Genomic DNA, 230,686 nt, shown 5'->3' with positions numbered 1-230,686 from the left:
GCAAGGACGACCTCGTCGCCGACCTCAAAGCGCTCGAGCCGTTGCTGCGGCGGCTGGCCGACTCCGGGGACAAGCTGCCGAAGGCGATGGAGATGATCTTCACCTTCCCGTTCCCCGACGCCGCGCTCGAGGCCATCCGCGGCGACTACCTGAACACGTTCCTGACCTTCAAGAACAGTGGTGGCCGCTGATGCTGACCAAGTTCGTCCGTGTCCAGCTGGTGGTCTTCGTGGCCGTCGCCGTCCTCGGCGTCGCGTACGTCGGCGCGACGTACGCGGGGCTGGACAAGCTGGTGCTCGACCGCGGCTACACCGTCAAGGTGCGGCTCGCCACCGGCGGGGGCATCTTCAGCAACGCCGAGGTCACCTATCGCGGCGTGCCGATCGGCCGGGTCGGCGAACTGCGGCTGACCGCCTCCGGCATGGAGGTGGATCTCGACATCGATCCGGGCGGCCCGGAGGTCCCCGCGGATACGGAAGCGGTCGTGGCCAACCGATCCGCCGTCGGTGAGCAGTACGTCGACCTGCGGCCGCGTCGCGGCGACGGCGCCATGTTGCGAGACGGTTCGGTGATCGCCGAAGCGGATACGAAGATCCCGCTGCCGGTGGACGTCGTCCTGTCCAGTGTGGACTCCTTCGCCAACTCGGTGCCGAAGCCCGCCCTGCGGACCGTCGTCGACGAGCTGTACAACGCGACTTCCGACGCCGGCCCGGCGCTGGACCAGCTCGTCGGGCGGGGGATCGAGTTCGTGAAGGAGGCGAGCGCGCACGTCGGCCCGCTGACCAGGTTCGTGACCGATGCGCAGACAGTGCTCGACACGCAGGTCTCCCAGGCCGACGCGATCCGTTCCTTCGGTACCAACGCGAAACTGCTCGCCGCGACGTTGAAGAGCTCCGACGGGGATCTGCGGCGGCTCATTCCGGCCGTCCCGGCGGCGGCGAACGAGGTCAGCACGCTCCTGCGGGAGACCGGCCCGAGCCTCGGCATCCTGCTGGCGAACCTGCTGACCACCGCGGACGTGCTGGAGACGCGGCAGGACGGCCTCGAGCAATTGCTGGTCACCGCGCCCAAGGCGGTCGCGGCGGGCCACGCGATCATGGGGCCGGACGGCGCGCACGTCGGCCTGTCGCTGACGTTCTTCGATCCGCCGCCGTGCGTCACCGGCTACGGAACGGCCTACCGCGACGGGCTCGACACTTCGGCGCGTCCGTTGAACACCGCGGCGCGCTGTGCGCTGCCGAAGGGCAACCCGACGAACGTGCGCGGCTCGCAGAACGTACCGGGAAGGTGAAGACGATGACTCGACTCGCGGTCCTGCTCGCGGTGGTGGCCACCGCGTTCGCCGCCTGGTTCGGCTACTCGTGGTGGGACGCGAGCCGGGACGACGGCGTCGCGCGGGCGACGGTCCGTGAGGAGGCGTTGCTGATGGGCAGACAAGCGGTCGCCGCACTGACCACTTTGGACTATCGCCAAGCCGAACAGGGCTACCAGAACTGGCTGAACCTTTCCGGCGGCGCGCTGCATGACGAGCTCTCGCGGGACCGGGAAGGCGGGCTCGGCCGGATCGGCCAGGCGAAGACCGTCACCACCGGCCGGGTCGTGGACGCCGCGGTGACCGAAGTGGACAGTGGCGGCGGGACAGCCGAGGTGATCGCTTCGGTCGAACTCGAAGTCCGGCCCGACGGTGGGGAAGCCGTCACCAAGCACAACCGGTTCCGCGCCGGCCTGAACCGGACACCGGACGGATGGCGCGTCACGTCGCTCGGCCAAGTGCCGGTGACCGACACCGGAAAGCCCTGACGGAGGACGGAATGACCACGAAACGAGCCGTCAAGCCGGTGCGGCGCACCGTGAAGGTCGCCGGAAAGATGGGCGGGAGCACCCGGGTCCTCGAAGACGCTGTCGTGCCTGAGGAAACACCGGCTCCGGTCGTTGTCCCGGTGCGGCGACGGGGGGCTTTGGTGTTCGGCGCTGTCGCGGTGGTGATGGCGGGCCTCGCGGGGTGGTTCGCGATCGAAGCGCGGGACGCCACGGCTGTCCTGGCGCACAACACCGCCCTGACCGACGTCGCCACGACCGCCGAGGTGAGCGATCAGGTCGGCAAAGCGCTCGGCACGGTGTTCTCGTACCGCTACGACGACCCCGCCAAGAGCGAAAAGGCCGCCAAAGAGGTCCTGACCGGGCACGCGCTTGGGCAGTACGACCAGCTGTTCGCGCAGGTCCGGGGGCTGGCGACGGAGCAGAAGCTGGTCGTGACGTCGACTCCGGTGGTCTCGGGCGTCAAGATGCTCGACGGGGACCGGGCTTCGCTGCTGGTGTTCCTGGACCAGACCGGGGTGCGGGGGGATGGGCAGCGGAGCACGGGGGCGGCTCAGCTGAGCGTCACCGCCGAACGCTCCGACGGCCGCTGGCGAGTCACCGCCCTCGCCGCCGCCTGACCGTTCTCCGCACTTACCGCGTCCCGGATGACGGTGCGCCGAACTTGCGTGCTCGGAGCCGGACCTCCCGTGTCTGGAGCCGTAACTCGTGTGACTGGAGCCGTAACTCACGTGCTCAGGGACCGCACACTCGAGTTACGGCTCTAAGCACGCGAGTCACGGTCTCGAACACGTGAGTTACGGCTCCAAGCACGCGAGTCACGCCACGAACGTTGCCCAAGGGGTGCCTTCACGCGACAACCCAGACGTCAGGAGGGGGCGGCCCGCAGGGCGAGGATCATCTCGAACCGTCGCTCAGGATCCCGCAGCCCGTCCGCGAACAGTGCCTCCAGCTCCTGGGCGCGTGATCGCACGGTCTGCGGATGCACCGCTAGCCGTTCCGCCACTTCCCGGACGTTCCCGCAGGTCTCGAGCCACGCCAGCAGCGTCCCGGCCAGCCGCGAGTGCTGCTTCCCGGTCAACCCGGCCAGCGGACCGAGCCGTTCCCGGACCAGTTCGGCGGCCAAGAACGGTTCCTTGAACAGCCACAGGCGCGAAAGATGGTCGACGCACCACGTCACGGGCTCGTCGGCGAGACCGCCGGAGTCGACGAGACGCAGGGCCTCCCGCGCGGCCCTCAGGGAACGTGCCGCGAAGGCCGGCGGGACGGCGGGGCCGATCGCGGCCCGCCAGCCTGCCAGATCTTCGGCGAACTGGTCCCGTTGATCCGGTTCCGGAGCGGGGAGCAACAGACAGGGCGAGGTGCTCTCGAAGTCCGCCAGCGCGCTCGACGCGGCCACTGGGGCTTCGTCCGACGGCTGGTCGAGGGCGACGGCGACGAGCAGGTCGGGCAGTTGCCAGCGGGCCAGGTCGGCGGCGTTCTTGAGGACGTCGGGAGGGGAGGGCGGGTCGGCGAGCAGGAGCTCCATCAGCCGGTGCCGTCGGCGCTCCAGTGCGCCCGCGGCCTTCTCCCGCGCCTCCGCGTGGCCCTCGACGGACAGCGCCGACAGCTCGTCGATGTAAGCGAAGATGGCTTCCGCGAGCAGGCACAGCGTCGCCGAGGGCACGCCGGCGCGACGGCCGGCCTCGGCCACCCGGCGCCAGGTCACCCTGGCTCCGACCCGGTACGCGGCCTGGAGGACGTCGACGTTGCGGCCCTGGTGGAACTCCTGGACGCCCAGGCTCAGGAACACGCTCCGCCGGTCTTCCGACGGGGCTTCCGGGTTCCCGATCCGCTCCACGAACTGCAGGAACGCCATCTGGACACCGGTCTTGAGCGCTTTCCCGAAAGCGCCGTCCAGCGGTCGCGCGTAGTCGGGGATGGTCCGCTGGATCTCGCGGACCACCTCCCCGGCCACGTCGGCCAGCACCGGCCGGAACGCGGTCGCCAGCTCTCTCGGCAGCAGCGCCCAGAGCTGCACGGGACGCCCGCTCGACCCATCGGGCCGAGCGGGCGTGAGAAGCGGGCCGTACGTCGCCTCGATCCCGCTGCGGGCATCCTGCGGTCGGGTCACCTCGTCACCTCGTTGTGAGTGGGAAACGCTGGTCAGTCCTCGGCGAGCAAGGCCTCCGCACGCAGGGCGATCTCCATGTCGAGCCGGTCGTCGGCGTTGTTCAACCGGTCGCCGAAGAGATCGATGAGCTGGTGCATGCGGTACCGGACGGTCTGCGGGTGGACCTTGAGTTTCTTCGCGATCTCCGGAGCGCTGCCCCGGGACTGGAGCCAGATCAGCAACGTCTCCCCGAGCCGCGCCCGCTGCTTGGGGGTGAGGTCGTTGAACGGGGCGAGGCTGCGCGTGCACAGCTCACGGACCAGGAACTCGTCGGCGAGCAGCCACAGGGTGGACAGGTGATCGCTGTACCGCGTGACCGGATTGTCCGGCAGGACCCCGCGCTGGACCAGCCGCAGCGTGCGGCGGGCCCACAGCAGGGAGCGCGGTGCTTCGGTGAGCCGCACGGCCGGGCCGATCACCGCCCGCCAGCCGGGAAGCCGTTCGGCGAGGTCCTTCAGGTGTTTGTCGGGGTCGCCGGTGACCAGACAGGGTTTGGGGCCCTCGAAGTCGACCAGGACGTCGGCGTCCAGGTCGGCGCTGTCGGGGTCCGTCGGGCCGAGCCGTCGTTCGAGCGCGACGACCGTGACCTCGGTGGGCAGCGCCCACTGGGCGTTGGCGGCGTGGGACGCGATCGACTGCGGTGAGGACGGCGGATCGGAGAGCATCAGTTCGAGCAGCCTGCGCCTGCGTCTCGCCCTGGTGCCCGCGGCCCGTTCCTGCGCGGCCGTGTAGCCCTCGATGGACAGTGCGGAAATCTCGTCCACGTAAGCGAAGATCGCCTCGGCCGCGGTGCACAGGAGATCGGCGTCCGCTCCGATCGCCTGCCCGAACTCCGAGACATGCCGCCAGGCGACGCGACCGCCGACGCGGTAGGCCGTCTGCAGGCAGTCGAGGCTGCGGCCTTCTTTGAACTCGACCTTGCCGAGGTTCCGGAACACCGCCGACCACTTGTCGAGCGCCGCTGTCCCCTGGCCGATGGTATCGAGGCAGTGCAGGATCGCCTGCCGGATACCCTGCGTGATGATCTGTCCGAACGCGCCTTCGAGTGGCTGCGCGTACTCGGGGACGGCTCGTTGCACCTCCTGAAGGATGGCTCGCGCCAAGGGGTCGGCCCGCGGCCGGAACCGCTCGCCGAGATCCCGTGGCAGTGACGCCCACAGTCCATTCGCACCGGTGCTGCGCACAGGTCGGTTCTCCACTGGGGTTCTCGGTGCCGGCGTGAAGGCGCGCGGTCGCTGGACCGGACCCGGTGGCTGGCGGTGCGGTGCGGCGGGGTGGCGCACGTCGGGGTCGGGCCGTGCGGTCCGCAGGTCGTGCCGCGAGAATCCGGTATCCAACTCGGTCATGTTTTTTATCCTTGCTGGCAACAAAATCAGCCTCTTCAACGGTGAAGCCGATCCAGATTTTGTGGCTCACGCAACATAAAATCCGGCCGAGAGGACTGTCAACGGCTTGCGGGACCTTGATCGGCCACCTGGATGGACTACACCCGAACGGGTGGTCCGATCCGGCGGCGGGTGACATTTAGGCGGGCCTGAGATGGGGTCCGGGTGACAACTTTTCCGGGACCTTTTCGAGGGCCTCCGCCGCCTCGCTGGCGCGGATGAGCACCTCGACGACCTCGTCCAGGCTCAACCGGGCGGGCGCGGTCTCGGCGAGGAAGCGTTCGATCTCGCCGCCGAACCGGGCCGGGTCGGCCACATGTGGAAAGTGTTTCGCATTTTCGAACACCGTCAAGCGGCTATCCGGCAGCAGTTCGCTGGTCTTCCGACCGTGGCCGACCGGGATGAGCGGATCGTGCGCGCCCCACACGACGAGCGTCGGCACCTCCCTGGCCAGGTAGAGCTTGTCGACGGCGCTCGCACGCTGGCCGCGGAGGTCGATCAGGCTGCGCGCGATGAACAGGAACGCCCGCCGCCTGCCCGGATCGGCCAGTGACGCGAGGTGCCTGGTCAGCTCCCGGGTCTCGGGGGAGAGTTTCCCGCCGAGACGGCGGCCGACGGCGCCGATCCCGCGGGCGATCGCGACGGTGGCCGGGTTGACGGCGGCCGACAGCGTCGCCTTGGCGCCCGGCAGGGCCGTCGCACGCAGGACCGACGTCACCTGCGGGCCGAGTCCGGCACTGCCCACGAGCACCAGCCGGGCGCACATCTCCGGGAACTGGTACGCGAACTGCATCGCGATCCCGCCGCCGAGCGAGTGCCCGGCGATGGTCGCGTGGCGGTGCCCGGTGAGCACGAGGACGTCGCGGACCACGCTGGCCATCGCGCCGAGGCCGTAGTCGGCCCGGGGAGACCCCGACTCGCCGTGGCCGGGGAGATCGGGGACGAGGACACGGCGTCCGAAGCCGGTCCGCTCGAAATGGTCGAGCAACGGGACCCAGGTCTCGCCGCTGCCCGAGATCCCGTGCAGCAGGACGAGCGGCTCGCCCGTGGCGTCCTTTGTGGACGGCAGGTATTCCCGCAGCCGGATTTCCTGCCCGTGCAGGGTCAGTGTGCGCGCTTCGAGGGCCATGTCCCGCCTTTCCGTTGTCAGGCGTCAAAATAACGGGTAGAACGCTGGGTTCGTCAGCGTGTCGCCGGACACGTCCGGTAATGGCGACCCGGATGACAAGAATGCCGGGTCGGACCCCGAGTCGGATGCTAAAACCGGGGCGGCGAGGCAATTCCGCATCGACATTTTCCCACCGTCCCGGTATTCAGGAAAGCGTCGGTAAACACCCGTCACCACGGGGAGAAAAACGATGGCCTGCCGGGCGGACTTCCACGTCGACCAGCCGAGGGCGAAACGCGCCCGCCGAGGCTTGCGCTGGGTGCTCCCCACCGTGCGGCCATCGGAACGCCCGCTCCGGCGCGTCAGCTCCCTGGTTCCCCATCGTCGCGGCGGTGGGCGCGCATGAGCCGTTGCGCGCGGAGCGCCAGCTGCATGCCCAGCCTGTCGTCGGCGTCCCTGAGGCGGTCGCCGAACAGGTCTTCCAGTTGCCGCAGGCGGTTCCGCACGGTCTGAGGATGGACTCCCAGCCGTTGCGCGATCTCCGGTGCCCCGCCGCGGGTTTCCAGCCACGCCAGGAGGGTCTCGCTGAGCCGCTCCTGTTGTTTGTCGCTCAGCGAGCTGAACGGGTCGAGGCTCTGTTTGGCGAGTTCGGCGCCGAGGAAGTCCTCGGCGAGCAACCACAGCGTGGCGAGGTGATCCCGGCACCAGACGACCGGTCCGGGTGCGTCCTCGCTGGTCAGCAGTAGTGCGCGGCGGGCGGTGCGGAGGGCCGCGGGCGCGTCGGTGAGCGGCACGACGGGGGAGACCGCCGCGCGCCAGCCGTCCATCGCGTCCTTCAGCGGCGCCAGATCGGTGTCGGGATCCGCGGTGAGGAGGTACGGCTCGGTGGTGTCGAGGTCGATCAACACCGTGCCGTCCAGGAGGTGGGCGGGGAACGCGGGAGCGCCCGGAGCGCGCTCGAGCGCGACCATCGCCGCGGTCTCCGGGACCCGCCATCCGGCGCCGTTCGCCAGGCTCGCGATGCTGCACGCGGACCCTTCCGGTGCCTGTGCGATCAGTTCGAGCAGGCGGCGGCGACGGAGCGGGATCGCACCCGCCGCCCTGGCTTCGGCCTCCTGGTATCCCTCGATCGTCGTGGCGCACAGTTCGTCGACGTAGACGAAGACGGACTCCGCCGCGAGCGCGATGACGTCCGCGCCGACACCGAGTCCGCGTACGATGGGCCGCATCGCGCGCCAGGCGGCCCGTGCGCCGATGGTCGCGCTGTCGTGCAACGGTTCCAGGCCGCGGCCTTCGGTGAACTCGGTCCGCCCGCGCAGGCGGTAGAACTCGACCCAGCGGTCGTGGGGGACGTCCGGATCGCCGATGCAGTCGACGTAATGCTGCACCGCCCGCTCGCACGAGACGACCAGGACCCGGCCGAAGACGCCGCGCAACGGCAGCGAGTACGCGCTGACCGATCGCTGCACCTGTTTGATCATGGCCGCCGCGGCGTGACCGATATACGGACGCAGTTCTTCGCCGAGCGAACGCGGCAACGTCGCCAGCATGCCGAAACTGCGGTACTCGACCACGAAGACCACCTTTGATTTTCTTCGAACCAGGGGACGGGAAACGTGAATCCCTTTGCACAACCGCGTCGGATCGACGGACCGGGTGCCGGGAGTGTTTCTACTGGATCGGACGACCGCGTGTACCACGAATGTGACGTTGAATTGGCGACGGAAAGTCGCGGTACTCCACGCCGGTGACACGGACGGGCGTTTCGGCGTGGCGGCTTTTGACACGGATGTGGCGCCGGTTCTACGCTCCGTGCATTCGAGTGCGCCGATGGCGCGCGGACGAAGGGGAATTGGTGCCCGTAATCGTCGGCATACTTCACAGCGGGAGAACGCACACGTGAGCTGGCAGCCCGTTGGTTCGTTGTGGGCACGCCTGCCGAGGGAACTCGGTGACGCCGTCAGGCCGCGCATCCCGGCGATCGCCCGGCACTGCGTCGAAGGCGTGGTGTCCGAAATCGGCGAGTGCGCCGAGGTCTTCAGCGACAGCGATGCCCGTGCCGCGGCCGTCGAGCTGACCAGGCGCAGCATCGAACGCGCCATCGACCGGGTCGGCGTCCCCGAACTACTGCAGAACGACCTGCTGGCGGACTTCCGCGCGCAGGGCAGGATCGCGTTCCATCAAGGACTCAGCCGGGAGGCCGCGCAGGCCGCGTTCAGGGTCTCGAGCTGGGTGCTGTGGCGTTCGATCGCCGCGGCGGGCCGTCAGCTCCAGCTGTCGGGGGACGTCCTCTACGGCGCGGCCGAATGCCTGTTCGGCGACGTCGTCGAGGTGACGATGGCGCTGACCGAGGGTTACAACGCCGCGCAGGCCGAGGCCACCGGGCCCGCGGAGCAACGGGCCAGGCTGTTCCGGCTGCTGACCGCCGGCACGGGGTACGCCCAGGCCGACGCCGGCGCGCTCGCTGTCGCGATCGGCTGGCGGATCCCGCAGCGGATCACCGCGGTCGTCTTCACGGCGGCTCCCGGGGCGCCCGCGTTCCCCACGGGCCTGTTGCCGACGGCGGTCCCCGCGGATCTCGTCTCCGACGCGCCCGGCGCGCTGGTGGCCTGTCCCGAAGCCGATCTCGGCGGTCTGCGGGAACTGCCGTCTGGCTGGTCGGCGACCGTCGGGGTGGCCGTCCCGATGGCGCAGGCCGCCGAGTCCTTCCGGATCGCGCGCCGCGCGTCCGAACTGGCCCAACGCGGGATGATCACCACGGTCGGCCCGGTGCTGTGGTGCGAGGAGCACATCACCACGTTGCTGTTGCTCGCCGACGAGTTCCTGCTGGACCAGCTGGCGGGCGAGGCGCTGGAACCGTTGTCGGGATTGGCGCCGCGGCAGCACGACGAGCTGGCGGCGACCCTGCTCACGCAGGTGCAGACGCGGGGGAGCGCGCCCGAGATCGCCCGGCAGCTCGCCGTGCACCCGCAGACCGTGCGGGCGCGCCTGCGGCGGCTCACGGAGTTGTTCGGCGAGCGGCTGGACGATCCGGATCAGCGGCTGCGGATCGAACTCGCGCTGCGCGCGGAACGGTTGCGGCCCGCCGACGTCTGACGGGCCCCCGCCACCGGGAACACCCAGCGGCGGTAGCCCCACCAGCGGAACGCCGATCCCGCGGCGGTGCCCAGCAGCATCCCGCTCACGAAGTCGGCGATCTCCTGCGCCAGGAAGCCGACCTCGGGGACCTCGAGCCGCAGGACGTAGCGAGAGATCAGGGGCGGGCACAGGTTGATCGTCACGGCGATCGCGTTGACGGCGAAGAAGAGCGCCGCCTCGTGCAGACGGCGCCTGCCGCCGCGGGTGTGGAACGCCCAGCGACGGGAAAGCAGGTACGCGAAGGCCGTCGCCACGACGGTGGCGATGGCCAGCGCGGTGACCGGTTTGGCTTGCAGGACGGTGAGTTTCAGCCCGTAGTTGGTCCCGAGGGTGAGGCCGAACGCGGCCAGGCCGACGGTGGCGAACCGGAGCAGCTCACGCCGCTTGCCGGTCCGCGCACCGCCGGCCGCCACGCCGTCCACAAAGGACGCGGGGGCGGTTCTGAGCATCGAGGGCTCAGCAGTTCGACGTCGCCGGGGTGCCCGCGACCCGGTCCTTGAGGAACGCGAGCACGTCGGCGTTGCCGGTGTAGACCGCCGTGATGTGGTCGGTCTCGAAGGTCTTCCAGGTTGTCTTGACCCCGGCGGCGCAGTAGGCCTTGTGCAGCGCGTCGGCCTGGGCGAACTGCACGAGCTGGTCCTTTGTGGCGTGGTAGAGGAACACCGGGACCCGGGGAGGCGTGCCGCCGAGCTTGTTCTCGTTGAGCCGCTTCACCCATTCCGGCCGGACGTAACCGGCGCTGGTCGTGTAGTCGGAGATCTTCTGGTTCGCGTAGGTGGTGAGCAGCTCGAACGTGCAAGCGCTCTTCTGCATCTCCGCCAGTTTCGCGCGGCCGTTGTCACTGAGGAAGGAGTCCAGTTTCAGCTCGGGATACGCGTTGTCCAGGCCGACGAGGGCGTAGGCGAAGACGCCGAAACCGGCTTTCCCGTCGAGTTGCAGGGTGACCTGGACCAGGTCGGCGGGCACGCCGCCCGCCGCGACGCCGACGAGGTTGAGCTCCGGCGCGTACGAGGGTTGCAGCTCACCGGCCCAGGCCGCCGCCCCGCCACCCTGCGAGTACCCGCGGAAGAGCACCTTGGCGTCGGCGGACAGTTTGGTTTCCGGCAGGCGCTGCGCGGCGCGGACCGCGTCGATCACCGCCGGGCCCTCCGAACGCCCGACCACGTACGTCGTCTTCGGGTTCTGGCGATAGCCCTCGTAGTCGGTCAGCGCGACGGCGTACCCGGCGTCGAGAGCGTCGTCGAGACCGGACTGCTCGTAGAACGCGCCGATGTCGATCATCTTCGACGGCGTGCAGTCGAACGCCGGACCGTGCGTACCGGCGGCGAACGAGACGATCGGCGCCTTCGCCGGGTCGGCGTTCTTCGGGACCAGGACGGTCCCGGTCACCGCGTCCGGCCGCCCGAGGGCGTCGGTCGACAGGTACATCACCTGCCACGCGTTGACGGAATCCTTACGCGGACCGGCTTTCGAGACCCGCGAACGGATGATGTCACCCGGCTTGCCCGCCGGGAGCGGGGACGGCGGGGTGTAGAACGAGTCGTCGGACGCCGTGGGGGCGGCGGAATTCGCCGGGCTCCCGCTCAGCACGGTCAGCAGACCGGCGGACAGGACGATCGCCAGCGCGGCGGCGAGCGTCCGGCGGGACGGGCGGGGGAACGAGATCGGCACGGCCGGGCCTCCAGGGGAATCGGGACACGTGAGTCGAAGGGCAGGGCAGAGGTATCGGGCTGCTCGCTTGCGTGTCGGCTTCGGGTGTCGCGAAAGCCACTTTCGGGACGTCTGATGTCCTGAAAGTGGCTTTCGCGACATCGGGGTGAGGTGAGGTGCGGGGCGCAACCCACTCATGGCCAAGACGCGTTTGCCTTACCCCTCGAGAGAACCGCCCTCACCACTCACGACTTCTTTGGCTCAGGCGTTGCCGCCGTAGACCTGACGGCAGGTCGAGGATTCGGAGAAGGCGAGGTTCAGTTCCGGGTTGGCGCGGAGGGGCTTGATCGGGCCCTCCGGTTCGCTCAGCCCGCTCATCGTGCTGTCGGCGTCGGCGATCACCTTCTCCAGGCTCGCCTTGTCGGTGACCTTGGCGTCCTGCATCTTCGCCAGGGTGGTGGTCACCTTCGACTTGGTTTCGTCCAGCGTGGTGGTGGCCTTGTCCACAGCGGACTGTCCATCCGGGACCGGGGGAACACCCGCGTTGCGGATCCCGCCCGCCATGTCGTCGAGCGCCACGGTGAGCGAGTTCAGGAAGCCGACCATGGCGGTCTTCGCCCCCTGCGGGTTGTTGGGGTCGAACGCGGGCGGCTGGGACAGTTTCGCCGAACCGGCCGCCACTCCGGAGCACACCTTGTCCACCCAGGCGAGCGCGGCGGGGTCGGCGTGCCGCCCGGTGTCGGCGGGCTCGTCGGACCCGCAGGCGGTCAGCAGGACCGCCGCGGCGGTCGCTGAGACGGTGGCGAACGCGATTCGCGCTGCCGTGCGGCGCATTCTTTTCATGGTTTCCCCGTCGAATTCGGCGAAAGAGGGCCGGCCGTGGCACGAGGAGCGGGATCCGCGGTGGTCGGCGGTGACCGGCTTGCTGAACCGCGAGGTTACTCACGAAGGATTCCGTCAGGCAAGCCGACCGGAGCCGGGGAAAAGGCGATTGGCACGCGCGAGATAGTTTCGTGCGGCGTGATTGTCACCCGCGTCAGCGGTTCCTCCGGAGGCCTCAAGTGGCTCTGTGCTGGGGAAACCCATGTGCCGCTACTAGGAAGCGGGTGCGGGCACCGTGCCAGGGTGACAATTTACCGACCGCGCGTCAACTTTTCCGGAGAAGCCCTTGATAGCGGTGCGGGAGCGTCGTTAGTTTACTGTTCGGTTGCGATCCGTCAGACATCGTCGCTACCCGGAGAATTCTCTCGGGCCGATATTCATTGCTCTGGGGAATTGTACGCCGTTTCGTATCATCGTTGATACCACGGAAGGACGATCGTGAGTCACCGTAGAGGAACCAAGAAGGCGGTCGCCGCCGCCGCTGCCGGTGCCGTGGGGCTTGCCACCGCGGTACTCGTGGTCGGGGCGCAGTCCAGTGTCGCCGACCCCATTTCGCTGCCGCTCAACTACCACTGCAACCTGCCGCTCGTGGGGTCGCAGTCGTTGAAGGTGGTGATCAACACCGATCTTCCGCTGTCGGTCAAGACCGGTCAGCCGACCGGCACGTTCGACATCAAGGCCGTCTCCACGATCAACGCGGACACGGTCAGCGGGCTCAACCTGATCGGTGCGACCACGCTGGAAGGCCAGGCCGTCGCGGCGGCGACCGTGGCGGCGCCGGGACTCAACCTCCCGGTCAAGGTCCCCAACGACATCGCCAAGCAGAACATCCCCACCACGGGTGAGATGACGGTCAACGCGGCGGGCAAGACGCCTTCGCTGACCTTCAACCAGCCCGGCGAGGCGAAGATCACCGTGGGCGACCTGCAGCTGAAGGTCACCCCGCGCAAGGCCGACGGTTCGGTCACCGGCATCACGCCGGACGGCACGATCGACGCGCCGTGCACGCAGGATCCGGGCCAGAACAACACCCTGGCGACGATCAAGATCGGTGACGGTGGCGGCACCACCACGCCCACCACCACGCCGACCACGCCCACCACCACTCCCACGACGCCGACCACGCCGACGACCCCGCCCACTACCACCACCCCCGGTGGCGGCGGGATCAAGTACGCGTTCGGCATCAAGGGGCAGACCGCGCTGAAGTCGCTCGGCAGCACCGCGGCGATCAACGGTGGCTTCGACGCGGACGTCGACCTGGCGTCCAAGACGTTCACCGGTGATCTCAAGCTCGACCCGTCGTCCACCCAGTTCAAGCTGTTCGGGTTCGTCGACGGTCGTTCGGAGATCAAGGTCGAGCAGGTCGGCAAGCAGACCGGTGAGCTCGTCGGCACCGGTTTCAAGGCGAACATCAAGTTCAACGTGTTCCTGCCGAGCGTGCAGGTCTTCGGGATTCCCATCAGCAGCGACCCGAAGTGCGGCACGGTCAGCCCGTCCACCAGCGTGATGACCACCGGTCCGGACTTCGACCTGCTCAAGGGCGGGAAGCTGACGGGCACCTACTCGCTGTCGGCGCTGCAGAACTGCGGGCAGCTGAACGACTTCATCAGTGCGTTCGCCAAGAGCGACGGCAACACGCTCGATCTGAACCTCACCAAGAAGTAGTCAGGCAAGCCGGTCCCCGTCGCGATCCGCGGCGGGGACCGGCGCCGTTTTCGGGAAGGCGACCATGTCCCTACGCGTCAACGTCCGGATGCTGCTCGCGGCGGGCGTCATCGTCCTGCTCACCGCCTGCTGTCTGCTGTTCGTCGCCGTCCGCGGTGCGGCGGCGAGCACCCCCGTCGACAAGAAACTGTCGTTCACCTGTCCGTTCCCGCTGATCGGGCTGCAGAAGCTCGACGTGAACATCAAAGCCGACTTCGAGGTTCCGGCCGCGCCCGGCGGCACGCTCACCACGTCGGGGTTGACGATCACCGTGACCGTGCCGGACAAGGCGGCGCGCGGGCTCAACCTCGTCGGCGCCGCCACCATCGAAGGCACCGCCGCGGCGGGTGTCACGCTGGTCAACGGCGACGCGAAGCCCTTTCCGGTGCGCATTCCCCTGGACGTCGCCAAGACCGACCTCCCGCCGTCCGGCACGTTCACCACGGTGGCGACCGGCTCCGTGCCGACGGTGACACTGGCGAAGCCGGGCAAGACCACGTTGACCGTCGGCGACTTCACCACCCGCCTGACCCCGAAGAAGGCCGACGGCTCGTTCACCGGCATCGGTTCGTTCACCTCGGACTGCGCCCTCGACCCCGGCCAGGACGCTGTCCTGCTCTCTTTCGACCTCGGTGACAAGCCGGCGGGGCGCCAGTACACGGTCGCCGGGAAGACCGGCGTCAAGGCGCTCGGCGCCACCGCGCCGCTGACCGGCGGATTCGATCTGAGCGCCACCTCGGCCACGGTGTTCACCGGCGGACCGGTGTTCGACAAGGCGCACGCCGACTTCCGGCTGTTCGGTTTCCTGCCGGGCGCGGCCGATCTGGAGTTCGTCGCGGACGGACCGCAGGGCGGCGACTTCGCCGGGACGGGTTTCGTCTCGCGCCCCCGGTTCACCACCGTCCTCCCGCTCGTCACGCTGATCGGCATGCCGGTCAGCAGCGGGCCGGGATGCAGGACGTCGGCCCCGTCCACGGCGGAACTGCGCACCGGGGACGGCTTCACCATGGCGACCGGCGGCGCGCTCACCGGCACCTACTCGCTGGCGCCGCTCACCGGCTGCGGCGCGTTCACCCCGTACCTGAGCACGTTCGTCCAAGGCGACGGCAACACTTTCGATCTCGTGCTGACGCCGCGCTAGTGTCCCGCGCCGTCACTCGCGTGATTGAGCCCCGCACTCACGTGATCAGAGCCGTGACTCGCGTGTGCGGCGTCTGATCACGCGAGTCACGGCTCTGATCACGCCTGGGACCTCTGTTCTCACCACCATCGCAGTAGTCGGGCCGGACGCGGGTCTGGTTCCCGGCGGCGGTAGTCTGCCTCGCGACACCTCGAGGGACACCTGTTCCACCACCACGGAACCGCTGGTGAATCCTGGGAGTGCCACGAAATGACGATTTCCGCGCCGGAGGCCGCCGTCCGCACGGTGGAGCTGACCGTGTCGGGGATGACCTGCGCCGCCTGTTCGGCGCGGGTCGAACGCACGCTGAACAAACTGGACGGTGTCCGCGCGTCGGTGAACTACGCGACAGAGCGCGCCACCGTGCAGGTGCCCGAAGAGCTGGCCGACGACGTGCTCATCGAGCGGGTCCGCAAATCCGGCTACACGGCCGAGATCCGCGGGGAAGAGGATCCGGACACCGGGTTGGCGCGGGTCCGCGATCTCCGACGGCGGCTGGTCGTCGCCGCGCTGCTGGCGATCCCGCTGGGGAACCTCTCGATCACCCTCGCCCTCGTGCCGCGGCTGCGGTTCCCTGGCTGGGAGCTGCTGTGCCTCGGCTTGGCCGTACCGGTGGTGTTCTGGTCCGCGCTGCCGTTCCACCGCGCCACGCTGCGGAATCTCCGGCATCGTTCGTCCAGTATGGACACTCTGGTGTCGCTGGGAGTGCTCTCGTCGTTCGCGTGGTCGGCTTGGTCCGCGTTCGCGGGCGGCGCCGAACCCGGGTACTGGATCGGCTTCGGCCCGACGGCGGCCGGGGCGGACGCGATCTATCTCGACGTCGCCGCCGGGGTGACCACCTTCCTGCTGGCGGGCCGGTACTTCGAAAGCCGGTCCCGGCGCGGCGCGGCCGGGCTCCTCGCGGCGCTGGACGCCTTGGCCGCCAAGGACGTCCGGGTGCTGAGGGACGGCGCCGAGGGGATGGTCCCCATCGGCGACCTGGCCGTCGGCGACCTGTTCGTGGTGAAACCCGGTGAGTCGATCGCCGCGGACGGTGTCGTCCACACCGGACTGTCCACTGTGGATGTGAGCGCGGTGACCGGCGAGCCGGTGCCCGCGGAGGTCGGCGTGGGGGACCGGGTCATCGGCGCCTCGGTGAACCGGGACGGCAGGCTCGTCGTCCGCGCGACAGCGGTCGGCGCGCACACCCAGCTGGCCCAGATGACGGCGCTGGCGGAACGCGCGCAGGCCCGCAAAGCCGCCGTGCAACGGCTGGTCGACCGGATCTGCGCGGTGTTCGTTCCCGCCGTGCTCGGCGTGGCCGTCTCGACGCTCGCGGTGTGGCTGCCCAGCGGCGCGCCCGTTCGCGACGGTTTCGCGGCGGCCGTCGCCGTCCTCATCATCGCTTGCCCGTGCGCGCTCGGGCTGGCCACGCCGACCGCGCTCATGGCCGGGGTCGGCCGCGGCGCCCAGCTGGGCATCCTCATCAAGGGGCCCGACGCGCTCGAGGCGAGCCGCACGGTGGACACCGTGGTGCTGGACAAGACCGGCACGGTGACCACCGGCAAGATGACGGTGACCGCATGCCGCCCCGCCTACGGATTCGTCGCCGCCGAGGTGCTGAGGTTCGCCGGGGCCGTCGAGTCCGGTTCCGAACACGCGATCGCGGCCGCCGTCGTGACCGCGGCCCTGGCCGAACTTCCGGAGCTTCCCCCTGTCGAGGACTTCGCCGCGCTGCCGGGACTCGGCGCGCGCGGAACGGTCGACGGTCACGAAGTCCTCGTCGGCAACACCCGCCTGCTGACCGGACGTGCGGTCGCGGTCCCGGCCGACGTCGCGGACGCGCTGAAGGAGGCCGAGCACGAGGGAGCGACGGTGATCCTGGCCGCGATCGACGGCCGGGTCGCCGGACATCTGGTGATCCGGGACGTCGTGAAGCCGTCGGCACGGGCCGCGGTCGACGCCCTGCACTCGCTCGGCCTGCGGACCGTGCTGCTGACCGGCGACAACGAGGCCGCCGCCCGGATGGTCGCGGACGAGGTCGGCATCTTCGACGTGCGCGCCGGCGTGCTGCCCGCGGAGAAGGCCGAGGTCGTCGACGAGCTGCGGGCCGGGGGAGCGCGGGTCGCGATGGTCGGCGACGGGATCAACGACGGTCCGGCGCTGGCCACGGCGGATCTCGGCATGGCGATGGCCCGGGGGAGCGACATCGCGATCCGTTCGGCCGACATCGTGCTGGTCCGTGACGACCTGCGCGTGGTCCCCGACGCCATCCGGCTCGCCGATCGGACCCTGCGCGTCATCCGGGGGAACCTGGTCTGGGCGTTCGGCTACAACGTCGCCGCGATCCCGCTGGCCGCGCTGGGGCTGCTGAACCCGCTGATCGCCGGGGCGGCGATGTCGCTGTCCTCGGTGCTCGTCGTGTCCAACAGCCTTCGTCTCAAGGACTTCGGCCGGGCGGACCGACGCGCTGCGTGACACTTCCGGGTGGTTTTGTACCATCGCCCCGGGGACAAGGGGGCCTTCGTGAAGCCGTTGAACACCGGCGAACCCACCGGCGTGGGGCGCTACCGGGTGTTCGCCGCGCTCGGAGAAGGCGGGATGGGCCGGGTGCTGCTCGGGATCTCCGCCGACGGGCGCCTGGTCGCGATCAAGCAGGTCCACCCGGGCTTCGCGCACGACCCCGGTTTCCGTGAGCGGTTCCGCCGCGAGGTCGAGACGTCGCGTCTGGTGTCCGGTGCCTACACCGCCCCGGTCATGGACGCCGACCCGAACGCGCCGACGCCGTGGCTGGCATCGGTGTTCGTGCCGGGTCCGGCACTGTCCGAAGCTGTCGCCGCCGGTGGACCGCTGCCGCCGATGGCGGTCCGTCATCTCGCCGCGGGGCTCGCGCTGGCACTCGGCGACATCCACCGTGCCGGGCTGATCCACCGGGATCTGAAGCCGAGCAACGTCATCCTCGCCGGGGACGGCCCCCGGGTGATCGACTTCGGGATCGCCCGCGCCGTCGAGGGAGACTCGGAACTCACGCACACCGGCGCCGTCATCGGCTCGCCCGGGTTCATGTCGCCGGAACAGGCCGAGGGCAAGCCGCTGACCTCGGCGAGCGACATGTTCTCGTTCGGCGCGCTCCTGGTGATGGCCGTGACCGGGACGAACCCCTTCACTGGAACGTCCACTCCGCACACCCTGTACAACGTCGTGCACGTCCAGCCCGATCTGCGGTATCTGGCGCCGGAACTCCGGCAGATCGTCGAGCCGTGCCTGGCGAAGAACCCGGCGGACCGGCCGTCCCCGGCCTGGGTGCTGGAACGGCTGGGCCCGATCCCGCCGATGACCAGCCCGTGGCCGCCGCTGGTTTCGCATCTCATCGAGACCCAGCAGGCGGAGGTCCGGCGGCTGCTGAACCCGCCCGCGCCGAAGCGGTCCCGCCGTGGCCTGATCGCGGGACTCGCCGCGGCCGCCGTGGTGCTGCTGGCCGGTGGCGTCGTCGCCGCGGTCTCCTTGTCGAAGGACGACCCGCCGCCGGCCGCCGCCGCGCCGAGTTCGCCACAGCCGCCGGACGAACCGGTCGCCACCCCGGTCAACCAGGATCCGCTGGGCCCGGACAACCTGCGCAAAGTCGACCTGTGCAAGGTGCTCGAAGGGCGCGACGTGCCCGGGTTCGGCAAACTGAGCACGAAGATCGACATCCACTTCGATTCGTGCACGTACTCCTCGCCCGCGGGCCACTGGCTGGAGCTGGAGGTCGGTGGCGACCTGATCGAGGGCGAAGCGGGTGGCGAGCTCGAGGGACTTCCCTTGCGCATCAAGGGCTCCGCTGACTCGTGTGCGGTCGCTGTCCCGGTCTCGGGGCTGCCGAACACCAAACTCAGCGTCGACGTGAACTCGATGTCCACAAAGGACGAGGCCTGCTCGGTGGTGAAAGCGGCCCTCACTGACGCGGTCAAACGGATCCGGGCCGGTGGCCACGATCGTGAGCTTCCGGCGGGCACGCTCGCCCTGCTGGACCCTTGCGCGGTGGTCGGCTCCGCGACCGCCGACCGGCTGATCGGCCCGGTCGTCGAAACGATCCGTGAGCATCTGCACCGATGCCGGTACGACGCGGCGGGCAATGTCCAGCTGAGCCTCGTGCGGGCGTACCCGCCGGTCCAGTCCAAGGACTCGTCCTACACGGGGACCGCCACCCTGGATCTCGGCGGTACCAAGGTGTACCTGGCGAAAAGCGACGACGGCATCGCCCGGTCCAGCTGTTCGCTGATCTGGCAGCATCGGTCCGTCAGCGACCGTGACGGGGAGAACGTCGAGCTGACCGTCGGCACCAGCGGGACGAAGATGACCGCCGACGAGGCCTGCGAGAAGGCGAAGGGCTTCGCCGGGGCGCTGCTGCAGAAACTTCCGAAACCCTAGGGCTGATCAGTGAAACCGTTGAATCCCGGCGAACCCCGCCAGATCGGCCCGTACCGGATCATCGCCGAGCTCGGTGAAGGTGGCATGGGCCGGGTCGTGCTCGGCCTGGCCCCGGACGGCAGGCTCGTCGCGGTCAAGCAGCTGCACGCCCAGTTCGCGCACGATCCCCGCTTCCGCGAACGGTTCCGGCGCGAGGTCGCCACCTCGCGTCTGGTCTCCGGTGCTTACACCGCCGCCGTGATGGACGCCGACGCGGAGGCGGAAACGCCATGGCTCGCCTCGGTCTTCGTCACCGGGCCGTCCTTGAAAGAGGCGGTGGACGCCGCCGGACCGCTGCCCGCCGGATCGGTACGGCTGCTCGCGTCCGGGCTCGCCGCCGCGCTGACCGAGATCCACCGTGCCGGGCTGATCCACCGGGACCTCAAGCCCAGCAACATCATCCTGACGAGTGACGGGCCCAGGGTGATCGACTTCGGCATCGCCCGGGTGGCGGAGGAGGCGCAGGAACTCACCGGAACGGGCGCGATCATCGGGTCGCCCGCGTTCATGTCGCCGGAACAGGCGGGCAGCGGGCGGGTGACCGGGGCGAGCGACGTGTTCTCCCTCGGCGCGATCCTGGTCATGGCGGCGACCGGCCGCGGCCCCTTCACCGGACCGACCGCACCGCAAACGCTGTATAACGTCGTGCACGCCACCGCGGACTTCGCCGATGTCCCGGAGGAGATCCGGCGGCTCGCCGAACCGTGCCTGGCCAAGGATCCGGCACGCCGGCCGACCCCCGGCCAGATCCTGGACCATCTCGGCCCGGTCCCGCCGGGTGTGGCTCCGTGGCCGCCCGCCGTGCACGCCCGGATCCGGCAGCAGGACGCCGAGGTGCGCTCGGTGCTGGCCCTGCCGCTCCCGATCTGGCGGCCGCCGCCGAAGAAGATGGCGCCGCGGACGAAGAAGATCCTGTTCGGCTCGCTCGCCGCGGTCGTTCTGCTCGTGACGGCCGGAATCGTCGCGCTCGGCCTGTCCGTCGCCGAGTACGCCAAACCCGAGTCTCCCGGCACGACTTCGCTGGCGGCGAGCGAGGCGCTCAGCCCGGAACGTCTGCGCCTGGTGGATCCGTGCAAGGTGCTCGCCGGCAGGTTCGTGCAGGAGTTCGGGACCCTGAAGGCGGAAACGGGTCCGATCTACCCCGCCCGCTGCAAGTACACCGGGCTCCGCGACGCCTCCTTCGAGATCCGGATCGGTGACGGTGTGAGCAACGTCGAGAGGACGGACCGGACCGCCGAAGGGCTTCCGTTGCTGCGCAGCACGATCAGCGGCGGATGCGATTCGATCGTCCAGCTCCCGTCGGACCGGCGGCTCGGCGTCGTCGTGTCGCATCCGGGCAAGGACGGCGACCTCTGCAAGGCCGCCGACGACATGCTGACGGCCGCCCTCGCCCGGTTGCGCACGCACGAGGTCGATCGCACCGGTGACCCGGCGAGCCTGCTCCCGCTCGACCCGTGCGCCGTCGGCGATCCGGCCGTGCTCTCCAAGAACATGCCCAACACGCAGCCCGTTCCGCGGACGCTGCGGATCTGCGAATGGCAGGGCGGCGGGGACATGCTGACCGTCGAGCTGCAGCGGGGCGCGTACGTGCCCGAGGGTTCGCCTGTCGACCTCGGCAACGGCGTCACCGGCGACAGCCGGGAGTTCGGCGGCTCGAACTGCGCTGTCACCTGGCAGCACCGGCCGCTGCCGGACCGCGAGGCCGAAACCGTCGCCGTCCGCCTGCTCGCCCGGGAGGGGAGCGCGAGCCCCTGCGGCCGGGCGACGGAGATCGCCGTCTCGATCGTGCCGAAGCTCCCGAAGCCCTGAGCTTCCTGGGCTTTGATCGCGAGGGGAACCCCTTTGCGAGCCCGGAAACGGGTCCGCTAAGCTATCTCCAGTACGAACAACTACATCACGCGCGTTTAGCTCAGCGGGAGAGCGCTTCCCTGACACGGAAGAGGTCACTGGTTCAATCCCAGTATCGCGCACCAGGTTCGCTTCCCCAGGTGAGCCGGAGTTCGTACCGCGGGCGATTAGCTCAGGGGGAGAGCGCTTCGTTCACACCGAAGAGGTCACTGGTTCGATCCCAGTATCGCCCACCGCGGTGAAGGCCCCATCCGATCAGGGTGGGGCCTTTTGCGTTGCCTAGGTGGCCCCACGTGCAATAGGCCTTGAGTGCGGTGTCGCGAGCACCGATCCGTTCTGACCGTGTTCTCCGCTGATGGCCATGTGAGGGTGTCTGTCGCGGTGTCCTGAAGGTCCCCTTTGAGGACGCTCAACGTCGCAAAGGGGGCCTTCAGGACACCGCACCCGTCTTGCTCGTTCGCGCCCCCGCCCGGCCGGAATGGGGACCGGACACTAGGGCTGCGGACTCGCGTGACGAGAGGGACGACACGCGTGATCAGACGGACGACGCGTGTGTCCGAGCGCTCAGCGCAAGGCTTCGATCATCGGCGTGAGTGTGTCCATGGTCGTGGCTAGGTCGGCTTGGGAGTCAGGGGAGTGGGCCAGCCAGACGGCGGCCTCGTTCATCGCGCCGGAAAGCAGGCGCACCAACGGTTCGACGGGCCGCTTCGCCAGGACACCCTCGGCCATCAGCCCGGTCAGCGCTTCGGCGAGGTGGCGAGCGGAGGACTCCTCGTCCAGTTCGCGCCAGTCCTGCCAGCCGACCACCGACGGACCGTCCAGCAGCATGATCTGCTGCGTCTCCGGATCGGTCGCCGCGGCGAGGAACGCGCGGCATCCCGCCAGTAGTCCCGACCATGAGTCGGGTGCGGCGTCCGCGGCCCGCGCGATCTTCTCTCCGACGTCGTGCTGCACGACGCCGAGTACGTGCCGGAACAGTTCCGCTTTGCTGCTGAAGTGGTGGTAGAGCGCGCCTTTGCTCACGCCCGCGGTCTGCGCGATGGTCTCCAGCCCGACGTTGCCGTACCCGTGTTCGGCGAACAACCGGCGGGCAGTGGTGGTCAAGGCCTCCATCGTCTCTTCGCGCTGCTGCTGCTTCGTGCGGCCCATATCCGGAATCTTGACATACCGACCGTCGGTTGGCTACTTTCGTAGAAACAAACCGACGGTCGGTATTGTTCGCGAGACAAGGCGGCACCATGCGTTTGACCAGCTTCTATCCCGTACTCATGACCGAGAAGATCGCCGAGACGCGGGACTTCTACCGTGACCACTTCGGCTTCGAGCTCACCTTCGAGGCCGATTGGTACGTCAGCCTCAAACGCGGCGAGTGGGAGCTCGCGATCCTCGCGCCGGGGCACGGCACCATCCCCGGCGGCGCGGGCAAACCCGTGCAGGGACTGCTGCTGAACTTCGAGGTCGAGGACGTCGACGCCGAACACCGGCGGCTGGTCGAGGAAGCGGGGTTGCCCGAGGCGCTTTCTTTGCGCAGCGAGGAGTTCGGGCAGCGGCACTTCATCGTCGCGGACCCCAACGGTGTGCTGATCGACGTGATCCAGGAGATCCCGCCGACAGGTGAGTACGCCGGGCAGTTCACCGACGAGGCGCGCCCGCGCTGACGAGGACGGCCACCAGGAACAGTCCACAAGCGACAGCCGCCGACACCTGGAGCCCGGTCGTACAAGCGACCCGCGCGGCTTCGAGCAGTTCGTCGACCAAGGGCGACGAAAGCCCTGCGGCAGCCGTCTCCGCCTGAGCGGGCCCGGAGACAGCGAGCTGCCGCGCCGCGTCGGGTACCCCGGCCGGAACCGCCAGGTGTGCGGCGTACACCGCCGCAGCGAGAGAACCGAACAGCGTCGTGCCGAAACCCGCGCCCAGTTCGTAGCCCGTCTTCTCCACCGCCGCGGCGCCGCCCGCCTGGTCCGCCGAGGTCGCCGAAAGCAAGGTGTCGGTGCTCGAAGTGAGCGCGAGCGCCATTCCCAGCCCCATTCCCGTCAGTCCGGCGCCGAGCAGCATCGGTGACGTGAGCGCGGCCGATCCCACCGCCGGGACCAGCAACGACACCGCGGTGACGGCGAACCCGGCGGTGCGGACACGGGCGTTGCCGAACCGTCCCAGCAGCGAGGGGGTCACCACGCTGCCGACGGCCGACGCGCCCAGCACCAGGAGCAGCCGGGACGCCGCCGCCGTCGGGGAGAGGCCGAGCACCACTTGCAGGTACTGGGCGAACAGCAGGCCGAGTCCGACCAGCGTGCTCATCACCAGCAGGACCCCGCCCACCGCGGCCCGCACCCCGGGCAGCTTGAACAGGGCGAGGTCCAGCAGCGGCGGGTCGGTCCGACGCTGGCGGCGCAGGAACAGTCCGATGAGGACACAGCCGGTGACACCCGAAGCGACGGCTGTCGGCCACGAGCCCGGATGTCCCACGGCGAACGCGATCCCGAGGACACCGCCCGCCGCGAGGGCGGCGCTCAGCGCGTCCCACGGCCGCCGCCCGGGCGGAATCCGGGGGAGCCATCGCAGGGCCGGCGCCACCGCCGCCAGGATCACCGGCGGGTTCAGCAAGAACGTGGCACGCCAGCCCCACGTCTCGACGAGCACCCCGCCGAGGATCGGTCCGAACACCGAACCGGTCCCCGCGATCCCGCTGCACACCGCGATCGCCGTGCGGCGAGCCCGCTGCTCCGGGAAGAGCTCGCGCAGCAGCGACATCGTCACCGGCATGATCATCGCGCCGCCGCAGCCGAGGAGGGCGCGAAAGGCCAGCAGTACCGGGACATTCGGGGCGAACGCGCAGCCGAGCGACGCGATCCCGAACACGACGTACCCGGCGACCAGTACGCGTCGCCGTCCATAGCGGTCGCCGAGGGTGCCGAACGGCAGCAGCAGCGGCGCGGCGGTCAGCGGGTAGATCGCCACGATCCACACCTGGGCCGCCGCGCCCGGCCGCAACTGCCGGACGAGGTCGGGCAACGCGACGTGCAGCACGGTCGCGTCGACAGCCACGAGGAAGAGCCCGGCGCCGAGTACCGCCAGCAGCGGCCAGGCGCGGTCGACCGCTCGCTCGGCCCGGGCCGTGGTCACAGGAGTTCCGCCAGATGCCTCGCCACGACATCGACGTGCGGCGGGTCGACCACCGACAGGTGATGCGCCTCGACCGGCACGATCTCCAGCTCCGGGCACAGCTCCGCCCAGCCCGCCGCGAGATCGGTGCGCGAATACCGCGGTTCCATCGCCAGCCCGGCCGCGTACTGCTCGACAGCCCGGTAGAGCACGACCCGGCCGTCGTAGCGGCGGGGTGTACCGCGTTCGGCTGCCAGCGTGTCCAAAAAGGACTGACGCTGGTGCCGGAGCACGCCGGGGCTGAGCAGGCCGGCTTCGGCGACCCGCCGCATGGTCAGCTCGATCTGCTCCTCTTCGGGCAGTGGCGCCAGTTCCTCGTGCCCGAGCCGGACTTCGCGGCCGTAGGTCCCTTCGACGTAGCCGGTGAACCGCAGGAATCGCCGGGCGGACGACGCTCGCGAGTCGAGGTCCGGCTCCGGGAGCGGGAGCATGGTGTCGATCAGCGCGACGAACTCGACCTCCTCGCCTTCCTCGGCGAGCCGTGCGGCGACGCCGTAAGCCAGCGCCCCGCCGAACGACCAGCCCGCCAGCCGGTACGGCCGGTCGCGGCGTTGCTCCCGCACCAGCGGCAGCAGATGCTCGACGCGTTCCTCGATGCTGACACCGGGAACGCGTTCGAACCCGACACACGGCACGGCGGTGGGCAGCCTGTCCAGCAGCGGCCGGTACACGGTGCAGGTGCTGCCACCGGGGTGGAACAGCAGCAGTGGCGCGACGCCGGTGTCACCGGGAGCGAGGACGTGCACCGGTCCCTTCTCTTCCCTCGTGTCGAGGACGGCTCGGGCGACGTCCGCGATGGCGGCGAGGGAGTCGTGCCGAAGGAGTTCGGCGGCGTCGACAGGGGTGTCGAGTTCGGTACTGAGCCCGTCGGCGAGCAGTTCGGCCAGCCTGTCCGGTGTGCCGGTCTCGGTCAGCCGGACGTGCGTGCCGCCCGCGTCGACCCCGGTGTGCTCGAGCCAGAGGCGCAGCACCAGCCGGTCCGCCGCGTCCCACGCCCGGCCCCGGGCCGGACGCGGCTCCTCGTCGTCGCGTGGCGCGAGATCGCGGCTGAGGTCGGCGAGGGTGGCACCCCGGAGCACGCTGACGGCGTCGGGTTCGGTGCCGAACTCCCGGCGGACGGCCTCCCGGATCCGGTTCGCCATCAGGGAATCCAGTCCGAGTTCCACCAGCGGGACGTCGGCGTCGATGCGCTCGGGCCGCAGGCCCATGACCGCGGCGACGATCTCGGTCAGCCGATCACCGCCACCGCCGCGCGCGGGCTCGGGTTCGGTCGCGCGTGCGGCGAACGACGGCGGCTCCTCGGCGGCGGTGTACCAGTGCCGTTCGTGCCGCCACGGCATCGGCGGGACGTCGACCAGTCGGGCGCCGTCGTCCGGGTCGGCGGGGGTGATCCGGGTGCCCGCGCAGTAGAGCTCGGCCGCGGCGGCGCCCAGCGCGCGGACCTCGTCCTGGCCCCGCCGCAGGGTTCCGGTGACGACGGCGTCGTGGATCCCTTCGGCTTCGAGCGTTCGCGCCACCGAACCCCGCAGGATCGGATGGGGTGACACTTCGAGGAAGACGCGGTGCCCGTCCGCGGCGGCGGCCGCCACGGCCTGCCGGAACCGCACCGGGCGGCGCAGATGCGAGGCCCAGTACCCGGCGTCGAAGTCCGGCAGATCGCGCGGATCGGCGAGAACCGTGTCGTACCAGGGCACCGTCGGACGGCGGCCGCCCAGTTCGTCGAGTGCCTCCCGCAGCGCGGGCAGGACGGGGTCGACGCGGACGGAGTGCCCGGCGACCTCGACCGGCAGCAGCCGCGCGGTGAGGCCGGCGGCCTCGAGTTCCGCGACGAGCAGGGCGAGGACGGTCGCGTCCCCGGCCACGGTCAGCTGACCCGGCGCGGATTCGACGGCGAGTTCGATGTCCGGGTACAGCTCCAGTTCCTCGGGCGCCAGTTCGACGGCCGCCATCGCCCCTCCAGGGCCGATGGTGCCCAGGAGCCGGGCACGGGTCGCGACGAGATGGACGGCCTCGTCGGGGGTGAGCACGCCGCTCACCACCGCGGCCGCCGCGGAGCCGAGCGAGTGCCCGATGACGGCCGCGGGCCGGATGCCGAGTGCCTCCCACTGGGCGGCCAACGCGATCTGCGTCCCGAAGATGGCCGTCTGGGTTTCGGGAAGGGACAAGGGGTTCTCGGTGCTGAGCAGGGCGCGCAGCGATCGGCCGGTGTGCTCGGTGAACAGGTCGTGGAGCTTGTCGACCTGGGCGGCGAAGGCGGGCTCGGCGGCCAGCAGCCCGCGGCCCATCCCCGGCCACTGGGAGCCGTGGCCGGAGAACACGAAGACCGGTCCGTCGGTGGTCATGGCGCTGCCCGCGACAGCGCCCGCCGGCAGCGGATCGGCACCGGCGCCGACGGCGCGCAGCAGTACCGCCAGTTCGGCGGTGTCCCCGGCGACGACGGCGGCGCGGTGCGGTCCGCCGTTGTCGCGCCGGAACAGGGTGTGGGTGACGTCGGCGAGGGCGGGTGACGGCGTGGATTCCAGCCAGTTCGCCAGCTGGGTCGCGCGTTCGGTGAGGCGATCGCGGGAGCGGGCGGACAGCAGCCCGATCCGGACGTCCGCGCGGTCGGGCGCCGGCTCCGGTTCCGGGGCCTGTTCGAGGACGACGTGCGCGTTGGTCCCGCCGAACCCGAAAGCGGACACCCCCGCCGTGGCGCGGCCGGAACGGCGGGGCCACGGCGTCGCTTCGGTGACCACCTTCAGGCGCAGGTCGTCGAACGGGATGTGCGGGTTGGGCGCGGCGAAGTGCAACTGGGGCGGCAGCTCGCCGTGGGTCATCGCGAGGACGACCTTGATCAGCCCGGCGATCCCCGCCGCCGCCTCCGCGTGCGCGATGTTCGTCTTCACCGAACCGATCAGCAGCGGGGCGTCGACGGGCCGGTCCTTGCCGAGAACCGCGCCGAGCGAGCGAGCCTCGATCGGGTCTCCGAGCAACGTTCCGGTGCCGTGCGCCTCCACGTAGTCCACAGTGGACGGGTCGAGCCGGGCGCCGTGATACGCCGTACGAAGCATGTCTTGCTGCGCGAGGGGGTTCGGCGCCGCCAGACCCTGCGACCGGCCGTCGGAGTTGACCGAGGTGGAGCGGATCACCGCCAGCACCCGATCGCCGTCGTATTCGGCGTCCGCCAGCCGTTTGAGCACGACGACGCCGCACCCTTCGGCACGCGCGATGCCGTCCGCGCCCGCGGCGAACGTCTTGCAGCGGCCGTCGTCCGCGAGCAGGCCGGCCGCGGCGAACGCGGCCGTCGGCCCCGGCAGGAGCATGAGGTTCACGCCGCCTGCCAAGGCGAGTTCCGCCTCGCCGTCACGCAGCGCGCGCACCGCGTGGTGTACCGCGACCAGGGACGACGAGCAGGCGGTGTCCACCGCCATGCTCGGCCCGCGCAGGTCGTAGACGTAGGACAGCCGGTTGGCCGAGATGCTCCCGGCCGCGCCGGTGGCCGTCCACAGGTCGACGCCGCCGCCCGCCATCGTGAGATGTCCGTAGTCGTGGGTGGAGATCCCGGTGAACACGCCGGTCCGGCTGCCGCGCAAGGAGGCCGGGGCGATCCCGGCGTGTTCCAGCGCCGCCCAGGCGACCTCCAGCAGCATGCGCTGTTGAGGGTCCATTGTGGACGCCTCGCGCGGGGTGATGCCGAAGTGATCCGCGTCGAATCCGGCCACGTCGTCGAGGAATCCCCCGACGATCGGTGCCGCGTCGGCGGTCCAACGGCCCGGCGGCGCCGTCCGGACAGCGTCCCGTCCGCTGCGCAGCAGGTCCCAGAATTCGTCGAGGCCGTTCGCGCCCGGCCAGCGGCAGCCGAGGCCGACGACGGCGATCGGATCGGTCCGGCGACGGTCTGTGCCGGGCTGTTCCGGTTCCGGTTCGGTGGCGCCGGTGAGGGAACGGGCGAGGTGGTCGATGGTCGGGCTCTCCCACAGCAGGGTGGCCGGGAGCGGTGTGCCGAGCAGGTCTTCGAGGTCCGCGGCGATGCCGACGGCCTGACGGGAGGACAGGCCGTAGTCGCTGAGCGGACGGTCGGCTTCGAGCCGGGACGGGTCGACACCGGTGTGCTCGGCGACGGTGTCGAGCAGCCAGCGGCGCACGGTGGGAGTGTCGAGCGAAGGGTTTCTCATCGCACCAAGGCCTTTCCGTAATCGCCGGCGAGGTAACGGTCGCGGCACGCGCCGCGCGCGATCTTGCCGCTGGAGGTTCGCGGGACCAGGCCCGCGGGGACGAGGACGACGTCACGCAGCGAAAGCCCGTGCGCGTCGGAGACGAGCCGCCGGATCGACGCGGCGAGCGCCCGTTCGTCCTCCGTGGTCAACGCGGTGTGCCCGCGGTGTTCGGCGACGATGACCGCGGCTTCGGTGTCGGTGCCCGCGACCGCGAACGCGGCGACGCTGCCCGGCCGGATGTCGCGGTCGGCCGAGGCGGCCGTCGCTTCGACGTCCTGCGGGTAGTGGTTGCGGCCGTCGACGATCAGCAGATCCTTGATACGGCCCGCGATGTAGACCTCGCCGTCGTGGCGGACGCCGAGATCGCCGGTGCGCAGCCAAGGCCCCGCCGGGAGCCCGTCGTGGTCGCCGGTGAGCCGGGCGCCGAAGGTTTCGGTGCTCTCCAGCGGTTTCTGCCAGTAGCCGGTGCCGACGTTGGGCCCGTGGACCCAGATCTCGCCGACCGAACCGTCGTCCAGCGCGACACCGGTTTCCGGATCGACCAGCGCGACGTGCTGACCCACCGGGACACCGCAGGCGACCAACCGGAGGCCGTCGTCCGCCTGCCGCGCCGTCCCCGTTCCGAGTTCGGCGCGGTCGAACGTGGTGACGCGCGGGGGAGCGCCGGGGCCGGTGGTGACGAACACGGTCGCCTCGGCCAGCCCGTAGGAGGGCCGGGTCTTGTCCGGCGTGTACCCGGAAGCGGCGAAGGCGGCGTGGAACCGGTCGAGCACGTCGGGGTTGATCGGCTCCGCGCCGTTGACGATCGCGGCGACACGGTCGAGGCGCAGTTTGGCGCGGTCTTCTTCGCGCACCCGGCTCGCGGCGTAGTGGAACGCGAAGTTCGGCGCCGCGCTCCAACTCCCGTTGTGGTCGCCCAGCAACTCCAGCCAGCGCACCGGCCGTTCGATGAAGGCCAGCGGATCCATCAGCACCGACCGCATGCCCATCGCCAGCGGGGTGATCAGGCCGAGAACGAGACCCATGTCGTGGAACAGCGGCAGCCAGGACACGGTGGTTCCCGACGGTTCGATGCCGAGCCCGTGCACCGCCTGGCTCACGTTGGACAGCACGTTCGCGTGGGTGAGCACCACGCCGGCCGGGCTGCGGGTGGAACCGGAGGTGTACTGCAGGTACGCCACGTCGTCCGGCGCCGCTTCCGGGGCGGGCCACGCGCGGACCGGAGCTTCGGCGGGCCGGTCGGCCGCGACGACGGCGACACGCTCGCCGCCGGGCAGACCGGCCAGGAACTCGCGGACCTCGTCCTCGGCCGCCGCGGTGGTGACGACCGCGGTGGGGGAGCAGTCGGTCAGCACCGCGGCGAGGCGTCCGGCGTGCCCGGGCAGCCCGGGGTCGAACAGCGGCACGGCGATCGCGCCCGCGGTGATCGCGCCGAGGAAGGCGACGACGTAGTCCGCGCTCTGCGGGCACAGCACGGCCACCCGGTCACCGGGCCGGACGGGCAGCGCCCCCGCGACGGCGTCGACGCGCTCTTGGAGCTGTTTCCAGGTCAGGGTCCGTCGTCGCCCGGCGCGATCGGTCGCGAAGTCGGCGAAGGTCAGCGCGGGCCGGTCGCCGTCGACGTCCGCCCAATGCCGGAGGCAGGCGGGGAGGGTGGGGCCGGCCGTGGCGGGCAGGTTCTCGGGGGCCAGGGACATGGCGGTCTCCTCGGGGTTCGGTCGTGCGGGGGTTCAGCGGCCGAGCGGTCCGGCGGCGTGCCGCCAAGCGGCGACGGCGAGGGTGTCGAGATCGAGGCCGGTGGTTCCGGCGTCACGAAGTACGACCAGTACGTCGTCGGCGGCGATGGCGACGGTGCGCAGACGCAGTCCGGGCAGCTCGGGGGGCTGGCCGGGGAGCGTCAGGAGTTGTTGGTAGGAAAGGGTTTTCGCGCCCGGCACGGTGGGCGGGGGCTGGACGGTGACGGTCGACACCGCGGTACCGGCCGCGTCGTCGACCGTCACCTGGGAGCACCGCGCGGCCTGTGCGGCCCAGGCCGTCAGGTCGGGCGGGTTCGTCGTGCGGGCGACGAGTTCGGAGACCTGGCCGCCGGGCACCGCCGACTGGAAGCCCTGGCCTGCGGCGCCGGTGCCGATCAGCCTGCCGTGGACGACGTCCTCACAGCCGCCGACGTCGACCCGGCTCTCCTCGCGGTCCGGGGTGGACAGTGCCGAGGCCAGGTCGAAACCGTCGCGCGCGGACGCGTGCGGGACGGTCTCCGGCGGTAGCAGGGCGGCGGGCGGAACGACGGGAGAAGGCGGTGCCGCGGCCGCCTGAATCGATTCTCCGGGTACGCCGGAAATGGTGGCCAAGGCGGCGGCGGAGACGGCGAGCGCACGAATTCGGGCAGTCATGAATAGCCCTTTCGGAAGGGTCCTGATGGGGTCGCGGTCCCTTCGGTGGGACACAAGCGCCGGGGTCGCGTCAGTGGACGCCGAACCCGGGCGGCATGACGAAGGCTACGACGGGAAATCGAATACCGGAAGGTGTCAAGAGAACGTAAATGTCCTTCGTGTACTGGGTGTGACCTGGGGCTTCCGGACTTTTTGCAGGTGTGCGAGCCAATCTGGTACCCCCGTGCCACTGTCGCTCACCGTCCGTGAGCGACGGGTCACCCTGATGGGGGAGGCCGACGCATTTTTTGTTTCCCTGGCATTCACATTGTCCTCCCGGATTGTGAGCAGGACAATTGCTCGGAGGGGGTTCTTCCGCTTAACGTGTCGACACCTCCGGATTTCTTTGCCGGGTAATCGCCGTCACATTTTCGAATTCTGTCGAACGACCGGGACAAAGGATTGCGTATGCGCACTACTTCGAGGCGGCTCTGGGCCGTCGCGCTGCTGACGGCCGTGACGTGCTCGCTGACCGGCGTCGTCACCGCCCCGGCGAGGGCCGAGAGCGGTGTCCCGGACGCCCGCGCCGACGACGGCTCGCACGTCGTCGCCCAGACCACTGTGGACGGTGACCCTCGGATGCTGGACCTCACCGTGCGCTCGGTCGGCGTCGGGAGCTACGCGATGGTCCGGCTGATCCTGCCGTCGGGGTGGGACGCCGAGCCCGGCCGCAAGTGGCCGGCCGTGTACCTGCTCGCGGGGGAGACGCGGCTGCAGGACTACCGCGGCTGGACGGCCAACACCGACATCCGGAAGCTCGCCGACGACTCCGGCGCCCTGGTGGTGATGCCGGGTTCCGGTTCCGCGGGGTTCTTTTCCGACTGGTGGAATCACGGTAAGGACGTCGTTCTCAATCAATGGGAGACCTTCACCGCCGTCGAGATCCCGCAGCTGATCGATCGCGCCTATCGCGGGGACGGGCGGCGGGTGGCCGCCGGGCTCTCGCTCGGTGGCTACGGCGCGGTGGAACTCGCCGCCCGGCGGCCGGGGGTGTTCCGGTTCGCCGGATCGTTCAGCGGCAACCTCAACCCCACCGGCCCGTACGGCGAGCTGCTGACCAGCGCGATCGTCGCTTCCGCCAGACAGGATCCCGAGGCGCTCTGGGGTGACCGGCGGCGCGAGGCGTCCCGCTGGGACGCGCACGATCCGCTGGTGAACGCCGATCGCCTGCGCGGTACCGAGCTGTACCTGTCGACGGGGAACGGTCTGCCGGGGCCGTTCGACGGGAAGCTGCCGATCGACGTGCTGCCCGGCGCGATGCTGCTCGAATTCCTGTGCTCCGGTCAGACGACGGCGATGGCGGACCGGCTGAACCGGCTCGGGGTCCCGGTCATGACGGACTTCTACGGGCCGGGCACGCACCATTGGGCGTACTGGCAGGACCAGCTGCACAAGACCTGGCCGCGGATGCTGCGCGCGCTCTCCGCGCCGGTGAAGGCGGGGGAGGTGTCGTGACACGTCCGTCCTTTGTGGTCACCGGCGCTTCGAGCGGGATCGGCCGTTCCTGCGTGACCGAACTCGTCCGCCGGGGTGCCCACGTCTGGGCCAGTGTGCGCACCGACGCGGACGAAACGGAACTCGCCCGTACGTACGGCGAAGCGGTCACCGTGCTGCGGATGGATCTCCGGGACACGGCGTCGATCGCGGCGTGCGGGGAGAAAGTCGCGGCGGCGGGGCCGTTGCGGGGGTTGGTGAACAACGCGGGGATGGCCCGGCCCGGACCGCTGGAACACGTCCCGCTCGAGGATTTCCGGCAGCAGCTGGAAGTCAACGTCACCGGTCAGCTCGCCGTCACGCAAGCGATGTTGCCCGCGTTGCGCGCCGCGTCGGCCGCCAGGGTGGTGACGGTCGGGTCGATGGGCGGGCGTATCGCGGGGCCGATGGTCGGGCCCTATCACACGTCGAAGTTCGCGCTGGTCGGCTTGACCGACAGCCTGCGCGCCGAACTGGCCCCGTCGGGGATCGGCGTCGTGCTCGTCGAGCCCGGGGCCGTCGCCACCTCGATCTGGCCACGCGCCCGCGCCGCCGCAGAGGAGGTGCGCGCCGCTTTGCCGGAAGCCGCGAGGAAAACCTATGCGGCACAACTGGAAGAGGCCGAACGCAGCGCGGAACGCTCCGCGCGGGCCGGGGTGCCGCCCGAGCGGGCGGCACGGGTCGTGGTCCACGCGCTGACCGCTCGTCGCATCGCGCCGCGGTACCTGGTGGGCAGGGACGCGCGGATCGCCGCGGTGCTGGCGAACCTGCCGTTCCGCCTCCGCTACCGGTTGACGGCGGCGAAGCGGTGACCCGGCTGGTCGTGATCGTCGCTCCCGGCTCGCGGGGCGACGTTCAGCCGTGTATCGCGTTGGGGCGCGGTCTCGACGGTGATCGGGTGCGAGTGCTGGCGGCCGAGCGGTTCCGGGAACTGGTGACCGGATACGGGCTTGAGTTCGCGCCGCTTTCGGCCGATCCCGGTGAGATCCTCGGTTCCGACGGCGGTCGCGAATGGACCGAGGGCGGTCGCACTCCCGCGACGTTCTTGCGCGGGCTGCGAGGGGCGCTGGCACCCGTGCTGGAACGCCTGCTGGCCGACGTCCAGCGAGGAGCGGCAGGCGCGGACCTGGTGCTCGCGCCGACCTTGGGATTCCTCGGCGCACATCTGGGCGCCTCGCTCGGCGTCCCCGACGTCGAACTGCACTACCAGCCGAGCGTGCCGACCCGGATGTTCGCGCATCCGCTGCTGCCGTGGGCCGCCAGGCTCGGACCTTGTGGGCGGCGGCTGAGCTTCCGTGCCGTCGACACCGTCGCCTGGCAAGTGCTGCGGCCCGAGGTGGACCGCTGGCGAGACCGGTCGCTCGACCTGCCGCCGGCGGGCTGGTGCGGACCCCGGCGGAAGGAAACCCCGGTACTGTGCGGATTTTCCGACGCCGTGGTGCCCCGGCCGAAGGATTGGCCAGTCCGGGTCCACGTCACCGGGTACTGGTTCCTCGATCCTCCCGTCGCGTGGCGGCCGGACCCACGTCTGCGCGACTTCCTCGCTTCGGGGCCGCCTCCGGTGTACGTCGGTTTCGGCAGCATGCGGCCGTCGGAGGCGGAGCGGACGTTCGCCGCCGTCCGCACGGCGCTGCGCGGGTTGGGGTTGCGCGGTCTTCTCGCCACCGATGCGGAGTCCGACGACGAGGACTTGCTGACGATTCAAGACGTTCCGCACGCGTGGCTCTTCCCGCGTACCGCCGCCGTCGTGCATCACGGTGGCGCGGGGACGACCGCCGCGGCGCTGCGGGCAGGCGTCCCGTCGCTGGTCTGCCCGGTCTTCTCCGACCAGCCCTACTGGGGCGACCGGGTGTCGCGTCTGGGCGCCGGGCCCCGGCCGCTGCCGTTACGGGAGCTCACCGCGGACGCTTTGACCGCGCGTCTGCTGGAGCTGTCCGGCAATCTGCTGTTCCGTCGCGAGGCGCAGTACGTGGCCGCGCGGTTGCGTGAGGAGGACGGAGTGGCTCGGGCCCGTGAGGTGCTGTTGACGGTGTCGTGACGCGCGGTTCAGGGCCGTGAAGGACTCCTTGCCTACTCTGAAGGTAGGGAAGGAGTCCTTCACGGACTTGCGAGGCTCGCCACGGCGGCCCCAACACTCGTACGGTCGCAGAATGAATCTGCGCTCAGCACTCTGGCTGCCGATCTTCGACGAGCTGGCCGACCCGGTGATCGTCGCGCGCCTCGCCGCCGAGGCCGAAGAAGCGGGCTGGCACGGCCTGTTCGTCTGGGACCACATCCGCTGGCAGGAGCCGGTGCGCGCCGTCGCCGACCCGTGGATCACGCTCGCCGCCGTCGCGTCCGCCACCGAGAACCTCGTCTTCGGGCCGATGGTCACGCCGCTCGCCCGCCGTCGTCCGGTCAAGCTCGCCCGCGAGACGGCCACTTTGGACCGGTTGAGCGGCGGAAGGCTGATCCTCGGCGCGGGACTCGGCAGTGACCGGTTCGGCGCGGAGTTCTCGAAGACCGGCGACGAGCTGGACGATCGCAAACGCGGCGAGATGCTGGACGAGTCGCTCGAGATCCTCACGGCCGCTTGGTCCGGTGAACCCGTACGGCATCACGGAAAGCATTACACGGTCGACGACATCACCTTCCTGCCTCGTCCCATGCGGCCGGTTCCCGTGTGGCTGGCGGGCTTCCCCGGGAAGGTGAAGCCGATGCGCAGGGCCGCCCGGTACGACGGGTTCTTCCCGGTGAACCTGCCGCACGCGGACGAGTTCGCCGAGGCGGTCGAGACGATCACCGCGTTGCGTGAGGACGACGAGGCGCCTTACGACTTCGCGATCGGTGTCCCGGCGGGCACGGACCTCGCGCCGTATGCGAAGGCGGGGGCGACCTGGTGGATGGCCGAGTTCCCGTGGGACGACCTGTCCGTCGACGCGGTGCGCGGCGTGCTGCGGGACGGCCCGGCCTAGGGGAAGGCGTCCTTCAGCCCCATCTTTAACATCTCTTTACCAAGTGGCATACTGGACCGACGAGGGGAGTACTTCCCAAGAGTCTGCCCGGTCAGTACGGACACCCCGCTGGTGTCCCCGGGAGGCCGCCCCGCCGGGCGAAGGAGACCTCGAACTTCGAGTTCGAGGAGGCTCCATGTCCGACTCCGTGGGATCGCCGGGGTTGTGGGCGATCAGCATCGCCGTCCTGCTGGCACTGCTCGTCGCCGATTTCGCCGTCACCCGCCGACCCCATGAGGTGTCGATGCGGGAGGCGGCGGGCTGGTCGGTCTTCTACCTCGCGCTCCCCGTGGTGTTCGGGCTCTGGTTGTGGCTGGACTTCGGTGGTGACCAGGCGATCGAGTTCATGACCGGCTTCGTGGTCGAGAAGTCCCTGTCGGTCGACAACCTGTTCGTCTTCATGTTGCTGCTCGCCGCCTTCGCGGTCCCGTCGGCCGTCCAGCAACGCGTGCTGCTGTACGGCATCGTCGGCGCGCTGGTGCTCCGCGGTGTGTTCATCGCGGCGGGCGCCGCGATGCTCTCGGCCGGCACCTGGGCGTTCCTCGTTTTCGGCCTGATCCTGTTCGCCTCGGCGATCAAGATCCTGCGTGAGGCCATGTCGGAGGGCGAGAGCGAGATGGACCTCTCACAGTTGCGGTCCGTCCGGTTGCTGCGCAGGCTGATGCCGGTCACCGACGACTACCGCGGCACCCGGCTGACCGTACGCGAGCACGGACGCCGCGCGCTCACTCCGCTGGCGGTGGTGGTCGTCGCGGTGTTCGCCACGGACGTGGTGTTCGCGGTCGATTCGGTGCCCGCCGTCTACGGCATCACCGAGGACCCGTACCTCGTGTTCGCCACCAACGCCTTCGCCCTGCTGGGCCTGCGCGCCCTCTACTTCGTGCTTCATTCGGCGCTGGCGAAGCTGATCCACCTGAACCACGGCCTCGCGATCATCCTCGCCTTCATCGGGGTGAAACTGGTCCTGCACTGGGCACACGGGATCTGGCCCGCCGTGCCGCAGGTCCCGACGCCGGTCTCGCTCGGGGTGATCATCGCCGTCCTGGTCGTGGTTTCGTTCACCAGCCTGTACGCGCGCCGTCGTGAAGACGCCCGGACGGCACAGGAGTGAGCGATGATCACCGGACTCGTCATCGGCTTCCTGATCGACATCGCGGTCGCCGCGCTCTTCCTCGCCGCATTGCTCCTGGTCTTCGCGGCGATGCGGCCGCCTCATCCGCCACGTGACCCCTGACAGTGTCCGAATGCTGGCGTGTCGGCTGTCCGAACCGGCGGCGGGTCCGGTACGGCCGGTAGGCTCCCGGTGGTTGAGAAGACAGCCGTCTTCTGTTCGCGCGCCGGAAATCCGGTGAGGAAAGGTGGCTGTCCGTGTCCAACGCCGTGCGGCACGGCGAGCAGTCCCCACCTCGCAGACCTTCGCCGCAGCTGGACCGCTTGCATGTCCTGCTCGTCGAGGACGACGACGGCGACGCGCTCCTGGTCGAAGAGATGCTGGCGGACGCGGCCGAGAGCCTCGAACGGGTCGTGCTCGACAGGGCGACCACGCTCGAACAGGCCCTCGCCCGGCCGATCACGGCCGATTGCGTGCTCCTGGATCTCCAGTTGCCGGACGCGACCGGGCTGGCCGGTCTGACCCGGTTGCGGCAGCACGCGCCCTCGACGGCGGTGATCGTCCTGACCGGCCGCGAAGACGAGGCGCTCGGGGTGTCCGCGCTGGGTGCCGGCGCGCAGGACTACCTGGTCAAGCACCACGTCGACGGGCAGCTGCTCGCGCGGACCCTGCGGTACTCCTGGGAACGCAGCCGCGCCGAACGTATCGAGCAGCAACTGCTGCAGCACCAGTTGCTCGCCAGGGAGAACGCGCGCCTCGAACGCGGCCTGCTGCCGACACCGCTGGTCACCGACCCCCGGCTCGGTCTCGCGGTGCGGTACCGGCCCGGCCGGAACGGGGCCTTGCTGGGCGGCGACTTCTACGACGCCGTGGAACTCCCCGACGGCACCCTGCAGCTGGTCATCGGGGACGTGTGCGGGCACGGCCCGGACGAGGCGGCGCTCGGCGTCGCGCTGCGGATCGCGTGGCGTTCGGTCGTGCTCGCCGGGCTGCCCATGGCGGAAACGCTGGCGATGGTCGAAAAGATGCTGCAGCACGAGGCGTTGGGCCCGCTGTTCGCCACCGTCTGCATGATCACCGTCGCCCCGGACCGCCGGTCCCTGCGAATGACCCTGGCCGGGCATCCGCAACCGCTGCTGGTCGACGATTCGGGCGGCAGGCTGCTGTCCCGAGAAGCGCTCGGCCCACCGCTGGGTGTCGCGCCGGGCACCGGGTGGCGGGAGCTGACGGTGCCGATGGGGCCGCGATGGTCACTGCTGCTGTACACCGACGGCCTGTTCGAAGGGCGCGTCGAGAACAGCGGTGAACGGGTCGGACTCGAGCGGATGGCCGAGGCGGCGCTGAGCAGCCTCGACGCCGCGGGAGGTTCGGACAGGGCGCTCGACCACCTGATCAGCGAGATGGACGTCCTGCACGGCGGACCGCTGGACGACGACGTCGCGCTGGCACTGCTCACGTTCGACGCCGAGGAGCCGCCCCGATGAAGCGCGATGCCCACGACGACGTCTGGTCGATCAGGCGCTGGGCCGTGTTTTCCGGGGTGATCGCTTCGCTGCTGATCGGTGGCGCGATCGTGGCGGGGTCGGTGGCCTTGACCAACCTCACCGATTCGCGTGCCCGGCTGCTGGACGTGACCGGTCCGCAGGTCCTGCAGTCCACCGCCCTTTCGACGGCGATGCTGAACCAGGAGACCGGCGTCCGCGGGTACATCCTGGCGGGCCGCGCCGAATTCCTCGAGCCCTACCGTGACGGGCTCAGAGCGCAGGACGTCGCGGTCGCGGAACTGCGGCGGCTCGGCGCGACTCCCGGCACGATCATCGGCGACGACCTGGACCAGGTACTGCGCGCCGCCACGGCCTGGCGCCGGACGGTCATCGAGCCGGTGCTCGCCGGCGCGCCCGCCACCGGGGAACAGGTGGAGGCGAGCAAACCCCTGTTCGACGGGGTGCGCAGCGCGATGACAGTGCTGCAGAGCCGCCTGGAAGGGGAGCGGCTGGACGCACGGGAGGACCTGTCCTCCGCGGCCGACGTGCTGCGCGTGATGCTCGTCGCCATCGCGGTGCTGCTCTGCGCGACACTGGCCCTGGTGTTCTTCCTCTTGCACCGCAAGCTGATCAGGCCGATCCGCCAGCTGGCCGGGGAAGTGCGCGACGTCGCCACGGCCGATATCCACCGTGAGGTCCGCGGCTCCGGCCCCAAGGAGATGCGCGAACTGGCGTCCGATGTGGAATCGCTGCGTTCGCGGATCCTCGAGGAAGTCACGCATCTCGAGCGCGCGCAGGAGACCATCGTCGTCCGGACCCGTGAGCTGGAGCGGTCGAACTCGGATCTGGAGCAGTTCGCCTACGTCGCCTCGCACGACCTGCAGGAGCCGCTGCGCAAGGTGGCCAGCTTCTGCCAGCTGCTCCAGAAGCGGTACCAGGGGAAGCTGGACGAACGCGGCGACCAGTACATCGGATTCGCCGTCGACGGCGCGAAACGGATGCAAGCGCTGATCAACGATCTGCTCGCCTTCTCCCGGGTCGGGCGCCGTCCGGGGGAGAGCGTCCTGCTGGAGTCCGGGAGCCTGCTGGACACCGCGCTCGGCAATCTCGAAGACGCCATCGCCGAATCCGGCGCCCGGATCACCCGCGGTGAACTTCCCGCCGTGCGCGGGGAGAAGTCCCTTCTGACGGCGGTCTTGCAGAACCTGGTCGGCAACGCGGTCAAGTTCCGGGGAGAGGATCCGCCGGAGATCGACGTCTCCGCGGAACTCGACGGCACGGACTGGCGATTCTCCGTCACCGACAACGGAATCGGCATCAGCGACGAGTACGCCGAGCGGATCTTCGTGATCTTCCAACGCCTGCACGGCCGCGGCGACTACCCCGGCACCGGGATCGGCCTGGCGCTGAGCCGCAAGATCGTCGAGCACCACGGCGGGAGGATCTGGCTGGACACCACCGTCACGGCCGGAACCCGCTTCTGCTTCACCCTTCCCGCAGACCAGAACTCCAGCGAAGGAAACGAACAAGCATGACCGACTCCCTGGAACCGATCCACATCCTGCTGGTCGAAGACGACCCCGGCGACGTCCTCATGACGCAAGAGGCCTTCGAGCACCACAAGATCCGCAACACCCTTTCGGTCGTCTCCGACGGCGAGCAGGCGCTGCAGTTCCTGCGCCGCGAAGCGCCGTACGAGGACGCGGAACGCCCAGGCCTGATCCTGCTCGACCTGAACCTGCCCCGCAAAGACGGCCGTCAGGTGCTCAGCGAGGTCAAGGCGTCACCGGAGCTGCGCAGCATCCCCGTCGTCGTGCTCACCACGTCCGAAGCCGAGGAGGACATCCTCCGCAGCTACGACCTGCACGCCAACGCCTACGTCACCAAACCGGTCGACTTCGACCGGTTCATCGACGTGGTGCGCCAGATCGACAACTTCTTCGTCACCGTGGTGAAACTCCCGCGCTGACCTCAGGGGAAGCGCAGCACGGTGATCCCGGCCAGCACGAAGAACACCAGCACCACCAGGGTGCTGCTCTGCCCGCCGGACGAACTGGTCACGACCTGGTCGACGGCGCCGGTCAACCGCACGCCGCAGTCCGCGACGACGGTGTGCCTGCCAGCCTCGATCCGGGTGAACTCGACAGCCGCGGTGAAGGACCCGGTGCCGTCGGCGTAGGCACCGCCGACGCGGTCGCCGTCCGAGGTCAGGGTGACGCGCTCTCCCGGCAGGCAGCCCGTGCCTTTCGCGGACAGCTTGTCACCGGGCTGCACGCTCGGCCGGTCGAGGACCAGGTCGTTCGGGCCGGGCGGGGTGCTGCTCGACGAGGGGACGTCCGTCGTCGGCGGGGGAGTGTCCGTTGTGGACGGCGGTGTCGTGGTGGGCGGGGTCGTCGTGGTGACCGGTGTGGTCGGCGTGGTGGTCGTCCCCGGTCTGGTCGGGACGGTCGGGGTGGTCACCGGGACGGTCGGTTTGGTCGTCGGCGGCACCTTCGTCGTCGGGGGAGCCGTGGTCACCGTCCCGGTCACGCGGTAGGTCGCGCTCCCGGTCAGCGGCTGGCCGGTCCGTGCGTTCGTGCAGTTGCCCGTGACCGTGTGGCCACCGGGTGTCGCGTTGCCCGGCACCGTCGCCCCCACCTGTCCACTCGGGGCACTGACCGACGTGATGGCCGCTCCCTCCCACGTGAAAGAAATCGGCCCTTTGCACGGGGAGAAATTCCAGGAAATGGTGAAAGAACTCCCGGCGGGTCCACTCGAAGGTTTCAAACCAACCGTGGACTGATAAGGGGACTGTTGCGCGTTTCCCGCTCCCACCTGGGAAAGCAGGAACAACAACCCGGTCACGGTGCCGAATATCAGGCGAACCACGATACGCATTGGGCGTCCCTCTCCGGTAAGTGCTCGCTGTAGCATTCCGGACCAGTCGGATTGTGCAAACAGGGGATACGCAAAATGGGACGTGTCATCGCGGCAGGGGTTGCGTTGGGTTTGTGCGTGGTCCTCCTGGGCTCGCCACCGGCCACTGCGGACAGTGGCGGCGGTACTGACGGTGGCGGGCTCGAACTGGCGGTCACGCTCGACGACCGGCCGATCGCGAACGCCACGGTCACCGTCGATCCGGCCAAGCAGATCGAACTCACCGTCACCGCCACCAACGGCGGTGGGACGGCGCTCAAGGTCCGCAGCGTGCGGGTGTCCGGTGTCGCGCTCGCCCTGACGTTCTTCGCCTACGACACCACGGCCCCGTTCGAGGTCCCCGCGCACAGCCGGGTCACCAGGACCTTCGTACTGGACATGGCCGACCTCTCCGGCCAGGCGATCGGGCTGCTCCCGTCGACGGTCGAACTGCTCGACGCCCAGCGCGGCACCCTCGGCGAGGCCACCACGGTCGCCGACATCCGCGGGTCCTTCTGGTCCGTCTACGGTGCCTTCGGTCTCGCGATGCTGGTGCTCACCGTGCTGGCTTGGCTGACAGCCCTGCTCGCGCTCGCCCGCCATCGCCTGCCCGCGAATCGCTGGGGACGCGGCCTGCGCTTCCTTCCCGCCGGATTCGGCACCGGGCTCGTCGCCGTCGTCTCGCTGTCCGTGCTGCGGCTCGTCGCGCCGGAACCGGCGGTCGAGATCCCGGTGGTACTCGGCGCCGCCGTCATCGCGTTCCTTCTCGGCTATCTGACGCCGCATCCGGCGCCGGGGCCCGCCGATGACGAAACGGTCCGCTTTCCCGACGGCACCAAGGAATTCACCCCATGAGCGCACCCGCCGAGGTCGTCGCCGCGTTGCCGCAGTACGAGATCGGGGCCGCGATCGGCCAGGGCGGGATGGGGGTCGTCTTCGCCGGCGTCCACCGTTCACTGGGCCGCGACGTCGCCATCAAACAGCTGCCGTGGGACGTGCTGAACCACGCTGTCAGCAGCCAGCTCTTCGACCGCGAAGCGCGGGTGCTGGCCAGCCTCGACCACCCGCATATCGTGCCGGTCTACGACTACGTGCGCACCGGCCGCGAGCATCTGATGGTGATGGAACGTCTCGACGGCGGCACGGTGCACAGCCGTTTCCAAGCCGGGGGAGTCGGCGCGGAGCAGGCCTGCGCGATCGGGCTGGCGATGCTCGCCGGGCTCCACGCGGCGCACGAAGCGGGTGTGCTGCATCTGGACGTCAAGCCGAAGAACCTGCTCTTCACCACACAAGGCGTGATGAAGGTGGCCGACTTCGGCATCGCGAAGGTGATCAGCGAGGGTGCCACGCTGGTCACCCACGGTGGCGAAGTCCTCGGCACGCCCGCCTACATCGCGCCGGAGCAGGCGATGGGCAACGCGCTGAGCCCTGCCGCCGACGTCTACTCGGCGGGCACGGTGCTCTACGAACTGCTGTCCGGGAAGCTGCCGTTCGACAACACGCGCGGCGCGATCAGCATGATGCGCCAGCACATGTTCACCGACCCGCGCCCGATCGACGGGGTGCCCGCGCCGCTCGCGATGGTCATCATGCGCAGCCTCGCGCGCGAACTCGACTCCCGCTATCGCGACGCGGAGACGTTCGCGGCCGACCTCGCCTCGGCCGCCACCGCCGTCTACGGGCCGGGTTGGCTGGAACGGTCGCGGGTGCCGGTCCGGCACCTCACCCCGCGGGTGATCTCCGCGCTCAGCACGCCGGTCGCCGTGCCGGTTCCGGCCGGGGACGGCCCGACGAGACCGGTCCACCGTCCCACGCCTGATCCGACCTTGTCGGCGACCCGGGCGGCGTTCGAGCCCGAACCCTTCGAGCCCCAGACCGCGGAACCGTCGAGTCCGGTGCTCTGGTTCCGGCTGGCCGCGGCGGCCGCCGCCCTCGCGCTCGTGGTGCTCGCGCTGCTCAACCCGGAGCGGCAGCCACACGAGCCTTCGCTCCTGGCCGTCGACCTCGCCGTCGTTTCGTCGTCGCCGGAAGTGGACTTCAGCAAGACGTTCACGTTGACGGGTAAAGGGAATCCGGGGCAGGTGAGCCTCGATCTGACGGCCGCGGGGATTCCCTTGGGGTCCGCCACGGCGACACCGAAGTTCGAAGGCGACTCGTACAGCGCCGATCTCCGGTTCCCCGGGCTCACCCGGTGGATCGTCGGCGGTGCCGTCACCGCCACGGTGACGGCCGGCGGCGTCACCGAGACGTTCACCCTGCGCACCCATCAGCATCCGCTCGCGAGCGCGCTCGGCGCGGGCAGCCTGATCCTGGCGCTGTTCGCCTTGGCGTACCTGGAATCCGGGCTGCGGACCCTCCGCAACGGCCACCGCTGGCGGGGCGCGCTCGTCGGCGGGCCGATCCTCGGCCTGCTGTTCGGCGCGGCGGCGTGGTTGTGCGTCTCGGTGCTGCGGGTGCGCGAACCCGCGGTGCTGTCCGGCGTCGGCTGCGCGATCGCGGGGGCGGTGGCGGCGGGCTTCGTCGTCGCGGCCGCCCGTGCCCGCCGTACCCGCTGAAGCCCCAGGGGGCGCCCCGGTCTTCCCGGGCCGCCCCCTGTTCCGGGATCAGGACTTGCGGTGCTTGCCTTCGTCGTCCGTGACCTCGAACTGCTCCTTGCGGACCTTGCCGGAGATCGTCTGGTCCTCGGTGACGGTCTCGGTCTTGAGCCGTGCCCGCTCGACCGCGACGGTTTCCTTATTCACCACCGGTTTCTCGGCGTGCAGGGTGACTTCCTGCTCGTCCTCGGCGATCTCGGCACGCCCGCCGCTCGCGTTCGTGATCGGTTCCCGTTCGATGCGCACCTCTTCGTGGCTGACCGGGACGGTGACCTGCTGCTCCTCGGTGACGACGTACTTGCGCAGCCGGACATGGCCGGTCTCGACCTGCTCGGTGCCGACGTTCAGCCGCTCCTCGGACCGGGTCATGGTGTGCTCGGCGTCCCGGTCCTTCTTCCCGGCGCCCGCGTCCATCCCGGGCTTGCCGCGACCGGTGCCGCCCATGGCGCCGGGACGACCCTGGCCCTGGCCCTGAGCCCGGTCGTCCATCCGGCCGTCCGGCGACGTCCGCGGCATCGGCAGCCCGTAGTGCTTGTACAGCTGGGCGCTCTCCTCCTGGGAGAGGTGGCCGTCGGCGTCGATGCGGGGCGCGTCGGAGACGGCGTCCTTGTCGACACGGACGTGCACGCCGTCCTTGTCCGCGTGCGCGCCCGAGAGCGGGACGAAACTCTCCTTGGTGCCGAACAGGCCCGTCTTGACCGTGATCCATTCCGGCTGGTGCGTCGCGTCGGCGAGATAGACGTTGCCGACCTTTCCGAGCTTGTTGCCCGTCGGATCGACCACGGCACTGTCGATGAGTTCCTGCGGCTGCATGGTCTTCGCCATCGGTCCTGCTCCTCTCGAACGATGTTGCTGCTGAAGCCCACCGTCAGCCGGGCCGGTGATCACGGCAACCGTCGTGGTGCTCCTGTGGGTGACCCCGGAAAGTGGTGGTTTGAAGCCGGGCTCGCGGGCTAGGAGCGGCGTGTCGTCGCAGGTGGAAGGGGGTGCTCGCGGGGTGACCGGCGGTCTGGAGTTGGTGCGAAGGTGTGGATCTCTTCCCGAGCGCCCGCGGAAAACCGGATGCGCGGATCTCTGCGCTTGCCCTAACCTCGTGATCGTGATGCAGCCACTGCTGTTCCTCTGAGGAACGACGCCTCCACCGGTACCGCGAGCCGCGGTACCGGAGTTCGTTCTTCCTGCTCATCACTTTCGCTGGAGGCAGTTCCTTCATGTCATCCCCTCTTTCTCAAGCGCCACTGCGCGCCGCGCACGTCCGCCTGTCCGGTGTCCACCTCTCCTTCGGGGGACGGCCCGTGCTCTCCGGGGTCGATCTCGTGGCCGCCGCCGGTGAGCGGGTCGCCATCGTCGGGGAGAACGGTCGCGGCAAGACCACGCTCCTCCGGGTCCTCGCCGGCGACCTGCCCGCCGACCGCGGCGAGGTGCACCGCGCGGGTTCGGCCGGTGTCGCCGATCAGCAGATCCCGCTCGGCGCGAACGACACCGTCGGCGCGCTGATCGACCTCGAACTGGCGACGGTCCGTGGTGCGCTGGCCCGCCTGGAGGCGGCCACCGGTGCGCTCGGCGATGGTCTTCCCGGCGCGGAAGACCTCTTCGCCGCCGCGCTCGCCGAGGCCGAAGCACTCGACGCGTGGGACGCCGACAGGCGTGTCGAGATGTCACTGGCCGCCTTGAACGCCGTCGACGACCGCGATCGTCCACTCGGGACACTTTCGGTCGGGCAGCGCCACCGCGTGCGGCTGGCCTGCCTGCTCGGGGCCGGTCATCCCGTGCTGCTGCTCGACGAGCCGACCAACCACCTCGACGCCGCCGGGCTCGAGCACCTCACCGAGCGGTTGCGCGCGTACCCGGGTGTCGTCGTCCTGGTCAGCCACGACCGGGCGTTGCTCGCGGACGTGGCCACCACGGTCATCGACCTCGATCCGTCGAGCGACGACCGGCCGCGGGTCTACGGCGGTGGCTACGCCGCCTACGTCGACGCTCGCCGGGCCGAACGCGCGCGCTGGGAGTCGGCGCACGCCGAACAGATCGCCGAACGGCAACGGCTGGCCGACGACCTGTCCGCGGCGCGGAACCGGCTGCGCGACAACTGGCGGCCGCCCAAGGGCACCGGCAGGCATGTCCGGGCCACCCGGGCGCCGGGGCTGGTCCGCGCGGTGCACCGGCGGCAGGAGGAGCTGGCAGAGCACGTGGTGGCGATCCCGCCACCGCCCGCCAGGTTCGCCATGCCCGAGCTGCCGTCGCGTCGCGGCGCGATGCTGCTCGGTGCCGCCGGGGTGACGGTGGCCGGACGGCTCGCGCGCCCGGTCGACCTGGTGCTGGAAAGCGGCGACCGACTGGTGGTCACCGGGCCCAACGGCGCGGGCAAGTCGACGCTGCTGACCGTGCTGTCCGGGGAGCTCGAGCCGGGGACGGGGACTATCACCCGCTCCCGGTCGGCGCGGATCGGGCGGCTGGGGCAGGAGTCCGAACTGCCGGGCGGGCGTACGGCGATGGAGTTGTACGACGAACAGCTCGCCAGGACGGGGGCTCCCGGGCCGGGGCTGGGTGAACTGGGCCTGCTCGGCGGCTACGACCGGCACCGGCCGGTCGCCGAACTGTCCGTCGGTGCCCGGCGGCGGCTGGATCTGGCACTGGTGCTGGCCCGCCGTCCGCATGTGGTGCTGCTGGACGAGCCGACCAACCATCTGTCCGTCACGCTCGTCGACGAGCTGACCGCCGCGCTCGGGGCGACCCCGGCCGCGGTGGTGATCGCCACGCACGACAGGCAGCTGTCGCGTGACACGGAATCCTGGCCGAGGCTCGTGTTGTGAGCCGTCAACCGCGGTGGGCGAGGGTGTAGCGCACGGTCTGCGCCAGCACCACGCTCCCGTCGGGTTCGCGCAGCGGTTCGAGCTCGGCGAGCACGGCCTGGCGCACGGCGTCGAGGCGGTCTTCCGGGACCAGTTCCCAGAACATCCGCTGGCCGTGCGACCAGGACCAGGTGATCCAGTGCCCGGGGTCGGCGAACTTCACCGGATAGACGCGTTCCACGGACGTGACACCGGTGAAGCCCGCCGACTCCACGGCCTGGCCGAAGGTCTCGACGGTGGCGAACAAACCGGCCCGGATGGCCATCGTCCACGCGAGCTCCGGTGGTACGAACGGTTTGAACACCTCGCGCACGGCGGCCCATCGGGGATCGTCGGCGCCGAACGTGGTCACCCCCACCCGGCCGCCGGGTACGAGCAGGCGGTGCCACGATCGCAGGCCGGCGACCGGATCCGGCAGGAAGAACACCACGAAGGACGCGAGGAGCACGTCGAAGGCGGCGTCGGCCAGCATCGGTTCTTGGGCGTCCATAAGGGAAACCGAGGCGTTGTCGAGGCCGCGGTCCTCGATGTCCTGCTCGGTGCGCTTGATCATCGCGGACGAAAGGTCGATGCCCAGCACCGATCCGCCCGGGCCGACCCGCTCGGCGGCGGGGAACAGCACCGCGCCCCGTCCGCAGCCGACATCCAGCACCCGCTCACCGGGCGCGAGCCGGACGCGGTCGAGCAGTTCCCTGGCGAACGCGCTGAAGAAGTCGACGCCGAGGGCGTCGTAGGTCTTCGCCGTCCTGTCGAACAGCAGCGCCATCGCCTGGCGGGTGTAAGCGCTCATGCGCAGGACGATGGCCCGGCGAAAACGGCGTTGTCAAACGAGGATGCGGGATTTGTCATGGCTGTTTGTGTGGTGGTGGCGCGAATTCGTCCCGGGGTGTCAGTTCTTCGGCCTCAGGAGAAGACGCGGGACACCTGGGAAAGCACGATGAGCCCGCAGATGATCAGGTTCTTGATCTTGTGGTCCACGAGAATGGCCACGAATTCGCGGAGGGTGGCGCTCGGCCAGAAGTACCAGGCCGTCGGCGCCCCGATGACCTGGCCGTTCACCTTGGCGCGGCGCGTGATGAGGGCGGCGCGGAGCACGTGGAAGTTGTTCGTGACCACCGTGCACCGGTAGTCCGGCTTCCGCTCCCTCATGATTTCGGCGCTGAAGGTGAGATTCTCGAACGTCGTCCGAGACTGGTCCTCGGTGAGGATCCGCTCCCTCGGCAGCCCGGCCTCGACCAGGTACTCGGCCATGGCGTGGGACTCCGGCAGGTCCTCGTCGGCCCCCTGCCCGCCCGAGGTGACCACCATCGGCTCCCGCCCGCGGCGAGCCTCCGCGTCCACGACGCGTTTGGCCCTCTTCAGACGGCTGCCCAGCAGCGGCGGCACCCGGTGGCCGTCCAGCAGTCCCGACCCGAGCACCACGACGAAGTCCACGCCTTTCTCGGTGCGGATGCGGCCGTAGACGATCGAGTACAGGAGGAAGCAGACGAAGAGGAACGAGACGTAGACGAGGATTCCGTTGAGGCTGCCGCGGAGGATGTCGAGAGGTTCCCAGGCCAGTTGCGTGACCGTCGCGTTGAACACGATCAGCGCGCAGATGCCGAGCCCCGTCAGCAGGGACAGCACGTTGGCCAGCCTGCGCCCCTCGCGGCGGAGCATGGTGATCCCGTTGCAGATCAGGAAGACCGTCAGCGCGAGGACGGTCGGGATGATCAGCAGGATCACGCTGACCGCGACGAAGCCCGCCGCTTCGGGCGACACCGAGGCGAGGAGCGCGATGAGGGTGATGCCGAGGAACAGGAGCGCGAAGAAGAGATAGAAGCCGTTCCGTAGCCGGCGCCGGTCGCGAAGGAAACTCACCAGGAACGCCGCGCAGCACAGGGCCGCGATGGCGAAGGGAATTGCGGCGGCCCTCACGAGTTCTCCAGCCTTCTGACGATGCGGGCACTCGGGCGTCGGCACGCGGTGCGGCGGCATTGAAACACACCGCCGCCGTACTGGGAGCGCCGCCGGTCGGCGTGTCGCCTTTCCTTACCCGGCAGGGGGAATCCTGAGCGGGGCGTGGGGCTGTTGAGGCGAGCGTGGCGATCCGGAAGTCCGTGAAGGCCTCCTTCACTACCTTGAGCGTAGGCAAGGAGGCCTTCACGGACCGGGCCTGGGATGTGGTCGTAGCCAGAATGCCAGTAGGTTCCTATGGCATTTCGCGTGACTGGGTGGACGGCACGTGTGATCAGACGGACGACTCGCGTGACTGGACAGGTCTCATCGCGAGTCGTCCGTCCAGTCACGCGAAACCGCCAGACCGTAGGGGTTGGTTCTCACCCGAAGAGCCACTCGCGACCCGCTTGACCCAGCGGTCACCGTGCCCGTTGCACCGGCCGCTCGTCCCAGACCGGCTCCGCGGTTTCCCGCACCTGCCCGTCGGTTCCGAACACGAGGTACCGGTCGAAGGAGTGCGCGAACCACCGGTCGTGCGTCACCGCCACCGTGGTGCCTTCGTACGCCTCGAGCGCCTGCTGCAGCGCTTCGGCCGAAGCGAGGTCGAGGTTGTCGGTCGGTTCGTCCAGCAGCAGGATGGTGGCGCCGCCGATCTCCAGCAGGAGGATCTGGAACCGCGCCTGCTGGCCGCCGGACAGCTTCTCGAACCGCTGGTCGCCCTGGCCGTCGAGTTCGTAGCGGCGCAGGATGTTCATCGCGGGCCCGCGGCTTCGCGCGTGGCCGGTCCAGAGGATGTCCACGAGCGTCTGCCCGAGCAGTTCGGGATGGGCGTGCGTCTGCGCGAAGTGGCCGGGGACCACACGGGCGCCGAGCTTCCACAGCCCGTCGTGCGAGACGTCCTCGCCTGCCAGCAGACGCAGGAAGTGCGACTTGCCGGAGCCGTTCGAGCCCAGCACGGCGACCCGTTCGCCGTAGAAGATCTCCAGGTCGAAGGGTTTCATCAGGCCGCGGAGTTCGAGTGCTTCGCAGGTGACGGCGCGGACGCCGGTCCGGCCGCCGCGCAGGCGCATGGTGATCTTCTGCTCGCGCGGGGGAGCGGCGGGCGCACCCGCTTCCTCGAATTTGCGCAGCCGCGTCTGGGCGGCGTGATACCGCGAGGCCATCTCGTCGCTGCGCGCGGCGTACTGACGCATGTCGGTGACGAGTTTCTTGAGCTGGGCGTGCTTTTCGTCCCAACGACGGCGGAGTTCCTCGAAGCGTTCGAACCGCTCTGTGCGTGCCTGGTGGTACGTGTCGAAGCCACCGCCGTGCACCCAGACGTCGCTGCCCGCCGGCCCCGGCTCGACACTGATGATCTTCTTCGCCGCCCGTGCCAGCAGTTCCCGGTCGTGCGAAACGAACAGCACGGTCTTCTGGGTCTCGTGCAGCCGCTGCTCGAGCCACTGTTTGCCGGGGACGTCGAGGTAGTTGTCCGGCTCGTCGAGCAGGAGGACGCCGGAACCGCCGAGCAGCAGCGCCTCCAGGACCAGCCGCTTCTGCTCGCCGCCGGACAGGGTGCGCACCTCGCGCCAGCGCGCCTTTTCGTACGGCAGGTTGAGCGCGGCGGTCGTGCACTTGTCCCACATGACTTCGGCTTCGTAGCCGCGAGCGTCGCCCCAGTCGCCGAGTGCCTGGGCGTAGGCCATCTGGGCCGCTTCGTCGTCGCGTTCCATCAGCGCGAGTTCGGCCTCGTCGACGGCGCGGGCGGCGTCGCGGATCGCGTCCGGCGACACCGAGACGAGCAGGTCCCGCACGGTCCGTTCGTCGCGCACCGACCCGACGAACTGGGGCATCACCCCGAGACCGCCGCTGATGGTCACCGAGCCGCCGTCGGGTTCGAGTTCGCCCGAGATCAGCCTCAGCAAGGTCGTCTTGCCCGCCCCGTTGGCGCCGACGAGCGCGCAGACGCTGCCCTCACCGACCCGGAACGAGACGTCGCCGAGCAACATCCGTCCGTCGGGCAGGTAGTACTCGACGTGCGCGACTTCCACATGCCCCATGGCGACAGACTGCCTTCGGTGGAGGTGATCACGCAACGCAATATCTCCGGTAAGGTCGGTGACGTGGAGCGAACCTACTTCGGCGTGCGGCTCAAGCTGATGCTTGCGCTGTTCCTCCCGGAGTTGTTCGTCGTGCTCCCGGTCGTCGGCGGGGTCAACCCGCTGAGCCTGGCCACCGCGCTGACGGCGTCGGTGGCTGTCGCCAATCCGCTCGGGCTCGCCGCCGCCCTGAGCGCGTCCCTCGCCGTCATCCTGCTCGCGCTCGCCGCGCATTTCCGCTTGGAACCGTCGGTCGCCGCGATGCGGGTGCGTGCCATCAGCCTGCGCGAACGCGCGCAGCTGTTCTTGAGCCTGCGCGATCCCGACGCGCGCGGCCGCGTCCGGCCACGAGCTCCGTCACCGGGCATCGTGGCTGCCTGACTTCTCCTCGTTCGAAGGTGAGGCAGTCACTCCTGCCCCTTCACCTTCAACCGACGGAGTGACCTGGTCATGTTCGATGTCTTCCTGTACCCCGTTTCCGCCATTCTCTGGTTCTGGCACAAGGTTTTCGGCGCCGTTTCGAGTCCCGACTCGGGGGTGGCCTGGGTGCTGGCCATCGCGTTCCTCGTTTTCACCCTGCGCCTGCTGCTGGTCAAACCCGCTCTCGGCGCGCTGCGCGCGGGCCGCCGCACGCAGGCACTCGCCCCGCGGATGCGGGAGATCAAGGAGAAATACGGCAAGGATCGCCGGCGGATGGCGCAGGAGATCCAAAAACTGCACGCCGACAACGGATCAAGCCCGCTGGGAGGCTGCCTCCCGGCGCTGATCCAGCTGCCGGTGTTCCTGTCGCTCTACTGGGTACTGCGCGATTTCACCCCGGGCGCCCAGTCGAACCACGTCTTCGATCGCGCCGGGGTCGAGTCCTTTTTGAACGCCGATCTGTTCGGCGCGAAGCTCGGCAACTGGCTTTCGCAACCGGCGGCGGAGCTGGCCGCGTTCGGCACGGACCACGTCCACATGATCGCGGTCGGCGTGCCTTTGATGCTGATCGCGAGCCTGGCCACGTTCTTCTCGATGCGCTCGGGTCTCGCCCGGCAGACCGCGGCGGCCCCGGAGGCCGGGGGGATCGTCAAGCTGATGATGTACCTGGCCCCGCTCGGAATGCTGGTCTCGGGTTCGTTCTTCCCGGTGCCGATCGGTGTCCTGCTGTACTTCCTGGCCACCAACGTGTGGACGCTGGGGCAGCAGCATTTCCTCACCAAGGTCGTCGACAGGGAAGAGGCTAGCCGTTGACGGCCGCCCGGCGTGCCGCGATCGAGTATTGCGCGGCCTTCCTCAGCTCGGGGAGGACGGTGTCGACGTGCGCGGCGAGCGCCTTGACCGCGCTCTTGTGCGCGCGTTTCTCCTTGGGGGCGAAGACCGTGTAGACGTCGCCCTCGGCGGACAGCATGGCCAGGACAGCGTCTTCGATCGCGACGGTGGCGGGGTCCTGGCCGCTCAGCACCACGTTCCGGACCCGTTCGCGAAGTTCTCGCGTCCGCTGCTGATCCAACAAGGTGATGTCGCGAACCGTGAAGATGCCCATCGCCCGGCGCTTCTCGACGAAGATCACGCCGGAGGCGGCGAGCTGGTCGCGGACGGTGTCCTCCGCCTTGTGCCACTCGCGGTCGACGACGGTGAACCAGCGGCGCGGCTTCTCGCGGGGAGCGTCCTCCAACACCCCCGCGAGGAACGGGTCTCGCGAGGTGAGCTCGGCCGCGGCGGTGCGCTCGGCCTTGCCGTCCCGGTCGGTGAGGAGGCCGTCGATGATCAGCTCGGCCACCGCGGCCGCGCGCAGGAGCGTGCCCCGGACCAGGACGCTGGCGGGGTCGAGCCTGCTCTTTTCGCTGTCGTAGCCGAGCAGGTACATCCGCTGAGGCAGTGACTGGCTCATCTCGTCCTTTCGTCGGGACCGGTCCCGTCGGGCGGCTTTACCCTCTGCCGGATGACGAGCCACCCGGCAACGCGCTTGCGAGTGACCGTGGCCCTCACCGCGTGCTGCCTGCTCGCGGGCTGTGGGCCGTCCTCGCCCGCACCCGCCCCGGCACCACCGCCGGCACCGACCCCGACCGGCCCGGCTCCGGCTTTGGTCTCCTGGACAGGAGGGTACTGCGGCGCGGTCAAGGACATGCGCTTGATCGTCTACGGCCTGGCCAAGGGCTACGACATCAAGACCGACGCCGACGTGCCCAAGGCGGAGGCCTCGCTGAAGAAGCTGGACACCGCGCTGGCCGCGGCGATCGGCGGACTCGGGAAACTTCCGCAGATCGCGAAGGAGGCCGACGCGCTCGCTTCCGGGGAGCTGGCCTTCTACCGGAAGTTGCGCGGGCAGGTGACCGAGTACCTCGCCCTGCTGCCGAAAGGCGGCGCCGGCTATGCCAAAGCAGCGCTCGACGTGACCGGGATCGACCTGGTCTCGCACGTGCCCGCCGTCGAGTCCGACAAGGTGCCCGGGCTCGACCAGGCCATGAAGGCGAACAAGGCGTGTGAACTAGTCGGCTGAATCACTGGAATCGGGCGAAGAACTGTTCGGTACCGGCGTGTCGGACAAAGCCTGATCGGGAATCATCTCGCTCTGCCCGGGAACTGTTCCCGGGCGGGTGGGTGTTCCCGGCGCCGTCCGGCGCCGGGAACGCGTTCAGTGTTTCCGCAGATAACGGCCCGTGAGCGACGCGGCGTCCTTGGCCAAGGCCGACGGCGTGCCCTCGAACACGACCGTCCCACCCTCGGAACCCGCGCCGGGCCCGATGTCGATGACGTGGTCGGCGTGCGCGATCACCCGCTGGTCGTGTTCGATCAGGACCAGTGTCGCGCCGTCATCGACGAGCTCGTCACACAGGGTGAGCAACCTGTCGACGTCGCTGCCGTGCAACCCGGCGGTGGGTTCGTCGAGGATCAGGCGCAGGTCGTCCGCGGGAACCGCGTCGGCGAGGTGGCGGGCGAGGAGGAGCCGTTGCCGCTCGCCGCCGGACAGGGTGTCGAGACTCTGTCCGATGGTCAGGTAGCCGAGTCCGACCCGGTCCAGCCAGCGCAACCGTCGCGCGATGGGGGACCGCTCGCCGAACAGGGCGGCGGCCTCCGCGGGGTTCATCGCCAGGACGTCGGCGATGGTCCGGTCTTCCAGGCGCGCGGCGAGCGCGTCCTGGCTGAACCGGGTGCCGCCGCACGCGTCGCAGCCGGTCTGGACGTCGTCGAGGAAGGCCAGGTCGGTGATGATGACGCCCTTCCCCTTGCAGACGGGGCAGGCCCCACGGCCGTTGGCGCTGAACCACGACGGATGCTTCCCGGTGGCCTTGCCGAAAGCGTCGCGGATCGGTTCGGCGACACCGAGCACCGTGGCGGGGGTGGACCGGATGCCGCCGTGCAACGGGGCCTGGTCGACGACCACGAAACCGGGATGCCGCCGGGGGAGTTCGCCCGCGATCAGCGTGCTCTTGCCGGAGCCGGCGACCCCCGAGACGACCGTCAGGACGCCGAGCGGCACGTCGACGGTGATGTCACGCAGGTTGTGGCTGCGGGCACCGGAGATCGTCACGGTTCCCTGGGCCGTGCGGGTCCGCTTCTTCAAGCGGAGCGGGGCGCGGAGGACCCGGCCGGTTTCGGTGTCGGTCGCGGTGAGTTCGCGAGGGCTGCCTTCGAACTGGACACGACCGCCGTCGGCGCCGCCCGCGGGACCGAGGTCGATGACGTGGTCGGCGGCCGAGATGACCGCCGGATGGTGTTCGACGACGAGGATCGTGTTGTGCGCGTCGCGGAGTTCGGCCAGCAGTTCGACGAGCCGATGCACGTCGTGGGGATGAAGCCCGGTGCTGGGCTCGTCGAACACGTAGCAGACGTCGCTGAGCGCGCTGCTGAGATGGCGGACGATCTTGACGCGTTGCGCTTCGCCACCGGACAGCGTCCTCGATTCCCGTGACAGGCTGAGATAGCCGAGCCCGACGGAAACCAGCGCGTCGAGGCGTTCCCGGATCGCCTGCCGCAGCGGCGCCACCGACGGAGCGCGCACGGCCGCGACGACGTCGCGCAGGTCGCCGACCGGCATCGCCGACCAGTCCGCGATGGACCGTCCGTCGATCAGGCTGTCGCGCGCCGCTTCGGAGAGCCGGGTCCCCGCGCAGGCCGGGCAGACGCCGCGAGTGACGACTCCGGCGAGCCCTTCCTGTTCCTCGGCGGTGAGGCGCGACGGGGTCTTGCGCAGGTACGAATCCCGCAGCCGCGGGACGATACCGTCGAAGACGCCGTGCTTGGGGTAGTCGGGGCCGGGGTTGTCGAGGGGGAGCCCTTCGGCGTGCAGCAGGGTTTCGACCCTCGCCGCCGGTAACCGTCTCAACGGGACATCAGGGTCGACGAGTCCGGAATGGACGAGCCGTTTCCACCGGTAGGTCCCGGGGGCGAACGTCGGGAACCGCACGGCGCCGTCACGCAGACTTCGCGAGCGGTCGAGCAGTCTGTCGAGATCGATGTCGTCGACGACGCCGAGCCCTTCGCAGCGCGGGCACATCCCGCTGGGATCGTTGAACGAATAGGCGGGCGAGAACCCGGCGCCCGGTTCCCCGACGCGGGAGAACAGCAGGCGCAGCAGCGAGGCGATGTCGCTCGCCGTGCCGACCGTGGACCGCGCGTTCCCGGTGAACCGCCGTTGATCCACGATCGTGGTGAAGATCAGCCCGTCGATCCGGTCGACGTCGGCGGGCGGATGCTGGGGGAGGCGGTTCCGGACGAAGGTGGGATAGGTCCCGGTGACCAGCCGTTCGGCTTCGGCCGCGATCGTGTCGAACGCCAGCGAAGACTTTCCCGACCCCGAGACGCCGGTGAACACCGTCAGCCGGTGTTTCGGCACTCGCACCGACACGTCGCGGAGGTTGTGCGTCCGGGCTCCCTCCACCGTGATCCAGCGGCCGCGTTCGGCTCGTACTTTCGACATGAACCGAGGCTACGATGAGTTGTGGCCGGTTTACGGCCACAACTATTCGGTCGGGAGGCGCGGTGACGGCACCACGAGAACGGATGCTGCGACTGCTGTCGCTCCTGCAATCCGGCCGCCAGTGGCCGGCCGCCGAACTCGCGACGGCCATGGAAGTCCCGTCCCGCACCCTTCGCCGCGACATCGACCACCTCCGCGGCCTGGGTTACCCCGTGGAGAGCACCCGAGGGCCGGGAGGCAACTACCGGCTCGTCGCGGGCGCCGCGCTGCCGCCGCTCATGCTGGAACACGACGAGGCGATCGCCACCGTGCTCGGGCTGCGGCTCGCCGCCGCGGGCGGGACCGGTATCGACCTCACCGCCGAATCGGCGGACCGCGCCGCCGCGAAACTCCGGCGTGTCCTCCCGGCGGCCCTGCGTCGGCGGACCGACGCGACGCTCGCCGCCGTCGAGTTCGGGAGCGGTGAACAGCCGCGAGTGACACCTGACGTCCTGAACGTCCTCGCCGCGGCCATCGCGGCCCGCCGGTGCCTGGAGTTCGCGTACACGGGAAAGGAGGGCCCGTCGTCCCGGACGGTCGAGCCGATGCGTCTCGTCCAACTCGGCATGCGGTGGTACCTCTACGCCTGGGACCTCGACAGGAGGGATTGGCGGAGCTTCCGTCTTGACCGGATCACCGCGCCGACGACGACCGAAGTGGCGTTCGTACCCCGCGAACTCCCCGTCGAAGACGTCGCGGGGCATCTCCAAGAACGCTTCCACAGCCCGAAATCGCTCCGGATCACGCTGACGCTGGAGGTCGGCGCGAGCGAGGCCGCGGCCCGCCTGCACCGGATCGACGGGAGTTTCGAAGCCCTCGGGGAGCGCGGTTGCCGGTACGTCGCGTACGTCGATTCCTTCGAGTGGCTGGCGGTCGTCCTGACCCTCACCGACGTCGAGTTCACGGTGGAGGAACCGGAGGAGTTCGGGGAGTACCTCGCGCGGACAGGGCGACGTCTGCTCCGGGGGAGTGGGTCACGTGGGCGGTGAGGCAAGGGTGTCGGGTCGCTTGCCCGCGTGCCGGTTCGGGTGTCGCGAAAGCCACTTTCGGGACGTCTGATGTCGCGAAAGTGGCTTTCGCGACACCGGGGTGGCCGCCGCTGACAACTCACCTTCACCCTGGTCGGGAGGGGGCAAGCAGATGCCGTTGCGCTCTAACGCGACTTACCGCTCACGACCACCTGCACCGACACCTCGCCCGGCACGCGAAGCTACGGGAGGAGTCGCGAACGCCACGTTCCTTACTCCTCACGAGACCCCGTCGAGCCGCGTGAAGGCCCCCTTCCCTCGGCTGAGCCGAGGGAAGGGGGCCTTCACGCGCAGTCGGCACCAACCCACGAGGCCGGTTTCAGGCGTCGTCCGTCTGGGGCCACTGCTGCCCGCGGGTCCACGAGTCCAGCACCATCAGCGTCTTCGTCCCCGTCACCTGGTGGTGCCGCCTGATCTCGTCGATGGTCTGCTGCAGGTGGCCCATGTCCCGCACCCGCAGCCAGACGAGCGCGTCGGGGTCGCCCGCGATGGTGAACACCGCCTGGGCTTCCGGCATCCGCGTGGTCGTCCGGACGATCTCGCCGACCTTGGTGGTCCCGGTGAACCGCAGTTCGGTGAACGCCTCGATGCCCCAGCCGAGTTTGGCGTGGTCGATCTGGACGGTGTAGCCGACGATGACGCCGTTCTCCTGCATGCGGTCGATGCGGCGTTTGACGGCCGCGGTGGACAGCGTCACGCGGGCACCGATGTCGCCGAGGGTGCGCCGGGCGTCTTCCCGGAGCAGTTCGAGGATTTCGCGATCGGTCTCGTCGATGAGCTGGTCCGCCATGAGTCAGGATGGTACGCAGACGCAACGAATATCGGCCAGCTGTGCGGATGGGCCGGATATTTTGCGTGATCGATGCCAATAGACTGCCGCTTGTTGCGGCGGCCCGCGAGGTCGGGTCTTCTGTCGTGACATCGCGTGGGGTGCCGAAGGAGGCAGGTCTGGTGGAGCAGTTCACGTTGGAGGACCGGTATCTGGCCGAGGACGGCACCGTCTACCTCAGCGGGGTCCAGGCCCTGGTCAGGATGCTGTTCGACCGGGTGCGCCACGATCGCGCGGCCGGGGCGTCCCCCGCGGTGTTCGTCTCCGGCTACGAGGGGTCCCCGCTGGCCGGGTACGACCTCGAACTCGGCCGCCGGTCCGTCCTGCTCGACAAACACGACGTCGTGCACCGTCCGGGGCTGAACGAGGAGCTCGCCGCGACGGCGGTCATGGGCAGTCAGCTCACCTCGTCGATCGGCTCTTCGCGCGGCGGGGTCACGGGGTTCTGGTACGGCAAGGCGCCCGGTCTGGACCGGGCGACGGACGCCCTGCGGCACGCCAACCTCGCGGGTACCGATCCGGCGGGCGGCGCGGTGGCGCTGGTCGGCGACGATCCGAACGCGAAGTCCTCTTCGGTGCCCTGTGCCTCCGAGCTCGCGCTGGCCGATCTGGCCATGCCGGTGTTCTTCCCGTCCGACTCCCAGGACGTCCTGGACTTCGGCCTGCACGCCGTCGAGCTGTCCAGGGCGAGCGGGCTGTGGTCGTCGATGAAACTCGTGGCGAACGTGGCCGACGCCGCGGGCACCGCCCGCGTCCGGCCACAGTGGACGGCGCCGGAGCTGGCCAAGGGTTTCACGCCTTACCGGCACAAGCCCAGTTCCCGCCTGCTCGGCACCACGCTGATGGCGCTCGAACGCAGCCTCTACACCGAACGCGTGCCGCTGGCCCTCGAGTACGTGCGGGCGAGCGGGGTCAACAGGATCGTCCAGGAAGGCCCCGCGGACCGCGTCGGCATCGTCACCGCAGGAAAGTCCTACTTGGACTTGATGCAGGCGCTGCGGTTGCTCGGCCTGGACGCCGACGCGTTGTCCCGGCACGGGATCCGGATCCTGAAACTCGGCGTGATCCATCCGCTCGAACCGTCGATCGTCCGCCGGTTCGCCGAGGGCCTGACCGAGATCGTCGTGGTGGAGGAGAAGCGGTCCTTCGTCGAATCGGCGATCAAGGAAGTGCTCTACGGTACCGCCGGCGCGCCCGCCGTGTACGGCAAGACCGGTCCGGACGGCCGCACCCTGTGCACCGAACTCGGCGAGCTCGACCCGGACGCCGTCGCCAGGGTGCTGGCCGGACGGCTGACGGAGCACCACGAGATCCCGTCGGTGACGGCGTGGCGGGGTCGACGGCGCCGTGAGCGCATTTCGGTGCCGCTGCTGACCAGGACGCCGTACTTCTGTTCCGGCTGCCCGCACAACTCCTCGACCAAGGTGCCCGAGGGGACCGTGGTGGGCGGCGGCATCGGCTGCCATGCCATGGCGCTGTTCATGGAACCGGAACAGGTCGGGGACGTGGTCGGCCTGACGCAGATGGGCGGCGAGGGCGCGCAGTGGCTCGGGATGGAGCCGTTCGTCGAGGCCTCGCATTTCGTGCAGAACATCGGCGACGGCACGTTCACCCACTCCGGCAGCCTCGCGGTGCGGGCCGCCGTGGCCGCCGGGGTGAACATCACCTACAAGATCCTCTACAACGCGACAGTCGCGATGACCGGCGGACAGGACGCCATCGGCGGGCTGCCGGTGGAACGGCTGGCTTCGCTGCTCCTGGTCGAAGGCGTCGCCAAGGTCGTCATCACCAGTGACGAGCCGAAGCGGTTCCGCGGTGTCCGCCTCCCAGACGGCGTCGAGGTCCGCTCTCGCGACGAATTGCTGAGCACACAAGAGGAACTGGCCACCATTCCCGGGGTGACGGTGCTCATCCACGACCAGGAATGCGCCGCGGAGAAGCGCCGCAAACGGCGTCGCGGAAAGCTGGACACCCCGGCCGCCAAGGTCGTGATCAACGAACGGGTCTGCGAGGGATGCGGCGACTGCGGCGAGAAGTCGAACTGTCTGTCGGTACAGCCGGTCAGCACCGAGTTCGGCCGTAAGACCACGATCCACCAGTCTTCGTGCAATGTGGACTACTCGTGCCTGGCGGGGGACTGCCCCTCGTTCATGACGGTGGTGCCCACCGGGCGGAAAAACCGTCGGCGGGCCGGGGAGATCACCGCCGCCGAGTTGCCCGCGCCCGAGACCGACGGCACCGACTTCACCGTGCGGATCACCGGCGTCGGCGGGACCGGTGTGGTCACCGTCGCGCAGATCCTGGCCACCGCCGCGGTGATCGAGGGCAGGCAGGTCCGGACACTGGACCAGACCGGGCTCGCGCAGAAGGGCGGCGCCGTCGTCTCGGATCTGAAGATCACCGCCGAGCCGACACCGCAGGCCCCGAAACTCGCGGCCGGGGAATGCGACCTCTACCTGGCCTGTGACGTCCTCGTCGGCGCGGACCCGGTGCACCTGACCGTGGCGGATCCCGGCCGGACCACCGCCGTGGTCTCCACGACCGAGGTGCCGACCGGCCGGATGGTCGTCGACACCACCGTGTCGTTCCCGGACGCGGCGGCCGTGCGCGGCGCGATCGCGGAGAGCGCGGCGCGAACCGTGGCGCTCGACGCCAGGGCGCTGGCGGAGACCCTGTTCGACGACGACCAGTTCGCCAACATCCTCCAGCTCGGCGCGGCTCTTCAGACTGGAGCCATCCCGCTGGACGCGGCCAGCCTGGAACGCGCGATCGAACTCAACGGGGTCGCCGTCGCGGGCAACCTCCAGGCTTTCCGGCGCGGCAGGCAACTCGTCGCGGATCCCGAGGGACTGCACGCGGCGGTCGCTCCTCCCGCCGTCGCCGTGACGTCGGCTCCGTCCGAGGCCACTCTCCGCGCCCGCGCGCTCGTGCATGCCGAGCAGGGTTCGGAACTCGCGCGCCTGCTGGACATCCGTGTCCCCGAACTCGTCCAGTACCAAGACGTCCGCTACGCGCGGGCTTACGCGGAGTTCGTCGAGCACGTCCGTGTCCTGGAAGGGGACTCGACCGCCGTCACCGAAGCCGTGGCGCGCAATCTGCACAAACTGATGGCCTACAAGGACGAGTACGAAGTCGCTCGGCTCTCGCTCGATCCCGCCGTGCTCGCGGGGATCGAGGCGGAGTTCGGAGTGGGCAGCCGCTACGCCTACCGTCTGCACCCGCCCGTGCTCCGCGCGCTGGGGATGAAGCGGAAGATCGCGCTGGGCCCCGGCTTCCGGCCGTTGTTCGTCGCGCTGCGCGCCGCGCGGAAACTGCGCGGCACGCGCTGGGACCCGTTCGGCAGGGCACGGGTCCGGAAGGTGGAGCGGGAACTCGTCGCGCAGTACCGGGAAACGATCCTCGCCGCGTTCGGCGCCGAGGACGCCGATCGTGGCAGGCTCCTGGCGCTGGCCGAGCTGCCCGATCTGGTTCGCGGCTACGAGGACGTCAAACTGGCGAACGTCGAGACCTACCGACGGGAACAGTCCGCGCTCCTCGCCGATCTCGTCCCGGTCACTTCAGCCCGACAGAGCCCTCGAACCAGGTCTTCATCTGCTCGACGCTGAGCTGCGGGTCGGAGCCGATCGACAGGATGTCCAGGTCCGTGTTCGTCCACACGAACACGGACCTGCCGGACGGGCTGGGGTAACAGGCGAAGCGCCCCATCGTCCGGCTGCCGACGGTGTAGGTGCCCAGATGGCCTTTGGCGCGACGTCCGGGAGCCCGGCAGGGTCGCAGCGCCGGAACACATAGACGACCTCAGTGCACTCACGTCCGCTCGTCGGGGCGATGGCTCTGCCCAACAGCGCGTTGAGCAGCGTCGATTTCCCTGACGACACACGGCCGACCAGCGCGACGCGCAGTGGCTGGTCCAGGCGGGCGCGTACCGCCTTGCCCACTTGCGCCAGCGCGTCGTCCGGCGAACCGGTCGCCCGGGCGGCCAGTTCGACCACCGCGTCGGTGAGCGGCCAGGCCCCATGTCCGGAAACCACCGCATCTCCTTCCGGGCTCTTTCGGTTCGCCGTCGGCGAAGTGCTCCCGATCAAGAGCGGGATACGGGTTCGCCGAAACGATTTCGGGAATTCACGTCCTATGGGCGCGCCGGACGGCCGCGGGGTTACCGCCCGATCAGGTGTATCGGCGTGACCAGATCGTCCGGTCACTTTCCGTTCTCGTTTCGGGTTCACGAAATAGCTCGAATTGCGAAGATATTCCGACCGACGGCTTCGACGAATTCTCTGACCACGGCGAGGATTTGTTGTCAGAACGCACGACCGTTGTTGAATTTCGTTACCCGGTTGAGATTCGCGTTTTCGTATCCGCCAACGGTGTTCCCGCGACCTCAGTGTCATGGTCCGTTCCGCCGTGAGAGGGAGGCTGTGATGGTGGTCAGGTTCGTCTCGCCCGACCCGGACGCGTACCCCGCATCGGATGCCGAGGAGTCCTATCTGCCGTCCTTCCCCGCCGAACTGCTCGAACGCCACGGCGCGCGGGTGCTGAAACCCGCGGACGGGATGGTCGTCGCGGGGTGGCCGTCGGAGCGGTCGAGCAGGTACTTGCCGACCGTTTACCGCACGAATGTCCTCCTGATGCCGTCGGACGCGTGGAACGACGGCTCCACCCGCACCGGTATCGAGGCCGTGCTCCGGGAAATGGGGCTGCAGGCCTTCACTTCGAGAGGTGAGTTCCGCCCGCCGGACGCGCCGGTCGCGCTCGCGCTGGCCCTCCGCGCCGGGGCGAGCGCGCGGATCATCGACGCGTGGGAGGTGTTGCAGCGCCTGCGCGAGGCTTCCACCCGTGACCGGGCGACGCTCGATCCGGCCATGGTGCGGCGCTTTTCCTTGGACCACCTCATGTTCACCGGTGTCGGCCTGACCGGCGTCCCCTGGGACGTCACCGGGCTGGGTGAGCGCGTCAGCGGCGGCCGGGCAGGTGGCCGATCCCGGATCCCCGTCTCCCTGCCCGGTCCCGCACCCGCGCGGCCCGCGTTGTCCCGCCGACCGACGGTGCTGGTCCCCGACTCCGGTACCGGGTCACATCCCTGGCTCGACGTCTACGACCCTTCTCAGGGAGGGAAGTTCCGTGACGAGTTCATCGTCGTCGCACCCGACATCCAGGCGGCGATTCTCGAGAACGAGAAACTGCTGGCTTCGACGGCCCCGACGGAATTCCTCGTCGGCCATCGCGACGGGCCGATGACGACGGACGCGCTGATCGGCGAAGTCGCCGCGGACGCGGGCCATGGCACCTTCATCGCGGGTGTCATCCGGCAGGCGGCACCCCGGGCGAAGGTGCTCGCGGTCAGGATCGTGCACACCGACGGTGTCGCCTATCTGTCGGACACCTTGCTCATGCTGCACAAGGCGCTGGACCGGGTTCGCGCAGCGCAGAAGAAGAACGGCGATCCCGAGCTCATGATCGACGTCATCTCGTTTTCCATCGGGTACTTCGAGGAGTGGCCGACGGCCGCGAAATACACCTCTCAGCTCGCCGAGGTCGTCGGCAAGCTCACCGAACGCGGCGTGGTGGTCGTCGCCGCTGCGGGCAACAACGCGACCAGCCGCGAGTTCTTCCCCGCGGCGCTTTCCACCAGACTGCAGGGAAAGGGGCCGCGGGTGATCGGCGTCGGCGCACTGAATCCCGACGGCAGCAAGGCCTTGTTCTCCAATGAAGGCGCCTATGTGTCCTGCTGGGCCGACGGCGTCTGCGTGGTGAGCACCCATCCGACGGATATCGACGGATCGGAGACTCCCGATCATCACGCGCCCGCTCTCGGCCGGAAGGGTTTCGATCCGGACTGTTTCTCGAGTGGCTTCGCGATCTGGGACGGGACTTCCTTCGCCGCTCCCCAGGCCGCCTCGGCGGTGCTCAACGCGTTGATGGCCGTCGCGGACGAGGAGAAGACGCGGTTCACCACCTGCACGCGCGGCGCCACGCGGAAGCGAGCGGAAGCGGCTTTGGACCTGCTCCGATGAACGCGTCATCGGGGGGCCTCGACTTCGAGCATCTCGCGTCGCTGCTCAAATCCGCCCAGAACGGGGATCGGGAGGCCCTGAACGGGCTGATCGAAATCCTGACACCGTTGCTGTGGCATGTCGCGAGGGCTCAGGGGATCGACCGGGACAGCGCGTCCGATGTCGTCCAGACGGCATGGCTGAACCTTCTCGGATCCCTTCAGGAGATCCACAGCCCGGACGGGCTCACCGCCTGGCTGATCACGGTGACCAAACGGGAGACCTGGCGGACGCGGACCCGTCACCAGGCCGAGCGTCCGCCGGACGACGGTCTCTTCGAGTCGGTGTCCGCGCCAGGTCCGCGTCCGGACGAAGAGGCCGTCACCGCCGATCAGCGACGGAGGCTGTGGGCGGCGGTGAACAGGTTGCCCGAACGATGCCGGACGTTGCTCCGCATCGTCGCTTTCGTGCATCGCCCGGATTACGAGGAGATCGGCTCGGCGCTCGGGATCAAACGAGGCAGCGTCGGACCCACGCGGAGCCGGTGCCTGACCCGGCTCAAGCAGATCCTGACCACCTCCCCAGGAGAGGAGTGGAGATGAACGGCATCAACGAAGAATCTCTCGGCGAGCTGGACCGGACGCTCCTTCTCCAGGTTCGTGAGCTGTGGAACGAGGCCGATCCGGTACCCGAGACCCTCGTCGAACGGATCCAGTTCGCGGTCGGGCTGGAGGACATCGACCTGGAGGTCTTCCGGCTGATCGACTGCGGTGGCGTACCGGCGGCCAGAGGGGACGAGCGCAGCACCCTGCTCACGTTCGAATGCAGCCGCCTCACGATCATGGTCAGCGTCGGCGCGCGCAACGACGGCACGGTCCGGCTCGACGGCTGGATCCAGCCGCCCACCGCGCTGCGGATCGAGGTGCGCACTTCGTCCGGCTCGATCGAGGTCAGCTCCGATCAGGAGGGGCGGTTCGCCGTCGACAGGGTGACCCGGGGCATGGTGCAGCTGATCGCCCGGCCGCGAGGGGAAGGCAGGACGATCAGCACACCGGCCATGGAACTCTAGGCCCGGCCGTGGAGTGGAGCGTCGAGGAGCGCGTGCGCGAGCTGCACCGTGACGGGATCGAAGCGACCAACAGCGGGCACCCGGCTCGCGGAGCGCGGCTGCTCCGCGCCGCGGCGAAACTGCTGGACCGGCCCGCGCTCGCCGATCATCCCGGTCGGCCGACGCTCGCCGCGAGAGTGCTGAGCACCCTCGGCGGTGTCGAGGTCGTGCTCGGCAACAGCGAACACGGCTTCGAACTGCTGGACGCCGCCGAGGCGTTGCCTGTCGCCCTCGGTGATCACGGAGCCCTGCGCCAGCAGCGTGGACTGGCTTTGATCCTCGTCGGCCGGATGGCCGAAGCGTTGGCGTGTTTCGACGAGGCCGTTCCGCTGCTGAAACGGTCCGGCGAACCCGTGGCGCTGGCGAGGTCGTTGTTGAATCGCGCGTTGCTGCACCAGACCGCGGGCAGTGTCCGGCTCGCTCTCGCCGACCTCGACGCTTGTGCCGAGATCGCGAGAGCGCACGGGGCCGTCGACGGACTTCCCAGGACACTGGCGAAAGCACTCCAAGGGCGCGGACAGGCGAAGGTGCTCACCGGGGACATCCCTGGCGCGCTTCGCGATTTCAGCGCGGCGGCCGAGGTCTACGCGGAGCACGGTGAGGGCATGCTGGCCCCGCTCGCGGTGGACAAGGGGCGGGCGCTGCTCGCCGCGGGCCTGCCGAGTGAAGCGGCCGCCGAACTCGATCTCGCTCTCGCGCGGTTCCCTCGCCTCCGGATGGATCAGGAACACGCCGAAGCGGAGCTGACGAGGGCACGAGCCGCCTTGGCCGGCGGCGATCTGGCAGGCGCACGGCGATGGGCGGGCCGGGCGACGCGCCGATTCCGACGGCGCGGGAACGACACGTGGGCCGCGGTCGCCGCGCTCACCCTGCTGCGGGCCGACTTCACGGCGGGCGGCCGGATGAGGCGGGTGTCGGCGGACGCGGCGAGACTCGCCACCCGGCTCGCGGGGCTCGGACTCCGGAATGACGCCGAGACGGCGAAACTCTTGGCCGCGAGGGCCGACATCGCTCTCGCCGAACCCGATGCCGCACGCGCCGCTCTCGCGGACCGTGCCCTGCCGGGAGGCCCACTGGCGAATCGCCTGCTCCGCAATCTGGCCAGAGCGGAACTCGCGTGGGCAACCGGCGACCGTCGGACGACCTTGGCCGAGGCACGGGCCGGGTTGAAATCCCTGGAGACCTATCGAAGCGGGTTCGGAAGCCTCGACCTGCGAACCGGCGTAGCCTCCCTCGGCCGCGACCTGGCGAAGGCCGGACTGACGGCGGCATGGGCGAACGGTTCGCCGGAAGTCGTCTTCCGATGGCTCGAACGGTCTCGGGCGCAAGCCTTCGGGATCCAGCGGCCCCATCGGCCCGATGGGGAACTCGCCGACGCCGTCGCCGAACTGCGGCAGCTCGCGGGCAAGATCCGCGCCGCCGAACTCGCCGGCGCCTCGGACGCGGAGGCACGGCGCCGATGCGCCGAACTGGAACGCCGCATCAGGGCGAGGGGATGGGAAACCGAGGGTTCCGCACTCCGGGTGTCCAGGGCGACCTATGGCGGCGTCCGCGCGAAACTGTCCAAAAGGGACAGTGTGATGCTCGGATTCCTCGCCGACAAGGAACGGTTCCGCGCCCTGGTGGTCGATGGCCGCCAAGCGTCGTTGGTCGACCTCGGCGATGTGGCCGTGGTGTCCGAAGCGGTGATGCGGTTGCAGAGTGACCTGAACGCGGTCTGCGGCCGAAGGCTGCCGCCCGCGCTGGAGCGGGTCATCCGGTCTTCCGTGCGCCGTCAAGTCACCGTGCTGGCCGAGGAACTGCTCGTCCCGCTGCTCGCGAAACTGGGCGACGCCGACGTCGTGGTGGTACCCACCGGAGTCCTGTCGATCGTGCCGTGGGGCCTGCTCGACCCGTTGCGCGGTCGCCCGGTGACGGTCACCCCGTCTCCGTCCGCGTGGCTCACCCGCTGTTCGGTGCCCGCCCGCGAGCCGTCGGACCACGCGACGATGCTGACCGTCGCCGGTCCCGGACTCGAACACGCGGCGAACGAGGCGGATCGCGTCGCGAAGGTCTACCCCCGCGCGGAAGTGCTGGCAGGCAACGACGCCACGATCGAAGCGACGTCGAAAGCGCTCGCGGAATACGAATCGGTGCACTTGGCCGCGCACGGGCACCACGAACAGGAGAACGTGCTGTTCTCCCGGCTCGACCTCGCCGACGGCCCGCTGATGGCCTACGACGTCCAGTTGCTCGAGTCCGTGCCGGAGCATGTCGTGCTGTCCGCCTGCGACATCGGGCAGGCGGTGGTCCGCCCCGGGGACGAGATCCTCGGGTTCACCGCGGCGTTGCTCTACAGCGGGAGCGGAACGGTGATCTCCAGTGTGGCCAGGGTCGATGATCGGGCGGTCGTGCAGGTCATGGAGTCCTACCACCGTGCGCTGGCGCGCGGAACGGTCCCCGCCAGGGCGCTGGCCGACGCCACCTGTGGTGAGATGCTGATGCCGTTGGTCTGTTTCGGTCAGTGAAGCCGAGTTCCTCCGGAAAGGCAGGCGATGGTCAGCGACGATGTACCGCTTGTAGAGCCGTTCTGGCCGACGTGCGCCACTGGCGGGTGCGTAGGCCGAAAGTGCGAGGGGTTCGACCACTGTCTCGCTCATCTGGACGAGCGCGGGCTGCAGGAAACGCTCCGGAATCTCAGTCCCGGAGCGGATCTGGATGTTCGCGGAACCACGCTGACCCCGCTGCTGCTCGGCCGAGTGCTGACGGCTGTTTCCGATATTCCGGCGAACGGCGATGTCGCCAGGCCACATTTCGGCGCGGCGGACTTCGGATATTGCCATTTCGCGGGGTTCTTCCATTATGACCGCTACAGCCCGGAAACTCCCGCCGCGCTTGATCATGCCTGCCGTCAGTTCACCGGTGCGCGGTTCGAGGGCGAGGCCCGGTTTCACGGTGCGCGGTTCAGCGGTGACATCTGGTTCATCGGTGCGTCGTTCGGGGGAGACGCCGGGTTCGGGAACACACGGTTCGAGGGGAACGGCGGATTCGCCCAGGCGAAGTTCGCCGGTAGCACCCATTTCGGAGCGGCGTCGTTCGAGGGAGACGCGTGGTTCGGGAGCACGCGGTTCGATGATGAAGTCGTGTTCAAAGGGGCACGGTTTCATCGAGGTGCCCGATTCTCCAGGGCGCGATTCGCCGGTAGGGCGGTCTTTGACGATGCCCAGTTCGCCGAGGCCGCGAAATTCGGCCACGCGGAATTCCGGGAAGACTGCCTGTTCGACACGACGCGATTCGATGACGAGGCCTTGTTCGACGACACGCGCTTCGGCAAGAGTGCCGAGTTCGTCCGCACGCGTTTCGGTGCGGCCGCGACGTTCGAGGGTGCAAGGTTCCGAGGATCCGCGTGGTTCCGCAACGCGCACTTCGAAGAGGCAGCGAGGTTCGGCCCGGTGGTGGCGACAGTTCTCGTTATCGACGGTGCCTCGTTCGCCCGGCGTGTCGTGGTCGAGGCGGAGGCAGGATCGCTCACGGCATCCGATACGCGCTTCGAGGCGGGCGCGGAGCTCCGCGTACGACGCGCCCAGGTGACCCTTCGGCGAGCGTATTTCGGGGCGCCGTCGTCACTCAGCGGTTCACCCGCACCGTTCACGCGAAGGTTCTCGAGCCTGGTCGTCGAGACTGATCCAGAAATGGTCGCGCAGTGGCCGGGCAGCCACGCTTCCGGTTCGATCGACGTTCTCGAACCGTGGGTTCCCAGCGTATTGAGCGTGCAGGAAACCGACGTGTCGCAGGTGACCCTCGCGGATGTGGACCTTCGCTGGTGCCGGTTCGCCGGAGCTCACCAACTGGACAAGCTCAAGCTGGAGGGCAGGGGCCCGTTCAACCGGCCTCCGACCGGTTGGCGGTGCGGCTGGGCTTGGCCGCCCGTGTGGCACTGGTCCCGGAGACGGGTTCTGGCCGAGGAACACCCTTGGCGGGCCGAGCGGCGCAAACACCGTGGCTGGTCCAGGAACCTGCCCAACCTCGGGAGTCCCGTCACCTTCCCTCCGCTCAGCCCGGAACGGCTCGCCGTGTTGTACCGGTCATTGCGGAAGGCGTTCGAAGACGCGAAGAACGAACCAGGTGCGGGCGACTTCTATTTCGGCGAAATGGAGGCGCGCCGCCACTCCGGCACGACCTCTCGCCGGGAACGTGTCTTGCTCACCCTCTACTGGATGATTTCCGGCTACGGACAGCGCGCGGGACGTGCCCTCTCCGCACTGGTCGTGCTCGTCGCCGTGATCTTCGCCCTGCTCACCCAGTTCGGCCTGACGAACGGGACCGGGGTGCAGGAGATCGTCGGCCCGTTCCCGGCCGCGACCGGACAACCCCCGACGACTGTTTACCGAGTCCAGCCCGTCGAGTCGAAACTGCCCGCGCCCGACAAGAGATGGACGCCCGACCGGATGGACAAGGCGATCCGGATCGCCTTGGGCTCGGTGGTCTTCCGTGAAACCGACCAGAAGCTCACGCCTGTGGGATTCTGGACGGTCATGGCGGGCCGTGCGCTCGGTCCTCTGCTGGTGGCCCTTGCTGTCCTGGCCATCCGTGCCCGCGTCAAACGTTAGTGGCGTACTTCGGCAGGTGGTCCAGGATGGTGGCGGGTTCCGGCATCGCCGCTATCCGCTCGGCGAGGGTTCCGGCGGAATCGCGGTACGCGGAGTCGGCGAGCACGGTGCGGACGGCGTCGCGGATCCCGTTCTCGGCGAGCACCCCGGCTCGGGCCTCGACGACCTGGGCGGCCATGTCGAACTGATCGGTGGCCAGCGGCGAGACCACCAGCGGCACGCCGTGCGCGAGTGAACCCAGCACGGTGCCGGCTCCCGCGTGACAGACGATCGCGTCGACATACGGCAGTATTCGTTGCTGCGGAAGAAAGTTTTCGATACGTACGGAGTCGGGTTGTGATCCGAACCGCGCCCGGTCGCCGTCGCGGCCGATGGTCGCGACGACATTGACGCCTTCACCGTGCAGCGCCGAGATCATGGTCTCCAGCACCCCGAGCCGGGTGTTGTGCGAGGTCCCTGCGGTGACGTAAACGGTCCGTTCGTGCGGTAGCCCTTCGAGGACTTCGGGACGGTTTCCGGCAGCTGGCAGAACCCCTTCCGGCCGGACCGGCAGACGGACGGGGTGATCCCAGGCGACTCCTCGCGGCCGCAACGCTTCCGGCCAGATGTCCAGGTACGGGACGGTCTCGTGATCGGGGAACCGGTCGAGGCCGAAGCGTCGCACGATCGGGTCGAGCGCTCGCCAGCCGCCCGCCATGATCGCGGTCGCTTTCGGCGGCCCGATCCCGTGTACCACGTACGGCAGGCCGGCGATCGCCGCCGCGGCGGGCGCGGCGAATTCGGCGGCACCCGCGATCACCAGATCGGGCCGATGCTCGCGGACCGCGGCCAGCATCCCGTCCACCCTCGGCCCGGCTCCGGTCTCGGCCATCACGGTGACCACGTAGGCCAGCTTTTCGTCCGGCGACATCGCCGCGAGCTCGGAGGGCGAGTACTTTCCCCAGGCCTGACGGGCGGCCGCCTCGTCGACCGTCCCGCCAACCCCGATCGTCTGAAAGCCGCTCGCCCGCGGGTGCTCGACCGCGTTCGGCCCGGTTGCGAACACGACGTCGTGGCCCCGCTCCCGTGCCGCCGAGGCCAGCGGCAGCAAGGGAGCGATGTGGCTGTAGCCCGACCCGGCGGAGAAGAACAGACGCATCACTGAAGACTCCTCACCGAAGGAATTGTCCATAGCTCTTTCGTACGCGCAGTTCGTTGATCTGCCGTGCGGTGTCGAGCGTGACACTGACAAGGAACACGAGAACCACCAGCAGTGCCACGCCGCCGAAAGGGAATCGCGGGCTCGCGTCCAGCAAAGCCAGCCCGGTGGCCGGGATCACCGCGATCACTCCGGCGTAGACCGCTCCGAAGGCGCAGATCCAGTGGTACACGTAGCCGAGGTAATCGACCGTCCATCCACCTGGCTGGATTCCGGGGATGAAACCGCCCGTGCGCGCCAGGTCGCGCGACACCTGCTCGACGTCGAACGTTCCCGCCGCCCTGATGAAAGCGAAGAGGCAGACGAGGAAGAGGTAGATCGCGATCCGCCAGGGAGTTCCTTCGTCCCGTAACCGGGATCCGATCCACTCGAACCAGGTCACGCCCGGCCAGAGATCCGACGCCAGCACCGGCAGGTACAGCAGTACCGCGGCCAGGACGGCCGGGCTGTTCGCCTGGGAGATCCGCAGCGGGATGTAGGACGAGGTCCCGCCATACGCGCGTATGCCGATCATCCGCTTGGCGTACTGAACGGGAATGCGACGTTGTGTCTGCGCGAAGACGATCGTGATCACCATGACCGAGAGCGCCACGACGGCCATGACCGCGATGCCGATCCAGCCCTTGGCCTCGTACAGGCGCAGGAACTCCGGTGGCAGCACCGCGACGACCTGCACCAGCAGCAGGATCCTGACGCCGTCACCGAATCCCCGGTCGGTGATCACCTCCGTCAGCCGCAGGACCAGCGCGGTGCCCGCCGTCAGGCACGCCACCGTGACGGCGCCGTCGCCGAGGACCTCCTCGCCGCGGAACACGACCACACCGACAGCGCCGAGGAAGCCGAGCGCGACGGTGAGCCGTCGCTGGTACCGCGTCAGCAGGCGCGCGCCTGCTTGACCTTCGGCCCGGAGCGTGGCCAGTCGCGGGACCAGGACGATCAGCGTGCGCATGAGTGGAAGGGCGGCCAGGCAAGGAAGGACGCCGAACGCGAACACCGGCAGGGTGAACAGCCCACCGCCGGTGAAGAGGTCGAGCAGCCAGTACAGGGGATTGTCGATCTTGGACGTTCCCTCGATCGCTCGGACGTCCACGTGGGGAGCCGTCAGGCTCTGCCCGAGCCGGAACACCACGATCACCAGCAGGGTGACCAGGATCCGGTGGCGGAGCGACCCTCTGTCCGCCGTCCGCTCGGCACTGTCGTTCATCGGTCGGTGAAGCCTCCGTCGTCTCGCCCTGCCCGCGTCTGGGGATCAAGCTAGGGAGGACGGATGAAATCTCGATGACACCGGTCTTCAGGAGATCTTCGGTGTCGCGAGAGTCGCGGTGAGATGGGCGAGGATCTCGTCTCTGGCCCGCAGCGTGGGATGACCGTCGGAGTCGACGGGGTGCGCGGTGACGACGCTGTGGGGTGTGCCGACCACGTCACGGAAGAACGGCGGCGGTTCGGTGTTCGCGGCACTGTCCGGCAGGACGCGGCCGTCGAAGGCGTCGCCGAGGAGAGCGCTGTACGCGGCGAAGCGCCGGCCGGTGCACCAGCGGTCACCCTCGAAGCGATAGGCGAGAACCTTCAGACCGTCGCGCGAGACGCGGTCGCGGACCGCGAGCGCGTCCTCCTCACTGAGTTCGAGCCCTCCCGGGTCGTCCAGCGGCAGTGACGGGTGGTTGACCACCGGCGCGATGACGGCGGGCTCGAGTGCCATGGTGAGGGCGAAGTTGCCGGTGAAGCACAGGCCGATCGCACCGACCCCGGGACCGCCGCACTCGGCGTGCGCCAGCCGCGCGAGACCGCGCAGCCACCCCGTGACGGGGCTGGTGCCGCCGCCCGCGAACGCCCGGAACTCGGCGCTGACGCACGCGCGACGCACCACCTTCTGGCCTTCCTCGACCGTCGGGTGGGCGCCGTCGGTTCCGAAGAGCGAGGGGACGTAGACGGTGAATCCCGCGTCCCGCACCCACCGCGCGAGCCGGAGGACGTCGGGGCTGATGCCCGGCATCTCGGGCATCAGCACCACCGCCGGCCCGGAACCCGCGACGTGCACCGTCTTCGTCACGTCGTCCACCCCCACGAGACGGCGGGAGAAATCGGCGATCGCGTCATCGAGGTTTCCTTGCACCCCAGCAGCGTGGACCAGCACGGCTGCCGGCGGCGATAGGCCAGATCGCCAGATCCAGGGGTAATCTCGCCATATGTTGCGAGTCGGCGTCCTGGCCTATCCGGGCTGTTTCGCGTCCGAGGTGTTCGGCGTCCCCGATCTCCTCACGATGGCCATGCACGTCGCGGGCCCTGAAAGCGCCGGGTACGAGGTGTCCGTCGTTTCGCCGCGCCGACGGGTCGTCGCGTCGGGTGGGGTGACGTTGGCCGTCTCGCCGCTGCGTGAAGTCGACGTCCTCGTCGTGCCCGGGTTCGAGCTCGTACCGGGTCAGGACATCGACGCGAAGATCACGGGCCTCGCGGCGGAAATCGCGGCGATCCGCTCCCACACCACCGCGGGCAAGGTCGTCGTGTCGATCTGTGTCGGCGCCTTCCTGCTCGCCGAGGCGGGATCGCTCGACCGTCGCCGCGCCACCACGTCCTGGCTCTTCGCGGACGAACTGGCTCGACGCCGCCAGGAGGCCGATGTCCGGCCCGAGCACCTGGTCGTCACCGACAAGGGAGTCACGACGACAGGGGCCTTCAGCGCCATGTACGACTTCGCGCTCGAACTGATCCGCGAACACAGCGGCGCCGAAGTGGCGAGGACGACAGCGCGGGTGGCTCTGGTCGACGACGCGCGCTCTTCGCAGACCCCCTACGTCGACGCGCGACTGCTTCCACGTCCTGGCAACGAGTTCTCCCGCCGGGTCATGCGGCGGCTGGACCAGGACCTGGCCGCCCGATACGACCTGGCCGCCTTGGCAGGCGCTTTCAAGGTCAGCTCGCGGACGTTGTTGCGGCGCTTCGCGGACGAGGCGGGTCAGAGCCCGCTTGGGTACCTGCATACCTCACGCGTCCGGCGCGCACGCCATCTCCTCGAAACGACGGATCGCACCATCGCCGGGATCTGTACCGCTGTCGGCTACCGGGATCCGGGAACCTTCGCCGCCCTCTTCGCCAAGCACACGGGACAACGCCCGAGCGATTACCGCGCCGCCTTCCGCCGTCTCTCGTAGCACCCGCGGTCTCGTGTTGCACGCCGGAACCGGCCTGGAACAAGCGTCGACAGTTTCTGGAAAACGTTGTGCCGGTTCAGGGTGCGGCCGACGGAAGGTCCATGATGCCGGTGGCTTGCGACCAGGCACAACGCCACGTGCCGCTGGAATTGGTGTAGACGTCGGTGTGCCAGGCCTCGTGCCGCGGGATGTCCGCGCCGTCGACGGTGAGTTCGATGACGCACCGGTAGCGGAGGACGACGACGTCGGTGCCGACGATGGCGTCCACGTCGCCGATCAGCGCCAGTTCCCGGTAGGCGACCCGCCCGGTGGTGAGGAGATCCAGGTACTCGGCCTTCGTCCACACGGTGCCGGTCGGGTTGCACAACCGGTACTCCTCGGCGTGCAAGCGGTCGTAGGTGTCGCGATCCACGTCGAGGAGACACCGGATCCGATCCTGCTCGGCCTTGATCACCTGGGCGGCCACATCGTCGGTCATACCCGCTCCTCTTCACTCGTGCAGCATGGCCGTCGGCTACACGGTATCGGGGGACCAGGACACCGCCTAGTGCCCGCCGGTTCCGGCGGGGATCGACGGCGGTTCACCGGCGGCGTCCGCGACGAACCTCTCGGCCGCTTCCGCGTCGACGCCCAGCGAGGACAGCAATCCGGCGCCGTTTTCTTCCTCCAGCAACCCCAGCAGGACATGGCCGGAGCTGACCCCTTCGTCGTCGAGCCGCAAGGCCGCCCGGAACGTCAGCTCGAGCGCCTTCTTCGCGTGGGCGTCGTACGGGATCAGCACCGGGTCTTCGTCCGTACGTGCGGGCAGCGTCGCGATCACCGCGTCCCGCGCCTGGTCGAGGTCGATACCCTGCGCTCGCAAGGCATCCACCCCGGTGCCCTCGGTGCCGAGCAGGCCGAGGACGAGATGCGCGGGGAGCATCTCGGCGTTGCCCGCCAGCTTGGCCTCTTTCATGCTGGAGACGATCACGGTGCGGGCGGGCTGGGAGAACTTCTCGAAACTGTGCGAAGGGCCGGCCTCGGGTTTGCCGACGAACCGTTTCTGCGCTGCTTGTTTGGTGACGCCCATGCTGCGGCCGATGTCGGTCCAGGACGCGCCCGAACGACGGGCCTGGTCCACGAAGTGACCGATGAGGTGGTCGGCGACCTCGCCGATGCGGTCGGCCAGCAGCATCGCGCCGGTCAGCTGGTCGAGGGCGGTGGTGTGGTTCTCGGTGATCGCCGTGATCAGGTCGTCGAGCCTGACCGGCGGAGTCGTCTGTGTCATGCCGTCAACCTTAGGTTGACCGCGTGCTCACGTCAACCACCGGTTGACGCGAACGCGTCAGCGGCCGGAAATAGCGAAACGATTCGGCGAAGTCGTTCTCGCCAATACGCTTCACGAGTTCGACACATCGATCATCGCGGACAATGGGCAGGGTCGTGACGCCGCTGCCCACCTCTTCTTCGTGAAAGGGATTTTCCGACTGTTCGACTAAGCCGAGCGGCCCGTTAGCCCTTTCGGCTTAGTCGAAAGGCACATCCCGTCGGTGAGTGTTCGCACTGTCGGCGAATGTGTTGGCTGGGCACACTTCCCGGTATCTGGCAACGCCTCATGGTGGGAGTACGGGATGCGGAACACTGCTGTCGACACGGTCCGGTCGCTGTTCGCGGAGTCTGGTGTGGACACTGCTGTGGTGAGACAGGACGCTTTCGTCATCGACCGTTTCGACAACTGGTCGAACCAGCCCGCCGATGTGGTTTTCGGCTGTTTCACCGGTGCTTGCTGTGTCGCGCCGCCTCTTGCCGAGGCATGCTGATTCGCGGTCCGGTTCAGCCGGAGTCGCGTTTGCCCATCAGGGAGTAGGCCACCATCAGGGTGACCGCGACCCAGGTGAGCAGGACGCCGCCGCCGGTCAGCGGGCCGAGGTAGGTCACCGCGTCGGTCTTGAGCTGCGCGGCGCTGAGTTGCTCGGCAGCCGAAGCGGGGAAATAGGCGAGGATGTCGCGCTGCACCCACGTCGGCAGGAGGGCGCCGAGGATGGCCGGGGCGAAGATGAAGGCGATCGCGGTGGAGATGGCGCCCGCGGCGCTGCGCATCATGACGCCGAACGACAGGGCCAGCAGGGCGAAAGCCGCCATCTCCGCGCCCCAGCCGAGCAGACTGCGCAGCACGCCGGGATCGCCGAGGCCGGAGGTGGGGATGTCCGAGTCGAGGCCGAGAACGAACTGTCCCGAGTAGAACGCCGCCGTCGCGAACACCGTGCCGAGGACGAAGGTCAGCAGTCCCACCACCACGGCCTTGGCGAGCAGGACGCGGCCCCGTCGCGGCGTGATGGCCAGGGTGAGGCGCATCATGCCTGTCGAGTACTCGCCGGACACGGCGAGCACCCCGAGAACGGACACCAAGATCAGCCCGAGGTTCATCCCGACCATGCTGGTGCCCGCCGAGTCGAAGTCCGTCCGTTGCCCGGCAGGCAGATTCTGGTAGTCCGCTTCGGTCAGGAGACTGAACAGGGCGGAGAAGCCGACGCTGACCACCGTCGCCGCGGCGACGACGATCCAGGTGGAACGCACCGACTTGAGTTTGGTCCATTCCGCGGCGAGCGTGTTCGTGAGGCCGGGGGAGGCCATCGTGGTGGTCACTGTCCGGTTCCCTCCGTCGCGAGTGCCCGCACCGTCTCGGCGAGCTTGCGCTCACCCGCGGAGCGGTACTGCACGCTGTCCTTGGTGAGGTCCATGAACGCGGCCTCGAGGCTCGCGCGGACCGGGGTGAGCTCGTGCAGCCCGAGCCGGCGTTCCAGCGCGATGTCACCGATCCGCGGCGCGTCCAGGCCGACGACGTTGAGAGAGCCGTCTTCCAGCTTCGCCACCGTGCCGCCCGCCCGCTCGAGCACTCCGGCGAGCTCGGTGACTTGAGGGGAGATCACATGGACGTGACTGCGGGAGCTGCGTTGGGTCAGGTCGGTGATCGGCATGTCGGCGATGAGTTCGCCCCGGCCGATCACGATGACATGGGCGGCGGTCTCTTCCATCTCGTTCATCAGGTGGCTCGACACGAAGACCGTGCGTCCCTCGGCGGCGAGGTCCTGCATCAGGTTCCTGATCCAGTAGATGCCTTCGGGGTCGAGTCCGTTGACAGGCTCGTCGAACAACAGCGTCGGCGGGTCGCCGAGCAGGGCCGTCGCGATGCCGAGCCGTTGGTACATGCCCAGTGAGAAGCCGCCGACCTTCTTGCCCGCGACCTCGGTGAGGCCGACGGTGTCGAGTACCTCGTCCACCCGGCGGCGGGGGAGTCCGCCCGCCTGCGCCACCCATCGCAGGTGGCTATACGCCGTGCGGGAGCCGTGTACGGCCTTGGCGTCGAGCAGCGCGCCGACCTCTCGCATCGGCGCGGGCAGGTCGCGATAGGCCTTGCCGCCGACGGTGACCGAGCCTTCGGTGGGCGCGTCCAAGCCGAGGATCATCCGCATGGTGGTCGACTTGCCCGCCCCGTTCGGCCCCAGGAACCCCGTCACCACACCGGGTTTGATGTCGAACGACAGGGCGTGGACGGCCGTCGTGCTCCCGTATTTCTTCGTCAGATCTCGTGCTGTGATCACGTTCCCGCTCCGGATCGGTTCTCGGTGTCGGTACCACCGAACCGTTCGGGACGGTTGATCGGCTAGCGCACAAGGTCTCTCTTCATCGCAACGAAAGTTGCGGGGTGGCGCCGATCCGGCCGGTCCAGGAGATGAGGTGCCCGCGGCGCGGGATTTCCGGAGCGGAACGAGACGAATCCGGCGGCCAGTTCGCCGGACTCCGCGAGCCGCGCCACCCGAGCGGGCAAGGCGCCGTCATGGGCGACGAGGTCGCGGCCGATCAACAGCAACGCGGACCGTTGGGTGACCGCGAGTTGTTGCCACCGTTGAGGAAGGTCGACGCCGGCGAGGCTGATCAAAGGACGGATGTGCGGCCAATGGACGGTGAGCCGCACCTGGGTGCCGAGGGCGGACTCCTCGAAGGTCGCCTCGATCCGCCAGCCGGGAACGAGTGTCAGGGGAACGCGCCGGATATCCGTCGTGAGCGGTAACCCGCGGGCTCGTGAAGCACGCGGCAACGCGTCAGGTTCGTTTGTCGAGTGGCCGTCCACCAGCAGTGCCGCGAATTCGCGCTTCCCGAACGTCCAGACGATCCCTTGGAAGCGGATCTGGTTCCCGTCCATCGATGCCCCCGGTCGCCGAAGGAACTCCTTCTTGCCCTGGCCCGACTTTAAGCCCGGAACGACGGCGTCCGCGGGTTTCGGGGAAACGATCACCTCAAACGACCAAGGCAGCCCTCGCGGCGAGGCGGTGCCCATTGACAGGCATGACAGTATTTTTCCAACTAGATGACTAGTGCGTTGCCGCGGGTCGCCGAGTGGACGGCGATCCTGGGCGGCGCCTCTGGGGAGAGGACCTGTCCATGCAGCCAGTCCGCCGGATCGCCCACGCGGTCGCGCTCGCCGCCGCGGTGGGGATCACCGTCGCGGCCCCGACAGCGGCCACGGCCGACGACTACTACCAGGACGCGCAGGGCAAGACCGGCGCCGAGCTCAAGGCGGCGTTGCACGGGATCATCAGCACGAACACCAAGTTGACGTACGAGCAGGTGTGGGACGGGATCAAGGCCACCGACGAAGACCCGGCCGATCCGGCGAACGTCGTGCTGCTCTACAGCGGCCGCTCGCAGGCGAAAACCGCCAACGGCGGCGGTGTCGACGAATGGAACCGGGAACATGTCTGGGCGAAGTCGCACGGTGACTTCGGTACCGCGACCGGACCCGGTACCGACCTGCACCATCTGCGAGCCGAGGACGTGTCGGTCAACAGCACTCGTGGCAACAAGGACTTCGACGCCGGTGGTTCCCCGGTCGACGAAGCACCCGGCAGCCTGACCGATGACGATTCGTTCGAGCCGCGAGACGCGGTGAAGGGCGACGTGGCCCGCATGATCCTGTACATGAGTGTCCGTTACGACGGCACCGACGGCTTCCCTGATCTGGAACCCAACGATGCCGTCGACAACGGCTCAAAGCCCAATATCGGCAGGCTCTCGGTCCTGCTGACGTGGAACACCCAGGACCCGCCCGACGCGGCGGAGCAGCGCCGCAACCAGGTCATTTACGACCAGTTCCAGCACAACCGCAACCCTTTCATCGACCACCCCGAATGGGCCGCTTCCATCTACGGCTGACGATCGGGTGTCACCAGGTGACCGGCAACTCCCGCACCGTGTAGAAGACCGCGTTCTCGTCGAAGGCCAGTTCGTCCGGCGATGTCGCGAGCTTCAGGGTCGGTACACGTCGGAAGAGCGTGCTGTAGACGACCTGGAGCTCTTCCCGGGCCAGCGCGGCGCCTAGGCACAGGTGCTTGCCGTAGCCGAAAGCGAGATGGTGGCGGGACTTGCGGTGGATGTCGAGCCTGCCGGGGTCGGGGAAGACCGTGTGGTCTCGGTTGGCCGTGCTCTTCACCGCGATGATGCCGTCGCCGGCGCGGATGAGCCTGCCGCCGACCATCAGGTCTTCCCGTGCGACACGACGGGCTTCGGTGTGGGTGATGGACAAGTAGCGCAGGAGTTCTTCGACGGCGTCGGCCGCCACGGCGGGATTATCGGCGTCCCGGATCGCCTGAAGCTGGTCCGGGTGGGTCAGGAGCGCGATCGTGCCCAAGGTGATCATGGCGGCGGTGGTGTCGTGCCCGGCCACCAGGAGGAGTTGGCCCAGTGTGGCGATCTCGCGTGGGGTCATCGCTCCGGTCCGGAACTGCTCGACGGTCAAGGTGCTGAGCAAGTCCTCGCCAGGTTCGGCGTTCTTCTTCGCGACCAGGTCCTCCAGGTAAGTGTTCAGGGCCTCGCTGGCGGCCATGGCCTGTCCGGGATCGAGTTCGTCCATCACGAGCGTGCGGGCCACTCCTTGGAAGAAGGCGCGATCGGAGTAGGGCACGCCGAGCAGTTCGCAGATCACCTGCGAGGGCACCGGCAACGCGAAGGCCTGGACCAGATCCACCGGCTTGGGGCCGTCGAGCATCGTGTCGATGAGGTCGTCGACGATCCGGTGGATCCGAGGCCGCAAAGCCGCCATCTTCTTGATCGTGAACTCCGGCGTCAGCAACCGTCGCTGGGCGGTGTGTTCCGGCGCGTCCATCTGCATCAACGTCTTCATGTGCGTATCGCGCGCCTTGCTCACCGCGTTGGTGTGCGGAAAGGCGGGTCGCGTGGCGTCGACGCTGACCCGCGGGTCGGCCAGTACCGCGCGCACGTCTTCGTGGCGCGTGATCAGCCATGGGGTGCTGCCGTCCCACAGCCTCACGCGCGACACCGGGTCGGTTTCCGCCCGCCGGGTCAGTTCCGGCGGCGGAGCGAGCGGGCAACGCGCGGCGCGGGCCATCGGAAATGATTGTGCCGCCGCGTTTTCGCCGGGCATGGGGCCTCCTCGTGTCGAGTGATCTGCGCCTGCAGCATGCCGGTGCGGAGGACCCCGGTAATCGGACAAATCGGATGTGAACTGCCTCACATTCGCGGATACGACCGAAGCCCCGCCCCTCCGAAGAGGAGCAGGGCTTCAGTCCTGCCTTGGGAACGGCGCTACCAGGGAGTGGGCTGTCCGTTCTCGAGCAGCACGCCGGAGGGGCCGTCATCGGCAAGCGTCGCGGCGTCGGCGATCTCGTTCGCGGACTCCTCCGCCGATCGCTCCGCCATCGGCATCATCCTGGTCCGCGTCGGTCCCGGATTCACCGCGTTCACCAGCACACCGGTGCCCTTCGCGTGCGAGGCGAGCATCATGGTGAGCCCGTTGAGCGCGGCCTTCGACACCGAATAGCCGGGTGCGCCGGTGAAAAGTCCCCTGTCGTAGGAACCGGCGTCGCTGGAAACGAAAACCACCCGGCCCCAGCCCCTGCTGATCATCCCCGGGAGGAACGCCTGCGCCACCCTCCAGCCGCCCAGCAGGTTCACCGCCAAACTGCGCTCGACGAGATCCAGCGGTACCGACAACGGATCGTTGCCGGGATCGAGCAGGACACCCGCGTTGCAGATCAGCACGTCGACCTCGCCGACCTGTTCCGCGGCGGTCCGTACGCTTTCGGCGTCGGTGACGTCGAGTACCTGCGGGCCGCCCGCTTCGCCTGGTCGCCGTGTCGTGGGCACGACCCGCAGCCCCCGCCGGGAAAGCTCGGCGGCGACCGCTTGCCCGAGGCCTCGGTTGGCTCCGGTGACCAAGGCGGTGCGCTGTTCGGCCATGATGCTCCTCACTGCTCGACAGGCTGCGGGCTGCGGTGGCGCCGGAGGTACAGGCTGCTCAGGAGCCCGGGGATTCCGCAGACTACGCGGATATCCCTTTGTCCACATGGCTTTCGGCGGCGGGGAGACGGTGCCCTCGGCGGCCCGTCCAACTGTCCAGTCCGGTGGGTTGGTCAAGCGTTTCGCTGGTCGTCGATGCCGTGCCGGGCGAGCCAGAGGGTCACCACGGAGGCCTCGTCCTCGTGCGAACGGCCGCGAGCGGCGAACATGGTGAGTGCCTCGTGGAAATGTACGCCCGCCTCGTGGCGAGCGCCGCTTTCCGCGAGAGCCTGTGCGAGCAAGGCGAGTGCGCGCGCACGCCGCACGTGATCGTGTGGCACGTGCGCCCGAAGCATGGCCACCGCTTCCCGGTAGCACTGGATGGCCTCGTCCTGGCGGCCTTGCTGATGCCGCAGTTCGCCGAGGTGGATCAAGGAGTACGCGGCGAGTCTCCCGTGCTGGGCGCGTCCGCTGTCGATCATGGTTCCGTACCTGTGGCTTTGGGTGAACAGCTCTTCGGCTTTGCCACTTCGATCCTCGGGGTCTTCGAGGACGTATGCGATACCCAAAGCGAGCCGTAGCGAGTTCAAGCCGTTCTCGTTGTCGAGTGTCGCGTAGATGTCGGCGGCCTCGTCGTATTTCTCGATCGCCGCCGCGATCAACGCGGGATGGGGAGCGGCGGGGTCGACCTTCAGCCGGTAGGAGTCCCCGAGTTCGCGCAGCACGGTGACCTCACCGGCTTGATCTCGCCGAAGTCCGCGCTGACGATGTTCTTTCCGGTAGAGGTCCAGGCTCGACTCGAGGAGCGCGATGGCCTCCCGGCAGGGGGTCCTGTCGACGGAATGTGCGACGCGGTCGTCACGCAGACGGTCTTGGGTGTCGAGAACCTTGACGAGCGCGAAACGACCGCGGTTGCGTAGCGAGCGTGCTCGGTCGTGCCGGTCACCGCTTGCGGTCGCGGCCTCCGCTCCGACTTCTTCGACCGCCGCCCAGTCGGACAGATGCCCGCCGATCTCCAGGAAGTAGAACAGACTGCACGCGAGTTTGGCGGTGTACCTCGGACGCGGCCGTGCCGCGGCGGCGGCGTGTACCGCGCCGAGGAGGTTGGGCCTTTCGCGATCGAACCACTCCGTGGGCGAACCGGCGAGATCCACCGATGCCCTCCCCGCCGGATCGGCGCACCACTTCTCGACGTACTCGATGTCCACCATGGGGTTTTTCTTGTTCTGCATGGTGAACGCGTAGTTGACGCAGCCGTGGTACGCCTCGGTGAGCCGCTGCAGAGCGGCGATGCGTTCACGACGGTGACGACGACGCAGGATCAGCTCGCCCGCGTACAGACGAAGCAAGTCGTGCACGCGATACCGATACGCCAGATACCGCAGCTCGGGCTCGGTGCTTTGAGCGGCCTCGTTCACGACAACCGCCACAAGGCCGCGGTGTTCGAGACGCTCCAGGATCGTGGCTGCCTCGGCCGAGGGCTTGTCGAGTAGCGCTCCCATCACGTACGCGTCGATGGTGCTGCCGGCCGCGAGGTGCAAGCCCAGCAGCCGGAAGGCGCGTCGTGCGGTCGCGTCGAGTGCCTGGTACGAGTACGAGAAGGCCACCCTCACATCGCTTCTGCTGTCGCCCGAGCCACTTCCCAGCCGCGAGAGCCGGTGCTCCTCGATTTCGAAGGCCGCGATCAAAGTCTTCAAAGGGTATCCCCGGCGCGACTTCGTGACGATGCTCCCGGCGGCGACCCGGAGGGCAAGGGGAAGGTGCGCGCAGTACCGCGCCAGTCTCGCGATCGACTCGGGGCTGTCGATCGCCGGTTGACCGATGATCGCCGTCAGCATGCGCTGCGAGTCCTGCGGGGTGAGCTCGCTCAGACTCTCGGCGGTCGTGACTTCGATACCCGCCAGGCCATCCAGCGCGTCACGGCTCGTGACGATCGCGACCGACGCTCCGACAGACGGGAGCAAGGGGCGAACCTGTTCTTCTCCCGACACGTTGTCGAGAACCAGCAGAACACGTCTCGTGGCCAGGATGTCTCTGAACATCGCCGACAGTGCGTCCAAGGTGTCCGGCAGGGGTGCATCGGGTTCCAGCTGTCTCAGCCACCGCTCGAGAACCTCGCTCGGCGCGACCGATCGCCCGTCGGCGGAGTAGCCGCGCATGTTGACGAAGAATTGCCCGTCCGGGAACTGATCCTTCACTTGATGGGCCCAATGCAACGCCAGCGCGGTCTTTCCCACTCCGGCCATGCCGCCGATCGTCATCACCAGTGCCTGACTCGGAATCCGGTGCGCCCGACAAGCGGCGAGATGCAGGTCCAGCAGATCGTTGAGCGTCTTGAGGCTGCTTTCGCGGTTGACGAAGTTGCGCGGCGCGGCTTCGCCCAGATAACGGATCGAGGTGGTGGCAGCGGCTTGTTCGAGTGCATTCGAAACATTGGCTCCGAGACCCAGGAACCGTCGGACCCTGTTCACCGTCAACACGCCGACCAGAAGCATCCCGCTGATGATGGAGGCGATCTGGTCGCCGACCTGCAGCCACCGGTCCAGCCCGATCCAGACCGCGCTGGCGGCGACCGCGAGAACGAGCAAAGCCTTCCGTTTTCCACGCGCCCACGCGGTCATGATCCGAATCGCCGCGAACCGGGCGGATAGGTACACCAGCGCGCGGCGGGCTGCCAGACGGGTACGACCACTGTCCATGCCTCTTTGATCGACCGGCCGGAGCGAGATGTGACACCCGGTGAGGTGAGTGGTGGTGGATGGGCCGTGGGCAGGTGTTGCGAAAGCCACGTTCGCAACCTTCACCGTTGCGAACGTGGCTTTCACAACACACCCCCGTTCGCCCGATCGCCCTATCGGCCAGGTGACACGTGAAGGCCGTCGCGGTGCTTCGTCGTCCCGTGGGTGAGACCACCGTCGATAGGTGCGCGGCACACGGGTGAGTGTCTCGGACGCGAGTGAGGGCTTCGACTTGCGGGTCCCGCCATGTCATGTCACCAATGGACACGTCCGGAGTGCCGTGAACGGCCCTGACCAGCGAGAGGACACGGACAACCTGTGGACCTGACCCTCGTCGTCGTGCTCGGCGTCATCAGCATCGTGCTCGTGGCCGCGTTTTCCGAGCGGCTCAACCTGGCCGCGCCGCTGAGTCTCGTGCTGGTCGGCATCGGCCTGAGCTTTCTGCCGGGCGTCCCGCATCCGGAGGTGGAACCCGAGCTGATCCTCGCCGGGGTGCTGCCCCCGCTGCTGTACTCGGCGGCGGTGAACATGCCGATGGTCGACTTCCGGCGGAACATCCGGCCGATCACCGGTCTCGCGGTCCTGCTCGTGGTGGGGTCGACGCTGGGCGCGGGCTGGCTTTTCCACTGGCTGGTGCCGGATATCGGCTGGCCCGCCGCCTTCGCGCTCGGCGCGGTCATCAGCCCCACCGACGCGGTCGCGGCGACGTCCGTGGGACGCCGGCTCGGCTTGCCGCCCCGGCTGCTGACGGTGCTCGAAGGCGAGGGGCTCGTCAACGACGCGTCCGCGCTCGTGTTGCTGCGGTCCGCCGTCGCGGCGGTCGCCGGGTCGGTGTCGGTCTGGGGCATCGTGGGGGAGTTCGTCTACGCGGTCGTCGTGGCGGTCGGGATCGGGATCCTGGTCGGAATCGTCAACGTCCGGGTGCGCGCGTTGCTGGGCAACGCCGTGCTCAACACCGCCATCTCGTTCGTGGTCCCGTTCATCGCCTTCTTGCCCGCCGAGGAGTCGGGCGCCTCGGGCGTCCTCGCGGTCGTCGTCGCCGGGCTCGTGACCGGGCACCTCGCCCCGCGGCACCTGCGCGCGACGGATCGTCTCGCCGAGACCGTCAACTGGCGCACCGTCGCCTTCCTGCTGGAGAGCGGGATGTTCCTGCTCATGGGACTCAGCGTCAAAACCCTGGTCGACGAGGTGCACAAGGACGGCTCGAGCGCCTGGCACGCGCTCCTCATCGGCCTGGCGGCCTCGGTGCTCGTCATCGTCGCGCGCATCGTCTTCGTCGGACCGCTCGTCGCCGGCCTTTATCGCGAACAACGGAAAGCCGCGCGCTTCAAGCCGCGCCTCGAAACGACACAGGCGGTTCTGCGGGGCGATGAGTCCGATCCCGCGGTCACCGAGCGTTTGGACAAGGCGTCACCCCGGCGGGTGGCGCATTTCCGGAAACGGCTCGACCGCGCCGCCGCCGACGTCGAGTTCCGGCTCACCGAAACGCTGGGCTGGCGCGGCGGGGTGGTGCTCGGCTGGGCCGGGATGCGCGGTGCGATCACCCTGGCAGCCGCGCAGACCCTTCCGCAGGATACGCCGGATCGCGCCCTGCTGGTCCTGATCGCCTACGTGGTCGCGACCACCACGCTGCTGGTGCAGGGACTGACGCTCCCGGCGGTCATCCGCGCGGCGCGTGTACCCGAGGAGGACCCGGACCGGTTGCGCCGGGAGTACGTCCGCCTCATGACCGAGCTGACCGACGCGGCCAGGTCCCTTTTGGACGATCCGGCCCTGGAAGACCCGGGCAACGGCCCGTTCGGCGAGCGGGTCCTGGACCGGGTGCGGTCGGACGCGCGTGTCTCGGCCGAACGCCCTCAGCCGGACCAGGTCGAAAGCGTGTTCCAGTATCTGCGGCTGAGGTTGCGCGTCCTCACCGAGCAGTCCGAGCGCCTCCAGCTTGCCCGGTCGAGCGGTCTTTACAGCTCGGAGGCCTTGAGCCGCGCGCAAACCTCCCTGGACGTGGAGATGGCCCGCCTCGAGCAACTGGCGGACAAACCGCCCTCCTGAGCTTCAGGGTCGCGGTGGCTCGTCGGTCCGGCGGGTCGAAGAGATCTCCGCCAGGTCGAAAGTCGTTGTGAGCGTGGACGTTCGTTCCTGAAGGCGCCGCCAGCCGCGTTTATGCCACCACGCTCGCCGCCGCGTGGCTTCGAGGGACCACCGAGCCAGCCACTCGAAGTTGAGGAACAGCTCCGGGACGTTCTCTTCGCTCCGGCGGTAGCTGATCAACGGATGCGCGATCTGGAAACAGAGCACCACCTGACTGTGCCAGGTCAGGAACGCCCGCATGGTCACGTAGCGGTGCTTGACCAGGAAGCCGATCTGGTCGAGGACCGTCGAGACCCGCTCGACGCACCGGTACTCCTCCGCGGTCCATGTTTCGAACGGCTTGCTCGCGATGCCGTACATCCGGGCCCGGTTGTCGCGAAGACCTTGCGCGCCTTGCCATCGAAGCATCTCGTTGAGCAGTTCACCGTGGGCGGTGTTCCGCATGAGGTGAACCTGCCCGAACGCGATCGCCGCGGCGAGCACGGAGATCAGGGCGGCGATCATCTGCATTTGCCTTCGCTCCTCCTTGACAGCCTGCGTCGGGGGAGGAGTCGTCGCTGCTTTCGCTTTGGTTACGGGAGCCCACAACACTTCCACAACATCCCCACTGGCGACGGCGTGCACCATCGGCGTCCGGCGGGGGGCCGGGGCTCCGGACTCGGTTCCGGAACGGCGTGCCCGCCCTCCGCCACGCTTTCGCGGAAAGGAATGGAAATGGCTACACCCCATCCCGCGCGCCGCCGTGCCGGTAACCGGCGGAGAGCGGCTGTCGCGGTCATCGCGGTCGGGGCCGCGGTGCCGGCGAGCCCCCTCGCCGGGCTGTCGGCCGGTCCGGCGTTTGCCTCGATTCACCGCGAAGCTCCACTGATTTCGGGTGACCCGCCCGTGGACAACACCGATGTGTACTCGTTCGTGAGCCCGGACAAACCGGACACCGTGACCCTGATCGCGAACTGGTACCCGTTCGAGGAACCCCATGGCGGGCCGAATTTCCATCCGTGGGTCACGGACGCGCACCACGACATCAACATCGACAACAACGGTGACGCGAAAGCGGATCTGACCTACCGATGGAACTTCCGCACCGACGACCGGCGGGGGAACAACACTTACCGGTATGCCCGGAAGTACGTCGACGGGCGGCCCATCGATTTCCTGAAATCGGCCGCCGGAAAATTGCCGAATCCGTATCCCTGCTCGGTCAACTGGACTGCCGGTATTTTTCGGGCATTCCGCTCCCCGTGTCTTCTAAGCGACAGTTTCCCTGCGCCGATCAGGTGAGTTTCATCGTCATGAAATGTTCCACATCAATCAGACATACTTCGTTGTTCCCTGTCGAAAATGGGACATTCGGACCAGTCCTCTTTGGTGCGCCTGCAGGTGTCGGTTGCGGCAGTTCGGGCAGTTCGGTCCGGTGTCGGGGGTGTTGCCCCGGTTGCGGACCATTCAGGCCGTTCCTACGCTCGAAATCACTTCGAATGAAGACGACGATCCGCTTTCCTGATCGGCAAGCAATGGTGGGGTAATGCCGGACAAAAGAGATTTTCAACATGTTCTGGTGATCGACAATGGTGCGGAATCCGCCCATTTCTGCGGCGCGGCGTGCCGCTTTCTGCGGGAAAGAGGGATCCGGGTCAGCGCGGTGAGCCCGGATCCGGCCGCGGTCACGACCGATCCCGGATTCGCGGACGCGGCTTACATCGAACCGGTGGCACCGGCATTCGTCGAAAGGATCATCGCCGGGGAGTGGGACCGCGGCCACCCGGTGGATCACCTGCTGCCGGGGCGGGGTGCGGACGGCTGCGCCGCCGCCCTCGCCGAACGCGGTGTGCTGAAGCGTTACGACGTGGCCGTACTCGAACCCGAGGCCTTGGACATTCCACTGTGGACGGAGTGGTCGCTCGCGGACCGGGCGGAAAGCCGGGCCGTGGTGATCGTCGGCGCGGGCGGCCACGGTGTGGACTACGAGCATTCCTGTGCCCACGCCGCCGCCGGTTTCCGGAAAGCGGGCTTTCACGCCATCATCGTCGACTCCGGGGTTGACGTCCTCAGCCCGGAACTCGACCACCGGTACCTGGAACGGCTGAGGCCGGAAGAGCTCCTCGAAGTCTGTGCGGCGGAGGAGGAACTCGCCGGAGTGGTCCTTCAACTGGGCGGCCCCGCCGCATGGTCGCTGGCCGAAGACCTGGCCGACGCCGGCGTCCCGCTGCTCGGCGGCGCGGCGGAGCTCCTCGTTCCCGCGCGGAGCGGAGCGGGCCACATCGCCGTCGACGCGTTGACCGATGGGGACGAGGTCTACCTGGGCGGGATCATCGAGCAGCTCGGAGAGGCCGAGGACGCCCCCGGCGCGCTCCAGCCGAACGCTGTCGACGGACCGGATTTCGCGTCCATTCTGGACCTGACCGGCGCGATCGCCCGCGACGCCGGGACGCGAGGGCTGCTGACCGTCCGGTACGACGCCACCGGAGACGATCTTCACGTGGTCGAGGCCGCCGCCCGCGGATCCGGCACGGTGCCGTTCGTCTCCAAGGCGACCGGCGTGCCGCTCGCGGAGGCGGCGGCCTTGCTCCTGGCCGGGAAATCGATCTCCGAACTTCGCGCCGAAGGAGTGCTCCCGGCCGGGGACTCGCCGCCCGTGCCCGGAGTCGCCGTGCGTGACGCCGGGATGGGGCTCGACCGGTCGCTGGGCAGGGCGCTGGCGAAAGCCTGCGAAGGCGGGCTGCCCACCGGTGGACGCGTCTACGTCTCGGCGGGTTGCCGCGACCGGCGCGAACTGCTCTTCCCGGTCAAACGCCTGGGCGAACTCGGCTTCGAGATCCTCGCCGGCGCCGACTGTGCCGCGATGTTCGACCGGCACGCCGTGCCCTGCGTCCATGTCGCCGAGGAAGATCTTGCCGGCGAGATCGCGGACGGCAAGCTCGATCTGCTGATCGCCACCGGGTCCGGAGCGGACGGGCTGGCCGCCGAGGCGACGGGAATCCCCTGCGCCTTGGGCCTTCGCCACGCCGAAGCGACGGTGCACGCGATCGAAGCGCTGATCCGGGACGACTTCCCGGTTTTCCAGCGCCCCTGAATCTCCCGCGTGACCGCGCGGGCCGGAGAAAACAGCGAACGGAGGAAGACGATGACGTCCGACCGAAGGCGCTACAGCACGAAGATGGACGACGATTTCTACTGGGAGCGGGTCAAGCGCAACCTCGGCTGGCTCGGTGACACCGAAGAGGAACAGCGGGGGCGGCAAGAGAAGCTGAAGGACGCCGTGATCGGCGTCGCGGGATGCGGCGGCATCGGCGGCGCCACCGCCGACAGGCTCGTCCGGATGGGCGTGCGGAACCTCAAGCTGGCCGATCCCGACAAATTCGACGTTTCCAACATCAACCGGCAGTTCGGCGCCGGTGTGGGGACCATCGGCCGCAACAAGGCCGAAGCCGTCGCGGAACTGGTCTTCGAGACCACGCACGACGTGAACATCGACGTCTACCCCGAAGGGATCACGCCGGAAAGCGTCGACGAATTCGTGGCGGGCTGCGACTACATCCTCGACAAGATCGAACTGTACGAACTCGACGCCCGGTACACGCTGCACCAGGCTTTCCGCCGGTCGGAGCGGTGCCGGTTCATGATGCTGACCCCGGTGTTCGGGCAGCGCACCTTCTTCTTCAAGTGGACGAAGGACTCGATGACCGCCGAGGAGTATTTCGGAATCCCCTACGGGGCACCGATGAACGAGGCCAACGCCCGCCGGCTGATCAGCCGGTTCATTCCCGAGATGCCCGATTTCCCCGGTGAGGAGATGCTGGAACGGTGGTTCATCGACGAACTCACCTGTCCGATCTTCGCCGGGACACCGCCGCTCGCCCAGGGCATGCTCGCCTCCCGGCTCGGCCAGGCGATCACCGGCCTCGACCGGCTGCCGGGTTCCCAGGAGCTGCCGGTGACCCCCGGCTACGCGATGCTCGACACGCAGAAGTGGATCGCGAAAACCGTCGAAGGCAAGTGGTGGGAGCGATGATCGCGCCGTTCCGGATCGACACCGGTACCACGCCCGCACACGCGATCTCCCTGCTGGACTGGCGAACCGAGGACATCCTTTCGCTGTTCGACCTGGCGGAATGGATCGACGCGCAACCGCCCTCCGTGTTGCCCGGTCTGGCGCCGCGCGCGGTGATCGGCTGCTGTTTCTATCAGAACAGCACCCGCACGAGGCTCAGTTTCGAGACCGCCGCCCGCCGCGTCGGAGGTACGACGATCGGCTTCGCCGACGCCTCGACCACCCGTGCCGGGGACTTCTTCGAGGAGAGCCTCGAAGACACGGTGCAGGTCGTCGGGGGCTACTCGGACCTTCTGGTCCTGCGGCACGTCGACGACGACGCGGGTGAACGGGCGGCCGCGGTCTCCCCGGTGCCCGTGATCAGCGCCGGGGCGGGGGAGCGCGAACACCCCACCCAGGGCCTGCTGGACAGCTGGCTGATCAGCAGGACGCTGGGTTCACCGGCAGGCGCGACCATCGGGCTCGTCGGCGATCCGGGGTGCCGGGCGACCAGATCGACCCTGATCGCCTTGTGCCGGCTGGGGATCGCCCGCGTCGTCTTCCTGCCGCCGCCGGGCTGTACCGTCGATCTGGGCGAAGAGTCCATCATGGACGAATTCGGCGTCAGTTCGTACGAAGTGGACAATGCGGTCGATCTGGTGAAAGTGGCCGACGCGGTCAGCATGATCCCGTTCGAATTGCCGGATTTCCACGTTCCCGCCGCCCGGCGGGAACCGGACGCGGCGCCGTTGGCTCCGGAGTTCGTGTTCGACCGCCGGTTGCTCAGTACGGTCGGTGCCCACACCCACGTGTTCCACACCGGACCTCGGGCGGGCGAACTCCCGCCGGAAAGCACGGCCCTGCCGAATGTTCACTATTTCGAGGGAGTCCGGCGCGGGGTTTCCCTGCGAGCGGCGCTGATCTGCCGCCTGCTGGAGCTGGCCTGAGCGGGCGGTGGCCACGTTTCGCCCGGAGACGAAACGAAACCGTCCTACAGTGAGGACCATGCCCAAGAAGCAGGACGACCTCCGGCTCGGCGGGGAAGCGGATTTCACTTCTCCCGCCGAGCTGGTCGGCCATCCGGCCCGGTCGGCGATCCTGCTCGCGCTGCTGGACGGACGGGCCTTGCCGATGTCCGTCTTGGCGGTGGAAGCGGGGGTCGCGCCGTCGACGACGAGCGCACACCTGACGAGGCTGACCGAAGGCGGTCTGCTGCGGGTTCGTCGCCAGGGTCGGCACGCCTACTACGAACTGGCGTCCGCACGGGTGGCCGAAGCGCTGGAAGCCTTGGCGCGACTGGCGCCTCCCCGGCCGGTCCGGTCACTGCGCGGGGACGGCCGGGCACGGGCCCTGCGCTCGGCGCGGACCTGTTACGACCACCTGGCCGGGCAGCTCGGTGTCGAGGTGATGCGGTCTTTGCTGGCGTCGCACGCGCTGGAGGGCGGAGACGGTCTTCATCATCCGGAGTCCTCCGGCCACGATCGGCTTTCCGCGCCCGGCAAGGACATCGAGTACCACGTCACGGAGACGGGCTGGGAATTCTTCGGCGGTCTGGGCGTGGTTGTCCCGGCCGGGCGGCGGAAGGTCGTGCGCTACTGCGTCGACTGGACCGAGCAACGGCACCACCTCGCAGGAGCACTGGGAGCGGCTCTGCTGACCCGGGCCGAAGAACTGGGCTGGGTCGCCCGGCGGGCCAAGGGGGTGCCCCGCGCCCTGCGGGTGACCGACGAGGGCCGCGAGGGCTTCGCCGAGTTCTTCGGCTTCGACTTCGCCCAGCCGGAAGCCGCCTGACCCACGAGATCGGAGGATGACCGCGCATGGCTTCGACAGCGCGAGAACGACCCGTGTCGACGAGACGGCGGCTGCTGCTGACCGTCATGTGCGTCGGGATGTTCTTGGTGCAGCTGGATGTCACCATCGTCAACGTCGCGTTGCCGCAGATCGCCGAGGGGCTCGAGACCGGGTTGCGCGGTCAGCAATGGGTGGTCGACGGCTACGCGGTCGTCCTGGCGAGCCTGCTGCTCGCGGGCGGCACGCTGGGCGATCGTTACGGCCACAAACGCGTGGTGCTCACCGGACTCGGCGTGTTCGCGGCGGCGTCGCTGATCTGCGGGATCGCACCCGGCGTCGCCACCCTGATCGGCGGCCGCGCGTTGCAGGGCCTTGGCGCGGCCATGCTGCTGCCCGGCACGCTCGCCGTCGTCACCAGGGCCTTCCCGGAGCGGGCGGAGCAGGCTCGGGCGGTGGGAGTCTGGGCCGGGGTCTCCGCACTCGCGCTGCCCGCGGGACCGCTGATCGGCGGCGCGCTGGTGTCGGGAGTGGGCTGGCGCGCGGTCTTCCTGATCAACCTGCCGATCATCGCGCTGGCGATCCCGCTGACCGCGCGTCTGGTCACCGAGACCAGCGACGAGCATCCGCGACCGCTCGACATCCCGGGAATCCTCCTCGCGACGGCGACACTCGCGACGACCGTGTACGCCGTGATCGCCGGCGAGCCTCTCGTCCTGATCGCCACCGCGGTCACGCTCGCCGGGTTCCTGTGGTGGGAACGCCGGGCGGCTGAACCGTTGCTCCCGCTGAACCTGCTGCGGAAGCCCGCCTTCGCCGGGGCGAACGTGGTGGCGGCGGCGATGAACCTGGTGGGGATCGGAACGATCTTCGTCGCGACGCTGTACCTGCAGACAGTGCAGCACCGCGACGCGTTCACCGCCGGGCTGATGCTCTTGCCGCTGTTCGTACCGCTGGCGGCGCTGGCGCCGGTCACGGGCCGCCTCACCGGACGGTACGGTCCGAGGCCGCCGCTCACCTGTGGGCTGCTGATCGGCGCGGCCGGATCGCTGTCGATGCTGGGACTCCGTCCCGACAGCGGTTATCTCCGGCTGCTGCCGGCGCTGCTCGGCCTGGGTATCGGCATGGGCCTGCTGACCGCGGCCGTCGTGGCCGCGGCGATCCGATCCGTCCCCGCCGACCGTGCGGGCCTCGCGAGCGGGGTCAACAACACCGCCCGGCAGGCCGCAGGAGCCCTGGCCGTCGCCGGCTACGGGGCGATCGCGGGGCCGCCCGCCGACGGCGCCGCGTTCACCTCCGGGTTGCACACGATCGGCGTCCTCGGCGCGGTGACCTGGATGGCCGCGCTCGGACTCACCTGGCTCACCGTCTCCGGCCGCGAGTGAGGGGCTCGCGGGCCTTCCGGATCACTTTCACCGACCCCCACCAGGCGAAACCGGTGACGCGCAGTACCGGCGCACCGACCGCCGCCCGCCGTGGCGCCCGACCGCGTCCGGTCCCGAACCCGCCCATGAGCCCGACGCCCCGGACGTCGACGACGAAGTCCTCCGGGACCACGATCTTGACGCCGCCCATGATCGCCACGGCCCTGATCGTGCAGGGGTCGGCGGCGATCTCGGCGTACCGCAGATCGAGACGCACACTTCCCCAGAGGGCCCGGCTCACGTGTTTCGACGGCAGCATGCCGTCGAACCGTCGTCGTGTGCCCGACATGACGGCGATGGAGGACCGCCCGCCTCGTGCGTCCTCGGGGCCGGTGCTCATCGGAGAGAGGTCCGCGATGACCGGTTCGAAGTCCGCGAAGGTCTTCGCCGAGTAGACGGCGTCGAGTCTCGTCTCCAGTTCGGCGGTGGTGATCCGGCCCGCCCCCATGGCCTCGTACAGCAGCTGAGCCACCTTTTCGCGGTCGGAATCAGCCACTCGCCTCGCCGAACGCTCCACTTCAGACATGGCCGCGATTGTAGGGTCCGGCGGCGCTTTTCCTTACAGGTGAAGAAAAACTCGTCCGGTGACCCTGACACGGGTGAGCGGGTGCCGGAGATCCAGGATGACGGGCGTGACAAATCGAGGCAAGCGCTCGAGACTTGGCAGATCAGTGATGCAGGTCACAACTCTCTGTCCAGGTCGCGACAGTGACACGGCATTGGACGCGACCTTTATCCGCGCAAATCGCCGATAAAGGTCGATTGCGCGCTTGAACCTCTTCGCGCCGGACGCATCGCGCCGAGGTGGTACTCAAGGTCTTATCGGGTGCACTTCCATGACAGGGAGTCACCCTGAACGTCCTGTCGTCCTCTCGTTGGTGCTTTCGTTGTATCCCTCTTGCCCGCCAAGTCGTCCGGCTGGTTCCATGACAACCGGGCGGTCCACTCCAGCGGTCTGAGTGTGACAGCTCACTGGGGGAAGGACGGTCATTTCATTGCCTGAAGCCGCGCTGGCCGTTGTCCTCCAGCGATATCACTCGCGTCCGAAAGATTTCGAATTCGAGGTTGGCGCCGAGCCGCCGTGTGCGCATCCCGGATACCTCCGGGATGGCCGCCGGTCCGCGCGATCGAGCGGTACCAGACCCTGAATCCAGGGAGAGGTCCGCGATCAAGGCTATGGGGGCAAGGAATGAACAGTCGAGCGCGTCCGGAATCAGCCGCGGAGCATCCGGCCACCGTCCCAGGGCATCTCGACCAGGAGGTGGTGCGGGTGCCCATCGCCTCGCTGCTACCCGCCGATTCGCCGCGGACCGCGGGCGAGGATCCGGCGCACGTACGGGAATTGGCGACCTGGGAAGTCGCGCTGCCGCCCATCATCGTGCACCGCGCGACGATGCGGGTGATCGACGGCATGCATCGGATCCGCGTCGCGGAGACGCGGGGCGAAACGACCATCGCGGCGCGCTTCTTCGACGGCAGTGTGGACGACGCGTTCCTGCTCGCGGTGAAAGCGAACATCGCCCACGGCCTGTCGCTCGCCTTGGCCGATCGGAAAGCCGCCGCGAGACGCATCATCTGCACCCACGGCGAATGGTCGGACCGCGCGATCGCGGCCCTCGCCGGTCTCGCGCACAAGACCGTCGGCGCGATCCGGCGCCGGTCGACTGGGGAAAATCCCCACTTGACCGCGCGGGTCGGCAGGGACGGCCGGGTCCGGCCGCTCAACGGCGTCGAGGGCAGACGCCGGGCGGGCGAGCTTCTGATCGCGAACCCGAACACCCCGGTCGAGGAGGTCGCCCGCGTGGCGGGGATCTCGACGACCACTGTGAAGGATGTGCGCAGACGCCTGCGCTGCGGTGACGATCTGGTCCCGAGTGGACAGCGGTCCGAGCCGGTCCGGATCGCGGGCCCCGCCGAGGAAGCCCAGGTCTGGGACAGGGCAACGGCCCTGCGGCGGTTGCGGGCGGATCCGTCGTTGCGGTTCGCCGAAACCGGCCGGGCATTGCTGCAGTCGCTGAACCTGCACGCGGGCGGGGAGGAGAGCTGGCTCAGCCTGGCGGACAACGTGCCGCAGCACTGCACGGGCACGGTCGTCGAGCTCGCCCGGCACTGCGTGACGGACTGGCAGCGGTTCGTCACCCGGCTGGAACAGCGCGTCCGTGAAGGGGATGTCCCCCAAGACGTCGCGAAGCCACTCGGACGATGAATCGTCACATCGAGCGGTGATCAGCGAAGCTTCAAAAGAGCGCGGCTAATTGACGGCCGCGCTCTTTTCGTGTCCTTGAATGGCACTCCGATCCCTTTTGATCCGGGGAAATGCCGCATGCCGCCGTCGTGTGATCGGTGCCGCTTGACCGACGTTGACGGATCTCGCCGGATCCTGGTTGTGTTGAGGACAATCGAGGCGTACCCGAATTGAGAAGGGCCGGGGTGTGGTGGCTGCAGAGGAACGCGACCATGGGAATTCGATATTGCGCGTGGCCCTGTCGCAGAGAATCGACCACGTGAATCCGTTTCGGGCGGTCAAAGAGGCAGGCGCCATGATCGGCAGGCTGTGCTGGGAATTCCTCACACCGCCGTCGCCGGTCGATTACAAGCCCACGAGCGGGGTCGCCGAGTCGCTGACGCCTTCCGAAGACAAGCTGACCTGGAAGTGCGTGATCCGTCAGGGTCTGACGTGGTCGGACGGCACACCGCTGACCGCACACGACGTGGCGTTCACCTTCGACAAGATCATGTCGGACGAAGTGGCCGCCGAGGCGAACGGCAGTTACGTCGAGAACATCGTGAGTGTCGAGGCCGAGGGCGACGACACGGTGTGGTTCCGGACGAAGTCGCCGCAAGCCAGCATGACGGCGCTCGACGTGCCGATCGTCCCGGAGCACGTTTGGCGCGTGGTCGAGGACATGGACGACCCGCTCGGCGAGTCCGTCGAGATCGTCGGGGTGGGCAGCGGCCCGTTCCTGGTCGCCGAGCACCGCAAGGACGACGTCACGATCCTGAAGGCGAATCCCGGCTACTGGCGTGGCCGCTCGGCGATCGACGAAATCCACCTCATCTTCTTCGAGAGCGCGGACGATGCCGTCGACGCGTTGTGCGCGGGCGAGGTCGACGTCGTCAACCGGGTGACCTTCACACAGCACCGGAAGCTTTCGGCCACCGACGGCGTCACCGTGGTGGAAGCGGACAGCCGTCGCTACAACCACTTGATGCTCAACCTCGGCGCGCTGAACCGGGACCGGCAGCCGATCGGCGACGGTCACCCCGCGCTACGGGACATCCGGGTGCGCAAGGCGCTCGCCAAGGCGATCGACGTCGAGGCGATCCGGGACGGCGTCTACGGCGGCTTCAGCCGTGCCCCCGGTGGCATCGTGCCCGCCGTCTTCCCGGACTATCACTGGGAACCGTCGGAGGAACAGCGGTACGAATTCGATCTGACGCGGGCGGGTGAGGAGCTCGAGGCCGCGGGCTATCGCCTGCGAGAGGGCAGGCGGGTCGGTCCCGACGGCGACCCGTTGCGGCTCCGGCTGCTCTGGCGGCTGGGCACGGACTACCACGAGCGGGCGGCCAAGCACATCGCCGGCTGGCTCGACGAACTCGGCATCGGTGTCGAGTCGACAGGCCTGCCCGACGACGACTACGAAGAGGAGTACAACAGCGGCCGGTTCGACCTCACCGTCGCCGGCTGGGGCAGTCCGCCCGACCCCGACTGGATCCTGTCCAGGCAGACCAGCAAGAGCCTGCCCTCGGACCGCGACACCACGGTGAGCGCCTCGTTCCTCGCGGACGACGAGTTCGACGCTCTCTACGAGCGGCAGCTGGCCGAGATGGACCCGGCGGCCCGCGCCGAGATCGTGAAGCAGGCGCAGGCCCGGTACTACGACCTCGTGCCCACCATCCTGCTGGCCTATCCGGTCGCGCTGGAGGCGTACCGGTCGGACCGGTTCACCGGGTTCACCCGTCAGCCGGCGGGCACCGGGCCGATCATGGAGCAGGCGGGTTACTGGGGGTTCTACACCTCGAGGCCGGTGGGATGACCGACGCCGGACCGGGTACGGCCGAGGACTCGTGGCCGCTGACCCCCTTGCAGAGCGGCATGCTCGTGGACGCGCTGCGCGATCCCGAGAACGATGCCGACCTGGTGCAGCATCTGTTCCGCGTCGAGGGCGAGCTGGACATCGACGCCTTCGGCGCGGCGTGGCGGTCGGTGATCCGGCGGCATTCGGTCTTCCGCGCCGAGATCCGCTGGCGGGATCTGGCGGAGCCCCGGATGGCCGTCCTCCCGGACGTGCCGCTGTCCTTGACCGTCCTGGACTGGAGCCTGCTCGGCCCCGCCGAGCAGGACGAGCGGTTCGACGCGATGCTGCGAGCGGACCAGGCACGCGGGTTCCGGCTCGACACCGCGCCGTTGAGCCGGATCGCCGTCATCCGGGTGGCGGACGCGGCGCATCTGGTGCTGTGGACGTCGCATCACATCCTGATGGACGGCTGGAGCCGGACGCTGGTCCTGCGGGAGCTGGCGGCCGCCTACGCAGGGGATGCCGCGCCGGAACGGCCCTCGCCGCGATTCGGTGACTTCGCCGTCCGTGCCCGCTCGAGTGACGCCGCGGCGTCACTTGCCTTCTGGCGCACCGAGTTGAGCGGTTTCACCGGTAACGCGCCGCTGCCCGAAATGGTCGACCGCCGCGCCGAGCCGGGGAAGAGCGGCGGCACCGGCGAGCACAGCGTGCTGCTCGACGAGACCAAGACCGCCGCCCTGCGTGAGTTGTGCAGGCAGGCCAGGGTCACCCAGGCCACGGTGTTCCACGCGGCGTGGGGGTTGCTGCTCGGCCACTACACCAGGAGCCGCGACGTGCTGTTCGGCTCGACGGTCTCGGTGCGACCGCTCGACGTCCCCGACGACGAGCAGCCGATCGGGTTGTTGATCAACACCATCCCGGCCCGGGTCCGGGTGGATCGCGACGCGACCGTCGTGGATTGGCTGCGGGCGAACCAGAAACGGCTGGCGGCGGCCCGCGAACACGGCGGGGAGTCACTGGCGGAAGTCCAGGCCGCGACCGGGCTGGAACCCGGCACGCGACTGTTCGATTCGGTCATGGTCTGCGAGAACTACCCGGGTTCGAGCGACGACCGGTGGTCGGCGGGACAGCTCCGGATGAACCTGATCCGCCGGTTCGGGCAGACCGGATACCCGCTGTTCGTGACGGTGTGGCTCGGCGAGACACCGCGGATCGTGCTCGAGCACCAGCGCGAGCATCTCGACGAGAACGCGGTGCGCGACATCGCGGAAGGCCTGCTCACCATCCTCGACACGCTCGCCGCCGATCCGTCGGCCCTGGTGGGTTCGGTGCACCCGCTGACCCCCTCGGCGCGCGCCGGGATCGTGGACCGGTACAGCCCGCCTCCGGCGCCCACCGTGTCCCGCCTGGTCCACGAGCTGATCGGAGAGCAGATCCGGCGCCGAGGTACCGCGACGGCGGTCGTCTGCGGTGACGTGACGCTGAGCTACGCCGAACTGGACGAGGCGGCGGACACGCTGGCGCGACGGCTGCGCGGGGAAGGGATCGGTCCCGAACGGGTGGTCGGGGTGTTCCTGGACCGCTCGGCGAACCTGGTGGTCGCGCTGCTGGCCGTTCTGCGCGCGGGCGGCGTCTATCTCCCGCTCGATCCCGCACTGCCCGACCGGCGGCTTCGGCTCATGCTCGACGACGCGGGGGTGAGTGCCGTGGTGACCGAGCAGGCGCTGCTTTCCCGGCTGGACGCGCCCGGTCTGTCGGGCGACCGACGGCTCGCCCTGTGCGTGGACGGCCCGACCTCGGGTCCGTCGTCGCCGGCGGCGCCCGCCCGCGCGCAACACCCGGAAGACTTGGCGTATCTCGTCTACACCTCCGGATCCACCGGCACCCCCAAGGGGGTCGCGATCACGCATGCCTCGGTCGCCACCAACTGCCGCAGCATCGAGCAGTTGTACGAGATCCACGCGGACGACGTCGTCCTGCAGTTCTCGTCGATCGGTTTCGACGCGTCGCTGGAACAGGCTCTGACCCCGCTGCTGACCGGTGCGACAGTGCTGCTGCGCGACCAGGAGGTGTGGAGCCCGGACAAGCTGCTCGACGTGGTGTGCGCGTACGGCGTCACGGTGATGGAACTGCTGCCCGAGTACGGCTGGGAGGTCGTCCGCACCCTGATCGCCCATCCCGATCCCGCGGCGAGGATGGGCAGGCTGCGCCTGGTGACCGTCGGCGGCGACGTCGTGACCACCGAACAACTCGCCGAGTGGCGCCAGGTCGCGCCGCACGTGCGGGCGGTCGTGAGCTACGGCCCCACCGAAGGGACCATCACCGCGAGCGGCTGGACCTACCCCGGCCACAGCGACTCGCCGGTCGCGTTGATCGGCAAACCACTGGCGCATATCCGGGCCTACGTGCTGGACGACGACTTCAACCCGGCACCGGCGCGCGTCCCCGGAGAGATCTGCATCGGCGGCGTCGCGGTGGCCCGCGGTTACCCCGGCAGGCTCGCGATCACCGCGGACCGGTTCGCGCCGGATCCCTGGTCTCCCGAGCCGGGGGCGAGGCTGTACCGCACCGGTGACCTCGGCCGCTGGCTGCCGAGCGGCGACCTCGAGTTCCTCGGCCGGATGGACGACCAGGTCAAGATCAGGGGCACCCGGGTCGAACCCGCCGAGGTGGTGACCGCGTTGCGGGCGCATCCGACGGTCGGACAGGCCGCGGTGGTGTTGAACCGGTCCACGCCGGGGGTGTCCCCGTCACTGGTCGGCTACGTCACGCCCGCCACCGCCGGGGTGAACCCGGAACCCGCGCGGCTGCGGGAATTCCTGCGCGGTGAGGTGCCCGCGGCGGCGGTCCCGTCGTCGATCACGGTGCTGGCCGAACTCCCGTTCAACGCCAGCGGAAAGCTCGACCGCGCGGCCTTGCCCGCGCCTGCCGGACCCGGGACAGGTGGCTCGGATGGACCGAGCACCCCGCTGGAGAAAGCGCTCGCCGAGGTGTGGGCCGAGGTGCTCGGGGCCGAGCGGGTCGGCGTGCACGAGGACTTCTTCGATCTCGGCGGCCATTCCTTGACGATGCTGCGGGTCGTGGCGCGGGCGGGGCGCGCGGTCGGCCGCGAGATCCCGTTACGGCTGCTGTTCCGGAATCCGACGGTCGCGAGCCTGGCCACCGCGCTCGATGCGGCAGAGGGAGGTGGGCGTCGTGACTGACCTCGTGCGGCTGGTCCGGCGACCGGACGAAGACGGCCGCGTCCTGCTGCCCGCGTCGTTCGCGCAGCGCCGGTTGTGGCCGTTGCAACGGTTCTTCCCGGACAGCTTCGCCTACAACTACCTCATCCTTCTGCGGATCGAAGGAGAGCTGGACGTCGCCGCGTTGCGGGAAGCGGTGTGGCGACTCGTGGACAGGCACGAGAGCCTGCGCACGGCGCTGGTCCACGACACGGAACTCCGCCAGCGGATCCGGCCGGTCGGCGCGCCGGAGAACCACCCTCCGATGCCGGTGCTCCCGGTCGTGACGGACGCCGGTGAGGATCCATGGGAGTCCGCGCGGCTCGACGCGATCCGCGAAGGCCAGGAGCCGTTCGATCTGAGCGCGGGGCCGACGTTGCGCGCCTCGCTGCGCGGTGTCGGAGCGCGTGCGCATCTGCTCGCGCTTTCCGTGCACCACGCGGTGTTCGACGGCTGGTCCGAGGACGTGCTGCTGGCCGAGCTGGCGGTGTGCTATTCGGCGTTGGCCGACGGCCGCGAACCGGTTCTGCCGGAACTGCCCGTCCAGCACGGCGACATCGCCGAGTGGGAGCGGCACGTCGTGGCGGCCGCGGAGCCGGAGTTGCTGGCCTACTGGGAGAAAGCCCTCACCGGACTCACGCCGCTCGACCTCCGCACCGACCGGCCGCGCCCGGCGCGCCCCGGGTTCCGGGGCGCGGCGCACGGGATCCCGGTGCCGGAGGCGACGGCCACGGCGTTGCGGTCGCTCTGCCGGGAGCATCACGTGTCCCTCTACATGGCGTTGGTGGCCGTCGTCGCCGCGGCGATGGGCCGCTGGGCCCGTCAGGACGACGTGCCGGTGGCCGTTCAGGTGGCGAACCGGCCGTTGCCCGCCGCGGAGAACGTGCTCGGCTTCCTCGTCAACGGGCTGGTGCTGCGCACCGACCTCGGCGGGAATCCCAGCTTCGCCGACCTGCTGGAACAGGTCTTCCTCACCTTCATGGACGGGATGGAGCACCAGGGCATGCCGTTCGAACGGCTCGCCGAGGTGCTCGAACCCGGCCGCGACCTCAGCCGGACCCCACTCGCGCAGGTCGCGGTGGCGCTGGACCGGGTCGTCGAACCGACCGGGTTCGCCGGTCTGCGCGTCTCCCGGGCCGACTCGTTCCTCGGGGTCGCGAAATGGGAGTTCGCGGTCACCTTCCAGGAACGCGGCGACGATCTCACGGCGATCGTCACCTACGACACCGATCTCTTCGACGAGGCCACGATCGTCCGGCTCACCGGTTACCTCGTGCGCTCGCTGACGGCGCTGGTCGAACAACCGGACCGGCCGGTGCGGGAAGTCCCCTTGGTCGTCGGCGCCGAGCGGGCACACCTGGTCGAGGACGTCAACCGCACCCGGACCCCGTTCCCGGACCGATCGATCCAGGAGCTGTTCGAGGAACAGGTGGCGTCGACCCCGGAGGCGTCCGCCGTCCACCACGACGGCGGCGTCCTGTCGTACGCCGAGCTGAACTCGTTGGCGAACAGAGTGGCGCGAGGCTTGCTGGCGCGGGGGATCGGCCTGGAATCACGGGTCGGGCTGTGCCTGCGCCGTTCCCCGGAGGCGATCGCCGCGATCCTGGGCGTGCTCAAATCCGGCGCGGCCTACGTGCCGCTCACGCCCGACCATCCGCCGGAGCGGTTGCGCCTGCTCGTCGAGGATTCCGGCGCCGCGGTGGTCCTCACCGACGCCGAGTCGTCCCCCGCGGTGGCCGGCTTGCCAGGGGTGGTGCCGTGGGCGGACATCACGTCCGGCCCCGCCGCCGGGAACCCGTCCCGGCGGGCCGACGGCCGCACCCTCGCGCACGTCATCTACACGTCCGGTTCGACCGGCAAACCCAACCCCGTCGGGGTCGAACAGCGCTCGATCGGGCGGTTGGTCCGGGGCGCCCGCTTCCACGAGTTCGGCCCAGGCGACGTGTGCCTGCATCTGTCACCGCTCGCCTTCGACGCGTCGCTGGTCGAGCTGTGGGGGCCGTTGCTCAACGGCGGCGCGGTCGCGATCCCGCCGGGGGACGCCGGAACCTCCGCGATCCTGGACCAGATCAGGGCCGCGGTGGACACCCATCCGGTCACCATGATGCAGCTCATCGCGCCCCAGCTGAACCTGATCGTCGAGCACGCGCCGGAGCTGCTGTCGTCGATCCGGACCCTGTTCGTCGGCGGCGACGTCGTCGACCCGGCGGCGGTGTCCGCCGCACTGGACCATGTGGACAGTGACGCGGTACTGCACATGTACGGGCCGACCGAGTCGACGCTGTTCGCCACGTTCGAGCCCGTGCACGCGGTGCGGTCCGGCCAAGGCACGCTGCCGATCGGAAGTCCGGTCGGGAACACGACGGTCTACGTGGTGGATCCCGGCATGCGGCCGGTGCCCGCGGGAGTGCCGGGCGAATTGCTGCTCGGCGGGGCCGGGCTGGCCCGCGGCTACCTCGGACGGCCCGCGCTGACCGCCGACCGGTTCGTCCCCGATCCGTTCTCCGGCGAAAGCGGCGCGCGGCTTTACCGCACCGGCGATCTCGTGTGCTTCCTCGCCGACGGCAGGCTGGAGTTCCTCGGCCGCATCGACGGTCAGGTCAAGCTTCGCGGTTTCCGGGTGGAGACCGGCGAGGTCGCCTCGGCGCTGCGCGCCCACCCGGACGTCGAAGACGCCGTCGTCCTGCTGCGGTCCGATTTGCGCGCCGGGCCCGCGCTGGTGGGGTACGCCGTCGCGCGCCCGGGGGTGACGATCGATCCCGCGGTGGTGGACCGGTATCTCCGCGGGATCCTGCCCGCCGCCCTCGTCCCGGCGTACCTGATCGCCGTCCCCGAGATCCCGCTGACCGGGAACGCCAAAGTGGACAGAGCGGCGCTTCCGGTGCCGGACAAGGACATCGGTGCGGACGGCGCGCCACCGTCGACCGAAACCGAGAAGCGGGTGGCGAAGATCTGGCTCGCCGTCACCGGAGCCGGGCAGATCGCCAGGGACACCCCGTTCTTCACCGCCGGGGGCAACTCGCTGCTGCTGGTCGTCCTCGCGGAACGGCTCGGCGAGGAGTTCGGCGCGCCCGCCCCGTCGGTGGTCGACCTGTTCGACCAGACAACGGTGCGGCGGATCGCCGCCTTCATCGACGGACAGGGGAGGACGTCATGACCCCCGCTTCCGAGCCGATCGCGATCACCGGTATGGCGGTGCGGTTGCCGGACGCGGATTCGCTGCGGCGCTTCCACCGGAATCTGGCCGAGGGCAAGGACAGCGTCCGGGAGGTGCCCGTCGAGCGGCTGCGCCTCGCGGGTATCGACCCGGGCCTCGACCACCGGCCGCTCGCGTCCTTGACCGGTGTCGAGGAGTTCGACCACGAGTTCTTCGGGATCCCGTTGCGCGAAGCCGAGTTGATGGACCCGCAGCACCGGCTCTCCCTCCAGCTGACCTACGCGGCGATCGAAGACTCCGGCCACGCGTTCGGCAGCGTCCGCGGTACCCGGACCGCGGTGGTGATGGCGGGCGGGCGTTCGGACTACCCGGAGCTGATGACCGAGGCCGACGAAGGGGTGCTGACCCTGCTGGGCACGGGCACCTCGGTGTTGCCGGGCCGGATCGCGCATCTGCTCGGCACCCAGGGCCCGGCGCTGGTGGTCGACACCGGATGCTCGACCGGACTGGTGGCGCTCGACCTCGCGGCGGGCATGTTGCGTGGCGGTCAGGCGAGCCTGGCGATCGTCGGCGGTGTCGCGGTGCGCAGCACGTTCGCCGACGCCGCCGACGATCGTTACGCCGAAGTGGTGTCCTCCTCGGGCCGGTGCCGGGCCTTCGACGCCGACGCGGACGGCACCGGGGACGGCGAGGGCGGCGTGGTGCTCGTGCTGAAGCTCTTGTCGGACGCCGTGCGGGATCGCGATCACGTGCACGCCGTCGTCCGCTCGACCGCGGTGAACCACAACGGCGACCGGTCCAACGGGCTGAGCGCGCCCAGCCCGGCCGCGCAGGTGGACCTGCTGCGGGACGCCTGGCGGAAGGCCGGTCTGCGGCCAGGAGGGCTCGGTTACCTGGAAGCGCACGGATCCGGGACGCGGCTGGGCGACCTCATCGAGGTGGAGGCGATCTCCCGGGCCGGCGGCGGACAGGCGTCCGGCCGCGAATCCTGCGTCATCGGTTCGGTGAAGACCAACATCGGCCACCTCGACCATGTGGCGGGTCTCGCCGGGCTGGTCAAGGTCGTCGCGGGCATCCAGAACCGGGTGATCTACCCGTCCCTGCACTTCACCCGCCCCAACCCGCTCGTCGACTTCGATCGGCTGGGTATACGGGTGGCCACCGAACTCGTCGAGTGGAAGGCGGACGACGACGGCCCGCTGCTCGGCGGGGTGAGCTCGTTCAGTCTGGCCGGGACCAACGCGCACGCCGTCGTGGAGTCGGCACCGGCGGCACGGCCCGCGGGCGGGGAATCGTCGGAGTGGGCGGGCGGTGTCGCGACGGTGTCCGGTCGCGGCTGGCCCGCGGTCGCCCGCGTCTGTGCGGCGTTACGGGAGCGGATCGCGGACGACCCCGAACTGGACGTCCGCGATGTCCTGCACACCCTCAACCGCGGCCGGGACCACCTGCCGTGGCGGGTGGCGTTCCCCGTGCGCAACCGGGCCGAACTGCTGGACGGTTTGCGCAGGGCGGGCAAGCGCGCCGCCCGGGGCGGCCCGGCACCGTCGGGCTCACGACGTCCGATGTGGACGGTCGTACCCGGCGCCGGCCCGAGCGCCCGCGACGCGGACCTGCTGGCCGGACGGTACGCGGTGTACGCGGCGGCCGTCGCCGAGTGCGTCGAGGCCGCACCGGACGAGGTGGACGAGGCCACGACGGCGTGGTTCTCCCGGAGCCACGCGTTCCTGCGCCTCATGCGGACGTGGGGGATCGATACGACGCTGGTGTCGGGTTCCGCGGCACTGGCGAAGCTCGCCCGCGGCGAAGCGAGCCTTCCCGCGGCGCTGGCCGAGGCGATGCGCTCCGAAGACGGAGAGCGCGGAAGCGACGACCCCGGCGGCGATGTCCTCGTCTGCGATCTGGACTCGGTGCGCGGCGACGACGTGCTCGCCCGCGTGGCGGACCTCTACGTCTCCGGCCTGGACGTGGACTGGGACGTCGTGCACGAGGGTGCCGAGCGCCGCCGGGTTTCCTTGCCCGGCTACTCCTTCGAGCCGACGCGATGCTGGGTCACGCCCCCGCGGCGCGACACGGCGTCACCGGCACCCGCCCTCGTGCCGCCGCGATCCGACCGGCCGCCGACATCGCGTGCGGACTACGAACAGGCGTTGTCCCGGGTCTGGGCCGGTTCGCTGCGAGTCGGCGAGGTACCGCCCGACGCCGACTACTTCGAACTCGGTGGCACCTCCGTGCTGGCGTTGCAGGTGCTGGCCGAGATCCGCAGGGAACTCGGCGTGCGATTGCGGCTGCGGGACATCTACGCGCACCGGACGCTCCGCGACCTCGCGGGGTTCATGGCCGTGAGCGCCGGGCACGACGTGGACACCACCGCCGGTCGGCTGGTGCCGATCCGGGCCGGGGGCGAGCATCCCGCCCTGTTCTGCCCACACCCATCCGGCGGTGGTGTCCAGCCGTACTTCGCGCTCGCGCAGGCGTTGCCCGCCGGGCATCCGGTCATCGGCGTGCCCGCCGTCGGTCTCGACGACGGCCTCGACCCGGATCCGACCGTCGAGGCCATGGCCACCCGGTACGTCGGCGAACTGCGGCAGGTCCAGCCCACGGGGCCGTACCGTCTCGTCGGCTGGTCGTTCGGCGCGGTGATCGCTTACGAGATGGCCCGGCAACTCAGCGCGGTGGGTGACCGCGTGGCGCCGCTGGTACTGATCGACGCGAACACCGAACTGGACCCCGAGCCGCCCCCGGAACGGGAATCGGCGCTGCTGGTCAACCTGCTCACCGCCGGTTCCGACTTCAGCGTCGACGTCGGCGCGCTCGCCGGGCTGTCCGAGCGGGAACGGTTGACGGCCGTCATCAAGACGGCGAAAGAGGCCGGGCGGTTGCCGCCGACCATGACCCGGCACCAGATCGGCGCCATGACGAAAGTGTTGCGCGCCAACGACCTCGCGCTGCTCGACTACCGGTGGGCCGGGTACGCCGGTCCGGCGGTGGTGATCCGGGCCGAGTCACCGCTGTTCGAGGGCCCGGACGACCGGGCCGAGGACCTCGGCTGGCGCAAGTTCATCACCGGCGAGGTCACCGTCCATTCCGTACCCGGCGATCACTTCACCATGATGCGCCGGCACCACTCCGCGATCGCCGACATCATCGGGAGGGTCCTGTGACCGCAGCCGAGCCGCGAGAAGGCCGATTCCAGGTCGTGATCAACCACGAAGAGCAGTACTCGGTATGGCCCGCGACCGGTGAGCCGCCTGCCGGTTGGCGGCCGGTGGGTTACACCGGCACCCGGACGGACTGCCTCGGCCACATCGAACGGGTCTGGACCGACATCACCCCGAAGAGCGTGCGGGACAGGGCGGCCGCGAGCGGGAGCACGCCGTGACCGCGGTCGGGATCGACGCGATCGAGGTGTGGCTGCCCGAGGACCGGACCCCGATCCGTGACCTCGCCGAGTACGCCGCCCTGACCGAGCCGGACCGGACGCTCGTGGACGGCCTCGGGATCGCTTCCGTGCCGGACGCGGGGGACAGCCAGGGGACGGATCTGGCCGTCGAAGCGGTGCGGGCGTTGCTGGACCGGACCGGTCTGCGGCCCGGTGAGGTCGACGCGCTGCTGCTCATCGGCGGCCGGGCACCCGAGTACCTCATGGCCTCCGAGTCGACCAGGGTTCAGCACGAGACCGGCCTGTCTTCGGCCCTGTCGTTCTCGGTGTCGGACCTCGGATGCGCGTCCATCTCGACCGCGTTGCTGACCGCCCGGTCGCTGCTTCTGTCCACTTCGGACTGGCGCCATGTGGTGGTCGCGCACGGTTGCGTGCGCCCGGGCCCCGGTCGGATCCGGCTACCGGTGACGGTCAACGGGGACGCCGGGCTCGCGGTGCTGCTGCGCCCGCGGGCCACCGCACTGCGCATCGTGGACGTCGTCGTGGAGACCGACGGCCGGTTCTGGGACCTGTTCCGGGTGGAGTACCGGGGCGTGCCACCGGAACGCTGGCGCGAGGTCTGCGCCGATCCCGCGCGGTACTCGTTCGAGCTGGCTCTCGAGAGCCGCAACCGGCTCGACCGGCTCAACCGGCAGGTGCTCGACCGGAACGGGCTGGCCATGACCGACGTCGACCACGTGCTCATGCAGAACGTCTCGACCGGCGCCTTCCGGTTCTACGAAGAGGCTTTCGACGTCGAGATCGCGAAGGTGTGCGAGCGCAACCTGGCGGGCTACGGCCATCTCGGTCCGGTCGACGTCATGGCCAACCTGGACGCGGGCGTGACCTCCGGTCAGTTCGAACCCGGCGATCTCGTCCTGGTGATGAACAACAGCCCGGCCGCCGCCTGGAGCTCCATGCTGGTCGAGGTGTGATCGCATGGGTCCGATCGCGACGCGGATACGCCGGGCAGGCTCAGACTGCCTTGGCGCGCACCAAAGCGGCCAGCTCGCGCGGGGTGCTCACCTCGGCGAGGAACTCGGCGAGGGACAGTCCGGTCCGCGCTTGCTTGCGCAGCCGCGCCACGATCTGGCCCGCTTTGATGGAATCGCCGCCGAGCGCGAAGAAATCGTCGTCGGGGCCGACCGGTCCACTGAGGACCTCACGCCAGATGCCGAGGACGAGCCCGTCGAGATCCTGTCGGTCGGCCGGGGTGTGTTCTCCGTGCGACATGCGCTCACCGCTTCCCGTCGGCGTGGAACAAGCTGTCTCGGAACGACTTTAGGCCATGACGGGGCGGGGATTCCATCGGTGAAAGGACCGGCGTGACGGTAGAGCAAGAGACTTCCCTGTTGCGGCAGCGGAATTTCCGGACGTACTTCGCCGGGCAGGCCGTGGCGATGATGGGCACGGCCGTCGTTCCGGTCGCGATGGGCCTGGTCGCCGTGGTCACCCTGCACGCGAACGGCTTGGCCGCGTCGATCGTTTCCGCGTCCTCGATGCTCCCCGCGCTCCTGCTGACCCTGCCCATCGGCGCCGTCGTGGACCGGGTCGACAAACGCAAGATCATGATGTGGGCCGACGTCGGCCAGGGCGTCGCGATACTGGCGGTGCCGCTGCTGTGGTGGAGCGGCGCGTTGTCGATCCCGACGTTGTGCGTCGCCGGGTTCGTGTCGACCGGTTTCGGGATCGTGTCGCAGGTGGCGCATCTGTCGCTGACCCCGCATCTGGTCACGAACGCGCAGCTGATCGATGCCAACGCGAAGCTGTCGCTGGCCGATTCCGCCGCCACGACGACGGGGCCGATGATCGCCGGGTTCCTCGTGGGCAGGCTCGGCGCGCCGGTGACGCTCGGCCTCGGCGTGCTGGCGAGTTTCTACAGCGCGTTCACGCTGAACCGGATCAGCTCACGGGAGCAACGTCCGGACGGCCCCGTGGAACGCACCACCCTGCGCAAGGACATCGCCGAGGGGTTGCGGTTCGTCGGACACAACGCCGTCCTGCGCGTCCTGATGATCGTCAACTCGGTCGACAACTTCTTCATCTTCTGGATCCAGGCCGTGCTGGTGGTGTACCTGGTCGGTTCGCTGCAGTGGTCACCCGCGGCGTACGGCCTCGTCATGGGCATCGCCGGACTCGGCGGCATTCTGGGCTCACTGCTGGTGAAACGACTGCATTCGAGGTTGGGCACCGGAAAACTGTTGCTGGTGGCGGTGTTCTTCGGCGGGCCGAGCGAAGCGGTGGTGTTGCTGCTGAGCCCCGGGCTCGCCGGCCAGGTGCTGACCTGCGCCGCGCAGTGTCTCGCGATCTTCTCCACCGTCTGTTACAACGTCACCTCGCGGACGTTGCGCCAGAACGAATCCCCGGACGGTCTGCGTTCGCGGATCACCGCCGCGCATCGCTGGGTCGGCAGCGGCCTGCGTCCGCTGGGCGCCCTGATGGGCGGCGTGTCGACGAGCATTTTCGGCCTGTACGCGGGGATCGCGATCGGCTGCGTCGGGCTGGCGATCGCGCCCGCCGTCGCCTGGTTCTCGCCGTTACGGCACACCGATCTCACGGAGGCGCGCAAATCATGACCGAACCAACCGACGCCGGACCCGTCGCCATCTTGGGCGCCGGGGTGATGGGCCGGGGGATCGCCACCCTCGCCGCGGGGCGCGGCCGTCCGGTGCTGCTCGTGGACACCGACCCCGACCAGCTCGCCGGCGCCCTCGCCACCGTCCCGGGGCAGCTACGCCTCGCCCAGCTCATGGGCGCGTTGCCGCGCGACATCACCGCGGGAGCGATCGAGACGGCGACTTCGGTCGAGGGCTTGGACCGCGCGACGGTGGTCGTGGAGGCGGTCACCGAACGCATCGAGCCGAAGGTGCGGGCGCTCGCCGCGGCGTCCGAGGCGGTGAGACCGGGCACTTTGCTGATCACCAACACCTCGGCCATCCCCATCGACGAACTCGCCGGCTCCGTCGACAGGCCAGAGGACCTCGTCGGTGCTCATTTCATGAACCCGCCGTACCTCATCCGCACCGTGGAGGTCGTGCGCGGACGGCGCACCGGCGAAGCCGCGCTCGCCGCGGTGGGCACGTTCCTGACCGCGCTCGGCCTCGAGTACGTGGTGGTGGCGGACGGGCCGGGATTCGTGATCAACCGGATCCTGCAGCGGATGATCAACGAGGCCGCCCGGGTGGTCGACGAGGGCAAAGCCACGCCCGAAGCGGTCGACGCGTTGTTCACCGGCTGCCTCGGCCACACCACCGGCCCGCTGGCCACCGCCGATCTGATCGGGCTGGACAACGTCGTGGACTCGCTCACCGTGCTGGCGTCGCGCACCGACGACGCTGGCTACCGGCCGAGTTCCCTTTTGCTCGACAAGGTGCGGGCAGGTCACCTCGGCCGCAAGACGGGGTCGGGATTCTTCGAGTATCGGAGCACATCGTGAGCCACACCATCGACCCTCAGACACCCGGCACGCTGTCCGCCGGTCAGGCACGGCGGAGCTTGACCGAGTTCCTCGAGGCGAGCACGAAGTCCACCGTCGACCCGGCGCAGGACCTGTTCTCGGCGGGACTGATCTCGTCGTTGTTCGCGTTGCAACTGGTCGTCCACCTGGAGCGGGAGTTCGGCGTGACGGTCGCCGGCGACGATCTGCGGCTGGACAACTTCCGCTCGGTCGACGCGATGGTCGCCCTGCTGGTGCGGCTCGGCGGGGCACGCGATGACTGAGGCGCGGTGGACGGCCGCCCGTGAGCTGGCCGCCGCTCTCGTCGGGGATTCGGCGGGGGACTGGGACGTCGCGGGGAAGCTCCCGGCCGACGTGCTGCTCCGGATGGGAGCCGAGGGTGTCCTCTGCCCGCAAGTGCCCGAGGCCTACGGCGGGCTGGGCATGGACAGCCTGAGCTGCGGTGAGCTCACGGCGGAGGTGGGCAGCCGGTGTTCGTCCTTGCGCAGTGTCATGACTTCCCAAGGCATCGCGGCGTGGTGCGTCGCCCGGCTGGGCGATGACGCGCAGCGAGCCGAATGGCTGCCGCGGCTCACCTCGGGTGCCATCGCCTGTGTGGCGTTCAGCGAGCCGGACGCGGGCAGCGATCTGTCCGCGATGACCACCCGGATCCGGCCGGACGGGGACAACGTGGTCATCGAGGGCGAGAAGGTCTGGACCACTGCCGCCGTGTACGCGGATTTCATCCTGGTGTTCGGCCGTTACGCCGACGGCGCGGCCGCGGTGATCGTGCCGACCCACGCGCCCGGAGTGCGGATCGAGCGGCGGCCCGACCCGCTGGGCTGCCGCGCCGCCGGCCACGCCGACATCCGGCTGGATTCCGTCCGGCTGCCGAGTGGCAGTGTGCTCGGCGGGGCGGGACAGCCGCTGGGGATGCTGGTCACCTCGGCGCTGACCTACGGCAGGCTCTCCGTCGCGTGGGGCTGCGTCGGCATCCTGCGGGCGTGCCTCACCGCCGCCTGCGAGCACGCGGCGACCAGACGTCAGTTCGGCAAACCGCTCGCCGGGCATCAGCTCGTCGCCCGCCACCTTGCCGAACTCCTGGTGGACGAACAGGTGTCGACCCTCATCTGCCGTCAGGCCAGCGGACACTGGGACGACCGCACCCCGGAACTGGTCCCGTCGGCGGTGCTCGCCAAGCACGTGGCCGCGCGCCGTGCCGCCGACGGCGCGGCGCGGGCGACGCAGGTGCTGGCCTCGGCCGGCGCGCGGGACGGCTCGGTGGTGGCCAGGGCGTACCGCGACGCGAAGCTGATGGAGATCATCGAAGGAAGCAACGAGATCTGTGAACTCATCCTGGCCGAACAGGCGGTGACGGTATGGGCGTGAGCACGGTGAAATGCCTGGTCTGGGACCTCGATCAGACGCTGTGGCAAGGAATTCTCCTCGAAGCGGGGGAGACCCGGCTGTCCGGGGAGATCCGTGACGTCATCGTCGAACTAGACGCCAGGGGCATCCTGAACTCCATCGCCAGCCGCAACGATCACGAGCACGCCTGGCCACGGCTCGAAGAGCTGGGCATCGCGGAGTACTTCGTGGCGCCGAAAATCGGCTGGGGACGCAAATCCGACTCGGTACGCGCGATCGCGCACGAACTCGGCTTCGCCCACAAGACGTTGGCGTTCATCGACGATCAGCCCGCCGAGCGGGCCGAGGTGCACTTCCACCTGCCCGAGGTCCGGCTGTACGCGGCGGAGGAGGCCGAGTCCCTCCTCGACCGGCCGGAGTTCACCCCGGCGTCGGTGACCGCGGACTCGCGGCAGCGGCGGCGGATGTACCAGGCGAACGTCCGGCGCGACGCCGGGCGGGCCGCGTTCCAAGGACCGGACGAGCAGTTCCTGCGCTCCTTGGACATGGTGCTGCGCGTCGACCGGGCCGGGGAGCGGGAGCTGGCGCGGGTGGCGGAGCTGACCCTGCGCACGAGCCAGATGAACGCCACGGGCGTGCATTATCCGGACGAGACCCTGCGCGGGCTGGTCGACGACCCCGGTCACGAAGTCCTCGTCGCGACGCTCACGGATCGCTTCGGCTCCCATGGCGCGATCGGCGTACTCCTGCTGGAGAAATCCGAACGCGTGTGGCGGCTCAAATTGCTGGCGACTTCGTGCCGGGTCGTTTCCTTCGGCGTCGGCGCCGTGATCCTGCGCTGGCTCGCCGACCAGACCGCCGCCGCCGGCGTGCACCTCGTCGCGGATTTCCGTGCCACGGACCGCAATCGCATGATGGAGATCGCCTACCGTTTCGCGGGCTTCGCCGAAGACGGCTGCCCGTGTCACGCGGACCTGCGCTCGGAAGACGACGCGGCCGTCGTGTTCCATCTGGTGCCTTCGCGGCAGCAGCCACCGCCAACCATGCGGGTCGTCGCGCCGCCGCTGGCCGTCGCCGCGGGCGCGCCGGTCGACTGGGAACCGTTGCCGGACAACCGGATGGGGGAGGGATCGTGATGAGCACGCGGTCGTCGATCGAGCGAGTGGCCGGAGGCGCACGGGCGAACGTGCTCTCGGTCAGCTTCACCGGGATCGAACTCGGGCGTGACCTCGATTCCTTACTGGCCAAGGAAACCCGGGGACTCGGGCTGCACAGGATCGACCCGCTCGGCGACCTGACCGCCGCGTCCGGATACGTGTCGCTGCCCGCGATGGCACGCGGTTACGCCGAGCAGGCGGCCGGGCTCGAACCGATCGCGGTGGTCGGATACTGCACCGCCGCGACGCTGACCGTCGCGCTCGCGGAGGAACTGGCCGCGGTCGGTGACCGGGCCCCGCTCGTCGTCCTGCTCGACCCGCTCCGGCCGACGTCCGCAAGTGTCGCCCGGTCGTTCGAAGATCGGCGGCGAGCCTTCGGCCGTTCTGAGCCGCCGGTGGCCGACGTCGACTGTCAGGGCGATCCGGGGACCGCGCTGCGCGCCATGGCGTCGCAGCTGGCCATCGACGCGGCCGCGTTCGCCGCCGACAACGACATGGACGCCGAGGACGCGGACGCCATCACCACCGAACTGGTCGCCAGGTACCGGGCCTGGCTCGGTTTCCTGCTCGCCACCGCGCACCACACGCCTGCCGGGGACGCGCTCGTGGTGCGGTGCCTGATGTCGCAGGACCGAGAGATCCCCGCCGGGCTGGTCGATCCGCGTTCGGTCCGGCGGCTCGAGCTGTCCGCCGAACAGCTCCCGGGCGCGGACGCCGTGCGCGAGCTGGTGTTCGAGATGATCGAGGCGGGGGCGAGCCATGTCTGACGCCACCCTTGCCTCTTTGATCGACCAGCAGGTCGCGCGGACGCCGCACGCCGCCGCGGTGGCCTTCGAAGGCGAAGTCCTGACCTACCGCGAGTTCGACACGCGTGCCCGGCGGGTGGCGGGAGCGCTGGCCCGCCGGGGGATCGGGCCGGGGTCCAAAGTGGCCCTCACCATCCCCAGGTCGCTCGAACTGGTGATCGCGATCCACGCCGTGGCCAAATCCGGGGCGGCCTACGTCCCTGTCGACCCCGACTACCCGGCGGAGCGCATCGCGCATCTGCTCGAGGATTCCGCGCCCGACGCGGTGCTGACGGCGACCGAGGTCGGCGGGCTCGCCGCCGCGGAAGACCCGGAGAGCGGCGGGCGGATCCGGCCACCGCACGCGGGCGACCCGGCCTACGTCATCTACACCTCGGGCTCCACCGGCCGCCCCAAGGGCGTCGTCGTCCCGCATTCGGCCATCGTGAACCGGCTGCTGTGGGGGCAGGACCGGTATCCGCTCGGGCCGGGAGACAGCGTGCTGCAGAAGACACCCGCGTCCTTCGACATCTCGGTGTGGGAGTTCTTCTGGCCGCTGCTGGCCGGGGCCCGGCTGGTGGTCGCCAAACCGGGCGGGCACCGCGATCCGGCGTACCTGGCCGGTCTCATCCGGACCGAAGAGGTGACGACCGCCCATTTCGTGCCGTCGATGCTGACGATGTTCCTGAGCGATCCCGCCGCGGCCGGATGCACGTCCCTTCGCCGTGTCCTCTGCAGCGGTGAAGCCCTGCCGTCCGCGGTGGCACGCCGGTTCACGGAGCTGCTGCCGCGATCCGAACTGCACAACCTCTACGGTCCCACCGAAGCCGCCGTGGAGGTGTCGCACCGGCGCTTCGATCCGGTCGAGGACGCCGAGACCGTCGCCATCGGCGAACCGGTGCGCGACACCCGGCTGTACGTGCTCGACCCGGCGCGTCGGCCGGTCGAACCCGGTGCGATCGGTGAGCTGTACATCGCGGGCGCCCAGCTGGCTTGGGGATATCACGGCAAACCGGGGCTGACCGCCGACCGGTTCGTGCCGTGTCCGTTCGCCGGGCAGGGCGAGCGGATGTACCAGACCGGGGACCTGGTCCGGGAACGTCCCGATGGGGCGCTGGAGTACCTCGGGCGTTCGGACGACCAGGTCAAGGTGCGCGGCTTCCGGGTCGAGCTCGGTGAGATCGAGGCGGCGTTGCTGGCGCACGACTCGGTGGGCGGGGCGGCCGCCGTACTGCGTGAGGACGCGCCCGGCGATCAGCGGCTCGTCGGTTACGTGACTGCCGCCGACGGCCACCCCGCGCCGGACGGCTCGTCGTTGCGCGCCTTCGTCGCGAAATCGCTACCCGAGCACACGGTGCCGATGGCCGTCGTGGTCCTCGGCGACCTTCCCGTCACCGCGCACGGCAAACTCGACCGCAAGGCTTTGCCGCCCGTGGACTGGGCCGGTCTGTCCGGCGGGCGGAGCCGTCCGGCCGAATCGCCACTGGGGCGGAAGATCACCGCCGTCTGGGCGGAGGTGCTCGGCCACGACGGCGCGAATCTGGGGGCGGACGCGGACTTCTTCGCCATCGGCGGGCACTCGCTGTCCGCGACCCGGCTCGTCGGCAGGCTCAACCGCGAGTTCGGCGTGGACCTGCCGTTGCGCGCGGTCTTCGATCATCGCACCCCGGCGTCCTTGGAACCGGTAATCCGGGAACTGCTCGGGCGCACCACGGCAGGAACGCCGCCCATCACGGCCGCCGTGGACGCTGTCGGTCCGGCGCCGCTTTCCCCCGGCCAGCAACGGTTGTGGTTCCTGGAACAACTCCAGCCGGGCACCGCGCTCTACAACGTGCCGTCGATCATCCGGCTGTCCGGCGCGGTGTCCGAGACGGCACTCGCCGACGCCTTCGACGCGCTCGTCGCCCGGCACGACGCGCTTCGTACCGTGTTCGGCAGCGAGGACGGCAAGCCGAGCCAGCGCGTGGTCGACGGCCGGGAGGCACGCCTGCGGGTCGTCCGGCCGCCGGACGCCGCCGCGGCCGTGCACGTGATCACGCGGGAGACGAACGAGCCCTTCGACCTGGTCGCCGACCTTCCGGTGCGCGCACTGCTGCTGCGCCTCGACACGGGCGACAGCCTGCTGGTGATCACGGCACATCACATCGCCGTCGACGCGTGGTCGATGGACGTGCTCCTGGACGAGCTCAGCGACCTTTACGCGCACAACCTGGGCGAGCCGGTCCCGGTACCGGCCCCGCCCGCCTTCCAATACCTGGACTTCGTGGCCTGGCAACGCGAACACCTGACCGGCCAGGCCGTGGACGGATACCTCGCCTACTGGAAGCGCGCGCTGGCCGGATGTCCGCAGATCCTGGACCTGCCGACGGACCGGCAGCGGCCCGCCGTGCAGTCCTATCGCGGATCGGTGCTGTGGCAGGACCTCCCGGCCGAGGTGGTCGCCGCGGTCCGCGCGACCGCCCGCGACGCGGGCGCCACACCGTTCATGGTCCTGCTGGCGGGCTTCTTTCTCCTGCTGGGCAGGCTTTCCGGGCAGGAGCGGTTCCTGGTGGGCGCTCCCATCGCGGGCCGCAGCCGCCCGGAGACCGAGTCGGCGGTCGGGTTCTTCGTCAACCAGCTCGCGCTGCGGGCGGACCTGACGGGCGAACCGACTGTGGGGGAGCTGCTCGCCAGGGTGCGGGAGACGACTTTGCAGGCCTACGCCCATCAGGATCTGCCGTTCGAACGGCTGGTGGAAGAGCTGCGCCCCGAGCGGGACCTGAGCCGCTCGCCGCTGTGCCAAGTGCTCTTCAACCACATCATGCCGCGCCGGGACGAATGGGACAGCGGTGGTCTGCGCTGGCGGCGGGAGCAGGGGGACGAGGCGTTCGCCAAGCTGGACCTCGGCCTGTACGTATGGGAGCACGGCGACCGGGTCCGGTGCCAATTCATCCACAACGCGGAGCTGTTCAGCGCGGAGCGGATGCGCGGGGTCGCCGACCAGTACCTCGCGGTGCTGCGCGCGCTCACCGGCGACGTCGGACGGCGGCTTTCCGGGATCTCGCTGGTGACGGACGAAATGCGGAGCCTGCTGCCCGACCCGCGGCGACCGGTGCGAGCCGAGCCGGTGCCGAGTCTGGTGAGCCAGGTGGTCACGGCCGCCCGTGCCCACCCGGATCGGGTGGCACTGTCCGGTCCGGACGGGAAATGGACCTACCGCGAACTCGTCGAACGGACCGCCGCGACCGCCGAGGCGATGCGGTCCGCCGGGATCGGCCGCGGTGACACCGTGGCGGTACTGGGCGCCCGGACCCCGTGGTTGCCCGCGTCGATGCTGGCTGTCTCGGCGGTCGGAGCCGTGGCGGCGCTGCTCGACCCGACGTACCCGCGGGCGTGGCTGGACCGGCGGATGCGCCGGGTTCGGCCCGCCGCCGTGCTGAACCTGTCGGCCGTGACACTCGACGGTGTCACGGTGATCCGCCCGGAAGACCATAGTTCGTCCACTGTGGACGATCCATGGCGGGTTCTCGAGGAAGCGGGCCTCGCCGCCGTGCCGGACGCCGCCTTCCTCCTCTTCACTTCGGGCACGACGGCGGAACCCAAAGGGGTGCTGAGCGCCCAGTCGCCGTTGTGCCGCTTCCTGCGATGGCAGGCGGAACGGTTCGAACTGTCCGGTGACGACCGGTTCGCGGTGCTGTCGGGCCTCGGGCACGACCCGATCCTGCGGGACTGCTTCGCCGGTCTGGTCGTGGGTGGCGAAGTCCACTTCCCCGCGGAGGAGACCCGCGGCGAACCCGCCGAGCTGGCGGCTTGGCTGCGGTCGAACAGGATCACTTCGGCACATCTCACCCCGACCCTGGGCACCATGCTCGCCACCGCGACCGACTCGGCGGCGCCGGAGCTGCGGTGGCTGTTCTTCGGCGGCGAGGCGTTGTCCTCGGCCCAGGTCCGGTCGATGACGCGGTGGGCGCCCTCAGCGGTGCCGGTGAACTTCTACGGCAAGACGGAAACCCCGCAGGCCGCCGGCCACTTCGTCGCCTCACCCTGCCCGCCGAGCCCGCACGTGCCGATCGGCCGCGGCACCGCCGAAGCCCAGCTCCTGGTGATCACGGACGCGGATCTGCAGGCAGGCGTCGGCGAACCGGGCGAGCTCGTGGTGCGGTCGCCGTACCTGGCGCTGCGCTACCTCGACGAAACCGATGCGGATCCCTTTCCCGTCAGCATGTTCGGACAGGACGCCGAAGACCGGATCCATCGCACCGGGGACGTGGCGCGATACCGGCCGGACGGCACGGTCGAACTCGCGGGCCGCCGCGACCGGCAACTGAACCTGCGCGGCCACCGCATCGAACCCGCCCAGATCGAGGCCGTCCTCACCGGCCATCCCGACGTGTGGGAGGCGGCGGTGCTCGCTTGCCGGGGCCCGCGCCCGGAAGACGACTGGCTGGCCGCGCACGTCGTGCCCGCGCCGGGCGGTTCGCCGACGATCGGCGAACTGACCGCGTACCTGGCCGAACAACTGCCCGCCCACCAACGGCCCGCCCGGCTGGCGATCACCGATTCCCTCCCGATGACCTCCAACGGCAAGGTGGACGAAAACGCGTTGCGTCGGGTCGAGTTCCCCGCGATGGAAGCCGTTGAGTCCGTCACGGAACTGGACCCGGTGGAGTCCGCGCTCGCCACGGCGTGGGAGGAGGTGCTCGGCGGCCCGCCTGCCCGCCTCGACCAGAGCTTCTTCGAGGTCGGACATTCGCTGCTGGCGACCCAATACGTGGTTCGGGTACGCCGCAGCCTGGGCGTCGAGGTGCCGCTGCGTCAGCTGTTCGCCAGCCCGAGCGTCGCCGCGCTGGCCCGTCACCTCAGGAGCAAGCTGTGATCCCGCCGCGTAGCGCGGTCGACATCGACCTCGGCGCGATCACCTCGAACCTGGCCGCGGCCAAGGGACTGGTGTCCGGGGCCGACGTGATGGCCGTGGTGAAATGCGACGCCTACGGACATGGCGCCACGGCTGTCGCCCAAGCGCTCGATTCCGCCGGGGTCGCGTGCTTCGGTGTCGCGTTCCTGGAGGAGGCGCTCCCGCTGCGCGCGGTGGCACCGGAGACGCCGATCCTCGTCTTCACCGAGCCGGCGCCAGGGGAGGAGATCGCGACGATCGAGGCCGGGCTGACACCGACCATCGCCAGCCCCGACGGTGTTGCCCGGCTGGCCGCGGCGGCGCGCTCCACGCCGCTGGACGTGCACCTGAAGATCGACACAGGACTCCATCGGCTGGGCGTCGCCCCCGAGCACGCGGTCGAGATGGCGCTGCGGGCCGAGAGTACGGGCCTGCGCGTGACCGGGGTGTGGACGCATTTCGCCACCGCGGACGACCCCGGCGACCCACAGCTCGGCGTTCAGCGGGAGCTGTTCGCCGCCACTGTCGAGCGACTGCGCGCGGCCGGTGTCGAACCCCGGCATGTGCACGCCGCCAACAGCTCCGCCGCCCTGGGCGACACCAGGACGCATTTCACCATGGTGCGGCTGGGTGCCGTGCTGTACGGGCTGCGTCCCGGTTCGTCGGTGCCCGGGCTCACCGGGTTCCGTCCGGCGATGTCCTGGCGCAGCAGCGTCGTCGCCACCCAGCGGGTGGGGGAGGGCGAACGAGTCGGCTACGGATTGCGCTACCGGCTCGAGACGGATTCGACACTCGCCGTGGTGCCTGTCGGCTTCGGAGACGGCCTTCCCCGGCTCGCGGGCAACCGGGGGCGGGTGATCGTGCACGGCAGCCGTAGACCGATCGCCGGCGCCGTGGGCATGAGCCACGTCATCGTGGACTGTGGCGACACCACCGTGCGAGTCGGCGACGAGGTGATCCTGCTCGGCCGGGACGGTGCCGGAACCGACACCGAAGTCACCGCGGAGGAGATCGCCCAATGGTCGGGCACCTCCGTTTACGAGGCTGTCACGAGGATCGCCCCCGGTCTGTCCCGTCGCTATTCCCCTGTTCGCCCGGCGATCGACGTCGAGAGTCGATGAGGAGCTTGTGCCATCCGTTCCCCGCGTCAGGCCAGGGTCGGGTGTCGACGGCTGACATCGTCCATCCTTCCGGCCAGCTCGAGTGCCTTGCCGGTCGTGCCCAGCTTCCCTTGAACAACTTGTGGTGTTCGTTCGCGGGGCGCGTGAACTCCGTTCCGCGGAATTTGACGTCCTTCAGGAAGGCGGCGTCGGGGAACCTGATGTCCTGGCGGAACGTGGCACGGGAGAACCAGGCTTCACCGCGGAAGACGGCGCTACCGAACCAGACGTCGTCGAGGAATTCACTGTCGGTGAACCGGGCGACGCCGTGGAAGGTGCTCCCGCGGAACCGGACGGGCTCCTGGAATCGCGCGTCCCGGAACCTCGCGTCTTTGACGAACTTCGCGTCACTGAACCGTGCGCTGCCGCCGAAGACGGTGTTGTCGAACTCGGCGTGGGTGAGGAAGGTCGTGCCGCCGAAGTCGGTGTCGCCGACGAAGGTGGCGCCGGTGAAGTGGGCGGATCTGACCTGGCATCGCTCGAAGTGGAAGTCGATCAGGGTGGCGCCGGTCAGATCGAGATCGACGTGGGGCCAGAACGTGTCCGCCGGTGGTGACCCGGGCCGCAGGTGCTGGGCGAGGATCCGCTGGGCGGCGATCCGTACTTGACGTTCCTGCGCGACGACGGACCGGGCCGGTGTGTCCTGCCCGGAGTCGAGGGCTTGTTCGAAGGGCATGCGGAGGTAGGCGCACAGCACATTGATCACTGCTTCTCGTTGCGATCGGGTGTCCTGGGCCAGCCGCTCAAGCGCGTAGAGCCCGCCCAGGCGAACCGGTGCTTTGTCCGACCCGAGCTGTTCGACGGCCTTCGCGTAGAGCTCGGTGATCCGTCGCGCCGCGGCGTCCGCCTCGGTTTGGCTGGACAGGTGCCGCTGATGGGCCAGCGTGTCCGCGGCGACGGCTTCCGCGTGCAGCTGGACTCGTTCCTTGTGGATGAGATCTCGCCGCTTCTCCACCAGGTCCAGCTCGGCGGTCTGCTGCCGCCGGGCGGCGAGCAGGAGACCGACCGCTCCACCGGCTCCGAGGACGATCGTGCCGACTGTGCGGATCGCCTCCAACCCGAGGCCGTACACCGCCAGCAACGGCCAGCTGATACCGAGGGCGAGAAGAATCAAAGCGACCGCACACCAAGCGATCGCCCGATTCGACAGCACCTTGTTCTTCGACAGGTCGTCGTTCACCTGTTCATCTTCGTCGACGAACCCGCCGCCGTTCCACCTCGTGATCCGACGCGCCTGTCCCTACGGACTTTCGACCACGCCGCAGCGAGCCCAGTGTTCGGTGAAGTTGCTGGCGCTCACCTCCAGCGGGTCCGGGTTCGACAACCGCTGGTTGCCGATTCCCGGCGAGAGCATGATCTGCTGATCCGGTCGCTGGATGGACAGTCGCGCGTCGCCCGCGCCATGGATCTTGGCGGTCGCCGCACGGAACCGGACATCCGAGTGGTTCATGTACTGGGTCAACGAGCTCTGAGAGCCGAGGGTGTAAGTGAGCCGCTCGGACACGAAGTACGCGAAGGGCTGCAGGTAGTCTGTGCCGCCTCCAGTGGGATGGGTCCAGAATCCCGAGAAGTTCTGGCCGTTGTCGAGATCCGAGACGGTCAGCGACCAGTTGTAGCGGTCCGCGTAGTGCACATCGAGGTAGTAGCGATGGCCGGCGACGTAGGGCACGTCGATGTCGACCACGCCTCCGGTGTCCCAAGATCCGCGGACGAATTCGATGAAGCCGCCCGACTCCACGGCGCCGGTGGCCTGGGTGACATAGACGCCCGCCTGCACCAGGACGGTGTCGTTGGACACGCCGACCCACTGCGTCATGCTCTCGTCCGAGCACGTCGACGCGTAGTAACTGGGCGCCGTGATGGAACTGTGCGCCCCCGAATACGTTTCACCGGACGCGGCCGTCGCGCGGTAGCCGCTGTAGTTGGTGGAGTGGGTCGTGGCATGGACACCCGGCTTGACACAGGGCGGTTTCGGTGTCGCTCGGTTGAGCCCGCGCGCCACCTTTTCCCAGTCCGCCCGGTTGAGCTCGCCGGGCGCCACGGCGTCGGAGTCCGGCCGGGCGGGCAATCCGACCTTCGTGAGCCGGGCGGGGGACGCTGTCGCCGGGTCGAAGGTCCGACCGGGTACGACCTGGTCCACCAGCAGCCCGTTGGGCATCCGGAACGAATGGTGGTTGTCCCCGTCCGCGTCCGTGGTGACCGCGAGAGCCTCGGCGCACAGCTTCGCCGGGGTGTTCGCTCCCGGCGTGCTCGGCGGTGCCGCGTAACCGGACGCGGGCGCCGTCCCGGCCAGCAGGACGGCGACCACCGGAACCACGGCAAGATGAAGTCGACGTTTCACGTGTCCCCCCAAGGTGCTTCATGATCAGTGGGTTAGCGTCTCGAACGATCGCTCACGGGGCCGGGACAGTCTGCGTCATCTGACCTTGACAGGACACGTTGCCGCGATCATAGCGGGAGGGAATCTGCTCGACAGCCGATTAAGCGAGCCCTTAACCGGGTGGTTCTCCGTTGGGTTTCCGGTGATTCTTGGCGAGTGTCAAGAGGATCCAGATCCTCCATTCGAGCGAGGGGAACATCGGTGAACGTGCTGAAGAGATTCATGGTGGGCGCTCTGGTGGTGCTCGCGTCGCTGGTGGGAGCGGGAACGGCGATGGCTGCTCCGCCGGCCGCGAGCGAGGTGGGCATCCAGGCCGAAGGAGGAGGTACGACGCTCATCCAGAGTGGCACCGGCTGGCTCAGTGTTCGCTGGTCTGCGCACAGCAGGCACACCATCTGGTGGGGCGAAGGCGAATTCCTCAGTGCCGGCGGTGTCGGAAACCCGAAGATCGTCGTGACCTTCTTCTACGACAACGGTCAGATCTACGACGAGAGCAGTAACTCCTGGGGTGGCAAGCGGATGAACGAAAAACACCACCGCGACATCAACAAGAGTGTGGATCGGGACATCGTGACCGTCTGTGCGGCCTTGTTCGAGGGAGCGACCTATCTGAACCGGGCTTGCGCACCGATCACAGCGTGAGCCGCCGATTCCACAGTGGATCACGGGATCGCTGAGAAGAGCACCTGTTCGCCGGCCCTGGTCTTCACCTGGGCCGGCGACGGGTGGGTGAGGAGGCCGCCCCGTGTCAGGTACCTCCTCAGGTCAGCCTCGAGTGACGTGCCGCCAGCGGCGAGACCTTGCCAAGGTACGGGGAATGGGATTGATCATTCCTTCGCGCCCGCTGCATTCGGAGATGCTGTGCCACGTTGCCCTCACGACGAAGGGGTGAGATTCTGGCAGAGGTGGGTGGGGAACGCCGGCTCGGCGGCGAGGATTTCGCCGCAGCCGCCGCCCTTCGCCGAGGCGACGCTCATCCAGCCGTTGCCGGCCCAGCGGTAGACGACCCGGGTCGGGGCCTGACCGCTGTGCCGCTGCAGGTCATGGATCAGCCAGTTCTGGTCGCACGCCCGTGTTGTGCCCGGGTACTCGGCCTCCGCGCTGAACTCCGCCTGCGCCACCCATGCTGCGTCGCAGTGGTCGGTGGGCGGTTCGCAACCAAGGATCTTGTCGCATTTCTTCCAGTCGGTGGATGTCAGACCCCAGGCGTCCCCGGCGTTGACGATCACCGGCCGCTTCCCGATCGATGCCGCTGTCTTCATCGGGAAGTCGGTCGGGACCTGCTTGCAATCCGGGCCGTTCCCGGGCTGGAACAAGACGCCGGCGCCGATCCTGTCGGCAGCTTCGGTGATCTGGGTGTGCGGTTCGACGGCACAGGCAGGCAGGTCGACACGCAGTACCGCACTGTGGTCGTCCGGCCCCAGCCGGATGTCGGTGACCCACGCGGACATGTCCGCCGGAGGAGCCGACATGAGCGGCGGGCCCGGCGTGGTCCCTGAGGTGGTGGCCGGGGCAGTCTCCGGCGAAGCGGTGCTTCGGTAGGGAATGTTCAACGCCAACACCAGCCAGAACACGAGCCCGCCCACGGCGAGCGTCCCGAAAGTCCACAGCACGGGTCTGATAGATCTCGACATCGAAGTTCCCCCTCAACGTTGTCGGCGGGAGCCTACCGGACCGCTGAACCGTGGTGGGCGATCATCGCGGGCGCAGTAGGCGTCATGGTGATGCTCGCGGACACCTGTGGTGCCGACCGTCATCCGGGCCTAATCGTTGCGAGCACTGACACCCTGACGGCCGACCTGAACGGGATCTGGCCGCTTGGTGAGGTCCTGCCGTCCTGCCGCCGGGAGCGAACCGGGCCCCTTCGGTCTCGACAGAGCTGATCGGGCTTCGCGCTGCAAAGTTTGTTCAAGGTTTCCTCAAAGGCTTCGGTGCACTGTGACCTCACCACGGGGGTTCGAAGGCAGGACTTGCCCACTGAGGGCTCCCGCCGTGGCAGGCGATTCCGATTCGGGAGGACAACTTGAAATCCAGAAGTGTGCGCGCTGCGGTAGGCATCGTGATCAGCGCGATTCTCGTTCTCACGGCCAGTACCGGAGCCGGAGTGGCATCCGCGGCCGAAGCGCGGACCGGATCCGAAGCAGGCGTTCAGCATTACGACTCGTGTACGGCGAACTACTTCTGCGGGTACGACTGGCTCACCGGCGGGAACATGGTTTTTCAGGAGAACGCCTGCGGTCTGTACAAACTGGCGGGTTCCCCTGCCATCGACAAGATCGCGTCGATCGACAACAAGTCGACGCACACCGTGCTTCTGATGGACTGGGTGGGCTACTGGGACGTGATCTGGGAATCCCTCCCCGGTAACTGGGGCGACCTGCCGGCGGCGGCACACGACAAGGCAGACGCGATTTTCATCTTGTGCTGAGAAAGCTTGCCCCCTCGGTGTAACCGCCGATGGGGGACAGGGCGCAGGGGCGCTGCCGAGTTGAGTGCAGCGACCGGATGCTCATCGGTACGGATCCAGCCGCTCCGCGGGATCTCCGCTCGCCGCCACCGATCATGGCGGAAGCGTCGCGGAGCGGCGCCTTCCGTGTCGACCTCCGGAAGTTGCGCTGTTCGCCGGTCACGCAGGACGGCGCGTCCCGGTTGACTGGTCAGGTCGGAAGAGTCGTGACCGTTGACGATGAGGTGTGCACCGTGACTGGCGGGAGCAGGTGTGTCGGTCATGCCGTGGCGTGCGCCGTTGCCGGCGTGGCGATGCTGGTGTCGGGTTGTGCGGTTCCGCCCGCCGGCCCGGTGAAGCCGGGCACGAGCGGCACGGCCGCCGGGGAGGTGCCGACAATCCCGGTAACCGACGCGAGAAAGCGTCTCGGTGAGTTGTCGGTCGCGGTACGCGGCGTTCTCGATGGTTACGACCGGGCGAAGTTTCCGCACTGGAAGACCGTGTCCGGCACCTGCAACGTCCGCGAGGAACTGCTGAAACGCGACGGTGCGGACGTCGGGGTCAACGCGGAGTGCGCCGCGGTGTCCGGGACCTGGCGAAGCGTCTATGACGGGGAGACGTGGCGGAAGGCGTCCGAGGTGGACGTCGACCACGTGGTGCCCTTGGCTCAGGCGTGGGTGAGCGGCGCGAAGACCTGGAAGCAGTCCCGGCGTGAGCAGTTTGCTAACGAGCTGGCCTTGCCGCAGCTGCGGGTGGTCACCGACAACCTCAACCAGCAGAAGGGTGACAAGGCGCCGGAGGAGTGGAAGCCGCCGCTTGTCGCGTTCTGGTGCACCTATGCCACGGACTGGATCGTGGTCAAACACGCGTACGGACTGACGATCACCGTCCCGGAACGGACCGCGCTGTCGAGCATGCTCGACCGATGCTGACGACCCGCCCGCACCCTGCGGTCGCCGCTGAAGCCCAGGACGGTCCGGGCCCCGGCGGAGGTGTCGGTGTCCAAGCGCTGAACTCCCCGCGAATCCTTTGTCGTTTGCGGTTGTCCTCCCCGCCTTCTGTGGGAACTATTCGCGTTTGTTCCGAATGTTGTTGGAGGGAGCGACATGCGTGTGAAGAAGCTACTCGTTGCCATCACCGCGGTGACCGCGGTCGTCGGCGGAGCGGCCGTGCCGGCGTGGGCGACCACCGAGGCCCCCGGCGTCGTTGCCGACGCGGTGACCTTGGAAGGTGCCAGGAACTTCCGCGATGTCGGCGGGTACACCACGACCGACGGCCGCACGGTGCGCACCGGCGTGGTCTTTCGGTCCAACAAGCTTTCCCGGCTCACCGACACGGATGTCCAGCGGCTCACCGCGTTGAACGTGTCGCTGGATGTCGATCTGCGCAACGTGAAGGAGCGCCACGACGAGCCCGACCGGGTGCCGCCGGGTGCCCGCTACCAGGTGGCCGACGTGGTCTCGCTCGAACACGGGTTGCGGTTCCACGACAACGCCGCCGTCACGCTGGTGAAGGCCATCGCGGCCGGGTTGCTCAACGGATCCGACAACCTGGGTCAGTCGATCGGCTACCCGTTCATGGTCGACTTCGTGGGCGCGGACCACGCGTTCGGCGACCTGCTGCGTGCCATCGCGGCAAACGGTTCCGGCGCCACCGTTTTCCACTGCTCGGCGGGTAAGGACCGCACCGGCTGGGGGACGGCGATCCTGCTGAGCCTGCTCGGTGTGCCGCGTGCGGCGATCGAGGCCGACTTCATGCTCAGCAATGACAAGCTGGGCGACCCCAAGGCTGTCGAACTGAGCTGGCTGCGGGCGGCGTTCGACGAGGTCACCCATCTCTTCGGGTCCATGGACGCCTACGCCCGCCAAGGACTCCGCTTGGACAACGCGACCATCGACTCGTTGAAGGCCCGTCTGCTGGTCTGACACCCCACCACGGCAGTCCAGGCTGGCCGTACTGCGGTGGTATGCGTGAGCCGTCGGCCATCGCGTCCCGGAACAGGAGGCGCTCGCCGAGGAGCTCATGGACGCGGTTGGAGCCCACGACGTTGGCGAAGTACCCTGCCGACGTTCATCTTCCATGACGGACAGGTGGAGGCAGCCCTGAACGACTGAAGCCCCGCCCCTCCGAAGAGGGACAGGGCTTCAGTCCTGTGAAAACAGGTGGCGCGCGATACTGGGATTGAACCAGTGACCTCTTCCGTGTCAGGGAAGTTTTTGCAGGTCCGCGGTCTCTCGTTCCACCTCGTTGGGGCGGCTTCGGACGCGTTCCGGTCGCCTGAATATCGCCAGTTGATCTTGGAACGCTGGCTACGAGGAGTTACTCCGTGTCTGCCGAAGCTGTTGGTTTCCGGTTGAGCGTGACGCTGTTCTGCAGCTGGTCACGGCGATCGTCGGCATTATCGTGGGGTTGACGTTCCTGTTCGGGTTCGGCGACGTCCTGGCGTTTGGGCTTCGGCGATCCGGCAGCTCTCGCTGCGTGGCGACTCGGTGGAGGTGATCCGGCCGGTGCGGCGACTGCTGCTGGTCTCGAGTGTCGTCACGTCGGCCCTGAATGTGGCCGAGCCGCTCATCGCGGGGGAGATCGGTCGAGCGCTGTTCGACGCCGTCGGGCCGCTCCTGCTGACGCGCAATGGTGGTCCAAGAGGGCTCGAACGCGGAGCGGCATGATTCTTCCGGCCGTTCTTCGGCAGTCAAGCGTCCCCTTGAAGTGACCCGTCCGGGTGGCGTCTGCCCGACAGGGAAGCCGATGGTGCCCATTGTGACGCCCCGGCAGATCGGCGAGCCCCGAACAGTGTGACGGTATTGTGCTGTGCTGCGGGAACGTGCGTGAAGTTCGATCTCCGGCAATTCACGTTGGCGAGGTGTCGCATTCATGAATGAGCGTGAAGTCGACAGGCAACGACTCGGGTCGTCCGGTCCGGCCCGCGACCGGAGTACTCGTCCCCGGGCCACGGAAGACAAGCTCCCGCCCGGTGTGCTGCCGGGCGTGGCGAACGTGGCGAACCTGCAACGCCTCGCCGGGAACAAAGCCGTCACCGCCTATCTCGGGGCGAAGAAGCCCGGGCTCCCCGTCCAGCGCGACGTCAACAAGCGAGGTACCTTCGCCGGCTGGGGCGGGACGAACGACAGCAGCGTGATGGTCAACGCCAACGCGTCCGTCGACGTCGCCGACGGGAACCGCTCGGTCAGTCACCCGGCCTGGTTCCTCAGCAACGCCACGGAGACGGTCGAAGTCGATCCCGGAGCGACGGGAACCGTGCTGCTCCGGCTGCCCTGGTATTGGCACCACCACGGCATCGTCCAGGAAATCGGCCAGGTCTACGGCACGAACGAACGGCACATCCACGCCGGTGGTGGTCCCATCGACTATTGGGTTTCGGCGCCCTTCACGGTGACACCGGAAGGCCGAGTGGCCTTCGTCAACACCACTCCCGGCGGCACGATCGGTGCCGCCGGGTACCTCGAAGGGGTTCCGACCATCACTTCACGAGACGGCGAGAATTCCGGCACTCTGACGGTCAGCGTCGTCTTCCGGGCGCTTCAGTCCACCACCACGACGGACACCGGAACGAGGACGACGACCACCACGCTCACCGGATCTGGGACCGGGGCCGCCACCCCGGGCGGAGTGGGGGGATCGGTGACCACGGGCGGCAGCTATGCGGTGAGCGAGGCCAATTCGCACGCGGCCGGAATGACGGTGAGTGGTACCACCTCGGTCACGTGCAGCTTCGCGATCAACATCCGGGTGCGGATCCCGCCGAAGATCACGAAGATGAAGACCATCTTCTATTCCGCCGAGGGCAGGTTCAGGTCCGGAAACGACGGCATTCTGGGGGTGAACGAGTGGTGGGCGTCCGTCCCGGCGCCGGTGCGTGAATTGATCGTTTCCGGGCGGAAACCGGTGCGGATCACTGGCCGGGCGAGCCAGACCGGCAGCCCGGAGCGGAACGAGCGGGTGATCGCCGGCCGCATCGACGACGTCACCAGGCGCCTGCACAACGTCGCGGGCCGGATGGAAGTCGTGCCCGACAGCGAGTTCACCGTGCCCAACGAGCGGTCGGTCGTGATCAGGGTCGAGTACACGGCCGCCGAGGCGCGGGCCGGGGGAGCGGGATCCCCGTGATCCTCGCCGTCTGAAGCGTCCGAGAACTCTGGCGGGCCGGGAAGCCGATTCCTTTCCCCAGTAGCCGAGGTCTCCCTGTCGATGGTGCGGGGTTCCAGAAGTCGGTTCATGCATCCGACCTGTTGCGACGCGCGCTTCGGCGGGTAGGGCATGATCGGCGGCCATGTCGTTGCGTCTGCTCTGTCTGATCGCCGTGGCGAGTCAGGTCTCCGGTATGTAGGCCCGCCGCAATCTCGGAGGAAACGTCGAAGGTGACCTCAAAGAGGTGACCGTAAAGAGAGCCTCCCGACCTGGGCGTGTCAGTGCTCCGCACCGGTGGTCTCCAGCTCGTCCTGTCACTGCCCGGAGAGGTCGGGAACGAGGATGAGTCGCGCGGCGTGACGCAGGCTAGCGGGCGCGGGACTCTTTCGGAGGTAAAGCAGACCCGCTGGTAATGACCCGCACTGTCGGTGGGCCGGGGTCTGTGTGGGGCACGCGCTTAGGTTTCGACTCCCAATGGGGGTTGAGTTCGTGCCACAGTTGTGGCCAGTCGATTTCGGGCGCTCTGGGCCTACTGACGATTGATAGCGATGCGAGGTCGAGCGGTATCACGCTGAACTCATCGAGCATACGTGCCCGGTCCGGGCGCCCGGCCTTCAACCTCCAGTCGGGTCACCAGGTGCGATACGTGCGACGGCGGCTGAGGTGAAGTGCGAAGATTGGTGATAGTCCACGGCGGGGATGACCCGTTCCGTCGAAGGGGCAGGCATTAGTTCTTGGGCTGCCTCGGTATGCAGAACTCGGAAGTCAAGTTCTTTGATTTGCACCACTTTTCTACCTCTGCCTTGCTGCTAAATGGTCGCGAGTAGTAGCCAACGCGGTAGCCTGGGGTCAATGATGAATAATCTGAACTGTTCAACAGTGTGGGGTAGATGCCCGTTTGGTCGAACGCCAACTTGGCACGTTGGTCAATCTCACTCGTTCTTGAGCTTACAGGGACTGAGAATAGTTGTGCTATCCAACTGCCTTCCACGTCAGCGGAGGCGTTAGGTGTAGTTGATTTCGACTGCTGGGTAGTGGGTGTCCTTGGGGGTGCGGCTGTCATCGAGTCGGGGTCGGAATCTGTGCTTGGTGTTACCGCGGAGTTGAGATTGAGTGCATCCAGTGATGCCTTGATCTTATCAATCTCGGTTGACCGAGGCGTACCCTTGGTAACGACGTCGTTAACTAGCCTGCTGTGTTCTTTAAGGCAATCAAGCCATGCCGTTTGATCTCCGCCATCGATCCTGGTGGTTCCTATGCCGTTGTAGACGTTGGCGACGCCAGGGTCGACGAGTGAAACATCGCTTGTCTCTAGTCTTCTGTCTCGGGTATGCAGTGTGATGGACACCGTATATATCGTGGCCCAAATGCCCTCGGATAGACTTTCTGGTCCTATGCCCACGATCATTCGGTCGGCAATCTTGCCCTGAACTTGAAAAAGCTCCTGCTTGCTGAACGTGCGCCCAATCGCAGACTTGTCAGTAGGGAGCGCGAAGTCGTATTTCGCTGTTGCTCCGAGTTCGCCGGCGCCCCGGCACGATCCCAGTGAAGCGACATCCTTTACTGCTACGTCGATTTGTGTAATAATAGCTGGTTGATCGTGAGTATTTTCGAGAACGATATCGATGGCGGCCCCGTCGATTGTCGGTTCTTCGCTCGACGACTTGCTCTCGTGCTCGGGTCGATTGTAGGGGATATTGCTTTTTATATCCGGTTTGAAGCTGATGATTTTGAGGTTTGCGCTTGCGGACCTTTGCTGCCCTTCGTTGTCTTGAAAGTACGAAAGACCTGCAAATAGGGATCCTGCGATCGCAACGACGAGCGCGGCGGCGGCGCCAAGTTTCCCGCCGTTTCCGCTTCGCCTGGGTGAAATGTCGGCAGCAGCGTCTGGTGTGTCCGGTGAATCTTGTGCGTTGAAGGCTTCGCTGCTTTGGTTCCGTGCTGGTCGGTTGATCCCTGCGACTCGACGGGAACGACGACCGGGGTCGGCGGGCTTATTCAAGACGAGACACCTAACGTGGCAGGATGATGCAGGGCGTCGCGTTCCTTCGTGGATCCCTAGCGTATGCCCGGTACCCCGTGGATCGCTTGTAAATCGCGGACTGTTACCGGGTGACAGTGGTGTCACTCCGATGGCCTAAGGATTGCGGCCCGCTTGGCCCAATCGGCAGTGTGCCCTGTGGCAATTTGTCCCTGGGGGCTACTATATCGTGCATGACCACCGGCCCGCGCACCGCTCGAAGTGTTCAAATGATGTACGGTCTGGCTGGGGTTTTCCTGATTGTTGCTGTTGTTTTCTTGTTGCTGCCTGAGCGTCAAGAGAGTGATGACGCTCGTGAGCGGGGCTCGGCGACCGCTAGCGCACCCGTATCGCAGCAGCCGGCTCGAACGGTGACATCCCCTCCGCAGGTTGATGTCCGACAAGTTCGTGTAGAGCAGTTGTTGATCAAGGCGCGGACATGTGGGGCAGTGGCAGACTTCCGCATCTCAAAAGACGAAGGTGCGTTACAGGTGCCCGCAGTGGATGGCGATAAGTTCGATATCACTGTGCAAGGAGACCGTGTCTATGGCGACGTGGACAAGGATGGTGCCGAGGATCTGGCGCTGAAGGCGACCTGCGTTATCTCCGGCGGCAAGGTTCGAGCGGGTGATGGCTACTTGATTTTTCTCGCTAGAGGAGATGTGGTCGAGCAGGTCGGGTTCTTGGAAGCTCAACGCCGCAAGAATGCACAATCAAAAGGTGTAGTGGAAGCCATATCGTTCGAGCGTGGCATTGTGATGACGACTGAAAATAACTTCCGCAGCTATGATGCGTTGTGCTGCCCGTCCGAAATATCGACGATCGACTGGACTTACCACGACGGGCGGCTGATTCCTCAAAGGGTCTCGTGATGCAATAGAATCTGATTCGCCATTCGCCTCGGTGGACATCGAGAGGGTGTGGCTGATCTTGCGGGGTCTATCGCCCTTGGGTCAGCCATTCCTTGCGCGGTCGTCAGCCCGTGGCTTGGGTGGCAACTGCCACTAGCGTTGCAATATGTAACCGATTGGTGTCGCCAGGAAAACCCCAATAAGGACGGGAATCGGGTACAGAGATTGCGCCCGACGTGGTCGGCATGTTCGTCACGTACCAGCAGGAAAAATCTTGGTTTCGACCACGGGCGATCTTTCGGGAACAAGATCGAGTACCGGTTGGGAGGGGGCATCCCGACCATGCTTCCCATGAGGAGAGCGATGAGGTCTCCACGTCGGAAGAGATGGCGTTCGAGAATTTTGTTTCGTGCCTCGAACTCATTGGCTTCAACTTGGCGCGCGTTTGGCGAGAGTGCAACTCCGTCGCGCAGAACTGGGGAGAGGCTCGTGACGACGACGCACGTTGTCCTGAATGGCTGAGCTTTGAAGAGTTTGTCGAGTTCATTGGGCACACCCGCTTGACTGTCTCAATGGCACTCCGCTAGCGGCGGTGGCTTGGGCAGAGCGGCCGATCCAGCGACCAGCTAGCCGACTGCCCCTTGCTGTCTCGCGCTTGGCTACTTCGTCACGTGACAGTGGCCGCCGCTTCACAACAGATCGGCCTGGTGGAGCTTGACGACCGTGGTGGCCAGCCCGCCGAGGAGGTTGACGCCCCAGATGAGCCGGAACATCTTGTAGGCCATGTCCCGCCGGGCCAGCTCGGCGCGACGTGAAGGCAGCAGGCTGCCAGCGCGGCGACGAAGACGGCGTAGCCGCCGACGAATACCCGGACCCACGTCACGCAGTCCCCTCCTTAAAGATCAGGAAAGAACCGTCGGGGGCCCTTTCGGTCACTAGGGGCACCAGATCAAGTCGTTCATCGCGTTGAGGGTCTGGCGTTCTCGTACTCATGCAGCCAGGACGGTCACTATGTAGAGCTCTACGTCCTCCGGGCGCTCCGAGACGCCTCCGGCTGGAACCGGCCTGAGCCGCGCGCCGAACACGGTCAAGGCCTACCTGTCCGCAGCGTCCGCCGTCGTCGACCCGGCCGCGCCGGTCTCCGAGCTCGATACCGGGCCGTGCGCTGCCGTGCGCCGCGGGCACTGTCCGGTGGGAGAGCGCGGCTCCGACGACGTTCAACGCCAAGCGCGCGCCGCGTGTTACCGCGATTGCGGCTGGATTACCAGTGACCCGGTCGCCAGGCTCACCCGCGCCCCCACCCCGCAGCCCAAACCGGTCCCGCGCGCAACGCCAAGACGGCCAGGACGTCACCCGGCTGCTCGAGCCCGGCCTTGACGTCCAGCTCGGTGAGTCGTCGTTCGGCGTTGTCGTGCTCGGTGGACCACTGCCAGCGCCCGGTGAGTACCAGCGCGACCACTCCGCCGGTGCCGGCCCCGACCGTGAGACCGACCTTGATCAGCTCGATCCTGTTCTTCGCGTCGCTGCCTGGGTCGATGAACAGCGGCAGCGTGGTCACGGCCGCGGCCGTGATCAGCGCTACCGGGACGACGATGACGACGATCGCCCACCACCAGGTACCGCCACGATCTTCGCCACCGGCGCCCCAGCGCGGCCTTCGGCCCACTCATCAACTTCACGCCTGGGAGTCGTACGGAGGTCCGTCGATCGCTACGTGCAGGGAGAACGGATCGTGAAGATGACCGGTCTATCTGCCCTTAACGACGCTAGGTCGCGCTATCCGGTGACGGCTCCATCGCGCTCTCGCGGGCCTGCGGCGGCCGGCGTTCTCACCGGGTGCCCGGGGCCACGCTGCATCAGCCGGACAGTCCCCACCTGCCGGATACACACCGATCGCCACCGCCCTGGCCACCCTGGCGACGTCGGACGTGGCTACGGACAACAGATCCCCGGCGGGTCTCGCAGGGCCGCCCATGCCGACCGGCCGCAGCACCCTGGCCGTGACCAAGCCGCGCAGTCGCAGCTGGACCGACTCCATCCCCAGCCGCCCGATCCGGGAACCGGCCCGGTACGCCACTGCCAGTACCAGGAAATCCAGTGCCAGCAAGGCGATCCACCAGCACAGGTCCGCGACGTCGTCGGTCGTGACGGCCCGGTCGACGGCCAGCTCGGCGAGTACCGGCACCAACGCCTCGCCGAGCTGGTTGACCACCGATAACGTCGCCGCGGCCACACTGCTGCGGGGGGACGGCGGCGATCACGCGCAGCACCAGCCGTCGTGGGGTAGGCGCGGACAGCGCCCGGATCGGGACTGGTTTCATCGCAGGCTGTACCGGAAATAGCCCCAGCCGAGGCCACGCGCGTCGGCCACGGTCAACCCCGCGGCGGTGAATAGCGCGCGCAGCTCGTCGTCGGTCCGTTTGCCCGAACCGAAGGCGCACAGGGCCAGTAGATCGTCTTCCAGGTCGTGCTCGTCCGGATCCACGGGCAGGGGCTCTTCGACCACGATCACCTCCCCGGACTCGGCCGCCCGGCGCAACGCGTGTTCGGCGTCGGCGTCCGGCAGACCGCCCAGGGCTTCGACGAGCAGTACCGTCCCCGCGCCCGGCGGCGCCGGGTCGAGTGGGCCGCCCACCCGGAAGGACAGTCGGGAGCCGTCGGGCAGACCCTCCTTTTCGGACGGTCGCGCCGAGACGGTGACCCGCAGATCCGGGCACGTCGAAAGCAGAGCGGACGCGTGCGGGCCCAGCCCTTCGCCCACGAGATGAACGTGTCCGGTATCGGCGAGGCCGGGAGCGACGAGAGGCGCGAGGAACCCGGCGGCGTCCGCGCGACGGTCCTGATAGTCCCGCTCGATTCGTACCGACGCCGCCCGAGCGGTGGTCAGCGGTGCTACCGGCGGCGGGCCGGAACGGACGGCGTCGAGCAGCCCGGTGATGCTCAGTTCCCGCACGCCGGCGGCGCTTTCCAGGTCGAGATCGGCGGCCACGTCCTCGTCCAGGAGTTCCCGCCCGAGCGCGGTCAGCCCGTAGCGGCCCTCTTCGACGTCGAAGACCTCCAGCGCCACCAGGTACCGGGCCAGCCGGGCGGTCGCGGCCGGATGGGTCCCGGCTCGCGTCGCGAGCGTCGCGGCGTCGGCGCGATCGTGTGCCAAGGCACCGGTCAGCCCGGCGGTGACCGCGACCCGCAGCGCGAACGGCGGCACGATCTCGGTGAGTTCGTGCAGACGGTCGTCTTCGGGCTCGGCACCTTCTCGCCTTCGCCAGTAGCCGACCACTTCGACGTCCTCTTTGGACAGTCCCTTGTCGTTGCGCAGCCAGCGTCGGATCGGCTGCATGCTCAGCGCCTCGCCCGCCGCCCACGCGTACACCCGGCCCGGCCACCACTCCGCCGACCGCGCGGCGTCGAAGAGCAGGGTCGTCGAGCCGGCGGGAGCACCCGCCCTGGACAGCCAGGTGATCCGGACGTCGGGCGGTGAGGTGAGATCCTGCCGATGACTGTCTTCGCCGATCTCGACGAAGACCTGCGCGCGGGTGCCCGGCGCCAGTTCCTCGAGCCAGCGTCCGATGGCGGGCAACGCGGTTTCGTCGCCCAGCACCAGCAGCCAGTCCGCGTCGACGGGATCCAGGTAGGACATCTTCGGCCCGGCCACGGTGATCTCGTCACCGGGGCGGCAGGTCTCCGCCCACGCGGAGGCGATGCCGTGTGCGTGCCGGACGATGTCGACGGACACCTCGCCCGCCCGTTCGTCGTAGCGCCGCACGGTGTAGGTGCGGGCCAGTGCGGCGGGATCACGCGGCCACTTCAGGACGCCGTCGCCTTGGGCGGGGAGGACGGGCCGGATCCGGCCGGCTTCGGTGAAGAACAGCTTGAACTCGTCGTCGAATCCGTCGCTGCGGAAGGCCGGGATCTTCAGGTCTCCCTGGCGGAAGGGCGCGAGCCGTTCGCCGCCGAGGACGACCCGGCGCATACCTTCGGTGACGTCCTCGACGCGCAGGACTTCCAGCGTGCGAAGGGTGATGGGGAAGGTGATCTTGGGTCGGGGCATCGGTTCATCCCGCCGTGACGCGCTGGAGTTCGGGCAGGATCTTGCTCAGGACCCACGGCTCGGACAGCGGGGTCGCGTAGGCGATGCTCGCGGGGACGGCGTCGTCGAGGACCACGTAGTCGCCGCGCTTCACCGCACCCAGCGAGCCGAACAGCGGGTTGGCCTCCAGATCGGTCCGGCTGAGGATCCCGTTGGCGCCGAAGGGATAGGCCATCAACAACACGTCGGCGTCGATCTTCTGCAGGTTCTCGAGGCTGACCTGCGAGTTGTCCGCGTTGAACTCTGAGGCGACCTTCGTGCCGGCGAAGCCGAGCTCGGCGAAGAGGAGGTTGCTGCCGGACTGGGGATCGTTGAAGTAGGTGATCTGGCCGGGGTGCACGACGATGAAGCTCAGGGTCTTGCCCTGGAAGGCCGGGTTCGCCGTGCGGGCGTCGACCAGCGCCTCCTTCGCGTCCGTGACGATCTTCTCGGCTTCGGCCGGCTTGTTCAGCGCCTTCCCGGCGATCGTGAGCCGTTCTTTCCAGGTGAGCTTGGTGAGGCCGTCCTGCCCGGTGTAGGACACGACAGGGGCGATCTTGGCGAGCTTCGCGTAGTCGGTGTCGAGGCTCCAGCCGCTGGTGGCGAGGATGACGTCCGGGTCGGCCGCGGCGATGGCCTCGAAGTCGGTGCCGTCGGTGGAGGCGTACGAGGGGATGTCGCCGAAGCCGTTCTTGCCGATCGCGGCCTTCTCGTACTCGGTCAGGTCGGCGGCGGGGGTGGCCGAGATGACCGGCTTGATCCCGAGTGCCAGCGCGATGTCGAGATCCACCGAGGTGATCACGGCGACCCGCACCGGGGCGGCGTCCAAAATGGACTCGCCGAACGGGGAGGCGAGCTTCATCGGGTAGGCGCTCGCTCCGGTTTCCGCGACGGGCGCGGGAGTGGGGGAGGAACAGGAAGCGGTCGCCAGCGCCAGCGCGGCGAGGACGACGGCGAAACGTCTACGGTTCATCGGTTTTCCTTTTGTTTCGTGAGCGGGGAGGAAAGGGCGTCGTCGTGACGGCCCACGGGGAACACGTGCGGCGCGCCGTGCACCGGATCGGGCAGCACCCGGCAGCGCAGGCCGAACACCCGCTCCACCAAGGACTCGTCCAGCACTTCGGCGGGCGGGCCGTTGGCCACGATCCGGCCGTCGCGCAAAGCGATCAGGCGATCGGCGTAGCGGGCGGCGTGGTTGAGGTCGTGTGAAACCAGCACGATGGTCTTGCCCGCCGTGCGGTTGAGGTCGAGCAGCAGATCCAGCACGTCGATCTGGTGTGCGATGTCGAGATAGGTGGTCGGCTCGTCCAGCAGCAGCACCGGCGTCCGCTGCGCCAGCGCCATGGCGATCCACACGCGCTGGCGCTGCCCACCGGACAGTTCGTCCACCGGCCGCTCGGCCAGGTCGTCGGTGCCGGTGGCCAGCAGTGCTTCGGCGATGGCCAGATCGTCCTCTTCGCTCCGGCGCCTGCCGAGCCGCTGGTGCGGATGCCTTCCCCGCCACACCAGATCGGCGACGACGACGCCCTCGGGAGCGATCGGGCTCTGCGGCAGCAGCCCCATTTCACGCGCGACTTGACGGGTGGGCAGCCGATGGATGTCCGCGCCGTTGAGCAGCACCGTGCCCCCGGACACCGGCAGCACCCTGGCCAGCGCGCGAAGCAGCGTCGACTTCCCGGACGCGTTCGGCCCGACCAGCGCGGTGATGGAGCCCTTGTCGATCCCCGCGGTGAGCCCGTCGAGGACGCGTCGCCCTTCGTAGCCGGCGGCGATGCCGTGCGCGGCCAGCACTACCTCGTCGGTTTCGGTCATGCCGACGCCTTTCTCTTGAGCAGAAGCCGGATCAGGTACGGCGCGCCGATCAGCGCGGTGACCGCGCCGGTCGGGGACGAGCCGATGAGCGGGGCGTTCTGGGCGATCAGGTCCGCGCACGAGACCAGCGCCGCGCCGACCAGAGCGCTCGCGGCGAGTTCCCGGCCGGGTCCGGTGAGTCTGGTCGCGATCGGGCCGGCGACGAGCGCGACGAAACCGAGCGGACCGGTCACGCTGGTGGCGAGCGCCGCCACAGCCGCGCCGAGCAGCAGCACTCCGGCCCGGACCCAGGTGATCCGCACGCCGAGCCCGGTCGCCAGTTCGTCCCCGGTGCCGAGTGTGGCCAGCGGTACCCTGGCGAGCCAGGTTCCCACCGCGCCCAGCGCCACCGCGGCGGCGAGTACGGCGACGCCGTCCCACGAACTGCCGTTGAGGCTGCCGACCAACCAGTGGTACGCGCGGTCGGCGTTGGCCTGGCTGGCCCGGGTCAGCAGCAGGTTCGTGGCGGCCGAACAGACCGCGGTCAGCCCGATGCCGATCAGGATCAGCCGGTACAACCGCACGCCGTGTCCCCAGCCGAACCAGAAGATCACCGCCGCCGTGACGACGCCTCCGATGAGCGCGCCGAACTGGACGCCCAGTCCTCCGCCGGAGAGCAGGGTGATCACGATGACCGCCCCGAGGCCGCTGCCCTCGGTCACCCCGATCACGTCCGGGGTCGCCAAGGGATTGCGGAACAGCCGCTGGTACAGCGCGCCGGCGAGGCCGAACGCCGCGCCGCAGGCGACCGCGGTGACCGCCCGCGGGAGCCGGGTCTCGAAGACCACGTAGGCGCTCAAGCCGCGCGTGCGGCCGAGCGCGGCCGGAATCACTTGCCCCGCGGGGATGTTCGCCGAGCCGCCGACGAACAGCGCCACCGCGAACAGCGCCAAGATCAGCGCGACCAGCGCGGCACAGACGACGACGGCGCGGCGGGTGCCGCGGCGAGTGTGGCCGCGCAGGACACCGGCCAGTTCGGGCGCGGTCACAGGCGCACCGCCCGCCGGGTCTTGGCCAGCACCAGGAAGAACGGTGCCCCGACCACGGCCGCGGTGATCCCGGCCTCGATCTCCCCGTTGCCGGGCGCGAGCCGTCCCACCGTGTCCGCGCCGAGAAGGACGACCGCACCACAGGCCATGCTCAGCGGAACCAGCCATCGGTAGCCTGGGCCGGCGAGCAGCCGGGCGAGGTGCGCGCCGATCAACCCGACGAACGCGATGGGTCCCGTCCCCGCCGTCGCGACCGCGCACAGATACACACCGATGGCCGCGATAGCCCACCGCGCCCGGCCGGGATGGACACCGAGCCCGCGCGCAGCGTCGTCGCCGAGCGTCAGAATGTCCAGATACCGTCCCGCGAACAGTGCCGCAACGAGACCGGGCGCGGCGAGCAGGGACAGCTCGGCCAGGACATCCGCGCGGCCGGTGAGCTGCCCTACCGTCCAGAACCGGTAGTGCGCGTAGAGCGTTTGATCGCGCACCAGCACGAGCGTCAGCACCGAGGCGAACAGCGCGGACAGCGCGGCGCCCGCCAGCACGAGCGACAATCCGGCGTCGGTGGCGTTCGCGCGGTTCGCGACGCCGTAGACCAACAATGTGGCCACCGCGGAGCCCGCCAGCGCCAGCCAGAAGTAGCCGGTCAGATCCGTCACGCCGAGGAACAGCAGGCCGAACACCACTCCGCAGGCGGCCCCGTGCTGGACGCCGAGAATCCCGGGATCGGCCAGCGGATTGCGGGTCAGCCCCTGCATCACCGCGCCAGCCGCACCCAGCGCCGCGCCGATCAGCAGGCCGAGCACGGTGCGTGGGAGCCGGTCGGTGAGGACGACCGCGGCGTCGTAACCACCGCCGGAGGAGAACAGAGCGCGCAGGACAGTGTCCGGGGCGATGCCACGCGAGCCCAGCGCGAGACTCGTCAGCACGACGAGCGCGACGGCGGCGACCGCGGCACCGAGAGCGAGAACGCGCCGGCGCGACATGCGCGGAGTCGCCCGAACAGACATGGGTTGTTCCTCACAGCGATTGCGGACAGTGATCAAGGCTAAGTTAGGTTAGCCTTCACTCGCCATGGTCAATCCAACGCGAACGACAGCCGGTGCAACGGACCGGACAACTCTGCCGACCGAGCCGTCACCGCAGGTGGAAACCTCTCCGGAAGAGGTCGAACCGTGGGGGCACGACGACCACGTGCACGACTTCCATCAGTTCGTCGTGGTGATGTCCGGCTACGCTCTGTTCCGGGTCGAAGGGGTCGACTTCGAAGTCGTTCCACGACGCGGACTGTGGATTCCGGCGGGAATGGTGCATCGGGCCCGGTTCTCCGCCGACGCGTTGCTGACCCCGCTGAACTTCGACGAGGTCAAGGCCGCCGGCATGCCCGCGGCTCCGGCCGAGGTGGTGATCGGCCCAGAACTCCGGGACGCCCTCGGTCCGGCGCTGCGCGCCGCGATGCTGAACCTCGAGGATTCCGGCGTGATCGCCGACGCCTACCGCGCGCTGCGCCAGGTCATCACGACCGTGGGGGCCCTGCCCCTTCCCGAAGACGGCGCGGCGGCGACGGTGGCGCGATGGCTCCTCGCGCACCCCGAGGACACGCGAACCCTCGGGGACTGGGCGGCCGAGCTGTTCGTCAGCGAGGCCACCATCCGCAGGGCGTTCCTGGCGGGCACGGGGGTCACCTTCACCCGCTGGCGCAACACTGCCCGTATGCACGCCGCACTGCGCCTGCTCGCCGACGACCTTCCGGTCTCGGTGGTGGCCGCGCGCGTCGGCTTCGCCAGCGTGAACGGCTTCATCCTTGCCTTCCGCCGCGAATTCGGCCGCACGCCCGGACGGCACGGCACCCTCCGCGACGCTTCCTGAACCGCGTAGCGTCGAGGACGGTGCGCGACGACGAACGGGGTTGCCAGGTGGCGGTATCGACCGGGACACCCGCCGCCCACGCGCGGCGCGCGACCGGGTTGGTAGCGGCGCTCGGCTTGCTGGCCGGGGCCGCGGTCCTGAGCCTGCTCGTCGGATCGGAACCGGTGGGGATCGGTCAGGTGCTGCGGGTGTTGCTCGCCGACGATCGCAGCGACGCCGCGGTGATCGTGCACGACCTGCGGATGCCACGCACGGTGCTGGGAATCTGCGTCGGTGTCGCGCTCGGCCTGGCCGGGGCCTTGATGCAGTCGCTGACGCGGAATCCGATCGCCGATCCTGGGGTGCTCGGTATCAACGCGGGTGCGGCGCTGGGTGTACTGGTCGCGCTGGTCGGTTTCGGGATCGGGACATTCCGCGGGTACGTCTGGTTCGCGTTGCTGGGTGCGGCGCTGAGCACCGTGCTGGTCTATGCCGTCGCCGGCCGCGGCCCGGGGGCGGGGGCGCCGGTCCGGCTGGCGCTGGCGGGCACCGCGGTGGGTGCCGCGCTCGCGTCCTGCGCCGAGGGAATCGTGTTCCTGAACCCGAAGTCGTTCGACGAGTACCGGTTCTGGATCGTCGGCGATGTCGCCAAACCGGGGATGGCGGTCGTCGGGCAGCTCCTGCCCTTCCTGGCCGCCGGTGTGGTGCTCGCGCTGGCCCTCGGTCACCGGCTGAACGCGCTGGCCCTCGGCGACGAACTCGGCGGCGCGCTCGGGGTCCGCGTGGTGCGCACACGCGTGCTGGTCGGGCTGGCGGTGCTGCTGTTGTCCGGTATCGCCACGGCGGCGGCGGGACCGATCGCGTTCGTCGGGCTGGCCGTACCGCATCTGGCCGGACGGGTGACCGGTCCGGATCAGCGCTGGCTGCTGCCGTACGCGGCGGTGTTCGGCGGCGCACTGGTGCTGCTGGCGGATGTGCTCGGCCGGGTCGTCCTCCCCTCGGGTGAACTCCGGGTGTCGATCATGACGGCGGTCATCGGGGCCCCGTTCTTCGTGGTGATGGTGCGGCGGGGAAGGTCCGCGTGAGCGGGGCGCGGGTAGTGCGTGTGGCCGGCTTGTCCCTGCGGGTCCGGCCGAGGGAGGTCGCGGTGACCTTCGCGCTCGCCGTCGTGCTGGTGGTCCTGGCCGGCTACGCGCTCACCGTCGGCAAATTCCCCATCGCGGTCCCGGACGTCCTGGGCATGCTCGCGGGCGAGCCGGGGCCGGCCGGTGCCGGTTACGTGTTCTGGACTGTTCGTCTGCCGCGAGTGCTCACCGGACTGCTGGTGGGTGCGGCACTCGGCGTGAGCGGCGCGATAGTGCAGAGCCTGGCGCGCAACCCGCTCGCCAGTCCGGACGTGCTGGGGTTCTCCGGTGGGGCGGCGACCGGCGCGCTGCTGCAGATCGTGCTGCTCGGCGGGAACGCGCTCGCGGTCGCGTTCAGTTCGCTGGCGGGCGCACTCGTGACCGCGGCGGCGGTGTACCTGATTTCGCGCCGTGCAGGGGTTTCCGGCCTCCGGCTGGTGCTGGTGGGCATCGGGATCGCCGCGCTGCTCTCGGCGCTGAACCGGTACCTGCTCATCACCGCGGAACTGGACGACGCCTTCCGCGCCGGGGTGTGGCTGAGCGGTTCGCTGCTCAATCGCAGCTGGGAGCACGTGACCATCGGGACCATCGCCGTGGTCGTGCTGGTTCCGGCGGCCGTCCTGCTGGCGCGGCGGCTGGGCCTGCTGGAACTGGGCGACGAAACGAGTATCGGGCTCGGCGTGCCGGTGGGGCCGACGCGGCTGGCGCTGTTCGCCATCGCCGTCGGGCTGGCGGGCGCGGCGACGGCGGCGGCGGGACCGGTGGCGTTCGTGGCCTTGGCCGCGCCGCATGTCGCCCGTCGTCTGCTGCGCACACCCGGTCCCAGCCTGCTCGGCGCCGGTCTGGTCGGATCCGTTCTCCTGATCGGCGCGGACCTGGTGGGCCAAAAGGTGTTCCCGGTGAGCGAGCTCCCGGTCGGGGTGGCGACCGGTGCGCTCGGCGGCTGCTATCTGGCCGTGCTGATGGGCCGCCGGTGGCGCGGCGGATCGCTGCGCTGAGCCTTCAGGCGAGCTTGCCGACGACACGGTCGAGGTCGTCGAGAACCGCGTTCGCCGCGGAAGTCGAACCGCCGTCCCACCAGGAGATCCTGGAGACCTCGAAGACCTTGCCCGTCAGCACGGCGGGCAGTCGCCGCCACAGATCTCCCTCGGTGTATTTGGCGAAGGTGCTCGAAACCTGCCCGCCCTCGCTGGCGCCACCGCCGCTGAAATGGATGATCGCGTCGGCGTCGGCGAGCCTGCCGACCTGTTCGGGCGACAGCGAAGTGTAGGTGTCGGAGGGTTTTCCGGGTGTGCTGGACGGTGAGCGGGTGACGCCAGCGTCGGTGAGGATCCTGGACGGGAAGATCACCGAATCGGTGATGATCCGCAGTTCCTCGGTGGTGAAACGCAGCAACACGATCTTCCGTCCGCCCAGCAGCCGCGCGTGCCGCGCACGGAACTCGCTCGCTCGCGCGCGGTAGGCGTCCAGATTTTGCTGCTGTGCCTGCCGGACGCCGAAGACGTCGGCGACGGTGAGCGAGGCCTCATGCCATTCGACCTTGTTCGCGGTGTTGGCATAGGAGACTGTCGCGGCCAGCCCGGACATCGCCGGATACTTGTCCCGCAGGATCGAGGTGTGCCCGACGATCAGGTCGGGGCCGAAGCCCGCCAGCCGTTCGACGTCCACCTGGCCGAAACCGAGATGCTCGAACGGTTGCTTCGGCCGCGGAAGGTAGGCGGGCACCGGCTGATCGGCCTCCAGCGTCGCCGAGGCCACCAGCGGAACACCGTGCTCGACCGCGACCTGCATGGCCTGCCCGGGATCGAGGGTGATCACTCGTCGCGGGCTGATCGGTACCTGGGTCTCGCCGTACGGATGACGCACCGGCTTGGTGGCCCCGCCACGGTCACCGGAGGCCGGCCCGCCAGGGCCGCACGCACTGAGCCCCAGAGCGGCTGCACCGGCGAGGAACGCACGGCGGCTGACCGGAGCGGGCCTGTGATTCATCGGTTCCTCTTTCCGCGAGCATGATGCGTGAGTGAACGACGACTCCGAGGCTACCGCTATGGCTCTGGCTGCTACTCAACCGAAGAATTCGGCATCGGCACTACGCCCGCCTTCCGCGGTGCCCGTCTCGCCACCGACTACGGCGCCACGAGGCGGGCGCGCGAACGGGTGCGGTGTTCCAGATCGTCGAGCGGGACGATGGTTATCAGCGTCTGACGCTGCGGTGTAGTTCGCGCCGGTCGAGGACTGGCCGGAGTTGGAACGTCTGTGCCGGCTCGGGCCGAGGGAGCACAGATCGCCAGCTTCGTGCGCGTGCATCTCGCCGAGCTTCGAGGTCGGTGCGGTGGAGAACCTCGGGCAGGTGCCCGGTCTCGTTCGGGCACCTGGTCAACACGTGGTCGTCGCCGGTCCGTTCTTGCGAAGTTCGGCCAGGTCGACCGCTGTGACCAGACCTTGAGGTAGTTCATGATTCCGGTGATCGCGACACCGCCCAGGCCGTGGCCATGCCACGAGGTGAACCGCTGCGGTCAGTGTCGAAGTCAGCTTCAATGCGGCCTCGATGTGGTGCGGTTGCGGGAACGTTGCGCGCGCTGAATCCTCGAGTTTGGGTTGGCTCCTCTCGTGGTATTGACGGACATCATCGCTGTCTTCCTGCGGAGGGTGCTCGTGCAGATCTAAGTCAACACCGACCACAACATCCACGGCGGCGAACGACTGGTCGCCCATGTGACGACAGACCTGGAGAGCAACCTGTCCAGGTTCGGCGGATGGTTGACCCGAGTGGAGGTGCACCTCAGCGACAACGGAGGTGCCAAGTCGGAAGACACGAAGTGCGTGATCGAAGCGCGTCCCGGGGGAAAGCAGCCGATCGCGGTCACCCACCACGCCGCGACCGTGGACGAGGCATATTCCGGGGCAACGCACAAGTTGAGGGCAGTACTGGATTCCCAGTACTCCCGCGCTCACGACCACAAGGGCAGCGAAAGCATCCGCCACATGCCAGGTCCGGAAACCCCGGATCAGGTCGGCGTGATCGAGAGCGAATCGCAGAGCTGATCAGGGCGGCGCCCGGGAACCGTGTGGCCGCGTGGCGACCGGGTGCGTCGCGCCGGGGTGCTGTCTTACGACATCGGCGGAACGAACGCGCATCTGATCGTGGAGGAGCCGCCGGAACAGGCCGCCACTCTCGCCCGCTGGGTCCGTGGCCGCCCCGCCGCCGACCCCGCCGACATCGGGCGCTCCCCGGACGACCACCTGCACCGCCCTGCGGGAGCGGGTCCGTCGTCCGGGGCGAGCACACCACCGCGCTGCTGGCCGGGCTGGACGCTGTCGTCGACACCGGGAGCGTGCCCGAGTCGGTGGGCGTCCGAGCCCGAGCGGGTGACGACGCCTCCCCGGTGTTTGTGTTCCCCGGTCAGCCCGCGACACCAGCCCTGTCCCGTCCGTGGTGGCCTGAACCCGTGACAGCTCGCTATCCTGCGCGAAGGAAGTGTCTTCCTGTCGAGTAGATTCTGGACCTTCGTAAGCCCAAGTTTCCCTTACAGAGCAGGCACTTTTCCCATTGGAACCTGATCTACATCACGCCCCGTGAAAGACGCAGGCCAGCGGTCGGCGCCACGGACAGGACCGCAGTCCACGCGGGGACTGCGGTCCTGTCGGGCCTTCTGGAATATGTCAGCCTCGCGTGTAGTAGTCGAAGGTGGTGAATTGGGCGGGCGCACAGCTGAGGCTGAAGGCCTGCCAGTTGGGGCTCCGTCCCACGCTCCAGCTGACCCGCCGCCCGTCGGCGCAGTTCACGACCGTCCTGACGTGACCGGACTGCACCAGGCAGGTGAAGTGGAGCACCTGGAACGGTGCACGGCTGAAGTACCGGCAGTCGAAGACCGCGGCGATGCTGGCGTCGGCGCGCTCACTGCTCGCGGTGCCCGAGATGGAGGCGCCGGCCTGATCCTGGGCGACCGGCGTGACCGTGCCGGTCGGTGCGGCGGATGCCGCTGCCGGCGCGGCGAAGAGAGCGGCACTGACTGCTGCGATGACGACTAACGGTTTGATCCCCAAGGACGCGATGGACTCACGTCCGAAAAGCTGTCGAAGCATGAAATCTCCTCAGATTGACTAGGTCATTTCCCTGGGCCTGCGGCACGGTATGACAAAGGTCCAGTCGCGGCGGAATTAATCGAAGTCCCGCAGCTTCACGCTTTTCGCAATGCTTTTCGAGCAAGTCTCCACAACATTTGGTGGCAATTCCATTACGTGCGAATTCAGAAGACGGTTCTCTCGACCGGCGCGGCGTGCGCCGAGGTGGTGAAAGCCGAGATCATCGACGTGAGGGCAGTGAGGAGAAGAACAATTACGCGTTTTGCGATCGAAAATGCCCCTTCTGGTTGTTGAAGGAGTAGTCATAAGAGGCCGCGATCCGAGATACCAGTGGTGTGGTCGCGGCGGGGTCAGGACCGTCCGAAAACCCGCCCCTTCCCGTTCCGTTCGCCCCGCCGCGTTCCTTACGGTGCTCGGCTGATCGAGGGAAAACCTGCGGGAAACCTGCAACTCGCCGCGCATCCCTGCTAGACCGGCGCCGACGGGGGATGCCGGTGGCGAGGGGGATGTCGGCGATGGCAGTGGAGTTCCGCCTGCTGGGTCCGGTGGAGGCCCGGATCGATAACCGACCGGTCGAGCTGGGCCATGCCCGGCAGCGGTGCGTTCTGGCGGTATTGCTGATCGACGCCAACCAGTGGCTGTCGGCCGATCGACTCCTCGACCGTGCTTGGGGCGAACGGATTCCACGCGGCGGCAGGGACACGTTGTACGGCTACCTGTCTCGCCTGCGTCGGTCCCTGCGGCTCAGCGACGAGGCCGGTATCGTGCGCCGGGATGGCGGCTACGTACTGACCGTCGATGAGGACGCGGTGGACCTGCACCGGTTTCGCAGGCTGCTCGCCGCCGCCCGCGCCGCGGACAACGACGACGATGCGACGGCGTTGTTCAAGCAGGCGTTGGAATTGTGGCGGGGCGAGCCCTGCGCGGGCCTGGACACGCCGTGGATGCTCACCATGCGCGCCGAGCTGGACCGGCAGCGGTGGGCCGCCGAACTCGACTACGCCGACCTGCGACTGCGTGCCGGCCGGCATACCGACGTGCTCGCCGATCTGACCTCCCTGAACACCACCCACCCGCTGGACGAGCGGCTGGCCGGGCAGTTCATGCTCGCGCTGTACCGCAGCGGCCGCCAGGCCGACGCCCTGGACCACTATCAACGGCTGCGCACCCGGCTGGCCGACGAGCTGGGCACCGACCCCGGGCGACCCCTCCAACAGATGTACCAGCGGATCCTCGCAGCCGACCCTGTCCTGGCCACCCCCAGTTCGGAAACGGACCGATCACCGGAGGTACCGCGCCAACTGCCTGCCGCGCCCGCGTTATTCACCGGCCGCGTCCCCGAACTGGCCGAACTGGACCGCGTTCTGACTGCTGCCCCGGACGGCGCAGTGCCGCGCCCGCAGCCGGATCAGGCGGCGGCAGGGACGATGGTGATCTCGGCCATCGGCGGCGTGGGTGGGATCGGCAAGACCTGGCTGGCCCTCGTGTGGGCGCACCGTAACGTGCACCGCTTCCCTGACGGGCAGCTGTTCGTCGACCTGCGGGGGTTCAGTCCCACCGGACGTCCGACCGACCTGGCCGATGCGCTGCGAGGGTTCCTCATCGCCCTCGGCGTCCATCCAGCTGGGCTCCCGTCGGACCTGGACGCACTCGCCGCGCGGTACCGGGGCCTGGTCGCGGGTAAGCGGATGCTGGTCGTACTGGACAACGCCGCCACCGCCGACCAGGTCGTCCCGCTGCTACCCGGCGGCACCTCATGCACCGTGCTCGTCACCAGCCGCGCCAGGCTCCCCTCATTGATCGACCGATGCGGCGCCCGCCACCTGCCACTGGACATCCTCACCCGCGGCGAGGCCCGCGAGCTGCTGGCAACGCGCCTGCGTGGGCAACGGGCCGACGTCACGTCCGAGGTGATCGACGAGCTGACCGAGCTGTGCGGACGCCACCCGCTGGCCTTGGCGATCACCGCACGTCACGCCGCCACCCGCCCGCAGATCCCACTGGGCGAGTTCGTCGCCGAACTTCGCGACCTGGGCCTGGAAGCGTTCGACCACGACATCGACCCTGCCGCCAGCCTGCCCGCGGTGCTGTCCTGGTCCTTGCGCTGGCTCACCGACCGGCAGCGGACGGTGTTCGCGCTGCTCGGGCCGGCTCCCGGCCCGGACATCGGCCTGTCCGCCGCCGCGTGTCTGACCGGTCTGTCACCGACCGAGACCCGCAAGACCTTGCGCGTCCTGGAGGATCACTCCCTGCTCGACCGGCACGCGGGCGGACGGTTCGCCATGCACGACCTGGTCCGTGCCTACGCCACCAGCCTCGCCCACGACGTGGCTGAGCCGGTACGGCGGGCCGCGCTGGACCGCGTGGTCGACTTCCACCTGCACACCGCATACACCGCTGAAAGGGTCCTAGACCCTTATCGCCCGCCGATCCGGCTCGATCCACCCGTGCCCGACGCCCACCCCCAGTCACTGCCCGACCGACCGGCCGCGTGGGCGTGGCTGGACACCCATCACCCGCACCTGCTCGCCGCGCAGCACACCGCGGCCGTTCACCGCCGCCACCACATCGTGTGGCGGATCGCCTGGACCCTGTGCACTTTCCACCGACGGCGGGGCCGCCATCACGACGACCTGGCCGTGTGGGAGGTCGCCACCGAAGCCGCGGACCAACTGCCCGACCCCGCTGCTCGCATCCTCGCCCACCGGCTCCTCGGCCACGCACACGCCGAACTGGACCACCACGAGCAAGCCATCCTCCACCTGCACGAAGCCCTCGGACTGGCCGAACAGCACCATGAGCTCACCCAGCAGGCCCACACCCACCATGCCCTCGGGTGGGCGTGGGAGCAGCGGGGGGACGACCGGAAGGCGCTGGAGCACGCCCGCCGCGCCCTGAGCCTCTTCCGCGTCGTCGACTCACCCGTGTGGGAAGCCGTCGCGCTCAACGCGGTGGGCTGGACCGCCGCCCGCCTGGGCGAGTACGACACCGCCCGCGAACACTGCCAGGCCGCCCTTGTTCTGCACCGCCGTTACGAGGATCCCGACGGCGAGGCGGACGCCTTGGACAGCCTGGGCTTCGTCGCTCACCACACCGGGCACCATCAGCGGGCCATCGGCTACTACCGGCAGGCCCTCACCCTGTACCGCGATGTCGGCAACACCACCGAAGCCGCCGACACCCTCGACAACCTCGGCCACCCCTACACCGCCCTCGGCAACCACGCCCTTGCCCACGCCGCCTGGCGGCGGGCGCTGGAGCTGTACCGGGAACAAGGCCGCGACGCTGACGCCGAACGGGTGCGCCAGCAACTCGACGTCCTCACCCGAACGCCCGTCCGATCACCAGGTGCCGCCGGAGTCATGCGGAACAGTCAATGCGAGTGACCGACCGGCGCGGTGGGTGGGATGTCGTCGTCACCCGACCATGCCGGGCGGCCGCACCGACTCTCAGGACATCTCACCGGAACGGCTCGGCGCTCGGCGGCGATCCATGTTCGCGAGCAGGTGGTGCAGCACGGGGGCATGGCCGTGGCATCGTGATTTGGCCCCGGTTCGGCAGTGCGGGTTCGACAGGTGGTCACACTTCCGGGTCAATCACGGCCCGTGTCGGCGCCGCGGGCGAGCAGGAACGCGGTGGTGTCGGCGGGGAGAGGTTCGCCGGTCTGGACGTGGCCGTCAAGTTCGACGTGATGGCGTGGCGTAGCAGGGTCCAGCTGTCGCCGTCGCCGTCCTCGATGTCGTGACCGGCGTCGAGGGGTTGCGGTCTCGCTGTTCGAGGTCACGCTCGCGGATCGGGAGCGGGTGCTGGGACCCGACCACCCCACAACCCAGATCATCCACGCGAACCTCGACGGGGCGCGAACGACCTAAAGCTGGCCACGGTGCAGTCGTTACGGAACCGCAGTCGGTGGCGCCGAACATCCGCTCATCGGCATTACCGGACCTCGGTCGCCATCGCCATGATCGGTCCGCTCAACAGATCTGGAACACGTTCTCTTGGCAGATCACCTGCCGTTGGTGATTCCACCGGCCGCCAACGTGGTGATCCCACAACCGCCGGCAACGGGGCCTGCTCCTTCGCGGCAGCCAAGAGCGGCAGGGAGCGCGAAGTGACGGAGTGCCCGTCTCACAAGCCGGGGATCAAGTGCGGTCAGGCCTCACGAACACAAGCCTCCCCACCGAACCCTGTGCGGTCGGTCGTCGCGGAGAAACGCGGTCGCATCTCGCGAACAAAACCAGGTACATGTGGACAGCATGACCAACCGTGTTCCGTGGCAGGCCGACGCCTATCTTGACCTCGCCCGCCGGGCCTGTTTCGTCTGCGAACTTCTCGACGGCAACCCCGACTATCCGCATCACGTCGCGTACCGGGATGCCGACGCGGTGGTCTTCGCGAGTCGTTTCCCTTCCGTGCTCGGGCACTTTCTCGTTGCCCCGGTCGAGCATCGCGAGCACGCGATCGGCGACTTCACCGCCGATGAGTACCTGGCCATCCAGCGAGTGGTGCACCGCGCGGGCAGCGCGTTGAGCGTCCTGCTCACCGTCGAACGGCTCTACGTGCTGACTCTGGGCAGCCAGCAAGCCAACCGGCACGTCCACTGGCACCTCGCGCCTCTACCGCCGGGCGTCCCCTACGACCAGCAGCAGACCGCGGTGTTCGACCCCGCGCGCGGCTACTTGGACATCCCCGACGACGACCTGGCGAACCTCGCGCATCGGCTCGGCGAACGCATGACCCGCTGACCGCACCTGTCGTGTCCGCCTTGGCGGTGGGGCCTCTAGCGCGATTCGTCAGGCAGGCTCGCGCAACGTGACCTGACACCTGTTCGTGCCCACCTGACGAACTGCGTGCTTGTCCGCTGGCTATCGAGACCGGCACCGACTCCTACCGCCTGGCCCAAACGCGCGCTCGAGAGCGCGCCTCTCCGAGCTACCCGCGGCAGCGCATCGGCGCCTGCCGGTAAACCAGTGGCGTTCCTGCGAAGGAGCCTCATAGCTTGTGCGCTCGTGACCGATGATCCGAAGATGCCCCCGAACCGCTATGAAGTCGGCCGAGTGTTCAACGAAGTGCCGGAGCTCTATGACCGGGTCCGTCCCGGATACCCCGACGAGCTGTTCGCGGATCTCGGCGCCATCACCGGCATAGGCAAGAGGTCGTCAGTGCTGGAGGTGGGCTGCGGCACCGGTCAGGCAACGCGCTCCCTGGCAGCACTGGGATGCTCGGTGACCGCCATCGAGCCGGGCACGGACATGGCAGCGCTCGCTCGCAGGCGGATGGCCACCATGAGCAACGTCGACGTCGAGACCTCGACGTTTGAAGACTGGGACGATCGCGGCCGACGCTTCGATGCCCTCGTGGCTGCGTCGTCGTGGCATTGGGTCGACCCGTCGATTGGATGGCGGCGAGCGTATGAGGTACTTGATCACGGGGGCTGGATGGCGCTGCTCGGCAACGTCGTTGTCCGCAGGCCGGAAGAGCCGGAAGTTTACGCTGAGACCGCCGACCTCCATGAGCGGTTCTGTCCCGAGAGCCCAGGCTGGGGTCACCCGCCGTTGGAGGACGACGTGCGCACCACCAGCGAGGGTTGGGGGCTGGTCGACGATCCCGGAGGATTGTTCGGCCCGACGATTGTGCGCTGGTACCCAGCCGTTCAGTGGTTCACCGGGGATGGGTTTGCCGATCTGCTGCGCTCGACGTCGTTGTATCGGAGGCTGGATCGGGACGTCCGCGAGCCCCTGCTCGACGCCATCGCCCAGCGCATCCGCGAACGAATGGGCGACCGAGCATCACGCCGCTATCTGAGCGTCCTCCGTGTCGGACAGCGAGCCGCATAAAGCTAGGAGTGCTCATGGCGTTCCGGGACAATGCTCTGAGCGGAGCAGACCGTAGACGAGCACATCGACATACTCGCCGTGTTGGAATGACCTGCCGTGCATGACTCCTTCCCGGCGGAACCCCAGGCGTTCGAGGGCTTTCTGCTCGGCGAGGTTGCCGCCATTGGTGAGGGCTTCGATCCTGTTCGCAGTCGTGCGGCCGAACAGGTAGTCCACGAGCAGCCTCTGCGCCATCGTGCCCACCCCCTGTCCACGATGCTCGGGTAGCACCCCCACGCCGATCTCGTAGGTGACACCCGAGGGGAAGCCGCGGGGCTTCCAGGTGGCGATGCCGATAACCGTGTCGTCGGGCCGCGCGATCGCAACCGCCGCGGACTCGGCGGAGATGTACCCGTCGATCTCCCATCGCTTGCGGCGTGCCCTCGGATCACCGAATCCGGGCCACTCGAACTCGCCGAGCGCATCGGGATCCGTGCAGAGGCGGTCGAGAAAGGCGAGGTCGGCCTCGGTGAACGCCCTCAAGTGGACCTTGTCTGAGCGGTTCGCTGGAGTCATGGAGGCCAGTATCGCGCCCGGAACATCACCCGTCAGGCAGTGAGCACTTCCCAATCTTGTTGCGACAGGCTGGAGTTCGTCGGTTTCCAGGTACTGAATGTGGCGAAGCTCCTGATAGAGGAGTTCACGACCAAGATCACTCGCTCGACCAAAGCCTTGTCATGCATTGGCGCGCACGGCGATCGCTATGGCCTGCGCCGACATCGACCGAGCAGAAGAGCTCGCTCTGTCGATCACCCACCCCTAGCGCCGGGCCGAGGCCCTGCTCGAAGTGCTGAAAGTGGTGACCGCCTGAGTCAGCGCGGCAGTATCACCGGGTAGTCAAACGCGTGTGGCGGTCGGCAACTTGCACGACACCTGACCAGCCCGGCGCGCGGTCAGAACAACGTGTCGCGGATGTGCAGTGGCCGGTAGCCGGTGGGGCCGAGGTGGGCGAGTTCCCCGTCGATGTCGACCTCGATTGGGCCGAAGAAGTTGATGTCCTGGCTGTGGGCCGGGGGAGACGTGGGCCAGGAACTCGTCGTTGATGCGACGCCTGCGGCGCGCAGCTGCTCGGCGGCCAAGCTGTAGTAGTCCGTGGTCCAGGTGATGGCCGTGGTCGGGTTCATGCAGCCGAAGAGTCGGCTGAACTGGTCGAGCCTGGCAGTCAGGCGGTGGTCACCGATTGGCGGGCGTTCACCGCCGTGCCGGGTACCGCGCGGGAGCGGGTCGAGTGGGACGGGCGGGGTTCGGCTACGTCCACTGAGAACTCACCCTGAGCGGGTCGGCGAGACCGCCGGGTGGACCTAATCGACATTATGCGGTTGTCAACGCACTTTCTGGGCACGCATCGTGGAGATCAGAGCAGGTAGGGCTACGCCCAGAGCGATTGTTCGGATCAGCCCCGCGAGCGCGTAGGGCACCCGGATGCCGAAGGAGTGGGCGCTCAGGCCGCCGGTGAGCGTGCCAACGGGTATCAATCCCCAGCCCAGCAACTTGTAGATGCTGGTGACGCGTCCGAGCATTTCGGGAGGTACTAGCTGTTGGCGTAGCGTGGTCGTCACGACGTTCCACATGGTTGTGGCGAACCCGTTTACCGCGAGGAAGCAACCCAGAACGAGTGCGCTGGGGCTGAGCGCTACTCCCGCGAGGGCCAGGATATTTAGGGTCAGCCCGGATACCAGCGCGGGCAGTGAGCCTATGTGGTGAACGATGTGTGCGTTGACTACGCCGCCGAGGACACTTCCTGCCGCCGCGGCTGCCAGCAGAAGGCCGTAACCCCCGGCGGTGACCCCGAGGTCATCTGTGACGATGAGGACGAGAATCGCGTTGGCCATCTGCCCTGAGAACGAGTTGACACCAAGTAGTACGGCGAGGGTTCGCATGAGGCGATGGTGCTTGAGCCACTTCAGTCCAGATGTGATCGCCGTTCGCATCGGTGGTGCTTCGCTTTCGGGCGTGTCCTCTTTGGGCAGTCGCCTGAGAAGGGAGGCCGAGATCAGAAACGACACAGCGTTGATCCCGAACGGCAGGGCTGGGACTACAGCGAACAGGCTGCTGCCCACGGGAGGTCCGACAAATTGCTGGCCGGCTGTGATCATCGCTTGCTGGTTTCCGTTGGCTTTGTGCAGCGACGCCGTCGGAACGAGTCGCGGCAGGACAGCTTGTGCCGCGTTGCCGAACAGGACGTCGCAGGTTCCCAGTCCGAACGCCAGCGATGCCAGGACGACGATGCTGATTTGATCGCTTGCGACGAGTGTTGTCGTGACAGCCATGATCGTGGCGGCCACGAGCTGAGTGCGCCACATCAGGACCACCCGTTCACAGCGATCGATCAGTGCGCCCGCCGGCAGAGACACCAGTAACCAGGGCAAAAAGGCTGCGGTCGAGATTGCGGTGACCAGCCGGGGATCTCGAGACAGGCTGACAGCGAGCAGGGGTACTGCGGCGACGTAGGCGCCGGTTCCGACGTTGTCGATACCGGTCGCAAGGAATAGGCGCCAATACGATGCCGGTAGCCGACTCGTGTCCTTCTTCACGTGCATGTGATCAGCATGTGAGGGCCCGTACCGCGTCGCCAGCATTTAGCTGCTCGCTACATGAACTGGTGTCGTCAGAGCAGCCGTTCGCCGAGTTCTGTCGTGGTATAGAGCACGAGGCGGCCTGATGGTTCGCGCTCTACCAGGCCGCTTTCACGTAAAATCCGTAGATGCTGTGACACAGCGCTGGGTGTGACCGGCGGGCGCGCCTGGGGGCAGAAGATGAAGGGCATCGCGCGGGTCTACGACCACGTGACCCCGTTGATGCGCCGTCAGATCCTGCAAGCGCTCGAGACCCGGTGGATCGGCTCTCTGGTCGCGCTCACGCCGAGCGAGCGGACGAAGCTGGGGGAGTGGTTCCCGTACCTGCACGCCACTTTCCGTGATGGGCAGTTGGAGACCGCTCCGAGGGCCATCGCCATTTCATCGCCATTGAACGACTGAAGCCCCGCCCCTCCGAAGAGGAACAGGGCTTCAGTCCTGTGAAAACAGATGGTGCGCGATACTGGGATTGAACCAGTGACCTCTTCCGTGTCAGGGAAGCGCTCTCCCGCTGAGCTAATCGCGCGAGGTGGAGACGGGATTCGAACCCGTGTACACGGCTTTGCAGGCCGTTGCCTCGCCTCTCGGCCACTCCACCGTGTCAGGCCCGAGAAGGCCTTCCGAGCGGATGACGGGATTCGAACCCGCGACCCTCACCTTGGCAAGGTGATGCGCTACCAGCTGCGCTACATCCGCACATCCTCGGTCTGGTCGAAGATCAAAACCTCGCGGTTTTGTTCCTCGCCCCGTCGCCGTGGTGTGTGTGAACACTATCCGACCCCGAAAACGGCCCTGCAACCGGGGTGCCACTTGCTGTTCGCAAGCCCGTCATCAGGCCAGATCGTTGGGGATGAGGTGGGTCAGGGCGTCGTCGACATCGACCCAGAGGTGCTCGTTGCCCGGCAGCACGACGTCGTAGGTCCTGTCGAGGAAGTCGGCCAGCTCCTGAGCGGACGCCTCGAACATGGCGTGCCCGGAGGGCGAGTTCAGTTCGATGAGGACGGACTCGGGGTCTTCGACGGAGGGGCGGATGCGTACGTCGCCGTCGCCCGCGTCGGCCAGGAGGCCGTCCGCGAGGAGATCGCGCGCGTAGACCCACTCGACCCAGCCGGCGCGGCCGGTACGGAAGGCGGCGACGACCGCATAGGGGTCGCGTGTGTCGTATCGCAGTTCCACCTTGACCGGAACCGCGGGTGTCCGCGGCGCCAGGAGGTCGAACACCGCCGTCGAGCGGAGCGTCACGTGATCGTTGCGCATCGTCCTACCCTTCGTCTCCTTCCCGGCCCGGTCGAACCGAGTGGCGATGATGTGACGTATCGGCCGGGCGATCGGAACGCGGTTTTGCCGCAGATCACCCGGACGGGGTCATCGGACCCCGGATCCATCCTCCGTCACCCCATCATCACCCGCGCGACGCGCAGCCCTACATGCGCCCTGCAGGCAGTCCACATGTACATACTGCGCGGTTTAGTCGTCACGCGATAGCACCGTCGCACGAATGTCGAAACGCGTCGCGGGCGCCCCCCGGCCCCGACAACCCCGGCTAGCTCGTGGTTGTTCGCTCCGTATTTGCTGGTGAGCGGAGTGTGGTCAGCGCGAACCACCCGTTTGCAGGCCCCCTAAAGTCGTGAGGTAGAGTCTGCCGGACACCGCGAGCGGGCGATTAGCTCAGCGGGAGAGCGCTTCGTTCACACCGAAGAGGTCGCTGGTTCGATCCCAGTATCGCCCACCGGATGAAGGCCCTGGACCACTCGGTCCGGGGCCTTGATTCATTCTCGGACACTGTCGGCGGCGAGCCGTCCGGAGGCATCCGATCCCCAGGTCGGACGCGGGTTATGTGGGGACGGTACTTCTGCCGTCGCGGGCGGGTCCGCCGATGCGCCGAATCGCTCCGGAGTAAAGATGACGGCGGGGCGGCCAGGGTTCGAAGATCTCCGAAGGCGGTCTTCGCGACCGGTGTGGACATTCGCCGGAATCTTCGCGGAGCGCGTGGAAAGTGTCGAGTGGACCAGGTGTCGAGACAACATTGTGATCCTCCGCACTTCGCGCCTCGTGAGAAGGTCCAGACCACCGTCGAAGTGACGCGGAGCAGGGACGGCCGGCTCACCCGTCCGGCTCCGGCAGAGGGGGTGTCGTGATGCTGACGTGATGTGACGAAACGCCACTCCGGTGACCGATTGACAAGGTAGGTCGGCGCGACGTGAGCGCGCCTCGCCCGCCGTGGTGCCGCGAGGGCGCAAAATCCACTGTGGACCGGCGGGAGATCGACTTCGGCGAACCGTCCACTGTGGAGTTTTCGAGGCTGTTCGGCCGTTTGGGCGCGCGGTGCCCCGAGTGGCCGGGAAAGCCGGGAATTCGTGACTACTTTGCGTAGTTGTTCGGCGGATACGGTCTATTACGCATCGTCATCATCTTGTTATCAACACGGCATTCATTTGCCTGAAGCTCGCGCAGGGTGTGGCTCGAAATCCTTGTAACGATGGTCGGAGAGTGGCCGATACCTTGGCGTGTGTCGCCCCATCGGCCGCTGAGGAACAGTGAGAATCGATCACTCTTCGAAATCACTCTCATTTACTCAGCGTGTCGATCCGGCGTTCGGGAATCCCCACTCCGGGAGGTCTGATGGAAGAGTCGGTGCGGCCGTCGTCCACCGTTAACGGGACGCCGCAGCACATCGACCTTCAGTCGATCCCGCTTCCCCCGCAAAGGGACGCGGGCAGCGCGGCGGCGGTCGACAACACGTCGGCACGCCCGCCGTACGCGGCTTGGGAATCGCGCTACCGTGCTTGGGTCATCGGTAGTGACGTTTTCACCGCCTTCGCGCTCATCGTGATGAGCGCCTTCTTGATCGATCGATCCGATCCACACGACATGCACGCGCTCGGCACCGCCGCGGCCTTCTTGTTCGGGTTGTCGGTCTGTCGCGCCTGGAGTCCGCGAGTCCTCGGTGAGGGCGCGGAGGAGTATCGAACGCTGGGCCGGGGCTTGGTGGCCACGGCGGTCCTCGTCGCGCTGGGCGGCCTGCTCTTCGGCGCGCTCGCCGTGCAGCCATGGGTGTTCATCGTCGTCCCGATGATCTCGGTCTTCATGTTCCTGCAGCGGTACGCGCTGAGACAGGTGCTGCACCGGCGCAGGCGGCTCGGTGAATGCCTCTTGCCGGTGCTCGCGGCGGGAAGTCCCGACACGGTCGCCGATCTCATCGCCCGCACCAAGGCCGATCCCCATGTCGGCTGGCGGGTGGAAGCCGTCTGCACATACAGCGGCGCCGGCGCGGAGCGGGGGAGTGGCGAGGTGGAGGGCGTCCCGGTCGTCGGGAAGCTCGACGAACTCGCGGGCCACGTCCGCCGTGGCGGCTACCGGGTGGTCGCGGTGACCGCGGATCAGCACTGGAATCCGAAACGCCTGCAGCGGCTCGCCTGGGACCTCGAGGGGACCTCCGCCGAAATGGTGGTCGCCCCGATGCTGATGGAGGTGGCCGGTCCCCGGCTGAACGTCTCCGGGGTGCTCGGCATGCCACTGCTGCGGGTCAGCGCGCCGATGTTCACCGGCGGCCGCCGTCTGGTCAAGGAAGTGCTCGACCGGTTCGGCTCCGCCCTGCTCCTCACCCTGGTTTCCCCGGTGCTGCTGGCGATCGCGGTCGCCATCAAACTCGACGACCGCGGTCCGGTGATCTACCGGCAGCGCCGCGTCGGCCGTGACGGCCACACCTTCACGATGTTGAAGTTCCGCACGATGGTCACCAACGCCGACAAGCTCAAGCAGGACCTCCAGTCGGAGAACGAAGGTGCGGGGCCGCTGTTCAAAATGCGCAAGGATCCGCGGATCACGCGGGTCGGCGGCATGCTTCGCCGGTATTCGCTCGACGAACTGCCGCAGCTGTTCAACGTCGCGAGTGGACGCATGTCCCTCGTCGGACCTCGTCCGCCGTTGCCGGAGGAGACCGCGAAGTACGCTCCCGACGCGCGCCGTCGTCTGCTGGTCAAGCCGGGGCTGACAGGGCTTTGGCAGGTCAGTGGTCGCAGTGACCTCAGTTGGGCCGAGAGCGTCCGCCTCGACCTGCGTTACGTCGAGGACTGGTCCCTCGCTCTCGACCTGGTGATCCTCTGGAAGACCTTCCGGGCTGTGGTGCAGGGGCGTGGGGCTTACTGACCTGTCTCAGCATCGGCTCGACGGCCGTCGTTCCTCCGGGACGGCGGCCGTTCTTGTGAGCGACCGCACACGTAGAGGTAGTTGAACGAGAAATAGTTCAGCGCTCAACTAGGTTGAGGCGAGTACAAGGACGCGTACGGAAGGAAGAACCACCCATGACCACCAGCGTTGAGCCGACCGAAGCCTTGAACCTCCCGCAGGACGTTCAGGACCTGCTGTTCCGCGAGGCCCGCACCGCGAACAGCTTCAGCGACGAGCCGGTGACCGACGAGCAGATCCGCGCGATCTACGAACTGGTCAAGTGGGCCCCGACGTCGATGAACAACCAGCCGCTGCGCGCGCTGGTGATCCGCACCGAAGAGGGCAAGAAGCGCCTCTCCCCGCTGATGTCCGAGGGCAACCGCGCCAAGACCGAGACCGCGCCGGTGACCGTCGTACTCGCCGCCGACACCGAGTTCCACGAGCACCTCCCGCGGACGTTCCCGCACTTCCCCGGCGCCAAGGACCTGTTCGCCGACGAGGCGGGCCGCGTCGAGGTCGCCAAGCTCAACGCGCTGCTGCAGGTCGGCTACTTCATCATCGGCGTCCGCGCCGCCGGGCTGGCCGCCGGCCCGATGACCGGCTTCGACAACGACGGCGTCGACAAGGAGTTCTTCGCGGGCAAGCAGTGGAAGTCCCTCGTCGTGATCAACGTCGGCAAGCCGGGTGACAACCCCTGGTACGACCGCCTGCCGCGACTGGGCTTCGACGAGGTCGTCGAGACCGTCTGACCTCGTCGCTCGATACGCGAAGGCCTTCTTCCGATGGGAAGGAGGCCTTCGTGGTGTTAAGGGGTAATGCGCGTGAGCCCTGTCGTGGCTGACGACTAACATCACGGGAACCATCCGCTTTCACCGCGAGGAGTCCATCGTGTCCCAGCCGTCGTCAGTAGCAGCCGCAACCGCCTCGCGCGTGGTGGTACCGGCGGGCACTACGGCGGGCACAGCGGTCCGCGAAGCCGGGCTGCCGACCAAGGGACCGGACACGATCGTCGTCGTACGCGACGCCGAGGGCAACCTTCGCGATCTGTCCTGGGCTCCGGAGTCCGAGGTCGAGGTCGAGGCCGTCGCGGCGAACACCGACGACGGCCGCAGCGTCATCCGCCACTCGGCCGCCCACGTGCTCGCCCAGGCCGTGCAGCAGCAGTTCCCGCAGGCCAAGCTCGGCATCGGCCCGCCGGTGAAGGACGGCTTCTACTACGACTTCGCCGTCGACACCCCGTTCACCCCGGAAGACCTGCAAGCGCTGGAAAAGCGCATGAAGCAGATCGTGAAGGGTTCGCAGCAGTTCTCCCGCCGTGTCTTCGACTCCGTCGACGAGGCCAAGAAGGAACTGGCCGACGAGCCGTTCAAGCTCGAACTGGTCGACATCAAGTCCGATGTGGACACCTCCGAGATCATGGAGGTCGGCGGCGGCGAGCTGACCATCTACGACAACCTCGACCCGCGCACCAAGGAGCGCGTGTGGAGCGACCTCTGCCGTGGTCCGCACGTGCCGACCACCAAGTTCATCCCGGCGTTCAAGCTCACCCGCGTCGCCGCGGCGTACTGGCGCGGTGACGACAAGAACCCGCAGCTGCAGCGGATCTACGGCACCGCTTGGGAATCCGCCGAGGCGCAGGACGTCTACCTGGAGCGCCTCGCCGAGGCCGAGCGGCGCGACCACCGCAAGCTCGGTGTCGAGCTGGATCTCTTCTCCTTCCCCGACGAGATCGGCTCGGGCCTGCCGGTGTTCCATCCCAAGGGCGGGATCATCCGGCAGGAGATGGAGAACTACTCGCGCCAGCGGCACGTCGAGGCCGGGTACGACTTCGTCTACTCGCCGCACATCACCAAGGGCGCGCTCTTCGAGACCTCCGGGCACCTCGACTGGTATCGCGACGGCATGTACCCGGCGATGCACCTCGACGCCGAGCACAACGAGGACGGCACGGTCCGCAAGCCCGGCCAGGACTACTACCTCAAGCCGATGAACTGCCCGTTCCACGACTTGATCTTCCGCTCGCGCGGGCGTTCCTATCGGGAACTGCCGCTGCGGATGTTCGAGTTCGGCTCGGTGTACCGCTACGAGAAGTCCGGCGTGATCCACGGGCTGACCCGTGTGCGTGGCATGACGCAGGACGACGCGCACATCTTCTGCACCCTGGAGCAGGTCCCCGGTGAGCTGAAGTCCCTTTTGGACTTCGTGCTGAACCTGTTGCGCGACTACGGTCTCGACGACTTCTACCTCGAACTGTCCACTCGGAACGAAGAGAAGTACATCGGGTCCGAAGAGGTGTGGGCCGAGGCGACCGAGGTGCTGCGCACCGCCGCCGTGGACTCCGGGCTCGAGCTGGTGCCGGATCCGGGCGGCGCGGCGTTCTACGGGCCGAAGATCTCCGTCCAGGCGAAGGACGCGCTGGGCCGCACCTGGCAGATGTCGACCATCCAGCTGGACTTCATGCTGCCCGAGAAGTTCGAGCTCGAGTACACCGCGGGCGACGGCAGCCGTCAGCGTCCGGTGATGATCCACCGCGCGCTGTTCGGTTCGATCGAGCGGTTCTTCGGCGTGCTGACCGAGCACTACGCCGGCGCGTTCCCGGCGTGGCTTTCGCCGGTCCAGGTGGTCGGCATCCCGATCACCGAGGACCAGGTGGAGCACCTGCGCGGGGTCGAGAAGGCACTGCGGGCCAAGGGGATCCGGGCCAACGTCGACGCGGGTGACGACCGGATGCAGAAGAAGATCCGCACCCACACCACGCAGAAGGTGCCCTTCATGCTCCTGGCGGGCGCCAAGGACGTCGAGGCGGGCGCGGTGTCGTTCCGGTTCCGCGACGGCGGCCAGATCAACGGTGTCCCGGTGGCCGACGCGGTCGAGGCGATCGCCGGCTGGGTGCAGCGCCGTGAGAACTCCTCGCCGACCGTGGCGGGCTTGGAGGCGGTCCTCCGGTGACGGGCCCCGATGGCCCCGACGTCGTCGGACAGGACGGTGTCGGGGTTCCGGACGCTTTGCAGCGCCTGTGGACCCCGCATCGGCTCGCCTACGTCCAGGGGTCGAAAAGGCCCGACGAGGGCTGCCCGTTCTGTCGTCTTCCCGAGAAGAGCGACGAGGACGCGCTGATCCTCGCGCGGGGGAAGACGGTGTACGCGGTGTTGAACCTGTACCCGTACAACCCCGGCCACCTGATGGCCGTGCCGTATCGCCATGTCGCGGACTACACGGACCTGACGGCGGAAGAGACCGTCGAGGTGGCGGAGTTCACCCAGCGCGCGATGCGGGTGATCCGGGAGGTTTCCTCGGCGCACGGGTTCAACATCGGGATGAACCAGGGCGTGATCGCGGGCGCGGGGATCGCCGCTCATCTGCACCAGCACGTGGTCCCACGATGGGGCGGCGACGCGAACTTCATGCCGGTGATCGGGCACACGAAGGTGCTGCCGCAGTTGCTGGGGGAGACGCGGCAGCTCCTGGCGGATGCCTGGTAGGCCGGCGGTAAGTACGTGAAGGCCCCCTTCCTTGCGCTAGGCGCAAGGAAGGGGGCCTTCACGTACTTGGGGAGGGTGTGAAGGTCGAGCTTCTTCGGCTGAGCCGCGTGAAGGAGGCCTTCACGCGCGGCCGCTGTGACTGTTGGTGCCTCTGGGGCGAAAGTGGCGACTGTGGCGATCGCAAAGTCCGTGAAGGCCTCCTTCGCCACCTTGAGGGTAGGCAAGGGGCCCTTCACGGACCGGACCCACGAACCAAAGGACGCCTAAGTACATGAAGGACGCCTTCACGCCGCGTCGAGGCGCGACTCAGGCGTTGAGCGCGGCCTGCAGCTCGATGTCGATCTTGACCTTCTCGGACAGGAAGGCGTTGCCCTCCGGGCCGATGCCGAAGTCGCGGCGGTTCACGGTGGCGGTGGCCGAGACGCCGAGGGTGGTGGCGTTGTCGTTGGCCGGGTTGGTGCCGATGCCGTTGAACTCGGCTTCGAGCGAGACCGGGACGCTCTTGCCGCGCCAGGTGAGCTCGCCGTCGATGACGTAGTCGCCGCCGTCCTCGCGGATGCCGGTCGAGCGGAAGGTGATGACCGGGTGCTCGTCGACGTGGAAGAAGTCTTCGGACTTGAGGTGCGTGTCACGCCCGTCGACACCGCTGGCGACCGACGAGGCGTCGATCTCGACGGTGACCGAGGAGTCGAGAATGTTGTCGGCGGTGACGACCTCGCCGGTGAAGGCGGTGAAGTTGCCGCGGGACTTCGCCAGGCCGAGGTGCTTCACGGTGTAGGCGATGTCCGAGTGGGCGGTGTCGACGGTCCACTTGCCTGCGACGTAGCCCGGGATTTCGGTGGTGGTCATGAAGTCGATCTCCAAAAAGTCTCTGGTCTGGCCGTGGTGAACCCTCGTCTGGTTGAGCGCTCAACCACGACTGTAGCGCAGTTTGGTTGAGCGTTCAACCAGGGGTAGAATGGGTGACATGTCCGAACCCCGATGGCTCTCCGACGAGGAGCAAAAAGTCTGGCGCGACTTCTCCGCGGCCACGCGGATGCTGCAAGCGCATCTGGAGGGCCAGCTCCAGCACGAGGCGGGCATGCCCCACACCTACTACGAGGTACTCGTCGCCCTGTCCGAAGCGCCCGGCCGCCGTCTGCGGATGAGCGAGCTCGCCGACGCGCGCAAGGCGTCGCGCAGCAGGCTCTCGCACGCGGTCGCGCGGCTCGAGGCCAACGGCTGGGTGCACCGCGAGTCCTGTCCCACCGACAAACGCGGTTCCTGGGCGGTGCTCACCGCCGAAGGTTTCGCCGCGCTGGAGAAGGCCGCGCCCGGGCACGTCGAGGCCGTCCGCGAGAGCCTTTTCGACCCGCTGACCCCCGAACAGGTGAAGGCGCTCGGCGAGATCAGCGCCGCCGTCCTGGGGCGGCTGTCGCCGAAATGCGCCGCCGCGGAGGCGGAACTGGCGCTGCGGGAAGGCAATCTCGCCGACTTCGAAGAGAGGGCCGAACTGGCCAAAGCGGACTGAGCCGAAGCCGGTCCAGGGCGGGCACGACGACGGGTGTCGGTGCGGGTGGATAGGCTTCGGACGCCCAACCGACCCTGCTGCTTAGGTGCACCTGAAGAACCGATGCTCAACATTTTCGCGCGCGCCTCCGTTTCCCGCGTCACCGACCCCATGGGGAAGGTGCTCGTGCGCGCCGGTCTGACCCCGAACGCGATGACCGTCATCGGCACGGCCGGGGCGGTGCTCTGCGCGCTCGTGTTCTTCCCGAACGACATGCTGCTGTGGGGCACCTTCACCGTCTGGGGCTTCGCGATGCTGGACCTGCTCGACGGCGCGATGGCTCGCGCCCGCGGGTACGGCACGGCGTTCGGGGCGGTACTCGACGCGACCTGCGACAGACTGGTCGACGGCGCGTTGTTCGCCGCGATCGCGTGGTGGTGCTTCGTCCACGACGACAACCGCCCGGCCGCGGCCGCCGCTCTCATCTGCCTGGTGCTCGCGCAGGTCATCTCGTACGTCAAGGCCCGCGCCGAGGCTTCCGGCCTGGAGGCGGACGGCGGTCTCGTGGAGCGGGCGGAACGGCTGATCATCGCCCTGGTGGGAACCGGACTGCACGGTCTGGGCGTTCCGTACACCGTGGACATCACGCTTTGGCTGCTCGCGGTGCTCTCGGTGATCACCCTTCTGCAGCGGACGGCCGCGGTGGCCAAGGCGGCGAGGGCCGCCAAGGCGGCCGGGCCACCCGCCACGGAAGGCGGGTCATGAGCGGCTTCTCGCAGCGGCTGGGTGACTTCGGCTACGCGGCGGGCTGGCGGCTCGCGCGCTGGCTGCCGGAGCAGGTCGGCTCGGTGACCTTCGGCCTCGGTGCCGACCTGGCGGTCCGGCGGGACGGCGGCGGGGTGCGCCAGTTGCGGAGCAATCTCGCCAGGGTCGTGCCGCAGGCCGACGGCGTCGAACTCGACGAACTCACCCGCCGCGCGATGCGTTCGTACGCGCGCTACTGGCACGAGATGTTCCGGCTGCCCTCGATGGACCACAAGGAGGTCAGCCGCAAGGTCGCCCAGTCGATCACCGGGGTCGAGAACCTGGACGCCGCCCTCGCCGAGGGCAACGGCGCGGTGATGGCGCTGCCGCACAGCGGCAACTGGGACGCGGCGGGCGTATGGCTCGCGGACTACCTCGGCGGCTTCACCACGGTCGCGGAGCGGCTGAAGCCCGAGTCGCTGTACCAGCGGTTCGTGTCCTATCGGGAATCTCTCGGTTTCGAGATCGTGCCGCTCACCGGCGACAGTTCCGCGATGCGCGTGCTGCTCAAACGGCTGCGGGAGAACAAGGCGATCTGCCTGGTGGGGGACAGGGACCTGACGAACTCCGGGGTACCGGTCAAATTCTTCGGCGAGCAGACCCGGATGCCGGGCGGCCCTGCCCGGCTGGCCGCCACCACCGGTGCCGCGCTGATCCCGGCGGGCTGCTGGTTCACCGAGGACGGCTGGCAGATCCGGCTGCACCCGCGGATCCGGGTCACGAACCGGTCCGAGGTCCCGGCGGCCACCCAGGCGCTGGCGGACATCTTCGCGGGTGACATCGCCGCGCATCCGGCCGACTGGCACATGATGCAGAAGTTCTGGCTCTCCGACTTCGAAGCCGGGGAACAAGCCGCCCTCGGCGAAGCGAGTTGAGCCGATGGCTCAGGCACGGGTCATGAAGATCGGGATCGTCTGCCCGTACTCGTTCGACGTGCCGGGCGGCGTACAAGGGCACGTCATCGACCTCGCGAAGGCGCTTCTCGCGCGCGGGCACGAGGTCTCGGTGCTCGCCCCGGCGGACGAGGACTCCGACGTCCCGGATTTCGTCGTCCCCGCGGGCAAAGCGCTCGGCATCCCGTACAACGGCTCGGTCGCGCGGCTGCAGTTCGGCCCGGTGTCCTACTCCCGCGTGCGAAGGTGGATCCGCGACGGCGACTTCGACGTCCTCCACCTCCACGAGCCCGCGGCTCCGAGTCTCTCCCTGCTGGCGCTGAAGGTCGCGGACGGCCCGATCGTGGCGACCTTCCACACCGCGACGACCCGTTCGCGCACCCTGGCGGCGTTCCAGCCGGTGCTGCGGCCGCTGCTGGAGAAGATCACCGCCCGGATAGCGGTGTCGGCGCTGGCCCGCCGGGTCCAGGTCGAGCACGCCGGCGGTGACGCGGTCGAGGTGCCCAACGGTGTCGACGTCGATTTCTTCTCCCGCGCGCTCCCACTGGACGGATATCCGCGGGCGGGCGGCACCATCGGGTTCGTCGGGCGGTACACCGAGCCCCGCAAGGGGATGGGTGTCCTGCTGGAGGCGTTGCGGATGCTGCTGCCGGAATTCGAGGAGCTGCGGATGCTGGTCGTCGGCCGCGGCGACGCCGATCAGCTCCGGCGCGACGCCGGGCCGGAGCTGGCGCCGCATATCGATCTGCTCGGCCAGGTCGACGACGAGACGAAGGCGCGGGCGCTGCGCAGCGTCGACGTCTACTGCGCGCCGAACACGGGCGGCGAGAGTTTCGGCATGATCCTCACCGAGGCGATGGCGGCCGGAACCCCGGTGCTGGCGAGCGGGCTGGACTCGTTCCGCCGGGTCCTCGACGACGGCAAGGCCGGAATGCTGACCGAAACCGGCGACGCGGCGGCGCTGGCCGACGGATTGCGTGAGCTGCTCGGCGATCCCGCACAGCGCGCGTCGCTGGCGGCGGCCGCGGGGGAGCGGGTCGCGATGTTCGACTGGTCCGTCGTCACCACGCAGGTGCTGCGGGTGTACGAGACGGCGATCGCCGCCGATCCCCGGCGGGTCGGCGCCGGGGAACGCGAGTTCAGCCGATGACGACCTGGTTGTGGACAGGCGGCCTGGCGGCCGTGATCGTCGTGCTGGGCGGGCTTTTCCTGCTCGCGACGGCGAACCGGCTGGACCGGCTGCACGTCCGCACGGACGCGGGCTGGGCGGCTCTCGACGCCGCCCTCGCGCGGCGCGCCGTCGTCGCCAGGGCGGCCGCCGCGATCCTGGGCGACGAGGAGTTGCGCGGGCTGGCCGAGCGCGCCGAGCAGGCGAAGAGGCCGGATCGCGAAGCCGAGGAGAGCGAACTGACACTGCGGCTGGCCGCCGTCGACCGCGCGACCCTGCCACCGCCGCTGGCCGAGGAACTGACCGATGCCGAGCACCGCGTCGTCATCGCGCGGCGGGTGCACAATGACGCCGTCCGGGACACGCTGCATCTGCGCCGTCGCCGGAAGGTCCGGTACTTCGGCCTCGCCGGTACCGCCCGGCTCCCGGAATACTTCGAAATCGCCGAGCCCGACCTTTAGGAGGATCCATGACCGAGCGGGTACTGGTCGCCGTTTTCGCGACGCCGGTGGCGTCCTTCCTCCTGCGCTACGGCAAGGATCTCGGCTACAAGACGGTGTTGTTCGAGCCGGACGGCGCACGCGCGACAGACGTCGAGCCCGGCTTCGAGGCCGTCTCGACGGTGCCGGAACTCGGAGCGGACGCCGACGTGGTCGTCACCGATCACGACCGGCCCGAGCTCGGCGAGGCGCTCGCGGCCGTGCTGGACCGTCCGGCCCGGTGGGTCGGCGTGCTGGGCAACCCGCGCCACGCCGGGCCGCATGTGGCCGCGCTCGAGGCACTGGGCGTTCCGGCGTCCGAGATCGCCCGCGTGCATCGCCCGGTGGGGCTGAACATCGGCTCCCGCACGCCGCCCGAAATCGCCGTCGCCACCCTGGCCGGTCTGCTGGCCGATCGGAACGGACGGCCGGGCGGCTTCGCGTTTCAGTAGGCCACCGCTCCTTCCGGCATCGGCTCGAATCGGGCGTGCTTACGCGTGAAGGTCGCCGTGCCCGAAGTCAGCGAACGCAGGTCGATCGCGTAGCGCAGTAGTTCCGCCGCGGGCACCTCGGCGCGGATGACCGTGCGGCCGCCTTCAGCCGATTCGGTGCCGAGAACGCGACCCCGCCGGGACGAGAGGTCACCCAGCACGGTGCCCAGGTGCTCGTCCGGAAGCCGCACCGCCACCTCTTCGAGCGGTTCGAGCAACGCGATCTTCCCGGCCGCGGCGGCTTCCTTCAGCGCGAGCGCGCCCGCGGTCTGGAACGCGGCGTCCGACGAGTCGACGCTGTGCGCCTTGCCGTCGACGAGTGTCACCCGGATGTCGATCAGCGGATGGCCGTCGACCAGTCCCCGCTGAGCCTGTGCCCGGACTCCCTTTTCGACGCTGGGGATGAACTGGTGCGGCACCGAACCGCCGACGACCTTGTCCACGAACTCGAAACCCGAACCCCTCGGCAGCGGCTGGACTTCGATGTCGCAGACGGCGAATTGGCCGTGGCCGCCGGACTGCTTGACATGCCGCCCGTGCCCGCGGCCCGGCCCGGCGAAGGTCGACCGCAGGCTGATGCGGACGGGTTCGGTGTCCACGTCGGCGCCTCCCGCGCGCAGCCGCGAAAGCACGACGTCCGCGTGGGCCTCGCCCATGCACCACAGCACGAGCTGGTTCGTCTCGGCGTTGCGGTCCAGCCGCAGTGTCGGATCGCCCGCGACGAGCCGGGAAAGGTTGCGCGCCAACGTGTCCTCGTCGCTGCGCGTCTTCGCGATGACGGCGACCGGCAGCAGCGGTTCCGGCATCGTCCACGGTTTCATGATCAGCGGGTCTTCGGGGGAGGAGACGGTGTCGCCCGTCTCGGCCGAGCCGACCTTGGTGAGCGCGCAGAGGTCGCCCGCGACGCAGTACGGGACTTCGCGCAGGTTCGCGCCGAGCGGCGAGTACAGATGCGCGACCCGTTCGTCGGCGTCGTGATCCTCGTGGCCGCGTTCGGCGAGACCGTGGCCCGAGACGTGCACCGGGCGTTCCGGGCGAAGCGTCCCGGAGAACACCCGCACCAGCGACACCCGGCCGACGTAGGAGTCGACGGCGGTCCGGACCACCTCGGCGGCCAGCGGGCCGTCGGGATCGGCGCGGAGACTCGCGTGCGGCTCCCCGGTGGGCGAGGTGACCTCCGGCGGGACGTGTTCGAGCGGCGAAGGGAAGGCGCGCACGATCCCGTCGAGGATTTCGGCGAGCCCGACCCCGGTCGTCGCGCACACCGGGATCACCGGATGGAAGGACCCGCGGGCGACGGCGGTCTCGAGGTCGGCGATCAGCGTGTCCTCGGGGATCTCCTCACCGGAGAGATACCGGTCCATCAACGACTCGTCTTCGCTCTCGGCGATGACCCCTTCGATCAGTTCGTTGCGGGCCTCGGTCATCCGGGCGAGATCGGCCTCGTCCGGTTCGCCGACCTCGGGCGGGAAGCCTCGCGAATAGTCGAAGTAGCGGCGGGTGATGAGCCCGACGAGCCCGTCGCGAGCGGGCAGGTACAGCGGCAGCACGCCGGCACCGAAGGCCGCCTGGCAGGCAGCGATCTCGCCTTCGGGGTCGGCGCGGTGATGGTCGAGCCGGGAGACGACCACCGCCCTCGGCATCCCGACGGCCGCGCATTCCTCCCAGACCGCGATCGTGGCCGCGTCGACGCCTTCCGCCGCGCAGACCACGAACAGCGCCGCGTCGGCGGCGCGGAGCCCGGCCCGCAGCTCGCCGACGAAATCCGCGTACCCGGGGGTGTCGATGAGGTTGATCTTGTGGTTCTGGTGCAGCACCGGCGCGACCGAGAGGCCGACCGACCGTTGCTGCCGGACCGCGGCGGGATCGTGGTCGCACACCGTGGTGCCCTCCACGACCGAGCCTGCCCGCGTCACCGTGCCGGACGCGGCGAGCAGTGCTTCGGCGAGTGTCGTCTTGCCGGATCCCGACGGGCCGACCAGGACGACGTTGCGCACTTTCGCCGGGTCGTCCACAGCGACGGCGGCCCCGGAGTCTCCGTTCTTGCTCTGTTTCTCGGCCATGCCGGTCTCCTCACCACACGACGCCGCGAACAGTGTGTCCTCGATCACACACCCGCGAGCGCCGTCGCGGCAAGGAGACCGGCGAGGGAACCCCCGAATGTCGACCCGGCGCTATGCTCGATGGAGGACACCAGGAGGCGAATCCGAACCGGATCCGATGGTGGGGGATGAGCGATGGAGCTCGACAGACGGACGGTGTTGCGGCTGGCAGGTGCGGTCCCGGTGCTGGCGGCGGTGCCCGCGGCGATACCGGGGCACGGTGGCGGGGACGAATGGGAACGGCTGCGAGCCCGGTTGACGGGCACCCTGTTCCGGCCCGGTGAACCCGGGTACGACGAAGCCCGGCTCGGGTTCTTCTCGCTCTACGACCATCGGCTGCCCGCCGGGATCGCGGTATGTGCGAACGAGGACGACGTCCGGCGCTGTGTCGATTTCGCCGCGCGGCACCAGGTGCCGATCGCGGCGCGCTCGGGCGGGCACAGCTACGCCGGTTACTCCATAGTGGACAGAGGGCTCGTCGTCGATCTGTCCCGCCTGTCCACCGTCGGGATCCGGCCTGGCGGCCGCGCGGCGATCGGGGCGGGCGCTCAGCTCGGCCAGGTGTACGAGGCCCTGGCGGCGGCGGGCCGCGCGTTGCCCGCGGGCAGCTGCCCGACGGTCGGCATCGCCGGGCTGACACTCGGCGGCGGGATCGGTGTCTTGGGCCGTAAGTACGGACTGACCTGCGACAATCTGGAATCCGTGCGTTTCGTCGGCGCGGACGGGAAACTGCGTCACGTGTCGGAGGAGACCGCGCCGGACCTGCTCTGGGCGTTGCGCGGCGGTGGCGGCGGCAACTTCGGCATCGTCACTTCGTTCACCTTCCGCACGGCGGCGGCCAGGACACTGACGAACTTCGGGCTGACCTTCCCGCCCGCCGTGCTGGCCGATCTGGTCGCGGCCTGGCAGGAGTGGCAGCCCGCGATGCCGGACGAACTGTGGTCGGGGATGGGTCTCGGTGCGGAGGCCGTGAACTGCGGTGGCTGTTTCGTGGGCCGCGCCGCGCAGCTGAACCCGCTGATCGACGACCTCGTCCGGCGCGTCGGCACCCAGCCGCTCACGCGGGACGTGAGCGAGCAGGGGCATCTGGCGACCATGCGTGCCTTCGCCGAGGAGGCCAATTTCCCCGCCGCGGCGGCGCAGCGGGGCGAGTACGTCTCCACTTCGCGGATGCTGACGCGTCGGGTGGCGGATCCCGATGCGCTGGCGTCGCTCCTGACCAGCGACCCCGCGCTGTACTCGATCGTCGACTCGTACGGCGGAGCGATCGCGCGGGTGTCGTCGCGCGAGTCGTGCTTCCCGCACCGGTCCGCGCTCGGCAGCATCCAGATCACCCGCGGCCTGGCCGGTGGCGAGGCACATGCGCGTCAGGTGATCGGGCGGGTCCGGGACGAGCTCGGCCGGGAATTCGGGCAGGCCGGGTACGTGAACTACATCGACCCTGAGATGCCGGACTGGGCGAAGGCGTACTACGGCGACAGCCTGCCGAGGCTGCGCCGGGTGGCGCGCAAGTACGACCCGGACGGCCTGTTCGCCTTCGAGCAGGGCCTGGCCCGCTAACCCCCTTCGCGTTTAGTCCTCTGGATGCGGTAGTTGCGCGGGCAACTACCGCATCCAGAGGACTGAATGCGCCCTAGATCACCCAGTGGACTGCTGAAATCGCCGCGAACTGGCCTGCTTCAGAGGTCCAAAGGCGGCTTACGCTCGGAAGCGTCATCCCACCTCGTGCGCTTTCCGAAAGGTCCAGCAGTGTCTGACGACTCCACGAACACGGCCACCACCTCGCTCACCGGCACCGCCCGGGTCAAGCGCGGGATGGCGGAGATGCTCAAGGGCGGTGTGATCATGGACGTGGTCACCGCCGAGCAGGCGAAGATCGCCGAAGACGCCGGCGCCGTCGCGGTGATGGCGCTCGAGCGGGTCCCCGCGGACATCCGCGCCCAGGGCGGTGTCGCCCGGATGAGCGACCCGGACCTGATCGACGGCATCATCGAGACCGTCTCGATCCCCGTGATGGCGAAGGCCCGCATCGGCCACTTCGTCGAGGCTCAGCTGCTGCAGTCGCTCGGCGTCGACTACATCGACGAGTCCGAGGTGCTGACCCCGGCCGACTACGAGAACCACATCGACAAGTGGGCTTTCACCGTGCCCTTCGTCTGTGGTGCGACCAACCTCGGCGAGGCGCTGCGCCGGATCAACGAGGGCGCGGCGATGATCCGTTCCAAGGGCGAGGCCGGCACCGGCGACGTCTCGAACGCGACCACGCACATGCGCAAGATCCGCGCCGAGCTGCGCCGCCTTTCCTCGCTGCCCGAGGACGAGCTTTACGTTGCGGCGAAGGAACTCCAGGCGCCGTACGACCTCGTCAAGGAGGTCGCGGAGAAGGGCAAGCTGCCCGTCGTGCTGTTCACCGCGGGCGGTATCGCGACCCCGGCCGACGCCGCGATGATGATGCAGCTCGGCGCCGAGGGCGTGTTCGTCGGCTCCGGCATCTTCAAGTCCGGCAACCCCGCGCAGCGCGCCGAGGCGATCGTCAAGGCCACCACGTTCTACGACGACCCGGACGTCATCGCGAAGGTTTCGCGCGGTCTCGGCGAGGCCATGGTCGGCATCAACGTCGACGACGTGCCCGAGCCTCACCGTCTTTCCGAGCGCGGCTGGTAGCAGCCGAGGGTGTGTTCGAACCCTATAGGCGGTGTCGTCACCGTCTATAGGGTTTCGGCATGAATCAGCCGATCCGGTTCGCCGACCGCAACTTCAAGCTCGCCGTCGTCCAGGAGCTGATGTACAACCAGGAACTCCTGCCGAGGTTCAGCCTGCGGGAGTACGCCGCCGAGCAGGGTTTCACCTTCGACGGCGGGAGCGTCGAGGCGGTACCCGAGGCCCTGGCCTACTTCGACGCGTTCGAGGTTCCCGCCGAGCTCGCGGACAAGGTCACCGAGATCGAGATGGACGGCGGCAACGAGATCTACCTGGAGATCGCGCCGAACTGGGATGGCGAGGACGGACTGTTCGACGTCGACGAGTTCGCCGACGTCGAGCACTTTCCCAATCTGAAGTCGATGACACTGCTCTACACGGGCGACGACGAGGCTCTGGAGACGTTGCGGACGCGAGGCATCGAGGCGGACTGGCTGTGACCCGGGCGACCCCTTACGGCTCTCGAGCAGGGAGCGAGCGAGGGTAAGGGGTCGATCCGCCGCTGTACGTAGGTGATCACCCGATGCCCAAGGCTGCCCCTCAGGACGAATCTGGTCATTACCGAACGAGGTAGTGAGTTCCTGAGGGGAAACGATGATGAACAGCAACGACGTTCTGCTCGCCGAGGTACTGGCCGAGGTGGACTACCGGACCGAGCAGATGCTGAAGGCCGGTCGTAGCGTGTGGGTCGAGCGAGCCCGCCGGGCGGGCAGGAGGATCCGCGCCCACCGTGCCGAACGCGTCCGCGCCTGAGGAGTGACCCGGGCTCTGGCCGGGAAGCGACCGATCAGCCCGTGGGCTTCAGGGCATCGACGGCGTAGCGGCCGGTGGTCCAGGCGATGGCCCGGCCGAACTGGTCGAAGATGGTCGGGTTGACGTTGTCGAGGGTGTCGCAGGACTGGTGGTAGCAGTGGTCGAGCATTTCTCCCGCCGTCCCGCCGAACAGCGGCACCCACTCCGCCGGTTTGAGGGTTTCCGCGCCCGCGTTGACACCTCCGGCGGGAATGCCCGCCTTGATGAACGGGGAATGGTCCGAACGGTCGTCGAGTTCGAGCCCGACGGTGGGAAGGTTCCGTCCCGCGAAGTAGTCGCCGATGGTCTTGGTGATCTGTTTCGATCCTTCAGGCGCGGGGCCTCCGGGCGTCTGCCCGTTGTAGACCTGGCGCGCGAAGTTCGGTGAGCCGATCATCTCGAGGTTCAGGTACAGGCCGGTTTCGGCCCGCTGTTCGGGGCTGAGCCGATCGACGTAGTACTGGGACCCGACGAGACCTTTCTCCTCGGCGTCCCACCAGGCGAATCGGACCCGGTTCTTGATCTTGCCCGCATGCGGGGCGAGCTGCCGCGCGATCTCCAGTTGCATCGCGGCGGCCGCGGCGTTGTCGTTCATTCCGGGCGTGGTGTCGACACTGTCGAGATGGGAGCCGACGACGACCGTGTCGGCCTCGGCCCCGGTAGGAGTGTCCGCGATGAGGTTGTATCCCTTGGTGGTGATCTGCCTGCTCCGCAGATCCAGGTGAAGTGAGACTTCGCCCTTGGCCGCGTCGGCCCTCAGCTGTTGGGCTTCCGCCCGGGTGAGGGTGGCGGTGGGAATACGCGCGTCGGCGGGCGGCACGATCCGATGCCGGATGTTCATGGTGGGATTGGTGTAGTTCACGTTCATCACCACGGCGGCCGCACCGGCGTCGGCGGCGATGACCTGCTTGAGGGAAGTGGCACAGCCTCCGGCGTCGACGAGCACGATCTTGCCGGTGACGTCGCCGCCGGTGTAGTCCTCCGGCGTGCATCCGGTCGCCCGTCCCGCCGGTTCGGCGAGCACGGCGGAGACGCCGGCTTCGGTGGTGGAGACGGAGAAGTAGGCCAGCAGCGGATGCAGTGCCCTGTTGACCGGGGCCGTTTCGGTCGCCTTCTCCGCGACCATTTCGTAGTCCGGGAAAGTGAACTCCTGGCGCCGCACGCGGTAACCGGCTTCGGTCAGGGTCTTGGTCACGTATCCGGCGGCCGCGTCGTATCCCGGGGAACCGGAGACGCGGTTGCCACCGTGCGCGTGAGTCGCTTCGGAGATCGCCTTCAAGTGGTGCCATGCCTTGGTTCCGGTCACCTCGGAGGCCAGTGCTTTCGCCAGCCACCAGGGATCGGACGCGGACGCGGGTGAGGCCGTTGTCAGCAGGACGGCGCCGACGGCGAGCGAGGACAGAATCCGACGGGGGTTCATGGGGATCGTTTCCTCCCAGCGGAGTGTGGAGACGGTGGGCGGCCGCCGCGGATCACCGCGGGGAAGTGGCCGAGGCAGGTGATGCGGTCGCGCGGGTGCGCAGGGTGGAGCGCAGGAGCAACGAGAACGCCGCGGCGGCAGCGGCCGCGATCGCGGCCGCCAGGAAGGTCGTGGTGTGGTCACCTTCGTTCCAGGTCACGAGTTGTCCGGCGACAGCCGTGCCGATGCCGTTGCCCACCCACATGAAGGTGCTCATCCACGCGAACGCCTCGGTCCGTTGCCGGGGCGGAGCGACGTCGCCGAGCACGATCTGGTGCAGCGTGTCGCGGGGGCCACTGACCAGGCCCACGGCGAGCAAGGCCACGCCCGCCAGGACGAGTCCGGGCGCGACCCCGGTGGCGACGAGCAGTACCGCGGACGCGGCGTGGAACATGACGAGCTGGCGGCGAGGGCGGGCCTCGCGACGGCGCATGCCGTATCCGAGCGCGCTGACCACCGCGCCGACCGAGTAGGCGCCGAGCAGTACGCCGGACAGGCCGGGATTCCCGCCCGACGCGGCCGCGGCGGACACCCCGACGACGACGCAGCCGAACGCCAGCATGTCGAAGGCGGTGATCCCCAGCAGCACCCGGACGTGCCCATCGGCGAGGGGGCCGAGAGCCCGCCGGGATCGGGACACCTCACCAGGCGGTTCGGCGCTCGCCCGTGTTCGCGGCGTCGGAACCGTCAGCAGGGTCAGCACACCGAGAACCGTGCACGCCCCTGCCACCGCCACGGCGGCGACGGGGGAGGCGAGCGCGACGAGCGCCGAGACCAGCAGCGTCCCGGTCACCACCATGACCTCGTTGAGCACCGCGTCCAAGGCGTAGGCGGTCCGGGTGTGTTCGGCGGGAACGATCGCGGGCCACGTGGACCGGATGACCGGCGCCGACGGTGGTGTGCTCGCCCCCAAGGCGACTGCGGCGGCCACGAGTACCCACGCGGGGGCCTGCTGCGTCATGCCGATCACCGCCGCCGCGTAGGCGATGGCGTGGACGGCGAGCACTCCCAGCAGAACCGGACGGGGGTGGAACCGGTCCACCAATCGTCCGGACAGGGGCACGCAGACCGCGAGAGCGAGGGAGAATCCCGTCAAGGCCACGCCGCCGACCGCGTAGGAGCCGTGTGTGGAGACGATGGCCAGCAGCATGCTGAGATTGAGGATCGGTGCGGCCAGCCTGCTCGCGATCAGCGCCAGGACCAACCGTGGCACACCACGGAACCCGAACAAATGCCGATACGCGCGCATCCGACCCCCAGCTCATCTTCGTCAATCGAATTACCGACGACTCCCTCGATGCTAGTGGCATTCACCGTGGCGATGCTCCCACCCGTGGGCGGGAGCATCGCGCTTCTCGGTCGTATGCACTGACTGGGTCAGTGGGAGACCGTCGTGGGGGGCCAGTAAGCCATGGTCGTTCACCTCCTCTTCTCCGTGAAAGAACAGGAACATCAGAGGGGCGCGGCGCTGCGCGCGATTACCGTGTCAGCCGGGAACGCCGGAGAATTGTGGCCGCCGGTCGATGCGGGCGCGTACGGATTCCGACCCGAAACGGTAGTCGATCCGCCGGGTGGCTTCCGCCCATTCTTCGACCGTGTGAACAGCGGAAAGGGTCTCGGTGACGAAGGGATGGCTCCATCGTTCGATCGCGCGGCGCCACAATGTCTCGCCGGACTCCTCGAGCAGGCTGCCGACGGTACCTTCGTAAATCGGCATCGCCCGCACCTCGCCATCGGGCTCGATCTGCAATGCGGTGAAGGTTTCGAGCCCCTGGGCCGGATTCATCTGCAGGTCGAGGTTGTCCGTGCAGGTGACGGTCACCGATGGTGGCGCGAGTGACTGCAAGTGCCGGGCCCATGCGGGATCGCCCATCCGCTCGACCTGGGACTCGGACAGGAGTTCGTGCTCCACGAATCCCGAGCGGCTCGCCAGGCCCGCCGGGATGACAGCACCGATGGCGAGTGACTTCAGTGCCGGGAAGCGGGGCGCGATCGAGGTGCACAGCTGCTCGAGACTCTCGAAGTTGCTGCGTACCGCCACGGTGTCGATGCCGAAATCGAACCCTGGCGGGCTCTCGGCGACCACAGCGTCGTCGAGGATCCGCAGGGCTTCCATGGCCCGCTCGAACGAGCCGGCACGTCCGCGGATCTTGTCGTGCACCTCCGCTGTCGCGCCGTCGAGGCTGATCGTCACCGTGTTGCAGCACCGCATCAATTCCTGGGCCATGTCCGGCTTCATCGGCCATCCGCCGCTGTAGCACACGACGTGGATGCCCGCTTTCGACAAGCGGTCCGCGACCTCGAATATCCCCTTCACCACGAGTGGTTCGCCGCCCGCCAGCGCCACCATTTCCGGTCGGAGTTCGATGATGGAATCCACTACTCGCAATTGTTCGTCCAGGCTCAATTGGCGAGTCGGGCGGCGTCCGGATTCGGAATAGCAATGGACGCATCGCAAGGGACATGCGTAGGTGACATCCCAAATGACGTTGGTCGGCCGAGCAGGCGCGCTCATGGACAGAACCCCCTGCGCTCGATGATTTATCGATCCGCTTCTCCGTCGGCTTGCTCTTTGCACGCTAGTGTCGCCGCGAACCCCGTCGCAATGCCGAGATAACGATTACACTCGGTTGGCGCAACAGTCGCATGAGGCGTAAACGATGATCGAGAACCACTCTTTTCCGCCAGGTCGGGCAAGGGCTACTGCGCAATTCGAAAGAGCATGATCGACTGACGGCCGTATGCGGAATTGGCTGCACGTCAACAGGGGCACTATACGGAAGCGCCCCGGTCCCTTTCCGGTTGCTTAGCCGTCACACAGCGGCCCACGGGACCTTGATCCCCGGCGTGCACGGGGCACGCCGGGCATCAAGGAGGAGAAATGCGCACTCTTCGGTTCGTTTCCACGGCATTGGGGGCCGCCGCCGTCGCGGCCGTGCTCGTCGCGGCGCCGGCTTCGGCCGCGCAGGACGGCGCGGCGACGCTGAAGGCCGCGGGCGTCGACGCGGCGAAGCTCGCTCCGGGCTGGAAGGTCGCCGGGGACGAGGTCGTCTGGAACGGCGGTGAGATCACGCTGTCGCTCTCGACCAAGGCTCCTGGTGATTGCGACGCGAACTACGTGTGCTTGTGGCAGAACCGCGATTTCAACGGCAGGCGACTGCAGTTCCAGTCGGCGGGACTGAAGAATCTCGTCGATTACGGATTCAACGACGAGATGTCGTCCTGGTACAACCGGCGTGGGGTCGACGCCCGGTGGTACTACAACATCGGCAGCGGAACCAGTCGCTGCATGCAGGCGGGCGCGCGGTCGTCCTACGTGGGCAACGGCGACAACGACGAGGCGACCTCGCTCCGGATCTACACTTCGGCCAGCGCCTGCTGAGCGGTTTGTTCCGTCGAATGCCGGACGCCGCCCTCGGATATTTCTGACACCCTCGTTGAGGGGTGTCTCGAATACTGGGGGAGAAACCGGTGAGGGAATCAGCCTATTTCTATCGTTTGTTCGGTGAACCCGCGGCCGAGCGGCAGGGCACGGACCTGCCGCTCGGCCCGCCACAGGCGCGCCGGGTCTTCGCGCTCCTGCTGGTCGAGGCGGGCCGTCCGGTGCCCCGGGACAGGATCATCGACGAGCTTTGGGGCGACACACCACCGATTTCGGCGAAAGTTCAGGTCCAAGGGCTGATATCGGGTCTGCGCCGGGCTCTGCGCTCACCACCGGGTGGCGGGCCGATCCTGACCAGGGGAGCGGCGTACGTGCTCGACGCGCGGCCGGAGGAGACCGACACCGGCCGGTTCACCTGTCTCGCCGCGCAGGCCCGCGAACTACTCGCCCGTGACTGCCATCGTGAGGCGGCCCAACGGTTCCGGGACGCGCTCGAACTGTGGCGCGGCCCGGTGCTCGCCGGAATCCCGGCCGCGGCCGAGGTCGTCGCGCGCTGGGAAGAAGAGCGTCTCGCGGCGCTGGAGGGCCGGGCCGAGGCCGATCTCGGGCTCGGCGAGCACGACCGGCTGATCCCCGAACTACGCGACCTGCTCGCCGAAGCGCCGTTCCGCGAACGGGTCTGCGGGCAGTTGATGACCGCGTTCGCCCGCGCGGGCAGGTTGGCCGAGGCACTCGACGTCTACACCGAATGGCGCCGCAGGCTGGTCGACGAACTCGGTGTCGAACCGTCACCGGCGATTCGCGCGTTGCACTGCGAGATCCTGCGCGACGGCCAGGACACGCGTGAGTATCCCGTGTACCAGGAGCCCACCGTGCCCAGTCAGTTGCCGCCGGGTATCCCGGACTTCGTCGGACGGGACGAGCTCATCGCGGATCTGCTGGGGGAACTGCGCCAGGACGACGGCCGCGACCTCCCGCCCGTCCTGGTGCTGACCGGCGCGGGCGGGATCGGGAAGTCCTCGCTGGCGATCCGGCTCGCGCATCGGGTCGCGGCCGCGTACCCCGACGGGAGGCTGTTCGCGGCCCTGCGCGGGACCACTTCCGAGCCGCGGTCGCCGGAAGCCGTGCTCGCCGGATTCCTGCGCGCGTTCGGCGTCCCCACCGAGGAGATCCCTCGAGACATCGACGAATGCGCCTGCCTGTTCCGCAGCCTGGTCCACGGGCGCCGCGTACTGCTCGTCCTCGACGACGCCGCCGGTGAGGCCCAGTTGCGGCCGTTGCTGCCCGCCGGTCGCGGCTGCGCGGTGATCATCACGAGCCGGTTCGTCCTGGCCGGGCTCGAAGTCGGCCGTCAGATCCCGCTCGACGTCATGCCGCCCGGCGACGCGAAGGCCCTTCTCGCCAAGCTCACCGAGATCGACGAAGATCCCGTTGCCGCCCAACAGGTTCTCGATCACTGCGACGGGCTCCCGTTGGCGTTGCGGATCGTCGGCAGCCGGATCGGCGACCGTTCGGGCTGGCGGCTCGCCGACGCCGCCGTCGAACTCTCCGTCGAACGACGACGGCTGGATTGGCTGTGTGCCGGTGATCTCGCCGTCCGCGGCAGTCTTTCGCTCGGCTACCGGCAGCTGGCGCCGGATCGGCAGCGGCTCTTCCGCAGGCTGGGGTTGTTGCCCTCGGCGGACTTCCCCGTCTGGGCCGCCGCGCTGGCAGACGACGGCGAGCCCGAGGTGGCGTCCCGCGCGCTCGAAGACCTGCGGCATCGGCACATGGTCCAGCCGGTGCTCCGGGCGACCGGCGCGCCCCGCTATCGCGTGCACGATCTCTTGCGCGCGTTCGCCGTCGAGGAGGTCGCGGCGGAGCCGGAGCGGGCCCGCGCGGACGCGACCGAACGGGTGCTCGGCGGGTGGCTCTGGCTCGCGGAGAAGGCCGCGGACCGGATGTCCCGCAGCGTGTTGCGGCCCGAGCCGGGGAGCGCGGCCAGGACCTCGCTCGACGAAAAGCTGGTGGCCGAACCGCTTCCGTGGTTCCAGAGCGAACTTCCCGCGCTGGAGGCCGCCGTCTCGCACGCGGCGGGCGCAGGGCTCGGGGAACTCGCGTGGGAGCTCGCCGTGGTGACCGCGTCGTACTTCGACCACAGTGGACTGTACGCGGAATGGTCGCGATGCCATCGCAGCGCGCTCGAGGCGGCGAGGGCCTCGGGGTGCGCACGCGGGGAAGCCGCTCTGCTGCGCGGAATCGGCCAGATCCACCTGTACCGGGACGACTTCCGGGAGGCGGGCGAGGCGTTCACCGAGTCGTGCCGGATCAGTGAACGGATCGGCGACCCCGCGGGACGCGCCAGGGCACTGACCGGGCTCTGCGTGCTCGCGCGATCGGCCGGGCAGCCCGGGAGATCGCGTACGACCGCGAGGCGGGCGTTGGCCATCTTCAGCGAGATCGGTGACGTCCTCGGCATGGCGCACGCCCACACCTCATACGCCGTCGCGAGCGCGGAGCTCGGCCTGCTCGACGAGGCCGAAGCGGAATTGGACAAGGCGGCGCGGCTCTGCACCGAATTGGACGACCCGCATCGCATGGCGCTCGTCCTGCGCAGGCGCGGGCAACTGCATCTGCGGCGCGAAGACCGGCGCGGCGCGATGTCGTGCCTGCACCGCGCGCTCGAACTGCTCGACTCGCTTTCCGACGAGGTCTGCGCCTCGCGGGTCCGGACCGACCTCGCGCGGATCCGCGCGAGGCCTGTCCGGCCGGGCCCCACGAAGGTGCTGGTCAGCCGCGCCAGCGTGCCGTCGGCAGCGCCGGCACCCGGTGGCCTCGATGGCCGGTCATCTCCTCGTTCGCGAACAGCGCGTTGAGCACCGCTTCCTCGGTCGCCTGCACCACGGCTTCGAAGAACGGGTCGAGCCTGCCCCACGGGACGAACCGGAGGTTCTCGTATTCGGCTTCCTCGGTCCGGGGGAACCGGCTGGTGAGCGCGCCCGCGTTCGCCGTGCTGAACGCGAGGAAGAGGTCGCCGGAGAAGTGCGAGCCCGTGGTGCCGGTGCGGGCGAGCCCGAGGGGGACCCGGCGGGCGAGCGAAGTGCATTGGCCGGGCAGCAGGGGAGCGTCGGTGCCGACGATCACGATGACCGATCCCGCCCCCGGCGGCGCCGTCCAGGCCTCCTCCAGCGGGTTGTCCGCGCCCAGTTCGAGCCCGACCGGCGCACCGGCGACGGTGAGTTCGCGGCGCGACCCGAAGTTGGCCTGCACGAAGACACCCACGGTGTACTCATCGTCCCCATAGGACACCAGACGGGAGGAAGTGCCGCTGCCGCCCTTGAAGCCGTAACAGGTCATCCCGGTGCCGCCGCCGACGGAGCCTTCGCGGACCGGCCCGGCCTGCGCGGCGTCGATCGCGGCGATCGCGTGTCCACCGTCGATGGTGGGCGCGGTGCTGTCGTTCAGGTAGCCGTCCCAGGTTTCCGCGACCACCGGCAGCAGCCATTCGGCGGCCACGTCGGGCCGTTCCCGCACCACCCAGTCGATCACGCCGCGATGGCACGCGCCGACGGCGTGCGTGGAGGTGATCAGCACCGGCAGGGTCAGCGAGCCGGTCTCGGCCAGCCAAGCGGTGCCGGTCATCTCTCCGTTGCCGTTGAGGGCGTACGTCCCGGCCGCGCAGGGCACGGCGAAATCCTCGTGCCCGCGCGGCAGGACGGCGGTGACGCCGGTGCGCACCGATTCGCCTTCGACGAGCGTCGTGAAGCCGATCTCGACGCCGGGGACATCGGTGAGCGCGTTGTGCTCGCCGGTCCGGCCGGGCAGGGGGACACCCAGGTCGCGGGCGCGGGTCATGACCGATCCTCCAGGGGGTTCGTGGTGGCTGTGCGGGCGTAGGACAGCAACATCGCCTCGGCTGTCCCGGTTTCCAGCGTCGGCACGGCCTGGGTGAGGTGCAGGCCGTAGCCGTCCTCCAGCGCGACCAGGTTCCGTGCGATCGACACCGCGTCCGCGGTCAGGGTGAATTCGCCGGTGGCGGCACCGGCTTCGAGGATGCCGGTGTAGATCCGCACCTGCTGCTCGTAGAGCGTGATGTGCCGGGCGGCGTACACGGGATCGCGGCGCGCGATCGTGCCGAGTTCGTACAGCAGCACGCAGAGTTCGTCGTCGGGGCCGGTGGGCAGTCCGCTGCGGATCATCGAGAGCAGCCGCCCGACCGGGTCCTTCGTCGCGCTCGCGGCCCGCTCCCTCGCCGAGCAGAACCGCGCCACCGCCTCACGCTGCACCTCCTGGAGCAGGTCGGCGAGGGTGGGGAAGTAGTACAGGACCGAACCCGACGACAGGCCCGCGCCTTCGGCGATGTCCCGCAGCCGCAGGTTCAGCACGCCGTGTTCGACGAGGGCCTGTTTGGCCACCTCGATCAGTTCGGCCCGTCGTTCCGGTGCCTTGCTCGGTCTCGCCATGCCCTCATTCTTCGAATCTTGTTCGAAAAACGCAAGGGCTGAGCCGGATCGGGTCTTGACGTCACAACGCGAAAGGCCTTTGATGCGTGCTCAACAGTTCTTCGAAGGAGATTCAAGGAACCAACCTTGTAGGAGGTCGGCCATGTCCACTCCCGCCCTACGCCGCGGTCTGCGCACCCTCGGCACGCTGCTCATCACGCTCTCCGCGATCAGCCCCGCCTCGTCGGTCTTCATCATCGCGCCGGGGGTGATCTCCGGCGCCGGTACGGGCGCCTTCTACAGCTTCGTGGCCGCCGCGGTCGTCGGCGTGTTCATGGCTTTCGTCTACGCCGAACTCGCGTCGGCCTTCCCGCTGGCCGGCGGGGAGTACGCGATCGTCACCCGCACGCTCGGCCGCTTGCCCGGATTCGCGGTACTGGGCCTGATGATCATCACGCAGGTGCTCATCGTCGCGGTGATCGCGCTCGGCGTCGGCACCTATCTCGGAGTGCTCATGCCCGGTGTGCCCGGTCCGGTGATCGCCGCCGTGACCTGCGTGGTCGCGGCCGTCGTCGGGGTGTTCGACATCAAGCTCAACGCCTGGGTGACCGGTGTCTTCCTCGCCATCGAGATCCTCGCGCTGATCGTGGTGAGCGCGCTCGGGCTGTTCGATCCGGCGCGGTCGTTCAGCGAGTTGCTCGCGCATCCGGTCGCCTCCGACGGGAGCCCGGCGACGGTCGGCGCCATCGCGATCGCCACCTCGGTCGCGATCTTCGCCTACAACGGATACGGCTCGGCGGTGTATTTCGGCGAGGAGACGCAGGACGCCTCCCGCGGGATCGCCCGCGCGATCCTGCTCGCACTCGGCATCACGGTGCTCGCCGAACTGATCCCGGTGACCGCGGTCCTGCTCGGCGCGCCCGACCTGAACGCGCTGTTCGCCTCGGAGAACATGCTGTCCTACTTCATCGACGCGCGCGGCGGTGGAACGCTGGACACCGTGCTCGGCCTGGCCGTCGCGCTCGCGATCGTCAACGCGGTGCTGGCGATCGTGCTGATCAGCTCGCGGATGCTGTTCAGCAGCGGCCGCGACCGCGCGTGGCCGTCGCCGGTCAACCGGGCGCTGTCCGCGGTGCACCCGAAGTTCGGGACGCCGTGGGTGGCCACCGTCGGCACCGGCCTGGTCGCCGCGCTGCTCTGCTTCGTCGATCCGAAACTGCTGTTGGTGGTGACGAGCACGTCGATCGTGGCCGTCTACGCGGCGCTGTGCCTCGGCGCGATCATCGGCCGCCGCACCGGCGCCACCGCGCACGCGAAGTACCGGATGCCGTGGTTCCCTGTCGCGCCGGTGCTGGCGCTGGGCGTGCTGGTGTTCGTGGTCTACCAGAACCTGCTCGACCCGGCGGTGGGACGGCCGAGCCTGATCGTCACGGCCTGCGTCGTCCTCTTGTCGATCGGGTACTACCTCCTGGTGCTGCGGCGGAAGGGCGGCTGGAAACTCGCCGACGTCACCGAGGAGAAGGCCGAGGAGCCCGCCTGATCAGGTGTACTCCGCGATCTCCACGCCGTACGTACCCGGCTCGAGCGCCTCGAAGATGTGCGGGATGTCGCCGGGGTAGCAGATGTAGTCGCCGGGCAGCAGTTCGACCGGTTCGTCCAGCGGTCCGACCTTGGCGCGTCCGGCGCTGAGGACCATGTGCTCGACGATGCCGCTCATATGGGGATCCGAAAGCCGCGGCTTCCCGGGCTCGGCGCGAATGAGGTAGACGTCGCGCCGGGCTCCGGGAGGACAGGAACTGAGCAGCGTGCACGCGTAATCGGCGTGTTCGGCGAACACCGTCGGCCCGCTGCCCGAGCGGATGACCTGTACCCGGGGACGCTCGGGCTCGACCACCCGCGAGAACGGGACGTCGAGCGCGACGCACAGCGCCCAGATCGTCTCGACGCTCGGGTTCCCGGCCCCCGACTCCAGCTGGGAGAGCGTGGATTTCGCGATGCCGGCGCGTTTGGCGACCTCGGTGAGGGACAGCCCGGTGCGGGCGCGTTCCCGGCGCAGGGACGTGGCGATGACGTCCAGTGGTGCGCCGTCGGACGCGGTCGGGGACATGCGTTCGCTCCATCGGTCGTTTTGTTCGCCTTGACGAACACGGGTGCGTTCGTTCATTGTATGATGCTATGCGTTCGATATGGCGAACAACCACGCGTGTCCTGGGGCGCGATCTTCTCCGTGACATCGGGCTGGTCTGCCTCGCCGACACCATTGTCGGCATCTCCTACGGCGCGATCGCGGTGGGCTCCGGCTTCCCGATCTGGGCACCGATGCTGCTTTCGGTGCTGGTCTTCGCCGGCGCCTCGCAGTTCATGTTCGTCGGCATCATCGCCGCGGGCGGCAGTCCGGTCGCGGCCGTCGCGGCGGGCCTGCTGGCCAACGCGCGGCATCTGCCGTTCGGCTTCGCGATCGGCGACGTCCTGGGGAAGAAGTGGTCGTCGAGGGTGGTCGGCAGCCACCTGATGATCGACGAATCGGTCGCGTTCGCGCTGGCCCAGCGCGACGAGGAGCGGCGCCGGGCGGCGTACTGGGTCTGCGGGATCGGGCTGTTCGTGTGCTGGAACGTCGGCGTCCTCGCCGGGGCGTACGCCGGGACGGCGATCAGCGACACGGACGCCTTCGGACTCGACGCGGCCTTCCCGGCCGTCCTGCTCGCGCTGGTCCTGCCGTCGCTGCGCGACCGCGCCGCCCGCCTTCCGGTGTTCTTCGGGGTGGCCGTCGCGCTGGCCACGACGCCGTTCCTGCCCGCCGGGCTGCCGGTGCTGCTCGCGCTGGTCGGCGTGCTGGCCGGAGTGGCCGCGAAGGAACCCGCCGAACGTGAACCCGAGGGAGTGCGCTGATGGACCCGATGGACCTGATCGTCGCGGGCGGCGTGCTCGCCGTCGGAACCTTCGCCTTCCGGTTCGCCGGACCGGTGCTGAAGGCGCGGTTCACCGTGTCGCCCAAGGCCGAGAAGCTGATGGCGCGTTCCGCCGTCGTCCTGCTGGCCGCGCTGGTCGCGGTCGCCGCGCTCACCGAGGGGCACGAGTTCGCCGGATTCGCCCGGCCCGCCGGTGTCCTCGTCGGCGGCGTGCTGGCCTGGCGCAAGGCGCCGTTCGCGCTGGTCGTCGTGGCGGCCGCCGCGACCGCCGCCCTGCTGCGGCTCGCCGGGGTCCCCTGACCAGGCCGTTCCCCGGGGCGCCTAAGCTGGGGGGAACGTCTTTCGGGAGGTCGGGTGGCGATCGCGACGGGGGCACGGCCGGTGGTCGGCGTGCTCGCACTGCAGGGTGACGTGCGGGAGCACGCCGCGATGGTGGAACGCGCCGGTGCCCGTGCGCTGCCGGTCCGCCGCGCGAGTGAACTGTCCGAAGTGGACGGTCTGGTGCTGCCGGGCGGCGAGTCGACCACCATGTCGAGGCTGCTCGAGAGCTTCGAGCTGCTCGAACCCCTGCAGCAGCGCATCGCGGACGGGCTGCCCGCGTTCGGCTCGTGCGCGGGGATGATCCTGCTCGCCCGGCAGGCCCTCGACGGACGCCCCGACCAGCGGCAACTCGGCGGACTCGACGTCGTCGTCCGGCGCAACGCGTTCGGGCGGCAGGTGGACTCGTTCGAAGCCGACCTCGACTTCACCGGTATCGAAGGCGGCCCGGTGCACGCTGTGTTCATCCGTGCCCCGTGGGTCGAAAAGGCGGGCGACGGGGTGGAGGTACTCGCCAGTGTCCCCGAAATGCCGGGGTCGGACGACGCGGCCGCTAGGATCGTCGCGGTCCGGCAGGGGGCGGTTCTCGCCACGTCGTTCCACCCCGAACTCACCGGGGACGAGCGCGTGCACAGGCTGTTCGTCGACCTCGTGCGGCAGGCTTAAGCAAAACCGACACTGTGCTCAGCGGCGGGCACAGGAGTAGATGGAGGAGAGATGAGCGGCCACTCCAAGTGGGCCACCACGAAGCACAAGAAGGCCAACCTGGACGCGAAGCGCGGCAAGCTCTTCGCCCGGTTGATCAAGAACATCGAGGTGGCGGGCCGGACCGGGGGTGGTGACCCCGATGGCAACCCGACGCTCTACGACGCCATCCAGAAGGCCAAGAAGAACTCCGTCCCGCAGGACAACATCGAGCGCGCCCGCAAACGCGGCGCCGGTGAAGAAGCGGGCGGCGCCGACTGGCAGACCATCACCTACGAAGGCTACGGCCCGAACGGTGTGGCCGTGCTGATCGAATGCCTCACCGACAACAAGAACCGCGCCGCCATGGAGGTCCGGACCGCGCTCACCCGGAACAACGGCTCGCTCGCCGACCCGGGTTCGGTCTCCTACATGTTCAACCGCAAGGGCGTCGTGATCATGCCCAAGGGTGACGCCGCCGAGGACGACGTCCTCATGGCCGTACTCGACGCGGGCGCCGAAGAGGTCAACGACCTCGACGAGAACTTCGAGATCGTTTCCGAGGCCACCGACCTCGTCCCGGTCCGGAAAGCCTTGCAGGAGGCCGGTTTCGAGTACGAGTCCGCGGATCTCACGTTCCTGCCGTCGGTCAGCGTCCCGCTGGACGTCGACGGTGCGAAGAAGGTCTTCAAGCTCATCGACGCCCTCGAAGATTGCGACGACGTCCAGAACGTTTACGCGAACTTCGACGTCTCCGACGAGGTCATGGCCGAGGTCGGCTGACGGTTGCTCGTGATGACGTGCAGAACGTTACGCACTGCGCCGGATTCCGCGTCTCCGACGAGGTCATGGCCGAGGTCGGCTGACGGTTGCTCGTGATGACGTGCAGAACGTTTCGCACTGCGCCGGATTCCGCGTCTCCGACGAGGTCATGGCCGAGGTCGGCTGATCGTTTTTCCCGCCATGCCGCGGAAAAATCGTCCCGGGGCTAGGTGCGGGCGAGGACGTGGGGCAGAATGTCGCGCGTGACGACCTCCGAAGCCGACGCCCTCACCGCCGAAGAAACCGAACTCGTCCAGTGGATCGAGTCGCAGGCGCAGGCCAGAGGGAACGCGGTCATCGCGGTCGACGGCGACGAGAACGACGCGGCCTTCTGCTTCACCGCGTGCGCCTGGGCGCTGCACAACGTGGCGGAAGCGGTCGTCATCGGGCTGCCCGCGCAGGTGGGGCCGGTCCTGCTCGACGCCTATGTGGATCGCGCGGCCAACGGCGAGATCTTCGAGGTCGGCAAACGCTACGACGATTTCTTCGAGGGCGCGCCGGTGGTCTTCGAGCGGGTGGCGAAGGGGCACTATCCCGAGTACTTCGGGCACGCGTTCCTGATCTACCCGGACGGGGACTTCCCGGCGCTGCAGATGATCGTGGCCACGCCGGACGGGCACTTCCCGTGGCATCCGGACGCGCCGGAGGGATTCGACCGGTACCAGCCGGTGCTGACCGAATCCGGTGACCCGGAGAGCTGGACGCCGGGCGTCGACGGCCCCTGAAGTCTCGCGCCTTGATCGCTTGAAGTACGTGAAGGCCCCCTTCCCTGCGCTAGATGCAGTGAAGGGGGCCTTCGCGCGGCGCCATCGTGACTGGTGAGGTTGCTGAGGTTCCCGGTCGATGTTCCCAATGTCGCATCCGAGACGCTCAGCGACTCAAATGCGACATTGGGAACACCAGCCGCAAAGAGGCTCACTCCAGCCAGGGTGCCAGGTCCTTCGTCGCCTCCGGCCACTCCGCGGCCAACGCCGCCGCGGACCGGAACTCCACGCAGTCGTCCGTGTAAGGCGGCACCACCACCGTCCCGAGCAGGCTCCACTCACCGGTACTCACCGACGCCTGCCAGACTCCCGCGGGCACCGCCATCTGCGGACGCTGACCGGCCGCGACGTCCGGCCCGAGCACCGGCCGTGAGATCCGCCCGTCCGGGAACAGCAGCAGCATTCGCACCGGCGCACCGGCGTGGTGGGCGTAGATCTCCAGCCGGTCCAGCCGGTGCGGCGCCGAGGTTTCCGGCGGGACGAGCAGGTAGTAGATCGCGGAAGCGGTGTCGTCGCGCCAGCTCTGCGCCCAGCGGCCGCCCTCCACGGGCAGCGGCTGGAGACCCAGATGAGCGGTGAAGTCGTCAGGGCTCGGCATGTCCTCATCTTGCCCGGCGCCCGCTCCGGGTAGCCTCGGATCTCGAACTGATGTTCGCCGGGAGCGGAGGAAAAGCGTGCGGGTACTCGGGGTCGACCCCGGTCTGACCAGGTGCGGGCTCGGAGTGGTCGACGGCGGCACGGGCCGCACCGTCCGCGCCGTGGCCGTCGACGTCGTGCGGACCCCGCCCGACGCCGATCTCGCCGTGCGCCTGCTGGGGATCTCCGACGCCGTCGAGCGGTGGCTCGATCGCTACAAGCCCGAAGCCGTCGCCGTGGAACGGGTCTTCGCCCAGCACAACGTGCGCACCGCGATGGGCACCGCGCAGGCGGGCGGCGTCGTCGCGCTCGCCGCGGCCCGGCGCGGGCTGCCGGTCGTGTTCCACACGCCGAGTGAGGTCAAAGCGGCCGTCACCGGCTCGGGCCGCGCGGACAAGGCCCAGGTCACCGGTATGGTCATGCGGCTGCTCGGGCTCGAGGTCAAACCGCATCCGGCGGACGCCGCGGACGCGCTCGCGCTCGCCATCTGCCATCTGTGGCGCGAACCGATGCGGGTCCGGCTCGCCGAAGCCGAGGCCAGGGCGGCCGAGATCGCCAAGAACCACAAGGCCAGGCTCGCCGCCGCGGCACAGCGCGCCAAAAAGCAAGAATCCAAGACGCAGGGAGCGGCTCGATGATCTCCTCGGTACGCGGAGAAATCCTCTCCATCGGCCTCGACCACGTCGTGATCGAGGTCGGGGGAGTCGGCTTCGCCGTGCAGGCCACACCCGCCACACTCGCGACGCTTCGCCGCGGCGACGAGGCGATGCTGCACACCGCGCTCGTGGTCCGCGAGGATTCCTTGACGCTGTTCGGTTTCGCCGACGCCGACGCTCGCGAACTGTTCGGTCTCCTGCAGACGGTCTCCGGGATCGGACCGCGGCTCGCGCTCGCGACGCTGGCCGTCCTCGATCCGGACAAGCTGCGGTCCGCGCTGGTCGAAGGCAATATCACCGTGCTCACCCAGGTGCCCGGCATCGGCCGCAAGGGTGCCGAGCGGCTCACGCTCGAACTGCGTGACAAGGTCACCGCACTCGCCGGTCCGACCGACGGCTCCCCGGCGGTCGTCGCCCCCGGCGCGCTGCGGGGTGAGGTCGTCGAGGCGCTCGCCGGTCTCGGCTTCCCGGCCAAGCAGGCCGAGCTGGCTGTCGACAAGGTGCTCGGCGAGGGAGACGGCCACACGACGTCCTCCGTCCTACGCGCCGCGTTGGCCACCCTCGGGCGTAAGCGGTAAGTCGCCACATGGACTATGAGGCCGTGACGGAATTCGACGCCGACGAGACGCTGTCGGCGCTGCCGCAGACAGGCGAACGCGAGGTCGAGACCACGCTGCGCCCGCGCAAACTGGACGAGTTCGTCGGTCAGCCGCGGGTGCGTGAGCAGCTCGAACTCGTGCTGGAGAGCGCGCGACGCCGAGGTGTCCCGCCGGATCACGTCCTGCTGTCCGGGCCGCCCGGGCTGGGCAAGACGAGTATGGCGATGATCGTCGCCGCCGAACTCAACGCCGCCATCCGGATCACCTCGGGGCCGGCGCTGGAACGCGCGGGCGACCTGGCCGCGATGCTGTCCAACCTGGCACCCGGCGACGTCCTGTTCATCGACGAGATCCACCGCATCGCCCGCCCCGCCGAGGAGATGTTGTACCTCGCGATGGAGGACTTCCGCGTCGATGTCGTCGTCGGCAAGGGCCCCGGCGCCACCAGCATCCCGCTGGAGATCGCGCCGTTCACCCTGGTCGGGGCCACGACGAGGTCGGGTTCGCTGACCGGTCCGCTGCGCGACCGGTTCGGTTTCACCGGGCAGATGGAGTTCTACAGCGACGCCGAACTCGAGCTCGTCGCCCGCCGTGCCGCCACGATCCTCGACGTCGACATCGACAGGGACGGCTGCGCGGAGATCGCCCGCCGCTCCCGTGGCACACCCCGGATCGCGAACAGGCTCCTGCGCCGGGTGCGCGACTACGCCGAGGTCCGGGCAGACGGCAAGGTCACGCGTGAGATCGCGCGTGCCGCGCTCAAGGTCTACGACGTCGACGAACTCGGCCTCGACAGACTCGACCGCGCGGTGCTGACGGCGCTGGTCCGCTCCTTCGGCGGCGGCCCTGTCGGCGTGTCCACGCTGGCCGTCGCGGTCGGGGAAGAACCGACCACCGTCGAAGAGGTGTGTGAGCCTTACCTGGTCCGCGCCGGTATGCTCGCCCGCACTCCTCGCGGCCGGGTCGCCACAGCGGCCGCGTGGGAACACCTCGGCCTGCCGGCCCCGGCCGGTGCCACACGTGGCGAGCAGGGTGGCCCGAACCTGTTCGACCAGGACTGACCGGACCGTTCACGCGGTCCGGGGCCCGTGGTGGCGACGGGTGGTGGTGGAGTTTCCGCTGGCACCTGGCACACTCGGGTAGAGCACACCCCGCCAAATCGGACAAAACAGCGCACCGCGCGGCGTCCGCTCGAAATGGAGAATCATGAACCAGTTATTGCTGCCGCTGCTCCTGATGCTCGTTGTGGCGATTCCGCTCGTCATGGGCACCCGTAAGCAGAAGAAGGCGGCGGCAGCGCAGCAGGAGCTGCTCTCGAGCCTTGCTCCCGGTGACCGGGTGATGACCACCTCCGGTCTCTACGCGTCTGTCGCCGACGCCTCCGCCGACACCACGATCGACCTCGAAATCGCGCCCGGTGTCGTGACCACCTGGCTGCGCCAGGCCGTTCGCGAGAAGGTCGAGCCCGTCGTCGAGACCGATGAGGACACCATCGACGACGAGGCCGTCGTCGAGGAGCCGGTCGTCGAGTCGAAGGACGACGAGCGCGTCGAGGAGAAGACGGGCGCGCAGATCGCTCCTCCGCTGGAGCACGGCAAGAAGTAGCTCTTGTAAGGCCATCCCCGACACCAGACTTTCGTAGGTGCGGGGGCAACGCCGGGCTCACGCAGCACCGAGTAGTGTCTCGGTGCTGCGTGCGTGTCCGTCGTCATAGTCGTGCCCGTTCACCGGGCATGGTCATCGAGGCAGGTTCGCGGTACCACCGGACTCCCGTCCGGTGAGTGAACAGCCAAGTCCATTGGGGAAAACCCAGTCCGTCCGAGGAGACCGAAGCACAGTGGCCGCACCGGCCGGGCATCTCCGCCCGGGACGCTATCTCGCCTTCTTCGCCCTGATCGTGGTGGCGCTGTACGCCCTGGTGTTCTTCACCGGTAGCGGCAAGCCGACGCCGAAACTCGGCATCGATCTGCAAGGCGGCACGAGGGTCACCCTGTCCGCCCGTAATCCCGACGGCGGCGACCCTCCGCGAGAGTCCCTCGAACAGGCCCGCTCGATCATCGAGCGCCGGGTCAACGGTATCGGCGTCGGTGGCACCGAGGTCGTCCTCGACGGCAGCAATGTCGTCATCACCGTTCCCGGCGAACAGGGCGACCAGGCCAAGACCCTGGGCAAGACCGCGAAGCTGGGCTTCCGCAAGGTCGTGACGTCGCAGCCGGTGACCCCGGTTCCGCAGCCGTCGACCCCGCCGACCTCGGGCGCGCCCTCGTCGGCGCCGCCGTCGTCCTCGGGTGCCCCTGGCGCGAGCGCTCCGCCGAGCAGCCCGGCCAATGGTGGCAGTGGTGCCGCCGGAGCGCCGCAGCAGCAGCCCGGCGACTCCGACGAGCAGACCAAGAAGGAGATCGAGGAAGCCCGGAGCCTCCGGCAGAACCCCGATCTGATGTCGACGGACCAGGCGAAGCAGGCCGCGGCCGCCGAGAAGGCCTTCGCGGCCCTGAACTGCGACCCCAAGGTGTCGGACCCGCTGGTCGGCAACGACCTCACGGACAAGCCGCTGGTCGCCTGTGGTGACAAGAACACCGCGAAGTACCTGCTGGAGCCGGAGTTCCTTCCCGGAACGGAGATCTCCGACGCCTCCTCGGGCTACGACACCCAGAACTCCCAGTGGGTCGTCAACCTGAACTTCAAGAGCGACGGTTCCCGGATCTGGGGCGACTTCACCTCGAAGAACACCCAGAAGCAGGCCGCGTTCGTCCTCGACACGCAGGTCGTCTCCGCGCCGACCATCCAGTCCGCGATCCTCGGCGGCCAGACCCAGATCACCGGCCGGTTCAGCCAGGCCGAGGCGAAGGACCTGGCGGACGTGCTGAAGTACGGCTCGCTGCCGCTGTCGTTCGAGTCCTCGGACGCGACCACGGTGTCCGCGACGCTGGGTCTCGCCTCGCTGCAGGCGGGCCTGATCGCCGGCGGTATCGGCCTGCTGATCGTCTTCATCTACTGCTTGTTCTATTACCGCTTGCTCGGCGTGCTGACGATCTTGTCCCTCGTCTTCGCGTTCTCGCTCGTCTACGCGGTGTTGGTGCTGCTGGGGCGGTGGATCGGGTACACCCTCGACCTCGCCGGCGTGGCGGGTTTGATCATCGCGATCGGTATCACCGCGGACTCGTTCGTCATTTACTTCGAACGATTGAAGGACGAGATCCGCGAGGGCAGGACATTCCGTTCCGCGGTGCCGCGAGGCTGGTCCCGTGCCCAGCGCACGATTCTGGCGTCGGACGCGGTCAGCTTCCTCGCCGCGGCGATCCTTTACCTGCTGGCCGTCGGTGACGTGAAGGGCTTCGCGTTCACGCTCGGCATGTCGACGGTCCTCGACCTCGTGGTCGTCTACCTCGTCACGCATCCGCTGGTCGCGATGATCTCCCGGTCCAAGTCGAAGTTCCTGTCCAATCCCAAGAACCTCGGCCTCGGCGCCGTGCAGCAACTGGGTACGGAGCGCAAGGCGGCCCGTCCGGCCCCCGGTCGCCCGAACGTCAAGGAGGCGTGACCGTGGTCGACGAGCAGAACACCACCGCGGGCAAGCGCGAGAGCGTCTTCCACCGCCTCTACGTGGGCACCGGCGTTTTCGACGTGGTCGGCAAGCGCAAGCGCTGGTACGTCTTCTTCGGCGCCCTGGTGCTGGTGTGCATCGCCTCGATGGGGATCAAGGGGTTCAACTTCGGGATCGACTTCGAAGGCGGCACCCAGATCCAGATGCCGGCCAACGGCAAGAGCGGCGAGATCAGCGAGGAGCGGGCCAAGGAGGTCTTCGCGAGTTCGCTGGGTAGGCCCGCCGACGAGGCGCAGAAGGTCGGCACCGGTGCGGCGTCGACGATCCAGCTCCGTTCGGACACCCTGAACGCGGCCGAGGTCGCCAGGATCAAGCAGGCGCTGTTCCAGGAGCTGGGCCCGATCGGCAGCAGCGGGCAGCCGAGCGTCGGGGCCATCAGTGACAGCGCGGTGAGCGCGTCCTGGGGCGGGGAGATCTCCCGGCAGGCGCTGATCGCTCTCGGGGTCTTCCTGCTGGCGGTCACGCTGTTCCTGGCGTTGTACTTCGATCCCCGGATGGCGGCTGCGGCCCTGGTCACGCTGCTGAACGACATCATCGTGACCGCGGGCGTGTACTCGCTGATCGGTTTCGAGGTCACGCCGGCGACGGTGATCGGTCTGCTGACCATCCTCGGGTTCTCGCTGTACGACACGGTGGTGGTGTTCGACAAGGTCCGTGAGAACACGCGCGGCCTGCTCGGACTGACCCGCCGCACCTACGGCGAGGCGGCCAACCTGGCGCTGAACCAGACGCTTATGCGTTCGTTCAACACGTCGTTGATCGCGGCGCTGCCGATTCTCGGCCTGCTGGTGATCGGATACATCCTGCTCGGCTCCGGCACCCTGCAGGAGCTCGCGCTCGTGCAGCTCACCGGCACCGTGGTCGGCGTCCTGTCTTCGGTCGCGCTGGCCACCCCGCTGCTGGTCGACTTCAAGATGCGCGACCCGAAGTACCGTCAGCAGGCCGAACGGGTCGCCTCGCGGCGCGCGAACCAGGCCCGTAAGGCCGCCGAGCGTGACGACGACTTCGACCCGACCGACGAGGACGCCCTGGCCGCCGAACTCCGCAAGGAGAAGGCGTACGCCGCCGCGGCGAGCGTTCCGGCCCGGCAGCAGAAGGCCCACAAGGGCCGTCCTTCGGGCAAGCGCAAGAGGTAACCGTTTCGAGCTCCGGAAAGGTCCTTTCCCCGCGAACTCCGCGAGGAGAGGACCTTTCCTGGTGTTCAGGGAGAGCAGGAAGTACATGGAGCTGGACAAGGCACTCGACCTCATCGCCGACGTGCCGGATTTCCCGGAACCCGGCGTGCTGTTCCGGGACCTGAGCCCGCTGTTCGCCGACGCGGGCGGGTTCAAGGCCGTCACCCACGCGCTGGCCGACACCGTCGATCCCGACGCCGACCTGCTTGCGGGTGTGGAAGCGCGCGGGTTCCTGCTGGCCGCCGCCGTCGGCTACTCCCGCGGTCTCGGCGTCGTGTTGATCCGCAAGCCGGGAAAGCTGCCGAGGGTCGCGGGCCGGGTCGAGTACACGCTGGAATACGGCACCGCGACCGTCGAACTCCCCGAAGGGATCGTCGAGGCGGGCCAACGTGTCGCGGTCCTCGACGACGTGCTCGCCACCGGCGGCACGGTCGCGGCGACCTGTAAACTGCTGGAGGACGCGAAAGCGCAGGTCACCGGGGTTTCGGTGGTCATGGAACTCGGCGCGCTCGGTGGTCGTTCCGTGCTCGAGGGGCGCCGTGTGGAGGCTCTCCGGGTGTGTTGAACGGGCGTACCAAGTGAGCCGCGAGGGGGAGCGGTTACCCTTGACGTCCGAAGGCCGCACGAAGCGCAGGAGGTGCGGGTGAGCCAAGAGCTCGATGCCGCGGTGTCCTCGAAGGACGGCACCGAGCAGAACGGTGCGGGGCGACAGGGGGCAGCGCCGACGCCGTCCGCGACGCGCCGCGTCCGCGCCCGTCTCGCCCGCCGGATCACCGCACAGCGCGCCGCGCCGGTCAAACAGGTCCTCGAGCCGCTCGCCGTCATCCACCGCGAGCTGCACCCGAACGCCGACCTCGCACTCTTGCAGCGCGCCTACGACGTCGCCGAAGAGCTCCACCGTGAGCAGCGGCGCAAATCCGGCGACCCGTACATCACGCATCCGCTCGCCGTCGCGACCATCCTCGCCGAACTCGGCATGGACACCACGACGCTGGTGGCGGCGCTGCTACACGACACCGTCGAGGACACCGGGTACTCGCTGGAGAGCCTGAAGGCCGACTTCGGCGAGAAGGTCGGCGAGCTGGTCGACGGCGTCACCAAACTGGACAAGGTCAAACTCGGCACGGCCGCCGAGGCCGAGACCATCCGCAAGATGGTCATCGCGATGGCGCGGGATCCGCGCGTGCTGGTCATCAAGCTGTCCGACCGGCTGCACAACATGCGCACGATGCGCTTCCTGCCGCCGGAGAAGCAGGCCCGCAAGGCTCGCGAGACCTTGGAAGTCCTCGCCCCGCTGGCGCACCGGCTCGGCATGGCGACGGTCAAATGGGAGCTGGAGGATCTGGCGTTCGCCATCCTGCAGCCGAAGAAGTACGACGAGATCGTCCGGCTGGTCGCCGATCGCGCGCCCTCGCGGGACACCTATCTGCGGTCCGTGATCACCGAGCTGACCGGCAACCTCGAAGGCTCGCGGATCACCGCGAAGGTCGAGGGCAGGCCGAAGCACTACTACTCGATCCATCAGAAGATGATCGTCCGCGGCCGCGACCTCGACGACATCCATGACCTGGTGGGCGTGCGGATCCAGGTCGAGGACGTCCGCGACTGCTACGCCGCGATGGGTGTCGTCCACGCGCTGTGGCAGCCGGTCCCCGGCCGGTTCAAGGACTACATCGCGCAGCCGCGCTTCGGCGTCTACCAGTCGTTGCACACCACGGTGATCGGTCCGGACGGCAAACCGCTGGAAGTGCAGATCCGCACCTACGAGATGCACCGCACCGCCGAGTACGGCATCGCCGCGCACTGGCGGTACAAGGAGACCAAGGGCACCCACAGCGGCAACGCGATGGACGTCGACGAGATGGCTTGGATGCGCCAGCTCCTCGACTGGCAGCGTGAAGCCGCGGACCCGGGCGACTTCCTCGAGTCGCTGCGCTACGAACTCGCGTCACGCGAGATCTTCGTGTTCACGCCGAAGGGTGACGTGATCACGCTGCCGGTCGATTCGACCCCGGTCGACTTCGCCTACGCCGTGCACACCGAGGTCGGCCACCGCTGCATCGGCGCCCGCGTCAACGGCAGGCTCGTCGCACTCGAGCGCAAGCTGGAGAACGGCGAGGTCATCGAGATCTTCACCTCGAAGGCCGAGACGGCGGGGCCGAGCCGCGACTGGCTGCAGTTCGCCGGTTCGCCCAAGGCGCGCGCGAAGATCCGGCAGTGGTTCGCCAAGGAACGCCGCGACGAGGCGATCGAAGGCGGCAAGGAGGCCATCACCAAGGAGGTCCGCAAGGTCGGCCTCCCGATCCAGCGGCTGGTGTCCGCCGAATCGATGGGCGCTGTCGCCACCGAACTGCGGCATCCCGACATCAGTTCGCTGTACGCGGCCGTCGGCGAGGGCCACACCAGCGCGAAGCACGTCGTGCAGCGGCTGGTCGCGCTCATCGGCGGGGTTGACGAGGCGGAGGAGGAGCTCGCCGAGCGCGCGACGCCGTCCACCGTCACCCGCCGCCGCGGTTCGAACGACGTCGGCGTCGTGGTGAAGGGCGCCAGCGACGTCTGGGCCAAACTCGCCCGCTGCTGCACGCCGGTGCCGGGCGACGAGATCCTCGGTTTCGTCACCCGTGGCGGCGGTGTCAGCGTGCACCGGACCGACTGCACCAACGCCGATGATCTGACGGCGCAGCCCGAGCGGCTCGTCGAGGTCGAATGGGCGCCGTCGGCGTCGTCGGTGTTCCTCGTCGCGATCCAGGTCGAGGCGCTGGATCGGCACCGCCTGCTTTCGGACGTCACCAAGGTGCTCGCGGACGAGAAGGTCAACATCCTGTCCGCGTCGGTGACGACGTCACGCGACAGGGTCGCGGTCAGCCGGTTCTCGTTCGAGATGGGCGACCCGAAACACCTCGGCCACGTGCTGAAGGTGGTCCGAGGTGTCGAAGGCGTCTACGACGTCTATCGGGTCACGTCGGCGTCCTAGGCGCTGCCGGTTCCTCGGACGAAGGCCCAAGCACTGCGATTGAGGGTGTCCTCGATCCCGGTGAAGCCTTCGGACGGGCTGATCCCCTCCTCGACCAGGTCGAGGTCCGGGTCGTCGGCGGTGCCGCCGCGTCCGTCGGGGCCGACCGCGAACATCACCGCCGGATTGCCGCCCGGGTCCATGATGCCGGGGACGGTGTTGGTCAGGTCGGTATGCCAGCTGCCCGACATGTGCCCGGCTTCGTGGCTGGTGATGTTGCCGACCGCGCGGCCGACGAACGCGATTTTGTCGCTCCCCGGCCCGAAGTAGGTATTGAGCGACCAGACGGATCCGGACGGCGAGCTGATCTCGTCGAGCAGGACCAGCGCGGTCTCCTCCTTGCCGAAGTTGCCCGCGTCGATGGACTGCGCGATGCCGATGGTCAGGATGCCGGACTCGGCCGTGGTGCCGCCGACGACGACCCGGCTCACGTTCGACTGTCCCCAGGGATCCGCGTGGTCACGGCTGTTGAGGACGCGCAGCGCGAACTTCGGGTTCGTGCCCTTGGCGACGAGATCCCGTTCGAGGTTCTCCTTGACGGTGGCGATGATCGCGTCGGTCAGCGCGCGTTCGTCGCGGGCGTTCAGGCCCCAGCGCGGAAGGAAACTCGACAGTGGCGAGAGATCGCGGATGCCGCCACCGGTTCCGTAGATCGAGGTGTTGACCCTGGCACCGTCGAAGTCCAGGAAGATCGTGTGCACACTGCCGCGCGGGGCGGTTTCCGTGCCGGGGCGGAAGGCTTCGAGCTTGACGTCGTACGCGTTTTCGCCCGCCTCGACGCCGAGCCGGTAGCGACCTTCCCTCGGCGCCACGAAGTCCACGACGGCGTTGCCGCCGCCAGGCATCGGCGAGGCCGTCGAGAAGATCGAGGTGGCGTCCTGCGACGAGCCGAAGACCTCCCGTCCGGCCGGGTCGTACACCGCGAGCCGGGTCCCGCCGCCCGCCAGAGACGCGCCGAGCACGTCTCCGGCCCGCAGGTCGAACGAGTAGTAGTCGAGGTCCTCGCTCGGGCCGCTGGCGATCGTGAGCTCGTACGGCCCCTCGGTCCGGACTCCGCCGCCGGTGCCGGGCTTCGTGGGGTCGGACGGCAGGCCGAACGGGCCGGAGGCCACCACGAGGAAGAACTCGCGGCCCGGTGGGATGGTGAACGAGATCGCCGAGTCGGTCGAACCACCGACGTTGTCGTTGATCGTCCAGAGACCGTCTTTGTCGAACAGTGCCAGGAGGGTGTCGAGATCGCCCGTCGGCGTCAGGGTCCGCGCGGAGAACGTCACCGGGGTGGCTCCCGCGCTCACCCGGTAGAAGTCGAAGTCGCCCGTGCCGTCGCCGGCGCTGCCGTAGGGCCCGTCGCCGATGGTCCCGTTCGTCCGGACGGACCGGCGAACGGTGCCGACGCCGGTTTCGCTCGCCTGCCCGAAGGCGTCGCTGGGCTCGGCGGCCGGAGGGAGAGTGGGGATCGAGGTATCCGGCTTGAGGTCGCCGGTCAGCCGGACCTTGGGGTTCTTGGCGCGCTGGGTACCGAATCCCGCGATATGTTCCGCTTTGGCAAGGGAATCGTTGGCCCCGGTGGTTCCGGGTGGCTCTTTTTCTTTGTAGGGCAACGGGTTCTGGGCTGACGATCGGGCACGTGCTTCGGTCTTCGCGGCCCGGTCGCGGAGGACGGTCGCCCAATCCGTCGTCGCCTGGCGTTGCGGGAACATCAGCAGTGGATCGGGCTGGATCCGGCCGGGCGCTGCCGCGGCCTGTCCGCTCAGCAAGGCCGAGGTGAGCAGAACGATCGTGAGAAATGCGGGCACGCGTTTCGCCATCGAGTTCCCCCTTGCTCGTTGGACGACCAGAAAACCACAAGGGGAATCCGCTGCAAGCCGCCTTTCGGGGGCTTATGTCGTTTTCGTGCCGTCCGTCGTGAGCCGTTGCTGCACTTCGCGGTGGCGGAACTGGGCCGCCGTACCCGCCAGGAGGTGAGCCAGAACACTCCTGCCGTCCCGCATCCGACCATCTTGCCCACATCCGGGTGGTTCCGGTGGAGGCGCGCATTTAGGGTGCGGACCATGACTGACGGGTTCGAATTCACTCGCGACGGCGAGGTCGCGCGGCTGACGTTCACCAGGCCGGAGAAGATGAACGCGATCACCTACGGGATGTGGTCGGCCATCCCGGACGTGGTGGCGCGGGTGGAGGCGGACCCGGAGATCAAGGTGCTCGTCCTGACCGGTGCGGGCGCGCATTTCTCGGCGGGCGCGGACATCAGCGAGTTCCGGGACCTGCGGTCCACCGCCGACGCGGCCGAGACCTACGACAAGGCCGTCGACGAGGCCGTGGCGGCGCTGACGGCGTCGCGGAAGCCGACGGTGGCGATGATCCAGGGGAACTGCATCGGCGGCGGTTGCCAGATCTCGGTCGCTTGCGACTTCCGGTTCGCCGCCGAGGGCTCGCGCTTCGGTATCACCCCGGCGAAGCTCGGGATCGTCTACCACTTCGACTCGACACGGCGTTTGGTCTCGCTGGTCGGCCCGGCGCACGCGAAGTACTTCCTGCTCTCGGGCGAGCTCGTCGACGCGCGGCGGGCGCGGGAGATCGGGCTGCTCAACGACGTCTTCCCGGCTGACGAGCTGGAGGCTGCGACGGCGAAGTTCGTCGAGACGCTCGCTTCGCGGTCGCAGGCGTCGGTGCGCGGGATGAACCGGATCATCGAGAAGATCGTGGCCGGTCAGGAGGAGTCCGACGCCGAGGTCGACGAGATCCGCCTCGGAGCTCTGCACGGCGAGGACTACGCCGAGGGAGTGGCCGCCTTCCTCGCGCGGCGGCCGCCGAAGTTCACCTACCGCAGTTAGTCCACTAAACGCGGTCTTCCGGCATGTCGATGATCACCGGCTTCGGCAGGGGCGTGGTCATCACGGTGACGTTGATGCGCGCGTCCGCGGGGACGGCCGCGATCAGCTGGGTGTCGGCCATGCTCAGGAAGAAGTACGAGTGCTCGCCGGGAGCCCCCGGCAGCGGCATCCAGTCCAGGATCGGACCGGTCTCCTGCGGCCGTTCGGCAGGCAGGTCGAGGGTTCCGGTACTGGGCGGGAAGTCGAGCGGATCCGGCTCGGGAGGGGTGCGCCGGAGCCACGAACGCCGAAGCCTGAGCCCGCCGAGGAGACCCAGCAGCAGTCCGCCGATCCCGGTCGCGAGCGACGCCACGAGGCTTCCCGACGTCGTGGACGCGGCCGGGGTGACGGTCTGGGCAGGCTGGGGCGGGGGAGCGGCGGGCAGTGGGCCGTCGATCGCGCCGCGGGCGTCGGCCGGGAGTTGCAGGACCTGTCCCGGCTGGATCGAGGCCGGGTTGGTGAAGGCGGTGCCGTCCGGCCGGAGCCTGCCCGCGTTGAGCCGGAAGATCTCCGGATAACGCCCGCCCGCGCCGAGAGTCTGCTCCGCTACCCGGAACAGCGTGTTCTCGTCCGGAGTCGCCGAGAACGGGACCACGAAGTACTTGACCACCGCGCCGGACGGCTGTTCCTGCGCGTGGGCGAGACCGCCCACGGAGGCGCTGAACAGCACGGCGAGGACGAAACTGGTGCGAACCCGGTGAGCGGCCAAGGGTCCTCCCTTTCCGGACGGCTGCTCATCACACGTGCCGGAGCGGAGGGCGGTTCGATGCGGGCGAGCGGGGAAGGCGAACGTGTCTCAGGTACCTACAGCCGAGCGGGTTCGCGTGATCAGATGGACGACACGTGTGATCAGATGGACGACTCGCGGTGAGCCCCCGGCCGCCTGCGTGTCGTCCGTCCAGTCACGCGTGTCGTCCGTCTGATCACACGCCGAGCTAGATTTCGTCCCAGGGGTTGCTCTCGTAGGCCGCGGTCAGGATCCGGCGCGAACGGCAGGACGACGTCGTCCTGCCGAAGCCACCGGCCAGCCGACCGACTCCGAGTTGGTCAGGAACATGGCGTCGAATCCTGGAAGAGGTCTCCTGCGGGATCCCCTTGCGCGCCAAGCCGCGCCATCGCGGTGAAATGGCCATGACCGAACGCGCCCGCCAGGTCTTCCGACCTGGCGGGCGCGCCGTTGAGTTCCAGCTTCAGGTCAGGGGCTGACCGTGACGCCGGTGAACTTGACCTCGGTGTTGGGCGGGCCGGTGCCGTCGCCGTTACCGGCCTGGGCGTTGGCGCCCGCCTTGGCGACCTTGTCGAGCACCTTCAGGCCCTCGTCGGTGATGCTGCCGAAGACCGAGTACTCCGCGGGCAGTTCGGCTTCGCCGTAGACCATGAAGAACTGGCTGCCGCCGGAGTTCGGCTGCTGCGTCTTCGCCATCGCGAGGATGCCGCGGCCGTACTTGATCTCGGGGAACGCCTCGTCCGGCATCGTGTAGCCCGGACCGCCCATGCCGCTGGCCTCGGGGTCACCGCACTGCAGCATCTGCAGGCCGGTGGTGCCGAGCCGGTGGCACTTGGTGTCGTTGAAGTAGCCCTGCTGCGAGAGGCTGATGAAGCTCTGCACGGCACACGGGGCGAGTGCCCGGTCCAGGCTCAGCGGGATGTCGCCCGCGGTGCTCTTCAGCACGACGTTGACGGTCCCGTTCGAAGAGACGTCCTTGCCTTCCGGCTTGTTCACCTTCTTCGAGGCCTGCTTGGTGGCGTCGTCCTTGAAGTCGCAGGCCACCGGGTTCGCCAGCGGCGTCGCCCGCTTGGGCAGCGGCGCGCGTTCCGTGGGGATGGTGACCTCGGGGGTCGGAGGAGCCGAGCTCGGGGAAGCATCGGAGGCGGCATCGTCACCACTGCTACTGCTGACGATCCACCACACCGCGCCCGCCACGATGGCGACGACGCCGACGACCGCCACCGAGCCGACGATCTTGCGTCGCTTGGCCTTTTCGGCCCGATGCACGATCTGTCGCTCGAGCTTGCGCTTCGCGGCTTCGCGGCGCTGCTGGTTGGTCGGCACCCGCCCTCCCGGTTTCCACTCGATGTCACACGTCTGAGGTAGCGGAAGTCTATGGGCACAGCCTGTGAGCCCCCCGTACAGGGGCCGCTAGGCTTACTTGATCGTGATCAGGGCCATCCTGTCACCTGTTCGGCGGAAGAATCGAGGAGGCGTTTCGTGCTGGTTGTCGGTTTTCCGGCAGGCCCCCTCGAAGCCAACTGCTATCTGCTCGCCGCGGACGGCGGCCGGGAGTGCGTGATCGTCGATCCCGGCGAGGACGTCGTCGAGCCGCTCGAGGCCGCGCTTTCCGGACACGGCCTGACGCCGGTCGCGATGCTCGCCACCCACGGCCACCCGGACCACGTCGCCTCGGCGGCCGAGGTCGGCGCGCGCCACGGGATACCTCTTCATCTGGACGAGGCGGACCGGCCACTCCTGGTCTCGGACGCCGGGGAATGGAAGGACGGGATCGTGCCACTCGTCGATGGCCCGCTCAGGCTGGCCGGGCTGGAGATCAAGGTGTCCCGCACGCCGGGGCACACCGCCGGTTCGGTGGTCTTCGGCCTGACCTCCGCCGAGGGCGGCCGGATCGTCCTCACCGGGGACAGCCTGTTCGCCGGTTCGATCGGCCGGTCCTCCGGTGACGGCGACGAGCTCGTGCGCTCCCTCGGTGCCAAGGTGATGACGCTGCCCGACGACACCGTCGTCCTGCCGGGGCACGGCCCGGCCACCACGATCGGGCAGGAGCGCGCGGGCAACCCGTTCCTGGCCGGGACGGGCGTGTGATGGCCGAGCCGACCGGTACGCCGGAAACCCCCGAGCGTCTCCCGCTGTTCCACGACGATCCCAAGCTCCGCCGCAGGCGTGGCTGTTCGGGTATCGCGGGTGTCGTGATCTTCGCCGCCGCGTTCGGCGGGATCGCCGGGCTGATCGGCGGTGAGATCGCCGGGCTCGTCGTCGCGGCGGTGATCGCGCTGCCGCTGCTCTACATCATGTTCTACAACCTGCGCCGCCGTGTCTGGCTCGAAGGCGAAACGCTCATCGTGCGGACCTGGGGCATCCGGCGGATCGACCTGACCGGCGCCGAGCGCATCGACCTGGTGATCAGCGACGTGCGCGGCACCCGGACGGTCAGCCTGCTGGTCAACGCGGGCAAACGCCGCAAGGTCGCGAAGGTCGACCTGGCCGTCTACTCGGGCGCCGGCGGTCGCGAACTCGGCATCCTGCAGCTGCGCAAGCTGGCGAACGCGCTGCTGAACAACACCGAGGCGAACGGCCTGGTGTTCTCGGAACTGCTGGTGGCACAGCTGAAGTCGGAGGCGCGCGGGGACGCGGCGGCGGAACGGCCGTTGTACCGGCTGGCTTCGGCGGCGCCCGCCGGGAAGTACATCCAGCGGTTCACCATGGAGGCGGTCAGCCGGTTCGTGGCGACGCTGGACTAGTTTCCAGCTTCTCCAGCCGCGCCTCGATCTCTTCGAGCTGGTAGACGATCTCCGGCAACTCGCCCGCGGCGAAGGTCGCCAGCCGCTCGGAGTGCTTGAGCGTCGCCCGGACGTCGTCCAGCGCGGCGGCGATCTTGGGGACCGCCTCGACGGCTTCCAGCGTCGAAACGAGCACGCGCCGCGCGACGGCGGTCAGCTGTCTCGGGACGGCGAACAAGGCATCGAACATGGCCCCTCCGATCACGCGGCGAACCTCGGGTGCGGCCAATTCGTACCCGACTCCGGCCCGTGATCGCTTGCGGGGCACGCCCTTTGGGGAGCCTGTGACTACAGGGACTCTTGAGGTTCCCGTGAGGCGATCAACGCGGCCAGCACCGTCGTGACCGGCACCGCCGCGACGATGCCGACGCTTCCGGCCAGCGTCCGCACGATCTCCTGCGCGATGTCCTCCGCGCCGAGGATCGAGCCGAGGCCGACACCCGAAAGCGACGTGTACAGCAGCACCGGCAACGCCGCGCCCGCGTACGCCATCACGAGGGTGTTGACCGCCGAACCGACGTGGTCACGCCCGATCCGCAGGCCCGCGCCGTAGAGCTCACGCCAGCCGAGCGACGGGTTCGCCCGCCGGAGTTCCCAGACGGCGCTCGTCTGCGTCACCGTGACGTCGTCCAAGACACCGAGCGCGCCGATCACGACGCCGGCCAGCAGCAGCCCCCGCGCGTCGATCCCGTGCCCGAGCGAGCCGATCAGCTGCGACGTGCTGTCGTCCAGCCCGGTCAGCGATGCCGCGGCGGAGAAGATCGCCGAGAGGACGCCGATCAGGATCAAGCTCACCAAGGTGCCCAGCACCGCCACCGAGGTTCTCGCCGACAGTCCGTGTGTCAGGTACAGCGCGACGAACATGATCGCGCCCGCGCCCGCGATCGCCACCAGCAGCGGACTCTCCCCGGCGAGGATCGAAGGCAGCACGAAAAGCGCCAGCACCAGGAAGCTCAGCCCGAGCGCGATCAGCGCGGCGAGCCCCTGCCAGCGGCCCAGCACGATCACCGCGACCGCGAACAGCCCGGCGAGCAGCAGCAACGGCGTCCCGCGCTGGAAGTCGACGATCTGGAACGACGCGGGGTTCGCGACGTCTCCGCCGTTGTAGGACAGCACCACCTTGTCGCCCGCGGCGAACCGCGGCGTACTCGGCTCGATCGGGACGGTCAGCTTCAGCGGTTTCCCGACGCCGGGGCCGTCGGTCATCGACAGTTCGCTGGTGAGACACGGTTTCGCGTCCGGCGGCGGCTCGCCGACCTGGACCTGGCCTTCGGCGAGGCACGGCCCGGTGATCGTCTTGGCGATCGTGGCGTTCACCGGAGTCCCTTGGGGGAACACGCTTTTGGCCGGATCCTTGCCCCACGGGTAGAGCAGGATCATCCCGGCGACGGTCGCGACGGCGAGCGGGATCAGAAGCCACATCAACAGCTTCCGGACGCGATGCGACGCGGGCGCCGCCGGTCCGTGGCCGTGCGAGTGCCCGTGACCGGCAGGCTTCGGCTCGGGTGCGGGCTCGGGTCCCGGTTCGGCGGCGCGACGTCTGCCCGGTTCGGCCTGCCGCGGCCGCTGGGCGGGGGGACGCGCGCGCCGGACGCCCTCGGGCGGGGTCCGGCGCGGCGAACGGGGCGTTCCGGGCGAACGATCGGACGGGGCGTCCGTAACCCGGCGAATCGGGCCGGTGTCGTCGTCGGAGATGTCGCGGCGGTTCACCCGCACATCCTCCACAGCCCCGATGGCCGCCCGCATTCGGCCTAGCCGAAGGCCTGCCGCAGATGGACCCGGCGATAGGCCGACGGGGGTGTGTCGAAATGGTCGAGGAAGGCCTGGCGCAGTGTCTCGGTCGAACCGAAACCGCATCTCCTCGCGATCGACGTGAGCGGGAGTTCGGTGCCGCACAACAGTTTCGCCGCGTTTTCGGTCCTCGCCGCCCGGACGTACCTGCTGGGCGTGGTGCTCAGGTGCGCGTCGAACAACCTGGTCAGCTGCCGGGTGCTGATCCCCGCCCGCTCGGCGAGCACGGCGGTGCCGAGATCACCGGCGAGGTGTTCGGAGACGTACGCGGTGATGTCGCGGACCAGCCGGTTCTCCGGCGGCGGACCGGACAGGAACATGCTCACCTGCGCCTGATTGCCCGGCCGCTGCAGATAGGTGACCAGCATCCGGGCGGTCTCCCTGGCGAGGCTGGGGCCGTGGTCCTCCTCGACGAACGCGAGGGTGAGGTCGATGCCGCTGGTGACGCCCGCCGCCGTGTAGACATTGCCGTCGCGCACGTACAGCGGCACCGGGTCGACGTTCACCGCCGGGTAGTTCGTCGCGAGCCGGTTCGCGAACCGCCAATGGGTGGTGGCGCGGCGCCCGTTGAGCAGCCCGCACGCGGCGAGCACGGTGGCGCCGGTGCACACCGACGCGACACGGCGGCTGTGCTGAGCGAGCCTGCGGACGTGGGAAACGATCCTCGGGTCCGCGGCGGCCGTCTCGTGCCCGGTGCCGCCCGCGACGATCAGCGTGTCGAGCTCACCGGTCACCTGGTCGATCCGGTGCTGTGCCTGCAGGGTCAACCCGGATTCGCAGCGGATGCCGCGGCCGTCGACGCTGGCGAGCATGATCTCGTACCCCGGCTTGCCGCCGAGTTTGGTCGCGGCGTCCAGGACGTCCGCCGGACCGGCGATGTCGAGCATTTCGGCGTTGCTGTAGCCGACGATCAACACTCGTCTGGGTGAACCCGGCATGATCGAACGCTAGCAGGACCGCCCGGCCGTCGGACGTAGATCGCAGGAATCCGGACATCCGGCTCACCGGGCCCGCACCCCTGCGCCAGGTTGGTCCCATGACAGAGGACAAGAAGACCATCGCGTTCGTGGTGTACCCGGGGATGACCCCGCTCGACATGGTGGGGCCGCTGACCGTGCTGGAGGGAATGGCGAGCACGTCGCAGGAGTATCGGACGGTCGTGGTCGGCGCGACGAAGGACCCGATCACCACCGACAACCCGCTGAGGCTCTCGGCGACTCACACCTACGACGAGGTCCCGTCGCCGTACGCGCTGCTCGTGCCCGGTGGCGCCGAGCCGACGCTGAAGGCGCTCGCCGACGAGAAACTGATCGAGTACCTGCGCGACGCCGGGGCGAACGCGGAACTCGTGACTTCGGTGTGCACGGGATCGCTCCTGCTCGGGCAGGCGGGTCTGCTGGAGGGCCGCCGGGCGGCGACGCACTGGATGTTCCGCGAACTGCTGCGCGCGTTCGGGGCGGAGCCCGTCGCCGAGCGCTGGGTCGAGGACGGGAACGTGATCACCGCCGCCGGGGTGTCGGCGGGGATCGATCTCGCGCTGCACCTCGTCGAGCGGCTCGTCGGCGCCGAGATCGCGCGGACGATCCAGTTCGTCATCGAGTACGACCCCGAGCCGCCGCAGGGTCCGCTCGACTGGTCGAAGCGGCCTTATGGGGATCTCAAGCCGTTGCTGGAGCACTCGGTGAACGAGGCCCTCGCGGACCAGCTGGCCCTACGGGACAGGTTGCTCGCTCACACTGGCGAGTAAGGGTGGCGGCCATCCGGGTGAGAAGCGCTAACCCTGGGGCAGCGCCGGGTTAGATTCTGCTCATCCGTCCAGGTGATAGGTGGTTCGTGGAGTTCAAGGTGCTCGGCCCGCTTCGGGCGTCGGTCCCGTTGCCGTCGGCGGCGCAGCCCCGCCGGGTGCTCGCGGTGCTCTTGGCCAGGCCGAACGAGTTCGTCCACCGGGACACCCTCGTGGACGAACTGTGGCCGCGGGAACCGCCGTCGAGTGCCGCCGCGGTCGTACAGATGGCTGTTTCCAAGCTCCGCAAGGCTTTGTCACCCGGGCTGCCGGTGGACGACGTCCGGCAGCGGCTGCGGTCCGGCGGGGGCGGCTACCGGCTCGCGGTGTCGGAAGGGGAACTGGACGTCACCGGCTTCTCCGGGCTGACCGCGGCGGCCGCGACCGCGAGCGGCGGTGAGCGCAGGGCGCTGCTCGAACGGGCGCTGGGGTTGTGGCGCGGCAGGGCGTTCGCCGACGTCCCGGCCGGCCCGCTGGTGGAGGCGCACGTCCTGTGGCTCGAGGACCAGCGGTTTTCGGTACTGGGCAAGCTCGTGGAACTGGATCTGGCCGCCGGTGACCACAAGGCGGTCGCCGACCGGTTGGGACCCGAACTGGCCGTCCGGCCCGGCGACGAGCGCCTCGCCGGGTGGCTGGCCTCGGCGCTCCACGGGCTCGGGCGGCGTGACTCCGCGCTGGCGGTCCTCGACAGGTGTCGTCACGCGCTTTGGGAGCACGCCGGTGTCTCGCCGGGAGAAGAACTGCTCGCGGTCCACCGCCGGATCGCCGGAACCGGCTGGTCGGCGGGCGGCCCACCGTGCCGTCTTCCGCCGTCGATCCCGGATTTCACCGGCAGGGCCGGGGAGTTGGCCGAAGTGGGACGTGCGCTGCGAAGTCCCGCGCCGGTCGTGCTGCACGGCGCGGCGGGGGCGGGGAAGAGCGCGCTCGCCGTCCAGGCCGCGTGGCGGGCGCGCAAGCGGTTCCCGGACGGTCAACTCGTCGCCGATCTGCGGGAACCTCGCGACGTCCTCGCCGGGTTCCTCCGCGCTCTCGGAGTCGCGGAATCGGAACTCCCCACCGACCGGGCCGGGCTGATCTCGTCGTGGCGGAGCCACACCGCGGACAGACGGCTGCTGGTGATCCTGGAGAACGGCCGGTCCGAGGCCGAGGTGCGGCCGTTGCTGCCGAGCGGTCCCGGCTGCGCGACGATCGTCACCACGCGTCGACGGCTGGCCGGACTCGCCGCCGCCAGACCGATCGAAGTCGGCGCCCTGCCTTACGCGGAGGCGCGGGCGCTGCTCGGCGCTGTCGCGGGCGAGGACCGATTGTCCGCCGAAAGCGACGCCGTCCGCCGGGTGCTGGCCTGCTGCGACGGGCTCGCGCTGGCGGTGCGGGCGGCCGGGACGAAGCTGCTGCAGCGTCCGAGACTGGGCATCGCCGAGTTCGCGACGCGCCTGGAAAACGAGCGCCTGCGTCTCGACGAACTCGCCGCCGGTGACCTCGCCGTCCGCCCGGTGCTCGCCGAAGCCCTCGCCGAGCTTTCGCCGAGGCAGCGAAATTCCCTGCGGTTGCTCGGTTTCCCCGGGGCCGCCGACGTCGCCGACTGGTTCGCGACGGCCCTGCTGGGCTGTCCGGCCCGCGAGGCCGCCGATCTGCTCGACGAACTGGTGGACGACCATCTGCTCCACGCCGAGCCGGATCGGTCCGGTTCCCTCCGGTACCGGCTGCCCGGTCTGGTCCGTCTCGCGCTCCGCGAACCGCCGGACCCCGGAGCCCTCAAACGCGCGCTGACGATCACGGCGGCTCTGGCCGAACACGCCTCCGCCGCGCTCGACGCCGAGTACCCGCCCGCTCGCCGGGCGGACGTCCCGGCGGCGGCTTCGGACCGCGTCGCGGCAGATCCGATCGGCTGGCGTACGGCTGAAACCGCGAATCTCGCACTCGCGGTCCGGACCGCGAAGAACCACGGTTGGACCGAGTTGGCCGCGCGGCTGGCCGACGCCTACAGCGACCTCGTCGGGCCCAGAAACGGTGGGTCGCCGTCGTTGCTCGGCTTCGACATCGTGCGCGATCGCCTCGATCTCCCCGCGGAAGCGGCGAAACTGCTGAAGCTCGGCAACTCGCACGCCGACTCGGGTGATCTGGCGCGGGCGAGGACGTGCTTCGCGCTGGCCGAGGCCAGATATCGCTCCTCGGGCGACCAGCGGGGCACCGGCGCCGCCCTCGTCGCTCTCGCCGACGTCGACGCGGACTCCGGCCGGACCCGCTCGGCGGTCGACGCGTTGCGGGAGGCGCTGGACCTGTTGCGGGACTGCGGTGATCTCGCCGGGCAGGCGATGGCGTCGGCTCAGTTCGGCTCGCTCTGGGACGACCTCGGCGACTTCCGGCGGGCGAAGGAGTGCTTCGACGCGAGCCTGCTGCTTTCGCTCCATTGCGAGGACGGGCAGCAGCATGACAGATCCGCCAAGCGGTACGCCGACGTCCTGCGACGGCACGGCCGCGTGGACGAGGCCGGCGAGCTGCTGACGAGTGCGCTGATCGGCACCCGGAGTTCGCGTGAACGCCATTGGGAGGCGCACGTCCTCCGCAGTCTCGGCGATCTCCACGCGAGAGCGGGCGATCCCGGGGAAAGCGAACTGTGTCTTTCACGTTCCCTGGAGCTGTTCGAGTACGTCGGGCACCGGCACGCCGCCGCGTACACGCATCGGAGTTTCGGCGAGTCCCTGCGCCTTGCGGGCGAGCACGCCCGGGCCGCGGAGCATCTGGGGCTCGCGATGACCACGTTCCGCGAGCTCGGTGACCGCCGGGGCGGCGGGTACGCCTTGCTGAGCTTCGGGCGCCTCCGGGCGGACGAAGGTGTCGCGACCGAAGCGGCCGAGGGGCTCCGCACGGCGGCGGGGCTGTTCCGGGAACTGGGATTCCCGGTGTGGGAATTGCGCGCCCTCAAGGATCTTTCCGCCGTCGACAGTGGCGGACGGCAGCGGGATCGGACTCGTGAAGCCTTGACGAAGATCCGTTTCGGAGCGGCGTCGGGATAACCCGGCGGGGGATCACCGGCCACGGCGTTTGGCGAAGTTATGGCGTCGGCGTGTTGACTCGTGCTCATGTGAGCGGACTTCGCGCCGTCCCGGAAACGCGGGACTGGGGGTGACGGCGCGTGCTCGTGGCCGGGTGACGCCTTCCGAGGGCAGGAGGCGTCACCCGGTTCGACTAGGCGACGATGTGCAGGACCGCCTCCGCGTCGTCGAGGATCCCCTGGTCGAGCGGGAAGTAGCCCTGCCGCGGAACGGGGTCGGTCCGGACGCGAGCGGTGGGGATCTCGGCGGCGGGGAGCAGACCCCAGTCCGTGGTGACGTGCTTCTGCAGGAAACCTTCGTAGGTGTCGGCCTCGGGTTCCTGAAGCGCGATGGCCTCGCTTCGGCCGAGGCTGGTCGCGACGAAGACGTAGCGATCTCCGAGCAGCGGTGCCACCAGCGCGCCGGCGGGGAACCAGTGGGTCTCCGTCCCGGCCACCGTCATCGTGGCGGCCTGGCGCCGAAGATGGAGATTGTGGGCGAACACCAGCGTCGCGCCTCGCCCGGCTTCGGCCGCGCGGATGTCCAGGAGATTCCGCGCCATGATGGCGTCCCTGATGGCGATCAGGGGTGTGTAGCGATCCTGCGGCTCGAGAGGTTCGGCGCATTGCCGGTGGTAGCGCAGCATGTCGATGCCCGCCATGAGGCGGATCTCGGCCCTCGACCACGCGTCGGTGACCGGTTCCGGTTTCCGGGAACGGAGCACGGTGAGCAACTTGGCCGCGATCGCGCGGAGCCGGTAGGCGTCGGCCGTGGCGCCGATCGACGAAGCCGCGTCCAGGACCGCTTCCGTGCGACCCCAGCGCTCGTCGTCGCCCGCCGGGCCCGCGATGTCCACGTCGAGCCCCAAGAAGTCACGGGCGTACTCGAGATAGGGCCGGGGGCTGGGTGCCGAAGTGTTCTCGGTCTGGGTGTCGAAGCCATGGAACGAAAGCCGTTCCGCGGGCGGGCGGTTCTCGTTGTACTCGCGCATCCACGCGATCAGCCGGCGGTTCGCGTCCAGGCCGCCGAAGGTGTGCGTGAAGCCCTCCTTCATCGCGAGGTCGAGGGTTCCGACGCCGTTCTGGACGAAGTCGTTCGCGGCGAGCGCGGCCACGCGATCGGTTTCGAGGGCGATCGAGCGGAAGCCGCGCTCGACCAGCTGGGGGAACAGTTCGTTGCGGACCTCCGCGAACACCGGGGTCGCGTGCGTCGGCTCGCCCAGGCCGAGCAGGTCGCACGACGGGGTCACGAAGTCTCGGATGTCTTGACTCATGAGGTTCAAGCGTATCGTTGAAACAGCGGTTGAAACTTGGGGTGAGTTCACCTGTGCTGTATGCCGTGAAGTTTCAAAGCGTGGTCAGGGCACTCAGGTCGCTCGAAGTCCGTGAAGGCCTCCTTCCCTACCCTGAGCGTAGGGAAGGAGGCCTTCACGGACCTGCCATCCGCTCGCGGGGCCGACCGGGAGCTGGTGACTTCCACTACTCGTCACCCGGCTCCGCAATCTTTCCACTTCCGAATAGCTCGACCCCATTCATTTCTTCCGCTATAAACTTAAAGAACCCTTCGCGCTCGAAGGTGCTTCGCCTGCGAAGCAGCGCTTCGCAGGAATGCGCGACCGCAAGTTATCAGCAGTTGAGGTGAATTCCCGCGTGGCAATCACTGCGCGGCCGGAGTTCGGCCCTACTTTGTCCCGCATGGTTGAGAAGGATTCGACGGCGCGGACCCGGGAACTGGGCCACCGCATGAAGGCGTTCCGGCAGCGCAGGCACTTCAGCGGAGCCGACGTCAGCCGCCGTAACGGCTGGTTGCAGAGCAAGGTCACGAGGTGGGAACAGGGCCTGCGCGAGCTGTCCGTGGTGGACGCGGCGCTGTATCTCGCGACCTGTGGCGAGGCAGAGCCCGAGCGTGACCTGTTGCTGGAACTGACACAGCCCGGCAGTGACCTGTACTGGGTACGGCCGTACTTCGACGAGCTCGTCGATCCGATGAAATCCCTGGCCATCCAAGAGAATCTCGCGCACACCGTGGTGCGCTACGAGTCGTTGACGCTGCCTGGGCTGCTGCAGACCGAACCGTACGCCCGCACCACCTACGAACTGATCGGCAACCGCGGCCAGGCCCAGTTGGACCAGGCCGTGAACGCCCGGATGGAGCGGCAGAAGCTGCTGCGGCGGGACCGTCCGCCCCAGTGCCGGTTCTATGTCCACGAGCGCGCGCTGCGTTCGGTCATCGGCGGGCCGCGGATCATGCACGAGCAGTTGCTCCACCTCGTCCTTTCGGCGAACCTGCCGTATTGCTCCGTTCGTATCGTCCCCGAAAGCAACGAAGTGGGCAGAACAATCGAGAATTCTTTCACCATCATGGAATTCGCGGAGCATCCGGCGGTGGTGTACACGGATTCCTATGCGGCCGGGGTGTTCATCGACGATCGCGTGGCGGTCGAGGCGTACTATTCGCTCGTCGCGCGGCTGGAAAGCGATAGCCTGACCGAGGAGAGATCCCGCCAACTGCTCGCCGAGTGGGCGGACCGGTACGACCGGATGGAGGAATGACCCGATCGGGGTTTCCCGCCGCCTCGAACCGGGGTAATCCTTCCGAGTAGCCGAAGAGAAGGAGTTTCGTGGTGACGAAGACGCAGGACGGTGCCCCGGTCGCCGAGGCGGAGATCGAGCGGAAGTACGACCTGGCGGCCGACAAGCCCATCCCGCCGCTGGTTCCGGCCGGTCCCGTGACGAACCAGGCCGACCCGAGGGTCGACGTCCTCGACGCCACGTACTTCGACACTTCCGACTTCCGGCTCGCGCAGGCGGGCATCACGCTGCGGCGCAGGCTCGGCGGGAGCGACGAGGGCTGGCACCTCAAGCTCCCGGTCAGCGAGGACAAACGCGAGGAACTCCGCCTCCCGCTGTCGGGCAAGCCGGACAAGGTGCCCGGCGCGCTGGCGAAACTGGTCCGCGCGCACACCCTCGGCGCCAAACTCGTCCAGGCCGCGCACCTGCGCACCGAGCGCACTTCGTACGCGCTGCTCGACGTGAACGGCCGCGAGGTCGCGACGCTGACCGACGACGTCGTCACCGGCGAGGCGGGCGGGGAGAAGGCGCATCTCGACCGTTGGCGGGAGATCGAGATCGAACTCTCGCCCGGCGCCGATCCCGGCGTGCTCGACAGCTTGGACCAGGCCGTCGTGAAGGCGGGTGCGGAGCGGTCGAGGTGGCCGTCGAAGCTCCGGCGGCTGACGGACGAGCTCGTGCCGTCAGCCGGGGGAGCGTCCGGGTCGGTACTGGCGGATTACTTCGCCGAGCATCTGGACGCGCTGCGCCGCAACGACATCGGGGTCCGCCGGGACGTCGAGGACTCGGTGCACCAGATGCGGGTCGCCGCCAGGCGGCTGAGGAGCGGCTTGAAAACCTTCCGCCGCTCCCTGGACGCCGACGTCGCGAACGGGCTCGCCGCCGAACTCCGCTGGCTCGGTGGCGAACTCGGCCCGGCGAGGGACAACGAGGTGATGGCGGAGCGGTTGCACGGAGAGGTCAAGGCGCTTCCGGCCGAGCTGGTGCTGGGCAACGTCGAGCAGGTGATGACACGGCACTTCGCCCGCGAGGCCGAAGAAGCCAAGGCTCGGGCCGTCCGTGCGCTCGACAGCAAGCGGTACACAGACCTGTTGCGAGCACTGGAAAAGCTCGTCGGAAAGCCCAAGAAGATCAAGGATGACAAGAAAGAGCTGCGCAAGGCGGTGGCACGTTCGGATCGGAAGCTGCGCAAGGCGGTCGCGGCCGCGAGCGAGCTGAAGCCCGGTGCGGAGCAGGACGCCGCGTTGCACGAGGTGCGCAAGAAGGCCAAGCGTGCCCGGTACGCCGCGGACACGGTCCGGCTGGTGACCGGCAAGAAGCTTCGAAAATGGCGAAAGAACGTCAAGGCGGTGCAAACCACTCTGGGTACGCATCACGACGTCGTGGTCACCCGAGAGGTTCTGCGGCTCCTCGGCCTCCGTGCCTACGCGGAGAGCGAGAACGCTTTCACCTACGGCCTCCTGCACGGTCGTTCCGTCGCCACGGCGGAGGCCGCGCACCGGCGTTTCACCGAAGAATGGCAAGCGGTGCGTAAAGGTTCTCGACCGAATTGGCTTCGATGAAGGCAGCCGGGGTTGACCTCTCGCCCCCGCCGAGTACCGTCTGTGGGAACTTGGTGGTCTGGAGAGAGGCGCCCCCATGTTGCCTGGCCAGCGCGTACCCGGCGAACCGCCGCCCCTGGCCGTGACCACCAATCGTCGTAAGGACGGCGTCCTCATCCTCACCGCGGTGGGGGAGATCGACGCGGCCACCGTCGGACGGTTCCGCACCGAACTCACCGGTGCGTGTGTCACGGGAAAGCACGTGATCCTCGACCTTTCCGGTGTCGGCTTCCTCAGTTGCGCCGGATTGCACGCGCTCGAGGAGGCCAACGCCGCGTCGCCGCGGTTCTCGGTGATCGTGAAGACGGCACTGGTGTCACGGATCCTGGACGTCAGCGGGGTCGGCGCCGATCTCGACGTCCGGTGGGACGTCGAAGACGTACGAACCTAGCCGTCGAGTTCGACCTCGTCGGCGGTGACGTCCGGCAGCAGGCCACGCCAGCGCGGGTTGCGCAGGCAGCCCGCTTCGGTCCAGCCGCCGAAGACCACCTCGCCGACGATGGTCGGCCGCGACCAATGTGCGTCCCGTGCCTGTTTGTCCGGTACGGAGCGAAACGGGGATGTCTTGCGCTCCAAGCGGAACAGCCGTTGTGACAGCTCCTCCAGTTCGTCCACCGCGAAGCCGACACCGACGTTTCCGATGTACCGCAACCCGTCCTCGTGGGGGACACCGAGCAGCAGCGAACTGAACGTGCCCGCCCGGCTGCCGCCACCCGGCCGCCAGCCGCCCAGCACCACCTGCTGGACCCTGGCACCGGTGATGGCGAGCCATTCCCCGGTCCGCCTTCCCGGGTGATACGCGGAGTCCGCGCGTTTCGCGAGGACGCCGGCGAGCCCGTGTTCGCGGGCCGCGCGCGCGACCGCGCCGCCGTCGCCGCGGTAGTACCGGGGGACCTGCCAATGCGGACCGGCGAGGCCGAGCCCGTCGAGGATTTCCCGCCGTTCGACATAGGGCGACTCGACGCAGGAACGGCCGTCCAGATGCAGGAGGTCGTTCACCAGGTAGAACGCCGGATACCGCGCGGTGAGCCGTTTCGCGGAGTTCTTCGTGGCACGCGCGCGGTGCCCGAGCCCGTCCGGGCTCGGCTTCCCGCCGTCGAAGACGACGATTTCCCCGTCGAGAAAAGCTTCCGTGGCGCCGAGTTGCTCGCCGAGACCGCGGAATTCGGGGTACAGCCCGGTGACGTCGTCGCCCGAATCGTCGTAGGCGGTGATGCGGCCGCCGGACACCCGGATCAGGGTGCGGCGCCCCGACCAGTCGAATTCGTAGGCCCATTCCGCGTCTTCACCGGTCGAGGGAAGACGGCCCGGTTTGGTCAGCATCGGGGCGAGGAACGGGGGTAGTTCCGCGCGGCCGGGATCGGCCGGGTCGAGCCGTTTGAGCAGCCAGCCGCGGTCGTTCCCGTCCTTCTTCACGTTGAGGAACAGGTATTTCCCCCGCGCCCGTTTCCCGTGGAAGACGATCTCGACCTTGTGGTCGTTGAAGTGCAGCGTTTCGTATCTTCCGGTGTCCCAGATCGTCATCGTGCCGCCGCCGTATTCACCGGCGGGAATCTCGCCTTCGAAGGTGAGATAGTCCATCGGGTGGTCTTCGGTGTGCACGGCCAGGCGTTCGAGATCCGGGGACATCGGCAGGCCTTTCGGCACCGCCCAGGAGACCAGCACCCCGTCCCGTTCCAGGCGGACGTCCCAGTGCAGGCTGCTCGCGTGGTGTTCCTGGATGACGAAGAGATCGTCGGCCCCGGTCTCGCCGTCGCGATCGGGAATGGGTTCGGGAGTCCGTCCCGGTTTGCGCTTACGGCGGTATTCGCCGAGTTTCTCCGCCATGGTCGGCCAGCGCACCCCTCTCCGGATCCGGTCACGCAAGCCTAGCGCCGTTCACGGTCCGGACGGGTGACGAAGGCCCCTTTTCCTACGGTGAAAGTAAGAAAAGGGGCCTTCGGTCGAACGCGGTTCAGTCGGTTTCGGCCAGCGCTTCCGCGAACTGGGCCGCGTAGAGCCGCGAGTACGCACCACCGGTGAGCAGCAGTGTTTCGTGATCGCCCTGTTCGACGATCGAGCCGTTCTCCATCACGAGGATGACGTCCGCGTCGCGGATGGTGGAAAGCCGGTGCGCGATGACGAAACTCGTCCGCCCCTCGCGCAGCGAATTCATCGCCCGCTGGATCAGCACCTCCGTCCGGGTGTCGACCGAACTGGTGGCCTCGTCCAGGATGAGGATCGCGGGCTTCGCCAGGAACGCCCTCGCGACGGTGATCAGCTGTTTCTCACCGGCGCTGACCGTGCCGCCCTCGTCGTCGATCACCGTTTCGTAGCCCTCCGGGAGGGTTCGGACGAATCGGTCGACGTGGGTCGCCTTGGCCGCCGCGACGATCTCCTCCTGCGTGGCGCCCGCGGAACCGTAGGCGATGTTCTCCGCGATCGTGCCGCCGAAGAGCCACGCGTCCTGCAGCACCATGCCGGTCTTGGACCGCAGGTCCTCGCGGTCCATCTCGGCGATGTCGACGCCGTCGAGGGTGATCCGGCCGCCGTCGAGTTCGTAGAACCGCATGAGCAGGTTGACCAGGGTGGTCTTCCCCGCGCCCGTCGGGCCGACGATGGCGACGGTGTGCCCCGGTTCGACGGTCAGCGACAGGTCCTCGATCAGCGGGGTGTCCGGGGCGTACCGGAACGACACGTGCTCGAACTCGACCTGGCCGCGCACGTCTCCCACCCGCGCGGGTTCGGCGGGCTCGGGCTCCTGCTCGTCCGCGTCGAGCAACGCGAAGACCCGTTCCGCGGACGCGATCCCGGACTGCAGCAGGTTCGCCATGCTGGCGATCTGCGTGACCGGCTGGCTGAACTGCCGCGAGTACTGGATGAACGCCTGGACGTCACCGAGCGACAGCGTCCCGGACGCCACCCGCAGCGCGCCGATCACGGCCACCAGCACGTAGCTCAGGTTGCCGATGAACATCATCGCGGGCTGGATGGTGCCCGAGATGAACTGGGCCTTGAAGCTCGCGCCGTAGAGCGTGTCGTTGTGCTCGCGGAAGACCTCCTCGGCCTCCTCGCGGCGGCCGAACACCTTGACCAGCGAGTGCCCGGTGTACATCTCCTCGATATGCGCGTTGAGCCGCCCGGTGGTGGACCACTGCTTGATGAACTGCGGCTGCGCCTTCTTGCCGATCTTGGCCGCGACGATCACCGAAGCCGGCACCGAAAGCAACGCGACCAGCGCCAGCACCGGCGAGATGACGAACATCATCACGAGCACACCGACGACCATCAGCAGCGACGACACGATCTGCGCGAGCGTCTGCTGCAGCGACTGCGCGAGGTTGTCGATGTCGTTGGTCGCCCGGCTCAGCACCTCACCGCGCGGCTGCCGGTCGAAGTAGCTCAGCGGGAGCTTGGCGAACTTCTCCTCGATCTTCTCCCGCAGTTCGAACACCGCACGCTGGACCAGGTTCGTGGTCAGCCGCGCCTGCAACAGCGAGAAGAACGACGCCACGATATAGAGCAGCAGCACCCACATCAGGACCTGGCCGACGGCGTCGAGGTCGATGCGCTGGCCAGGTATGAAGTCGATCCCCGAGTACAGGTCGGCGACGGTGTTGTTGCCTTCCGCCCGCAGCCCGGCGATGATCTGGTCCTTGCTGACCCCTTGGGGCAGGTCCTTCCCGACGACGCCCGCGAAGATGAGGTCCGTCGCCATACCGAGGATCTTCGGGCCGATGACACTCAGCGCGACGCTGGCGACGCCGAACGCCAGGATGCCGTACAACGCGGCCCGTTGTGGCTGCAGCAGCCGCAACAGCCGTTTCAGCGATCCCTTGAAGTCCAGTGCCTTCTCGACGGACGGCCCGCCCATGAAGCCGGCGGGGCCACGGCCGAAGCCGCCTCCGCCGGGGCCGGGTCCTCGTGCCGCGCTCGCGCGCTCGCCCGCGGGTTTCGCCGGGGCGTTCGGCTCTGTGGTGGATTCGGGCGCGCTCATCAGGCGGCCTCCTGCTCGGTCAGCTGGGACAGCACGATCTCCCGGTAGGTTTCGTTGCTCTCCATGAGTTCGGTGTGGGTGCCGCTGCCGACGACACGGCCTTCGTCGATGACGACGATGCGGTCGGCGTGGCGGATCGTGCTGACCCGCTGCGCGACGATGACCACGGTCGCCTCGGCGGTCTCGGCCACCAGCGCCCGCCGCAGCGCGGCGTCGGTCGCGTAGTCGAGCGCGGAGAAGGAGTCGTCGAAGAGGTAGATCTCGGGGCGCCGCACCAGCATCCGCGCGATGGCGAGCCGCTGCCGCTGGCCGCCCGAGACGTTGGTCCCGCCCTGGGCGATGGGGGAGTCCAAACCCTCGGGCATCCGCTCGACGAAGTCCTTGCCCTGCGCCACCTCCAGCGCGTGCCACAGTTCCTCTTCGGTGGCGTCGGACTTGCCGTAACGCAGGTTGCTCGCGACCGTCCCGGCGAACAGGTACGGCTTCTGCGGCACCAGCCCGACGGCGTCGGAGAGCACGGTCGGATCCAGCTCCCGGACGTCGACGCCGTCGACGCGCACCGAGCCGTCGGTGGCGTCCATCAGCCGGGGGATCAGGTTGAGCAGGGTGGTCTTCCCGCTGCCCGTGCTGCCGATGATCGCTGTCGTCTCCCCGGGCAGCGCCAGCAGCGAGATCTCCTGCAGCACCGGCTTCTCCGCGCCGGGATAACGGAATTCCACATCGGACAGTTCGAGCCGTCCGTGCACCTCGCCGGGGCTGACCGGATTCGACGGCAGGACGACGCTGGTGTGCGTGTCGAGCACCTCGGTGATGCGTTCGGCGCTGACTTCGGCGCGCGGCACCATCATGAACATGAAGGTGGCCATCATGACCGCCATCAGGATCTGCATCAGATAGGAGAGGAACGCGGTCAGCGCGCCGATCTGCATACTGCCGTCGTCGATGCGCAATCCGCCGAACCACAGCACGGCGACGCTGGAGGCGTTCATCACGAGCATGACGATGGGGAACATCAGCGCCATGAGCCTGCCGACGACCAGGGAGACGTCGAGCAGTTCGGTGTTGGCCTTGGTGAACCGCCGCCGTTCGTGGGTGTCCTTGACGAAGGCCCGGATCACGCGGATGCCCATGATCTGCTCGCGCAGGATCTGGTTGATCTTGTCGATCCGCTCCTGCATCAGCCGGAACGCGGGCCGCATCTTCGCGATGATGATCCCGACCGAGACGCCGAGGATCGGCACCACGACCACCAGCAGCCACGAGAGCGTGACGTCCTGGTTCAGCGCCATGATGATGCCGCCGAAGCACATGATCGGCGCGGACACCATCAGCGTGAACGCCATCAACGTCAGCATTTGCACCTGCTGGACGTCGTTGGTGGTGCGGGTGATCAGCGAAGGCGTCCCGAACTGGCCGACCTCGCGGGCGGAGAAGTCCTGGACCCGGTGGAAGATCGCGCCGCGGACGTCGCGGCCGACGGCCATGGCGGTGCGGGCGCCGTAGTAGACGGCACCGATCGAGCAGGCGATCTGCACCAGCGACACCAGCAGCATCACGCCGCCGACGCCGAGGATGTAGTCGATCTCGCCCTTGACCACGCCGTGGTCGATGATGTCGGCGTTCAGCGTGGGCAGGTAGAGCCCGGCGAGGGTCTGGACGAACTGCAGCAGCACGATCAGCCACAGTTCTCGCCGGTACGGGCGCAGGTGAGTGCGCAACAGCTTCGTCAGCACAACGGTTTCTCCCCAGTGGTGGGTAGGGTGTTACTTCTTCTTCGGTTTTTTCGCCGGTTCGGGCCGGGTGAGTGAGGGGACACCTGCCGAGGCCTCGCGCAGGAGGACCGCGATCGTCTCCAGGAACGGCTCGGCGCCCTCGTTCACCAGCCAGTTGAAGAACGCCGTCTTCACCGCGGACTCCACGATCGCCGCCATGAGCCGCGCGTTCAACGCGTTTTCCGCGCCGGCGCCCGCGCGTTCCAGGATCGCGTCCGCCAGCACCTGCTCGACCCTGGCGTGCGCCTTGAGGAACTCGCCGTGCACCGACGGGTGCAGGATCATCGATCGGGCGAGGGTCACCGAGTCACGGTCCGGTTCTCCCGAGCTCCCGTACGTCTCCAGCGTCGCGGTGCTGACCGCCTCCCACAGCGGTTCCTCGGGCGGCCGGTCGCGCAGCGCCTCCCGCAGGCGTTCCTGCCGTTCGACGATGAACGAGCAGATCGCCTCTTCCTTGCTGGAGAAGTAGTTGTTGAACGTGCGCGGCGAGACTCCCACGGCACCGGCGATGTCCTCGACACGGACCTGTTCGACGCCCTTCTCCATCGCGAGCTTGAGCGCTGCCTCGCTCATGGCGCGACGGGCCGCGCGTTTCTTGCGTTCGCGCAGTCCGAGAGGGGCGACGGGATCGAGGGTCACGACCGACAGGGTAAGCAAAAGTTGCGGGGCGCGCAAATTTATGCGCACTCCGCACTTTTCGGACATCCCCCGTGTCGCAGGACACTCAAGATGAGCCGAATGGCCTAGCGTGCACCGCTCACCAGCCGTAACGCTTTCGCGGATACGTCACTGCCAGCGGTTGGGCGTAAACCGACTGTGGACACGGATAGTGACTTCTGCTTGCATGGCCGTCGTTGTGCTGGGGAGTGCGACACGGTCCGGGTACGCGAAGAGAAAGAAGTGGAAGCACATGGTGACGCGGGCTCGAGGCTTGCTTGACCGCTCACGGGTTCTTCTGGACCGCTCCCGGGTCGCCGCGGCCCAGTTCCTCGCCGCGCCGCCCCGGCACGCCCCCGCGGGGGCACCCGCCGAGCCGGCGGTGGAGCAGCGGCCTGCCGTGGAAGCGCCGGACGCCGGTGCGCTCGCCGGTGTCTGCTCCAATGTCGCGTTGCGCGACCTCAACCTACTCGACCAGTTGCTCGCGCAGCTGGAGACGATGGAGGCGGGGGAGGAGAACTCCGACCGGCTCGCCGAGCTCTACCGGCTCGACCACCTGGCGACCCGCTTGCGGCGCAACGCCGAGAACCTGCGTGTGCTCGCCGGCCGCGACGCCGACGACACGGCTGCCGGGATCTCGTCCGTGCTCGACGTGATGCGGGCCGCGATGTCGTCGATCGACCACTACTCGCGGATCACGATCGGCCGTGTCGTTTCGCTCGGTGTCGTCGGATTCGCCGCCGAGGACGTCAGCCGGATCCTCGCGGAACTGTTCGACAACGCGGCGAACCAGTCTTCGCCGAGTTCGCCGGTCAGCGTCAGCGCGCACCTCACCGAACAGGGGAGCGTGCTGATCCGCATCGAGGACGAGGGCATCGGCATGCCGCCGGAACGCCTCGCGGTGCTGAACGAGCGCCTGGCCGCCGGTCCGGTTCTCGACGACGATTCGGTGCGGCACATGGGACTCGCTGTCGTCGGCAGGCTCGCCGATCGGCACGAGATCACCGTCAAACTCGATCGCCGGACTCCGCACGGCACGGTCGCCACCGTGCTGCTGCCCGTCCCGGTGGTCTCGGAACTGGCCGAGAAGCAATGGTCCGGTTCGCAGACCGTGGTGCTCCCGCAGACGAGGGTCACCAACGGAACGGCCTTCGGCGGCCCCGCCGCGACGACGTCCACGTTGCCGAGGCGGCGCCCGGCCCCGCCGACGGCGCCGGAACCGGAACGGAAGCCCAGCCCGCGTCCGCGCACGGCCGTTCCGCCGCCCGCCGACGGCGGCACCACCGCGAGCGGCCTGCCACGCCGGGTTTCCCGCAGTATCAGGACTTTGCCCGACGAACCGGCCCCGCAGACCACCCCGCCCGCCGACGCGGCGGACGGGCACGAGGCGCTGCTGGCCGACCTCGATGCCTTCAGCGACGGCGAGCGTGCCGCTCTCGATGACCGGCACGAGCGTGAGACCGGAGGAAACACCCAGTGACCGCCCAGGACGCGACCACGGATTTCACGTGGCTGCTCGACGACTTCGTGCGCAAGGTGCACGGCGCCAGCCACGCGCTGATCATGTCCGTCGACGGTTTCCCTTTGACCGCGTCGGAGTCGGTGTCCAGTGACGACGCCGAGCAACTCGCCGCCATCTCGAGCGGCCTGCTCAGCCTCGCGGGCAACAGCGCCGCGCTGTTCGGCAAGGGCAACTGCGAACAGATCATCATCCGGCTCACCCGCGGGTACTTCCTCTTCATGGGGATCGGCGCCGAAGCGGGCCTCGCCGTGCTCACCGAGCCCGACTGCGACATGAAGGTCGTCGCCTACGAGATGACCCAGTTCATCACCAACGCCGGTCACGCCCTCACCCCCGAGGTGCGAGCGGGGCTCCGGCAGGTCCTGACCGCCCGACGGCCGCAGGCCTGAGAATCCGGAGAAGGAAGGGATGACCGTGTCCAGCGACCAATCTCCGGACCGGCCGGTCAAGATGCGCAGCCGCAGAATCCGGCCGTACGCGCTGACCGGCGGCCGCACCAAGAGCAGCCACCTGCTGCTGGTGGAGACCCTGATCTCGGTCCCGCGCTACGACCCGTCGCTGGCCGAGGCGCTGATGCCCGAATCGCGTTCGCTGTACGAGCGTGCCCGCGAACGCTCGTCGATCGCCGAGCTTTCGGTGGGACTGGATCTGCCACTGGGCGTGGTCCGCGTGCTCATCGGCGACCTCGCCACCCAGGGCGCCGTCTTCGTGCACCCGACGGCCCACGCCTACAACCACGATACGAACGTGCTCGAGAGGATCCTCGATGGACTCAAGCGCCTCCCGGTCTGACGCCGCCCTCTTGGCGATCTCCGCCAAGATCGTCGTCGCCGGTGGATTCGGCGTGGGCAAGACGACGTTCGTCGGCGCCGTCTCCGAGGTCCCGCCCCTGAGCAACGAGGCTTGGATGACCGAGGCGGGCGCCGGGGTCGACGACCTCGTACCGCCCGGGACCAAGTCCACCACCACGGTCGCGATGGACTTCGGCCGGATCACCCTGCGTGAAGACCTGCTCCTGTACCTGTTCGGCACCCCCGGCCAGGCGCGGTTCTGGTTCCTCTGGGACGACCTCTCGCGCGGCGCGCTCGGCGCCGTCGTGCTGGTCGACACCAGCCGGATCGACCAGTCGTTCGCCGCGATCAACTATTTCGAGAACGACTCCGAACTGCCGTTCATCGTCGCGGTCAACCAGTTCGAAGGGATGCCGGTGCACGACCTCGACGAGGTCCGCGACGCGCTGGCGCTGTCCCCGGACATCCCGCTGGTCACCTGCGACGCCCGCGATCCGAAGTCCACGGTCGCGACCCTGCAGGAACTGGTGTCCCACACGCTGTCCCTCGCGGTGGTCTCCGGGCCCGGTCGTGAATTCGCACTCAGCTGAACAGTTCCGGGAGGAATGTCGAGGATGCGCAAGGTTCTGATCGTCGGTGCCGGGCAGTCGGGGTTGCAACTCGCCTTGAGCCTGCTGGACCACGACTACGACGTCACGGTGATGTCGGCGCGGACGCCGGACGAGATCCGGTCCGGCAAGGTGATGTCGACCCAGTGCATGTTCGATTCCGCCCTGCAGCACGAGCGGGACCACAAGCTGAACCTGTGGGAGGACGAGACCGTCCGGGTCGAAGGGCTCGGCGTGTCCATCGCCGGACCGGATTCCGCTCGCGTTCTGGACTGGTTCGCGCCGCTGGAGCACTACGCGCAGTCGGTGGACCAGCGGGTGAAGATGGCGGCCTGGTTGGAGCTGGTGGAGGACCGCGGCGGCAAGGTCGTCATCCACGGCGTCACCACCTCGGACCTGGCACCGCTGGCGAAGCTGTACGACCTCGTCGTCATCGCGGCGGGCAAGGGTGAGCTGGTCCAGCTGTTCGACCGGATCCCGGAGCGCTCGCCGTACACCGAGCCCCAGCGCGCTCTTTCGCTGGCCTACGTGCACGGCCTCGAGCCCCGGCCGGAGCATCCGGACAAGGCGGCGGTGCGGTTCAACATCATCCCCGGCGTGGGGGAGCTGTTCATGATCCCCGCGTACACGCTGAGCGGGAACTGCGACATCCTGTTCTTCGAGGGCGTCCCCGGCGGCCCGCTCGACTGCTGGGGCGACCGGCCGTCGCCGCAGCAGCATCTCGACAGGATCCTGTCGCTGATGAAGCGGTTCCTCCCGTGGGAGTACGAGCGCTCGCGCAACGCCGTGCTGACCGACGAGAAGTCGACGCTGGCCGGCGGGTACACCCCGGTCGTGCGGAACGCGGTCGGCAAGCTGCCCTCGGGCACCCTGGTGCTCGGCATGGCCGACGTCGTGGTGGCCAACGACCCGATCACCGGTCAGGGTTCCAACAACGCGAGCCACTGCGCGGCGTCCTATCTGGACTCGATCCTCGAACGCGGGGACAAGCCGTTCGACGAGCAGTGGATGACCGCGTCGTTCGAGAAGTACTGGGAGTACGCCCAGCACGTGACGACCTGGACCAACGCCATGCTGCAGCCGCCGCCCCCGCATGTCCTCCAGATCATCGGCGCGGCGGGGCAGAACCCCGCCGTGGCGCGGCGGTTCGCGAACGGGTTCTCCGATCCGACCGACTTCCAGCACTGGTTCTTCGATCCGGCGAAAGCGGAGAAGTACCTGGCCGAAGCGTGATTCGGGGATCGCGGTAGTCCCGCGATCGGGTTCGCGGGACTGTCGCGGTGCGCCGTTTCGGGCTACCGTTGTTACCGAGCGTGAGTGCGGTCGGTGACGACGGTGGAGGTGCGACGCGATGCGTTCGATGTGGAAGGGCTCGGTGTCCTTCGGGCTGGTGAGCATCCCGATCCAGCTCTACGCGGCCACCGAGAACAAGAACGTCTCGCTGCGCCAGGTGCACGAGTCCGACGGCGGCCGCATCCAGTACAAGCGGTTCTGCACGATCGACGGCGAGGAAGTGCCCTACGCCGAGATCGCCAAGGGCTACGAACTGCCCGACGGCGAGATGGTCGTGCTCACCGACGAGGACATGTCCGAGCTGCCTCTGGCGTCGTCGAGGGCGATCGACGTGCTCGAGTTCGTGCCGCTGGAGTCCATCGACCCGATCCACTTCGACAAGACCTACTACCTCGAACCGCAGAAGAACGCCGTCAAACCGTACGTGGTCCTGCGTGACGCGCTGCAGAAGGCGAGCCACGTGGCGATCGCGAAGGTCGCCATCCGGCAGCGGGAGACGCTCGCGATCCTGCGGGTGCACAGCGACGTCCTGATGATGACGACGATGCTGTGGCCCGACGAGGTGCGCGTCCCGGACTTCGGTTTCCTGCACGACGATCCTCCGCAGGTGCGGCCGCAGGAGCTGACGATGGCGGGTTCGCTGATCGACTCGCTCTCCGAGCCGGTGTTCGAGCACGAGAAGTACACCGACTCCTATCGCGAGGCGCTGGAAGCGATGATCGAGGCCAAGGCCGCGGGGAACGAGACCGCGAAACCGAAGGCCGTCGGCGCGAAGGCCGACGTCGTCGACCTCATGGAGGCTCTGCAGGCCAGCGTGAGCGAGGCGAAGAAGAGCCGGAAACCCGCGACGGCCAAGAAGGCCACCGCGGCCAAGAAACCGGCCTCCGGCAAGCGAACCCCGAAGAGCGCCTGAGTATCCTTTGTGGACTGTTGTGCCCGGTGTCACCTGACCGGGTCTCGCGACACGCCGTGCTCGTGCCGGAATCTGTCGCCCCTCGGTGGTAGTAAGGCAACCGAGGAGAACTTTTCCGAAGCGATCTTCGATCTGATCGCGGGAGGCGGCATGAGCATGGAGTGCGCGTTCTGCGCCGACGGACTCGACCACTGCCACGGAACCCTCGTGGTCCACCTGGACGGTGGTTTCACCGAATGCAGCGAGGACGGCTGCGTCGATCTCGACTTCGCCCGGCACACGCCGACGATCGACTGTTTCGACGTCGACGGGGGCTGCACTTGCGCCGAGGTGGCAGCCCGGGTGCTGCTGCGGGCTTCTTGACCGGCGGTCAATACACCAGTCCGGCCCGATTCGGGAGATCAGGACCGATTGCCACTCGAAGGTGTATGCATTCGTGTACATCGTGGCCGGAGATGTGTTAACTATGACGGGGTCCTCCGGCTCTCCCTCCCCCTCGGAGCCGGGGGGCCCCTTCATGTCATGGTGCTTCCTTCGCGGTGTCATGGATCGAAGCGCCGTCGCAAGCGCACATCGCGTCCCAGACCCCGTCTCCGTCCGCGTAGTCGCTCGCGGGAAGGGCGCCCAGCGGTCCGAGCACGTCGTCGCCCGCTCCGGCCGCCGCGGCGGCCCGCAGGAGTTCGTCGCGTCCGCACGGGTACTTCGCCTCCGCCAAGTACGGGCGGGGGTCGGTTCCGGCCATCGGCTGTCCCTCCTTCTCCTCGTCCGAAGTGGATACCCGGGGAGCGGACAACGAAAACAGACCGGGCACCCGGCGTGAGGGGACGCCGGGTGCCCGGTCTGCTTTCAGCGCTGATACCGAGGGCTCGGCATCAGCTTCGGTCCGGTGCTCAGTACCAGTGGGCGCGACCGCCGATGGCCTTCCCGGTGTTCCCGAGAACGGCCAGGATGATGCCGATGACCGCGAGCGCGATCCCGATCGAGTACAGAACGGGGATGCTGGCGATGACACCGATGACAATCAGGATGACGCCGAGAATGATCACGGGGGCACCTTCTCCTTCGTAGTCGCCCGGCTCGAAGTGCTGCCGGGGTGTGGCTACATAGGGGATTCCCGCTTCACACCGGGAGAAACAGGTCCATCCGGCCGTAGTTTTCACGCATTCGGCCTAATGCTGGGTTTCCGCGGCCCGTAAGTCCGTGAAGGCCTCCTTGAGGGACCCTGGGTCCCTCAAGGAGGCCTTCACGGACTTAACGCGCCCTAACCGTCGAGGCGGCAGACCTCAGTAGCGGTAGTGGTCCAGCTTGTACGGACCTTCGACGTCCACGCCGATGTACTCGGCCTGGCGCTTGGTCAGCTTCGTCAGCCGGACGCCCAGCGCGTCGAGGTGCAGACGCGCCACCTTCTCGTCGAGGTGCTTCGGCAGCACGTGCACGTCGGTGGCGTACTCGCCCTGCTTCGTGAACAGCTCGATCTGCGCGATCGTCTGGTTGGTGAAGGAGTTCGACATCACGAAGCTCGGGTGACCGGTCGCGTTCCCGAGGTTCATCAGCCTGCCCTCGGACAGCACGATGATCGAGTGCGCCTCGCGGCCGTCGGTGGCGGGGAAGACCCACTCGTGCACCTGCGGCTTGATCTCGATCTTCTGGATGCCCGGGATCTTCGCGAGTCCGGCCATGTCGATCTCGTTGTCGAAGTGCCCGACGTTCGCGACGATCGCGTTGTGCTTCATCTTGGCCATCTGGTCGGCCATGATGATGTCGAAGTTGCCGGTGGTGGTGATGAAGATGTCGCCGCGCTCGACGACGTCGTCGAGCTCCACGACGTCGAGGCCCTCCATCGCCGCCTGCAGCGCGCAGATCGGGTCGATCTCGGTGACGACCACGCGGGCGCCCTGGCCCCGCAGCGATTCCACCGCGCCCTTGCCGACGTCGCCGTAGCCGCAGATGACCGCGACCTTGCCCGCGATCATCACGTCGGTGCCGCGGTTGAGACCGTCGATGAGCGAGTGACGGATGCCGTACTTGTTGTCGAACTTCGACTTCGTGACCGAGTCGTTCACGTTCATCGCCGGGAAGAGCAGCTCGCCTTCCTTGGCGAGCTTGTAGAGCCGCTTGACGCCGTTGGTGGTCTCCTCGGTGACCCCGCGGACCTCCTTGGCGATACGGGTGAACCGGCCGGTCTCCTTGGCCAGGCTCTGGCGCAGGGTCTCCAGCACGAGTCCGTACTCCTCGCCGTCCTCCTCGGTCGCCTGCGGCACCGCGCCCGCCGCCTCGAACTCGACGCCCTTGTGGATCAGCAGGGTCGCGTCGCCACCGTCGTCGAGGACCATGTTCGGGACGAGGCCGCCGCCGAAGTCGAAGAGCTGGTCGGTGCACCACCAGTACTCGGCGAGCGTCTCGCCCTTCCATGCGAACACCGCCGAGCCCGAAGGCGCGTCGACCGTACCGTTGGGGCCGACGACGACGGCCGCGGCCGCCTCGTCCTGCGTGGAGAAGATGTTGCAGGACACCCAGCGCACTTCGGCGCCCAGTGCGACGAGCGTCTCGATCAGCACGGCGGTCTGGACGGTCATGTGCAGCGAACCCGCGACCCGCGCGCCCTTGAGCGGCTGCGAGTCGGCGTATTCACGGCGCAGCGCCATCAAGCCGGGCATCTCGACCTCGGCGAGCCGCAGCTGCTTGCGGCCCGCCTCGGCGAGGGAGAGGTCGGCGACGGCGAATTCGATCCCGTTGACCTTGGACAGGGTGGGGCTCACTGGTTCTCCATTCATCAGGAAGGCAGGGTGGAGCGGTTCTTCTCGCCGGTGGCGGGAAGAACGGGGTCAGTGCGGGGGTTCAGCGCACGGCCTCGACGACGGCCGGAAAAGGGTTTTGACGCAAGAAAGGCACCTCCGCAGTGGGAGGCGCCCTTACGTCTGTCGCAGCGGGCCGAGCGTGGCGGAAGAATTCCGTCGCAGCGCCTCTCGGCCCGAAACCAGGATGGCAAAGCGTCGCGAGCGCTGTCAAGGTGACGGGAATTCGGCGCGGACACCCAGCAGGCGGACCGGTCTGCCGAGGTCGAACAGGTCGAGCACGGCCAGCGCCGCCTTCTCGATCTCGGCGGGGTCCGCTGTCGGCGCGGGCAAGGTCACGCTGTGGGTGTGGGTCAGGAACGGCGCGAACCGGACCTTGACCGCGACCCGGGCGGCTGGCCTGCCTTCTTCGGCGACGTCCTGTGAAACGCGTTTCGCCAGCGCGACGATCTCGGCGGCCATGATCCCGGGGTCGGTCAGGTTCTCCTGGAACGTGGTCTCACGGCTGCGCGATTTCGCCACGTACGGTGTCGCGGTGACCTCGGCGTCGCCGATTCCCCCGGCGAGGATCCGGTACCACGGGCCGAGCTTCGGGCCGAACCGCGCGGCGAGGCCCGCCGGATCCGCGCCCGCCAGCTCCAGCACGGTGCGATAGCCGGCCTCGGCGAGTTTCTTCGTGGTCTTGGCGCCGATGCCCCAAAGCGCGTCCGTCGGCTTCTCGGCCATGACGTCCCACCAGTTCTCCTGGACGAGACGGAAGATCCCGGCCGGTTTGGCGAATCCGGTGGCGAGTTTGGCGCGCAGCTTGTTGTCCCCGATGCCCACCGAACAGGACAGCCCGGTCTCCTCGGTCACCACTCGCCGGATGTCGGCGGCGAGTGCTTCGGGATCGTCGGTGGTGACACCGAGGAACGCCTCGTCCCAGCCGAGCACCTCGACGATCACCGGGAACTCACGGAGCGTCGCCATCACCCGATCGGAGACCGCCTGGTACGCGGGTGCGTCCGTGGCCAGGAAGACCGCGTCGGGGCAGCGTTTCGCGGCGGTTCGCAACGGCATCCCGGACTGGACGCCGAACTCCCGGGCTTCGTACGACGCCGTCGCCACCACGGCTCTTTCGGTCGGATCGCCCGTGCCACCGACGACCACGGGCTTGCCGCGCAGCTCAGGCCGCCGGGAGACCTCGACCGCCGCGATGAACTGGTCGAGGTCGACGTGAAGTACCCACTCCCGGACGGCCATACGGGGACTTTAGGCCCGTTCGGCGACCTCGTCGCGCATCCGCTGCTCGTTCTCCTGCAGCTCCGGTGTGAAGTTCTCACCGAAGTCCTCGGCTTCGAGGATCTTGCGGACCTCGAGGATGGTTTCGCCGTGCGGGGGAGTCGGACAACGCTTCGCCCACTCGATCGCTTCGGCGCGCGACGGGACGTCGACGATCCAGAAACCGCCGACGAGTTCCTTGGCTTCGGTGAACGGGCCGTCGGTGACCGTGGAACCGCCGGAGCCGAGCGTGACCCTTGCGCCCTTCGAGCTTTCCTGCAGCCCTTCGCCGCCCACCAGTACCCCGGCGTCGAGCATGTCCTGGTTGAACTTCGCCATGGCGGTCAAGGCCTCCATCGGCGGCATCTTCCCGGCTTCGGAATCCTCGTCCGCCTTGATGATGATCATGAAACGCATGGGTCTTCCTCCCAGTGAACCGGACGTATCGCCCGGACTCTACCGGCGAAGGGGGAAGACGATCAGCCGCGCCCGAATCGGGACAGGTGCACGATCACCGCCGTCGTCACGGTGATCATCCCGACCAGGAGGAGGGCCGGGCTGTTCGTCACCATGCCCAGCAACATGAAAAGCCCCGCGGTGATGTCGAGGCTCAGGATGACCGCCAGCCGGCGCAGCGGGGGCCGTGCGGGCCTGCCGGAGCGGAGCCGGGCGGCCAGCGCCGGCTCGGTCAGCTCGAACCAGCGCTCGATCTTGTCCAGCTCTTGCCGATCGTGATGGCTCAGCATCTCGGTTCTCCTTCGGCGCGCCCCGGCCGGTCGACTACCACGGAATACCCAGGAACGGGACCGGATAAGCATCGAATTTCACCGACTTTCGTATAACGACCTATACGTCTCGGCGAACGGGACATCCTTTATGGACTGAATGGTTGCGCCATTGGTGGTCACGGCACGCGGAAAGATCGTCAAAGAGGGGGGAGATCGGTAGTTTTTGCGATCGTGGCCAAAGCGGCCGCGGCTGCTCCACCTGGGAGGACACGCGCGATGACCATACCCACCGAACCGATCGGCAGCATTCCCCGTCCCGGTTATCTCGTCGAGGCGCTCGGGGAGCACGCGGCCGGGCGGCTCGATGCCGACGGGCTCGGCGAGTTGCGGGAAAAAGCCCTCGTGGACACCGTCAAACGCTTGGAGGAGACGGGTTCGCCGGTCATCACCGACGGCGAACAGGGCAAGCCGAGCTTCGCCACGTACCCGTTGGCGGGCCTCACTTCGCTGGCGCCGGACGGCGTCGTCATCCCGTTCGCCGACGGGCACACCCGGCAGCTTCCCAGGCTCACCGCCGGACCGTTCCGTTATCAGACCTACGCCGACTCTTATCTGCGCGAGGCCAAGAAACACGCCACCAAACCGGTGAAGCAA

General features: G+C 68.7%; 200 protein-coding genes, 6 tRNA genes and 1 pseudogene (2 of these 207 cut by a window edge). 124 read left to right on the top strand and 83 right to left on the bottom strand.

All coding sequences use genetic code 11. The features are described 5' to 3' along the window. The 4 genes in view from HDA45_RS03525 to HDA45_RS03510 are tightly spaced (at most 11 nt apart) and all read left to right on the top strand, a layout consistent with a single transcriptional unit that may run on beyond the window. On the top strand, window positions 1-191 hold the final stretch of the coding sequence (locus HDA45_RS03525) for an MCE family protein (RefSeq protein ID WP_184891859.1). It extends 793 nt beyond the left edge of the window; 191 of the gene's 984 nt are visible here — the last part of the coding sequence; its start codon lies off the left edge, out of view; it ends in the stop codon at window positions 189-191. Beyond that, window positions 191-1,291 carry an MCE family protein gene (locus HDA45_RS03520; protein ID WP_184891858.1) on the top strand — a complete coding sequence of 367 codons (1,101 nt, stop codon included), beginning with the start codon at window positions 191-193 and terminating at the stop codon, window positions 1,289-1,291. The genes HDA45_RS03525 and HDA45_RS03520 overlap by 1 nt, the downstream gene beginning before the upstream one ends. A gap of 5 nt (window positions 1,292-1,296) precedes the next feature. Then, window positions 1,297-1,800 (top strand): hypothetical protein, encoded by a 504-nt coding sequence (locus HDA45_RS03515; RefSeq protein WP_184891857.1) that lies wholly within the window; start codon window positions 1,297-1,299, stop codon window positions 1,798-1,800. 11 nt (window positions 1,801-1,811) lie between these two features. Then, window positions 1,812-2,438: a hypothetical protein gene (locus HDA45_RS03510; RefSeq protein ID WP_184891856.1), complete on the top strand. Its 627-nt coding sequence runs from the start codon at window positions 1,812-1,814 to the stop codon at window positions 2,436-2,438. Between the two features lie 248 nt (window positions 2,439-2,686). Here the strand turns inward: HDA45_RS03510 and HDA45_RS03505 are convergent, their stop codons facing one another. The 4 genes from HDA45_RS03505 to HDA45_RS03490 form a co-directional block, all read right to left on the bottom strand. Then, on the bottom strand, window positions 2,687-3,931 hold the full coding sequence (locus HDA45_RS03505) for a PucR-like N-terminal domain-containing protein (RefSeq protein ID WP_184891855.1): 1,245 nt from the start codon (window positions 3,929-3,931) through the stop codon (window positions 2,687-2,689). A 32-nt stretch (window positions 3,932-3,963) separates the two neighbouring features. Next, a complete protein-coding gene (locus tag HDA45_RS03500; RefSeq protein WP_184905257.1) occupies window positions 3,964-5,154 on the bottom strand; it encodes a PucR-like N-terminal domain-containing protein in 1,191 nt (396 codons plus the stop codon). 340 nt (window positions 5,155-5,494) lie between these two features. Continuing rightward, window positions 5,495-6,484 (bottom strand): alpha/beta fold hydrolase, encoded by a 990-nt coding sequence (locus HDA45_RS03495; protein WP_184891854.1) that lies wholly within the window; start codon window positions 6,482-6,484, stop codon window positions 5,495-5,497. A gap of 341 nt (window positions 6,485-6,825) precedes the next feature. Next, window positions 6,826-8,046 (bottom strand): PucR-like N-terminal domain-containing protein, encoded by a 1,221-nt coding sequence (locus HDA45_RS03490; RefSeq protein ID WP_184891853.1) that lies wholly within the window; start codon window positions 8,044-8,046, stop codon window positions 6,826-6,828. A gap of 316 nt (window positions 8,047-8,362) precedes the next feature. On the opposite strand from HDA45_RS03490, the gene HDA45_RS03485 reads away from it, so the two are divergent. Continuing rightward, on the top strand, window positions 8,363-9,559 hold the full coding sequence (locus HDA45_RS03485) for a PucR-like N-terminal domain-containing protein (RefSeq protein WP_184891852.1): 1,197 nt from the start codon (window positions 8,363-8,365) through the stop codon (window positions 9,557-9,559). Here the strand turns inward: HDA45_RS03485 and HDA45_RS03480 are convergent. From HDA45_RS03480 to HDA45_RS03470, 3 genes are all read right to left on the bottom strand, one after another. Next, on the bottom strand, window positions 9,499-10,050 hold the full coding sequence (locus HDA45_RS03480; protein WP_246480596.1) for a GtrA family protein: 552 nt from the start codon (window positions 10,048-10,050) through the stop codon (window positions 9,499-9,501). The two genes, HDA45_RS03485 and HDA45_RS03480, sit on opposite strands and share 61 nt — an antisense overlap. A gap of 7 nt (window positions 10,051-10,057) precedes the next feature. Beyond that, on the bottom strand, window positions 10,058-11,272 hold the full coding sequence (locus HDA45_RS03475) for a lipase family protein (protein WP_184891851.1): 1,215 nt from the start codon (window positions 11,270-11,272) through the stop codon (window positions 10,058-10,060). A gap of 240 nt (window positions 11,273-11,512) precedes the next feature. Continuing rightward, the gene (locus tag HDA45_RS03470) at window positions 11,513-12,085 is read right to left on the bottom strand and encodes a hypothetical protein (RefSeq protein WP_184891850.1); all 573 of its coding nucleotides are present in this window, start codon (window positions 12,083-12,085) and stop codon (window positions 11,513-11,515) included. 486 nt (window positions 12,086-12,571) lie between these two features. Between HDA45_RS03470 and HDA45_RS03465 the strand changes: the two genes are divergently transcribed. The 7 genes from HDA45_RS03465 to HDA45_RS03435 all read left to right on the top strand — a co-directional run bounded on the left by HDA45_RS03465 (window position 12,572) and on the right by HDA45_RS03435 (window position 21,529). Continuing rightward, on the top strand, window positions 12,572-13,801 hold the full coding sequence (locus tag HDA45_RS03465) for a DUF6801 domain-containing protein (protein ID WP_184891849.1): 1,230 nt from the start codon (window positions 12,572-12,574) through the stop codon (window positions 13,799-13,801). A 64-nt stretch (window positions 13,802-13,865) separates the two neighbouring features. After that, on the top strand, window positions 13,866-14,981 hold the full coding sequence (locus HDA45_RS03460) for a DUF6801 domain-containing protein (protein ID WP_184891848.1): 1,116 nt from the start codon (window positions 13,866-13,868) through the stop codon (window positions 14,979-14,981). Window positions 14,982-15,230: 249 nt separating this feature from the next. After that, window positions 15,231-17,477, top strand: coding sequence for a heavy metal translocating P-type ATPase (locus HDA45_RS03455; RefSeq protein ID WP_184891847.1), 2,247 nt, complete (start codon window positions 15,231-15,233; stop codon window positions 17,475-17,477). Between the two features lie 48 nt (window positions 17,478-17,525). Beyond that, window positions 17,526-19,409: a protein kinase domain-containing protein gene (locus HDA45_RS03450; RefSeq protein ID WP_184891846.1), complete on the top strand. Its 1,884-nt coding sequence runs from the start codon at window positions 17,526-17,528 to the stop codon at window positions 19,407-19,409. 9 nt (window positions 19,410-19,418) lie between these two features. Continuing rightward, entirely contained in the window at window positions 19,419-21,257 is a 1,839-nt protein-coding gene (locus HDA45_RS03445) for a protein kinase domain-containing protein (protein WP_184891845.1), read from the top strand. 89 nt (window positions 21,258-21,346) lie between these two features. After that, window positions 21,347-21,421 (top strand) — tRNA-Val (locus HDA45_RS03440). 36 nt (window positions 21,422-21,457) lie between these two features. Continuing rightward, window positions 21,458-21,529, top strand: a tRNA-Val gene (locus HDA45_RS03435). Between the two features lie 331 nt (window positions 21,530-21,860). Here the strand turns inward: HDA45_RS03435 and HDA45_RS03430 are convergent. Then, on the bottom strand, window positions 21,861-22,445 hold the full coding sequence (locus HDA45_RS03430) for a TetR/AcrR family transcriptional regulator (RefSeq protein ID WP_184891844.1): 585 nt from the start codon (window positions 22,443-22,445) through the stop codon (window positions 21,861-21,863). A gap of 89 nt (window positions 22,446-22,534) precedes the next feature. Here HDA45_RS03430 and HDA45_RS03425 point away from each other — a divergent pair, with 89 nt between their 5' ends. Continuing rightward, entirely contained in the window at window positions 22,535-22,954 is a 420-nt protein-coding gene (locus HDA45_RS03425; protein ID WP_184891843.1) for a VOC family protein, read from the top strand. On the opposite strand, the gene HDA45_RS03420 is transcribed toward HDA45_RS03425, so the two are convergent. Genes HDA45_RS03420 through HDA45_RS03405 form a run of 4 tightly spaced genes read right to left on the bottom strand, consistent with a single transcriptional unit; the run spans window position 22,929 to window position 31,044 of the window. Next, entirely contained in the window at window positions 22,929-24,419 is a 1,491-nt protein-coding gene (locus tag HDA45_RS03420; protein ID WP_184891842.1) for an MFS transporter, read from the bottom strand. The genes HDA45_RS03425 and HDA45_RS03420 overlap by 26 nt on opposite strands. Further along, complete coding sequence (locus HDA45_RS03415; RefSeq protein WP_184891841.1) at window positions 24,416-28,612, bottom strand: type I polyketide synthase; 4,197 nt, start codon at window positions 28,610-28,612, stop codon at window positions 24,416-24,418. The genes HDA45_RS03420 and HDA45_RS03415 overlap by 4 nt, the downstream gene beginning before the upstream one ends. Next, window positions 28,609-30,351: a fatty acyl-AMP ligase gene (locus HDA45_RS03410; protein ID WP_184891840.1), complete on the bottom strand. Its 1,743-nt coding sequence runs from the start codon at window positions 30,349-30,351 to the stop codon at window positions 28,609-28,611. The genes HDA45_RS03415 and HDA45_RS03410 overlap by 4 nt, the downstream gene beginning before the upstream one ends. 33 nt (window positions 30,352-30,384) lie before the next feature. Continuing rightward, on the bottom strand, window positions 30,385-31,044 hold the full coding sequence (locus HDA45_RS03405; RefSeq protein ID WP_184891839.1) for a hypothetical protein: 660 nt from the start codon (window positions 31,042-31,044) through the stop codon (window positions 30,385-30,387). 447 nt (window positions 31,045-31,491) lie between these two features. Here HDA45_RS03405 and HDA45_RS03400 point away from each other — a divergent pair, with 447 nt between their 5' ends. The 8 genes from HDA45_RS03400 (at window position 31,492) to HDA45_RS03365 (ending at window position 40,113) form a co-directional block, all read left to right on the top strand. After that, the gene (locus HDA45_RS03400) at window positions 31,492-32,538 is read left to right on the top strand and encodes an alpha/beta hydrolase (RefSeq protein ID WP_184891838.1); all 1,047 of its coding nucleotides are present in this window, start codon (window positions 31,492-31,494) and stop codon (window positions 32,536-32,538) included. After that, complete coding sequence (locus HDA45_RS03395) at window positions 32,535-33,368, top strand: SDR family NAD(P)-dependent oxidoreductase (protein ID WP_184891837.1); 834 nt, start codon at window positions 32,535-32,537, stop codon at window positions 33,366-33,368. The genes HDA45_RS03400 and HDA45_RS03395 overlap by 4 nt, the downstream gene beginning before the upstream one ends. Next, on the top strand, window positions 33,365-34,594 hold the full coding sequence (locus tag HDA45_RS03390; protein ID WP_184891836.1) for a nucleotide disphospho-sugar-binding domain-containing protein: 1,230 nt from the start codon (window positions 33,365-33,367) through the stop codon (window positions 34,592-34,594). Before HDA45_RS03395 ends, HDA45_RS03390 begins: the two co-directional genes overlap by 4 nt. A gap of 112 nt (window positions 34,595-34,706) precedes the next feature. Next, window positions 34,707-35,510: an LLM class flavin-dependent oxidoreductase gene (locus HDA45_RS03385; protein WP_184891835.1), complete on the top strand. Its 804-nt coding sequence runs from the start codon at window positions 34,707-34,709 to the stop codon at window positions 35,508-35,510. Between the two features lie 175 nt (window positions 35,511-35,685). Continuing rightward, on the top strand, window positions 35,686-36,660 hold the full coding sequence (locus HDA45_RS03380) for a TerC/Alx family metal homeostasis membrane protein (RefSeq protein ID WP_184891834.1): 975 nt from the start codon (window positions 35,686-35,688) through the stop codon (window positions 36,658-36,660). A 257-nt stretch (window positions 36,661-36,917) separates the two neighbouring features. Next, window positions 36,918-38,144, top strand: coding sequence for a SpoIIE family protein phosphatase (locus tag HDA45_RS03375; protein ID WP_184891833.1), 1,227 nt, complete (start codon window positions 36,918-36,920; stop codon window positions 38,142-38,144). After that, a complete protein-coding gene (locus HDA45_RS03370; RefSeq protein WP_184891832.1) occupies window positions 38,141-39,679 on the top strand; it encodes a sensor histidine kinase in 1,539 nt (512 codons plus the stop codon). The genes HDA45_RS03375 and HDA45_RS03370 overlap by 4 nt, the downstream gene beginning before the upstream one ends. Further along, the gene (locus HDA45_RS03365) at window positions 39,676-40,113 is read left to right on the top strand and encodes a response regulator (protein WP_184891831.1); all 438 of its coding nucleotides are present in this window, start codon (window positions 39,676-39,678) and stop codon (window positions 40,111-40,113) included. Before HDA45_RS03370 ends, HDA45_RS03365 begins: the two co-directional genes overlap by 4 nt. 2 nt (window positions 40,114-40,115) lie before the next feature. On the opposite strand, the gene HDA45_RS42255 is transcribed toward HDA45_RS03365, so the two are convergent. Further along, window positions 40,116-40,781, bottom strand: a complete 666-nt coding sequence (locus tag HDA45_RS42255) for a hypothetical protein (protein ID WP_246480592.1) — start codon at window positions 40,779-40,781, stop codon at window positions 40,116-40,118. 315 nt (window positions 40,782-41,096) lie between these two features. On the opposite strand from HDA45_RS42255, the gene HDA45_RS03355 reads away from it, so the two are divergent. Together HDA45_RS03355 and HDA45_RS03350 are read left to right on the top strand one after the other, a co-directional pair. Further along, a complete protein-coding gene (locus tag HDA45_RS03355; RefSeq protein ID WP_184891830.1) occupies window positions 41,097-41,894 on the top strand; it encodes a hypothetical protein in 798 nt (265 codons plus the stop codon). After that, window positions 41,891-43,594 carry a serine/threonine-protein kinase gene (locus tag HDA45_RS03350; protein WP_184891829.1) on the top strand — a complete coding sequence of 568 codons (1,704 nt, stop codon included), beginning with the start codon at window positions 41,891-41,893 and terminating at the stop codon, window positions 43,592-43,594. The genes HDA45_RS03355 and HDA45_RS03350 overlap by 4 nt, the downstream gene beginning before the upstream one ends. A gap of 48 nt (window positions 43,595-43,642) precedes the next feature. Here the strand turns inward: HDA45_RS03350 and HDA45_RS03345 are convergent, their stop codons facing one another. After that, window positions 43,643-44,458 (bottom strand): DUF2382 domain-containing protein, encoded by an 816-nt coding sequence (locus HDA45_RS03345; protein WP_184891828.1) that lies wholly within the window; start codon window positions 44,456-44,458, stop codon window positions 43,643-43,645. Between the two features lie 386 nt (window positions 44,459-44,844). Between HDA45_RS03345 and HDA45_RS03340 the strand changes: the two genes are divergently transcribed. After that, window positions 44,845-46,446 carry an ABC-F family ATP-binding cassette domain-containing protein gene (locus HDA45_RS03340; RefSeq protein WP_184891827.1) on the top strand — a complete coding sequence of 534 codons (1,602 nt, stop codon included), beginning with the start codon at window positions 44,845-44,847 and terminating at the stop codon, window positions 46,444-46,446. Window positions 46,447-46,450: 4 nt separating this feature from the next. Here HDA45_RS03340 and HDA45_RS03335 read toward each other — a convergent pair whose 3' ends face one another. The 3 genes from HDA45_RS03335 to HDA45_RS03325 all read right to left on the bottom strand — a co-directional run bounded on the left by HDA45_RS03335 (window position 46,451) and on the right by HDA45_RS03325 (window position 50,462). Then, window positions 46,451-47,275, bottom strand: a complete 825-nt coding sequence (locus tag HDA45_RS03335; protein WP_184891826.1) for a class I SAM-dependent methyltransferase — start codon at window positions 47,273-47,275, stop codon at window positions 46,451-46,453. 113 nt (window positions 47,276-47,388) lie between these two features. Next, window positions 47,389-48,402, bottom strand: coding sequence for an ElyC/SanA/YdcF family protein (locus tag HDA45_RS03330; RefSeq protein ID WP_184891825.1), 1,014 nt, complete (start codon window positions 48,400-48,402; stop codon window positions 47,389-47,391). A gap of 440 nt (window positions 48,403-48,842) precedes the next feature. Beyond that, on the bottom strand, window positions 48,843-50,462 hold the full coding sequence (locus tag HDA45_RS03325; protein WP_184891824.1) for an ABC-F family ATP-binding cassette domain-containing protein: 1,620 nt from the start codon (window positions 50,460-50,462) through the stop codon (window positions 48,843-48,845). A 63-nt stretch (window positions 50,463-50,525) separates the two neighbouring features. Between HDA45_RS03325 and HDA45_RS03320 the strand changes: the two genes are divergently transcribed. After that, complete coding sequence (locus HDA45_RS03320) at window positions 50,526-50,882, top strand: DUF6412 domain-containing protein (RefSeq protein ID WP_184891823.1); 357 nt, start codon at window positions 50,526-50,528, stop codon at window positions 50,880-50,882. A 69-nt stretch (window positions 50,883-50,951) separates the two neighbouring features. Beyond that, window positions 50,952-51,734, top strand: coding sequence for a membrane protein insertase YidC (yidC, locus tag HDA45_RS03315; RefSeq protein WP_184891822.1), 783 nt, complete (start codon window positions 50,952-50,954; stop codon window positions 51,732-51,734). Here the strand turns inward: yidC and HDA45_RS03310 are convergent. Then, on the bottom strand, window positions 51,724-52,374 hold the full coding sequence (locus tag HDA45_RS03310; RefSeq protein ID WP_184891821.1) for a GOLPH3/VPS74 family protein: 651 nt from the start codon (window positions 52,372-52,374) through the stop codon (window positions 51,724-51,726). The two genes, yidC and HDA45_RS03310, sit on opposite strands and share 11 nt — an antisense overlap. 51 nt (window positions 52,375-52,425) lie before the next feature. On the opposite strand from HDA45_RS03310, the gene HDA45_RS03305 reads away from it, so the two are divergent. Further along, window positions 52,426-52,983, top strand: coding sequence for a hypothetical protein (locus HDA45_RS03305; protein WP_184891820.1), 558 nt, complete (start codon window positions 52,426-52,428; stop codon window positions 52,981-52,983). Window positions 52,984-53,118: 135 nt separating this feature from the next. On the opposite strand, the gene HDA45_RS03300 is transcribed toward HDA45_RS03305, so the two are convergent. Further along, a complete protein-coding gene (locus HDA45_RS03300; RefSeq protein WP_221471001.1) occupies window positions 53,119-55,404 on the bottom strand; it encodes an excinuclease ABC subunit UvrA in 2,286 nt (761 codons plus the stop codon). Between the two features lie 62 nt (window positions 55,405-55,466). Here HDA45_RS03300 and HDA45_RS03295 point away from each other — a divergent pair, with 62 nt between their 5' ends. Continuing rightward, entirely contained in the window at window positions 55,467-56,432 is a 966-nt protein-coding gene (locus HDA45_RS03295; protein WP_343071970.1) for a helix-turn-helix transcriptional regulator, read from the top strand. Window positions 56,433-56,790: 358 nt separating this feature from the next. Here HDA45_RS03295 and HDA45_RS03290 read toward each other — a convergent pair whose 3' ends face one another. Next, window positions 56,791-57,261: an Lrp/AsnC family transcriptional regulator gene (locus HDA45_RS03290; protein WP_184891819.1), complete on the bottom strand. Its 471-nt coding sequence runs from the start codon at window positions 57,259-57,261 to the stop codon at window positions 56,791-56,793. 161 nt (window positions 57,262-57,422) lie between these two features. Between HDA45_RS03290 and HDA45_RS03285 the strand changes: the two genes are divergently transcribed. Further along, window positions 57,423-60,905 carry an indolepyruvate ferredoxin oxidoreductase family protein gene (locus HDA45_RS03285; RefSeq protein ID WP_184891818.1) on the top strand — a complete coding sequence of 1,161 codons (3,483 nt, stop codon included), beginning with the start codon at window positions 57,423-57,425 and terminating at the stop codon, window positions 60,903-60,905. Here HDA45_RS03285 and HDA45_RS43175 read toward each other — a convergent pair. Beyond that, a complete protein-coding gene (locus HDA45_RS43175; protein ID WP_184891817.1) occupies window positions 60,888-61,691 on the bottom strand; it encodes a dynamin family protein in 804 nt (267 codons plus the stop codon). The two genes, HDA45_RS03285 and HDA45_RS43175, sit on opposite strands and share 18 nt — an antisense overlap. Before the next feature lie 30 nt (window positions 61,692-61,721). On the opposite strand from HDA45_RS43175, the gene HDA45_RS03275 reads away from it, so the two are divergent. From HDA45_RS03275 to HDA45_RS03255, 5 genes are all read left to right on the top strand, one after another. Beyond that, window positions 61,722-63,314: a S8 family peptidase gene (locus tag HDA45_RS03275; RefSeq protein ID WP_184891816.1), complete on the top strand. Its 1,593-nt coding sequence runs from the start codon at window positions 61,722-61,724 to the stop codon at window positions 63,312-63,314. After that, window positions 63,311-63,895: an RNA polymerase sigma factor gene (locus tag HDA45_RS03270; RefSeq protein ID WP_184891815.1), complete on the top strand. Its 585-nt coding sequence runs from the start codon at window positions 63,311-63,313 to the stop codon at window positions 63,893-63,895. Before HDA45_RS03275 ends, HDA45_RS03270 begins: the two co-directional genes overlap by 4 nt. Further along, window positions 63,892-64,362: a hypothetical protein gene (locus HDA45_RS03265; protein WP_184891814.1), complete on the top strand. Its 471-nt coding sequence runs from the start codon at window positions 63,892-63,894 to the stop codon at window positions 64,360-64,362. Before HDA45_RS03270 ends, HDA45_RS03265 begins: the two co-directional genes overlap by 4 nt. A gap of 32 nt (window positions 64,363-64,394) precedes the next feature. After that, a complete protein-coding gene (locus HDA45_RS03260; RefSeq protein ID WP_184891813.1) occupies window positions 64,395-66,908 on the top strand; it encodes a CHAT domain-containing protein in 2,514 nt (837 codons plus the stop codon). 231 nt (window positions 66,909-67,139) lie between these two features. Next, window positions 67,140-68,990 carry a pentapeptide repeat-containing protein gene (locus HDA45_RS03255; RefSeq protein ID WP_343071969.1) on the top strand — a complete coding sequence of 617 codons (1,851 nt, stop codon included), beginning with the start codon at window positions 67,140-67,142 and terminating at the stop codon, window positions 68,988-68,990. Here HDA45_RS03255 and HDA45_RS03250 read toward each other — a convergent pair. The 3 genes from HDA45_RS03250 to HDA45_RS03240 all read right to left on the bottom strand — a co-directional run bounded on the left by HDA45_RS03250 (window position 68,980) and on the right by HDA45_RS03240 (window position 72,301). Further along, window positions 68,980-70,128, bottom strand: coding sequence for a glycosyltransferase (locus HDA45_RS03250; protein WP_184905247.1), 1,149 nt, complete (start codon window positions 70,126-70,128; stop codon window positions 68,980-68,982). The two genes, HDA45_RS03255 and HDA45_RS03250, sit on opposite strands and share 11 nt — an antisense overlap. A gap of 13 nt (window positions 70,129-70,141) precedes the next feature. Continuing rightward, on the bottom strand, window positions 70,142-71,392 hold the full coding sequence (locus tag HDA45_RS03245) for a preprotein translocase subunit SecY (protein ID WP_184891811.1): 1,251 nt from the start codon (window positions 71,390-71,392) through the stop codon (window positions 70,142-70,144). Between the two features lie 87 nt (window positions 71,393-71,479). Beyond that, on the bottom strand, window positions 71,480-72,301 hold the full coding sequence (locus HDA45_RS03240; RefSeq protein WP_343071968.1) for a dienelactone hydrolase family protein: 822 nt from the start codon (window positions 72,299-72,301) through the stop codon (window positions 71,480-71,482). A 73-nt stretch (window positions 72,302-72,374) separates the two neighbouring features. Here HDA45_RS03240 and HDA45_RS03235 point away from each other — a divergent pair, with 73 nt between their 5' ends. Further along, window positions 72,375-73,337, top strand: coding sequence for a GlxA family transcriptional regulator (locus HDA45_RS03235; protein WP_184891810.1), 963 nt, complete (start codon window positions 72,375-72,377; stop codon window positions 73,335-73,337). A 76-nt stretch (window positions 73,338-73,413) separates the two neighbouring features. Here HDA45_RS03235 and HDA45_RS03230 read toward each other — a convergent pair whose 3' ends face one another. Then, a complete protein-coding gene (locus tag HDA45_RS03230) occupies window positions 73,414-73,815 on the bottom strand; it encodes a nuclear transport factor 2 family protein (RefSeq protein ID WP_184891809.1) in 402 nt (133 codons plus the stop codon). Window positions 73,816-73,881: 66 nt separating this feature from the next. Further along, complete coding sequence (locus tag HDA45_RS03225; protein WP_184891808.1) at window positions 73,882-74,604, bottom strand: Clp protease N-terminal domain-containing protein; 723 nt, start codon at window positions 74,602-74,604, stop codon at window positions 73,882-73,884. A gap of 343 nt (window positions 74,605-74,947) precedes the next feature. Here HDA45_RS03225 and HDA45_RS03220 point away from each other — a divergent pair, with 343 nt between their 5' ends. Then, window positions 74,948-75,136, top strand: coding sequence for a hypothetical protein (locus HDA45_RS03220; protein WP_184891807.1), 189 nt, complete (start codon window positions 74,948-74,950; stop codon window positions 75,134-75,136). A 13-nt stretch (window positions 75,137-75,149) separates the two neighbouring features. On the opposite strand, the gene HDA45_RS03215 is transcribed toward HDA45_RS03220, so the two are convergent. The 3 genes from HDA45_RS03215 to HDA45_RS03205 form a co-directional block, all read right to left on the bottom strand. Then, on the bottom strand, window positions 75,150-75,962 hold the full coding sequence (locus tag HDA45_RS03215; RefSeq protein ID WP_343071967.1) for an ABC transporter permease: 813 nt from the start codon (window positions 75,960-75,962) through the stop codon (window positions 75,150-75,152). Then, window positions 75,959-76,918, bottom strand: coding sequence for an ATP-binding cassette domain-containing protein (locus HDA45_RS03210; RefSeq protein ID WP_184891806.1), 960 nt, complete (start codon window positions 76,916-76,918; stop codon window positions 75,959-75,961). Before HDA45_RS03210 ends, HDA45_RS03215 begins: the two co-directional genes overlap by 4 nt. A 62-nt stretch (window positions 76,919-76,980) precedes the next feature. Further along, on the bottom strand, window positions 76,981-77,520 hold the full coding sequence (locus tag HDA45_RS03205) for a hypothetical protein (RefSeq protein WP_246480591.1): 540 nt from the start codon (window positions 77,518-77,520) through the stop codon (window positions 76,981-76,983). 239 nt (window positions 77,521-77,759) lie between these two features. Here HDA45_RS03205 and HDA45_RS03200 point away from each other — a divergent pair, with 239 nt between their 5' ends. Continuing rightward, window positions 77,760-78,530 carry an endonuclease I family protein gene (locus tag HDA45_RS03200; protein ID WP_184891805.1) on the top strand — a complete coding sequence of 257 codons (771 nt, stop codon included), beginning with the start codon at window positions 77,760-77,762 and terminating at the stop codon, window positions 78,528-78,530. A gap of 10 nt (window positions 78,531-78,540) precedes the next feature. Here the strand turns inward: HDA45_RS03200 and HDA45_RS03195 are convergent, their stop codons facing one another. The 3 genes from HDA45_RS03195 to HDA45_RS03185 form a co-directional block, all read right to left on the bottom strand. Continuing rightward, on the bottom strand, window positions 78,541-79,758 hold the full coding sequence (locus tag HDA45_RS03195) for a cytochrome P450 (protein ID WP_184891804.1): 1,218 nt from the start codon (window positions 79,756-79,758) through the stop codon (window positions 78,541-78,543). A 161-nt stretch (window positions 79,759-79,919) separates the two neighbouring features. Beyond that, the gene (locus HDA45_RS03190) at window positions 79,920-80,573 is read right to left on the bottom strand and encodes an SDR family NAD(P)-dependent oxidoreductase (protein ID WP_184891803.1); all 654 of its coding nucleotides are present in this window, start codon (window positions 80,571-80,573) and stop codon (window positions 79,920-79,922) included. Window positions 80,574-80,746: 173 nt separating this feature from the next. Further along, window positions 80,747-83,545, bottom strand: a complete 2,799-nt coding sequence (locus tag HDA45_RS03185) for an NB-ARC domain-containing protein (RefSeq protein WP_184891802.1) — start codon at window positions 83,543-83,545, stop codon at window positions 80,747-80,749. Window positions 83,546-83,668: 123 nt separating this feature from the next. Between HDA45_RS03185 and HDA45_RS03180 the strand changes: the two genes are divergently transcribed. Further along, the gene (locus HDA45_RS03180; protein WP_184891801.1) at window positions 83,669-85,399 is read left to right on the top strand and encodes a cation:proton antiporter domain-containing protein; all 1,731 of its coding nucleotides are present in this window, start codon (window positions 83,669-83,671) and stop codon (window positions 85,397-85,399) included. Window positions 85,400-85,402: 3 nt separating this feature from the next. Here HDA45_RS03180 and HDA45_RS03175 read toward each other — a convergent pair whose 3' ends face one another. Next, window positions 85,403-85,948, bottom strand: a complete 546-nt coding sequence (locus tag HDA45_RS03175; protein ID WP_184891800.1) for a DUF4760 domain-containing protein — start codon at window positions 85,946-85,948, stop codon at window positions 85,403-85,405. Between the two features lie 204 nt (window positions 85,949-86,152). On the opposite strand from HDA45_RS03175, the gene HDA45_RS03170 reads away from it, so the two are divergent. From HDA45_RS03170 to HDA45_RS03145, 6 genes are all read left to right on the top strand, one after another. Continuing rightward, window positions 86,153-86,719 carry a DUF4331 family protein gene (locus HDA45_RS03170; RefSeq protein WP_246480590.1) on the top strand — a complete coding sequence of 189 codons (567 nt, stop codon included), beginning with the start codon at window positions 86,153-86,155 and terminating at the stop codon, window positions 86,717-86,719. Window positions 86,720-86,996: 277 nt separating this feature from the next. Then, window positions 86,997-88,511 (top strand): carbamoyl phosphate synthase preATP-grasp domain-containing protein, encoded by a 1,515-nt coding sequence (locus tag HDA45_RS03165; RefSeq protein ID WP_184891799.1) that lies wholly within the window; start codon window positions 86,997-86,999, stop codon window positions 88,509-88,511. A gap of 51 nt (window positions 88,512-88,562) precedes the next feature. Then, window positions 88,563-89,450: a ThiF family adenylyltransferase gene (locus tag HDA45_RS03160; protein WP_184891798.1), complete on the top strand. Its 888-nt coding sequence runs from the start codon at window positions 88,563-88,565 to the stop codon at window positions 89,448-89,450. Beyond that, on the top strand, window positions 89,447-90,415 hold the full coding sequence (locus HDA45_RS03155; RefSeq protein WP_184891797.1) for an aspartate carbamoyltransferase: 969 nt from the start codon (window positions 89,447-89,449) through the stop codon (window positions 90,413-90,415). The genes HDA45_RS03160 and HDA45_RS03155 overlap by 4 nt, the downstream gene beginning before the upstream one ends. 58 nt (window positions 90,416-90,473) lie before the next feature. Further along, the gene (locus tag HDA45_RS03150; protein WP_184891796.1) at window positions 90,474-91,259 is read left to right on the top strand and encodes an ArsR/SmtB family transcription factor; all 786 of its coding nucleotides are present in this window, start codon (window positions 90,474-90,476) and stop codon (window positions 91,257-91,259) included. A gap of 26 nt (window positions 91,260-91,285) precedes the next feature. Continuing rightward, a complete protein-coding gene (locus tag HDA45_RS03145) occupies window positions 91,286-92,641 on the top strand; it encodes an MFS transporter (protein ID WP_221470999.1) in 1,356 nt (451 codons plus the stop codon). Here the strand turns inward: HDA45_RS03145 and HDA45_RS03140 are convergent. Then, window positions 92,619-93,206, bottom strand: a complete 588-nt coding sequence (locus HDA45_RS03140) for a DUF1707 SHOCT-like domain-containing protein (RefSeq protein WP_184891795.1) — start codon at window positions 93,204-93,206, stop codon at window positions 92,619-92,621. The two genes, HDA45_RS03145 and HDA45_RS03140, sit on opposite strands and share 23 nt — an antisense overlap. A gap of 663 nt (window positions 93,207-93,869) precedes the next feature. Between HDA45_RS03140 and HDA45_RS03135 the strand changes: the two genes are divergently transcribed. The 8 genes and pseudogenes from HDA45_RS03135 (at window position 93,870) to HDA45_RS42715 (ending at window position 107,430) form a co-directional block, all read left to right on the top strand. Continuing rightward, window positions 93,870-94,886, top strand: coding sequence for a ParB/RepB/Spo0J family partition protein (locus HDA45_RS03135; protein WP_184891794.1), 1,017 nt, complete (start codon window positions 93,870-93,872; stop codon window positions 94,884-94,886). Window positions 94,887-95,184: 298 nt separating this feature from the next. Then, entirely contained in the window at window positions 95,185-96,717 is a 1,533-nt protein-coding gene (locus HDA45_RS03130; RefSeq protein ID WP_184891793.1) for an ABC transporter substrate-binding protein, read from the top strand. Further along, window positions 96,714-99,902: a non-ribosomal peptide synthetase gene (locus HDA45_RS03125; protein WP_184891792.1), complete on the top strand. Its 3,189-nt coding sequence runs from the start codon at window positions 96,714-96,716 to the stop codon at window positions 99,900-99,902. The genes HDA45_RS03130 and HDA45_RS03125 overlap by 4 nt, the downstream gene beginning before the upstream one ends. Then, complete coding sequence (locus HDA45_RS03120; RefSeq protein ID WP_184891791.1) at window positions 99,895-103,077, top strand: non-ribosomal peptide synthetase; 3,183 nt, start codon at window positions 99,895-99,897, stop codon at window positions 103,075-103,077. The genes HDA45_RS03125 and HDA45_RS03120 overlap by 8 nt, the downstream gene beginning before the upstream one ends. Then, window positions 103,074-104,522, top strand: a pseudogene (locus HDA45_RS43170) (polyketide synthase); the annotation flags it as partial. The gene HDA45_RS03120 and the pseudogene HDA45_RS43170, both read left to right, overlap by 4 nt. Window positions 104,523-104,639: 117 nt before the next feature. After that, entirely contained in the window at window positions 104,640-106,238 is a 1,599-nt protein-coding gene (locus HDA45_RS43165; RefSeq protein WP_378317406.1) for a thioesterase domain-containing protein, read from the top strand. Then, complete coding sequence (locus HDA45_RS42250) at window positions 106,235-106,456, top strand: MbtH family NRPS accessory protein (protein WP_184891789.1); 222 nt, start codon at window positions 106,235-106,237, stop codon at window positions 106,454-106,456. The genes HDA45_RS43165 and HDA45_RS42250 overlap by 4 nt, the downstream gene beginning before the upstream one ends. Beyond that, window positions 106,453-107,430, top strand: a complete 978-nt coding sequence (locus tag HDA45_RS42715) for a 3-oxoacyl-[acyl-carrier-protein] synthase III C-terminal domain-containing protein (protein ID WP_184891788.1) — start codon at window positions 106,453-106,455, stop codon at window positions 107,428-107,430. The genes HDA45_RS42250 and HDA45_RS42715 overlap by 4 nt, the downstream gene beginning before the upstream one ends. Window positions 107,431-107,470: 40 nt before the next feature. Here the strand turns inward: HDA45_RS42715 and HDA45_RS03100 are convergent, their stop codons facing one another. Continuing rightward, complete coding sequence (locus HDA45_RS03100; RefSeq protein ID WP_184891787.1) at window positions 107,471-107,728, bottom strand: acyl carrier protein; 258 nt, start codon at window positions 107,726-107,728, stop codon at window positions 107,471-107,473. Window positions 107,729-107,820: 92 nt separating this feature from the next. Between HDA45_RS03100 and HDA45_RS03095 the strand changes: the two genes are divergently transcribed. The 8 genes from HDA45_RS03095 to alr are packed head-to-tail and all read left to right on the top strand — an operon-like array spanning window position 107,821 to window position 119,235. Further along, window positions 107,821-109,071: an MFS transporter gene (locus HDA45_RS03095; protein WP_184891786.1), complete on the top strand. Its 1,251-nt coding sequence runs from the start codon at window positions 107,821-107,823 to the stop codon at window positions 109,069-109,071. After that, on the top strand, window positions 109,068-109,931 hold the full coding sequence (locus HDA45_RS03090; RefSeq protein WP_184891785.1) for a 3-hydroxyacyl-CoA dehydrogenase family protein: 864 nt from the start codon (window positions 109,068-109,070) through the stop codon (window positions 109,929-109,931). The genes HDA45_RS03095 and HDA45_RS03090 overlap by 4 nt, the downstream gene beginning before the upstream one ends. Next, a complete protein-coding gene (locus HDA45_RS03085; RefSeq protein ID WP_343071966.1) occupies window positions 109,928-110,215 on the top strand; it encodes an acyl carrier protein in 288 nt (95 codons plus the stop codon). Before HDA45_RS03090 ends, HDA45_RS03085 begins: the two co-directional genes overlap by 4 nt. Then, window positions 110,208-111,320, top strand: a complete 1,113-nt coding sequence (locus HDA45_RS03080; protein WP_184891784.1) for an acyl-CoA dehydrogenase family protein — start codon at window positions 110,208-110,210, stop codon at window positions 111,318-111,320. The genes HDA45_RS03085 and HDA45_RS03080 overlap by 8 nt, the downstream gene beginning before the upstream one ends. Then, window positions 111,317-112,435, top strand: a complete 1,119-nt coding sequence (locus tag HDA45_RS03075; protein ID WP_343071965.1) for an HAD-IIIC family phosphatase — start codon at window positions 111,317-111,319, stop codon at window positions 112,433-112,435. The genes HDA45_RS03080 and HDA45_RS03075 overlap by 4 nt, the downstream gene beginning before the upstream one ends. After that, a complete protein-coding gene (locus tag HDA45_RS03070; protein WP_184891782.1) occupies window positions 112,435-113,223 on the top strand; it encodes an alpha/beta hydrolase family protein in 789 nt (262 codons plus the stop codon). The genes HDA45_RS03075 and HDA45_RS03070 overlap by 1 nt, the downstream gene beginning before the upstream one ends. After that, window positions 113,216-118,096 (top strand): non-ribosomal peptide synthetase, encoded by a 4,881-nt coding sequence (locus HDA45_RS03065; protein ID WP_184891781.1) that lies wholly within the window; start codon window positions 113,216-113,218, stop codon window positions 118,094-118,096. The genes HDA45_RS03070 and HDA45_RS03065 overlap by 8 nt, the downstream gene beginning before the upstream one ends. After that, window positions 118,093-119,235 carry an alanine racemase gene (gene alr, locus HDA45_RS03060; RefSeq protein WP_184891780.1) on the top strand — a complete coding sequence of 381 codons (1,143 nt, stop codon included), beginning with the start codon at window positions 118,093-118,095 and terminating at the stop codon, window positions 119,233-119,235. Before HDA45_RS03065 ends, alr begins: the two co-directional genes overlap by 4 nt. On the opposite strand, the gene HDA45_RS42995 is transcribed toward alr, so the two are convergent. Continuing rightward, entirely contained in the window at window positions 119,162-120,454 is a 1,293-nt protein-coding gene (locus tag HDA45_RS42995) for a pentapeptide repeat-containing protein (protein WP_184891779.1), read from the bottom strand. The two genes, alr and HDA45_RS42995, sit on opposite strands and share 74 nt — an antisense overlap. 60 nt (window positions 120,455-120,514) lie before the next feature. Then, on the bottom strand, window positions 120,515-121,591 hold the full coding sequence (locus HDA45_RS03050) for a hypothetical protein (RefSeq protein WP_184891778.1): 1,077 nt from the start codon (window positions 121,589-121,591) through the stop codon (window positions 120,515-120,517). Between the two features lie 264 nt (window positions 121,592-121,855). On the opposite strand from HDA45_RS03050, the gene HDA45_RS03045 reads away from it, so the two are divergent. Continuing rightward, entirely contained in the window at window positions 121,856-122,296 is a 441-nt protein-coding gene (locus HDA45_RS03045) for a hypothetical protein (protein ID WP_184891777.1), read from the top strand. Window positions 122,297-122,529: 233 nt separating this feature from the next. Here the strand turns inward: HDA45_RS03045 and HDA45_RS03040 are convergent, their stop codons facing one another. Continuing rightward, complete coding sequence (locus HDA45_RS03040; RefSeq protein ID WP_184891776.1) at window positions 122,530-123,288, bottom strand: hypothetical protein; 759 nt, start codon at window positions 123,286-123,288, stop codon at window positions 122,530-122,532. Between the two features lie 470 nt (window positions 123,289-123,758). Between HDA45_RS03040 and HDA45_RS03035 the strand changes: the two genes are divergently transcribed. The 5 genes from HDA45_RS03035 to HDA45_RS03015 all read left to right on the top strand — a co-directional run bounded on the left by HDA45_RS03035 (window position 123,759) and on the right by HDA45_RS03015 (window position 128,228). Then, window positions 123,759-124,082 (top strand): hypothetical protein, encoded by a 324-nt coding sequence (locus tag HDA45_RS03035; protein WP_184891775.1) that lies wholly within the window; start codon window positions 123,759-123,761, stop codon window positions 124,080-124,082. Window positions 124,083-124,414: 332 nt separating this feature from the next. Then, entirely contained in the window at window positions 124,415-125,032 is a 618-nt protein-coding gene (locus HDA45_RS03030) for a GmrSD restriction endonuclease domain-containing protein (RefSeq protein ID WP_184905237.1), read from the top strand. Between the two features lie 174 nt (window positions 125,033-125,206). Then, window positions 125,207-126,025 (top strand): tyrosine-protein phosphatase, encoded by an 819-nt coding sequence (locus tag HDA45_RS03025; protein ID WP_184891774.1) that lies wholly within the window; start codon window positions 125,207-125,209, stop codon window positions 126,023-126,025. A gap of 582 nt (window positions 126,026-126,607) precedes the next feature. Beyond that, a complete protein-coding gene (locus HDA45_RS03020) occupies window positions 126,608-126,769 on the top strand; it encodes a hypothetical protein (RefSeq protein WP_184891773.1) in 162 nt (53 codons plus the stop codon). A 205-nt stretch (window positions 126,770-126,974) separates the two neighbouring features. After that, the gene (locus HDA45_RS03015; RefSeq protein ID WP_184891772.1) at window positions 126,975-128,228 is read left to right on the top strand and encodes a hypothetical protein; all 1,254 of its coding nucleotides are present in this window, start codon (window positions 126,975-126,977) and stop codon (window positions 128,226-128,228) included. A 748-nt stretch (window positions 128,229-128,976) separates the two neighbouring features. On the opposite strand, the gene HDA45_RS03010 is transcribed toward HDA45_RS03015, so the two are convergent. Further along, a complete protein-coding gene (locus tag HDA45_RS03010; RefSeq protein ID WP_184891771.1) occupies window positions 128,977-130,251 on the bottom strand; it encodes a hypothetical protein in 1,275 nt (424 codons plus the stop codon). 212 nt (window positions 130,252-130,463) lie between these two features. Between HDA45_RS03010 and HDA45_RS03005 the strand changes: the two genes are divergently transcribed. Beyond that, window positions 130,464-131,141, top strand: a complete 678-nt coding sequence (locus tag HDA45_RS03005) for a hypothetical protein (RefSeq protein WP_184891770.1) — start codon at window positions 130,464-130,466, stop codon at window positions 131,139-131,141. Between the two features lie 203 nt (window positions 131,142-131,344). Beyond that, a complete protein-coding gene (locus HDA45_RS03000) occupies window positions 131,345-131,707 on the top strand; it encodes a HEPN/Toprim-associated domain-containing protein (RefSeq protein WP_343072284.1) in 363 nt (120 codons plus the stop codon). A 102-nt stretch (window positions 131,708-131,809) separates the two neighbouring features. Here the strand turns inward: HDA45_RS03000 and HDA45_RS02995 are convergent, their stop codons facing one another. From HDA45_RS02995 to HDA45_RS02960, 8 genes are all read right to left on the bottom strand, one after another. Then, window positions 131,810-131,998: a hypothetical protein gene (locus HDA45_RS02995; RefSeq protein ID WP_184891768.1), complete on the bottom strand. Its 189-nt coding sequence runs from the start codon at window positions 131,996-131,998 to the stop codon at window positions 131,810-131,812. A gap of 407 nt (window positions 131,999-132,405) precedes the next feature. Next, complete coding sequence (locus tag HDA45_RS02990) at window positions 132,406-132,786, bottom strand: hypothetical protein (RefSeq protein ID WP_184891767.1); 381 nt, start codon at window positions 132,784-132,786, stop codon at window positions 132,406-132,408. A gap of 81 nt (window positions 132,787-132,867) precedes the next feature. Continuing rightward, window positions 132,868-133,332, bottom strand: coding sequence for a hypothetical protein (locus tag HDA45_RS02985; RefSeq protein ID WP_184891766.1), 465 nt, complete (start codon window positions 133,330-133,332; stop codon window positions 132,868-132,870). 105 nt (window positions 133,333-133,437) lie between these two features. Next, window positions 133,438-135,168, bottom strand: a complete 1,731-nt coding sequence (locus HDA45_RS02980) for a siderophore-interacting protein (RefSeq protein ID WP_184891765.1) — start codon at window positions 135,166-135,168, stop codon at window positions 133,438-133,440. Window positions 135,169-135,172: 4 nt separating this feature from the next. Next, window positions 135,173-136,159: an ABC transporter substrate-binding protein gene (locus tag HDA45_RS02975; RefSeq protein WP_184891764.1), complete on the bottom strand. Its 987-nt coding sequence runs from the start codon at window positions 136,157-136,159 to the stop codon at window positions 135,173-135,175. Then, window positions 136,156-136,998 (bottom strand): ABC transporter ATP-binding protein, encoded by an 843-nt coding sequence (locus HDA45_RS02970; RefSeq protein WP_184891763.1) that lies wholly within the window; start codon window positions 136,996-136,998, stop codon window positions 136,156-136,158. The genes HDA45_RS02975 and HDA45_RS02970 overlap by 4 nt, the downstream gene beginning before the upstream one ends. Beyond that, on the bottom strand, window positions 136,995-138,026 hold the full coding sequence (locus HDA45_RS02965) for an iron chelate uptake ABC transporter family permease subunit (RefSeq protein ID WP_184891762.1): 1,032 nt from the start codon (window positions 138,024-138,026) through the stop codon (window positions 136,995-136,997). The genes HDA45_RS02970 and HDA45_RS02965 overlap by 4 nt, the downstream gene beginning before the upstream one ends. After that, window positions 138,023-139,039, bottom strand: a complete 1,017-nt coding sequence (locus HDA45_RS02960; protein WP_221470998.1) for a FecCD family ABC transporter permease — start codon at window positions 139,037-139,039, stop codon at window positions 138,023-138,025. Before HDA45_RS02960 ends, HDA45_RS02965 begins: the two co-directional genes overlap by 4 nt. Before the next feature lie 136 nt (window positions 139,040-139,175). Here HDA45_RS02960 and HDA45_RS02955 point away from each other — a divergent pair, with 136 nt between their 5' ends. Genes HDA45_RS02955 through HDA45_RS02945 form a run of 3 tightly spaced genes read left to right on the top strand, consistent with a single transcriptional unit; the run spans window position 139,176 to window position 141,999 of the window. Further along, window positions 139,176-139,898, top strand: a complete 723-nt coding sequence (locus HDA45_RS02955; protein ID WP_184891761.1) for a helix-turn-helix domain-containing protein — start codon at window positions 139,176-139,178, stop codon at window positions 139,896-139,898. A gap of 20 nt (window positions 139,899-139,918) precedes the next feature. Then, window positions 139,919-140,962, top strand: a complete 1,044-nt coding sequence (locus tag HDA45_RS02950) for an iron chelate uptake ABC transporter family permease subunit (RefSeq protein ID WP_184891760.1) — start codon at window positions 139,919-139,921, stop codon at window positions 140,960-140,962. A 20-nt stretch (window positions 140,963-140,982) separates the two neighbouring features. After that, on the top strand, window positions 140,983-141,999 hold the full coding sequence (locus tag HDA45_RS02945; protein ID WP_343071964.1) for a FecCD family ABC transporter permease: 1,017 nt from the start codon (window positions 140,983-140,985) through the stop codon (window positions 141,997-141,999). A 4-nt stretch (window positions 142,000-142,003) separates the two neighbouring features. Here the strand turns inward: HDA45_RS02945 and HDA45_RS02940 are convergent, their stop codons facing one another. After that, entirely contained in the window at window positions 142,004-142,990 is a 987-nt protein-coding gene (locus HDA45_RS02940; protein WP_184891758.1) for an ABC transporter substrate-binding protein, read from the bottom strand. 696 nt (window positions 142,991-143,686) lie between these two features. On the opposite strand from HDA45_RS02940, the gene HDA45_RS02935 reads away from it, so the two are divergent. Together HDA45_RS02935 and HDA45_RS02930 are read left to right on the top strand one after the other, a co-directional pair. Next, complete coding sequence (locus HDA45_RS02935) at window positions 143,687-144,046, top strand: HPF/RaiA family ribosome-associated protein (protein ID WP_343072283.1); 360 nt, start codon at window positions 143,687-143,689, stop codon at window positions 144,044-144,046. A gap of 42 nt (window positions 144,047-144,088) precedes the next feature. Further along, complete coding sequence (locus tag HDA45_RS02930) at window positions 144,089-144,454, top strand: hypothetical protein (RefSeq protein WP_184891757.1); 366 nt, start codon at window positions 144,089-144,091, stop codon at window positions 144,452-144,454. Between the two features lie 210 nt (window positions 144,455-144,664). Here the strand turns inward: HDA45_RS02930 and HDA45_RS02925 are convergent, their stop codons facing one another. Beyond that, window positions 144,665-145,087: a hypothetical protein gene (locus HDA45_RS02925; protein ID WP_184891756.1), complete on the bottom strand. Its 423-nt coding sequence runs from the start codon at window positions 145,085-145,087 to the stop codon at window positions 144,665-144,667. 515 nt (window positions 145,088-145,602) lie between these two features. Here HDA45_RS02925 and HDA45_RS02920 point away from each other — a divergent pair. The 3 genes from HDA45_RS02920 (at window position 145,603) to HDA45_RS02910 (ending at window position 150,924) form a co-directional block, all read left to right on the top strand. Next, the gene (locus HDA45_RS02920) at window positions 145,603-148,473 is read left to right on the top strand and encodes an AfsR/SARP family transcriptional regulator (protein ID WP_184891755.1); all 2,871 of its coding nucleotides are present in this window, start codon (window positions 145,603-145,605) and stop codon (window positions 148,471-148,473) included. Between the two features lie 870 nt (window positions 148,474-149,343). Further along, the gene (locus tag HDA45_RS02915) at window positions 149,344-149,832 is read left to right on the top strand and encodes an HIT family protein (RefSeq protein WP_184891754.1); all 489 of its coding nucleotides are present in this window, start codon (window positions 149,344-149,346) and stop codon (window positions 149,830-149,832) included. Window positions 149,833-150,096: 264 nt separating this feature from the next. Continuing rightward, the gene (locus HDA45_RS02910) at window positions 150,097-150,924 is read left to right on the top strand and encodes a methyltransferase domain-containing protein (RefSeq protein ID WP_221470997.1); all 828 of its coding nucleotides are present in this window, start codon (window positions 150,097-150,099) and stop codon (window positions 150,922-150,924) included. Between the two features lie 12 nt (window positions 150,925-150,936). Here the strand turns inward: HDA45_RS02910 and HDA45_RS02905 are convergent, their stop codons facing one another. From HDA45_RS02905 to HDA45_RS02890, 4 genes are all read right to left on the bottom strand, one after another. Next, complete coding sequence (locus tag HDA45_RS02905; RefSeq protein ID WP_246480587.1) at window positions 150,937-151,479, bottom strand: GNAT family N-acetyltransferase; 543 nt, start codon at window positions 151,477-151,479, stop codon at window positions 150,937-150,939. A 377-nt stretch (window positions 151,480-151,856) separates the two neighbouring features. Next, complete coding sequence (locus tag HDA45_RS02900) at window positions 151,857-152,087, bottom strand: hypothetical protein (RefSeq protein WP_184891753.1); 231 nt, start codon at window positions 152,085-152,087, stop codon at window positions 151,857-151,859. Between the two features lie 198 nt (window positions 152,088-152,285). Then, window positions 152,286-153,503: an MFS transporter gene (locus HDA45_RS02895; protein WP_184891752.1), complete on the bottom strand. Its 1,218-nt coding sequence runs from the start codon at window positions 153,501-153,503 to the stop codon at window positions 152,286-152,288. 68 nt (window positions 153,504-153,571) lie between these two features. Further along, complete coding sequence (locus HDA45_RS02890) at window positions 153,572-153,730, bottom strand: ArsR/SmtB family transcription factor (RefSeq protein ID WP_221470996.1); 159 nt, start codon at window positions 153,728-153,730, stop codon at window positions 153,572-153,574. Between HDA45_RS02890 and HDA45_RS02885 the strand changes: the two genes are divergently transcribed. Further along, window positions 153,690-153,941 carry a hypothetical protein gene (locus tag HDA45_RS02885; RefSeq protein WP_246481703.1) on the top strand — a complete coding sequence of 84 codons (252 nt, stop codon included), beginning with the start codon at window positions 153,690-153,692 and terminating at the stop codon, window positions 153,939-153,941. The genes HDA45_RS02890 and HDA45_RS02885 overlap by 41 nt on opposite strands. Window positions 153,942-153,990: 49 nt before the next feature. Here the strand turns inward: HDA45_RS02885 and HDA45_RS02880 are convergent. From HDA45_RS02880 to HDA45_RS02865, 4 genes are all read right to left on the bottom strand, one after another. Then, a tRNA-Val gene (locus HDA45_RS02880) sits at window positions 153,991-154,065 on the bottom strand. A gap of 1 nt (window position 154,066) precedes the next feature. After that, window positions 154,067-154,137, bottom strand: a tRNA-Cys gene (locus HDA45_RS02875). Between the two features lie 25 nt (window positions 154,138-154,162). Then, window positions 154,163-154,235: transfer RNA gene (locus tag HDA45_RS02870), tRNA-Gly, on the bottom strand. Between the two features lie 135 nt (window positions 154,236-154,370). Then, window positions 154,371-154,796, bottom strand: coding sequence for an SsgA family sporulation/cell division regulator (locus HDA45_RS02865; RefSeq protein WP_005159130.1), 426 nt, complete (start codon window positions 154,794-154,796; stop codon window positions 154,371-154,373). Between the two features lie 400 nt (window positions 154,797-155,196). Between HDA45_RS02865 and HDA45_RS02860 the strand changes: the two genes are divergently transcribed. The 5 genes from HDA45_RS02860 to HDA45_RS02840 all read left to right on the top strand — a co-directional run bounded on the left by HDA45_RS02860 (window position 155,197) and on the right by HDA45_RS02840 (window position 161,191). Continuing rightward, window positions 155,197-155,268 (top strand) — tRNA-Val (locus HDA45_RS02860). An 893-nt stretch (window positions 155,269-156,161) separates the two neighbouring features. Then, window positions 156,162-157,688 carry a sugar transferase gene (locus HDA45_RS02855; protein WP_184891751.1) on the top strand — a complete coding sequence of 509 codons (1,527 nt, stop codon included), beginning with the start codon at window positions 156,162-156,164 and terminating at the stop codon, window positions 157,686-157,688. 155 nt (window positions 157,689-157,843) lie between these two features. Further along, a complete protein-coding gene (locus tag HDA45_RS02850; protein ID WP_184891750.1) occupies window positions 157,844-158,458 on the top strand; it encodes a malonic semialdehyde reductase in 615 nt (204 codons plus the stop codon). Between the two features lie 139 nt (window positions 158,459-158,597). Next, window positions 158,598-160,658, top strand: coding sequence for a threonine--tRNA ligase (thrS, locus tag HDA45_RS02845; RefSeq protein WP_184891749.1), 2,061 nt, complete (start codon window positions 158,598-158,600; stop codon window positions 160,656-160,658). Continuing rightward, on the top strand, window positions 160,655-161,191 hold the full coding sequence (locus HDA45_RS02840) for an HIT domain-containing protein (RefSeq protein WP_184891748.1): 537 nt from the start codon (window positions 160,655-160,657) through the stop codon (window positions 161,189-161,191). The genes thrS and HDA45_RS02840 overlap by 4 nt, the downstream gene beginning before the upstream one ends. Before the next feature lie 306 nt (window positions 161,192-161,497). Here HDA45_RS02840 and HDA45_RS02835 read toward each other — a convergent pair whose 3' ends face one another. Next, window positions 161,498-162,040, bottom strand: a complete 543-nt coding sequence (locus HDA45_RS02835; RefSeq protein ID WP_184891747.1) for a YceI family protein — start codon at window positions 162,038-162,040, stop codon at window positions 161,498-161,500. A 118-nt stretch (window positions 162,041-162,158) separates the two neighbouring features. Here HDA45_RS02835 and HDA45_RS02830 point away from each other — a divergent pair, with 118 nt between their 5' ends. From HDA45_RS02830 to HDA45_RS02805, 6 genes are all read left to right on the top strand, one after another. Continuing rightward, a complete protein-coding gene (locus tag HDA45_RS02830) occupies window positions 162,159-162,701 on the top strand; it encodes a MarR family winged helix-turn-helix transcriptional regulator (RefSeq protein WP_184891746.1) in 543 nt (180 codons plus the stop codon). A 102-nt stretch (window positions 162,702-162,803) separates the two neighbouring features. Next, window positions 162,804-163,445 carry a phosphatidylinositol phosphate synthase gene (pgsA, locus tag HDA45_RS02825; RefSeq protein WP_101607335.1) on the top strand — a complete coding sequence of 214 codons (642 nt, stop codon included), beginning with the start codon at window positions 162,804-162,806 and terminating at the stop codon, window positions 163,443-163,445. Then, window positions 163,442-164,359: a phosphatidylinositol mannoside acyltransferase gene (locus HDA45_RS02820; protein ID WP_184891745.1), complete on the top strand. Its 918-nt coding sequence runs from the start codon at window positions 163,442-163,444 to the stop codon at window positions 164,357-164,359. Before pgsA ends, HDA45_RS02820 begins: the two co-directional genes overlap by 4 nt. Before the next feature lie 22 nt (window positions 164,360-164,381). Continuing rightward, the gene (locus HDA45_RS02815) at window positions 164,382-165,527 is read left to right on the top strand and encodes a glycosyltransferase family 4 protein (RefSeq protein WP_184905229.1); all 1,146 of its coding nucleotides are present in this window, start codon (window positions 164,382-164,384) and stop codon (window positions 165,525-165,527) included. Beyond that, complete coding sequence (locus HDA45_RS02810; RefSeq protein WP_184891744.1) at window positions 165,524-166,006, top strand: NUDIX hydrolase; 483 nt, start codon at window positions 165,524-165,526, stop codon at window positions 166,004-166,006. Before HDA45_RS02815 ends, HDA45_RS02810 begins: the two co-directional genes overlap by 4 nt. 8 nt (window positions 166,007-166,014) lie before the next feature. Further along, window positions 166,015-166,476, top strand: coding sequence for an XdhC family protein (locus tag HDA45_RS02805; RefSeq protein ID WP_184891743.1), 462 nt, complete (start codon window positions 166,015-166,017; stop codon window positions 166,474-166,476). On the opposite strand, the gene HDA45_RS02800 is transcribed toward HDA45_RS02805, so the two are convergent. After that, the gene (locus tag HDA45_RS02800; RefSeq protein ID WP_184891742.1) at window positions 166,470-168,578 is read right to left on the bottom strand and encodes an elongation factor G-like protein EF-G2; all 2,109 of its coding nucleotides are present in this window, start codon (window positions 168,576-168,578) and stop codon (window positions 166,470-166,472) included. The genes HDA45_RS02805 and HDA45_RS02800 overlap by 7 nt on opposite strands. 174 nt (window positions 168,579-168,752) lie before the next feature. On the opposite strand from HDA45_RS02800, the gene HDA45_RS02795 reads away from it, so the two are divergent. The 4 genes from HDA45_RS02795 to HDA45_RS02780 all read left to right on the top strand — a co-directional run bounded on the left by HDA45_RS02795 (window position 168,753) and on the right by HDA45_RS02780 (window position 172,070). After that, the gene (locus HDA45_RS02795; RefSeq protein WP_184891741.1) at window positions 168,753-170,177 is read left to right on the top strand and encodes an FAD-binding oxidoreductase; all 1,425 of its coding nucleotides are present in this window, start codon (window positions 168,753-168,755) and stop codon (window positions 170,175-170,177) included. Between the two features lie 189 nt (window positions 170,178-170,366). Next, window positions 170,367-171,281 carry a pyridoxal 5'-phosphate synthase lyase subunit PdxS gene (gene pdxS, locus HDA45_RS02790; protein WP_076161791.1) on the top strand — a complete coding sequence of 305 codons (915 nt, stop codon included), beginning with the start codon at window positions 170,367-170,369 and terminating at the stop codon, window positions 171,279-171,281. Between the two features lie 59 nt (window positions 171,282-171,340). Continuing rightward, window positions 171,341-171,757 carry a DUF6892 domain-containing protein gene (locus HDA45_RS02785; RefSeq protein ID WP_184891740.1) on the top strand — a complete coding sequence of 139 codons (417 nt, stop codon included), beginning with the start codon at window positions 171,341-171,343 and terminating at the stop codon, window positions 171,755-171,757. A 154-nt stretch (window positions 171,758-171,911) separates the two neighbouring features. Continuing rightward, complete coding sequence (locus tag HDA45_RS02780; protein WP_184906579.1) at window positions 171,912-172,070, top strand: hypothetical protein; 159 nt, start codon at window positions 171,912-171,914, stop codon at window positions 172,068-172,070. A 34-nt stretch (window positions 172,071-172,104) separates the two neighbouring features. Here the strand turns inward: HDA45_RS02780 and HDA45_RS02775 are convergent, their stop codons facing one another. The 3 genes from HDA45_RS02775 to HDA45_RS02765 all read right to left on the bottom strand — a co-directional run bounded on the left by HDA45_RS02775 (window position 172,105) and on the right by HDA45_RS02765 (window position 176,083). Then, window positions 172,105-173,529 carry a M28 family peptidase gene (locus tag HDA45_RS02775; RefSeq protein WP_184891739.1) on the bottom strand — a complete coding sequence of 475 codons (1,425 nt, stop codon included), beginning with the start codon at window positions 173,527-173,529 and terminating at the stop codon, window positions 172,105-172,107. Window positions 173,530-173,581: 52 nt separating this feature from the next. Continuing rightward, the gene (locus HDA45_RS02770; RefSeq protein WP_184891738.1) at window positions 173,582-174,781 is read right to left on the bottom strand and encodes an MFS transporter; all 1,200 of its coding nucleotides are present in this window, start codon (window positions 174,779-174,781) and stop codon (window positions 173,582-173,584) included. A gap of 273 nt (window positions 174,782-175,054) precedes the next feature. Next, window positions 175,055-176,083, bottom strand: coding sequence for a radical SAM protein (locus HDA45_RS02765; RefSeq protein WP_184905227.1), 1,029 nt, complete (start codon window positions 176,081-176,083; stop codon window positions 175,055-175,057). 366 nt (window positions 176,084-176,449) lie between these two features. On the opposite strand from HDA45_RS02765, the gene HDA45_RS02760 reads away from it, so the two are divergent. Further along, entirely contained in the window at window positions 176,450-176,950 is a 501-nt protein-coding gene (locus tag HDA45_RS02760; RefSeq protein WP_184891737.1) for a peptidase inhibitor family I36 protein, read from the top strand. Window positions 176,951-177,039: 89 nt separating this feature from the next. Continuing rightward, entirely contained in the window at window positions 177,040-179,805 is a 2,766-nt protein-coding gene (locus tag HDA45_RS02755; RefSeq protein WP_184891736.1) for a BTAD domain-containing putative transcriptional regulator, read from the top strand. On the opposite strand, the gene HDA45_RS02750 is transcribed toward HDA45_RS02755, so the two are convergent. Both HDA45_RS02750 and HDA45_RS02745 read right to left on the bottom strand, forming a co-directional pair. Beyond that, entirely contained in the window at window positions 179,720-180,784 is a 1,065-nt protein-coding gene (locus HDA45_RS02750; RefSeq protein WP_184891735.1) for a DmpA family aminopeptidase, read from the bottom strand. The genes HDA45_RS02755 and HDA45_RS02750 overlap by 86 nt on opposite strands. Further along, complete coding sequence (locus HDA45_RS02745) at window positions 180,781-181,392, bottom strand: TetR/AcrR family transcriptional regulator (RefSeq protein ID WP_184891734.1); 612 nt, start codon at window positions 181,390-181,392, stop codon at window positions 180,781-180,783. The genes HDA45_RS02750 and HDA45_RS02745 overlap by 4 nt, the downstream gene beginning before the upstream one ends. Window positions 181,393-181,534: 142 nt before the next feature. Here HDA45_RS02745 and HDA45_RS02740 point away from each other — a divergent pair, with 142 nt between their 5' ends. Further along, entirely contained in the window at window positions 181,535-182,911 is a 1,377-nt protein-coding gene (locus HDA45_RS02740) for an APC family permease (protein WP_184891733.1), read from the top strand. On the opposite strand, the gene HDA45_RS02735 is transcribed toward HDA45_RS02740, so the two are convergent. After that, entirely contained in the window at window positions 182,912-183,478 is a 567-nt protein-coding gene (locus HDA45_RS02735; protein WP_184891732.1) for a helix-turn-helix domain-containing protein, read from the bottom strand. Window positions 183,479-183,546: 68 nt separating this feature from the next. On the opposite strand from HDA45_RS02735, the gene HDA45_RS02730 reads away from it, so the two are divergent. The 5 genes from HDA45_RS02730 to HDA45_RS02710 all read left to right on the top strand — a co-directional run bounded on the left by HDA45_RS02730 (window position 183,547) and on the right by HDA45_RS02710 (window position 186,829). Continuing rightward, the gene (locus tag HDA45_RS02730) at window positions 183,547-184,260 is read left to right on the top strand and encodes an AzlC family ABC transporter permease (RefSeq protein WP_184891731.1); all 714 of its coding nucleotides are present in this window, start codon (window positions 183,547-183,549) and stop codon (window positions 184,258-184,260) included. Next, entirely contained in the window at window positions 184,260-184,580 is a 321-nt protein-coding gene (locus HDA45_RS02725; protein ID WP_184891730.1) for an AzlD domain-containing protein, read from the top strand. Before HDA45_RS02730 ends, HDA45_RS02725 begins: the two co-directional genes overlap by 1 nt. A gap of 54 nt (window positions 184,581-184,634) precedes the next feature. Then, a complete protein-coding gene (gene pdxT, locus HDA45_RS02720) occupies window positions 184,635-185,264 on the top strand; it encodes a pyridoxal 5'-phosphate synthase glutaminase subunit PdxT (protein ID WP_184891729.1) in 630 nt (209 codons plus the stop codon). 51 nt (window positions 185,265-185,315) lie between these two features. Continuing rightward, window positions 185,316-186,065, top strand: coding sequence for a YebC/PmpR family DNA-binding transcriptional regulator (locus HDA45_RS02715; RefSeq protein ID WP_101607358.1), 750 nt, complete (start codon window positions 185,316-185,318; stop codon window positions 186,063-186,065). A 233-nt stretch (window positions 186,066-186,298) separates the two neighbouring features. Continuing rightward, window positions 186,299-186,829 (top strand): DUF4262 domain-containing protein, encoded by a 531-nt coding sequence (locus tag HDA45_RS02710; RefSeq protein ID WP_184891728.1) that lies wholly within the window; start codon window positions 186,299-186,301, stop codon window positions 186,827-186,829. Between the two features lie 190 nt (window positions 186,830-187,019). On the opposite strand, the gene HDA45_RS02705 is transcribed toward HDA45_RS02710, so the two are convergent. Continuing rightward, window positions 187,020-187,466, bottom strand: coding sequence for a cupin domain-containing protein (locus HDA45_RS02705; protein ID WP_184891727.1), 447 nt, complete (start codon window positions 187,464-187,466; stop codon window positions 187,020-187,022). A 76-nt stretch (window positions 187,467-187,542) separates the two neighbouring features. Between HDA45_RS02705 and ruvC the strand changes: the two genes are divergently transcribed. The 8 genes from ruvC (at window position 187,543) to HDA45_RS02665 (ending at window position 196,512) form a co-directional block, all read left to right on the top strand. Beyond that, window positions 187,543-188,142, top strand: a complete 600-nt coding sequence (ruvC, locus tag HDA45_RS02700; RefSeq protein ID WP_184891726.1) for a crossover junction endodeoxyribonuclease RuvC — start codon at window positions 187,543-187,545, stop codon at window positions 188,140-188,142. Next, window positions 188,139-188,738 (top strand): Holliday junction branch migration protein RuvA, encoded by a 600-nt coding sequence (gene ruvA, locus HDA45_RS02695; protein WP_184891725.1) that lies wholly within the window; start codon window positions 188,139-188,141, stop codon window positions 188,736-188,738. Before ruvC ends, ruvA begins: the two co-directional genes overlap by 4 nt. An 8-nt stretch (window positions 188,739-188,746) precedes the next feature. Then, window positions 188,747-189,820, top strand: coding sequence for a Holliday junction branch migration DNA helicase RuvB (gene ruvB / locus HDA45_RS02690; protein WP_184891724.1), 1,074 nt, complete (start codon window positions 188,747-188,749; stop codon window positions 189,818-189,820). Between the two features lie 145 nt (window positions 189,821-189,965). Continuing rightward, window positions 189,966-190,364: a preprotein translocase subunit YajC gene (yajC, locus tag HDA45_RS02685; RefSeq protein ID WP_184891723.1), complete on the top strand. Its 399-nt coding sequence runs from the start codon at window positions 189,966-189,968 to the stop codon at window positions 190,362-190,364. A 232-nt stretch (window positions 190,365-190,596) separates the two neighbouring features. Continuing rightward, the gene (gene secD, locus HDA45_RS02680; RefSeq protein ID WP_184891722.1) at window positions 190,597-192,300 is read left to right on the top strand and encodes a protein translocase subunit SecD; all 1,704 of its coding nucleotides are present in this window, start codon (window positions 190,597-190,599) and stop codon (window positions 192,298-192,300) included. Further along, entirely contained in the window at window positions 192,297-193,499 is a 1,203-nt protein-coding gene (gene secF / locus HDA45_RS02675; protein WP_184891721.1) for a protein translocase subunit SecF, read from the top strand. The genes secD and secF overlap by 4 nt, the downstream gene beginning before the upstream one ends. Window positions 193,500-193,584: 85 nt before the next feature. Continuing rightward, window positions 193,585-194,103 carry an adenine phosphoribosyltransferase gene (locus tag HDA45_RS02670; protein WP_184905225.1) on the top strand — a complete coding sequence of 173 codons (519 nt, stop codon included), beginning with the start codon at window positions 193,585-193,587 and terminating at the stop codon, window positions 194,101-194,103. 78 nt (window positions 194,104-194,181) lie between these two features. Beyond that, window positions 194,182-196,512, top strand: a complete 2,331-nt coding sequence (locus tag HDA45_RS02665; protein ID WP_184891720.1) for a RelA/SpoT family protein — start codon at window positions 194,182-194,184, stop codon at window positions 196,510-196,512. Here the strand turns inward: HDA45_RS02665 and HDA45_RS02660 are convergent. After that, window positions 196,509-198,347: a PPC domain-containing protein gene (locus HDA45_RS02660; protein ID WP_184891719.1), complete on the bottom strand. Its 1,839-nt coding sequence runs from the start codon at window positions 198,345-198,347 to the stop codon at window positions 196,509-196,511. The two genes, HDA45_RS02665 and HDA45_RS02660, sit on opposite strands and share 4 nt — an antisense overlap. Before the next feature lie 255 nt (window positions 198,348-198,602). Between HDA45_RS02660 and HDA45_RS02655 the strand changes: the two genes are divergently transcribed. Continuing rightward, window positions 198,603-199,385, top strand: coding sequence for an enoyl-CoA hydratase/isomerase family protein (locus HDA45_RS02655; protein WP_184891718.1), 783 nt, complete (start codon window positions 198,603-198,605; stop codon window positions 199,383-199,385). A gap of 4 nt (window positions 199,386-199,389) precedes the next feature. Here HDA45_RS02655 and HDA45_RS02650 read toward each other — a convergent pair whose 3' ends face one another. Continuing rightward, window positions 199,390-200,133, bottom strand: coding sequence for a LysM peptidoglycan-binding domain-containing protein (locus tag HDA45_RS02650; RefSeq protein WP_184891717.1), 744 nt, complete (start codon window positions 200,131-200,133; stop codon window positions 199,390-199,392). A 486-nt stretch (window positions 200,134-200,619) separates the two neighbouring features. Then, window positions 200,620-201,477, bottom strand: coding sequence for a peptidylprolyl isomerase (locus tag HDA45_RS02645; RefSeq protein ID WP_184891716.1), 858 nt, complete (start codon window positions 201,475-201,477; stop codon window positions 200,620-200,622). Window positions 201,478-201,633: 156 nt separating this feature from the next. Between HDA45_RS02645 and HDA45_RS02640 the strand changes: the two genes are divergently transcribed. Both HDA45_RS02640 and HDA45_RS02635 read left to right on the top strand, forming a co-directional pair. After that, window positions 201,634-202,242, top strand: coding sequence for an MBL fold metallo-hydrolase (locus tag HDA45_RS02640; protein WP_184891715.1), 609 nt, complete (start codon window positions 201,634-201,636; stop codon window positions 202,240-202,242). Beyond that, window positions 202,242-202,898, top strand: coding sequence for a hypothetical protein (locus HDA45_RS02635; RefSeq protein ID WP_184891714.1), 657 nt, complete (start codon window positions 202,242-202,244; stop codon window positions 202,896-202,898). Before HDA45_RS02640 ends, HDA45_RS02635 begins: the two co-directional genes overlap by 1 nt. On the opposite strand, the gene HDA45_RS02630 is transcribed toward HDA45_RS02635, so the two are convergent. The 3 genes from HDA45_RS02630 to HDA45_RS02620 form a co-directional block, all read right to left on the bottom strand. Continuing rightward, entirely contained in the window at window positions 202,870-203,127 is a 258-nt protein-coding gene (locus HDA45_RS02630) for a hypothetical protein (RefSeq protein ID WP_184891713.1), read from the bottom strand. The genes HDA45_RS02635 and HDA45_RS02630 overlap by 29 nt on opposite strands. A 98-nt stretch (window positions 203,128-203,225) precedes the next feature. Next, complete coding sequence (locus HDA45_RS02625; RefSeq protein ID WP_184891712.1) at window positions 203,226-204,647, bottom strand: YibE/F family protein; 1,422 nt, start codon at window positions 204,645-204,647, stop codon at window positions 203,226-203,228. A gap of 41 nt (window positions 204,648-204,688) precedes the next feature. Beyond that, window positions 204,689-205,666, bottom strand: a complete 978-nt coding sequence (locus tag HDA45_RS02620; protein ID WP_184891711.1) for a GlxA family transcriptional regulator — start codon at window positions 205,664-205,666, stop codon at window positions 204,689-204,691. A 98-nt stretch (window positions 205,667-205,764) separates the two neighbouring features. On the opposite strand from HDA45_RS02620, the gene HDA45_RS02615 reads away from it, so the two are divergent. Both HDA45_RS02615 and HDA45_RS02610 read left to right on the top strand, forming a co-directional pair. Next, window positions 205,765-206,475, top strand: coding sequence for a DJ-1/PfpI family protein (locus HDA45_RS02615; protein ID WP_184891710.1), 711 nt, complete (start codon window positions 205,765-205,767; stop codon window positions 206,473-206,475). Between the two features lie 86 nt (window positions 206,476-206,561). Beyond that, the gene (locus HDA45_RS02610; RefSeq protein WP_184891709.1) at window positions 206,562-209,528 is read left to right on the top strand and encodes a BTAD domain-containing putative transcriptional regulator; all 2,967 of its coding nucleotides are present in this window, start codon (window positions 206,562-206,564) and stop codon (window positions 209,526-209,528) included. Window positions 209,529-209,700: 172 nt separating this feature from the next. Here HDA45_RS02610 and HDA45_RS02605 read toward each other — a convergent pair whose 3' ends face one another. Then, the gene (locus tag HDA45_RS02605; RefSeq protein ID WP_184891708.1) at window positions 209,701-210,819 is read right to left on the bottom strand and encodes an erythromycin esterase family protein; all 1,119 of its coding nucleotides are present in this window, start codon (window positions 210,817-210,819) and stop codon (window positions 209,701-209,703) included. A gap of 421 nt (window positions 210,820-211,240) precedes the next feature. Between HDA45_RS02605 and HDA45_RS02600 the strand changes: the two genes are divergently transcribed. The 3 genes from HDA45_RS02600 to HDA45_RS02590 all read left to right on the top strand — a co-directional run bounded on the left by HDA45_RS02600 (window position 211,241) and on the right by HDA45_RS02590 (window position 214,108). Further along, window positions 211,241-212,098 (top strand): helix-turn-helix domain-containing protein, encoded by an 858-nt coding sequence (locus HDA45_RS02600; RefSeq protein WP_184891707.1) that lies wholly within the window; start codon window positions 211,241-211,243, stop codon window positions 212,096-212,098. A gap of 71 nt (window positions 212,099-212,169) precedes the next feature. Beyond that, window positions 212,170-213,678: a CYTH and CHAD domain-containing protein gene (locus HDA45_RS42990; protein WP_343071963.1), complete on the top strand. Its 1,509-nt coding sequence runs from the start codon at window positions 212,170-212,172 to the stop codon at window positions 213,676-213,678. A 76-nt stretch (window positions 213,679-213,754) separates the two neighbouring features. Further along, window positions 213,755-214,108, top strand: a complete 354-nt coding sequence (locus HDA45_RS02590) for an STAS domain-containing protein (RefSeq protein WP_184891705.1) — start codon at window positions 213,755-213,757, stop codon at window positions 214,106-214,108. Here HDA45_RS02590 and HDA45_RS02585 read toward each other — a convergent pair. From HDA45_RS02585 to HDA45_RS02570, 4 genes are all read right to left on the bottom strand, one after another. After that, entirely contained in the window at window positions 214,105-215,559 is a 1,455-nt protein-coding gene (locus HDA45_RS02585) for a DNA polymerase ligase N-terminal domain-containing protein (RefSeq protein ID WP_184891704.1), read from the bottom strand. The two genes, HDA45_RS02590 and HDA45_RS02585, sit on opposite strands and share 4 nt — an antisense overlap. Before the next feature lie 112 nt (window positions 215,560-215,671). Next, a complete protein-coding gene (locus tag HDA45_RS02580; RefSeq protein ID WP_281400658.1) occupies window positions 215,672-217,693 on the bottom strand; it encodes an ABC transporter ATP-binding protein in 2,022 nt (673 codons plus the stop codon). Next, window positions 217,693-219,426 (bottom strand): ABC transporter transmembrane domain-containing protein, encoded by a 1,734-nt coding sequence (locus tag HDA45_RS02575; protein WP_184891703.1) that lies wholly within the window; start codon window positions 219,424-219,426, stop codon window positions 217,693-217,695. The genes HDA45_RS02580 and HDA45_RS02575 overlap by 1 nt, the downstream gene beginning before the upstream one ends. A 30-nt stretch (window positions 219,427-219,456) precedes the next feature. Then, complete coding sequence (locus tag HDA45_RS02570; RefSeq protein ID WP_343071962.1) at window positions 219,457-220,104, bottom strand: TetR/AcrR family transcriptional regulator; 648 nt, start codon at window positions 220,102-220,104, stop codon at window positions 219,457-219,459. A gap of 271 nt (window positions 220,105-220,375) precedes the next feature. Between HDA45_RS02570 and HDA45_RS02565 the strand changes: the two genes are divergently transcribed. The 7 genes from HDA45_RS02565 to HDA45_RS02535 all read left to right on the top strand — a co-directional run bounded on the left by HDA45_RS02565 (window position 220,376) and on the right by HDA45_RS02535 (window position 225,612). Continuing rightward, window positions 220,376-221,602 (top strand): sensor histidine kinase, encoded by a 1,227-nt coding sequence (locus HDA45_RS02565; RefSeq protein WP_184891701.1) that lies wholly within the window; start codon window positions 220,376-220,378, stop codon window positions 221,600-221,602. Then, window positions 221,599-222,033, top strand: a complete 435-nt coding sequence (locus HDA45_RS02560) for a roadblock/LC7 domain-containing protein (RefSeq protein WP_184891700.1) — start codon at window positions 221,599-221,601, stop codon at window positions 222,031-222,033. Before HDA45_RS02565 ends, HDA45_RS02560 begins: the two co-directional genes overlap by 4 nt. 19 nt (window positions 222,034-222,052) lie before the next feature. Then, entirely contained in the window at window positions 222,053-222,436 is a 384-nt protein-coding gene (locus tag HDA45_RS02555; RefSeq protein WP_184891699.1) for a DUF742 domain-containing protein, read from the top strand. After that, window positions 222,411-223,025, top strand: a complete 615-nt coding sequence (locus HDA45_RS02550) for a GTP-binding protein (RefSeq protein ID WP_184891698.1) — start codon at window positions 222,411-222,413, stop codon at window positions 223,023-223,025. Before HDA45_RS02555 ends, HDA45_RS02550 begins: the two co-directional genes overlap by 26 nt. A 24-nt stretch (window positions 223,026-223,049) precedes the next feature. Then, the gene (locus HDA45_RS02545) at window positions 223,050-224,276 is read left to right on the top strand and encodes a styrene monooxygenase/indole monooxygenase family protein (protein WP_184891697.1); all 1,227 of its coding nucleotides are present in this window, start codon (window positions 223,050-223,052) and stop codon (window positions 224,274-224,276) included. 118 nt (window positions 224,277-224,394) lie between these two features. After that, window positions 224,395-225,249: a non-homologous end joining protein Ku gene (gene ku / locus HDA45_RS02540; RefSeq protein WP_184891696.1), complete on the top strand. Its 855-nt coding sequence runs from the start codon at window positions 224,395-224,397 to the stop codon at window positions 225,247-225,249. Between the two features lie 150 nt (window positions 225,250-225,399). Further along, complete coding sequence (locus tag HDA45_RS02535; protein WP_184891695.1) at window positions 225,400-225,612, top strand: hypothetical protein; 213 nt, start codon at window positions 225,400-225,402, stop codon at window positions 225,610-225,612. Between the two features lie 157 nt (window positions 225,613-225,769). Here HDA45_RS02535 and HDA45_RS02530 read toward each other — a convergent pair whose 3' ends face one another. From HDA45_RS02530 to HDA45_RS02505, 6 genes are all read right to left on the bottom strand, one after another. Beyond that, window positions 225,770-225,991 carry a DUF2795 domain-containing protein gene (locus HDA45_RS02530; protein ID WP_184891694.1) on the bottom strand — a complete coding sequence of 74 codons (222 nt, stop codon included), beginning with the start codon at window positions 225,989-225,991 and terminating at the stop codon, window positions 225,770-225,772. Window positions 225,992-226,139: 148 nt separating this feature from the next. Continuing rightward, window positions 226,140-226,295, bottom strand: a complete 156-nt coding sequence (locus HDA45_RS02525; protein ID WP_005159014.1) for a DUF6131 family protein — start codon at window positions 226,293-226,295, stop codon at window positions 226,140-226,142. 237 nt (window positions 226,296-226,532) lie between these two features. Next, a complete protein-coding gene (gene ahcY, locus HDA45_RS02520) occupies window positions 226,533-228,008 on the bottom strand; it encodes an adenosylhomocysteinase (RefSeq protein ID WP_184891693.1) in 1,476 nt (491 codons plus the stop codon). Window positions 228,009-228,254: 246 nt separating this feature from the next. Continuing rightward, entirely contained in the window at window positions 228,255-229,286 is a 1,032-nt protein-coding gene (locus HDA45_RS02515; protein WP_184891692.1) for a DNA polymerase IV, read from the bottom strand. 9 nt (window positions 229,287-229,295) lie between these two features. Beyond that, window positions 229,296-229,721, bottom strand: a complete 426-nt coding sequence (locus HDA45_RS02510; protein ID WP_184891691.1) for a YciI family protein — start codon at window positions 229,719-229,721, stop codon at window positions 229,296-229,298. Window positions 229,722-229,783: 62 nt separating this feature from the next. Next, window positions 229,784-230,050, bottom strand: coding sequence for a DUF3040 domain-containing protein (locus HDA45_RS02505; RefSeq protein WP_184891690.1), 267 nt, complete (start codon window positions 230,048-230,050; stop codon window positions 229,784-229,786). 258 nt (window positions 230,051-230,308) lie between these two features. On the opposite strand from HDA45_RS02505, the gene HDA45_RS02500 reads away from it, so the two are divergent. Then, on the top strand, window positions 230,309-230,686 hold the start of the coding sequence (locus tag HDA45_RS02500; protein WP_184891689.1) for a cobalamin-independent methionine synthase II family protein. The gene runs 684 nt beyond the window's last position; only the first 378 of its 1,062 coding nucleotides appear in the window; the start codon lies at window positions 230,309-230,311; its stop codon lies beyond the right edge, outside the window.

It is taken from the genome of Amycolatopsis umgeniensis (assembly GCF_014205155.1).
GTDB classification, from domain to species: domain Bacteria; phylum Actinomycetota; class Actinomycetes; order Mycobacteriales; family Pseudonocardiaceae; genus Amycolatopsis; species Amycolatopsis umgeniensis.
The sequence above is the reverse complement of the archived record's forward strand: the minus strand, read 5'-3'. Positions and strand labels throughout refer to the sequence as shown.

What these genes read in the sequence shown, in the direction of transcription:
- HDA45_RS03520 (WP_184891858.1), top strand. Translation starts at nt 191, where the DNA reads ATGCTGACCAAGTTCGTCCGTGTCCAGCTGGTGGTCTTCGTGGCCGTC.
- HDA45_RS03515 (WP_184891857.1), top strand. Translation starts at nt 1,297, where the DNA reads ATGACTCGACTCGCGGTCCTGCTCGCGGTGGTGGCCACCGCGTTCGCC.
- HDA45_RS03510 (WP_184891856.1), top strand. Translation starts at nt 1,812, where the DNA reads ATGACCACGAAACGAGCCGTCAAGCCGGTGCGGCGCACCGTGAAGGTC.
- HDA45_RS03495 (WP_184891854.1), bottom strand. Translation starts at nt 6,484, where the DNA reads ATGGCCCTCGAAGCGCGCACACTGACCCTGCACGGGCAGGAAATCCGG.
- HDA45_RS03480 (WP_246480596.1), bottom strand. Translation starts at nt 10,050, where the DNA reads ATGCTCAGAACCGCCCCCGCGTCCTTTGTGGACGGCGTGGCGGCCGGC.
- HDA45_RS03470 (WP_184891850.1), bottom strand. Translation starts at nt 12,085, where the DNA reads ATGCGCCGCACGGCAGCGCGAATCGCGTTCGCCACCGTCTCAGCGACC.
- HDA45_RS03460 (WP_184891848.1), top strand. Translation starts at nt 13,866, where the DNA reads ATGTCCCTACGCGTCAACGTCCGGATGCTGCTCGCGGCGGGCGTCATC.
- HDA45_RS03455 (WP_184891847.1), top strand. Translation starts at nt 15,231, where the DNA reads ATGACGATTTCCGCGCCGGAGGCCGCCGTCCGCACGGTGGAGCTGACC.
- HDA45_RS03430 (WP_184891844.1), bottom strand. Translation starts at nt 22,445, where the DNA reads ATGGGCCGCACGAAGCAGCAGCAGCGCGAAGAGACGATGGAGGCCTTG.
- HDA45_RS03425 (WP_184891843.1), top strand. Translation starts at nt 22,535, where the DNA reads ATGCGTTTGACCAGCTTCTATCCCGTACTCATGACCGAGAAGATCGCC.
- HDA45_RS03415 (WP_184891841.1), bottom strand. Translation starts at nt 28,612, where the DNA reads ATGAGAAACCCTTCGCTCGACACTCCCACCGTGCGCCGCTGGCTGCTC.
- HDA45_RS03410 (WP_184891840.1), bottom strand. Translation starts at nt 30,351, where the DNA reads ATGTCCCTGGCCCCCGAGAACCTGCCCGCCACGGCCGGCCCCACCCTC.
- HDA45_RS03405 (WP_184891839.1), bottom strand. Translation starts at nt 31,044, where the DNA reads ATGACTGCCCGAATTCGTGCGCTCGCCGTCTCCGCCGCCGCCTTGGCC.
- HDA45_RS03400 (WP_184891838.1), top strand. Translation starts at nt 31,492, where the DNA reads ATGCGCACTACTTCGAGGCGGCTCTGGGCCGTCGCGCTGCTGACGGCC.
- HDA45_RS03385 (WP_184891835.1), top strand. Translation starts at nt 34,707, where the DNA reads ATGAATCTGCGCTCAGCACTCTGGCTGCCGATCTTCGACGAGCTGGCC.
- HDA45_RS03380 (WP_184891834.1), top strand. Translation starts at nt 35,686, where the DNA reads ATGTCCGACTCCGTGGGATCGCCGGGGTTGTGGGCGATCAGCATCGCC.
- HDA45_RS03370 (WP_184891832.1), top strand. Translation starts at nt 38,141, where the DNA reads ATGAAGCGCGATGCCCACGACGACGTCTGGTCGATCAGGCGCTGGGCC.
- HDA45_RS03365 (WP_184891831.1), top strand. Translation starts at nt 39,676, where the DNA reads ATGACCGACTCCCTGGAACCGATCCACATCCTGCTGGTCGAAGACGAC.
- HDA45_RS03355 (WP_184891830.1), top strand. Translation starts at nt 41,097, where the DNA reads ATGGGACGTGTCATCGCGGCAGGGGTTGCGTTGGGTTTGTGCGTGGTC.
- HDA45_RS03350 (WP_184891829.1), top strand. Translation starts at nt 41,891, where the DNA reads ATGAGCGCACCCGCCGAGGTCGTCGCCGCGTTGCCGCAGTACGAGATC.
- HDA45_RS03345 (WP_184891828.1), bottom strand. Translation starts at nt 44,458, where the DNA reads ATGGCGAAGACCATGCAGCCGCAGGAACTCATCGACAGTGCCGTGGTC.
- HDA45_RS03340 (WP_184891827.1), top strand. Translation starts at nt 44,845, where the DNA reads ATGTCATCCCCTCTTTCTCAAGCGCCACTGCGCGCCGCGCACGTCCGC.
- HDA45_RS03335 (WP_184891826.1), bottom strand. Translation starts at nt 47,275, where the DNA reads ATGAGCGCTTACACCCGCCAGGCGATGGCGCTGCTGTTCGACAGGACG.
- HDA45_RS03325 (WP_184891824.1), bottom strand. Translation starts at nt 50,462, where the DNA reads ATGGGGCATGTGGAAGTCGCGCACGTCGAGTACTACCTGCCCGACGGA.
- yidC (WP_184891822.1), top strand. Translation starts at nt 50,952, where the DNA reads ATGTTCGATGTCTTCCTGTACCCCGTTTCCGCCATTCTCTGGTTCTGG.
- HDA45_RS03310 (WP_184891821.1), bottom strand. Translation starts at nt 52,374, where the DNA reads ATGAGCCAGTCACTGCCTCAGCGGATGTACCTGCTCGGCTACGACAGC.
- HDA45_RS03305 (WP_184891820.1), top strand. Translation starts at nt 52,426, where the DNA reads ATGACGAGCCACCCGGCAACGCGCTTGCGAGTGACCGTGGCCCTCACC.
- HDA45_RS03300 (WP_221471001.1), bottom strand. Translation starts at nt 55,404, where the DNA reads ATGTCGAAAGTACGAGCCGAACGCGGCCGCTGGATCACGGTGGAGGGA.
- HDA45_RS03290 (WP_184891819.1), bottom strand. Translation starts at nt 57,261, where the DNA reads ATGGCGGACCAGCTCATCGACGAGACCGATCGCGAAATCCTCGAACTG.
- HDA45_RS43175 (WP_184891817.1), bottom strand. Translation starts at nt 61,691, where the DNA reads ATGACACTGAGGTCGCGGGAACACCGTTGGCGGATACGAAAACGCGAA.
- HDA45_RS03275 (WP_184891816.1), top strand. Translation starts at nt 61,722, where the DNA reads ATGGTGGTCAGGTTCGTCTCGCCCGACCCGGACGCGTACCCCGCATCG.
- HDA45_RS03270 (WP_184891815.1), top strand. Translation starts at nt 63,311, where the DNA reads ATGAACGCGTCATCGGGGGGCCTCGACTTCGAGCATCTCGCGTCGCTG.
- HDA45_RS03265 (WP_184891814.1), top strand. Translation starts at nt 63,892, where the DNA reads ATGAACGGCATCAACGAAGAATCTCTCGGCGAGCTGGACCGGACGCTC.
- HDA45_RS03250 (WP_184905247.1), bottom strand. Translation starts at nt 70,128, where the DNA reads ATGCGTCTGTTCTTCTCCGCCGGGTCGGGCTACAGCCACATCGCTCCC.
- HDA45_RS03245 (WP_184891811.1), bottom strand. Translation starts at nt 71,392, where the DNA reads ATGAACGACAGTGCCGAGCGGACGGCGGACAGAGGGTCGCTCCGCCAC.
- HDA45_RS03235 (WP_184891810.1), top strand. Translation starts at nt 72,375, where the DNA reads ATGTTGCGAGTCGGCGTCCTGGCCTATCCGGGCTGTTTCGCGTCCGAG.
- HDA45_RS03230 (WP_184891809.1), bottom strand. Translation starts at nt 73,815, where the DNA reads ATGACCGACGATGTGGCCGCCCAGGTGATCAAGGCCGAGCAGGATCGG.
- HDA45_RS03225 (WP_184891808.1), bottom strand. Translation starts at nt 74,604, where the DNA reads ATGACACAGACGACTCCGCCGGTCAGGCTCGACGACCTGATCACGGCG.
- HDA45_RS03220 (WP_184891807.1), top strand. Translation starts at nt 74,948, where the DNA reads ATGCGGAACACTGCTGTCGACACGGTCCGGTCGCTGTTCGCGGAGTCT.
- HDA45_RS03205 (WP_246480591.1), bottom strand. Translation starts at nt 77,520, where the DNA reads ATGGACGGGAACCAGATCCGCTTCCAAGGGATCGTCTGGACGTTCGGG.
- HDA45_RS03200 (WP_184891805.1), top strand. Translation starts at nt 77,760, where the DNA reads ATGCAGCCAGTCCGCCGGATCGCCCACGCGGTCGCGCTCGCCGCCGCG.
- HDA45_RS03195 (WP_184891804.1), bottom strand. Translation starts at nt 79,758, where the DNA reads ATGCCCGGCGAAAACGCGGCGGCACAATCATTTCCGATGGCCCGCGCC.
- HDA45_RS03190 (WP_184891803.1), bottom strand. Translation starts at nt 80,573, where the DNA reads ATGGCCGAACAGCGCACCGCCTTGGTCACCGGAGCCAACCGAGGCCTC.
- HDA45_RS03175 (WP_184891800.1), bottom strand. Translation starts at nt 85,948, where the DNA reads ATGCAGATGATCGCCGCCCTGATCTCCGTGCTCGCCGCGGCGATCGCG.
- HDA45_RS03170 (WP_246480590.1), top strand. Translation starts at nt 86,153, where the DNA reads ATGGCTACACCCCATCCCGCGCGCCGCCGTGCCGGTAACCGGCGGAGA.
- HDA45_RS03160 (WP_184891798.1), top strand. Translation starts at nt 88,563, where the DNA reads ATGACGTCCGACCGAAGGCGCTACAGCACGAAGATGGACGACGATTTC.
- HDA45_RS03155 (WP_184891797.1), top strand. Translation starts at nt 89,447, where the DNA reads ATGATCGCGCCGTTCCGGATCGACACCGGTACCACGCCCGCACACGCG.
- HDA45_RS03150 (WP_184891796.1), top strand. Translation starts at nt 90,474, where the DNA reads ATGCCCAAGAAGCAGGACGACCTCCGGCTCGGCGGGGAAGCGGATTTC.
- HDA45_RS03145 (WP_221470999.1), top strand. Translation starts at nt 91,286, where the DNA reads ATGGCTTCGACAGCGCGAGAACGACCCGTGTCGACGAGACGGCGGCTG.
- HDA45_RS03140 (WP_184891795.1), bottom strand. Translation starts at nt 93,206, where the DNA reads ATGTCTGAAGTGGAGCGTTCGGCGAGGCGAGTGGCTGATTCCGACCGC.
- HDA45_RS03135 (WP_184891794.1), top strand. Translation starts at nt 93,870, where the DNA reads ATGAACAGTCGAGCGCGTCCGGAATCAGCCGCGGAGCATCCGGCCACC.
- HDA45_RS03125 (WP_184891792.1), top strand. Translation starts at nt 96,714, where the DNA reads ATGACCGACGCCGGACCGGGTACGGCCGAGGACTCGTGGCCGCTGACC.
- HDA45_RS43165 (WP_378317406.1), top strand. Translation starts at nt 104,640, where the DNA reads ATGTGGACGGTCGTACCCGGCGCCGGCCCGAGCGCCCGCGACGCGGAC.
- HDA45_RS03100 (WP_184891787.1), bottom strand. Translation starts at nt 107,728, where the DNA reads ATGTCGCACGGAGAACACACCCCGGCCGACCGACAGGATCTCGACGGG.
- HDA45_RS03090 (WP_184891785.1), top strand. Translation starts at nt 109,068, where the DNA reads ATGACCGAACCAACCGACGCCGGACCCGTCGCCATCTTGGGCGCCGGG.
- HDA45_RS03080 (WP_184891784.1), top strand. Translation starts at nt 110,208, where the DNA reads ATGACTGAGGCGCGGTGGACGGCCGCCCGTGAGCTGGCCGCCGCTCTC.
- HDA45_RS03070 (WP_184891782.1), top strand. Translation starts at nt 112,435, where the DNA reads ATGAGCACGCGGTCGTCGATCGAGCGAGTGGCCGGAGGCGCACGGGCG.
- HDA45_RS03065 (WP_184891781.1), top strand. Translation starts at nt 113,216, where the DNA reads ATGTCTGACGCCACCCTTGCCTCTTTGATCGACCAGCAGGTCGCGCGG.
- HDA45_RS03040 (WP_184891776.1), bottom strand. Translation starts at nt 123,288, where the DNA reads ATGTCGAGATCTATCAGACCCGTGCTGTGGACTTTCGGGACGCTCGCC.
- HDA45_RS03030 (WP_184905237.1), top strand. Translation starts at nt 124,415, where the DNA reads ATGCTGGTGTCGGGTTGTGCGGTTCCGCCCGCCGGCCCGGTGAAGCCG.
- HDA45_RS03025 (WP_184891774.1), top strand. Translation starts at nt 125,207, where the DNA reads ATGCGTGTGAAGAAGCTACTCGTTGCCATCACCGCGGTGACCGCGGTC.
- HDA45_RS03015 (WP_184891772.1), top strand. Translation starts at nt 126,975, where the DNA reads ATGAATGAGCGTGAAGTCGACAGGCAACGACTCGGGTCGTCCGGTCCG.
- HDA45_RS03005 (WP_184891770.1), top strand. Translation starts at nt 130,464, where the DNA reads ATGACCACCGGCCCGCGCACCGCTCGAAGTGTTCAAATGATGTACGGT.
- HDA45_RS02980 (WP_184891765.1), bottom strand. Translation starts at nt 135,168, where the DNA reads ATGCCCCGACCCAAGATCACCTTCCCCATCACCCTTCGCACGCTGGAA.
- HDA45_RS02975 (WP_184891764.1), bottom strand. Translation starts at nt 136,159, where the DNA reads ATGAACCGTAGACGTTTCGCCGTCGTCCTCGCCGCGCTGGCGCTGGCG.
- HDA45_RS02970 (WP_184891763.1), bottom strand. Translation starts at nt 136,998, where the DNA reads ATGACCGAAACCGACGAGGTAGTGCTGGCCGCGCACGGCATCGCCGCC.
- HDA45_RS02960 (WP_221470998.1), bottom strand. Translation starts at nt 139,039, where the DNA reads ATGTCTGTTCGGGCGACTCCGCGCATGTCGCGCCGGCGCGTTCTCGCT.
- HDA45_RS02940 (WP_184891758.1), bottom strand. Translation starts at nt 142,990, where the DNA reads ATGAATCACAGGCCCGCTCCGGTCAGCCGCCGTGCGTTCCTCGCCGGT.
- HDA45_RS02925 (WP_184891756.1), bottom strand. Translation starts at nt 145,087, where the DNA reads ATGCTTCGACAGCTTTTCGGACGTGAGTCCATCGCGTCCTTGGGGATC.
- HDA45_RS02920 (WP_184891755.1), top strand. Translation starts at nt 145,603, where the DNA reads ATGGCAGTGGAGTTCCGCCTGCTGGGTCCGGTGGAGGCCCGGATCGAT.
- HDA45_RS02915 (WP_184891754.1), top strand. Translation starts at nt 149,344, where the DNA reads ATGACCAACCGTGTTCCGTGGCAGGCCGACGCCTATCTTGACCTCGCC.
- HDA45_RS02905 (WP_246480587.1), bottom strand. Translation starts at nt 151,479, where the DNA reads ATGACTCCAGCGAACCGCTCAGACAAGGTCCACTTGAGGGCGTTCACC.
- HDA45_RS02900 (WP_184891753.1), bottom strand. Translation starts at nt 152,087, where the DNA reads ATGAACCCGACCACGGCCATCACCTGGACCACGGACTACTACAGCTTG.
- HDA45_RS02895 (WP_184891752.1), bottom strand. Translation starts at nt 153,503, where the DNA reads ATGCACGTGAAGAAGGACACGAGTCGGCTACCGGCATCGTATTGGCGC.
- HDA45_RS02890 (WP_221470996.1), bottom strand. Translation starts at nt 153,730, where the DNA reads ATGCCCTTCATCTTCTGCCCCCAGGCGCGCCCGCCGGTCACACCCAGC.
- HDA45_RS02865 (WP_005159130.1), bottom strand. Translation starts at nt 154,796, where the DNA reads ATGCGCAACGATCACGTGACGCTCCGCTCGACGGCGGTGTTCGACCTC.
- HDA45_RS02855 (WP_184891751.1), top strand. Translation starts at nt 156,162, where the DNA reads ATGGAAGAGTCGGTGCGGCCGTCGTCCACCGTTAACGGGACGCCGCAG.
- HDA45_RS02850 (WP_184891750.1), top strand. Translation starts at nt 157,844, where the DNA reads ATGACCACCAGCGTTGAGCCGACCGAAGCCTTGAACCTCCCGCAGGAC.
- HDA45_RS02835 (WP_184891747.1), bottom strand. Translation starts at nt 162,040, where the DNA reads ATGACCACCACCGAAATCCCGGGCTACGTCGCAGGCAAGTGGACCGTC.
- HDA45_RS02830 (WP_184891746.1), top strand. Translation starts at nt 162,159, where the DNA reads ATGTCCGAACCCCGATGGCTCTCCGACGAGGAGCAAAAAGTCTGGCGC.
- pgsA (WP_101607335.1), top strand. Translation starts at nt 162,804, where the DNA reads ATGCTCAACATTTTCGCGCGCGCCTCCGTTTCCCGCGTCACCGACCCC.
- HDA45_RS02820 (WP_184891745.1), top strand. Translation starts at nt 163,442, where the DNA reads ATGAGCGGCTTCTCGCAGCGGCTGGGTGACTTCGGCTACGCGGCGGGC.
- HDA45_RS02815 (WP_184905229.1), top strand. Translation starts at nt 164,382, where the DNA reads ATGAAGATCGGGATCGTCTGCCCGTACTCGTTCGACGTGCCGGGCGGC.
- HDA45_RS02810 (WP_184891744.1), top strand. Translation starts at nt 165,524, where the DNA reads ATGACGACCTGGTTGTGGACAGGCGGCCTGGCGGCCGTGATCGTCGTG.
- HDA45_RS02805 (WP_184891743.1), top strand. Translation starts at nt 166,015, where the DNA reads ATGACCGAGCGGGTACTGGTCGCCGTTTTCGCGACGCCGGTGGCGTCC.
- HDA45_RS02800 (WP_184891742.1), bottom strand. Translation starts at nt 168,578, where the DNA reads ATGGCCGAGAAACAGAGCAAGAACGGAGACTCCGGGGCCGCCGTCGCT.
- HDA45_RS02795 (WP_184891741.1), top strand. Translation starts at nt 168,753, where the DNA reads ATGGAGCTCGACAGACGGACGGTGTTGCGGCTGGCAGGTGCGGTCCCG.
- HDA45_RS02785 (WP_184891740.1), top strand. Translation starts at nt 171,341, where the DNA reads ATGAATCAGCCGATCCGGTTCGCCGACCGCAACTTCAAGCTCGCCGTC.
- HDA45_RS02780 (WP_184906579.1), top strand. Translation starts at nt 171,912, where the DNA reads ATGATGAACAGCAACGACGTTCTGCTCGCCGAGGTACTGGCCGAGGTG.
- HDA45_RS02775 (WP_184891739.1), bottom strand. Translation starts at nt 173,529, where the DNA reads ATGAACCCCCGTCGGATTCTGTCCTCGCTCGCCGTCGGCGCCGTCCTG.
- HDA45_RS02765 (WP_184905227.1), bottom strand. Translation starts at nt 176,083, where the DNA reads ATGAGCGCGCCTGCTCGGCCGACCAACGTCATTTGGGATGTCACCTAC.
- HDA45_RS02760 (WP_184891737.1), top strand. Translation starts at nt 176,450, where the DNA reads ATGCGCACTCTTCGGTTCGTTTCCACGGCATTGGGGGCCGCCGCCGTC.
- HDA45_RS02750 (WP_184891735.1), bottom strand. Translation starts at nt 180,784, where the DNA reads ATGACCCGCGCCCGCGACCTGGGTGTCCCCCTGCCCGGCCGGACCGGC.
- HDA45_RS02745 (WP_184891734.1), bottom strand. Translation starts at nt 181,392, where the DNA reads ATGGCGAGACCGAGCAAGGCACCGGAACGACGGGCCGAACTGATCGAG.
- HDA45_RS02740 (WP_184891733.1), top strand. Translation starts at nt 181,535, where the DNA reads ATGTCCACTCCCGCCCTACGCCGCGGTCTGCGCACCCTCGGCACGCTG.
- HDA45_RS02735 (WP_184891732.1), bottom strand. Translation starts at nt 183,478, where the DNA reads ATGTCCCCGACCGCGTCCGACGGCGCACCACTGGACGTCATCGCCACG.
- HDA45_RS02730 (WP_184891731.1), top strand. Translation starts at nt 183,547, where the DNA reads ATGCGTTCGATATGGCGAACAACCACGCGTGTCCTGGGGCGCGATCTT.
- HDA45_RS02725 (WP_184891730.1), top strand. Translation starts at nt 184,260, where the DNA reads ATGGACCCGATGGACCTGATCGTCGCGGGCGGCGTGCTCGCCGTCGGA.
- HDA45_RS02715 (WP_101607358.1), top strand. Translation starts at nt 185,316, where the DNA reads ATGAGCGGCCACTCCAAGTGGGCCACCACGAAGCACAAGAAGGCCAAC.
- HDA45_RS02710 (WP_184891728.1), top strand. Translation starts at nt 186,299, where the DNA reads ATGTCGCGCGTGACGACCTCCGAAGCCGACGCCCTCACCGCCGAAGAA.
- HDA45_RS02705 (WP_184891727.1), bottom strand. Translation starts at nt 187,466, where the DNA reads ATGCCGAGCCCTGACGACTTCACCGCTCATCTGGGTCTCCAGCCGCTG.
- ruvA (WP_184891725.1), top strand. Translation starts at nt 188,139, where the DNA reads ATGATCTCCTCGGTACGCGGAGAAATCCTCTCCATCGGCCTCGACCAC.
- ruvB (WP_184891724.1), top strand. Translation starts at nt 188,747, where the DNA reads ATGGACTATGAGGCCGTGACGGAATTCGACGCCGACGAGACGCTGTCG.
- yajC (WP_184891723.1), top strand. Translation starts at nt 189,966, where the DNA reads ATGAACCAGTTATTGCTGCCGCTGCTCCTGATGCTCGTTGTGGCGATT.
- HDA45_RS02670 (WP_184905225.1), top strand. Translation starts at nt 193,585, where the DNA reads ATGGAGCTGGACAAGGCACTCGACCTCATCGCCGACGTGCCGGATTTC.
- HDA45_RS02655 (WP_184891718.1), top strand. Translation starts at nt 198,603, where the DNA reads ATGACTGACGGGTTCGAATTCACTCGCGACGGCGAGGTCGCGCGGCTG.
- HDA45_RS02635 (WP_184891714.1), top strand. Translation starts at nt 202,242, where the DNA reads ATGGCCGAGCCGACCGGTACGCCGGAAACCCCCGAGCGTCTCCCGCTG.
- HDA45_RS02630 (WP_184891713.1), bottom strand. Translation starts at nt 203,127, where the DNA reads ATGTTCGATGCCTTGTTCGCCGTCCCGAGACAGCTGACCGCCGTCGCG.
- HDA45_RS02620 (WP_184891711.1), bottom strand. Translation starts at nt 205,666, where the DNA reads ATGCCGGGTTCACCCAGACGAGTGTTGATCGTCGGCTACAGCAACGCC.
- HDA45_RS02615 (WP_184891710.1), top strand. Translation starts at nt 205,765, where the DNA reads ATGACAGAGGACAAGAAGACCATCGCGTTCGTGGTGTACCCGGGGATG.
- HDA45_RS02605 (WP_184891708.1), bottom strand. Translation starts at nt 210,819, where the DNA reads ATGAGTCAAGACATCCGAGACTTCGTGACCCCGTCGTGCGACCTGCTC.
- HDA45_RS02600 (WP_184891707.1), top strand. Translation starts at nt 211,241, where the DNA reads ATGGTTGAGAAGGATTCGACGGCGCGGACCCGGGAACTGGGCCACCGC.
- HDA45_RS02590 (WP_184891705.1), top strand. Translation starts at nt 213,755, where the DNA reads ATGTTGCCTGGCCAGCGCGTACCCGGCGAACCGCCGCCCCTGGCCGTG.
- HDA45_RS02580 (WP_281400658.1), bottom strand. Translation starts at nt 217,693, where the DNA reads ATGAGCGCGCCCGAATCCACCACAGAGCCGAACGCCCCGGCGAAACCC.
- HDA45_RS02565 (WP_184891701.1), top strand. Translation starts at nt 220,376, where the DNA reads ATGGTGACGCGGGCTCGAGGCTTGCTTGACCGCTCACGGGTTCTTCTG.
- HDA45_RS02555 (WP_184891699.1), top strand. Translation starts at nt 222,053, where the DNA reads ATGACCGTGTCCAGCGACCAATCTCCGGACCGGCCGGTCAAGATGCGC.
- HDA45_RS02550 (WP_184891698.1), top strand. Translation starts at nt 222,411, where the DNA reads ATGGACTCAAGCGCCTCCCGGTCTGACGCCGCCCTCTTGGCGATCTCC.
- HDA45_RS02545 (WP_184891697.1), top strand. Translation starts at nt 223,050, where the DNA reads ATGCGCAAGGTTCTGATCGTCGGTGCCGGGCAGTCGGGGTTGCAACTC.
- ku (WP_184891696.1), top strand. Translation starts at nt 224,395, where the DNA reads ATGCGTTCGATGTGGAAGGGCTCGGTGTCCTTCGGGCTGGTGAGCATC.
- HDA45_RS02535 (WP_184891695.1), top strand. Translation starts at nt 225,400, where the DNA reads ATGAGCATGGAGTGCGCGTTCTGCGCCGACGGACTCGACCACTGCCAC.
- HDA45_RS02530 (WP_184891694.1), bottom strand. Translation starts at nt 225,991, where the DNA reads ATGGCCGGAACCGACCCCCGCCCGTACTTGGCGGAGGCGAAGTACCCG.
- HDA45_RS02515 (WP_184891692.1), bottom strand. Translation starts at nt 229,286, where the DNA reads ATGGCCGTCCGGGAGTGGGTACTTCACGTCGACCTCGACCAGTTCATC.
- HDA45_RS02510 (WP_184891691.1), bottom strand. Translation starts at nt 229,721, where the DNA reads ATGCGTTTCATGATCATCATCAAGGCGGACGAGGATTCCGAAGCCGGG.
- HDA45_RS02505 (WP_184891690.1), bottom strand. Translation starts at nt 230,050, where the DNA reads ATGCTGAGCCATCACGATCGGCAAGAGCTGGACAAGATCGAGCGCTGG.